This window comes from Allobosea sp. WAO, assembly GCF_001509835.1.
Taxonomy (GTDB): Bacteria; Pseudomonadota; Alphaproteobacteria; order Rhizobiales; family Beijerinckiaceae; genus Allobosea.
On the sequence record NZ_JXTJ01000008.1, the window covers coordinates 223,736 to 450,638 of the forward strand.

209 protein-coding genes, 2 tRNA genes, 1 pseudogene, 1 riboswitch and 1 other annotated feature (2 of these 214 cut by a window edge) are annotated in these 226,903 nt (G+C 66.4%); of the genes and pseudogenes, 94 read left to right on the plus strand and 118 right to left on the minus strand.

Going from position 1 to position 226,903, the window contains the following annotated elements; genetic code table 11:
* Positions 1–347, minus strand: the 5' end (the start) of a protein-coding gene (locus DK26_RS15930) for a branched-chain amino acid ABC transporter permease (RefSeq protein WP_066474454.1). Its footprint begins 988 nt before the window's first position; 347 of the gene's 1,335 nt are visible here — the first part of the coding sequence; it begins with the start codon at positions 345–347; its stop codon lies off the left edge, out of view.
* Between the two features lie 139 nt (positions 348–486).
* Complete coding sequence (gene hemB / locus DK26_RS15935) at positions 487–1,455, minus strand: porphobilinogen synthase (protein ID WP_248310018.1); 969 nt, start codon at positions 1,453–1,455, stop codon at positions 487–489.
* Between the two features lie 311 nt (positions 1,456–1,766).
* Between hemB and DK26_RS15940 the strand changes: the two genes are divergently transcribed.
* From DK26_RS15940 to glyA, 5 genes are all read left to right on the plus strand, one after another.
* Entirely contained in the window at positions 1,767–2,828 is a 1,062-nt protein-coding gene (locus tag DK26_RS15940; protein WP_066474458.1) for an enoyl-CoA hydratase/isomerase family protein, read from the plus strand.
* Positions 2,825–3,271 carry a DUF6163 family protein gene (locus DK26_RS15945; RefSeq protein ID WP_066474460.1) on the plus strand — a complete coding sequence of 149 codons (447 nt, stop codon included), beginning with the start codon at positions 2,825–2,827 and terminating at the stop codon, positions 3,269–3,271. The genes DK26_RS15940 and DK26_RS15945 overlap by 4 nt, the downstream gene beginning before the upstream one ends.
* A 207-nt stretch (positions 3,272–3,478) precedes the next feature.
* Positions 3,479–3,991: a winged helix DNA-binding protein gene (locus tag DK26_RS15950; RefSeq protein WP_066474464.1), complete on the plus strand. Its 513-nt coding sequence runs from the start codon at positions 3,479–3,481 to the stop codon at positions 3,989–3,991.
* 282 nt (positions 3,992–4,273) lie between these two features.
* Positions 4,274–5,515 (plus strand): L,D-transpeptidase family protein, encoded by a 1,242-nt coding sequence (locus DK26_RS15955; protein ID WP_066474467.1) that lies wholly within the window; start codon positions 4,274–4,276, stop codon positions 5,513–5,515.
* Positions 5,516–6,055: 540 nt separating this feature from the next.
* A complete protein-coding gene (glyA, locus tag DK26_RS15960) occupies positions 6,056–7,351 on the plus strand; it encodes a serine hydroxymethyltransferase (RefSeq protein ID WP_066474470.1) in 1,296 nt (431 codons plus the stop codon).
* A 22-nt stretch (positions 7,352–7,373) separates the two neighbouring features.
* Here the strand turns inward: glyA and DK26_RS15965 are convergent, their stop codons facing one another.
* Positions 7,374–8,324 (minus strand): hypothetical protein, encoded by a 951-nt coding sequence (locus tag DK26_RS15965; RefSeq protein WP_066474473.1) that lies wholly within the window; start codon positions 8,322–8,324, stop codon positions 7,374–7,376.
* A gap of 274 nt (positions 8,325–8,598) precedes the next feature.
* Here DK26_RS15965 and nrdR point away from each other — a divergent pair, with 274 nt between their 5' ends.
* The 10 genes from nrdR (at position 8,599) to DK26_RS16015 (ending at position 18,100) form a co-directional block, all read left to right on the plus strand.
* A complete protein-coding gene (nrdR, locus tag DK26_RS15970) occupies positions 8,599–9,108 on the plus strand; it encodes a transcriptional regulator NrdR (RefSeq protein ID WP_066474476.1) in 510 nt (169 codons plus the stop codon).
* Positions 9,101–10,231, plus strand: a complete 1,131-nt coding sequence (gene ribD, locus DK26_RS15975; protein ID WP_066474479.1) for a bifunctional diaminohydroxyphosphoribosylaminopyrimidine deaminase/5-amino-6-(5-phosphoribosylamino)uracil reductase RibD — start codon at positions 9,101–9,103, stop codon at positions 10,229–10,231. The genes nrdR and ribD overlap by 8 nt, the downstream gene beginning before the upstream one ends.
* Positions 10,231–10,878 carry a riboflavin synthase gene (locus DK26_RS15980; RefSeq protein WP_066474482.1) on the plus strand — a complete coding sequence of 216 codons (648 nt, stop codon included), beginning with the start codon at positions 10,231–10,233 and terminating at the stop codon, positions 10,876–10,878. Before ribD ends, DK26_RS15980 begins: the two co-directional genes overlap by 1 nt.
* A 174-nt stretch (positions 10,879–11,052) precedes the next feature.
* A complete protein-coding gene (ribH, locus tag DK26_RS15985) occupies positions 11,053–11,550 on the plus strand; it encodes a 6,7-dimethyl-8-ribityllumazine synthase (RefSeq protein WP_066474485.1) in 498 nt (165 codons plus the stop codon).
* On the plus strand, positions 11,547–12,014 hold the full coding sequence (gene nusB / locus DK26_RS15990; protein WP_066474488.1) for a transcription antitermination factor NusB: 468 nt from the start codon (positions 11,547–11,549) through the stop codon (positions 12,012–12,014). Before ribH ends, nusB begins: the two co-directional genes overlap by 4 nt.
* Before the next feature lie 94 nt (positions 12,015–12,108).
* Positions 12,109–13,107, plus strand: a complete 999-nt coding sequence (gene thiL, locus DK26_RS15995; RefSeq protein ID WP_066474489.1) for a thiamine-phosphate kinase — start codon at positions 12,109–12,111, stop codon at positions 13,105–13,107.
* Between the two features lie 36 nt (positions 13,108–13,143).
* Entirely contained in the window at positions 13,144–14,346 is a 1,203-nt protein-coding gene (locus DK26_RS16000) for an MFS transporter (protein WP_198162341.1), read from the plus strand.
* Between the two features lie 199 nt (positions 14,347–14,545).
* Positions 14,546–16,702: a sodium-translocating pyrophosphatase gene (locus DK26_RS16005; RefSeq protein WP_066474492.1), complete on the plus strand. Its 2,157-nt coding sequence runs from the start codon at positions 14,546–14,548 to the stop codon at positions 16,700–16,702.
* 130 nt (positions 16,703–16,832) lie between these two features.
* Entirely contained in the window at positions 16,833–17,081 is a 249-nt protein-coding gene (locus DK26_RS16010; RefSeq protein WP_066474495.1) for a hypothetical protein, read from the plus strand.
* A 98-nt stretch (positions 17,082–17,179) separates the two neighbouring features.
* A complete protein-coding gene (locus DK26_RS16015) occupies positions 17,180–18,100 on the plus strand; it encodes an EamA family transporter (RefSeq protein ID WP_066474498.1) in 921 nt (306 codons plus the stop codon).
* 75 nt (positions 18,101–18,175) lie between these two features.
* Here the strand turns inward: DK26_RS16015 and bamE are convergent, their stop codons facing one another.
* Positions 18,176–18,526, minus strand: coding sequence for an outer membrane protein assembly factor BamE (gene bamE / locus DK26_RS16020; protein WP_066475535.1), 351 nt, complete (start codon positions 18,524–18,526; stop codon positions 18,176–18,178).
* 57 nt (positions 18,527–18,583) lie between these two features.
* Between bamE and DK26_RS16025 the strand changes: the two genes are divergently transcribed.
* From DK26_RS16025 to sugE, 7 genes are all read left to right on the plus strand, one after another.
* Positions 18,584–19,324, plus strand: a complete 741-nt coding sequence (locus DK26_RS16025) for a ubiquinol-cytochrome C chaperone family protein (RefSeq protein WP_248309992.1) — start codon at positions 18,584–18,586, stop codon at positions 19,322–19,324.
* A complete protein-coding gene (locus DK26_RS16030) occupies positions 19,321–19,875 on the plus strand; it encodes a DUF177 domain-containing protein (protein ID WP_066474503.1) in 555 nt (184 codons plus the stop codon). Before DK26_RS16025 ends, DK26_RS16030 begins: the two co-directional genes overlap by 4 nt.
* Before the next feature lie 112 nt (positions 19,876–19,987).
* Entirely contained in the window at positions 19,988–21,052 is a 1,065-nt protein-coding gene (gene plsX, locus DK26_RS16035; RefSeq protein ID WP_066474506.1) for a phosphate acyltransferase PlsX, read from the plus strand.
* A 17-nt stretch (positions 21,053–21,069) separates the two neighbouring features.
* Entirely contained in the window at positions 21,070–22,047 is a 978-nt protein-coding gene (locus DK26_RS16040) for a beta-ketoacyl-ACP synthase III (RefSeq protein WP_066474508.1), read from the plus strand.
* Positions 22,048–22,368: 321 nt separating this feature from the next.
* On the plus strand, positions 22,369–22,683 hold the full coding sequence (locus DK26_RS16045) for an integration host factor subunit alpha (protein ID WP_066474510.1): 315 nt from the start codon (positions 22,369–22,371) through the stop codon (positions 22,681–22,683).
* Between the two features lie 35 nt (positions 22,684–22,718).
* Positions 22,719–23,267 carry a MerR family transcriptional regulator gene (locus DK26_RS16050; protein WP_066475538.1) on the plus strand — a complete coding sequence of 183 codons (549 nt, stop codon included), beginning with the start codon at positions 22,719–22,721 and terminating at the stop codon, positions 23,265–23,267.
* A gap of 103 nt (positions 23,268–23,370) precedes the next feature.
* Positions 23,371–23,685: a quaternary ammonium compound efflux SMR transporter SugE gene (gene sugE, locus DK26_RS16055; protein WP_066474517.1), complete on the plus strand. Its 315-nt coding sequence runs from the start codon at positions 23,371–23,373 to the stop codon at positions 23,683–23,685.
* 67 nt (positions 23,686–23,752) lie between these two features.
* On the opposite strand, the gene DK26_RS29065 is transcribed toward sugE, so the two are convergent.
* The 3 genes from DK26_RS29065 to DK26_RS16065 form a co-directional block, all read right to left on the minus strand.
* The gene (locus DK26_RS29065) at positions 23,753–23,920 is read right to left on the minus strand and encodes a hypothetical protein (RefSeq protein ID WP_157089685.1); all 168 of its coding nucleotides are present in this window, start codon (positions 23,918–23,920) and stop codon (positions 23,753–23,755) included.
* A gap of 85 nt (positions 23,921–24,005) precedes the next feature.
* Positions 24,006–24,965 carry a LysR family transcriptional regulator gene (locus tag DK26_RS16060; protein ID WP_066474519.1) on the minus strand — a complete coding sequence of 320 codons (960 nt, stop codon included), beginning with the start codon at positions 24,963–24,965 and terminating at the stop codon, positions 24,006–24,008.
* A gap of 104 nt (positions 24,966–25,069) precedes the next feature.
* Entirely contained in the window at positions 25,070–25,495 is a 426-nt protein-coding gene (locus DK26_RS16065) for a DoxX family protein (RefSeq protein ID WP_066474521.1), read from the minus strand.
* 198 nt (positions 25,496–25,693) lie between these two features.
* On the opposite strand from DK26_RS16065, the gene DK26_RS16070 reads away from it, so the two are divergent.
* Together DK26_RS16070 and DK26_RS16075 are read left to right on the plus strand one after the other, a co-directional pair.
* On the plus strand, positions 25,694–26,626 hold the full coding sequence (locus DK26_RS16070; RefSeq protein ID WP_066474523.1) for a ring-cleaving dioxygenase: 933 nt from the start codon (positions 25,694–25,696) through the stop codon (positions 26,624–26,626).
* Positions 26,627–26,687: 61 nt separating this feature from the next.
* Complete coding sequence (locus tag DK26_RS16075; RefSeq protein ID WP_066474526.1) at positions 26,688–27,317, plus strand: alpha/beta hydrolase; 630 nt, start codon at positions 26,688–26,690, stop codon at positions 27,315–27,317.
* 57 nt (positions 27,318–27,374) lie between these two features.
* On the opposite strand, the gene DK26_RS29070 is transcribed toward DK26_RS16075, so the two are convergent.
* Positions 27,375–27,512 (minus strand): hypothetical protein, encoded by a 138-nt coding sequence (locus tag DK26_RS29070; RefSeq protein ID WP_157089686.1) that lies wholly within the window; start codon positions 27,510–27,512, stop codon positions 27,375–27,377.
* A gap of 266 nt (positions 27,513–27,778) precedes the next feature.
* Between DK26_RS29070 and DK26_RS16080 the strand changes: the two genes are divergently transcribed.
* Positions 27,779–27,982, plus strand: a complete 204-nt coding sequence (locus DK26_RS16080) for a hypothetical protein (protein WP_066474530.1) — start codon at positions 27,779–27,781, stop codon at positions 27,980–27,982.
* A gap of 54 nt (positions 27,983–28,036) precedes the next feature.
* On the opposite strand, the gene DK26_RS16085 is transcribed toward DK26_RS16080, so the two are convergent.
* Together DK26_RS16085 and DK26_RS16090 are read right to left on the minus strand one after the other, a co-directional pair.
* Positions 28,037–28,315, minus strand: coding sequence for a BrnA antitoxin family protein (locus DK26_RS16085; protein ID WP_066474533.1), 279 nt, complete (start codon positions 28,313–28,315; stop codon positions 28,037–28,039).
* A 134-nt stretch (positions 28,316–28,449) separates the two neighbouring features.
* Positions 28,450–28,527: transfer RNA gene (locus tag DK26_RS16090), tRNA-Pro, on the minus strand.
* Between the two features lie 352 nt (positions 28,528–28,879).
* On the opposite strand from DK26_RS16090, the gene DK26_RS16095 reads away from it, so the two are divergent.
* Together DK26_RS16095 and DK26_RS16100 are read left to right on the plus strand one after the other, a co-directional pair.
* A complete protein-coding gene (locus DK26_RS16095) occupies positions 28,880–30,004 on the plus strand; it encodes a GGDEF domain-containing protein (RefSeq protein ID WP_198162343.1) in 1,125 nt (374 codons plus the stop codon).
* A 116-nt stretch (positions 30,005–30,120) separates the two neighbouring features.
* On the plus strand, positions 30,121–30,933 hold the full coding sequence (locus DK26_RS16100) for a methyltransferase domain-containing protein (RefSeq protein ID WP_066474538.1): 813 nt from the start codon (positions 30,121–30,123) through the stop codon (positions 30,931–30,933).
* Here DK26_RS16100 and DK26_RS16105 read toward each other — a convergent pair.
* Complete coding sequence (locus DK26_RS16105; protein ID WP_066474541.1) at positions 30,906–32,174, minus strand: O-antigen ligase family protein; 1,269 nt, start codon at positions 32,172–32,174, stop codon at positions 30,906–30,908. The two genes, DK26_RS16100 and DK26_RS16105, sit on opposite strands and share 28 nt — an antisense overlap.
* Positions 32,171–33,715: an undecaprenyl-phosphate glucose phosphotransferase gene (locus tag DK26_RS16110; RefSeq protein ID WP_066474542.1), complete on the minus strand. Its 1,545-nt coding sequence runs from the start codon at positions 33,713–33,715 to the stop codon at positions 32,171–32,173. Before DK26_RS16110 ends, DK26_RS16105 begins: the two co-directional genes overlap by 4 nt.
* A 519-nt stretch (positions 33,716–34,234) precedes the next feature.
* On the opposite strand from DK26_RS16110, the gene DK26_RS16115 reads away from it, so the two are divergent.
* Both DK26_RS16115 and DK26_RS16120 read left to right on the plus strand, forming a co-directional pair.
* Complete coding sequence (locus DK26_RS16115; RefSeq protein WP_066474544.1) at positions 34,235–34,609, plus strand: SMR family transporter; 375 nt, start codon at positions 34,235–34,237, stop codon at positions 34,607–34,609.
* Entirely contained in the window at positions 34,606–34,944 is a 339-nt protein-coding gene (locus DK26_RS16120) for an SMR family transporter (RefSeq protein ID WP_066474545.1), read from the plus strand. The genes DK26_RS16115 and DK26_RS16120 overlap by 4 nt, the downstream gene beginning before the upstream one ends.
* A gap of 9 nt (positions 34,945–34,953) precedes the next feature.
* Here DK26_RS16120 and DK26_RS16125 read toward each other — a convergent pair whose 3' ends face one another.
* The 6 genes from DK26_RS16125 to DK26_RS16150 form a co-directional block, all read right to left on the minus strand.
* The gene (locus tag DK26_RS16125) at positions 34,954–35,313 is read right to left on the minus strand and encodes a hypothetical protein (protein WP_248309993.1); all 360 of its coding nucleotides are present in this window, start codon (positions 35,311–35,313) and stop codon (positions 34,954–34,956) included.
* Positions 35,314–35,318: 5 nt separating this feature from the next.
* Positions 35,319–36,677 (minus strand): sulfite oxidase, encoded by a 1,359-nt coding sequence (locus DK26_RS16130; protein WP_066474549.1) that lies wholly within the window; start codon positions 36,675–36,677, stop codon positions 35,319–35,321.
* A gap of 102 nt (positions 36,678–36,779) precedes the next feature.
* Entirely contained in the window at positions 36,780–37,541 is a 762-nt protein-coding gene (locus DK26_RS16135) for a hypothetical protein (protein WP_157089687.1), read from the minus strand.
* Positions 37,525–38,049 carry an RNA polymerase sigma factor gene (locus DK26_RS16140; protein WP_066474558.1) on the minus strand — a complete coding sequence of 175 codons (525 nt, stop codon included), beginning with the start codon at positions 38,047–38,049 and terminating at the stop codon, positions 37,525–37,527. Before DK26_RS16140 ends, DK26_RS16135 begins: the two co-directional genes overlap by 17 nt.
* Before the next feature lie 143 nt (positions 38,050–38,192).
* Positions 38,193–39,353 (minus strand): glycosyltransferase, encoded by a 1,161-nt coding sequence (locus tag DK26_RS16145; RefSeq protein WP_066474560.1) that lies wholly within the window; start codon positions 39,351–39,353, stop codon positions 38,193–38,195.
* 19 nt (positions 39,354–39,372) lie between these two features.
* A complete protein-coding gene (locus tag DK26_RS16150; protein ID WP_066475539.1) occupies positions 39,373–39,930 on the minus strand; it encodes a polysaccharide biosynthesis/export family protein in 558 nt (185 codons plus the stop codon).
* A 266-nt stretch (positions 39,931–40,196) separates the two neighbouring features.
* Here DK26_RS16150 and DK26_RS16155 point away from each other — a divergent pair, with 266 nt between their 5' ends.
* On the plus strand, positions 40,197–42,377 hold the full coding sequence (locus tag DK26_RS16155; RefSeq protein WP_066474562.1) for an exopolysaccharide transport family protein: 2,181 nt from the start codon (positions 40,197–40,199) through the stop codon (positions 42,375–42,377).
* A gap of 31 nt (positions 42,378–42,408) precedes the next feature.
* On the opposite strand, the gene DK26_RS16160 is transcribed toward DK26_RS16155, so the two are convergent.
* Positions 42,409–43,641 (minus strand): GNAT family N-acetyltransferase, encoded by a 1,233-nt coding sequence (locus DK26_RS16160; RefSeq protein ID WP_066474564.1) that lies wholly within the window; start codon positions 43,639–43,641, stop codon positions 42,409–42,411.
* Positions 43,642–43,786: 145 nt separating this feature from the next.
* On the opposite strand from DK26_RS16160, the gene DK26_RS16165 reads away from it, so the two are divergent.
* On the plus strand, positions 43,787–44,839 hold the full coding sequence (locus DK26_RS16165) for a polysaccharide deacetylase family protein (RefSeq protein ID WP_066474566.1): 1,053 nt from the start codon (positions 43,787–43,789) through the stop codon (positions 44,837–44,839).
* Between the two features lie 113 nt (positions 44,840–44,952).
* On the opposite strand, the gene DK26_RS16170 is transcribed toward DK26_RS16165, so the two are convergent.
* The gene (locus DK26_RS16170; RefSeq protein ID WP_066474570.1) at positions 44,953–45,159 is read right to left on the minus strand and encodes a DUF2842 domain-containing protein; all 207 of its coding nucleotides are present in this window, start codon (positions 45,157–45,159) and stop codon (positions 44,953–44,955) included.
* 127 nt (positions 45,160–45,286) lie between these two features.
* Between DK26_RS16170 and DK26_RS16175 the strand changes: the two genes are divergently transcribed.
* The gene (locus tag DK26_RS16175) at positions 45,287–46,351 is read left to right on the plus strand and encodes a COX15/CtaA family protein (RefSeq protein WP_066474572.1); all 1,065 of its coding nucleotides are present in this window, start codon (positions 45,287–45,289) and stop codon (positions 46,349–46,351) included.
* A gap of 119 nt (positions 46,352–46,470) precedes the next feature.
* Here DK26_RS16175 and DK26_RS16180 read toward each other — a convergent pair whose 3' ends face one another.
* From DK26_RS16180 to DK26_RS16195, 4 genes are all read right to left on the minus strand, one after another.
* Positions 46,471–47,748, minus strand: a complete 1,278-nt coding sequence (locus tag DK26_RS16180; RefSeq protein WP_066474574.1) for an O-acetylhomoserine aminocarboxypropyltransferase — start codon at positions 47,746–47,748, stop codon at positions 46,471–46,473.
* A gap of 71 nt (positions 47,749–47,819) precedes the next feature.
* Positions 47,820–49,043, minus strand: a complete 1,224-nt coding sequence (locus DK26_RS16185) for an FAD-dependent oxidoreductase (protein ID WP_066474576.1) — start codon at positions 49,041–49,043, stop codon at positions 47,820–47,822.
* 13 nt (positions 49,044–49,056) lie between these two features.
* Positions 49,057–50,031: a tripartite tricarboxylate transporter substrate binding protein gene (locus DK26_RS16190; RefSeq protein WP_066474582.1), complete on the minus strand. Its 975-nt coding sequence runs from the start codon at positions 50,029–50,031 to the stop codon at positions 49,057–49,059.
* A 75-nt stretch (positions 50,032–50,106) separates the two neighbouring features.
* Complete coding sequence (locus DK26_RS16195) at positions 50,107–50,637, minus strand: CoA-binding protein (RefSeq protein ID WP_066474585.1); 531 nt, start codon at positions 50,635–50,637, stop codon at positions 50,107–50,109.
* 152 nt (positions 50,638–50,789) lie between these two features.
* Here DK26_RS16195 and DK26_RS16200 point away from each other — a divergent pair, with 152 nt between their 5' ends.
* Positions 50,790–51,236, plus strand: coding sequence for a hypothetical protein (locus DK26_RS16200; protein WP_248309994.1), 447 nt, complete (start codon positions 50,790–50,792; stop codon positions 51,234–51,236).
* 84 nt (positions 51,237–51,320) lie between these two features.
* On the opposite strand, the gene DK26_RS16205 is transcribed toward DK26_RS16200, so the two are convergent.
* Positions 51,321–52,136 (minus strand): enoyl-CoA hydratase, encoded by an 816-nt coding sequence (locus DK26_RS16205; RefSeq protein ID WP_066474588.1) that lies wholly within the window; start codon positions 52,134–52,136, stop codon positions 51,321–51,323.
* Between the two features lie 105 nt (positions 52,137–52,241).
* On the opposite strand from DK26_RS16205, the gene DK26_RS16210 reads away from it, so the two are divergent.
* The 7 genes from DK26_RS16210 (at position 52,242) to DK26_RS16240 (ending at position 61,713) form a co-directional block, all read left to right on the plus strand.
* On the plus strand, positions 52,242–52,658 hold the full coding sequence (locus tag DK26_RS16210) for a PaaI family thioesterase (RefSeq protein ID WP_248309995.1): 417 nt from the start codon (positions 52,242–52,244) through the stop codon (positions 52,656–52,658).
* Positions 52,659–53,098: 440 nt separating this feature from the next.
* Positions 53,099–53,297, plus strand: a riboswitch (cobalamin riboswitch).
* 114 nt (positions 53,298–53,411) lie between these two features.
* Entirely contained in the window at positions 53,412–56,327 is a 2,916-nt protein-coding gene (locus DK26_RS16215; protein ID WP_066474591.1) for a ribonucleoside-diphosphate reductase subunit alpha, read from the plus strand.
* Positions 56,328–56,411: 84 nt separating this feature from the next.
* The gene (locus tag DK26_RS16220) at positions 56,412–57,539 is read left to right on the plus strand and encodes a ribonucleotide-diphosphate reductase subunit beta (protein WP_066474594.1); all 1,128 of its coding nucleotides are present in this window, start codon (positions 56,412–56,414) and stop codon (positions 57,537–57,539) included.
* Positions 57,540–57,568: 29 nt separating this feature from the next.
* Positions 57,569–58,654, plus strand: coding sequence for an ABC transporter substrate-binding protein (locus tag DK26_RS16225; protein WP_066474598.1), 1,086 nt, complete (start codon positions 57,569–57,571; stop codon positions 58,652–58,654).
* Between the two features lies 1 nt (position 58,655).
* Positions 58,656–59,708 carry an iron ABC transporter permease gene (locus tag DK26_RS16230; protein ID WP_066474600.1) on the plus strand — a complete coding sequence of 351 codons (1,053 nt, stop codon included), beginning with the start codon at positions 58,656–58,658 and terminating at the stop codon, positions 59,706–59,708.
* On the plus strand, positions 59,705–60,472 hold the full coding sequence (locus DK26_RS16235) for an ABC transporter ATP-binding protein (protein WP_066474602.1): 768 nt from the start codon (positions 59,705–59,707) through the stop codon (positions 60,470–60,472). The genes DK26_RS16230 and DK26_RS16235 overlap by 4 nt, the downstream gene beginning before the upstream one ends.
* On the plus strand, positions 60,469–61,713 hold the full coding sequence (locus DK26_RS16240; protein WP_066474603.1) for a copper chaperone PCu(A)C: 1,245 nt from the start codon (positions 60,469–60,471) through the stop codon (positions 61,711–61,713). The genes DK26_RS16235 and DK26_RS16240 overlap by 4 nt, the downstream gene beginning before the upstream one ends.
* A gap of 192 nt (positions 61,714–61,905) precedes the next feature.
* Here the strand turns inward: DK26_RS16240 and DK26_RS16245 are convergent, their stop codons facing one another.
* From DK26_RS16245 to DK26_RS16270, 6 genes are all read right to left on the minus strand, one after another.
* Complete coding sequence (locus tag DK26_RS16245) at positions 61,906–62,958, minus strand: NAD/NADP octopine/nopaline dehydrogenase family protein (protein ID WP_066474604.1); 1,053 nt, start codon at positions 62,956–62,958, stop codon at positions 61,906–61,908.
* A 10-nt stretch (positions 62,959–62,968) separates the two neighbouring features.
* Positions 62,969–64,090, minus strand: coding sequence for an FAD-binding oxidoreductase (locus DK26_RS16250; RefSeq protein ID WP_066474605.1), 1,122 nt, complete (start codon positions 64,088–64,090; stop codon positions 62,969–62,971).
* Between the two features lie 39 nt (positions 64,091–64,129).
* A complete protein-coding gene (locus DK26_RS16255; protein ID WP_066474607.1) occupies positions 64,130–64,924 on the minus strand; it encodes an ABC transporter permease in 795 nt (264 codons plus the stop codon).
* Positions 64,921–65,781: an ABC transporter permease gene (locus DK26_RS16260; protein ID WP_248309996.1), complete on the minus strand. Its 861-nt coding sequence runs from the start codon at positions 65,779–65,781 to the stop codon at positions 64,921–64,923. Before DK26_RS16260 ends, DK26_RS16255 begins: the two co-directional genes overlap by 4 nt.
* Positions 65,774–66,847, minus strand: coding sequence for an ABC transporter ATP-binding protein (locus DK26_RS16265; protein WP_066474612.1), 1,074 nt, complete (start codon positions 66,845–66,847; stop codon positions 65,774–65,776). Before DK26_RS16265 ends, DK26_RS16260 begins: the two co-directional genes overlap by 8 nt.
* Positions 66,848–66,910: 63 nt before the next feature.
* A complete protein-coding gene (locus DK26_RS16270) occupies positions 66,911–67,960 on the minus strand; it encodes an ABC transporter substrate-binding protein (RefSeq protein WP_066474615.1) in 1,050 nt (349 codons plus the stop codon).
* Between the two features lie 99 nt (positions 67,961–68,059).
* On the opposite strand from DK26_RS16270, the gene DK26_RS16275 reads away from it, so the two are divergent.
* Positions 68,060–69,052 (plus strand): LysR substrate-binding domain-containing protein, encoded by a 993-nt coding sequence (locus DK26_RS16275; RefSeq protein ID WP_083533268.1) that lies wholly within the window; start codon positions 68,060–68,062, stop codon positions 69,050–69,052.
* A gap of 243 nt (positions 69,053–69,295) precedes the next feature.
* Here DK26_RS16275 and DK26_RS16280 read toward each other — a convergent pair.
* The 5 genes and pseudogenes from DK26_RS16280 to DK26_RS16300 all read right to left on the minus strand — a co-directional run bounded on the left by DK26_RS16280 (position 69,296) and on the right by DK26_RS16300 (position 75,347).
* Positions 69,296–70,944: pseudogene (locus tag DK26_RS16280) on the minus strand (ABC transporter ATP-binding protein).
* A complete protein-coding gene (locus DK26_RS16285; protein WP_066474617.1) occupies positions 70,941–71,771 on the minus strand; it encodes an ABC transporter permease in 831 nt (276 codons plus the stop codon). The pseudogene DK26_RS16280 and the gene DK26_RS16285 overlap by 4 nt, the downstream one beginning before the upstream one ends.
* Positions 71,772–71,774: 3 nt before the next feature.
* A complete protein-coding gene (locus tag DK26_RS16290; RefSeq protein WP_066474618.1) occupies positions 71,775–72,752 on the minus strand; it encodes an ABC transporter permease in 978 nt (325 codons plus the stop codon).
* Positions 72,753–72,792: 40 nt separating this feature from the next.
* Entirely contained in the window at positions 72,793–74,397 is a 1,605-nt protein-coding gene (locus tag DK26_RS16295) for an ABC transporter substrate-binding protein (protein WP_066474620.1), read from the minus strand.
* 98 nt (positions 74,398–74,495) lie between these two features.
* Positions 74,496–75,347, minus strand: coding sequence for a VOC family protein (locus tag DK26_RS16300; RefSeq protein ID WP_066474622.1), 852 nt, complete (start codon positions 75,345–75,347; stop codon positions 74,496–74,498).
* A 328-nt stretch (positions 75,348–75,675) separates the two neighbouring features.
* Between DK26_RS16300 and DK26_RS16305 the strand changes: the two genes are divergently transcribed.
* On the plus strand, positions 75,676–77,004 hold the full coding sequence (locus DK26_RS16305; RefSeq protein WP_066474625.1) for an FAD-binding oxidoreductase: 1,329 nt from the start codon (positions 75,676–75,678) through the stop codon (positions 77,002–77,004).
* A 318-nt stretch (positions 77,005–77,322) separates the two neighbouring features.
* On the opposite strand, the gene DK26_RS16310 is transcribed toward DK26_RS16305, so the two are convergent.
* Positions 77,323–77,889 (minus strand): M15 family metallopeptidase, encoded by a 567-nt coding sequence (locus DK26_RS16310; RefSeq protein WP_066474628.1) that lies wholly within the window; start codon positions 77,887–77,889, stop codon positions 77,323–77,325.
* Between the two features lie 178 nt (positions 77,890–78,067).
* Positions 78,068–79,132, minus strand: a complete 1,065-nt coding sequence (locus DK26_RS16315) for a putative sulfate exporter family transporter (RefSeq protein ID WP_248309997.1) — start codon at positions 79,130–79,132, stop codon at positions 78,068–78,070.
* A gap of 207 nt (positions 79,133–79,339) precedes the next feature.
* Here DK26_RS16315 and DK26_RS16320 point away from each other — a divergent pair, with 207 nt between their 5' ends.
* Together DK26_RS16320 and DK26_RS16325 are read left to right on the plus strand one after the other, a co-directional pair.
* Complete coding sequence (locus DK26_RS16320) at positions 79,340–80,254, plus strand: LysR family transcriptional regulator (RefSeq protein ID WP_066474633.1); 915 nt, start codon at positions 79,340–79,342, stop codon at positions 80,252–80,254.
* A gap of 140 nt (positions 80,255–80,394) precedes the next feature.
* Positions 80,395–81,060, plus strand: coding sequence for a hypothetical protein (locus DK26_RS16325; protein WP_066474634.1), 666 nt, complete (start codon positions 80,395–80,397; stop codon positions 81,058–81,060).
* A gap of 203 nt (positions 81,061–81,263) precedes the next feature.
* Here DK26_RS16325 and DK26_RS16330 read toward each other — a convergent pair whose 3' ends face one another.
* The 7 genes from DK26_RS16330 to DK26_RS16360 all read right to left on the minus strand — a co-directional run bounded on the left by DK26_RS16330 (position 81,264) and on the right by DK26_RS16360 (position 87,485).
* Complete coding sequence (locus tag DK26_RS16330; RefSeq protein WP_248309998.1) at positions 81,264–81,593, minus strand: RidA family protein; 330 nt, start codon at positions 81,591–81,593, stop codon at positions 81,264–81,266.
* Between the two features lie 491 nt (positions 81,594–82,084).
* On the minus strand, positions 82,085–82,840 hold the full coding sequence (locus tag DK26_RS16335; protein WP_066474638.1) for a phosphatase PAP2 family protein: 756 nt from the start codon (positions 82,838–82,840) through the stop codon (positions 82,085–82,087).
* 116 nt (positions 82,841–82,956) lie between these two features.
* Complete coding sequence (locus DK26_RS16340) at positions 82,957–83,988, minus strand: DUF1214 domain-containing protein (RefSeq protein WP_083533270.1); 1,032 nt, start codon at positions 83,986–83,988, stop codon at positions 82,957–82,959.
* Positions 83,989–84,005: 17 nt separating this feature from the next.
* Positions 84,006–85,373, minus strand: a complete 1,368-nt coding sequence (locus tag DK26_RS16345) for a DUF1254 domain-containing protein (protein ID WP_248310019.1) — start codon at positions 85,371–85,373, stop codon at positions 84,006–84,008.
* Between the two features lie 100 nt (positions 85,374–85,473).
* Complete coding sequence (locus DK26_RS16350) at positions 85,474–86,415, minus strand: efflux RND transporter periplasmic adaptor subunit (protein WP_066474641.1); 942 nt, start codon at positions 86,413–86,415, stop codon at positions 85,474–85,476.
* Positions 86,412–86,663 carry a DUF3302 domain-containing protein gene (locus tag DK26_RS16355; protein ID WP_066474643.1) on the minus strand — a complete coding sequence of 84 codons (252 nt, stop codon included), beginning with the start codon at positions 86,661–86,663 and terminating at the stop codon, positions 86,412–86,414. Before DK26_RS16355 ends, DK26_RS16350 begins: the two co-directional genes overlap by 4 nt.
* A 15-nt stretch (positions 86,664–86,678) precedes the next feature.
* A complete protein-coding gene (locus tag DK26_RS16360) occupies positions 86,679–87,485 on the minus strand; it encodes a hypothetical protein (protein ID WP_198162345.1) in 807 nt (268 codons plus the stop codon).
* Positions 87,486–87,669: 184 nt separating this feature from the next.
* On the opposite strand from DK26_RS16360, the gene DK26_RS16365 reads away from it, so the two are divergent.
* From DK26_RS16365 to DK26_RS16375, 3 genes are all read left to right on the plus strand, one after another.
* Positions 87,670–88,359, plus strand: coding sequence for a Crp/Fnr family transcriptional regulator (locus tag DK26_RS16365; protein ID WP_066474646.1), 690 nt, complete (start codon positions 87,670–87,672; stop codon positions 88,357–88,359).
* A gap of 108 nt (positions 88,360–88,467) precedes the next feature.
* Positions 88,468–89,649, plus strand: a complete 1,182-nt coding sequence (locus DK26_RS16370; RefSeq protein WP_066474648.1) for an MFS transporter — start codon at positions 88,468–88,470, stop codon at positions 89,647–89,649.
* Positions 89,650–89,955: 306 nt separating this feature from the next.
* The gene (locus DK26_RS16375) at positions 89,956–90,825 is read left to right on the plus strand and encodes an alpha/beta hydrolase (protein WP_066474650.1); all 870 of its coding nucleotides are present in this window, start codon (positions 89,956–89,958) and stop codon (positions 90,823–90,825) included.
* Between the two features lie 367 nt (positions 90,826–91,192).
* On the opposite strand, the gene DK26_RS16380 is transcribed toward DK26_RS16375, so the two are convergent.
* The 17 genes from DK26_RS16380 to DK26_RS16460 form a co-directional block, all read right to left on the minus strand.
* Entirely contained in the window at positions 91,193–91,903 is a 711-nt protein-coding gene (locus tag DK26_RS16380) for an enoyl-CoA hydratase/isomerase family protein (RefSeq protein WP_066474651.1), read from the minus strand.
* Positions 91,904–91,906: 3 nt separating this feature from the next.
* A complete protein-coding gene (locus DK26_RS16385) occupies positions 91,907–92,683 on the minus strand; it encodes an enoyl-CoA hydratase-related protein (protein ID WP_066474653.1) in 777 nt (258 codons plus the stop codon).
* A 3-nt stretch (positions 92,684–92,686) separates the two neighbouring features.
* Entirely contained in the window at positions 92,687–93,394 is a 708-nt protein-coding gene (locus tag DK26_RS16390) for an ABC transporter ATP-binding protein (RefSeq protein ID WP_066474661.1), read from the minus strand.
* On the minus strand, positions 93,381–94,094 hold the full coding sequence (locus DK26_RS16395; protein WP_066474668.1) for an ATP-binding cassette domain-containing protein: 714 nt from the start codon (positions 94,092–94,094) through the stop codon (positions 93,381–93,383). Before DK26_RS16395 ends, DK26_RS16390 begins: the two co-directional genes overlap by 14 nt.
* Positions 94,091–95,059: a branched-chain amino acid ABC transporter permease gene (locus tag DK26_RS16400; protein WP_198162347.1), complete on the minus strand. Its 969-nt coding sequence runs from the start codon at positions 95,057–95,059 to the stop codon at positions 94,091–94,093. Before DK26_RS16400 ends, DK26_RS16395 begins: the two co-directional genes overlap by 4 nt.
* Before the next feature lies 1 nt (position 95,060).
* The gene (locus tag DK26_RS16405) at positions 95,061–95,930 is read right to left on the minus strand and encodes a branched-chain amino acid ABC transporter permease (RefSeq protein ID WP_066474670.1); all 870 of its coding nucleotides are present in this window, start codon (positions 95,928–95,930) and stop codon (positions 95,061–95,063) included.
* Between the two features lie 31 nt (positions 95,931–95,961).
* Positions 95,962–97,143, minus strand: coding sequence for an ABC transporter substrate-binding protein (locus DK26_RS16410; RefSeq protein WP_066474674.1), 1,182 nt, complete (start codon positions 97,141–97,143; stop codon positions 95,962–95,964).
* Between the two features lie 55 nt (positions 97,144–97,198).
* Positions 97,199–98,761, minus strand: a complete 1,563-nt coding sequence (locus DK26_RS16415; RefSeq protein ID WP_066474677.1) for an AMP-binding protein — start codon at positions 98,759–98,761, stop codon at positions 97,199–97,201.
* Positions 98,751–99,485 carry an SDR family NAD(P)-dependent oxidoreductase gene (locus DK26_RS16420; RefSeq protein ID WP_066474681.1) on the minus strand — a complete coding sequence of 245 codons (735 nt, stop codon included), beginning with the start codon at positions 99,483–99,485 and terminating at the stop codon, positions 98,751–98,753. The genes DK26_RS16415 and DK26_RS16420 overlap by 11 nt, the downstream gene beginning before the upstream one ends.
* The gene (locus DK26_RS16425) at positions 99,445–100,266 is read right to left on the minus strand and encodes a TetR/AcrR family transcriptional regulator (protein WP_198162350.1); all 822 of its coding nucleotides are present in this window, start codon (positions 100,264–100,266) and stop codon (positions 99,445–99,447) included. Before DK26_RS16425 ends, DK26_RS16420 begins: the two co-directional genes overlap by 41 nt.
* A gap of 217 nt (positions 100,267–100,483) precedes the next feature.
* Positions 100,484–101,020 (minus strand): peptidylprolyl isomerase, encoded by a 537-nt coding sequence (locus DK26_RS16430; RefSeq protein WP_066474683.1) that lies wholly within the window; start codon positions 101,018–101,020, stop codon positions 100,484–100,486.
* A gap of 11 nt (positions 101,021–101,031) precedes the next feature.
* On the minus strand, positions 101,032–102,801 hold the full coding sequence (locus DK26_RS16435; protein WP_066474685.1) for an ABC transporter ATP-binding protein: 1,770 nt from the start codon (positions 102,799–102,801) through the stop codon (positions 101,032–101,034).
* A complete protein-coding gene (locus DK26_RS16440; protein WP_066475546.1) occupies positions 102,798–103,631 on the minus strand; it encodes an ABC transporter permease in 834 nt (277 codons plus the stop codon). The genes DK26_RS16435 and DK26_RS16440 overlap by 4 nt, the downstream gene beginning before the upstream one ends.
* 4 nt (positions 103,632–103,635) lie before the next feature.
* Positions 103,636–104,592: an ABC transporter permease gene (locus tag DK26_RS16445; protein WP_066474687.1), complete on the minus strand. Its 957-nt coding sequence runs from the start codon at positions 104,590–104,592 to the stop codon at positions 103,636–103,638.
* A 107-nt stretch (positions 104,593–104,699) separates the two neighbouring features.
* A complete protein-coding gene (locus DK26_RS16450) occupies positions 104,700–106,253 on the minus strand; it encodes an ABC transporter substrate-binding protein (protein WP_066474690.1) in 1,554 nt (517 codons plus the stop codon).
* 24 nt (positions 106,254–106,277) lie between these two features.
* On the minus strand, positions 106,278–107,486 hold the full coding sequence (locus tag DK26_RS16455) for an aminotransferase class V-fold PLP-dependent enzyme (protein ID WP_066474693.1): 1,209 nt from the start codon (positions 107,484–107,486) through the stop codon (positions 106,278–106,280).
* Positions 107,487–107,533: 47 nt separating this feature from the next.
* The gene (locus DK26_RS16460; protein ID WP_066474696.1) at positions 107,534–108,514 is read right to left on the minus strand and encodes a N(4)-(beta-N-acetylglucosaminyl)-L-asparaginase; all 981 of its coding nucleotides are present in this window, start codon (positions 108,512–108,514) and stop codon (positions 107,534–107,536) included.
* Between the two features lie 226 nt (positions 108,515–108,740).
* Between DK26_RS16460 and DK26_RS16465 the strand changes: the two genes are divergently transcribed.
* The gene (locus DK26_RS16465; RefSeq protein ID WP_066474699.1) at positions 108,741–109,436 is read left to right on the plus strand and encodes an FCD domain-containing protein; all 696 of its coding nucleotides are present in this window, start codon (positions 108,741–108,743) and stop codon (positions 109,434–109,436) included.
* 332 nt (positions 109,437–109,768) lie between these two features.
* Here DK26_RS16465 and DK26_RS16470 read toward each other — a convergent pair whose 3' ends face one another.
* From DK26_RS16470 to DK26_RS16500, 7 genes are all read right to left on the minus strand, one after another.
* Positions 109,769–110,980, minus strand: coding sequence for a pyridoxal phosphate-dependent aminotransferase (locus DK26_RS16470; RefSeq protein WP_066474702.1), 1,212 nt, complete (start codon positions 110,978–110,980; stop codon positions 109,769–109,771).
* A gap of 64 nt (positions 110,981–111,044) precedes the next feature.
* Positions 111,045–112,022, minus strand: a complete 978-nt coding sequence (locus tag DK26_RS16475) for a threonine/serine dehydratase (protein WP_066474705.1) — start codon at positions 112,020–112,022, stop codon at positions 111,045–111,047.
* Between the two features lies 1 nt (position 112,023).
* Positions 112,024–112,752: an amino acid ABC transporter ATP-binding protein gene (locus DK26_RS16480; protein WP_066475547.1), complete on the minus strand. Its 729-nt coding sequence runs from the start codon at positions 112,750–112,752 to the stop codon at positions 112,024–112,026.
* Positions 112,753–112,810: 58 nt separating this feature from the next.
* Positions 112,811–113,473, minus strand: coding sequence for an amino acid ABC transporter permease (locus tag DK26_RS16485; protein ID WP_066474708.1), 663 nt, complete (start codon positions 113,471–113,473; stop codon positions 112,811–112,813).
* A 3-nt stretch (positions 113,474–113,476) separates the two neighbouring features.
* Positions 113,477–114,193, minus strand: coding sequence for an amino acid ABC transporter permease (locus DK26_RS16490; RefSeq protein WP_066474711.1), 717 nt, complete (start codon positions 114,191–114,193; stop codon positions 113,477–113,479).
* 43 nt (positions 114,194–114,236) lie between these two features.
* Complete coding sequence (locus DK26_RS16495) at positions 114,237–115,112, minus strand: amino acid ABC transporter substrate-binding protein (protein WP_066474714.1); 876 nt, start codon at positions 115,110–115,112, stop codon at positions 114,237–114,239.
* A gap of 37 nt (positions 115,113–115,149) precedes the next feature.
* Positions 115,150–115,854: an HAD-IA family hydrolase gene (locus DK26_RS16500; protein ID WP_066474715.1), complete on the minus strand. Its 705-nt coding sequence runs from the start codon at positions 115,852–115,854 to the stop codon at positions 115,150–115,152.
* A 215-nt stretch (positions 115,855–116,069) separates the two neighbouring features.
* Between DK26_RS16500 and DK26_RS16505 the strand changes: the two genes are divergently transcribed.
* Complete coding sequence (locus DK26_RS16505; RefSeq protein ID WP_184231627.1) at positions 116,070–116,735, plus strand: GntR family transcriptional regulator; 666 nt, start codon at positions 116,070–116,072, stop codon at positions 116,733–116,735.
* Positions 116,736–116,857: 122 nt separating this feature from the next.
* Positions 116,858–117,628: an aspartate dehydrogenase domain-containing protein gene (locus DK26_RS16510; protein WP_066474719.1), complete on the plus strand. Its 771-nt coding sequence runs from the start codon at positions 116,858–116,860 to the stop codon at positions 117,626–117,628.
* 93 nt (positions 117,629–117,721) lie between these two features.
* On the opposite strand, the gene DK26_RS16515 is transcribed toward DK26_RS16510, so the two are convergent.
* Positions 117,722–118,612: a LysR family transcriptional regulator gene (locus DK26_RS16515; RefSeq protein WP_066474722.1), complete on the minus strand. Its 891-nt coding sequence runs from the start codon at positions 118,610–118,612 to the stop codon at positions 117,722–117,724.
* Between the two features lie 235 nt (positions 118,613–118,847).
* Here DK26_RS16515 and DK26_RS16520 point away from each other — a divergent pair, with 235 nt between their 5' ends.
* The 8 genes from DK26_RS16520 to DK26_RS16555 are packed head-to-tail and all read left to right on the plus strand — an operon-like array spanning position 118,848 to position 129,027.
* A complete protein-coding gene (locus DK26_RS16520; protein ID WP_066474725.1) occupies positions 118,848–120,407 on the plus strand; it encodes an ABC transporter substrate-binding protein in 1,560 nt (519 codons plus the stop codon).
* 11 nt (positions 120,408–120,418) lie between these two features.
* Positions 120,419–121,363 carry an ABC transporter permease gene (locus DK26_RS16525; RefSeq protein WP_066474727.1) on the plus strand — a complete coding sequence of 315 codons (945 nt, stop codon included), beginning with the start codon at positions 120,419–120,421 and terminating at the stop codon, positions 121,361–121,363.
* Positions 121,360–122,244 (plus strand): ABC transporter permease, encoded by an 885-nt coding sequence (locus tag DK26_RS16530; protein ID WP_083533274.1) that lies wholly within the window; start codon positions 121,360–121,362, stop codon positions 122,242–122,244. The genes DK26_RS16525 and DK26_RS16530 overlap by 4 nt, the downstream gene beginning before the upstream one ends.
* Entirely contained in the window at positions 122,241–123,206 is a 966-nt protein-coding gene (locus tag DK26_RS16535; RefSeq protein ID WP_066474729.1) for an ABC transporter ATP-binding protein, read from the plus strand. Before DK26_RS16530 ends, DK26_RS16535 begins: the two co-directional genes overlap by 4 nt.
* On the plus strand, positions 123,203–124,072 hold the full coding sequence (locus DK26_RS16540) for an ATP-binding cassette domain-containing protein (RefSeq protein WP_066474731.1): 870 nt from the start codon (positions 123,203–123,205) through the stop codon (positions 124,070–124,072). The genes DK26_RS16535 and DK26_RS16540 overlap by 4 nt, the downstream gene beginning before the upstream one ends.
* Positions 124,059–126,134, plus strand: coding sequence for a hydantoinase/oxoprolinase family protein (locus tag DK26_RS16545; protein ID WP_066474733.1), 2,076 nt, complete (start codon positions 124,059–124,061; stop codon positions 126,132–126,134). The genes DK26_RS16540 and DK26_RS16545 overlap by 14 nt, the downstream gene beginning before the upstream one ends.
* Entirely contained in the window at positions 126,131–127,867 is a 1,737-nt protein-coding gene (locus DK26_RS16550) for a hydantoinase B/oxoprolinase family protein (RefSeq protein WP_066474734.1), read from the plus strand. Before DK26_RS16545 ends, DK26_RS16550 begins: the two co-directional genes overlap by 4 nt.
* Before the next feature lie 2 nt (positions 127,868–127,869).
* Positions 127,870–129,027, plus strand: a complete 1,158-nt coding sequence (locus tag DK26_RS16555) for a DSD1 family PLP-dependent enzyme (RefSeq protein ID WP_066474736.1) — start codon at positions 127,870–127,872, stop codon at positions 129,025–129,027.
* A 130-nt stretch (positions 129,028–129,157) separates the two neighbouring features.
* Here DK26_RS16555 and DK26_RS16560 read toward each other — a convergent pair whose 3' ends face one another.
* The 8 genes from DK26_RS16560 to DK26_RS16595 form a co-directional block, all read right to left on the minus strand.
* Complete coding sequence (locus tag DK26_RS16560; RefSeq protein ID WP_066474739.1) at positions 129,158–130,147, minus strand: alcohol dehydrogenase catalytic domain-containing protein; 990 nt, start codon at positions 130,145–130,147, stop codon at positions 129,158–129,160.
* A gap of 13 nt (positions 130,148–130,160) precedes the next feature.
* Positions 130,161–130,931, minus strand: coding sequence for an SDR family oxidoreductase (locus tag DK26_RS16565; RefSeq protein WP_066474741.1), 771 nt, complete (start codon positions 130,929–130,931; stop codon positions 130,161–130,163).
* 2 nt (positions 130,932–130,933) lie between these two features.
* Complete coding sequence (gene hisD, locus DK26_RS16570; RefSeq protein ID WP_066474743.1) at positions 130,934–132,247, minus strand: histidinol dehydrogenase; 1,314 nt, start codon at positions 132,245–132,247, stop codon at positions 130,934–130,936.
* 87 nt (positions 132,248–132,334) lie between these two features.
* The gene (locus DK26_RS16575) at positions 132,335–133,384 is read right to left on the minus strand and encodes an ABC transporter substrate-binding protein (RefSeq protein WP_066474744.1); all 1,050 of its coding nucleotides are present in this window, start codon (positions 133,382–133,384) and stop codon (positions 132,335–132,337) included.
* Positions 133,385–133,416: 32 nt separating this feature from the next.
* Positions 133,417–134,577, minus strand: a complete 1,161-nt coding sequence (locus DK26_RS16580) for a DegT/DnrJ/EryC1/StrS family aminotransferase (RefSeq protein WP_248309999.1) — start codon at positions 134,575–134,577, stop codon at positions 133,417–133,419.
* 85 nt (positions 134,578–134,662) lie between these two features.
* Positions 134,663–135,460, minus strand: a complete 798-nt coding sequence (locus tag DK26_RS16585; RefSeq protein ID WP_066474748.1) for an ABC transporter ATP-binding protein — start codon at positions 135,458–135,460, stop codon at positions 134,663–134,665.
* Positions 135,461–135,471: 11 nt separating this feature from the next.
* On the minus strand, positions 135,472–136,260 hold the full coding sequence (locus DK26_RS16590; RefSeq protein ID WP_066474750.1) for an ABC transporter permease: 789 nt from the start codon (positions 136,258–136,260) through the stop codon (positions 135,472–135,474).
* 4 nt (positions 136,261–136,264) lie between these two features.
* Positions 136,265–136,975 (minus strand): ABC transporter permease, encoded by a 711-nt coding sequence (locus tag DK26_RS16595; protein WP_248310000.1) that lies wholly within the window; start codon positions 136,973–136,975, stop codon positions 136,265–136,267.
* A 230-nt stretch (positions 136,976–137,205) separates the two neighbouring features.
* Between DK26_RS16595 and DK26_RS16600 the strand changes: the two genes are divergently transcribed.
* The 3 genes from DK26_RS16600 (at position 137,206) to DK26_RS16610 (ending at position 141,352) form a co-directional block, all read left to right on the plus strand.
* A complete protein-coding gene (locus DK26_RS16600; protein WP_066474755.1) occupies positions 137,206–138,225 on the plus strand; it encodes a LacI family DNA-binding transcriptional regulator in 1,020 nt (339 codons plus the stop codon).
* Positions 138,226–138,454: 229 nt separating this feature from the next.
* Positions 138,455–138,510, plus strand: a sequence feature (sul1 is cis-regulatory element that is thought to sense ions involved in sulfur or methionine metabolism; They are found in Alphaproteobacteria).
* Between the two features lie 73 nt (positions 138,511–138,583).
* Positions 138,584–140,062 carry a SulP family inorganic anion transporter gene (locus DK26_RS16605; protein ID WP_066475548.1) on the plus strand — a complete coding sequence of 493 codons (1,479 nt, stop codon included), beginning with the start codon at positions 138,584–138,586 and terminating at the stop codon, positions 140,060–140,062.
* A gap of 396 nt (positions 140,063–140,458) precedes the next feature.
* Entirely contained in the window at positions 140,459–141,352 is an 894-nt protein-coding gene (locus DK26_RS16610; protein WP_066474757.1) for a LysR family transcriptional regulator, read from the plus strand.
* Here DK26_RS16610 and DK26_RS16615 read toward each other — a convergent pair.
* From DK26_RS16615 to DK26_RS16685, 15 genes are all read right to left on the minus strand, one after another.
* Positions 141,340–142,335 (minus strand): alpha/beta hydrolase, encoded by a 996-nt coding sequence (locus tag DK26_RS16615; RefSeq protein WP_066474764.1) that lies wholly within the window; start codon positions 142,333–142,335, stop codon positions 141,340–141,342. The genes DK26_RS16610 and DK26_RS16615 overlap by 13 nt on opposite strands.
* The gene (locus tag DK26_RS16620; RefSeq protein ID WP_066474766.1) at positions 142,332–143,054 is read right to left on the minus strand and encodes a DUF4405 domain-containing protein; all 723 of its coding nucleotides are present in this window, start codon (positions 143,052–143,054) and stop codon (positions 142,332–142,334) included. The genes DK26_RS16615 and DK26_RS16620 overlap by 4 nt, the downstream gene beginning before the upstream one ends.
* Before the next feature lie 8 nt (positions 143,055–143,062).
* A complete protein-coding gene (locus tag DK26_RS16625) occupies positions 143,063–143,542 on the minus strand; it encodes a cytochrome P460 family protein (protein ID WP_066474769.1) in 480 nt (159 codons plus the stop codon).
* Positions 143,543–143,551: 9 nt separating this feature from the next.
* Positions 143,552–144,016: a cupin domain-containing protein gene (locus DK26_RS16630; protein WP_066474771.1), complete on the minus strand. Its 465-nt coding sequence runs from the start codon at positions 144,014–144,016 to the stop codon at positions 143,552–143,554.
* Positions 144,017–144,024: 8 nt separating this feature from the next.
* Positions 144,025–144,441 (minus strand): carboxymuconolactone decarboxylase family protein, encoded by a 417-nt coding sequence (locus DK26_RS16635; RefSeq protein WP_066474774.1) that lies wholly within the window; start codon positions 144,439–144,441, stop codon positions 144,025–144,027.
* Positions 144,442–144,470: 29 nt separating this feature from the next.
* Positions 144,471–145,544 (minus strand): alpha/beta hydrolase, encoded by a 1,074-nt coding sequence (locus tag DK26_RS16640; protein ID WP_083533275.1) that lies wholly within the window; start codon positions 145,542–145,544, stop codon positions 144,471–144,473.
* 54 nt (positions 145,545–145,598) lie between these two features.
* Positions 145,599–146,639 carry an alpha/beta fold hydrolase gene (locus DK26_RS16645; protein ID WP_248310020.1) on the minus strand — a complete coding sequence of 347 codons (1,041 nt, stop codon included), beginning with the start codon at positions 146,637–146,639 and terminating at the stop codon, positions 145,599–145,601.
* A 460-nt stretch (positions 146,640–147,099) separates the two neighbouring features.
* Positions 147,100–147,921, minus strand: a complete 822-nt coding sequence (locus DK26_RS16650; protein ID WP_066474777.1) for an ATP-binding cassette domain-containing protein — start codon at positions 147,919–147,921, stop codon at positions 147,100–147,102.
* A gap of 10 nt (positions 147,922–147,931) precedes the next feature.
* Complete coding sequence (gene fhuF / locus DK26_RS16655) at positions 147,932–148,756, minus strand: siderophore-iron reductase FhuF (protein ID WP_066474779.1); 825 nt, start codon at positions 148,754–148,756, stop codon at positions 147,932–147,934.
* A complete protein-coding gene (fhuB, locus tag DK26_RS16660) occupies positions 148,753–150,750 on the minus strand; it encodes a Fe(3+)-hydroxamate ABC transporter permease FhuB (protein WP_083533277.1) in 1,998 nt (665 codons plus the stop codon). Before fhuB ends, fhuF begins: the two co-directional genes overlap by 4 nt.
* A complete protein-coding gene (locus DK26_RS16665) occupies positions 150,740–151,681 on the minus strand; it encodes an ABC transporter substrate-binding protein (RefSeq protein ID WP_066474784.1) in 942 nt (313 codons plus the stop codon). Before DK26_RS16665 ends, fhuB begins: the two co-directional genes overlap by 11 nt.
* Before the next feature lie 35 nt (positions 151,682–151,716).
* Entirely contained in the window at positions 151,717–154,137 is a 2,421-nt protein-coding gene (locus DK26_RS16670; protein WP_198162352.1) for a TonB-dependent siderophore receptor, read from the minus strand.
* Between the two features lie 186 nt (positions 154,138–154,323).
* On the minus strand, positions 154,324–155,313 hold the full coding sequence (locus DK26_RS16675) for a FecR domain-containing protein (RefSeq protein ID WP_066474791.1): 990 nt from the start codon (positions 155,311–155,313) through the stop codon (positions 154,324–154,326).
* Positions 155,314–155,444: 131 nt separating this feature from the next.
* Entirely contained in the window at positions 155,445–155,963 is a 519-nt protein-coding gene (locus DK26_RS16680) for a sigma-70 family RNA polymerase sigma factor (protein WP_066474792.1), read from the minus strand.
* Between the two features lie 397 nt (positions 155,964–156,360).
* A complete protein-coding gene (locus tag DK26_RS16685; protein WP_066474794.1) occupies positions 156,361–157,578 on the minus strand; it encodes an alpha/beta fold hydrolase in 1,218 nt (405 codons plus the stop codon).
* A gap of 154 nt (positions 157,579–157,732) precedes the next feature.
* On the opposite strand from DK26_RS16685, the gene DK26_RS16690 reads away from it, so the two are divergent.
* The 3 genes from DK26_RS16690 (at position 157,733) to DK26_RS16700 (ending at position 159,579) form a co-directional block, all read left to right on the plus strand.
* Entirely contained in the window at positions 157,733–158,188 is a 456-nt protein-coding gene (locus DK26_RS16690) for a MarR family transcriptional regulator (protein ID WP_066475553.1), read from the plus strand.
* A gap of 37 nt (positions 158,189–158,225) precedes the next feature.
* Positions 158,226–158,633: a DUF1398 family protein gene (locus DK26_RS16695; RefSeq protein WP_066474795.1), complete on the plus strand. Its 408-nt coding sequence runs from the start codon at positions 158,226–158,228 to the stop codon at positions 158,631–158,633.
* Positions 158,634–158,793: 160 nt separating this feature from the next.
* Positions 158,794–159,579, plus strand: coding sequence for a hypothetical protein (locus DK26_RS16700; RefSeq protein WP_066474797.1), 786 nt, complete (start codon positions 158,794–158,796; stop codon positions 159,577–159,579).
* Between the two features lie 349 nt (positions 159,580–159,928).
* On the opposite strand, the gene DK26_RS16705 is transcribed toward DK26_RS16700, so the two are convergent.
* From DK26_RS16705 to DK26_RS16720, 4 genes are all read right to left on the minus strand, one after another.
* Positions 159,929–160,711: a helix-turn-helix domain-containing protein gene (locus tag DK26_RS16705; protein ID WP_066474800.1), complete on the minus strand. Its 783-nt coding sequence runs from the start codon at positions 160,709–160,711 to the stop codon at positions 159,929–159,931.
* A 93-nt stretch (positions 160,712–160,804) separates the two neighbouring features.
* On the minus strand, positions 160,805–163,501 hold the full coding sequence (locus DK26_RS16710) for a 2-oxoglutarate dehydrogenase E1 component (protein WP_066474802.1): 2,697 nt from the start codon (positions 163,499–163,501) through the stop codon (positions 160,805–160,807).
* 55 nt (positions 163,502–163,556) lie between these two features.
* On the minus strand, positions 163,557–164,495 hold the full coding sequence (locus DK26_RS16715; protein ID WP_282568044.1) for an NAD(P)-binding domain-containing protein: 939 nt from the start codon (positions 164,493–164,495) through the stop codon (positions 163,557–163,559).
* Entirely contained in the window at positions 164,492–165,919 is a 1,428-nt protein-coding gene (locus DK26_RS16720; RefSeq protein ID WP_066474808.1) for an aldehyde dehydrogenase family protein, read from the minus strand. The genes DK26_RS16715 and DK26_RS16720 overlap by 4 nt, the downstream gene beginning before the upstream one ends.
* Before the next feature lie 156 nt (positions 165,920–166,075).
* Here DK26_RS16720 and dctP point away from each other — a divergent pair, with 156 nt between their 5' ends.
* Positions 166,076–167,164, plus strand: a complete 1,089-nt coding sequence (dctP, locus tag DK26_RS16725; RefSeq protein WP_066474811.1) for a TRAP transporter substrate-binding protein DctP — start codon at positions 166,076–166,078, stop codon at positions 167,162–167,164.
* A 151-nt stretch (positions 167,165–167,315) separates the two neighbouring features.
* Here dctP and DK26_RS16730 read toward each other — a convergent pair whose 3' ends face one another.
* Positions 167,316–168,977, minus strand: a complete 1,662-nt coding sequence (locus DK26_RS16730; protein WP_066474814.1) for an acyl-CoA dehydrogenase family protein — start codon at positions 168,975–168,977, stop codon at positions 167,316–167,318.
* 14 nt (positions 168,978–168,991) lie between these two features.
* Positions 168,992–170,209, minus strand: a complete 1,218-nt coding sequence (locus DK26_RS16735; protein WP_066474816.1) for a CoA transferase — start codon at positions 170,207–170,209, stop codon at positions 168,992–168,994.
* 237 nt (positions 170,210–170,446) lie between these two features.
* Here DK26_RS16735 and DK26_RS16740 point away from each other — a divergent pair, with 237 nt between their 5' ends.
* From DK26_RS16740 to DK26_RS16775, 8 genes are all read left to right on the plus strand, one after another.
* A complete protein-coding gene (locus DK26_RS16740; RefSeq protein WP_066474817.1) occupies positions 170,447–171,433 on the plus strand; it encodes a LysR family transcriptional regulator in 987 nt (328 codons plus the stop codon).
* Between the two features lie 178 nt (positions 171,434–171,611).
* Positions 171,612–172,358, plus strand: coding sequence for a glucose 1-dehydrogenase (locus DK26_RS16745; RefSeq protein ID WP_066474818.1), 747 nt, complete (start codon positions 171,612–171,614; stop codon positions 172,356–172,358).
* A gap of 101 nt (positions 172,359–172,459) precedes the next feature.
* Positions 172,460–173,956, plus strand: coding sequence for an FAD-binding oxidoreductase (locus DK26_RS16750; protein WP_066474819.1), 1,497 nt, complete (start codon positions 172,460–172,462; stop codon positions 173,954–173,956).
* Entirely contained in the window at positions 173,953–174,552 is a 600-nt protein-coding gene (locus DK26_RS16755) for a TRAP transporter small permease subunit (RefSeq protein ID WP_066474827.1), read from the plus strand. The genes DK26_RS16750 and DK26_RS16755 overlap by 4 nt, the downstream gene beginning before the upstream one ends.
* 152 nt (positions 174,553–174,704) lie before the next feature.
* Positions 174,705–176,369, plus strand: a complete 1,665-nt coding sequence (locus DK26_RS16760; protein ID WP_066475555.1) for a TRAP transporter large permease subunit — start codon at positions 174,705–174,707, stop codon at positions 176,367–176,369.
* 113 nt (positions 176,370–176,482) lie between these two features.
* Positions 176,483–177,340 carry a MaoC family dehydratase N-terminal domain-containing protein gene (locus DK26_RS16765; RefSeq protein WP_066474830.1) on the plus strand — a complete coding sequence of 286 codons (858 nt, stop codon included), beginning with the start codon at positions 176,483–176,485 and terminating at the stop codon, positions 177,338–177,340.
* Complete coding sequence (locus DK26_RS16770) at positions 177,337–178,137, plus strand: CoA ester lyase (RefSeq protein ID WP_066474832.1); 801 nt, start codon at positions 177,337–177,339, stop codon at positions 178,135–178,137. Before DK26_RS16765 ends, DK26_RS16770 begins: the two co-directional genes overlap by 4 nt.
* Positions 178,138–178,195: 58 nt before the next feature.
* A complete protein-coding gene (locus DK26_RS16775; protein WP_066474834.1) occupies positions 178,196–178,897 on the plus strand; it encodes an alpha/beta hydrolase in 702 nt (233 codons plus the stop codon).
* An 866-nt stretch (positions 178,898–179,763) separates the two neighbouring features.
* Here the strand turns inward: DK26_RS16775 and DK26_RS16780 are convergent.
* The 3 genes from DK26_RS16780 to DK26_RS16790 all read right to left on the minus strand — a co-directional run bounded on the left by DK26_RS16780 (position 179,764) and on the right by DK26_RS16790 (position 185,092).
* Entirely contained in the window at positions 179,764–181,425 is a 1,662-nt protein-coding gene (locus tag DK26_RS16780; RefSeq protein WP_066474837.1) for an OFA family MFS transporter, read from the minus strand.
* Positions 181,426–181,695: 270 nt separating this feature from the next.
* Positions 181,696–183,717 (minus strand): cache domain-containing protein, encoded by a 2,022-nt coding sequence (locus DK26_RS16785; RefSeq protein WP_066474840.1) that lies wholly within the window; start codon positions 183,715–183,717, stop codon positions 181,696–181,698.
* Positions 183,710–185,092, minus strand: coding sequence for a sigma-54 dependent transcriptional regulator (locus tag DK26_RS16790; protein ID WP_066475557.1), 1,383 nt, complete (start codon positions 185,090–185,092; stop codon positions 183,710–183,712). The genes DK26_RS16785 and DK26_RS16790 overlap by 8 nt, the downstream gene beginning before the upstream one ends.
* 1,078 nt (positions 185,093–186,170) lie before the next feature.
* On the opposite strand from DK26_RS16790, the gene rplM reads away from it, so the two are divergent.
* The 7 genes from rplM to DK26_RS29080 all read left to right on the plus strand — a co-directional run bounded on the left by rplM (position 186,171) and on the right by DK26_RS29080 (position 190,986).
* Entirely contained in the window at positions 186,171–186,632 is a 462-nt protein-coding gene (rplM, locus tag DK26_RS16795; RefSeq protein ID WP_066474843.1) for a 50S ribosomal protein L13, read from the plus strand.
* A gap of 2 nt (positions 186,633–186,634) precedes the next feature.
* Positions 186,635–187,114, plus strand: coding sequence for a 30S ribosomal protein S9 (gene rpsI, locus DK26_RS16800; RefSeq protein WP_066474848.1), 480 nt, complete (start codon positions 186,635–186,637; stop codon positions 187,112–187,114).
* Between the two features lie 104 nt (positions 187,115–187,218).
* The gene (locus tag DK26_RS16805) at positions 187,219–187,974 is read left to right on the plus strand and encodes an SDR family oxidoreductase (RefSeq protein WP_066474851.1); all 756 of its coding nucleotides are present in this window, start codon (positions 187,219–187,221) and stop codon (positions 187,972–187,974) included.
* 90 nt (positions 187,975–188,064) lie between these two features.
* Entirely contained in the window at positions 188,065–188,343 is a 279-nt protein-coding gene (locus DK26_RS16810) for a hypothetical protein (protein ID WP_066474852.1), read from the plus strand.
* Between the two features lie 20 nt (positions 188,344–188,363).
* A complete protein-coding gene (speB, locus tag DK26_RS16815; RefSeq protein WP_066474855.1) occupies positions 188,364–189,323 on the plus strand; it encodes an agmatinase in 960 nt (319 codons plus the stop codon).
* Positions 189,324–189,667: 344 nt separating this feature from the next.
* Positions 189,668–190,600, plus strand: coding sequence for an N-acetyl-gamma-glutamyl-phosphate reductase (argC, locus tag DK26_RS16820; protein ID WP_066474857.1), 933 nt, complete (start codon positions 189,668–189,670; stop codon positions 190,598–190,600).
* A 194-nt stretch (positions 190,601–190,794) separates the two neighbouring features.
* On the plus strand, positions 190,795–190,986 hold the full coding sequence (locus DK26_RS29080; RefSeq protein WP_157089688.1) for a hypothetical protein: 192 nt from the start codon (positions 190,795–190,797) through the stop codon (positions 190,984–190,986).
* A gap of 107 nt (positions 190,987–191,093) precedes the next feature.
* Here DK26_RS29080 and DK26_RS16825 read toward each other — a convergent pair whose 3' ends face one another.
* Positions 191,094–191,942: a fumarylacetoacetate hydrolase family protein gene (locus tag DK26_RS16825; protein ID WP_066474858.1), complete on the minus strand. Its 849-nt coding sequence runs from the start codon at positions 191,940–191,942 to the stop codon at positions 191,094–191,096.
* A gap of 467 nt (positions 191,943–192,409) precedes the next feature.
* On the opposite strand from DK26_RS16825, the gene DK26_RS16830 reads away from it, so the two are divergent.
* The gene (locus DK26_RS16830) at positions 192,410–193,777 is read left to right on the plus strand and encodes an outer membrane protein transport protein (RefSeq protein ID WP_066474860.1); all 1,368 of its coding nucleotides are present in this window, start codon (positions 192,410–192,412) and stop codon (positions 193,775–193,777) included.
* 271 nt (positions 193,778–194,048) lie between these two features.
* Here DK26_RS16830 and phaC read toward each other — a convergent pair whose 3' ends face one another.
* Positions 194,049–195,797 carry a class I poly(R)-hydroxyalkanoic acid synthase gene (phaC, locus tag DK26_RS16835; RefSeq protein WP_066475559.1) on the minus strand — a complete coding sequence of 583 codons (1,749 nt, stop codon included), beginning with the start codon at positions 195,795–195,797 and terminating at the stop codon, positions 194,049–194,051.
* Between the two features lie 203 nt (positions 195,798–196,000).
* Here phaC and DK26_RS16840 point away from each other — a divergent pair, with 203 nt between their 5' ends.
* Complete coding sequence (locus tag DK26_RS16840; RefSeq protein ID WP_066474863.1) at positions 196,001–196,354, plus strand: hypothetical protein; 354 nt, start codon at positions 196,001–196,003, stop codon at positions 196,352–196,354.
* Between the two features lie 85 nt (positions 196,355–196,439).
* Here DK26_RS16840 and DK26_RS16845 read toward each other — a convergent pair whose 3' ends face one another.
* Positions 196,440–197,213 carry a lipo-like protein gene (locus tag DK26_RS16845; protein WP_066474866.1) on the minus strand — a complete coding sequence of 258 codons (774 nt, stop codon included), beginning with the start codon at positions 197,211–197,213 and terminating at the stop codon, positions 196,440–196,442.
* A gap of 389 nt (positions 197,214–197,602) precedes the next feature.
* Between DK26_RS16845 and DK26_RS16850 the strand changes: the two genes are divergently transcribed.
* From DK26_RS16850 to glpX, 4 genes are all read left to right on the plus strand, one after another.
* Complete coding sequence (locus DK26_RS16850) at positions 197,603–198,823, plus strand: LL-diaminopimelate aminotransferase (protein ID WP_066474869.1); 1,221 nt, start codon at positions 197,603–197,605, stop codon at positions 198,821–198,823.
* A gap of 204 nt (positions 198,824–199,027) precedes the next feature.
* Positions 199,028–199,441 carry a hypothetical protein gene (locus DK26_RS16855; RefSeq protein WP_157089689.1) on the plus strand — a complete coding sequence of 138 codons (414 nt, stop codon included), beginning with the start codon at positions 199,028–199,030 and terminating at the stop codon, positions 199,439–199,441.
* A gap of 62 nt (positions 199,442–199,503) precedes the next feature.
* Positions 199,504–200,844 carry a homoserine dehydrogenase gene (locus DK26_RS16860; RefSeq protein ID WP_066475561.1) on the plus strand — a complete coding sequence of 447 codons (1,341 nt, stop codon included), beginning with the start codon at positions 199,504–199,506 and terminating at the stop codon, positions 200,842–200,844.
* A 74-nt stretch (positions 200,845–200,918) separates the two neighbouring features.
* Positions 200,919–201,917, plus strand: coding sequence for a class II fructose-bisphosphatase (glpX, locus tag DK26_RS16865; protein WP_066474875.1), 999 nt, complete (start codon positions 200,919–200,921; stop codon positions 201,915–201,917).
* A gap of 27 nt (positions 201,918–201,944) precedes the next feature.
* Here glpX and DK26_RS16870 read toward each other — a convergent pair whose 3' ends face one another.
* The gene (locus tag DK26_RS16870; RefSeq protein ID WP_066474877.1) at positions 201,945–202,634 is read right to left on the minus strand and encodes a TetR/AcrR family transcriptional regulator; all 690 of its coding nucleotides are present in this window, start codon (positions 202,632–202,634) and stop codon (positions 201,945–201,947) included.
* Between the two features lie 179 nt (positions 202,635–202,813).
* On the opposite strand from DK26_RS16870, the gene DK26_RS16875 reads away from it, so the two are divergent.
* From DK26_RS16875 to DK26_RS16885, 3 genes are read left to right on the plus strand one after another with little or no spacing between them, the layout of a single operon-like run.
* A complete protein-coding gene (locus DK26_RS16875) occupies positions 202,814–203,812 on the plus strand; it encodes an efflux RND transporter periplasmic adaptor subunit (protein WP_066474879.1) in 999 nt (332 codons plus the stop codon).
* Positions 203,813–203,815: 3 nt separating this feature from the next.
* Positions 203,816–205,063 (plus strand): ABC transporter permease, encoded by a 1,248-nt coding sequence (locus DK26_RS16880; RefSeq protein WP_066474882.1) that lies wholly within the window; start codon positions 203,816–203,818, stop codon positions 205,061–205,063.
* On the plus strand, positions 205,060–205,737 hold the full coding sequence (locus DK26_RS16885) for an ABC transporter ATP-binding protein (RefSeq protein WP_066474891.1): 678 nt from the start codon (positions 205,060–205,062) through the stop codon (positions 205,735–205,737). The genes DK26_RS16880 and DK26_RS16885 overlap by 4 nt, the downstream gene beginning before the upstream one ends.
* 15 nt (positions 205,738–205,752) lie before the next feature.
* Here the strand turns inward: DK26_RS16885 and DK26_RS16890 are convergent, their stop codons facing one another.
* Entirely contained in the window at positions 205,753–206,463 is a 711-nt protein-coding gene (locus tag DK26_RS16890) for an RlmE family RNA methyltransferase (protein WP_066474892.1), read from the minus strand.
* Positions 206,464–206,478: 15 nt separating this feature from the next.
* Positions 206,479–207,576, minus strand: a complete 1,098-nt coding sequence (locus DK26_RS16895) for a Ppx/GppA phosphatase family protein (protein ID WP_248310001.1) — start codon at positions 207,574–207,576, stop codon at positions 206,479–206,481.
* A gap of 239 nt (positions 207,577–207,815) precedes the next feature.
* Between DK26_RS16895 and glpK the strand changes: the two genes are divergently transcribed.
* Positions 207,816–209,318: a glycerol kinase GlpK gene (gene glpK, locus DK26_RS16900; protein ID WP_066474894.1), complete on the plus strand. Its 1,503-nt coding sequence runs from the start codon at positions 207,816–207,818 to the stop codon at positions 209,316–209,318.
* 130 nt (positions 209,319–209,448) lie between these two features.
* Positions 209,449–209,522 (plus strand) — tRNA-Gln (locus DK26_RS16905).
* Between the two features lie 447 nt (positions 209,523–209,969).
* Here DK26_RS16905 and DK26_RS29890 read toward each other — a convergent pair.
* The 3 genes from DK26_RS29890 to DK26_RS28585 all read right to left on the minus strand — a co-directional run bounded on the left by DK26_RS29890 (position 209,970) and on the right by DK26_RS28585 (position 216,966).
* Complete coding sequence (locus DK26_RS29890; protein WP_066474896.1) at positions 209,970–215,123, minus strand: Ig-like domain-containing protein; 5,154 nt, start codon at positions 215,121–215,123, stop codon at positions 209,970–209,972.
* 124 nt (positions 215,124–215,247) lie between these two features.
* Positions 215,248–216,006 carry a DeoR/GlpR family DNA-binding transcription regulator gene (locus DK26_RS16915; RefSeq protein WP_248310002.1) on the minus strand — a complete coding sequence of 253 codons (759 nt, stop codon included), beginning with the start codon at positions 216,004–216,006 and terminating at the stop codon, positions 215,248–215,250.
* Positions 216,007–216,699: 693 nt separating this feature from the next.
* Positions 216,700–216,966: a DksA/TraR family C4-type zinc finger protein gene (locus DK26_RS28585; protein WP_083533281.1), complete on the minus strand. Its 267-nt coding sequence runs from the start codon at positions 216,964–216,966 to the stop codon at positions 216,700–216,702.
* Between the two features lie 196 nt (positions 216,967–217,162).
* Here DK26_RS28585 and DK26_RS16920 point away from each other — a divergent pair, with 196 nt between their 5' ends.
* Positions 217,163–217,465: a hypothetical protein gene (locus DK26_RS16920; RefSeq protein WP_157089690.1), complete on the plus strand. Its 303-nt coding sequence runs from the start codon at positions 217,163–217,165 to the stop codon at positions 217,463–217,465.
* A gap of 223 nt (positions 217,466–217,688) precedes the next feature.
* Here DK26_RS16920 and DK26_RS16925 read toward each other — a convergent pair whose 3' ends face one another.
* The 6 genes from DK26_RS16925 to DK26_RS16950 all read right to left on the minus strand — a co-directional run bounded on the left by DK26_RS16925 (position 217,689) and on the right by DK26_RS16950 (position 224,132).
* On the minus strand, positions 217,689–218,561 hold the full coding sequence (locus DK26_RS16925) for a hydrolase (protein ID WP_066474901.1): 873 nt from the start codon (positions 218,559–218,561) through the stop codon (positions 217,689–217,691).
* On the minus strand, positions 218,558–219,565 hold the full coding sequence (locus DK26_RS16930; RefSeq protein WP_066474905.1) for an ABC transporter ATP-binding protein: 1,008 nt from the start codon (positions 219,563–219,565) through the stop codon (positions 218,558–218,560). The genes DK26_RS16925 and DK26_RS16930 overlap by 4 nt, the downstream gene beginning before the upstream one ends.
* Positions 219,562–220,545: an ABC transporter ATP-binding protein gene (locus DK26_RS16935; RefSeq protein WP_066474908.1), complete on the minus strand. Its 984-nt coding sequence runs from the start codon at positions 220,543–220,545 to the stop codon at positions 219,562–219,564. The genes DK26_RS16930 and DK26_RS16935 overlap by 4 nt, the downstream gene beginning before the upstream one ends.
* On the minus strand, positions 220,542–221,447 hold the full coding sequence (locus DK26_RS16940) for an ABC transporter permease (RefSeq protein ID WP_066474916.1): 906 nt from the start codon (positions 221,445–221,447) through the stop codon (positions 220,542–220,544). Before DK26_RS16940 ends, DK26_RS16935 begins: the two co-directional genes overlap by 4 nt.
* A complete protein-coding gene (locus tag DK26_RS16945; RefSeq protein WP_066474918.1) occupies positions 221,444–222,421 on the minus strand; it encodes an ABC transporter permease in 978 nt (325 codons plus the stop codon). The genes DK26_RS16940 and DK26_RS16945 overlap by 4 nt, the downstream gene beginning before the upstream one ends.
* A 100-nt stretch (positions 222,422–222,521) precedes the next feature.
* Positions 222,522–224,132, minus strand: a complete 1,611-nt coding sequence (locus DK26_RS16950) for an ABC transporter substrate-binding protein (protein ID WP_066474920.1) — start codon at positions 224,130–224,132, stop codon at positions 222,522–222,524.
* 98 nt (positions 224,133–224,230) lie between these two features.
* On the opposite strand from DK26_RS16950, the gene DK26_RS16955 reads away from it, so the two are divergent.
* Both DK26_RS16955 and DK26_RS16960 read left to right on the plus strand, forming a co-directional pair.
* The gene (locus tag DK26_RS16955) at positions 224,231–225,103 is read left to right on the plus strand and encodes a MurR/RpiR family transcriptional regulator (RefSeq protein ID WP_066474922.1); all 873 of its coding nucleotides are present in this window, start codon (positions 224,231–224,233) and stop codon (positions 225,101–225,103) included.
* Positions 225,104–225,403: 300 nt separating this feature from the next.
* Complete coding sequence (locus tag DK26_RS16960; protein WP_157089691.1) at positions 225,404–225,802, plus strand: hypothetical protein; 399 nt, start codon at positions 225,404–225,406, stop codon at positions 225,800–225,802.
* Positions 225,803–225,973: 171 nt separating this feature from the next.
* On the opposite strand, the gene DK26_RS16965 is transcribed toward DK26_RS16960, so the two are convergent.
* Positions 225,974–226,903: the 3' portion of a transporter gene (locus tag DK26_RS16965; protein ID WP_066474935.1), read on the minus strand. 81 nt of this gene lie beyond the right edge of the window; the window shows 930 of its 1,011 coding nt (coding positions 82–1,011); its start codon lies beyond the right edge, outside the window; its stop codon occupies positions 225,974–225,976.

Genomic DNA, 226,903 nt, shown 5'->3' on the forward strand with positions numbered 1-226,903 from the left:
TACTCGAGGTAGAAGCGCCGCAGCAGCAGGAAGCTCGCATCGGTCATCGGCCGCCCGTCCGAGGCCAGGCCGGCGAGCGCGCCGCGCTGCAGCCGCGTGCCCTCGCCGGCGAAGATGCAGTCTATGGTGCGGCGCCTCGGCTGCGTGTCCGGGCGCTCGACCCGGTAGACGATGCGCAAAATGCCGGAGCGCGGGCCCTGGCCGCTGCCTTCGATCACGATGGTGCTGTCGCCGGGGTTCAGCGCAGGGATCGCCAGCCGGCAGGCGCGCCGCTGGTCGGTGTCGAAGCGCTGCCCGCAGGAGGCGAGCGCCAGGCAGAGCAGAATCGACGTGAGCAGCGCGCGCATCGCGGCGCAGGCTAGCGCGCTTCAAGGCTGCGCGGAACACGGCTTCTGCGGAGCGTCATGCTCGGGCCTGACCCCGAGCATCGCTTTCAGGAGATTGTCGGGCCTGCGCTTCGCTTCGCCCGAGAATGACGGCGTTTGCTCAGCCGCGCGCCTTCAGCATCCGGGCCACCTTCGGCGCGAAATAGGTCAGGACCCCGTCGGCGCCGGCACGCTTGAAGGCGAGCAGGCTCTCCAGCATCGCCTTGTCGCCGTCGAGCCAGCCATTATTGGCGGCAGCCATGATCATCGCGTACTCGCCCGAGACCTGGTAGGCGAAGGTAGGCACCGCAAAAGTGTCCTTCACCCGCGCCACGACGTCGAGATAGGGCAGGCCGGGCTTGATCATCACCATGTCGGCGCCTTCCTCGAGATCGAGCGCCACCTCGGCGATCGCCTCGTCGGAATTGGCCGGGTCCATCTGATAGGTGCGCTTGTCGCCGATCAGCGTGGCGTTGGTGCCGATGGCGTCGCGGAACGGTCCGTAATAGGCCGAGGCGTATTTGGCCGCATAGGCCATGATCTGCACGTCCTCGAGCCCGGCGCTGTCGAGCCCGGCGCGAATCGCGGCGACACGCCCGTCCATCATGTCGGAGGGGGCGATCACGTCGGCGCCGGCCTCCGCCAAGGCGAGGGCCTGCTGCGTCAGGATATGGACGCTGGCGTCGTTCATGATCTTCTCGCCGTCCATGACGCCGTCATGGCCATGCGAGGTGTAGGGGTCGAGCGCGGCGTCGCAGATGATGCCGATCTCCGGCACAGCCGCCTTGATCGCTCGGACGGCCCGGCACATCAGGTTGCGGCTGTTCAGCGCTTCCGAGCCGGTCGGGTCGCGCAGCTCGCGCTCGACGAAGGGGAAGGGGGCAATGGCCGGGATGCCGAGCGCGGCGGCTTCTGCTGCCTGCCGAACCGCCTCGTCGATGTTGAGCCGGTCGACGCCGGGCATCCAGGCGACCGGCGAGCGCGCCTCGTGCGAATCCATCAGGAAGATCGGCCAGATCAGATCGTCCACCGTCAGCAGGTTCTCGCGTACCAGCCGGCGTGACCAGTCGGCCTTGCGGTTGCGGCGCATGCGGCGGGTGAGGCCGAGCGAGGTCGAGGTCGGGGCCTCGACCAGTCTTGCTTGCGGGGCGGGAAAGGACCGCACAACCCGAGATGCCATGAACGCCTCCAACCTGCCCGACGGCAGTCTTGAGCGTTGCTTTAGCACATCGGAACCATTCCAAAACAGGCACTGGCGTCGCATGCCGGCCCGGCGTGCGCCGCTGTGCGCCAAGCGCGGCGCTGTGCACAGAGACAGGATCGGATAGGCCACCCCCTCGCGTTGACAAGCCCGGCCACGGCTTCCAGAACCGCTGGGACCATCAGGACGGCATCCGGGATATGACGCAGGACCAAGAGATCATCTGCGAGAAGCGCGGCGCGGCGGGCTATGTGCTGCTCAACCGTCCGAAGGCGCTGAATGCGCTCAGCCATGGCATGGTCCGCGAGCTGGCGCGTGCGCTCGACGCCTGGGAGAACGATCCGGCGGTAACCCGCATTGTGGTGACGGCCTCCGGCGAGAAGGCATTCTGCGCCGGCGGCGACATCCGCGCTTTGCACGATCTCGGCAAGGCCGGCCGGCAGGACGAGATGCTGGCCTTCTGGCGCGAGGAGTACATCCTCAACGCCCGTATCCAGTCCTATCCCAAGCCTTTCCTCTCGCTGATCGACGGTATCGTCATGGGCGGTGGCGTCGGCATATCCCTGCATGGACGCTATCGCGTTGCCGGCGAGCGCTATCTCTTCGCCATGCCCGAGGTCAGCATCGGATTCTTCCCGGATGTCGGGGCGACCTATGCGCTGCCGCGCCTGCCGGATGCGGCGGGCGTCTACCTCGCCTTGACCGGAGACCGCGTGGGCCAGGGCGATGCGCTGGCGCTCGGCCTCGCGACGCACGCCGTTCCCTCGGCCCGCATGGCCGAACTCGCCGAGGCCTTGACCGGCCCGGAGCCCGTCGATGCGATCCTCGCGACCTTCGTGCAGCCGGTCGCTCCCGGCAAGCTCTTCGGCGAGCGCGAGGCCATTTCCGACGCCTTCGGCGCGCCGACGCTGGCCGGAATCCTGTCGCGTCTCGAGGCCGGCGCCGCCGCCGGCGAGGCTTTCGCGACCAAGGCGCTCGCCACCATCAGGGCGAAGTCGCCGACCAGCGTCGCCATCGGCTTCGAACAAATGCGCCGCGGTGCCAGCCTCGATTTCGCCGGTGCGATGGCGCTGGAATTCCGCATCGTCTCGCGCATCGCCTATGATCATGACTTCTATGAAGGCGTACGGGCCGTGGTGATCGACAAGGATCAGGCGCCGGTCTGGCAGCCGGCCAGCATCGAGGCGCTCGACCCTGCCGCCGTCGAGGCCCATTTCGCGCCGCTGGGCGCGAGCGAGCTCGTGCTGGGCGGTCAGGCGTGAGCCTGGTGCGCGAGAGCGAGGTCCTGCGCAGCCAGCCCGGCGGCGCGAGCGGCGACGGCAAGTCCGGCGGCAGGCGCTGGCGGACGATGCTGGTCTGGCTGCTGCGCCTGCTGTCTGTCGCCTGGATGGCCAAGGGCCTTCTGCAATGGGCCGTGATCCTCGGCCTCGGCCCCGAGAGCGGGCCGCCCTTCGAATCGCGCCCGCTGACCTTCCAGGCGATCACCGTCTATTTCGCGGTGTTCGATCTGGTCGCCGCTGTCGGCCTCTGGCTGACCTCGACCTGGGGCGGCGTGCTCTGGCTGCTGGCGGCGATGAGCCAGCTCCTGCTCGGCTTCTTCTTCCCGCGCTGGCTGCCGCTCTCGCCGGTCCTGATCGGCAGCTATGTGATGCTGATGCTGGCCTATTTCGTCGCGACCTGGGCGGCCGAAAACCAGGAGGGCTGAGGCCCGCGCGGCCGTTCGAATGCGAGCGGCCACGGTAAGAAACGCTTTAGCTTAAGGGATTTGCGGTTCATTTCGTATTCACCCAAATGGGTAAATCCCTGATTCATCCTGATATTTAAACTCGTTTTCATCCGCTCTCCCTATGGTGTCTCTCAGAAGCGGACCGGGAGACTAATCCTGGCCGGGATACAACAGGCGGGATATACCATGAAAAGCAATGTAAAGACTGCGGCTCCGGCCGTGTCTGAGGAAGTTCAACTCAAGGTGAAGCCGCTTTACCTTGAGTCCCTCACCTTGGTCGAGCGCCTGCATCGGCGCCTGCTCGATGTCATCAAGGACGAATTCGAGCGCCGCAACCGCGACGACGTCAACAGCGTCCAGGCCCTGCTGCTCTACAATATCGGCGATGCCGAGCTCAGCGCCAGCGAGCTGCGGACCCGCGGTTACTATCTCGGCTCGAACGTTTCCTACAACGTCAAGAAGCTGGTCGAGCTCGGCTTCCTGCACCATGCCCGCTCGCGGATCGACCGTCGCTCGGTGCGCATCAGCCTGACCGAGAAGGGGCACGAGGTGCACAACCTGGTGAAGGGCGTCTATGACAAGCACGTCCGCACGGTCGAGCAGATCGGCGGCATCGCGACCGACGATTTCGAGCGCATGAACAACGCCCTGCTGCGCCTCGAGCGCTTCTGGACCGACCAGATCCGCTACAAGCTCTGACGCGCTCTGCTCTCGGCCCTTCGCGGCTGCGTGACTGCAGATTTCCCCGGCCCGAGGGCCGGGGCGCGCTGCCCCCTGTCGGTGGTCTCACCTGCCGTAGAGGCGTGCATGAAGATCAAACTGGCGTGAGTATTACGCGACGCCGCCCCAAAAATGCCGCTCTCATCATAGCCTGTTAACTGTGGTAGGGGATCGTCCCCAGCAACCAGCGCGGCCCGGCCCCGCTGAAAGGGGCGGGTTCGTCCCGCTTTGTGTTGACTGCGAGTCCGAGGGGTACGATCGATGCCGCATATCAGCCTGACGCGTCGCGAGACGGTGCTGGCCCTGTTTTCGAGCGCTGCAGCGGGCGTCAGCCTGCCGGCCTTCGCCCAGCAGGCCGAATGGCGCCAGACCTATGATGCCGGCGCCCGCAATGCGGTGCTGCGCTCTTCGACGCCGATGCTTTCTCCGGCCGCCTTGGCCGCGACCGAGCAGGCGATCGCAAGCTATCGTGATCTCGCTGCGCGCGGCGGCTGGCCGACCCTTCAGGTCGGTGACCGCCTCGCTGTCGGCTCCCGGGGGCAGGGCGTCGTTCAGCTGCGCCAGCGCCTGATCATCACCGGCGATCTCGACGAATCCGCCGGCACCAGCAACGTCTATGATTCCTATGTCGAGGCCGGGGTGCGCCGCTTCCAGGCCCGCATGGGCCTGTCGACCACCGGCAGCGTCAACCGCGCCACCCTGACCGCGCTCAATATTCCGATCGACCGGCGCATTCGCCAGCTCGAGACCAACGTCGTTCGGCTGCGCACCTGGTCGGGCAATCTGGGCAACCGCTATGTCGTCGCGAACATTCCGGCGGCTGCGATCGAGACGGTCGAGAACGGCCATGTCGCGACCCGCCATGCCGCCGGCGTCGGCAAGGCCGACCGCCAGTCGCCGCTGCTGCAGACCAAGATTCCCGAGGTCAACTTCAACCCGACCTGGACCGTGCCGGCATCGATCATCCGCAAGGATCTGATCCCGATGATGCGCAAGCAGCCGGGTTATCTCACCGAGAACAAGATCCGCATCATCGGGCCGAACGGCGAGATCGCGCCCGAGCGGGTCAACTGGAACTCCGACGAGGCGACGCGCTACACCTTCCGCCAGGATCCGGGCGGCGAGTTCAATTCGCTCGGCTTCGTGCGCATCAACATTCCCAGCCCGCACGGCGTCTACATGCACGACACGCCGGCCAAGGGCATCTTCGGTGACGATTTCCGCTTCGTCTCCTCCGGCTGCATTCGCGTCCAGAACGTGCGCGACTACATCACCTTCCTGCTCAAGGAGACCCCCGGCTGGGATCGCGCCAAGATCGACGAGGCGATCCAGTCCGGCGAGCGCATCAACGCCCGCATCGCGAACCCCGTGCCGTGCTACTGGGTCTACATCACCGCCTGGGCGACGCCCGATGGCGGCGTCCAGTTCCGCGAGGATATCTACAACAAGGACGGGCTCGGCCCGGTGCCGGTCGCTCGGCTCCAGGGCGAGCAGGATATCTGACGCAGGCCTGTCCTGCCTTCCACGTGAAGAGGGCTCCCGGACCGCGGTCCGGGAGCCCTTTGTTCTTGCGCGCCTTCGACCCAGCGTTCGACATCGCCGATGAGCCGCTGTCGGCGAGCATCCGACACGGATCTGGCCGCCGCGTTTCCCGCCGTCAGACGAAGTTGTCGGCGATTATGAAGCCGAGGATCGAGATGCAGCTCATCACGATCGCGATTTCGAGAATTCCAAAGCCCATGGTCGCCTCCGCCGCTGGAAGGGCAACGCCCGAACTTCGCCATGGTTCCGTCGCTGCTGTGTCGAAATTGCGGCGAGGGCTCCCGGCGAGTTTCTCCGGAACGGTCGATGCGCGACGGCGGCCCGCAGTTGCTGTGCCTCGACGGCGACAAAACCGCATTCCCCTTTCGCCGGTCATGGTCTAAGGACGCGGCAGCGCCGGGCAAGGGTTGCGCCGGCCTCGCGATCAAGCCGAACAGGGCGCGCATCGGACGGGCCGGCAGCGTGCCGGTGGCGGCTCCGGCGCGTCGATGGAGCAGAGCCATGAGCCAAGCCCCCGAGAAGCACCTCTCGAATTCCTTCTTCGCTGCTGGCCTCGCCGATCGCGATCCCGAGATCGCCCGCGCCATCGAGCTCGAGCTCGGTCGTCAGCGCGAGGAGATCGAGCTGATCGCCTCGGAGAACATCGTCTCGCAGGCCGTGCTCGAGGCGCAGGGCTCGGTGATGACCAACAAATACGCCGAGGGCTATCCCGGTCGGCGCTATTATGGCGGCTGCCAGTTCGTCGACATTGCCGAGAAGCTCGCTATCGAGCGCGCCTGCCGGCTGTTCGACTGTGGGTTCGCCAATGTCCAGCCGAACTCCGGCAGCCAGGCCAACCAGGCCGTGTTCATGGCGCTGATGCAGCCGGGTGACATCTTCATGGGCCTCGACCTCGCCGCCGGCGGCCACCTCACCCATGGCGCCCCGGTCAACCAGTCCGGCAAATGGTTCAAGGTCGTTCCCTACGGTGTCTGCGTCGTCGACCAGCTGATCGACTATGAGGCGATGGAGCGCCTTGCGGTCGAGCATAAGCCGAAGATGATCGTCGCCGGTGGCTCGGCCTATGCCCGCCACTGGGATTTTGCCCGTTTCCGCGAGATCGCCGACAAGGTCGGCGCCTACTTCATGGTCGACATGGCCCATTTCGCCGGGCTGGTCGCCGGCGGAGCCCATCCTTCGCCGTTCCCGCATGCCCATGTCGTCACCACCACCACCCACAAGACCCTGCGTGGCCCGCGCGGCGGCATGGTGCTGACCAATGACGAGGCGATCGCCAAGAAGATCAATTCGGCGGTGTTCCCCGGCCTGCAGGGCGGCCCGCTGATGCACGTCATCGCGGCCAAGGCGGTCTCCTTCCAGGAGGCGCTGCAGCCCGAGTTCAAGATTTACGCCCATGCCGTCGTCGAGAACGCCAAGGCCCTGGCCGAGAGCCTGAAGTCGAAGGGCTTCGACCTCGTCACCAACGGCACCGACAACCACCTGATGCTGGTCGATCTGCGCTCGAAGAAGATCACCGGCAAGGCTGCCGAGGCGGCGCTCGGCCGCGCCCACATCACCTGCAACAAGAACGGCATCCCCTTCGATCCCGAGAAGCCGATGGTCACCTCCGGCATCCGGCTCGGCACCCCGGCCGCGACTTCGCGCGGCTTTGGCGTCGCCGAGTTCAAGAAGGTCGGCGAGTTGATCGCCGAGGTGCTCGACGGTCTCGCTGCCAATGGCGAGGAGGGTAACGCCGCAGTCGAGCAGTCGGCCAAGGCCAGGGCCCATGAAATGACCGCCCGCTTCCCGATCTACTGAGGGGAGACGACCGGGGCGACCTTTAGGGGAACGTCCCGGTCAGCTTGATCATGAACAGGTTCTCCGGACCGCCGGGCGCATCGCCCCGGCCGGTCCGGCTGAGTTCCGCGCTGAGGTCGAGCCCCTTCGTGACCTTGTAGCCGGCCGAGGCGCTGCCGCCGAACTGCCCGTCCTTGACCTGTGCGGCGACCGCGACGTTGAAGCGGTCCTCAGTTGCGCTGAGCTTGAGGTTGAGATCGACGGTCGGCTTGCTCACGTCCTTCTTGACGATGCCGGTGAGGTCGAAGGAGCCGTATTTGACCATGACCTCTCCCTCGACCTTGTCGATGGCGGCCGATCTGGTCACCACCTGAAGCGAGAGGTCGAGCTTCAGGTGGTCCCATTTCAGCTTGCCGGTCAGTTTGGCGCCGACGAGTTCGGCCGTCGGGTCGAAGACGATCCCGCCGACGCCGAGCTTCAGTGCGCCGAGCTTGACGACCTCGAACTGCAGCTTCTCCAGCTGCTGCAGGCCGAGCGTCACCGCCCCGCTGTTCGGCTTGGTGACGAACAGCGCCGCGCCCGCGCCGAGTGCCAGCGCTGCGCCGACGACGTAGACGACGCCCTTGTGCTGATCGACCCAGACACCGAGCGCCGACGAGCCGGCCGCCTGCTTGAAGGCATCGACCTGCTTCTCCAGGGATTTGTAGGTCGACGATTTCTTGATCTCCCGGAAGTATTCGTCGGCTGCCTTGGACAGGACATCGTCGCCGATCGAGCGGAGCTTCTGGATGTCGTCCGGCGAGAGCTGGGTGGTCTGGCTCTTGAGCTTCGCATTTGCGAAGCTCAGAAGCCCCTTCTGGGCGGTCGCCAGCACGACCGGGCTCTTGAGGATCTCGGCGAGACGTTCGGGAGACCGGTGGATCTCGCTGTCGAGAAGGTCGAACGCCAGGACGACAAGGCCGCCGAAGGCGTCGCCCGTAGTGTCGTTGGACATCTGCAAAACTCCGATTGGCGAGCTGCGGGATTGGCGGGCAGGCGCAAGCGGTGAAGGGCAGGCGGGTCGCAGGGTTGCATCTTGGCATGAGAAGGCGGCTCGCCCTGCGTCCTTTTTGCGAGGCGCCTCCCTTCATTGGCCGGGGCGTCATGCGATATTGCGCTTGCCCCCTTGCCGCCGCCTGGTCGTTTTTCGCTGGCCTGCGACGGCATGGCTGGGGCAATGAAGGGCCGCGGACGGTATCGTCCCTCAAGCAACCCTCGAGGCCCAAGGTATGCGCTGTCCTTATTGCGGCTCGCTCGACACCCAGGTGAAGGATTCGCGGCCGACCGATGACCACGCCTCGATCCGGCGGCGGCGCGTCTGCCCGGATTGCGGCGGCCGCTTCACCACCTTCGAGCGGGTGCAGCTGCGCGAGCTCACCGTGGTCAAGCGCTCGGGCCGGCGCACCGCCTTCGACCGTGACAAGCTGCAGACCTCGATCGATGTCGCCCTGCGCAAGCGCGCGGTCGCGCCCGAGCGCGTCGAGCGGCTGGTCAACGGCATCGTGCGCCAGCTCGAAAGTTCGGGCGAGGCGGAGATCATGAGCTCGACCATCGGCGAGCTGGTGATGGAAGGGCTGAAATCGCTCGACGATGTCGCCTATGTCCGCTTCGCCTCGGTCTACAAGAATTTCCGCGAAGCCCGCGACTTCGAGGAGCTGCTCGGCCAGCTCAGCGGCGACGAGGGCGAGGGCGAAGCCGAGCCTGCCGGGGAAGGGGCCAGGCCTCGCGACGATGCCTGATCGCGACGAGATCGACCGCGCCTTCATGCGCCAGGCGCTCGAGCTCGGCGCGCGGGGCCTCGGCCAGACCTGGCCGAACCCGTCGGTCGGGGCCGTGGTGACGCGCGAGGGACCGGCCGGACCGGTCGTCGTAGGCGCCGGTCACACGCAGCCGGGCGGCAGGCCTCATGGCGAGGCGATGGCCTTCGAGCAGGCCGGCCCCGCGGCAGCCGGCGGCACGCTGTATGTTACGCTGGAGCCCTGCTCGCACCGGACCCTGCGCGGCGGCACGCCTTGCGTCGAGCGTACGCTGCTTGCCGGCGTGCGCCGCGTCGTCTCAGCCATGGCCGACCCCAATCCCCGCATCGCCGGGCTCGGACACGCCCTTCTTCGAAGCGGTGGAATCGAGGTGGTCACCGGCGTGCTCGAAGACGAGGCGCAGCGTAGCCATCGCGGCCATGTGCTGCGGGTCACGCAGGGGCGGCCGATGGTGACCTTCAAGGTGGCGCGCACCGCCGACGGCTTCGCCGGTGGGGCAGGGCAGGCCCGCATCAGGATTTCCTGCCCGGAGGCCGGTGAATGGGTCCATCGCGAGCGTGCCCGCTATGACGCGATCATGCTCGGCATCGGCTCTGTCCTCGCCGATGATCCGCTCCTGACCGTGCGGCTCGCCGGGCTGGAGATCCGCTCGCCGGTCCGGGTCGTGCTCGATTCCAATCTGCGCCTGCCGCCGGATTCGCAGCTGGTCAGGGGCGCCGGCGAGGTGCCGGTCTGGGCGATCGCGGCGGAGGACGCACCGGTCGAGGCCGAGGCGCGCCTCGTCGCCGCCGGTGTCGAGGTGATGCGCGTCGGGCGCGCCGCCGACGGGCATCTCGATCTCGGCGAGGCGCTGCGGCTCCTCGCGGCGCGCGGCATCACCCGGGTCTTTTCCGAGGGCGGGCCGACCATCGGCGAAAGGCTGGCGCTCGCCGGCTTCGCTGACGAGGTCATCGTCTCGACCTCACCGACCGCCCTCGGTGAGCCGGGCGTCGTCGCGGTGCGGCCGGGCCTTGCGGCGCTGCTCGCGGACCCCAAGATGTACGCCATCGCCGAAACCAGGCTCATCGGCCAGGACCGTTTCCAGCACTTCACGAGGATCGCCTGATGTTCACCGGCATCGTCACCGCCATTGGCACCGTAACCCAGGCGCGGAAGATGGGGCCGAGCCTGAAGCGGCTCGCCATCTCCTGCCCCTGGGAGGCTGATGGCATCGAGATCGGCGCCTCGATCGCCTGCGCCGGTGTCTGCCTCACCGTGACCGCCCTTAGCCCGCGCGACGATGGCGAGCCGGGCTGCGTCTTCCAGGTCGAGGCCGCGGCCGAGACGCTGTCGAAGACCCGGGTCGGCGATTGGGATGTCGGGACGCGGATCAATCTCGAGCGCTCGCTGAAGATGGGCGACGAGCTCGGCGGCCATCTGGTCACCGGCCATGTCGACGGTGTCGGATCGATCATCAAGGTCGACGCGATCGCGCCCGATCCGGACGAGCCATGGGGCGCGACGGCGCGCTTCCATATTCGCGCGCCGCAAGGGCTCGCCCGTTTCATCGCGGCCAAGGGCTCGATCTGCCTCGACGGCACTTCGTTGACGGTCAACACCGTCGAGGACGACGTCTTCACGGTCCTGCTGATCCCGCATTCCTTCAGCATCACCACCTGGGGCCAGCGCAAGCAGGGGGACGGCGTTCATGTCGAGGTCGATCTGATGGCGCGGTATGCCGCGCGGCTTGCGGAGGCGCGCGGGCAGGGCTAAGAGCCGGTCCTGCCTCAGCCCTCATCCTGAGGAGCCGCGCAGCGGCGTGTCGAAGGATGGTCCATGGACCATCCTTCGACACGCCATTCCTGACGAAATGGCTCCTCAGGATGAGGGCTTGATTGCTTTCGACCCGGTCGAAGGCGCCTCGACGATACCAGAAGGAATTCCCGCATGGCCGGAGCCCGGCAATCATCGGCTGCCTCAGCCGCCCCGCTCGACGACGCACGCGTCCTCGTGGTCGAGGCCCGCTTCTATGACGGCCTCGCCGACGAGCTGCTGCAGGGCGCACTCGCCGTGCTGGAGAACGCAGGCTGCCGCGTCGACGTCGTGACCGTTCCCGGCGCGCTCGAAATCCCCTCCGCCATCGTCATCGGCCTGCGCGCCGCCGACGAGGCAGTCGACCCCTATGAGGCGGTCGTCGCGCTCGGTACCGTGATCCGTGGCGAGACCGGTCACTACGACATCGTCGCCGGCGAGAGCTCGCGCGCCCTGATGGACCTCTCGGTCGCTTTCGCCCTGCCGCTCGGCAACGGCATCCTGACCGTCGAGAACGAGGCCCAGGCTTGGGCCCGTGCCAATCGTTCCGAGATGGACAAGGGCGGCGGCGCTGCCGAGGCTGCTCTCTCTGTGTTGCGCTACAAGCGTTCGCTGGCGGAGGAGTCGAAATGAGCCGGGCCGAGATGCGCCGCGGCGCCCGGCTGGCGGCCGTGCAGGCGCTCTATCAGATGGAGGTCGGCGGGCGCGGCGTGGTCGAGGCCATGGCCGAATTCGAGCATTTCTGGATCGGCAAGGAGGTCGAGGAGATCGAGCTGCCGAAGGCCGAGCTCAATTTCTTCCGCGACCTCCTCGGCGGCGTCGTCAGCGAGCAGCGCCTGGTCGACCGTGCGGTGGACGATGCGCTCGCGGCGGGCTGGCCGCTGAAGCGCGTCGAGGCTGTGGTCCGCGCCGTTCTGCGTGCCGGTGCCTATGAGCTCGCCTTCCGCAAGGACGTGCCGGCGCGGGCCGTGATCTCGGAATATGTCGCGGTTACCCGCACCTTCTACGAGGGCGAGGAGATCGGCATGATCAATGCCGTGCTCGACAAACTCGCCCGCGATTTCCGCGCCGAGGAATTCGACGTCCCGGCGGCGTGAGCATTGTCGTAGGGCTTCAGGAAACAACGCAGTCATTCCGGACGAGTAAGGCGAAGGTCCGGAATGACGCGAGGAACGGGCGGCAGGCCGATCGATGACGTCCGAACCACAACGCCCCGGCGAGTTCGAGCTGATCGCCCGGCATTTCGCCCCGATCTCCGGCCGTGACGGACTCGGCCTCCTCGACGATGCCGCGCTGCTGCGTCCGTCGCGCGGCTATGAGCTCGTCGTCACCGCCGATGCGCTGGTCGCAGGCGTGCACTTCTTCGCGGACGACCCTGCCGGCTCGATCGCCCGCAAGGCGCTGGCGGTCAACCTCTCCGATCTCGCCGCCAAGGGCGCGCGGCCCGACGGATTCGTGCTGACGCTGGCGCTGCCCAAGGGCTGGACCGAGGACTGGCTCGCCGCCTTCGCAGCTGGGCTTGCCGCCATCGCGGGGGAGGCGGCCTGTCCGCTGATCGGCGGCGATACCGTCTCGACGACCGGCCCGCTGACGCTTTCGATCACCGCCTTCGGTAGCGTCCCCGCCGGACGCATGGTCTTGCGCTCTGGCGCGAAGCCCGGCGATCTCGTCCTGGTCACGGGCACGATCGGCGATGGCGCGCTCGGCCTGCGGGCGCATGGCCCGGACAGGCCGGAATGGATCGCCCGCCTCTCCGAGGCCGACGGCGCCTTCCTGGTTGACCGCTATCTTCATCCGCAGCCGCGCCTGACGTTCGCCCAGGCCCTGCAGCTCCATGCCTCCGCGGCGATGGACATCTCGGACGGGCTCGTCGGCGACCTCGGCAAGCTGCTCGCAGCCTCGCGCGTCGGCGCCGAAATCGATCTTGACGCGGTGCCGTTCTCGGTCGCGGCCCGCAATGCCGTCATGGCTGATCCCGCACTGGCGGAACTGGCCTGGACCGGCGGCGACGACTACGAAATTCTCTGCACGGCGTCCGAGATGGAATTTCCTTCCCTTGTCGCGGCGGCGCAGGCGGCGGGCCTTGGCCTTGCCCGCATCGGCCGCGTCACGGCGGAGGCAGGGACCGTGCGATACAGCGAGGCGGGCAGGCCGCGCAGCTTTGCGCGAGGCTCCTTCGTTCATTTCTGAAAGCGGCCCGGGCCGCGGAGAGTCGGCGGCCTGCAAATGAATCAGCATGTTCCGGTGAGCGACGACACCCTGGCGAAGCGCAACGCGGTCGTCCTCGCCTGCGCCCAGTCGCTCGGTGGTGCCAGCCCCGCCATCGTGGTCTCGCTCGGCGGCATCGTCGGCTCGCAGCTCGTTACCGACCAGGCCTTCGCCACCGTCCCGGTCAGCCTGATGCAACTCGGCATCGCCTGTGGCGTCATTCCGGCCGCGATGCTGATGCGGCGCCTCGGCCGCCGCAACGGCTATCTGATCGGCGCGCTGATCGGCGTTATCGGCGCCAGCGTCGCTGCCAGCGGTACCGGCAGTCGGATGTTCTGGCTGTTCTGCCTCGGCACCTTCCTCTGCGGCGTCTACGGCTCCTTCGTGCAGAGCTATCGCTTCGCCGCGGCCGACACAGCGAGCGAGGCCTTCAAACCGCGCGCCATCTCCTGGGTGATGCTCGGCGGGTTGGCGGGTGGCGTGATCGGTCCGCAATCGGTCTACTGGACGCGTGACCTGACGCCCGCTGCGCCCTTCGCGGCCAGCTTCCTGGCGCAGGGCGGCCTCGCCTTGCTCGCCGTCGGCGTCGTCCTCCTGCTGCGCGCTCCGCCCGTGGTCGAGAAGCGTTCCGGCGGCGGCCGGCCGCTCTCCGAGATCATGCGCCAGCCCAAATTCATCGCCTCGGTGTCGGCGGCGCTGGTCGCCTACGGGCTGATGAGCTTCGTCATGACGGCGGCGCCGCTCGCCATGGTCGCCTGCGGCCATTCGATCGGCGATGCCGCGCTCGGCATCCAGTGGCACGTACTGGCGATGTTCGGGCCGAGCTTCTTCACCGGCCGCCTGATCGCCCGCTACGGCAAGGAGAAGATCACCGCGCTCGGCCTGCTGCTGACCGCCGTCGCCGCTATCGTCGGCCTGTCTGGACTCAGCGTCGCGCATTTCTGGATCGCGTTGGTCTTGCTCGGCGTCGGCTGGAATTTCGGCTTCATCGGCGCGACCGCGCTGGTCACCGACTGCTATCGCCCGGAGGAACGGGTCAAGGTCCAGGCCGCCAACGACTTCCTGGTCTTCGGCTCGGTCGCCATCGCCTCCTTCTCGGCTGGCGGCCTGCTCAGCGCCGGCGGCTGGGACAGCGTCAACTGGCTGGTCTTCCCGCCCGTCGCGGTCGCGCTGGCGCTGGTCGCCTGGCAGGGCCTGCGCCGCCGTTCCGCCGCCGCCTGACAGCCCGGCCGAATTGTCAGTCGCCGGGTTTGCGATTCTGTCGGAAACTTGGCAACAATTCGGCAGACACTGGCGATCGGCGCTACGGGCGCGATTCTAGAGCCCGGAAGAGCAGTCCCTGGCGTTCAACAGACCGGCGGTAAGCCGGCTCCGTCGGGGCGTCCTGCCCCAGATGCAGATCTCAGGGACAGGAAAGTCGATGTCGGCCTTGCTCATCATCATACTTCTGAGTGCGCTTTCGATCGTCTACGGCATCTGGGCCTATAGCGACGTGATGAAACGCGACGCCGGCAATCAGCGCATGCAGGAGATTTCCGGCGCGGTCGCAGAGGGCGCGCAGGCTTATCTCAAGCGCCAATACATCACCATCGCCATGGTCGGCGTCGTGCTGTTCATCGGCCTGACCTGGCTGCTCGGGGCCTATGTCGGCATCGGCTTCCTGATCGGCGCGGTGCTCTCCGGCGTCGCCGGCTTCATCGGCATGAACGTCTCGGTGCGCGCCAATGTCCGTACCGCCCAGGCGGCGATGCAGTCGCTGGGGCAGGGGCTCGACGTCGCCTTCAAGGCCGGCGCGGTCACCGGCATGCTGGTGGCCGGCCTCGCCCTACTGGGTGTCGCCGTCTATTACGGCTTCCTGACCTCGATGAAGGGCTTCGAGCCGTCCAGCCGCGTCGTCATCGATTCGCTGGTGGCGCTGGGCTTCGGCGCCTCGCTGATCTCGATCTTCGCCCGTCTCGGCGGTGGCATCTTCACCAAGGGCGCCGATGTCGGCGCCGACCTCGTCGGCAAGGTCGAGGCCGGCATTCCCGAGGATGACCCGCGCAACCCGGCGACCATCGCCGACAATGTCGGTGACAATGTCGGCGACTGCGCCGGCATGGCGGCCGACCTGTTCGAGACCTATGCCGTGACCCTGGTTGCGACCATGGTGCTCGCCGCGATCTTCTTCGCCGGCCAGCCGGCTCTCAAGGTGATGATGCTCTATCCGATGGCGATCGGCGCGGCCTGCGTCGTGACCTCGATCATCGGTACCTTCTTCGTCAAGCTCGGCGCCAACCAGTCGATCATGGGCGCCCTCTACAAGGGCTTCATCGCCGCCGGCGTGCTCTCGATCGGCGCCATCGCGGCGGTGACGCATGTGATGTTCGGCGGTTTCTCCACTCCGTTCACCACGGGGCAGGGCGTGGCCTTCACCTCGGGCAGCCTCTTCGCCTGCTCGCTGGTCGGTCTCGCCGTGACACTGCTGATCGTCGTCATCACCGAGTACTACACCGGCACCGGCAAGCGCCCGGTGGTCTCCATCGCCCAGGCTTCGGTCACCGGCCATGGCACCAACGTCATCCAGGGCCTCGCGGTATCCCTGGAATCGACGGCGCTGCCGACCATCGTGATCATCGCCGGCATCATCGTCGCCTACGGCCTCGCCGGACTGTTCGGCATCGCAATCGCCACCACCGCCATGCTGGCGCTCGCTGGCGTCGTCGTGGCGCTCGACGCCTTCGGCCCGGTCACCGACAATGCCGGCGGCATCGCCGAAATGGCCGGGCTGCCCAAGGAGGTCCGCCAGTCGACCGACGCACTCGATGCGGTCGGCAACACCACCAAGGCGATCACCAAGGGCTATGCGATCGGCTCGGCCGGCCTCGGCGCGCTGGTGCTGTTCGCCGCCTATACCTCGGACCTCAACTACTTCGTTGCCGAGGCCAATAAGGCGGGCGCGACCAGCTACCAGTACTTCAAGGGCGTCACGGTCGACTTCTCGCTCTCCAACCCCTTCGTCGTCGTAGGCCTGCTGCTCGGCGGCCTCATCCCCTTCCTTTTCGGTGGCATGGGCATGACGGCGGTCGGCCGGGCGGCCGGCTCGGTCGTCGAGGAGGTGCGTCGCCAGTTCAAGGAGAAGCCCGGCATCATGGCGGGCACGGAGCGGCCGGACTACGCCCGCGCCGTCGACCTGCTGACCAAGGCGGCGATCAAGGAGATGATCGTGCCATCGCTCCTGCCGGTGCTGGCGCCCTTCGTCACCTTCTTTGTGATCAACGCCATCGCCGGCAAGAACCAGGCCTTCGCCGCGGTTGGCGCCATGCTGATGGGCGTCATCGTCACCGGCATCTTCGTCGCCATCTCGATGACCTCGGGTGGCGGCGCCTGGGACAACGCCAAGAAGAGCTTCGAGGACGGCTTCGTCGACAAGGACGGCGTGCGCCATCTCAAGGGCTCCGAGGCGCACAAGGCCTCGGTTACCGGTGACACCGTCGGCGACCCCTACAAGGATACGGCGGGCCCCGCCGTGAACCCTGCGATCAAGATCACCAACATCATCGCGCTCCTGCTGCTTGCCATCCTGGCCCATTCCTGAGCGGCGAGATCGCCTGATCAAGGCTCGGCCCCGCGGAGCGATCCGCGGGGTTTTTGTTGTGTTGTGAACGGTTTGGAGGGCGGCTGAGATTCAGAAACTCAGCCGCTTGAATCGGTTTCGGAGCCGCGACTTGATCGACCTGATCGGCAGCATCCTCCTGGATGCGCTCGGCTACACGACCGCGCGCCTGCTCGTCCCGATTCTGACATTCGGGCGCGTTCGCGTGCAGGCCCTCCGAGCCGAGCCGCGGCGGCACAACTGGTTCGGCTTCGCGCGCGACGCCGACGGATCCCACCAGCTCGAGGCGACCATGGCCGGCTGGTATGGCTTGGTCTTCTGGCTCGGGGCGCTGGTCGTCGTGCTCGCGCTACTGCGGTGAGATCGCAGTCGTTCCTGGCAGTACGGCCAGGACCGTAGCGTTCCAGCACGACCGACGCGCTGCAAGCTGTCATGGTCCGCCCATCCAAGGAGGACCCGATGACCGCCCCAGCCGCCTCAGCCCCCGCACGTTCCGGACATGCAACGGACTTCGCCTCGCTCCTCCTGCTGGCGACGCTGTGGGGGGCCTCCTACAGCTTCATCAGGATCGGCGTCGAAACGATCCCGCCGGTCACGTTGATCGCGGCGCGCACCCTGATCGCCGGCGCGCTGTTGCTGCTCGTCATTCGCTGGCGTGGACTTGCCCTGCCGCGTGACCCGGTGATCTGGCGGCGCTTCCTGATTCAGGCCTGCCTCAACAGCGCCGTTCCCTTCACGCTGATCGCCTGGGCCGAGACCAGCGTCGAGGCCGGCCTTGCGGCGATCCTGAACGCAGGCTCGCCGATCTTCGCTTTCCTGCTCAGCCTGCTGCTCTTCCGCGCCGAGGCGGCCGCCGGCCGCAAGCTCTTCGGCGTCGCTGCCGGCATGCTCGGGGTCTGCCTGATCATCGGCGTCGAGGCGCTGTCGGGCTTCGGCCGCGAGCTCTGGGCCCAACTCGCTCTCGTCGCAGCGGCGGGCTGCTATGGCGGCGCAGCGCTGTTCGGGCGCAATTTCAAGGGGCTCGACCCGATCATGCCGGCCGCCGGCTCGCTGATCTGCGGTGCCGCAATCCTGATTCCCTTCAGCCTGCTCATCGACCGGCCCTGGACGCTTTCGCCTTCCAGCGCGTCGATACAGGCGCTCCTGGCGCTGTCGGTGTTCTCGACCGCGCTCGCCTTCATCATCTATTTCCGGCTGATCGACCGGCTCGGTACGGTTGGTGCGACCTCGGTCGCTTATCTGCGCGTGCCGACCGGCGTCGCCATCGGCGTTCTTTTCCTTGGCGAACGCTTGAGCTCGACCGCCTGGGCCGGGCTCGCCTTGGTCATTCTCGGGGTGTTCGCCATGACGCTGCCGGACCGAAAGCGGCCTGCTCGCTGAGCGGTGGAGTGTAGAGAACGAAAAAGCCCTGCGGCTGTGCCGCAGGGCTTTTTCGTTTCGTCGCCTAGGATGTCCTCAGGAGCCGAGCGGGTTGAACTTGGTCACCCCGCGGAACAGGTTGCGCAGGAAGCTCTGCTCCTCGCCGCCGGCGGGGGTGGTGCGGCTGATGAAGTCGAAGATCACGCCGTCCTGAAGGCCGTAATTGGCGATGCGCTCGACCTTGAAGGCCTTGTTGAAATAGATCACCAGCACGCGCTGGTCGATCACCGTGAAATCCTGGAACTGGAAGCGGCGGCGCACAGTCTGGCTGATGTAGTAGAAGGTGCGGTTGCCGACCGTCGAGGTCGTCGAAGGCGTGCCGAGCGTGGTCAGCACCGTCTGCACGTCCATGCCGGGCCGGACCTTGGCGATCAGCTCGTCATCCATGACGAAGCCGCGCGTGAATTCTTCGTTCAGGCCGGCTGAAGTCGGAACGCGGAAGCCGTGGCTGCCGCCGCTGCAGGCGGCGAGCGGCAACATGGCGGCGAGCGAGCCGATCAGGACAGTGCGGCGGGTCGGAGCGGTCATGCGGGGAAGGTCCAACGGGAGGCACGCGACAGCGAGGCCGCGCTTGTCATGAGGGGTATGCTTGGCGTAACGCCCGAGCATGGCTTTGGCAAGGCGAGCGCAATCGGTGGGGTGGCGGCTGTGATTTTCGGTCTGTTCGGCAAGAGACCCGACCGGATGGCGCCGGTCAACGCCTTGCTCGGGCGCATCGTCGCTGCGTCGCGGGAGCCAGCACTCTATCTCGAAGGGCGCGTGCCCGACGATTTCGAAGGGCGCTTCGAGGCGTTGACGCTGCATGCCTTCCTGGTCTTGCGGCGGCTGCGCGAACTGCCTGAGCCGGCGGCGGGAGTAGCCCAGGACCTCGTCGATGCCAGTTTCAGCTATCTCGAGCTCGGTTTCCGCCAGGGCGGCGTCGGCGACGTCTCTGTGCCGAAGCGCATGAAGAAGATCGGCCGCAGCTTCTATGGCCGGATCGGTGCCTATGAAGAGGCGTTCGCATCGGATGAGCCGGGTGCGCTTGCGGCCGCGCTTGGCCGGAACGTCTCGCCGCAGGCCGATGCCGAGACGCTTGCCCGCCACGCCCATGCCGTTGCGGCACACTTGGCCACCCTCGATCTCGACGGTATTCTTACTGCCGACCCGATTTTTCCCAAGTTTGAGAGCAGCCTGACGAAATGAGTTCTGCCAGCAAGGACGCGTTGCCGCTGCGCCATCCCGTTCGCGTCGAGACGATCACGCTGCGGCCGATGGCGTTCGAGATCGCGGCGGCCCAGCCTGACTTCGCCGCGATCGCGCGCCATCTCGGCGTCGCTTCGCTGGAGGCGCTGACGGCGAGCTATTCGCTGTCGCGCAATGGCGACCGGGTCAAGCTCGAAGGCAAGATCACCGCAGCGCTGCACCAGACCTGCATCGTCACGCTCGAGGCGTTCCCCGTTTCGCTCAGGGCGCCGGTGAAGCTCGATTTCGTGCCGGAGGCCGAGCTAGCTGCCTTGTCGGCCGGCGATACCGGCGAGGGCGAGATCGACATCGAGGTCCTGCTCAATGAGGAGGATCCGCCGGAGCCGATCGTCGACGGCGTCATCGATCTCGGCGCGATCACCCTCGAATTCCTGGCGCTGGCGCTCGATCCCTATCCGCGCAAGCCCGGCGTGAATTTCGAGCAGGGCGAGGCCGAAGCGGCGCCCGAATCGCCCTTCGCGGCGCTGGCGCGCCTCAAGGGCGGGGAATGATGCTGGCCATGGTCGCGGCTTTTTCTTGCGGCGGGCGTTCAACTCGCTATTGTCCCGGCCGCGTCGAGCCGCTCCAGCCAGGGGCGCCGCCCCTGGAATTGATCGCCTCCTCATGACACGTCCGGTTACACTCGCGCTCGATGCGATGGGCGGCGACCATGGTCCATCCATCGTCATCCCCGGTGCCGCCCTCACTCTGGAACGCCGCCCCGACGCGAAATTCGTGATCTTCGGCGATCAGGCGCAGGTCGAGCCGTTGCTCGACGCCCACCCGAAGCTCAAGGCCGCGACGGTCTTCCATCACACGGACGTCTCCGTGAAGATGGACGACAAGCCGAGCCAAGCGTTGCGCTATGGCCGCTACAAATCCTCTATGTGGCGCGCCATCGACGCGACCAAGACCGGCGAGGCCGACGTCACTATCTCGGCCGGCAACACCGGCGCACTGATGGCGATGTCCAAGTTCTGCCTGAAGTCGATGCCGCAGGTCGACCGCCCGGCGATCGCCTGCCTGTGGCCGACGGTGCGCGGCGAGAGCGTGGTGCTCGATGTCGGCGCGACCATCGGCGCCGATGCGCAGCACCTCGTCGACCTCGCCGTGATGGGCGCGGCGATGGCGCGCGTCGTCTTCGACATCGATCGCCCGAGCGTCGGCCTGCTCAATGTCGGCGTCGAGGAGATCAAGGGCGTCGAGGCGGTCAAGGAGGCCGGCCGCATCCTGCGCGAGAGCAATCTCGCCCATCTCGACTATCAAGGCTTCGTCGAGGGCGACGATCTCGGCAAGGGCACGGTCGATGTCGTCGTCACCGAAGGCTTCACCGGCAATATCGCGCTGAAGACCGCCGAGGGCACGGCCCGGCAGATCGGCGAATATCTGCGCGCCGCGATGGGCCGCTCGCTGATGTCGAAGATCGGCTACCTCTTCGCACGCGGCGCCTTCTCGGCGCTGAAGGACAAGATGGACCCGCGCAAGGTCAATGGCGGCGTCTTCCTTGGCCTGGAAGGCATCGTGATCAAGAGCCATGGCGGCACAGATGCTATCGGGTTCGCCAGTGCCGCCGAAATGGGCTACGAGATGGCGCGAGAGAACCTGATGGCGAAGGTGCGCGAGATGGTCGCGTCGACCGCGCGCCCGGATGCGAGCCCTAAGAGCATGCAGCCGGCCATCGGCGAATAGGGAAGAGAGACGCTCCTTTGTCCATCCTGCGATCCGTCCTGCGCGGCTCCGGCTCCTATTTGCCGGCGCAGATCGTCAGCAACGCCGATCTGGCGAAGAAGGTCGACACCACCGACGAGTGGATCGTGCAGCGCACGGGCATACGCGAGCGCCGTATCGCGGCCGAGGGCGAAACCACGGCGACGCTGGGGCTGAAGGCGGCGCAGGCGGCTCTCGCCGATGCCGGCATGGATGCGAGCGAGATCGACCTGATCATCGTCGCGACGGCGACGCCGGACAACACCTTCCCGGCAACCGCGACGCAAATCCAGGCTGCCCTCGGAATCAGCCATGGCGCAGCTTTCGATCTGCAGGCCGTCTGTTCCGGCTTCGTCTTCGGCCTTGCCACCGCCGACAAGTTCCTGACGAGCGGGGCTGCCAAGGCCGCGCTGGTCATCGGAGCCGAGACGTTCTCGCGCATCCTCGACTGGGAGGACCGCACCACCTGCGTCCTCTTCGGCGATGGCGCCGGCGCCGTCGTTCTGACGGCCGAGCCCGGGACCGGAACGCTGGCGGATCGCGGCGTGCTCACCACCCATATCCGCTCCGATGGGCGCTATGCCAACAAGCTCTATGTCGATGGCGGGCCCGGCTCGACCAAGACCGTGGGCTTCCTGCGCATGGAGGGCCGCGAGGTCTTCAAGCACGCGGTGGTCAATCTCGCCGAGACCGTGCGCCACACCTTCGAGGAGACCGGGCTCTCCGGCGACGATATCGACTGGTTCGTGCCGCATCAGGCCAACCGCCGCATCATCGACGCCACCGCCCACAAGCTCGGCATCGGCGAGGACCGGGTCGTCATCACCGTCGATCGGCATGGCAACACCTCAGCCGCCTCGATCCCGCTCGCCTTGGCCGAGGCGCATGCGGACGGGCGCATCAAGCGGGGCCAACTCGTGCTGATCGAGGCGATGGGTGGCGGCTTTACCTGGGGTTCGGCGCTGATCCGCTGGTGACGGCGCTTCAGGCCCTCACGCTAAGTTACTTCGATTTATCGACTTTTTTGGCGGTTATCGCCGCAGATTCTTGCCATTTCAACCTGTGCGTGCGGCGCGAGGATTGACCGAAATTGGCTTGGCGCCTAGAGCAGAAGGCGAAAGCGGAGCCGGTCATCTGGATCTGTCCCGCGCCGACACTTGGTTGAGAGTCGAACGCAGCTTTCGGATCGGAGCGCTCCGCGTGTTCATCCGAAAGTGGCTGGCTCTGGCGTCCGCCGTTTCTGGTAGGGGATGCTTCGACAGGGTAGTGGCTGCTCTATAACGCCTTGGAGGGAGCTGATGGCAGGGCAAACTGTGACGCGCGCGGACCTTTGCGAGGCGGTCTATCAGAAGATCGGCCTGTCGCGGACGGAGTCGTCCAAGCTCGTCGAAGCGGTCCTCGACGAGATCTGCGACGCCGTGGCGCGCGGCGAGAATGTCAAACTTTCTTCGTTCGGCTCGTTCGTCGTACGCGACAAGGGCGAGCGAATCGGGCGTAATCCCAAAACTGGCGTAGAAGTTCCGATCGAGCCGCGTCGCGTCATGGTTTTCAAGCCCTCGAACGTGATGAAGGCCCGGATCAACGGGCAGAACGGCGAGGGTGAAGACGAGTGAGCCTGGAGTTCCACAACGGCGATACCGAGGCCGAATTGGACACCAAGAGCCCAGACGCTTTCCGAACCATCAGCGAGGTCGCCGAAGACCTCGACATACCCCAGCATGTGCTCCGCTTCTGGGAGACGCGTTTCGCCCAGATCAAGCCGCTGAAGCGCGGCGGCGGCCGGCGCTATTACCGCCCTGACGATGTCGCCCTGCTCAAGGGCATCCGCCGCCTGCTCTACGGCGAAGGCTACACCATCAAGGGCCTGCAGCGGATCCTCAAGGAGCAGGGGCCGCGCCACGTCCAGGCGATCGGCCGCGGGGCCGAGATCGCGCCCCAGCCCGGCGCCGCAGCCCGGCCTGCCACGGTCGCGGCCGGACCTGCCGAAGCGGCACGGCACAATCCGGCGCATCAGGCGCCCGCTGGCGAGCCTGGCTTCGCCGCCAAGGCGCTGCTCTCCTCCCTTTCGCAGGCGCCTCAGCCGGCTGCCTTTGGCGACGACGAGCTTGCCTTCCTCAAGGCGACGCTGCACGAGCTCGCCGAATGCCGACGCCTGCTCCGCGCAGCGCTGAGCTCCGGGGCGGTCGAGGAAGCCTGAGCTCGCCAGCGGGCCCTTGTTGCGCAGGCCATCCGTCGTCGATGGTGGTGCCGCTCTCCTTTTTCACGCGTGAACTGGCCCAGCTGCCGGAAAGGAGGGCCTCATGGCCTGGACCTATCTCTTCTTCGCCGGCCTCTTCGAAATCGGCTGGGCGATCGGGCTGAAATATACGCACGGCTTCACGCGGCTGGTCCCGACCGTGCTGACGGTCGCCAGCATGGCGGTCAGCCTCGGCCTGCTCGGCCTCGCTCTGAAGAGCCTGCCGCTCGGTACCGCCTATGCGATCTGGACCGGAATCGGCACGGTCGGGACGGCGGTGCTCGGCATCATCCTGTTCGGTGAGCCAGCGACCGTGCTGCGCCTGCTTTGCATCGGCCTGATCGTTGCGGGGATCGTCGGACTGAAGCTGGTCGGATAGAGCATCGGCCCGAAAAGGGGATTGCGGCTTTCGGAAGACCTGATGCTCCAGCAGGGCGGCTCCCGCCTCAGCGCTGGAAGGCGTCGGGCCAGAAGCCGCTGCGCTCGAGCAGCAGGATCAGGACGATCACGGCGAGCGTCACCACGAGCGTCATCAACTTGGCGTTCCAGGGCGTGCCGCGGCCGATCAGCCAGATCAGCGTCAGGCCCATGATGAGGGGGATCGCGATTTCCATGGGCTCAGTCTAGAGCGGGCTTCGAGCCGAAGGAAACCTCAAATGCGCGGGCGCCTCGTCTGCGCGTCGTGAGCCGCGACGCCGGTCAGCTCGCCGCTGAAGCCTGGATGTCCTCGCCCTGCTCGATCACGGGCTCGGCCACGCCCTCGATCAAGGGCCGCAGGCGGACCAGCTCGCTTGCCATGAAGTCGAGAAACAGCCGCACGCGCGGCGCCTGGCGCAGGTCCGGATGGGTAAGCAGCCATAGATCGGCGGCATAGCCGGCCTGGGGCGGGCCGAGACGCTTCAATCCCGGCCGCTTGTCGCCGATGAAGCAGGGCAGGAAGCCGATCCCGATCCCGGCCTCGACAGCCTCGGCCAGTCCCAGCACCGTGTTCAGCTTGTAGACGACGCGGTCGGGCTCGATGTGCTTCTGCACGTACTGGACGACCTTGAAGGCACCGAACTGGTCGTTGAGCGAGACCCAGCGTCGCTGCGCCAGCGTGCCCTGGTCTGCAGGCGGTCCCGCCGGGAAATCGGCCCCGCGCCCGTAGAGCGCCCAACCGATCCGTGCGGCGCGCCGGCCGACCAGGTTCTCGGGCGGCGTGTCGGTGGCGCGGATCGCGACATCCGCATCGCGCTTGCTGAGGTTGAGCGCCTGGTTGCCGAGCAGGACATCGAGCCGAATGTCCGGGCATTGCCGCATGAAGGCGCCGAACAGCGGCGTCAGCAGCTCGACCAGGAGGGAATCATTGGTGGTGACGCGCAATTCGCCGGCGGGGACGATCTCGCGTCCGGCGAGGCGGCGGGTGAAGCCGGCTATGTCGTGGTCGAGCCGCTCCGCCAGAGCCGCCATCTCCTCGCCGGCCGGCGTCGTCACATAGCCGCTGCGATGACGCTCGAACAGGCGCGTGCCGAGCGCCTCCTCGATCTGGCCGAGACGGCGAAACACCGTCGAATGATTGAGGCCGATCAGCTCGGCCGCAGCCGGCAGACTGCGCGCATCGGCAATGGCCTTGATCAGGCGGAAATCGTCCCAGGCGACAGTGTAGGGCGGGTTCGGCAAGGCGTCGGCTCCGGGGGGCAGGGCGCTCGTGAACGGGTGCCCCTAAAATGGTGCGGGCGGCGGGTTGCAGCAACCCTCCGCCCGTTCAGCCGGAAATCGGCGGCTCAGGCAAGGGCAGCCTGGCGCGAGCCCGGGAGCGGGCCGGAGCGCAGGGCAAAGGCACCGTCGCCGATCAGCACATGCGCGAAGGCGGTCAGCGCGAGGAAGGCGGGATACTCCCAGCCGCCGTTCGGGGCCGTGAAGAGCCAGCCATTCGGGGCGTGGACGGCGAGGGCGCCGAGCAGGACCGGTAGCAGCGCCAGCGAGACATAGCGCCCATAGAAGCCGGTCAGGATGGCGAGGCCGCCGACGAGCTCGGCCAGGATGATCGGCCAGGCCAGGAAGCCCGGCAGGCCGAGCTGGCCGAGGAAACCGGCGAAGCCCGGAACGGTGAAGATGGCGAGCTTGAGATAGGCGTGGGCGATGAACATCAGGCCGAGCGCAACGCGCAGACCGAGGGCGCCATAAGGGGCGAGACGGGTGTCGATCATAATGGTTCTCCGAAGGTCGAGAGGAAAGGCGGGGTCGTTCTGCGGAGAAAGATGCGCGCCGCCGGTGTGCAATTCAAATATCAATTCAACGATGATAATATTGCGTCAATGCAATGAAATCTGACTGGTCAGGACGGGCGCGATCACCATCTTGGCGTCAACGAGGGCGGCGTTCTGCAGCCCGAAAGGACGACGACCATGCAGATCAACGGCATCCATCATGTCACCGCCATCGCCGGTCCGGCTCGCCGCAATCTCGATTTCTACAGCCGCGTACTCGGCCTGCGTCTGGTCAAGAAGACCGTCAATTTCGATGATCCGACGACCTGGCATCTCTATTTCGGCGATGCCGAAGGCGCGCCCGGCACGATCCTGACCTTCTTCCCCTGGGAGCATGTCGCGCCCGGCCGGCTCGGCGTCGGCGAAACGCAGGAGACCGCCTTCCGCATTCCTCCGGCGGCGCTCGATTATTGGGCGAAGCGTTTTTCCAGCCTCGGCGTCGTGCATGATGCGCCCGAGACGCGGTTCGGCGAGACGGTGCTCGCCTTCCGCGATCCGGACGGCATGCGCCTTGCGCTCGTTGCGGTTCCCGGCAGTGAGAGCGAACCGGGCTGGGACAATGGCGAGATTCCCGGCGCCGTCGCGCTCCGCGGCTTCCACGGGGTCACTCTGCTACTGGCCGAAACCGCTCCTACGGCTGCGATCCTGTCCGAGGTCTTCAGCTTCGCCGAGGTTGGGCGCGAGAATGGCATCGTTCGGATGCAGGCTGCCGGCACCGTCCATGGCGGGGTCGTCGACCTGCGCGAGGGGCGCGGCTCCCTGCCTGCCCGTCTCGGCGGCGGCTCGGTCCACCATGTCGCGTTCCGCGCCCATGACGATACCGAGCAGGCGCGGATGGTGAAGCTGCTGTCCGACAGGTTCGGACTGCGCACCACCGGACAGCGCGACCGCAACTACTTCCGCTCGGTCTACTTCCGCGAGCCCGGCGGCGTGCTGTTCGAGATCGCGACAGATGCCCCCGGCTTCGCCGCCGACGAGTCTGCCGAAAGCCTCGGCAGCGCACTCAAGCTGCCGCCGCAATACGAGAAACGCCGCGGCGAGATCGAAGCCGCGCTGCCGGCCCTCGTCTGAGCCGCATCGGCGCGCCGTGTCAGTGCGCCGACATGCTCTCGATCATCAAAGGAGACGAAACATGGCTGAATCCTCTGCCTTCATCCACCGCTTCGAGCCGGCGACGGCGCCCGGCCTGCCTCCGCTGCTGTTGCTTCACGGCACCGGGGGCGACGAGAACGACCTGCTGCCGCTCGGGCGCGCCGTGCTGCCCGGCGCGGCGCTGCTCTCGCCGCGCGGCCAGGTGCTGGAGGGCAGCATGCCGCGCTTCTTCCGCCGGCTCGCCGAAGGCGTCTTCGACGAGGCGGACCTGACGCGGCGCACGCATGAGTTGGCGGATTTCATCGCCGAGGCGCGCACGCGCTACGGGCTGCCGGCGCCGATCACGCTCGGTTTCTCCAATGGCGCCAACATCGCCGCCGCGCTGCTCTTGCTGCGGCCGGAGGTGCTTGCCGGAGCGGCACTGCTGCGGGCGATGGCGCCTTTCGCGAAGCCGCCGGAGGCGCGGCTTCCGGGCAAGCCTGTGCTGCTGCTCTCGGGCAAGCTCGACCCGATCATTCCGGCGGCGAATGCGGCTGGCCTAGCGGCAACGCTGGAAAGGGCCGGCGCTGCGGTCGAGCATCATGTCCTGCCGACGGGGCACGGCCTGTCCCAGGCGGATGTCGGCCTGCTCGAGAACTGGCTTGCGGGGCAGCGGGCGAAGGCCGCGTAAGGCGCGCTCGTCGTCCAGTCTAAGGGTAGGAGGGCAGTCGGGCCGGCGGGCGCCCGCTCAGGCGTGCTTCGAGAGATAGCACATCAGCCCGAGCCCGCCGAGCATGACCGAGATCATGTAGGGCCCGAACAGGCAGGCGACGAAAACCGCCGCGATGAAGCCGAGCATGAGGCCGTTGCGCCAGTCCAGGATCATAATGACAACCTCCTCCTCTGGTGGGCAGCATTATAAAGATAGAGTTGACCCGCTGAACCGCATTTGAATGAAATGCGTTAACCGAACATTGCCGCGGCGGGGCTTTCGTTAACGGGCTGGCGACGACCTCCCGCAGGTCCTTCGCCGCGGTGAATGCCGGCCGGCGGCCACGCTCCGGGCAAAGCGCAGGTATTCACTCGACCGGGTGGCTTCCGTCGTTCTTCACGGCGCTTGCGGCCTGCCCGCGCCAGGTCCACCCTTCCGCGATGGTCACGCTTCTCCTCGTCGTCTCGATGCTCGCGACCGTCGCGACGGCGCTTTGGCTGGCCTTCGAGGGCAATGCCGTGATGGCGCTGCCTTTGACGATCGTCTTCGCCGGCCTGCTCAGGACGATGGTACGCCGTAGCCGGCGCCTGGGGATCACGCCGGCCGAGATCGCCGGGCGTCCGTCGGAGCCGAACCGCGACTGATCCTTCAAGCCCCGCGAACGAGCGGCCGGCCTCCTGCCGGGCAGTCGTTCCGGCTCAGCCGTCGTTCGAGGAGTTGAGTTCGTCTGGCGTCAGGCCATCGCCGCCGCCGACGCCGGCCGCCTCGCGCAGCACCGCGTTGATTCGGTCCTGCCAGCCCGGGCCACCGCTCTGGAAGTGCTCGAGCACCTCGCGGTCGATTCGCAGGGTCACCATTTCCCGCGCGCCGGGAACGGCGACCCGCTTCGGGGGAGGCGCCTTGGGCGCCGCCGGCTTGAACAGGGCCTCGGCAAGCTTGCGAGGATCGCTCGGACGGCGGGTTCGGTCTTGGCTCATGCACGTGCCTCCGGTGAGGATGCGGCAGGCCAGGCAGGCAAAGGGCTGTTCCGCCTGAGCTGGCTTCGTTCGCGAGCCGCGGGCTGGCATGAGCGCAGGGCGCCCAGAGGGCCGAGGCCGAACAGGATGAAAAATGGTCGGAGCGAGAGGATTCGAACCTCCGACCCCTTGTCCCCCAGACAAGTGCGCTAACCGGGCTGCGCTACGCTCCGACGGGTCGGCTTATAGAGGCGCTGCCGCCGCGATGCAACGCGCCAGATGCAGGGTTCTGCAAATCTTCGGTGGGTAGCCTGATTGCCGTACCTTGCCGGTCCGCCCGGGCGCGGGCGTCCGTCGATGCCGGACACCGCCGCGCCAGTGAAGCGCGGCGTCGAAAACTCAGGCGCGTGCTCGCGCAGCTGCGGAAAGGCAGGAGATTGACGCAAAGGCGACAAGGTCTCGGAAAGACTGGCCTGCTATAGCGAAGCCGAATGCTCGCATCGGTGCGAGCGCCGGGACAGGCACGGCGCCGGAGGTACCCTCCCCAAAATGGATTCCAGCACTGCTTTTTTCGCGGCATCACTGATGATGCTCGCCAATGGTACGGTCCTGGGGTTCATGCATGGCGACCTGCCGGTTTCGTTGCGTCCGGCGTCCCGTAGCTGGCAGTCGGGCACGCTGCTCGTCGCCTGCGGTTGCGCGCTGTTCGCGATCCAGCCGCTTGTGCCGCTGGCCTTGTCGGTGACGGTCTCCAACGGCCTGATCCTGCTCGGGCTCACTGCCTATTGCCGGGCGCTCTATGCCTTCTACGAGCGCCCGCCGAGCGTTTGGCTACTTTTGCCGGCGGTCCTGGGAACGCTGGGGGTCTTCTGGTTCTCGGCCATTCAGCCGAACACCGAGATCCGGATCATCATCATTTCCCCAGCCTGGCTCGTGCTCATGGGCAATAGCGCCCTGATCCTGAAGCGCGGCGCGGGTCGCGACGACGCGATGAGCCGACGCATGCTGCTCGCCATCTTCGCCGGCGTGTTCCTGTTCACCATCGTGCGTCTGCTGCACTATCTGAGCCTGGGAATGGCGACGAATTTCAGCATCGCCGACGATGCCAGCTGGATGAACCTCGCCACGCCCATGCTCGCGGCGATCTTGCCGGTGATCGGCACCACCGCCTTCGTGCTGATGTGTTCGGAGCGGATCCGCAGGCAATGGGAGCGGGCCGCGTCGACCGACTATCTCACCGACCTGCCGAACCGGCGCACGCTCACCGCGGCTGGTACGGAACGTTTCAAGGCGGCGCGCGCCCGGGATGAGAGCTTCGCGATCGCCGTCGTCGACATCGACTCGTTCAAGGCCATCAACGACCGTCATGGCCACGATGTCGGCGACATCGCGCTGAAGCATGTCGGGGCCCGCCTGAAATCGGCGACGCGCGATGTCGATCTCGTGGCGCGTACCGGCGGCGAGGAGTTCGTGGTGCTGTTCGACCGGGTCGAGCCCGATCAGGTCGAAGCCGCGGCCGAGCGGCTGCGCGCGGCGGTCCGGGCGCATCCCTTCGCTGCCGGCGCGGTCAAGATCCCGATTACCGTCTCTGTCGGCGTCGCCATCTCCCGAGCCGATGACGCGGATTTCAACGCTCTGCTCCGGCGCGCGGACGAGGCGCTCTACGCGGCGAAATCGGCCGGCCGGAACCAGGTCAAGCTGGCAGCCTGAAGCTCGCGCGGCACTTGACGCTGTGGCGCCTTAACCATTCGTTAATCATTCGATTGCGGCGACGGCGCCTTGGACGCAAGGTTGCGCCTTGAATTCGCAATCGCGAGAGAAACGTCATGTCGATGGCATTGGCCGACCGCAGACCACGCCCTGCGCGCGCCGCGGCCGAGTCGGGCAGGGGCTCGCTGGAGAGCTTCTTTGCCGGTCTCGCGCCTGACTGGCATTCGCGCTGGGCCTGGGACCATTACGAGGCGACGATCCTGGCGCTGGCGCATCAGTTCGGGCTGAAGCGCCTCTGCGAGGTCGGCGGCGGGCGTGATCCGCTGTTTTCGCCCGAGGAGGCCCGCCGCTACGGGCTCGATCTCGTCGTCAACGACATCGATGCCGGCGAGTTGGCTTTGACCCCGAAAGGCCTGCGCACCGCCCGTTTCGACATCGCCGGTGACCTTTCCGAGCCGGACATCGCACGCGGCGGCTACGACATGATGGTCTCGCGCATGGTCTTCGAGCACGTCCACGACGTCGAGCGGGCCTGGACCAATATTCATGCGCTGCTGGCGCCGGGCGGTGTCGGCCTCGCCTTCATTCCGACGCTCTGGGCGCCGGTCTTCGCCCTCAACCACGTGCTGCCTGAGAAGGCATCGCGCGCCATCGTGCATGCGCTGTTCCCCGCCCGGCGCGAAGGCGGAGATGACCCGAAGTTCCCCGCCTACTACGACTGGTGTCGCGGCAGCCGCGCCTCGCTCGCGCCGATGCTGAAGCGTGCCGGTTTCAGCGACATCCATGTCCAGCCCTTCTGGGGGCATGGCTATTTCGAGAGGATGCCGGGCGTGCGTCAGGCCGACGACATCTTCAACCGGCTGGCGGCCAGGGTCGGCTGGGAGTCCGTGACGACCTACGCCTACGTCGTCGTCCGCAAGGAGCGCTGAGCCTCATCGGTGCGGGGCGGCTGGTTCGGCGTGATCACCGCCAGGCCCCAGACCAGGCCGAGCATCAGGTAGAAATGGCGCCAGTGGTCGGTGTCGATCTGCAGGCCCTGCAGGATGGTGACGAACAGCACCGACCAGAGCACGATCGCATGCCCCTGCCAGGGCGTGCGGCGGAACACGATGCGCCAGCCGGCGATGCAGGTCGCGGCGGTCAGTGCCAGGAAGGAGAAGCCGCCGAGCCAGCCATAGGAGGCGAAGGCGTTGATGTAGACATTGTGCGGATCTTCCGGGAAGTACCAGCGGAAGCGCAGCGGGCCGAAGCCGTTGGGCAAATCGAGCAGGAGCGGGATCGAGCGTAGCTGGTTGCCGAAGCGGCCGGTGACGCCTTGGTCGTAGTCCTGATCGAGGCTGGCGCGGACCTCGAAGACGCTGCGGATGTTCTCGAAGGACAACGCGATCAGCATCGCGACGACGACCAGCATCAGCGAGACCAGCGTCAGGAAGACGATGCGGGTGCGCTGTGCGCTGCTCGTAGAGGTCAGGAAGGCCAGCGCCGTCATCATCAGCGTCGCGGCGGCGAGGTTGGCCCAGGCACCGCGCGAGAAGGTCAGGAACAGCGCGAGCAGCGGCACGCTCATCAGCAGGAAGCCCTTGACCAGGCCGATCCGCCCGGTGAGCACGGCGTGCAGCGCGTAGACGATCGGAAGCACCAGGAAGGGTCCGAGCACGTTCGGGTCCTTGAAGGTGCCGGAGGCGCGGCCATAGAGGGCGAGCACGCTGCCCAGCCCGGCGATGTCGAAATAGCCGAGCAGGCCGGCAAGGCCGGCGCACCAGGCGGAGAAGAGATAGCCCTTGCGCAGCGTGTCGAGGCGCCCGAGCGGATCCTCCGCCATGATCGCGGCGAAGAAGATCGCGGTCAGCATCAGATAGACCGAGACGGCAGTGAAGCGGACCGAGGGCGCCTCGTCCATCCAGGGCAGCAGCGAGAAGACGCCGCCGAGATTGTAGAGCAGCAACAGGATCGCCAGGGGCAGCAGCTTCTGGGAGAAGCGTATACCGGTCAGCGTGAAGACGAAGAGCGCGATCAGAAAGACGAATTCGTAGGGCGAGGGCTCGATCAGGGCGAAGCCGCTCGAGGCCGTGAGCAGCCACAGGGCTCCACGCTTGATCGCGGCATAGGAAATCTGCAGGCGGCCATACTGGCGCCCGCCGGCCTCTCCGCCCTGCGCCAGCGCGCTCAATAGGCGTTCTCGTTCTTGGTCAGCAGCGAGAGCGGCGTCTTGATGAGGATGTAGATGTCGAGCAGCACCGACCAGTTCTCGATGTAGTAGAGGTCGTGCTCGACGCGGCGCTGGATCTTGTCCTCGGTGTCGGTTTCGCCGCGCCAGCCATTGATCTGGGCCCAGCCGGTGATGCCGGGCTTGACCTTGTGGCGGGCGAAATAGCCGTCGACCACCTGCTCATAGGCGCGGTTTGAGGCGGTGGCGTGGATCGCATGCGGGCGCGGGCCGACCAGAGAGAGATTGCCCTTGAAGACGACGTTCAGCAGTTGCGGCAATTCGTCGATCGAGGTCCTGCGGATGACGCGGCCGACACGGGTGACGCGCGGATCGTCCTTGGTGACCTGCTTGGCGGCGGCGAAATCGCTCATCTCGTGATAGAGCGAGCGGAATTTCAGCACCTCGATCAACTCGTTGTTGAAGCCGTAGCGCTTCTGGCGGAACAGGATGGGGCCCTTCGAGTCGAGCTTGATCGCGATCGCGGTCGCCAGCATCAGCGGCGAGAGCAGGATCAGTGCCAGCGTGCCGACGATCTTGTCGAACAGCCATTTGACGACGATGTCCCAGTCGGCGATCGGCCGGTCGAAGACATCGAGCACCGGGACGGCGCCGATATAGGAATAGGAGCGCGGTCGGAAGCGCAGCTTCGACATGTGGGCCGACAGCCGGATGTCGATCGGCAGCACCCAGAGTTTGCGCAGCATGGTCAAGAGCCGCGCTTCCGCCGAGATCGGCAGAGTGAAGATCACGAGGTCGAGCTTGGTGCGGCGGGCGAATTCGACGAGATCGTCGATCGTGCCGAGCTTGGGATAACCGGCGACGAGATCAGGCGAGCGGTCGTCATTGCGGTCGTCGAAGACACCGCAGATGCGCAGGCCGGTGTCGCGCTGAGCTTCCAGCGCCTTGATCAGCTCCTCTCCGGCGGGGCCGCCGCCGACGATCGCGGTCCGCCGCTCCAGCCGCCCGAGCCGGGTCAGGCGCAGGACGATCAGTGCCACCGCCAGCCGCTCGGCCAGGAGCAGGACGAGGCCGCCGAGATAGAAGCCCGCCAGCCAGACGCGCGAGACCTGGTCGCCGATCTTGAGGAAGAAGAACGCCGCCAGCGTCAGCAGGAACAACAGGGTCCAGCCGGCGATGATCCGCACCGCCATGGTGACGAAGTTGCGCAGGGCACCGACATGATAGAGGTGCAGCGCCTGGAAAGCGGCGAGCGCGCCGATCGCGACCAGAGGGACAGTCAGCTGATAGGGCAGGCTGTTGGCGACATTGCCGGCGGCGTAGAGCCAGTAGATCAGGCCGCCGACGCCGGCGATGACGAGGATGTCGGCCAACCGCACCAGCCCTTCGATCAGCACCGGCGAGAGCGTGCGCTTCACCGGCATGGCGGCGATGCGCTCGGCCAGCGGGTGGAAGGCACGGGTGGAGCCGGATGCGGGCGTGCCATCCTGTGTCGGGCCGGCCGAATCCGCCTTGATCAGGTCGCGAACGTCGAAAGCGCCCATCTCGTCATTCCTCTCCGCCTGCCCGCACCAGAGGCGCGAGCATCGGCAGTCGACTAGCGCAAATTGCTCTCGGAAGGTTTAATCCGCCGCTGCGAAAGGTGCAGCGATTTGAGCTCGTCCGCGAGCGTTTCGGTGCCTGCAGACCCCGCCGGCAGGGGCTTCGGAGCCGTGTTGAGCGCTGCTCGATTTTCGCTTGGGCCTTCAAGGTGATAGCGGCGGTTTTCATGGTATCGAAATCGCTGTGAGAACACGCCGGAAATCACTGAAAACGGCGTAAGCGTTGACAAAAAGCATAGATTCCGGCATTTAGGGCTGCGATGAGCGACTGAGAAGCACATATTTTCTGGCTTCCGCCCCCGGAATTTTCGGGAACTGGGCGAGATGCTGTGCTGACCTTCGGTGATAGCCGAAGCGTTTCTTCTACTCTCTTGCTTCGTCTTTAAAACGCCAACGATGCGCACCCCGCCGACGTCGCACCCGCGTCGCCGGCGCCTTGGGCCCGCGCCAATTGTGTGACCTGTGTCTTTTCACTGGATTGTCCTGCTCGCGGCGGTTGCCGTCGAGGTTCTCGCTACGTCGGCGCTGAAGGTCTTCGTTTCAGCGCCGCTCTTCCTGGCCTTTCTGCCGCTTGTGCTGATCGGTCTTTCCTTCGCTCTCCTCAGCCTGGCGCTGCGCGTCATTCCGATGGCGGTCGCCTATGCGGTCTGGGAAGGGCTCGGTATCGTCGGCATCGCCGTCATCGGCCATGTCCTGTTCGCCGAACATCTGACGCCGGAGCGCCTCGCGGCGCTAGCCATGATCGTTGCCGGCATCGTGCTGCTCGAGCGCGGCGTCGGCCATGACGAGGCCGGCGATGATGAGGTCGGCCATGACCAGCAGAGGAGGGCGGCATGAGCGCCACCTTCTCTCCGCAAGGTCTCGCCATTCTCTGGCTCGTCCTCGCAGTCGGGCTCGAGGTCGCCGGAACGGCCCTGCTCAAGCTCTCCGACGGTCTGAAGCGCCGGCTGATCGGCGGTGCCGGCGTCGTCCTCGTCGTCGGCGCCTTCGGCGCGCTTGCCCAGGCGATCCGCGGCATGGACCTATCGGTCGCCTATGCCGTCTGGGGCGGGGCGGGACTTGTGATCACCGCCGTCGTCGGCGCGCTCGCCTTCGGCCAGGCTATCCGCCCGGCGGGATGGCTCGGTATCGCGCTGGTCGTCGCCGGCGTCGTGGCGCTCAAGCTCGCCTGAGCCCGTTCCTCACTGCAGGAACGGGTTCTTCCAGCCGCCCTGCTGTGCGGGGGCCTTGGGCGGGAAGCTCGCCTCCAGATAGTCGAGCACCTTCTTGCGGTCCTCGTCCGCCATTGGCTGCATGTTGTGCTTGGTGACCATCCAGGCGAGCGTCTCGTCCCATTTGTCGCGGCTCATGCCCTGGGCCGCGACCAACTTGAAGTTATGACAGGCGACGCAGGCGTAGAACGCCTCCTCGCGATGCGGCGCCTCCGGGAACATCTCGGGCGTCTCCTCGGCGGGGGCAGGCGCCTGCGCCATGGCCAGCGACGCCGTGAGTATGACTGCCGCGCCGAGCGTGAGCCCGGCGCGGCGCAACAACGAACCCATCGAGATCATCCGACCAGCACCGCCACCCGGTGCATCGGGTTTGCGCCGTAGCCCTGCGGATTCCAGCCGCCGGCGACATGCGGCTGCGCCCGGCCCTTGGAATCGGTCGCACGCACCCAGAGCTCGTAATAGCCATCGGAGGGCAGTTCGACCTCGGCCGTCCAGCGTCGCCAGTCGAAGCGGTTGCGCGGGTCGGCGGCCTTGGCCTGCTGCCAGGTCGCGCCGAAGTCGATCGAGACGTCGACGCGGGAGATGCCGTCATGCCCGTCCCAGGCGGCGCCGCGCAAGGCGAGCTTGCGCGTGCCGGCCGGCAGGCGCGTGCCATTGGCCGGGTTGGTGATGATGCCGCGCACCGGCATGGTCGTCATGGTGCGCATGTTGGATTCGTCGGTCTTGCCGCCGGGGATCATCGGCTTGATCGCGACCGAATAGGACGTCCCGCCCATGCCCTGGCCGTCATGGACCTTGTCGCGGATCGCGATCCGCTTCAGCCACTTGTGCGAGACCGAGGCCGGGAAACCGGGAACGATCACGCGCAGCGGTCCGCCATGGATGTTGTTGAGCGGCTGGCCGTTCATCGCCCAGACCAGCAGCGCATGCTGTTCCATCGCAGCCTCGATCGGCACGCCGCGCGACAGCACGTCCTTGCTCGGATCGCCCGAGAGGTGCTGGTCGGCGCCGTAATTGCCGGTGTGGACCGCGCTCGATTTCAGCCCGGCGCTCTTCAGCACCTCGGCGAGCGAGGCTCCGGTCCATTCGGCGCAGCCGGCGCCGCCATTGGTCCACTGGTTGCCGCGGGCGGTCGGCTGGAAGAAGGAGCGGCCATTGCCGCCGCATTCCAGCACCATGCGATAGGTCTTGGCCGCGAATTTCTGCTTGAGTTCGCCGAGCTTCATCTTCAGCGGGGTGTTGACCTCGCCATCGATGCTGAACTCCCAGGCATCGCCTTCGGTGAAGCCTTCCGGGGTCTGACCGTTGTTGCGGATGTAGAACTTCTCGGTCGGCGTGGTGTCGTCGTCGAGCATGTGCTCCGGCGTCTCGGCGACGAGCGGCCGGTCGCCGAGCAGGACGAGGCCCTTGGCCTTGCCTGGGAAGTCGAGGATCTGCGGGCCTTTCGGCGCTGCGGCGGGCGGTGCGCCAGCCGGCGCCGGGGTGCCCTGCGCCATCGCGGCCGGGATCAGCCCTGCAGGCATGTTGGCCGAGAACGGGATCGCGCCGCCGACGGCTGCACCCATCGCCGCAAGGCCGGCACCACCCAGGAAGCCGCGCCGCGAGGAATCGGTACGCCGGCCGAAAGCCTGCGCATCGGCGCGCTCGGGATCATCGCGATAAAGTTCGGCCAGGGAGCGTTCAGCCTTCGCCATCAGTTTCCTCCATGAGGCGCCTTCGGAAATCGCGCCACTGAAGGATGAGACGTGCGAGCAGCTGAAATCATTCCATGCTGCCGCGTCTTTTTTGACGAAGCCTCAGGCGAGGCAGGACGGCGCTGCGCTCCAATCCTGGCGCAGCGCGGTGCGCAGGGGCTCGATGCCATGGCCGGGATGCATCGTCAGGTCCCTCAGGAAGCCGGCCATGATGGCGAAACGCGCCGCCGGCATGCCGGTTGCGATCAGGAGATAGCTTTTGCCCCCCGTGTTCCAGCGGGCGAGCGCATGCGGCGTCTCGCTGTTGCCGGGCGGGCGCTCGGGCTGAAGCTGCGTGGTGACGTGCAGGCTGAGGCGGCAGCCGCGCGCGCCGGTGAAGCCGGCATGCTCCTCGCCAGCGTCGGCGGTGCTGCGCCAGGCCGGTAGCAGGCCGAGCCGGGCGAGCTCGCTCGCGATCGGGTCGGAGGAGGCGTGCATCACGCCCTCGGTCGGGACAGTGTCTGCATGGCGTTCATGGGCGGCGAGCGACGTGGCCAGGAATTGGTCGCCCGACGGGAAGTCGCTCGGTCGAAGGGCAAAGAGTGCTGTGCCCGTGACGAGGACCAGTGCAGCTGCCGCTGCGAGGTTGCGATAGCGCCGCTGCGGCGGCGCCTTGGTCCGGGGGAAGGGCGGCGCGTCGCCCATCGGCAGTGCTCGCAACTGCTCCTTCAGCCCGATGATGCCGCGCAGGGCCTGCGCCGCCGGAGGCGAGGCGCCGAGCAGGGCCGCGACCTCGCGCTGGTCGGCCACCGCCAACTCGCCATCGGCGAAGGCGTTGAGCCGCTCCCAATCGGCCGGGCCGGGCATGTCAGCGTGTCGCGACATGGCGCTGCGGCAGCATGCGGATATTGGTCTCACCGATGATCGCGAGCATGGTGGCCCGCGCTCGCGCCAGCCGGCTCATCACCGTGCCGGCCGGCACGCCGATGATCGCCGCCGCTTCGGCGTAGCTGAAGCCGTCGAGATCCACCAAAACCACCACCTCTTTCATCGCGAGCGGCAATTGCTCGAGCGCCTGTCGCACCGTGATGGCGCTGAGTGCGCGCTCGGCATACCGCCAGTCGATCGGTTCGGGCGCCTCGCTGCCCGCCTCGCGCGCCTGCCGCCGACTCTGGTCGACCAGCAGATTGCGCAGGATGCAGTAGAGCCAGCGCCTATAGGCGACATCGTCCGCGGGCTCGGTTTTCGCGCTCAGCACCTTCAGCGCCGCCTCCTGGGCAGCGTCACCGGCCCGTTCGCGATCCCGCGTCAGGGCGCAGGCATAGCGGAACAGCCGAGTCCATTCGCGTTCGAGCCGCGCATTGCGCGCCGACTTGCGTCCGTCGCGCCACATGATCGCGCCATCCGAACCAGTTCTCGTGCGACGGGAAACAGGCCATCGCCGGCCCGCCGCAGTGAGGGAGAGGTCAGCCTATATCGCAGGGCAGGCGAAAGTCGAACCGCTTTTCTCGTCCGACACGGAAAGGCCGCCGGCGATCAGCCAAGTCGCTTGGCGAGCGCGCTGCGATAGGCGCCGAGCACGCCGTCGACCATCGCGTTCAGGCAGAAATTCGCCCGGACATAGCTGGCGAGATCGGTCGCTTCGGCGCGGCGTGCCGCTTCCGGCATGGCGAGCGTCGCGCGGATCGTGTCGGCGAGGATCGTTGGGTCGTTGGGTGGGATCAGCCGGGGCGCGTGCTTCGGGCCGTAGATTTCCTTGATGCCGCCGACATCGGTTGAGATCAGCGGCTGGGCCGCGGCTGCGGCCTCGAGAATGACATAGGGCAGCGATTCCGCGCGTGACGGAATCACCATGATCCTGGCCTTGGCCAGTGCGGCGCGGATCGGGCCGGGCGGCTCGAAGACGCATTGCTCGGCAACGTCATGCTCGACGGTCATCTGCTTGAGCAGGGCCTCGTCCGGCCCGGAGCCGACGATCAGGACGCGCGGGGTCAGCCCGTCGCGCCCCTTCAGGATCTCCAGCGACTCGATCAGCGTGTCGACGCCCTTGGCTGAGCGCAATTCGCCGAGATAGACGAGATCGAAGCTCGCAGAGGAATGGTCGATCGGCGCGAACTCGGCCTCCGAAATGCCGTTCAGCACGATGCGATGATCGGTGCGCGGCAGATGGCCGGTGCAGGCCTGGAAGCGGCCGGCGATGAAGGCGCTCTCGAACAGGAACATGTCGGTCGCCGGCTCGAGCAGGCGCTCGACCCCCATATAGACGCGGTGTTCGGTGCTGCCCGGCTTGTAGTTGAAGCTGCCGCCATGGGGCGTGTAGGCCGTGACATAGCGGCGGCCGGGCGAGGTCAGCGCCGGCAGGCGCGCATAGACCCCGCCCTTCGAGCCATGCGCATGCACGACCTGCGGTGCCACTCGCCGCCGCGTCGCGACCGCCGAAAGCTGGGCCCTGGCGTCGGTCAGGCTCGGATAGCGCGACATCGGCACGCGCGTCACGCCAAGCGAGAGCCTGGGTCCGAGCTCGGCGAAGACCTCGTCGGCGCGGGCGCCTCCGGTCGTCGAATCGCAGAAGATGCCGACCTCGTGGCCGCGTTCGACCTGGCCGCGCGCGAGATCGAGCACATGCCGGAACAGCCCGCCGAGCGGGGCGCGGAAGACATGCAGGATCCGCAGGGGGCCGGCGTCGGTCGCGGGCATGACGATGGGCTCCGCGCCTCTAGAACCAGCGTTCCTTGATCACGATGGTGTCGCCGGGGCGCACCGCATAGGTGATCGGCACCGTCGCGGTGACGAGCTGGCCGTCCATCAGGCGGGTGACCTCGGCGAAGTTGCGCTGGCCGCGCGGCGTGAAGCCGCCGGCGATCGCCACCGCGGTCTGCACCGTCATGCCGTTGACGAAGGGGAACTGGCCGGAATTGGTGACTTCGCCGAGCACGAAGAACGGCCGGTAGGCGTCGACCTCGACCGAGACCCTCGGCTCACGCAGATAGCCGGAGCGCAGCCGCGCCTCGATCGCGCGTTCGAGCTGGGCGGTGGTGCGGCCATTGGCATCGACAGCGCCGATCAGCGGCATCGAGATCCGGCCGCTGCCGTCTACGGCATAGACGTTGGAGAGGTTGTCCTGGCCGAAGACGATGATGCGCAGCCGGTCGCCGCTGGCGAGCTGATAGGGCCCTGCGCTCTCGACGGAAAATTCCGGCGCGACGATGCGAGGTGCGCAGCTTGCCGCCGCAAGCGCGACCGCCAGCGCAAGACAGACGGGGCGTCTACTCATCATCGCGTGCTGAACCCATCGAAAAATCCGGGGTCAGGGTTATGCGGACATGCTTAAGAGCAGGTTAAAATTCGCACCCGATTAACCATGGTGGCCGTGCTGGACGCCTTGTCGCGGGAAGTTGCTGCCCTCCTGGTGATGAAGTTGTGTCCGGTGCCGATCATGCGCTGGCGCCAGGGCGCGTTTACCGCCCAATAACCTTAATCCGCTTTCATTGACGCTGCGTCCTGCCGAGGGCGCGAGAGTTCTGCGTGAATGGAAGAGTCATGACCGCTCGCGATGACACTGCCCCGGCTGCCGGCGAAGGCCGCGCCGGTGACATGCTCGACCTGGCCGCCCTCTGGGCCGCGATCAAGGCGAAGAAGGCCTGGGTCATCGGGCCGACGCTGGCTGCGCTCGGCCTGTCCTTCGTGGCCGTCAACATCATCCCGCCGCGCTATACCGGCGAGGCGCGGCTGCTGCTCGAGAACGGCGACAGCTTCTACACCCGCCCTGGGCCGACAGCAGAAAGCTACGGCGCGCAGTTCGACAGCGAGGGCGTGCAGAGTCAGGTCCAGGTCGTGATGTCCCGTGACCTGGCGCGCGAGGCGATCAAGCGTATCGGCCTCGTCGGCAATCCCGAATTCGATTCCGGCGCGGGCGCGCTCGGCGCCCTGAAGAAGGTCGGCGTGCTGCTCGGCCTTGGCGCCCATCCGGCTGACCGCTCGCCCGAGGAGCGCGTGCTGGAGAAGTACTACGATCGGCTGCTGGTCTATCCGGTCGGCCGCTCGCGCATCGTCGCGATCGAGTTCACCTCGCAGGATCCCGAGCTCGCCGCCAAGGCCGCCAACATCATCGCCAGCACCTACCTGGAGATGCAGGGCGCCGCCAAGCAGGATACGGCCCGCAGCGCCTCGTCCTGGCTCTCGACCACGATCGACCCACTGCGCAAGAAGCTGGCGGAATCCGAGGCCAAGGTCGAGGAGTTCCGTTCGCGCAACGGCCTGCTCGTCGGCACGAACAATACGACGATCACGTCCCAGCAGCTCGCCGATCTCTCGACCCAGCTTTCCAACGCCCGCACCCAGCAGGCAGAGGCGCAGGCCAAAGCCTCGATCATCCGCGACGCGATGAAGACCGGGCGCACCTTCGAGATCCCGGATGTCGCCAACAACGAGCTGGTGCGCCGCCTGATCGAGCAGCGCGTCAATCTGCGCGCCCAGATCGCGCTCGAATCGCGCAACCTTCTCTCCGAGCATCCGCGGATCAAGGAGCTCAACGCCCAGCTCGCCGATCTCGAGGGGCAGCTGCGCGCTGCGTCGGAGCGGGCGGTGCGTACGCTGGAGAACGAGGCGAAGATCGCCGGCCAACGCGTCGAGAGCTTCACCGCCGCCCTGGATGGCCAGAAGAAGACCGTCTCCGGCGCCAATGACAGCGAGGTCCAGCTGCGCGCGCTCGAACGCGAGGCCCGCACCCAGCGCGAGCAGCTCGAACAGTACATGCTGCGCTATCGCGAGGCGCTCGCCCGCGATGCCGACAATGCGACCCCGGCCGATGCCCGCATCATCTCGCGTGCCGTCGAGCCGACGCAGCCCTCCTTCCCGAAGAAGGTCCCGACCATGATCGTCGCGACGCTCGCGACCTTCCTGATCGCGCTCGCCGCCATCATCTCGCGCGAGCTGCTCAACGGGGCAGGTCCCGGAGGCGCCGGCACCTCGAAGCCGCCGCGCAAGCCGCCGGGCTGGGTTGGCGCCGCCGCTGGCCGTACGGATACCCAGCCCGAAGCGGGAGGCGACAAGACCGTCGATCCGCGCGAGGCCCGCGTCGCCGGACTGCTCACCCATGGCGGCCGCGTCGGCCAGATGCAGCTCGATCTCTCGGATCCCGACCGCAGCCTCGCCGACCTGTCGGCGCGGGTCGATGACGGGCGGCCCGGCTATGCGCCTCTCGTTGTCGTACTCGACGGCGCGGCGCCGGGCGATGCCTCCGCTCGTGAGCTGGCAACCCTGCTCTCTGAGCGCTGCCGTTGCGTGCTGATCGATCTCGGCAGCGATGCCGAGCGTCACCAGCCGGGCTTCTCGGAGCTGCTCTCCGGCGAGGCGCTGTTCTCCGACATCATCACCCGTCGTCCGAACTCGCGCCTGCACGAAATCGGGCCCGGCTATGCCGGCCGTGCTGCCGTGCTCGCTGCGCCCGATATCGTCGAGGTCGCGCTCGATGCGCTCTGCGAGACCTATGACTGGGTGCTGGTCGTCGCCGCCTCGACCGACGAGGCCGCCGTGCTGGCGCCGCTCGTCGCGCAGGCCCACGCGGCGCTGGTCATGGCCGGCCATGTCGGCAATGGCCATGCGGTCGAGGCCGCCTACCGCCTCTCCGATCTGACCAAGGCGCCGATCGCGCTGGTGATGGTCGAGGGCGAGGGGCGCACCGGCGAAGTCACGCGCGAGCCCAGCCCGGTCATGGCCTGAGGCCGCACTGCAAAGCTTCGCGACGGCGATCTCAGTCGTCGTCGCCCGGCGGCGGCCGGCGCTTCAGCCAGCCGAGAACGCGTAGCGACAGCTTCAGTGCCAGTGGCGAGGCCTTGATCTTCCGCTTCAGCGCCCGCTTCGCCTGGCTGAAGCGGGCATAGGCCTGGCCCCTGGCGGTCAGCGGGAAGAAGGTGTCGACGAGGTCGTCCCGGTCGTCGCAGATCGTCGTCTTGTAGCGGGCCTCGCCGACGCCGAGATCGAACATCGTCAGCCCAGCCCTGCATTTGCGCTTGATCAGCTGGACCAGCAGGATTTCGCCGGGGCTGGTGCGCGCCGCAGGCGAAGCGAGGTCGAAGGACGTTGCCATGCCGGAAAAGCGCGAGCCCTGGACGGCGCCGACATAGGTCGCGACCGGCTGCCCTTCGAGATCGAGCGAATAAAGCTCGACGACAGGCGAACTTCCGGCCGAGCCCAGTGCCGCCTCGCGCAGGAACGCCCGGATCGCCGGATCGGCGAAGGGATCGGGCAGGCGCATCTGGGCAAAGCGGGCCGCCTTCTGCGCCAGGAAGGCGTCGAGCACGCGGTCGATCGCCGCCGCGTCCCGCGCCTGCACCAGCTCCGAATGGCCGAACTCGGCGAAGCGGTTGCGCTTGGTGGTCAGCTTCTTGCGGGCATGCTTGCTCATCGAGCGGCGCAGGGTGCCGTCGCAGTCGCCCGGCTGGAGCGCGAGCTTGTAGGACCGGCTCGGGCTCGCCCCAGAGGCGAGCAGTGCCGTTGGGTTCTCGATGCCTTGCCAGGAGGTCGGCTGGTTGATGAAGACGAAGGCGTCGACCTCGCCGATCGCCGTTCCGATCTCGGTCAACAGCCGCCGCGTCGTCTCCTCGTCGAGGCTCTCCGCGAAATCGCGCCGGTAGAGGCCCATGTGATAATTGGAATGTTTGCCGCCGATGAACTCGGCGAAGCGGGTGCCGTGCCTGCGCGTGATCACCAGGGGGAGCAGGGCAAGCGTCGCGCCCCCGGCATCGCAGATGCGGACGAAACGGAATGCCATCGCCTTGGCACGGCCGACGGTCTCGACGAAGGGGCGGACCCAGTCATAGGCCTGATAGGGTGTCGCGAGGCCGCTCGCCTCCAGCTGGCGCCATTCGGTCTCCAGCGCGCCGATCTCGTTGCCGACGCAGATCCTGTCCCAGCCGCGTACCCCCGTCCGCTGCGAAGCGGGCGTGGTCGGCAGGTTCGGCGCGCATGCGGCGACGGCGGACATTCCTGGATCGAGCTCCCGCGTTCCTCGTGACGGGCTTCCTTAACCCGGCATTGTGAACGGACCTGCCACCATCGGAACCATCGCATCTCGCGATTGCCGAACAGCGTTAGCGATCGGTTGAATCAAACTCTTCGATAGGCCCGGCATGAGTTTGCGCCACAAGGCTTTTTCCGCCGCCTTCAAGGCGATCGCGCTGACCGGCGCCGATCGCTGGGGCAGGGGGCTCGCGCAGGGCCGGGGCGCGATCCTGATGCTGCATCATGTCCGTCCGGCGCGCGCCGGTGGCTTCCAGCCGAACGGCCTGCTCGAGATCACGCCCGCTTTCCTCGACCGCGCCCTCAAGCTGATTCGGGCCGAGGGCTACGACATCGTCCCGCTCGACGAGGTGCCGGCACGCCTCGCCGATCCCAAGCCGGCCCGCTTCTTCGTCGCCCTGACCTTCGACGATGGCTATCGCGACAATCTCGACCATGCCTGGCCGGTGCTGGCGAAACATCAGGCGCCCTGGACGCTCTTCGTGACGCCGGGCTTCGCCGAGCGCGCGGCGCGGCTCTGGTGGCTGGAACTCGAGGAGGCGATCCGCGCCCTGCCGCAGATCGCGCTCGATTTGCCTGACGGGCGCTTCAGCGCGCCATCGGCCACCGATGCAGAGAAGCAGCAGGCCTTCGACCGCCTCTATTGGCGCCTGCGCAAGGGGCCAGAAGCGCTCCTGCTGTCGGCGATCGCCGATCTTTGCCGCCAGGCCGGGGTCGATCCTGTCGCGCTGATCGAGCGCGAATGTCTGCCGCTGGAGACGTTGCGGGCGCTCGCCGGCGCACCTGGCGTCACCATCGGCGCCCATACGATGAACCATCCAATGCTCGCCAAGCATCCGGCAGAGGAGGCGCGCCGCGAGATCGTCGCGAGCAAGGCCTGGCTCGAGGAGAAGCTCGGCCTGACGATCCGCCATTTCGCCTATCCCGTCGGCGATCCCGGCTCGGCCGGGCCGCGCGAATTCGCGCTGGCGAATGAGGCGGGCTTTGCCACCGCCGTGACGACACGGCCGGGACACCTCGTTCCCGAACACGCTGAGCACCTGCACGCGTTGCCGCGCGTCTCGCTCAACGGGCTGCATCAGAGTGAAGCGGCCCTCAGGGCGCTGCTTTCCGGCCTGCCTTTCCTGCTCTGGAACCGGGGCCGGAAGCTGAATCTCGACTGAGGGATGTCATGCTCGGGCCCGACCCGAGCATCTCCTGCAGGAGGAGATTGCGATCAGTGCCTTCTTGTCGAGAGCTTGCAGGCTCTCCGCTTCGCTGCGGCCGGGAATGACGACTACCCGTCCTTCCGCTCCATCCACTTGATAAGCGGCAGCAGCGGCAGCACCCAGGCGAGGCCGAGGACGATATAGGCGATGGTCTGCACAGGCTTCGAGGCTTCGGTGATGCGTCCCTGCGCCAGGGCCATGGCGACCAGCGCGTAGACGCAGACGAAGACCAGGATCACGACCGTGCCGACGAGCTTGCGATGGCTTTGGGTCATGGGTCTTGCTTTCCGGCTGCGGCATTGCGGGCGTTGTTCGGGCTTGCCCGCCGGACTATCTGTCACCCGACGCCGCGCTTGTGAAGCGCATTCCGGCCTTTCACCTGCGACCCGAGGTCCCGCTTCCGTGACGATCGCGCTCGAACACCCCCGGCCGGCTGCCGCCGCCTCCGGTCATCCCGGCATTCGCCGCTGGCTCTGGGCGACGGCTTTCCTGGTCTTCGTGATGGTCGTCGTCGGCGGCGCGACCCGCCTGACCGGCTCCGGCCTCTCGATCACCGAATGGCGCCCGGTCACCGGCGCGCTGCCGCCGCTTACCGATGCCGCCTGGGCGCTGGAGTTCGACAAGTACCGCGCCAGCCCGCAATACCAGCTGCTCAATGCCGGCATGGCGCTGACGGACTTCAAGTTCATCTACTGGTGGGAATGGGGCCACCGCCAGCTCGGCCGCTTCATCGGCCTGTTCTATCTCGCCGGCTTCTTTGTCGTGGCACTGCGCCGCCTGCTGCCCTGGCGCCAAGTCGCGGTGCTGTTCGGCATGGGCCTGCTGCTCGGCCTGCAGGGCACGATCGGCTGGATCATGGTCGCCTCGGGCCTCGAGCCCGGCATGGTCGCCGTCGCGCCGGTCAAGCTCACCTTGCATCTCACCTTCGCCGGCCTGTTCTTCGCCAGCGTCATCGCCTTCGCCACCTGGCTGACGCCGCTGCGCCGGCTCGAAGCGCGGCAGGGTGGGGCAGGCGCCCGGTTCCTGCTGCTGATGCTCTTCGTCCAGATCGCGCTCGGCGGGCTCGTTGCCGGCTCCAAGGCGGGCTTCACCTTCAACACCTGGCCGCTGATGGACGGGGCGCTGATGCCGCCGGCCTCGACGCTCTTCGCCGGAACGCCCTTCTGGGAGAACTTCGTCGACAATGTCGCGCTGGTGCAGTTCAACCACCGCATCGGCGCCTATCTGCTGCTGGCGCTGGCGCTCTGGCACCTTGCCGGCCTGCGCCGCATTGCGCCGGGCTCTGGCGGTGCCAAGCGCGCGACCGCGATCACCGGCCTCGTTCTGGCGCAATCGGCGCTCGGCATCGTCACGCTGCTGTTGGTGGTGCCGCTCTGGGCAGGCCTCGCCCATCAGGCGCTCGGCTTCGCCGTGCTCGCCATGGGCGTGGTGCATGTCACCCGCACCGAGCAGGGCATGCGCGCTTAATGCGCGTCATGCTCGGGCTTGACCCGAGCATCTCCGGCTCGATGAGGCGGTGGTCAGTATCTTCTCGTCATGAGATTCTCGGGTCGGCGCCGTGCGCCGCCCGAGAATGACGCCTTGGCTCAGGCCAGCGCCTGCTCCAGATCGGCGATGATGTCCTCGACATCCTCAAGGCCGATCGACAGCCGCACCACCTCCGGTCCGGCGCCCGAAGCCGTCTTCTGCGCGTCGCTGAGCTGGCGATGCGTGGTCGAGGCCGGGTGGATCACCAGCGAGCGCGTGTCGCCGATATTGGCGAGATGCGAGAACAGCTGGAGGTTCGAGACCAGCTTGACGCCGGCGTCGTAGCCGCCCTTGAGGCCGAAGGTGAAGACCGCGCCGGCACCCTTGGGGCAATAGCGCTGGGCGAGGGCATGGTACTTGTTGTTGGGCAGGCCGGCATAGTTCACCCATTCCACCGCCGGGTGCTGGGCGAGATGCGTCGCGACCTTCAGCGTGTTCTCGCAATGGCGCTGCATGCGCAGCGGCAGGGTCTCGATGCCGGTCAGAATCATGAAAGCGTTGAAGGGCGAGAGCGCCGGGCCCATGTCGCGCAGGCCGAGCACGCGGGTCGCGATCGCGAAGGCGAAGTTGCCGAACGTCTCGCCGAGCACCATGCCGTTATATTCCGGCCGCGGCTTGGAGAGCATCGGGTAGCGCTCGTCGCCGACCCAGTTGAACGAGCCGCCGTCGACGATCAGGCCGCCGATCGAGTTGCCATGGCCGCCGAGGAACTTGGTCGCCGAATGCACGACGATGTCGGCGCCATGCTCAAACGGCCGGACCAGATAGGGGCTCGCCATCGTGTTGTCGACGATGAACGGGATGTTGTGCTTCTTGGCGATGGCCGCGATGCCGGCGAGGTCGACGATCACGCCGCCCGGATTGGCGATCGACTCGACGAAGATCGCCTTGGTCTTCGGCGTCACCGCCGCCGCAAAGGCTTCGAGATCGTCTGAATCGGCCCAGATCACGTTCCAGCCGAAGTTCTTATAGGAGTGGTTGAACTGGTTGATCGAGCCGCCATAGAGCTTCCTGGCCGCGACGAACTCGTCGCCGGGCTGCAGCAGTGCGTGGAAGGTCAGGAACTCGGCGGCGTGGCCGGAGGCGACGGCGAGCGCCGCGGTGCCGCCTTCGAGCGCCGCGACGCGTTCCTCGAGCACGGCATTGGTCGGGTTGCCGATGCGGCTGTAAATGTTGCCGAATGCCTGCAGGCCGAACAGCGAGGCGGCGTGGTCGACATCGTCGAAGACGAAGCTGCTGGTCTGGTAGATCGGCGTCGCGCGCGCGCCGGTCGCCGCGTCGGGGGCTGCGCCAGCATGGATGGCGAGCGTGTTGAAACCCGGTATGCGGTCGGTCATGGCGTGCTCCCTCGAAACTTCTGATCTCGGACGTCTTGTTCGATTTAACGAACGCCTCGCGGGGCGTCAAATCAGCGTCGAGGGCTCAGCTCCGGCCCGAGATGCTCCGGCCGCACACCCATGCCGACCATGCGCGCAGGCAGGCGCCGCAGCAGCGGGAAGCGCCGTAGCAGCCTGAGCGGCCAGGGCGGAGCGATCGGCTTGTCCGCCGCCAGCAGCGGCGTGATCACCCGGTTCTGGATCACGATCTGCACGGTTTGCGTGAGCTTCGCCGGCCATTCGCGCCGCTTCTGGACAGCGGCGAGGTCGCTGTCGCTCAGCTGGCGATCGCGCAACGGCCTGGCCAGCAGGTTGGCTGTCGCGACCGCATCCTGGATCGCGAGGTTGATGCCGACGCCGCCGATCGGCGACATGGCGTGCGCGGCATCGCCGATGCAGATGAGGCCCGGCCGCCACCAGCGCTCCAGCCGGTCGACGGCGACCGAGAGCAGCTTGATGTCGTCCCATGAGGCGAGTTCGTTGGTCCGGTCTGCGAGTTCCGGCGCTAGCGCGAGTAGCCCGGCCTTGAAGGCATCGAGCCCGGCTGCCTGCAGCCTGTCGAGAGAGCCCTTCGGGATGATGAAGGCGCATTGCCAGTAGTCGCCGCGATTGAGTCGGATGAAGAAGCGCCCGGCCGCGACCTGGCCGAAGGCCTGCGCCGGCTCGTGCGGCCGGCGGCTCAGGCGGAACCAGAGCACATCCATCGGCGCGCCGAGTTCCGTCACCGCGAAGCCCGCCGCCGCGCGCACATCGGAGCGCCGTCCATCCGCCGCCACGACGAGATCGGCGGCGATCTCCATAGGGCCGTCCGGACCTTCCGCCTGCAACCCGGCGACGCGTCCGTTCTCCTCGATCAGCCCGGTCGCCTTCGTCCGCATCAGCAGCCGGAAGTTCGGATAGGCTCGGCCGTGTTCGGCTAGGAAGTCCAGAAAATCCCATTGCGGCATGAAGGCGATGAAGGGCGCCTTGACGGGCAGATGGCTGAAATCGGCGACGGTGATGTCCTCCTTGCCGAAGCGGGCGACGAGATCGTCCTCCCGGACATGCGGCAGCTCGAGGAATTCGTCGAGCAGGCCAAGCTCGTGCATCACCTCCATGGTCGAGGGATGGATGGTGTCGCCACGGAAATCGCGCAGGAAGTCGGCGTGCTTCTCCAGCACGATGACGTCGACGCCCGCCCGGGCGAGCAGAAAGCCGAGCATCATCCCGGCGGGGCCGCCGCCGGCGATGCAGCAGCTCGTCATCTCCCGGGCCATGGCCTTGCTCCGCCTATTCGCTGAGCTTGATGCCGGTCTTTGCCACCAGCTCGCTTAGCGCCGCGCGGTCGCGGGCCATGAAGGCGCCAGTCTCCTCGGCACTCCAGGCCACCGGCTCGATGACCAGCTCGCGATAGCGGGTGACCAGCGTCGCATCGGCCATGGCCTCGTTGATCGCGCCGTTGAGGGTGCGCAGCGTCTCAGACGATGTGCCTGCCGGTGCGACGATCGAGGCCCAGCCGGGATAGACGACGTCGACGCCCTGTTCCCTGAGCGTCGGCAGATCGGGGAGCTGCGGCTGGCGCGCTTGCGTGGTGACGCCGAGCGCCTTGAGCTTGCCGCCCTGGAGATTGCCGAGGCTGGCGGCGAGGCTGTCGATCATCACCTGGACCTGGCCGGAGATCAGGTCGGCGGCGGCGAGGCCTGCGCCGCGATAGGGCACATGCGCCAGCCGGATCCCGGTCGCCTGCATGATCATCTCGAAGACCAGGTGATTGGTGCCGCCGATGCCGGCCGAGGCGAAATTGAGCTGACCCGGCCGCTGCTTCGCATAGTCGATGAATTCGGCGAGCGTCCTGACCGGGAGCGTCGGCGAAGCGTTCAGCACCAGAGGGAAAAGGCCGAGCATCGCGACCGGCGCGAAGTCATGCGCGACGTCATAGGGCAGCTTCTGGCCGAGAGCCGGAGCTGCGGCGAAGCTCGCGGCGGTCGCGACGAGCAGGGTGTGGCCGTCGGCCGGAGCCTTCACCACCGCCTGCCCGGCGACGATTCCATTCGCCCCGGGGCGATTGTCGATGATCACCGAGCCGCCGAGTTTCCCAGCCAGCGTCTCGCCGAGGCGGCGCGCCGCGATGTCGGTGCCACCCGCCGGGGCGAAGGGCGCGACGAGCTGGATCGGCCTGTCGGGGAAGGCGGCACGGGCGCTACCGGCGCCGAGCGCGCTCGCCATCCCGGCGAGCAGCAACGAACGGCGGTCGAGAAGCGGCATCGTCCTTCTCCGGCGGGGCACGGGAGAGGGGAGCTTAGCGATTGCCTGCCGCGAGGAAAGGGGCGGCGGCCGGGCTTACGTCCCCGGCCGGTTGATCGTCAGCTTCTGGAAGCCTTTTCCGGAGAGCGCCGGCTTCTTCGACGACAGGATGCGCGAATTGATGCCCTGCCAGCCGATCTCGCCGGAGAGCCGGCCATACTCGATCTTCGGGCAGCGGTTCATGATCACGGTGAGGCCCTTCGCCTCGGCCCGCGCCGCGGCTTCGTCATTGCGCACCGAAAGCTGCATCCAGATCACCTTCGGCAAGGGATCGAGCGTCAGCGCCTCGTCGGTGATCGGGCCGGCGGCTTCCGAGTTGCGGAAGATCTCGACCATGTCGACCGGACCGGGGATGTCTTTCAGCGAGCCATAGACCGTCCGGCCGAGCAGCGTCTGGCCGGCGAGCCCGGGATTGACCGGAATGACCTCGTAGTCGCGGTCGAGCAGGTATTTGGTCACGATCCAGCTCGGGCGGGCCTCGTTGGCGGAGGCGCCGACGAGGGCCACGGTCTTCACCTCGCGCAGAATGCGGCGAATGAGCGCATCATCATAGGAGTCGTGATTCACGGAGAAAAAATCCTAGCAAATCGAGGCGGTTGCGAGCGTTCGCGATTTTTCCGGCGCAGCCGGTCGGTATCTGGAACACAGCTTCGCCATGCTCGTTTGATCGAGTGGGACTGGAGAGGCAATCCCAGTCTTCTCAGAGAGGAGGGCCTGCCATGTGCGACTATAGTCTGCAGCATGTGATGTCGACCCCAGCCAAGGTCGGCGATGTCCTCAAGACGACCAGCTTCATCGGTTCGAGCACGCGCGGCTTCTGCGCCGCGGGCGATCCGAATGTCGCGGTCTGCGTTCTGCCCGGCACGGAACTGGCCTTCGCGGCCGATATCGAATGCGACCGCCTGGTCGGCTTCCTGCCGCATCGCAAGTTCGCGGCCACGGTCGCGCGCTTCCGCCAGGTCGATCTCGACAAGCCCTATGTCCACCATGACGCGCTCGAACTGCCCGACGGGCAGATTGTCTTGGTGACGAACCTGTCGGACGGCCAGACGGCCACCGTCCTGCAATTGCCGGCGGATCACACTCCCGAAGCGGAGCCGAGGAGGCGGCCGCAGGAGGAGGCGACGCCCGCATCGGAGATGGCGCTCATCTCCTTCGGCTTCTGACGGACGCATCGCGCTAGCCGCGCCGCCGGAGGTTCCGGCGGCCGGCTTTCCGGCAGGCCGGTCGATCGGGGCTGGCCTGCCGCGTCACGACTGGCCCCAGACCGGCGGCCGCTTCTCGATGAAGGCGCCGATGCCTTCCTCGGCGTCGCGCGCCAGCATGTTCTCGACCATCACCGCGCTCGCATGGTCATAGGCCGCCTTCAGCCCCATTTCGCGCTGCTCGTAGAAGGTGCGCTTGCCGGTCTTGATCGTGGCGGCCGACTTGGAGGCGATGATCGCCGCCAGTGCCCGTGCGCCCGCGAGGGCCTCGCCCGCCGGGACGACGCGGTTGACCAGCCCCATCCGTGCGGCTTCGCGCGCCGGCACCATTTCGCCGAGCAGTAGCATCTCCATCGCGTGCTTGGCCGAGAGGTTGCGCGATAGCGCGACCATCGGCGTCGAGCAGAACAGGCCGATATGGACGCCGGGTGTGCTGAACCTTGCATCCTCGCCGGCGACTGCGAGGTCGCAACTGGCGACGATCTGGCAGCCGGCCGCGGTCGCGGTGCCTTCGACGGCCGCGATGACCGGCTGGGGCAGGGCGGTGATCTGCTGCATCACCCGCGAGCAGCGCCCGAGAATGTCGGCGAAATAGGCGCGGCCGCGATCGGAATCGGCGCGCCGCGCGCTCATCTCCTTGAGATCGTGCCCGGCCGAGAAGACCGGGCCGGCGGCCGCAAGCACCACCGCCCGCACGCTGCGGTCGGCCGCAATCGCGGTGAAGTTCTCCGCTAGCGCGGCCAGCATCGCCTCGCTTAGCGGGTTGCGGGCCTGCGGGCGGTTCAGCGTCAGCGTGGCGATGCCGTCGGCATCCTGGCGGAGCAGCACCGGCGCGGCATCGGGCCGGATATGGGCGTTCATGGCATGGGCCTTTCGAAGTTCTCCCTATTGTCGGAGTGCAGCGGCCATGCTGCAAGGGGAGGAGCGTCCTGCCAGCCTTCGGTTTTCCGCACGATGACGACACGCATGAGCGCCTCGGAGATCGAGGCCTATCTCGACCGCATTTTCCCGCAGCTGCACTATGGCGGGCGGACCTATTTCGTCGAGGAGGTCGGGCCGCTCAGCGCCCGCATGCGCTGCGACTATCATGAGCGGCACCTGCGGCCGGGCGGCACGATCTCCGGCCCGACCATGATGGCGCTCGCCGACCTCGCCCTCTATGTCGCGATCCTCGGGCAGATCGGCCCTGTCGCGCTCGCGGTGACCACCAGCCTCAACTACAATTTCCTGCGCAAGCCAGGGCAGGCGGCGCTGATCGCGCAGGCGAGGCTGCTCAAGCTCGGCAAGCGCCTCGCGATCGGCGAGGTCTCCCTCTACTCGCAGGGCGAGAGCGAGATCGTCTGCCACGCTACTGGGACCTATTCGATCCCGGCCGAGCGGTAGCGGTTGTCCTGGCTTTGTGGCTTGACCGGACGGAGCCTTCGCTCCTCATCGTGAGGAGGAGCTGAAGGCTACGTCTCGCAGGATGGCCTCCCTTGTCGCCTGGAGCTCATGAGTGCCGTTGCCTTTGGGGCGATCGTTTTCGAAAGAAGAAGCTCATCCTCGCGTGGTCGAAGGCTTGCTCGGGATCACGTCCGCGGAGCGTCGATGGACCCGGGACGGGCGGCTGCCAGTCTTCGGCGGCGGCTCATTTCGACGTGGACGGCAGGCAATTCATTTCCTGCTTCATCCGCCCGAGAAAATCGCGCTGTTGAGGACAGTGCCCGAAATCGTCGCTGAATCGCGGGAGCCAGATCGTTCGCATGCTGAAACGACCAATCCCCATTCTTCACAGCCGGAAGCAAGCTCGATACGAGCGATTGACACTTGCAAGGCGTTGGCCACTAAATCTGGTGGTCGATGGTCTCTCGAATCGCAAGATCGAGAGCTAAGAGGGAAGCCGGTGAGAAGCCGGCGCTGCCCCCGCAACTGTCAGCGGTGAGTTCGCGTCCATGTAGGTCACTGAGGTCGCAAGGCCTTGGGAAGACGGGCACGAACGATGATCCGCGAGCCAGGAGACCTGCCGCGACCTCGTTGAACGTCCTCGGGCGGGGTGTCCCGGTGGTGCGCTGGCAGGTCGCTGCGGGCATCCCCGTTTGCGCACCTTCTCCAAGCGTCCGCTTTGGCCTTTGCCCCCAACATCTTGGGGTTGATGCCATGTCTCTTTCTCTCGAAGCCGAACGGCCCGGGCTGCTGCCTCTGACGATGCCGACTGCATCTGTCGGCCCCGCTGCTACGGAACCGGGCTACCAGCTCATCCGCCGCAACGGCGCGGTGACGCCGTTCGATCCGTCGAAAATTTCGGTCGCGCTGACCAAGGCGTTTCTTGCCGTCGAGGGCTCGAACGCCGCTGCCTCGCGTCGCATCCACGAAGCCGTCGCGGAGATGACCGAGCAGGTCGTGGCGGGACTGACCCGTCGCGCCGCGAACGGCCGTACCTTCCATATCGAGGACGTCCAGGATCAGGTCGAGCTCGCGCTGATGCGTGGCGAGCATCACAAGGTCGCCCGCGCCTATGTGCTCTATCGCGCCGAGCGTGCGGCGGAGCGGGCCAGGGCCCAGGCCGAGGCGAAGCCTGCGGCCCCGATCACGCCGGCCCTGCGGATGAAGCTCGCAGACGGCGCGCTGGTGGCGCTCGACGCTGCTCGCCTCGACAAGGTTGTGCGCGAGGCCTGCGCCGGCCTCGACGGCGTCTCGGCCGAGCCGATCCTGACGGAAGCCCGCCGCAACCTCTATGACGGCATCTCGCTCGACGAACTGGCGCTGGCGCCGATCCTCGCCGCCCGCACGCTGATCGAGAGTGAGCCCAACTACGCCAAGGTCTCGGCCCGGCTGTTGCTCGACAAGCTCCGTCGCGAGGCGCTGAGCTTCGTCCACGGCCATGCCGAGCAGGCGACGCAGGAAGAGATGGCCGCCGGCTATGGCGATTATTTCGCAGCCTATCTCAAGACCGGCATCGAGAACGAGCTGATCGATCCCGAGCTCGGCCGTTTCGACATCGCCCGCATCGCCGGAGCACTGAAACCCGAACGCGACCTCCAGTTCGACTATCTCGGCTTCCAGACACTCTACGACCGCTACTTCCTGCATGTCCGGGGCAATCGCTTCGAGCTGCCGCAGGCCTTTTTCATGCGCGTCGCGATGGGGCTGGCGCTGCGCGAGATCGACCGCGAGGCGCGCGCGATCGAATTCTACGACTTGCTGTCATCCTTCGACTTCATGGCTTCGACGCCGACCCTGTTCAATTCGGGCACGCTGCGTCCGCAGCTCTCCTCCTGCTTCCTGACCACGGTCGCCGACGACCTCGACGGCATCTTCAAGGCGGTGAAGGACAATGCGCTGCTCGCCAAATATTCCGGCGGCCTCGGCAACGACTGGACGCCGGTGCGGGGCTTGGGCGCCCATATCAAGGGCACCAACGGCGAGAGCCAGGGCGTCGTGCCGTTCCTGAAGGTCGCCAACGACACCGCTATCGCGGTCAACCAGGGCGGCAAGCGCAAGGGCGCGGTCTGCGCCTATCTCGAGACCTGGCATGTCGACATCGAGGAGTTCCTCGATCTGCGCAAGAACACCGGCGACGACCGCCGCCGCACCCACGACATGAACACGGCGAACTGGATTCCCGACCTGTTCATGCAGCGCGTCGAAGCCGGCGCCGACTGGACGCTGTTCTCGCCCGACGAGGTGCCGGACCTGCACGACCTCTATGGCAAGCCTTTCAAGACTGCCTACGAGGGCTATGAGGCCAAGGCGGCCGCTGGCCAGATCAAGGTCTTCAAGCGGGTGAAGGCGCTCGATCTCTGGCGGCGCATGCTGACCATGCTGTTCGAGACCGGGCACCCCTGGGTCACCTTCAAGGACGCCTGCAATCTTCGCTCGCCGCAGCAGCATGCAGGCGTGGTGCATTCCTCCAATCTCTGCACCGAGATCACGCTCAACACCTCGGCCGACGAGGTCGCGGTCTGCAATCTCGGTTCGGTCAACCTGGTGGCGCATGTCACCGCCGAAGGGCTCGACCAGGCGCGGCTCGCCCGCACCGTGACGACCGCAATGCGCATGCTCGACAATGTCGTCGACATCAATTTCTACACGATTCCCGAAGCCCGCCGCTCGAACCTGCGCCACCGCCCGGTCGGTCTCGGCCTGATGGGTTTCCAGGATGCGCTGCAGAGCCTGCGCCTGCCGGCGGCGTCCGAGGAGGCTGTCGCCTTCGCCGATACCTCGATGGAGGTGATCAGCTTCCATGCGATCTCGGCCTCAGTCGATCTCGCCGCCGAGCGCGGGCGCTACCCGAGCTTCGAGGGTTCGCTCTGGTCCAAGGGCATCCTGCCGATCGACACGCTCGATATCCTCTCGGAGGCTCGCGACGGCGATGTCGAACTCGACCGCTCTCCGACGCTCGATTGGGAGGGGCTGCGCGAGCGGGTGAAGACCACCGGCATGCGCAACTCCAACACGATGGCGATCGCGCCGACCGCGACGATCTCGAACATCGTCGGCGTCTCGCAGTCGATCGAGCCGTCCTATAGCCAGCTCTACGTCAAGGCGAACATGTCGGGCGACTTCACGGTGGTGAATGCCGGGCTCGTCCGTGACCTGAAGGCGCGGGGGCTCTGGGACGAGGTGATGGTCTCGGACCTGAAGTACTACGACGGCAAGGTCAGCCAGATCGACCGCGTGCCGGCCGATCTCAAGGCACTCTACGCGACATCCTTCGAGATCCCGACCGAGTGGCTGATCCGCGCTGCCGCCCGCCGCCAGAAATGGATCGACCAGGGCCAGTCGCTGAATCTCTACATGGCGCAGCCTTCCGGCCGGAAGCTCGACGAGGCCTATCGGCTCGCCTGGCGGCTCGGCCTGAAGACGACCTATTACCTTCGCGCGCTGTCGGCGACCCATGTCGAGAAATCGACGCTCAAGGGCACCGACGGGAAGCTCAACGCGGTCTCGGCCACGGTGCCGGTCGCGGCGAAGGCCGCAGCGCCGATCATCATCGACATCCCGCTGGAGAACGGCATGGCCGTGCCGAACGCCTGCTCGATCGACGATCCCACCTGCGAAGCCTGTCAGTAGCGCTTCGTTCGCCACCCTCAGCACACCGTGCCCTGGGAGACACCCCGGGGCACCCGCGCCATCAAATCAAGAACGGAACACCCCATGCTCGACTGGTCCGACACCAAGCCGGCGTCTGTCGCCAACCCCGCCATCCTGACCAACCCATCCTCCGCCGCCGATGCCACCGGCCTCGGCGAGATCGACCGCAATGGCGGGCGCGTCACCGTCGACGAGAAGCGCATGATCAACGCGCGCGCCGACCTGAACCAGTTGTTGCCGCTCAAGTACAAATGGGCCTGGGAGAAGTACCTCGCCGGCTGCAACAACCATTGGATGCCGACCGAGGTCTCGATGCAGGCCGACATCGCGCTGTGGAAGTCCAAGGACGGGCTTTCCGAGGACGAGAGGCGCATGCTCAAGCGCAATCTCGGCTTCTTCGCGGCGTCTGAATCCCTCGTCGCCAACAACATCGTGCTGGCGATTTACCGGCACCTGACCAACCCTGAATGCCGGCAGTACCTGTTGCGCCAGGCCTTCGAGGAGGCGATCCACACGCACACCTTCCAGTACATCGTAGAGAGCCTCGGCCTCGACGAGGGCGAGCTGTTCAACATGTACAGGGAGGTGCCCTCGATCACTGACAAGGCGGCCTGGGCGCTCAAGCATACGCAGAACATCGAGAACCCGGAGTTCCGGACGGGGACGCCCGAGAACGACCAGGCGCTGCTGCGCGACCTGATCACCTTCTACGTGATCTTCGAGGGCATGTGGTTCTACACCGGCTTCGCGCAGATCCTCTCGCTCGGCCGGCGCAACAAGATGGTCGGCATCGCCGAGCAGTACCAGTACATCTTGCGTGATGAGTCTATCCATCTCAACTTCGGCATCGACGTGATCAACCAGATCAAGATCGAGAACCCGCACCTCTGGACCAAGGCCTTCCAGGACGAGGTCCGTGGCATGATCCGGGACGCGGCTGAGCTGGAAGCCGCCTATGGGCGGGACACGATGCCGCGCGGCTTCCTCGGGCTGAACGCGGCGCTCTGCGAGCAATACATGCACTTCATCGCCAACCGCCGCTGCGCCCAGCTTGGCCTATCCCCGGTCTTCGCCGAGACCGAGAACCCGTTCCCCTGGATGAGCGAGGCGATGGATCTGAAGAAGGAGAAGAACTTCTTCGAGACCCGCGTCATCGAGTACCAGAACGGCGGCGCGCTGAGCTGGGAGTGACGCCGTTGCACCGATATCCGGGGAATTCCATGGCATTCGCGATCGATCCGAAGCGGGCCTTGCTCACTGGCTTGGCGATCTCCTGCTTGGCGGGGCCTGCCCGTGCCGAGCCGATCTCGCTCACCGACCTGGAGGGACGTAACGTTCGGCTGGAGAAGCCTGCCGAACGCGTTGCCGCGATCCCGATCCCGATGGCCTCCATCGTCATCGCGATGGGCCAGGGCACGGAACGTCTCGCCGGCATGAACCAGGTCGCCAAGAGCGCGGTCCTCGAAGGCATCCTCGGCAAGATATTTCCTGAGGCCGCCAAGATCCCGGCCGATATCGCAGGGCAGAACTTCATGCCGAATGTCGAGGCGCTGGCGGCGACGCGGCCGGACCTCGTTATTCAGTGGGGCGGACGAGGGGACGATATCGTCAAACCGCTCACCAATGCCGGTCTCGAGACGCTGCTGATCCGTTACGGCACCGAGGACTACGCGCGGCGTTACATCACGCTCGCCGCTAGAGCCGTCGGGAAGCCGCAGCGTGCAGCGACCAACATCGCCTGGCGCGAACGGGTCGAGGCCGATATCGCAGGGAAGGCGAAGGCCATCGCGCCGACCGCCCGGCCGAAGGTCCTGCACATCCAGAACGCGTTGACGAACCTGACCGCAGCCGGCACCGGCAGCTACGAGGACACCTCGATCCGGCTTGCTGGTGGCAGCAACGTCGCCGCGGAGCTGAACAACATCATGCCGGTGAACCGGGAGCGGATCGCCGTATGGGATCCGGACGTGATCCTGCTCAATGGTTTCGAGCAGGACCTGACGCCGGAGTTCATCTACAAGGATCCGATCCTGTCCCAGACGGCGGCGGCGCGGGCGAAGCGCGTCTACAAGTATCCGCTCGGTGGTTATCGCTGGGACCCGCCTAACCAGGAATCGCCGTTGACCTGGATGTGGCTGGCGAACCTGCTTCATCCGGAGGCCTTCTCCTTCGACCTGCGCAAGGAGATCCGCGGGAGCTTCAAGGAGCTCTACGCCTACGATCCCTCGGATGCCGATATCGACGGCATTCTGCGCCTGCCGATCCACGCTTCAGCCGCAGGCTATGATCGGCTGAGGACGCGCTGACATGGCGCTCGCTACTACTGCCGACATCGCCGGTCCGAAGCGCTGGTCGCGGCGCGTGCTCGTCGGCAGCGGGCTGATCGGCCTGCTCGCTGCCGCCGTGCTGGTCGGTCTCTGCGCCGGGCAGTTTCCGGTGAGCCCATCGCGCTCGCTCGCGATCATCGGAGTGGCGATCCTAGATCCGCTCGCGGCGCCGAGTTTGATGGAAGAGCGCATCGTGCTGCTGGTCAGGCTGCCACGCCTGCTCCTGGCGATGTTCGCCGGCGCAGGGCTCGCCGTCTGCGGTGGAGCGCTGCAGAGCGTCTTCCGCAATCCGCTGGTCTCGCCGCAGATCCTGGGCATCTCTCCCGGGGCGGCGTTCGGCGGGGCGCTTGCCATCCTCTTGGGGATATCCGGCTTACCGTTACTGGGCTTGTCCTTTGCCTGCGGGCTCGGTGCGCTCGTTGTCGTCGGCTGGATCGCCCGCATCAATGGGCGCACGGAGCCTGTGACGGTGCTGCTGGCGGGCCTCGTTGTCGGGGCTCTGTTTACCGCACTGGTTTCGCTGATCCAGTTCGTCGCGGACCCCAACGGCTCGCTGCCCGCGATCGTCTACTGGCTCATGGGAAGCCTGGCCGGAGCGACCTGGGAACGGGTCTGGCTGGCGGCTCCCGGCATGCTGATCGGCACGCTCGTGCTCCTCGCGTTGCGGTTTCGCCTCAACGTCCTCGCGCTCGGCGAGAACGAGGCGCGCAGCCTCGGCGCCAGGCCCGAGCGTGAACGCTGGCTCGTCTTCGGCCTCGTCGCGGTGGTGGTCGCCTCATCGGTTGCCGTCAGCGGCGTGATCGGTTGGGTCGGGCTCGTCATTCCCCACATCAGTCGGCTTCTCGTCGGCCATGATCAAAGGCTCGCGCTTCCGGTCTCCGCTCTGCTCGGCGCGACTTTCATGGTCGTCGCGGATACGCTGGCGCGGACGGCGACCACGGCCGAGATTCCGCTCGGCATCCTGACTGCGATCGTAGGCGCCCCGATCTTCGCGCTGCTCTTGCGTCGGCATTACGGGGAGCGAGGGGTATGACGGTCGCGTTGCACGGGGCCGGAGTCCATCTCGGCGGGCGATGGATCTTTCGGAACCTGAATTTCACTGTCGCGCCCGGACGCAGCCTAGCCATTCTCGGCCCCAACGGCCGCGGCAAGACGACCGCGCTCCACGCGCTCCTCGGCTTCCAATCGCTCGCGGAGGGGAGGCGGGACGCACCGGAGCGTGTCGGCTATGTCCCGCAATTGCTGGCTTCGCACGCACCATACGCCCTGCGTGACGTCGTCGTGATGGGGCGCTGCGCCAGGATCGGCCTTTTCGGGCAACCGAAATCCGAGGATTATCGTGCGGCCGACGCGGCGATGGAACGGATCGGCATCGCCGATCTCGCTACGAAGCCCTTCGATCGACTGTCCGGCGGTGAGCGGCAGATGGGCCTGCTGGCGAGGGCGCTCGCGACCGGAGCAAAGCTCCTGGTCCTGGACGAGCCCGGATCGGCGCTCGATCTCAAGAACCAGGGTCGACTGCTGCGCCTTCTCCACGAATTGCGCCGCAGCCGGACAATGACCATCGTTTTCACCACGCATGATCCCAATCACGCGCTTTTCGCAGCGGACGAGGCGCTGTTGCTCCTCGCCGATGCACCGGCGGTGCTGGGGAGCGTCGAAACCGCCCTGAGCGAGAGCCAGCTTTCACGTCTCTACGACGTGCCGATGCACCATCTCCGTCTGCCCGATGGCGTTGGCGGTGCCGTTCCGGTGATCGTGCCGCACCACCATGGTCCCGGAGAGCAAAGGTCATGACGATTTCGGCACAGAATCCGACTTTCATCCCCGGCTCTGACAACCCCGTTGTTGCGGGTGACTTCGAAGTCGCGATCCTGCTGGGGCGCGGCATGCCGCTCGGCGAGCAGAAGCGCAGCCTCGCCGAAATCGGCAGAGAACTCGTCACGCGCGGCCTCGTCGGGCGCGTCGAGATCGCATTCGCGGAAATGTCGGCGCCGTCGCTTGAAACCGTGCTGAGCGCCTTGCTTGCCGAGGGCATCGGTTCCTGCGTCGTCATTCCGGTGATCGTGCCCTTCGACCGCAACCTGCGCGGATGGCTCGGACGCTGGCTAAGCCGATGGACCGCCGACGGCGCCGGTTCGATGCGCGTGGTGCTTGCCGATCCCGTCGACGGTGTCGCCGATCTGCTCGTTCCCGTCGCGTCCGCTTTCGAGCGGGCGCTGTCGCGCGACGATGTCAGGGTCGCGATCAAGCCGCTCAAGATCAAGGCGGGCGCCTCGCGGATACCGGATGTTGCGCGCGTTGCGCTCGTCTGCCTCGGCCCACGCTGCGCCCAGGCAGGCGGTTTCGAGATCTATGACAGGCTGCGCCGGCGCTTCGGGCCGCACAAGCCCGACGGCCTGAACGACGAGCCTCTGCTCTGCCTGCGTACCAACTGTCAGGGTCCGTGCAATTTCGCGCCCCTGGTTGCGGTTCAGCCGGACAACATCTGGTACGGACAGCTCTCGCCCGAGGGGATCGACCGCATCGCCGACGAGCACTTCGGACGCGGCGGCCCGCCTCTTGTGGAATGGGCCCTGAAGCCAGGTGCGAGGCTGCGGCACGCCGATGGCAGCCTTGCCGAGCCCGATCTTCCGTTTGCCGCGGTGACCGCCGGCGATATCCGGATCGAGCGCCTCTTCGTTCGCAAGGCGATGGCCGAAGAGAATGCTCTCGCTGCCTTCATGGATATCGAGAATGTCGGGGTGAACGACGACGAACTGGTGTCTATCGCGTGCACACTCACGGAACGTATCGCGATCCATGACGCGAGGGCGCATCGCACCGCTGCGTTGGGACATCACGAGCTTCAGGCTGGACAAGGGCTTCCGCTGTCTCTTGCCTCCAGCGCGGCCGTCCGCCTCGCGCCTGGTCGACTTCATATGATGATGCTCGACATCCAGGATCTACCTGAACCAGGAGGGCAACTCGATCTCGGGTTCACCTTTCGCCGGATGGGGCGCGTCGACGTTCGATGTTTCGTGCACGCCGCGGACTGACGACCGCGGGACACTGAAGACCACTGTCGGAGTGCTGCCCGAAAAAGCTGCCCTCGGCACCACTATGCCTCGGTCCACAAGCGAGTGCGTTGTGCCACTTCCAGACGATGGACGATCGACCGGAAGCGGACGTTCGTCGAAAACGGATATTGCCAGCCTCGACCTTGATCCCGGCCTCGAACGCCATCAAGCTCATGCCAGCAGCTGCTCGCGCGAAAGACCGTTCCTTGTAAGTTCGGGCAGAATGTCGTTGTCCTGTGCGAGATCTCGCCCATAGAGCGCGGAAAAGATAGCAAGCCCGGCCTCGTGCAGCGGCATCGGCACGCCGGCCAGCCGCCCAAGCTCGGCGAGCGGCAAGAGCCCGAACGGGACGTCTTCCAGCGTGTAGCGTGTGTCGATGGTAGCCGGGCCCAGCGTCGTCGGCTGGGTCTCAGCCAGCATGCGGGAGGTTTCGCCGAGCGGCGCGTCCGGCACCCCATACGTCAGGGAGTAGTGCTCGCGCATCGTCCTGACCGTTAGGCCGAACGCGGCGGCCAGAGCCAGCCGTTCGGCGTCGATAGCTTCGAGCAACCGGCCGACCGCCAGGGTCAGATTTTCGCTCTGTCCCCAGGCTTCGCCCTTCTCCATCCGGGTGAAGTTAGCCAGCGCCAGCGCCATATGGCTCTGCGGATTGACGTTGCTCAGCGATACCGCGAGCAGGCCGTCGACGCTGCGGAAACGATCGCCGAACAGCACGCGGCAGAGAGCGAGCCCTTCGTCGGCGAGGCGCCGGGGCAAGGTTGCGATGTCGACCTTGCTGCGGATCGTCGCGATCTTGACCGTGCTCGGCCCGGTGCGGCGCGAGCGCAGGATCGTGGTGCTGAGCGCGATGATCGGCACCTCCACGCCGCGTGCGGCGAGCAGCCGCGACAGGTAGAAGGCGCCAAGCGAGGCATGCGAGGAGATGATGACCGGCTGCCCCGGTGACAGCAGCGGCGCCATCGCGTCCATGACGTGCTTGTGCCCATTCGCGGGCAGGGCGATCAGGACGGCGTCGGCACCAATCAGAGCGGCCTCACAGCTCGGCGCTACGCCGGGCCGGAACTCGCCTGCGATCTTGCCTTCGCTGACGAGCGGTGCGCCGGCGGCGAGCGCTTCCGTGCTCTTGCCGGAAGGCGACCAGAGGACGGCGTCATGCCCGTTCTGGGCGAGATAGGCGGCGGCGGCGAAGGCGGCTGCGCCTGCCCCCATGATGGCGACACGCATCGGATCGTCCTCAGTTGAAGAAGCGGCTGGGGCGGAATTCGGCGAGTTCGCCGCGCTCGCGCCCATTGACGAGTTCGTCGGCGACGACCTCGCCGAGGAAGGCACCGAGCGTCACGCCGCTATGGCTGACCACGGCATAGTAGCCCGACAGGCCGGGCACTGGGCCGACGGCCGAATAGGAGTCCTTCGGGATCGGTCGCGTCGCGATCCGGACCGCCTCGACGTCGACGTGCTTCAGCGCTGGAACGGTCCTGACGGCTCGGCGCATCAATTCCTGAGCCTGCGGATGCGACGGCAGCGCACCTTCGTCGCTCGCCAGCAAGCGGTCGAGCTCGTTCGAGCGCAGCAGGAAGCGCCCGCCGCCATCGGGTCGCATGTTCACCAGGGGCGTGCGCAACGCGCTCCGGAGCGGCGTGCCTGCCGGCGGGGTATAGGCGACGATGCCGAGTGTCGGCGCCAGTGGAATGCGATGCTGCGGTGTCTGGACGACGTCGTTAAGCCAGCGGCCGGCGCAGTTTACTACGACGTCGGCCTCGATGGTCCGGCCATCGGCCAGCACGACGCCGGTGCAGCGCTCGCCAGCCAGCACCAGGCGGTCGACACGGCCTTCGACGAACGTCGTGCCATGCCGCTTTTGGGCCGCGGTGACCAGGGTGCCGGAATAGGGCACGGGATCGAGCCAGCCATCTTCGGGATAGTGGATGACCGGAGCGTTGCCGATCGCGTCAGGATTGATCTCAGGCTCGAGCTTGCGGACGTCGTCGAGGCTGAGGACCTCGGCCGGATAGCCCCAGGCGATCAGTTGCTGCAGCTTGGCGAGCGGGTCGGTGCCATCGCGGCCGCCGGCTTCGGCTTCCGCGTCCTGCCATTGCAGCACGCCGGGCCGGTGGTACCAGTCCGCGCCGGGAAACTCGGCGAGGATGTCCTCATGCGCCTGGCGGCCGGCGAAGTTCAGCCGGAAATAGGCCTCCGACGTCAGCTTCTCGCAGGCATTGACCCAGGCATAGGTCACGCTGGAGGTGCCGCCGCCCGGCCGCCTTTCCTCGACGATGGTGACCTCGGCCCCGGCCTGCGCCAGGCGATAGGCTACCGATGAGCCGATGACTCCGGCCCCTACAACGATCGCTTTCATTGTCCAATCCCCGAAAGGTCAGGATGTGCCGGCCGGGCGTCAGCCCTTGCCGACCAGGATGCGGTCCAACCCGTAGATGCGGTCCACGACCGCCATGAGCAGGAAGGTGAGGAGGATGACGACAGTCGAGACCGAGGCCACCAGGGGATCGATCGACTCCTCGATGTAGTGGTACATGCGTACCGGTAGCGTCATCGAGGATGGGGTCGCGACGAATACGGTCATCGTCACCTCGTCGAAGCTTTGGATGAAGGAGATGACCCAGCCGCCGGCGACGCCGGGGATCATCAGCGGGAAGAGCACCCGCCGAAACACCGTCCATTGCGAGGCCCCGAGCGAGATCGCTGCCCGCTCGATCGCCGGGTCGCTCGTCGTCAGCGCCGCCAGCACGAGACGCAGGCCATAGGGGAAGATGACGAGCACATGGGCGCCGAGCAGCCCGATGAAGGTTCCGGTCGTGCCGATCTGCGTGAAGAAGCGCAGGAAGGCGACGCCGAGCACGACATGCGGGATGATCAGTGGCGACAGGAAGAGCGCGACGAAAGCGTCGCGGCCCGGAAAGCGATGTCGCGCCAGAGCGAGCGCTGCCGGGACGGCCAGCACCATGGCGAGGCTCGCCGAGAGGACGCCAAGCAGGATACTGAACCAGAAGGCGTCGATGAACTGGCTGTGGCGCAGGATCGCCCAGAACCAGCGCAGCGAGAACGAGGTCGTCGGCAACGACAGCAGGTTCGACGGCGTCAGCGACATCCACATCACCACCACCAGCGGCGCCAGCATGAAGGCGACGAACAGCGTGTGGAACGCGACCGCGAAGGCTCCGTTGCGGCTCATTGCGCAAACCTCTGATAGCGCCGCTCGACGATGCGGTTATAGGTCAGCATGATCGCGGCGTTGACGATCAGCAGCACGATGGCGATGGCAGCGCCGAGCGGCCAGTTCAGCGTGCCCAGGAACTCGTCATAGGTCGCGGTCGCCACCACCTTGAGCTGGCGACCGCCAATGATCGCCGGCGTCGCGAAGGCGCTGGCGGCGAGGGCGAAGACGATCAGCGAGCCCGACAGGATGCCGGGTATGACCTGCGGCAGCACGATCCGCCGGAAGATCGTGAACTCGCTCGCCCCGAGCGAGCTTGCGGCGCGGATCACCTTGGGATCGAGGCGCTGGAGCGCGGCCCAGACCGAGATCACCATGAAAGGCACCGCGACATGGACCAGCGCGATGATGACGCCCTGAACGGTGTAGAGCATCGGGATTGGGCCCGAGGCGAGGCCGAGCGCGGCGAGCGCCTGGTTGATCACGCCGTTGCGGCCGAACAGCAGGGCCCAGCCCAGCGTGCGTACCACCACCGAGATCAGCAGCGGACTCAACGTCACGATCAGGAAGATCGAGCGCCAGGGCGCGCGCATGCGCGACAGGAAATAGGCCTCCGGCGCGCCGATCAGGATGCAGATCGCCGTCGTCGCCAGCGCGATGCCGACCGTGCGCAGGAAGATCGTGTGGTAATAGGGATCGCCCAGGGTGTCGGCGTAGTTGCCGAAGGTGAAGCCACCCATTTGGCCGGTGTTCAGGTCAAAGGCCTGGAAACTCAGGCCGGCTATCATGGCGAGCGGCGTCACCAGCAGCGCCGCGAAGACAAGCAGCGCCGGCAGGCTCAGCAGATAGGGCGCGCGGCGCTTGCGGCTAGTCACGGGCGGCCTCCGGCACCACGGCGGCATCCTCGGGCGTCCAGGCGATCGAGACCGTGTCGCCTTCCTGGAAACGCGGGGCGCCACGATGCGGCTCGGAGACCAGCACGCTTCCGACACTCGTCTGCACCGCGAACAGCCAGGAGCTGCCCTGGAATACCCGCGATTGCAGGCGGCCATCGACCGCGCCTGCTCCGGGCGCGCCGATCTGGACCTTTTCCGGCCGCAGCGCGATCAGCACGGCCTCGCCCACCGGCACGGGGCGATGCAGCCGCCCGCCGACCTCGGCCGGCAGGCCCTCGATGCGCAGGCGCGCGATCGACCCATCGACGGCGGTGACCTTGGCCGGCAATTGCGAGGAGCGCCCGACGAAGGCCGCGGCGAAGCGGCTCGCGGGCGCGTCGTAGAGCGTCAGCGGGTCGGCGAGCTGGACGATACGGCCGGCATCCATCACCGCGATCTTGTCGCAGGTCGCGAGCGCTTCGGCCTGGTCGTGCGTGACCATGATCGTGGTCGTGCCGACACGACGCTGGATCGCGCGGATCTCGACCTGCATCTCCTCGCGCAGCTTGGCGTCGAGATTGGACAAGGGCTCGTCGAGCAGGAGCAGCGCCGGCTCGATGGCGAGCGCCCGCGCCAGGGCGACGCGCTGCTGCTGGCCGCCGGAGAGCTGGCGCGGATAGCGCTCGCTCATGGCCGAGAGGTGCACGAGGTCGAGGGCCTGGCGGATCGCCTGGTCCCGCTCGGCACGGCCCATCCCGCGCATTTCCAGCCCGAAGGAGATGTTCTCCGCCACGGTCATGTGTGGAAACAGCGCATAGCTCTGGAAGACGATGCCCATGCCGCGCCGGTTCGCCGGCACGCCCGCGAGGTCGCGGCCGTCGAGCAGGACGCGCCCGCCGCTCGGCTCCTCGAAGCCGGCGACGATATTGAGCGTCGTGGTCTTGCCGCAGCCGGAGGGGCCGAGCAGCCCGACGAACTCGCCCGGCTCGATCGCAAGGTCGATCCCCGCGAGCGCGGTGAAATTGGCGAAGCGCTTGGTCAGCGCCTCGAGTGCGATCTTGGCCATGGGCTTGAACAGGCTCGTTCGGGAGAGGGCAGGCCCGGGGGCAACCGGCCTGTCGGGATGGTCTTAGCGCTCGACTTCGCGGTTCCAGCGCTGCGTCCAGGCGGCGCGGTTCTGGTTGACGACCGGCCAGTCGATCTTCGCGAGCTTGCCGACGGCCTCATCGCCGACGGCAAGGCCCTCCTTCTCCTCCTCGGTCAGCTCGGTCTTGCGGTTGACCGGGCCGTAGCCTGCCTTGGCGAAGACCTTCTGGATCTCGGGCGAGAGCATGTGCTGGATGAATTTCTGCGCCTGCGCCGGCACGTCGCTGTCGACCACCGGGCACATCGTCACCATCAGCGCTGCCGCCCCTTCCTTGGGCTCGACGGCCTGGAGCGGCAGCCCTTCCTTCTTCAGCGCGACGGCGCGCGAGCGCGCGACCACCGTCATCGCGATCTCGCCACTCTGCAGGAGTTCCTCCAGCTTCGGGGCGGAGGGGGCGAAGGTCACGATGTTCGGGCGGATCTCATCCTTGAAGGCCTTGAAGCCTGGGTCGATGCTGGCCTCGCCGCCGCCCTTGGCGCGCGCGACCATGATCAGGCCGTGCAGGCCGGTCGTGCTCGCAGCACCCAGGAGAGCAAGCTGGCCCTTATAGGCGCTGTTGCCGAGATCGCCCCAGGAGGTCGGGACGGGCAGTCCCTTCTCCTTGAAGATCTTGGTGTTGTAGACCGGCGCGGTGACGCCGATGCCGAAGGCGATCGCCTGGTCGGCCAGCTTCGCGATCGGATAGATGTCGTCGAGCACCGGCGCCTTCTGGATCGGCGCGCAGAAGCCGAATTGCACCGCCTGGTACATCGGCCCGTCATCGACGATCGCGACGTCGATCTCCTGCTTGCTGCGCTGAGCCTGCAACTTCGCCAGCGTCGCAGTCGACTGACCAGCGACGTACTCGATCTTGACGTTGTTGGCCTTCTCGAAGGGCGGAATCACGGAGTCCCGCATCAGGCGCTCGAACGAACCGCCATAGCCGGCGACATACATGGTGTCTTGCGCCAGGGCGCCGGGCGCCATCCAGCCCGTGGCCGAAAGCGCCAATCCGAGCGCGATCGAACAGATTCCGTGATGCGGAGACTTCATGCCAGCAACCCCTCTTTCTTGTCCTGATTGCCATCAGGGTTTCGGTCGGAGGGGTATCTGTCAATTGACGAAGTATGGATCGCTCGATCCGGATTTGATATGGGCGCAACAATTCGTTCGGCGAGCGTTGCCGTTGGCCGAGCGTCGTTTCGCAGGACTGTGAGGCTTTCGATCCCGGAGGGCTTTGATTTGACGCAAATTGGCCACAAGCACTGGGAGGCCTTCAACGCCGTGCTGCATGTCGGCAGCTTCACGCAGGCGGCGCGTCTCCTACGCACCTCGCAGCCATCAATCTCCAGGTTGCTGAAGGAACTGCAGGAACGCCTGGGCTTCGCCCTGTTCACGCGGGCGGATGGGCGCAGCTGGCCCACGGCGGAGGCACTGGCGCTGCACGAAGAGGTCGAGCGCAGCTTCGTCGGGCTGGAGCGGATCGCGGAGCGGGCTGCCCAGATCAAGGAGCAGCGCGTCGAGCAGCTCAGGATCGTCAGCATGCCGGCGCTCGCCCATCAGTTTCTGCCGGCGGCGCTCGCTCGCTTCCTGAAGGAACACAGCGGCGTGGCAGCCGCCCTTCAGGTACAGCGCTCCGAAACGATCGCGTCCTGGGTCTCGACACGCCAGTTCGACATCGGCTTCGCGATGCTGCCGATGGAGAAGCCGGGCGTCGAGATCGAGCTGTTCGACCCTGCGATCGGAGTCTGTGTGATGCTACCCGATCATCCGCTCGCGGCGCACGACGTGATCACCCCGCAAGACCTGCATGGCTTGGCCTTCGTGGGAAAGGGGCGGGACAGCTTTGCCCATCTGCCGCTGCAGCGCGCTCTCGATGATGCCGGCTCCATGCCGGACATCCGCGTCGACACTCCCATTGCCGCAGTGGCCTGTGAGCTGGTCGCCAACGGCGTCGGCGTCACGATCACCGATCGCTTCACCGCCAGCGCCTTTACTTCGCGAGGCCTCATCTGGCGCCGTTTCGAGCCGGATGTGCCCTATAATTTCGGCGTGCTGTTTCCCTCCCACAGCAAACGAACCGAGCTTGTCGAGACATTCATGCACTTTCTACGAAGCGAGAGCCTGAATTGTGGGCACGCGTAGCGCCAAGACCGGGAGTTGGCGCGTCGCCAGGAAGCAGACATTGGTAGCTAGGTTGCGGGGACTTCGGGCGAGCTTCGGCAAGACGGACGAGCCGTCATGCTCCAGCAACCAGAAAGCTTGCTACTGAACGCAGCCCCGGTGGACGGGGCTTGAGGCCTGCAATGCGACGGCTACTGGCGCGATCAGAATACGTCGCCCAGCGGCGTCTCGGCCTGCGCCGATCTGCGCCCAATCGCCGACAGATCAGCCTGTTGCCTCTCGAGGCAGCCCTCGCTCCTGCCCGAATTCGCGGCCCGGGATCGAGGCGAGCAGCGCCTTCGTATAGGGGTGCTGCGGCTGGCCGAAGACCGTGCCGATCGGCCCGGCTTCCACCACCTCGCCACTTTTCATCACCGCGACGAGATCGCAGACCTGGGCCGCGACACGCAGGTCATGGGTGATGAAGACGATCGACAGCCCGAGACGCTGGCGCAGCTCGGCCAAGAGCTTCAGCACCTGCGCCTGCACGGAGACGTCGAGCGCCGAGACCGGCTCGTCGGCGACCAGTACCGCCGGCTCCAGCGCCAGCGCGCGGGCAAGGCCGATGCGCTGGCGCTGGCGATGCGCTGGCGCTGGCCGCCCGAGAACTCGTGCGGGTAGCGTTCGGTCGCAGCCGGGTCGAGCCCGACCAGCCCGAACAGCTCCTTGGCGCGGGCCAGGGCCTCAGGCCGCGCCATGCCATGCACGATCAGCCCCTGCGCCACCGCCTCGCCGGCCTTGCGGCGCGGATTGAGCGAGGCGAACGGGTCCTGGAACACCATCTGGATATCGCGCGTCGCCGAGCGCATCTCCTCACGGCTCAAACTGGCGAGGTCGATGCCGTTGAGGCGGATCTCGCCGCTTTCGGGGTCGATCAAGCGCACGAGACAGCGCGCCAAAGTCGACTTGCCTGAGCCGGATTCGCCGACAATGCCGAGCGTCGCACCCCTGGGCAGCACCAGCGAGACGTCCTTGACGGCATGGGTGACGCGCTGGCCGCGTCCGAGGAAGCCGCCGGTGCGGTAGGTTTTGGAAACGTGCGCGATCGTCATGATCGGCTCTTCGGAGAGTGCCCGCGGCGGCGGCGCCTTGAGCGGCGGCACCGCGGCGATCAATTGCCGGGTATAGGCGTGCTGCGGGTTGCCGAGCACGGACGCAGTCTCGCCGGCCTCGACGACCTCGCCCTTGCTCATCACCGCGACCCGGTCGGCGATCTCGGCGACGACGCCGAAATCATGGGTGATGAACAGGACGGCCGTGCCCTTGCGGCGCTGCAGGTCGCGGATCAATTTCAGGATCTGGGCCTGGGTGGTGACGTCGAGCGCCGTCGTCGGCTCGTCGGCGATCAGTACCTTGGGATCGAGCGCCAGCGCCATTGCGATCATGGCGCGCTGGCGCTGGCCGCCGGAGAGCTCGTGCGGATAGGCCTTGAAGGCGAGCGCCGGATCGGGAATGCGCACTTCCTCGAGCAGAGCGAGCGTGCGCGCCTTGATCTCGGCCGCCGACAGATCGCTGTGCAGCTCGAACATCTCGCCGATCTGGTCGCCGATGCTGCGCAGCGGATTCAGCGCCGTCATCGGCTCCTGGAAAATCATGGCGATGCCGGCGCCGCGCACCTTGCGCATCTGCGCCTCGTCGAGCCCGCAGAGATCGCGGCCCTCGAACAGGATGCGGCCGCCGTCGATAGTGACGCCGCCGGGCAGGAGCCGCATGATCGCGTTGGCGGTCATCGACTTGCCGGAGCCGGATTCGCCTACGACGCAGAGGATCTCGTTCGCCGCCAGCGAAAGCGAGACATGGGCCATGGCATGCGAGCGGTCGCCGCCGGCCGGCAGCTTCACGCTGACATCGTCGAGGACGAGGATCGGGCTCATCGGCTCTTCAGCCTCGGATTGAGGGCATCGTTGAGCCCCTGTCCGACCAGCGAGACGGCGAGCACGGTGACGAGGATGGCGATGCCGGGAATGGCCGAGACATACCACTGCACGCGTAGCACGTCGCGGCCGGCGCCGATCAGATTGCCCCAGGACGCGACGTTCGGGTCGGAGAGCTTGAGGAAGGCGAGGGCGCTTTCGAGCAGGATCGCGATCGCCATCACGACGCTGGCATAGACGATCACCGGCGGCAGCGCGTTCGGCAGGATCTCGCCGAAGATCAGCCTGATGTCCTTTAGGCCGAGCGTGCGCCCTGCCTGCACAAACTCGCGGTTGCGCAGGGAGAGGAACTCCGCCCGCGTCAATCGGGCCGAGGCCGGCCAGGAGACGATGCCGATCGCGACCGTCACGGTGGTGATGGTCGAGCCGAAGACCGCGACCAGCACCAGCAGCAAAAGGAAGTTCGGCAGGGTCTGGAACGCCTCGGTGACGCGCATCAGCGCGGTATCCACCCAGCTGCCATAATAGCCGGCGAACGCGCCGACAGTGATGCCGATCATGATCGAGATCACCGTCGCGACACCGCCGATCAAGAGCGAGATGCGTGCGCCGTGGAAGATCTGGGCGGCGATGTCGCGCCCGGAATTGTCGGTGCCGAGCAGGAAACGCGGATTGCTGAACGGCCAGATCAGCGGCCGCCCGGCGAGCGCCAGCGGATCGCGCGGATAGAGAATGTCGGCGCTCGCGGCCATGGCGAGGACGAGGATCAGCAGCACGAGGCCGATGACGGCGGGCGGGCTGCGGAAATAGAGCTTCACCAGGTCCATGGCTCAGCTCCCCGTCGTGATGCGCGGGTCGAGCCGGGCATAGAGCAGGTCGACGATGAAATTGATCGTGATCACCAGCAGCGCCGAGACGAAGATGATGCCGAGCAGGGTGTTGAGGTCGCGCTGGATCACCGATTCATAGGCGAGCCGCCCGAGACCCGGCAGGGAGAACACGCTTTCGACCACGACCGATCCGCCGAGCATGGTGCCGGCCTGCAGGCCGATCAGCGTCACCATCGGCAAGAGCGCGTTGCGCAGCACATGGCGGACCACGACGCGCGTCTCGTCCATGCCCTTCGAGCGCGCCGTGCGGACGAAATCGAGGTTGAGCACTTCGAGCATCGAGCCGCGCATGATGCGCAGATAGATCGCCATGTAGAACAGGCCCAGCGTCAGCGTCGGCAGGACGAGGTGGAGCGCGATGTCGAGCGTCCGCCGCAGGCCCGTGTAGCTGACGGTGATGTCCTCGAAGCCGCCGGCCGGCAGCCATTGCAGATAGATCGAGAAGACGACGATCGCCATCAGGCCGAACCAGAAGGTCGGCATCGCATAGAACAACAGGCCGAGGGTAGAGATCAGCGTATCCGGCCACTTGTTGACGCCGCGTGCCGCGACAACGCCCAGGATCAGCCCGAAGAAGAAGGCGAAGGAGAGCGAGGCGGTCATCAGCAGGATGGTCGCCGGCAACCGCTCGGCGATCACCGTCGCCACCGGCTTGCCGTAGATCGCGGAGAAGCCGAGATCGAGCCGAACCAGCCGCCAGAGATAGTTGCCGAGCTGGGCCCAGACCGAGAGGTCGAGCCCGTAGAATTCGCGCAGTTGCTTGGCGGTGGCGGCGTCGCCTCCGCCCATCTGCGCCATCATCGCGTCGACCGTGTCGCCGGGCGCGAGCTGCAGCAGCAGGAAGACCCCGATCAGGATCAGGATCAGGGTCGGGATCGAGGCGGCGAGACGCCGCCCCGCGAGAGTCAGGACACGCATGGGTACTGGCCGGATCCGGCTGCAGGGTTGAGCGAAGCGGTCACTCCGCCAACCACAGATCGTGCCATGAGGAGGAGCCCCAGCGCGGCGTGTTGGAGTGATTGCGGGCCTTGGCGCTGATCGCGGTCAGGAAGATCTGCTCGATCGGCGTCCAGATCGGCAGCTCGGTGTTGGCACGCCGTACGAAGTCGCCATACAGCGCCTTGCGCTTGGCCACATCGACCTCGGTCGCGGCATCGTCGATGATCTTGTCGATGGTCGGGTCTGTCCAGTCCCACTGGTTGGTCCAGGGCGCACCCTTGGGCTGGCCGGAGCGGTACCACACCGTGGTCGAGACGGCCGGGTCGTTGCGGTACTGGTGCCAGCCCGTGGCGAGATCGAAGGCGTGGTCGTCATAGACCTGCTTCAGATAGCCGCCGCCATCGGTGCGGACGATCTCGATCTTGATGCCGACATCGGCGAGCGACTGCTGGATGAAGGTGGAAAAGAGCGAGATGTCCTCGCCCCAGGGCGCCGGCAGCAGCCGCAGCGAGAAGCGCGTCCCGCCGGCGCCTGGCTTGAAGCCGGCCTCGTCGAGCAGCTTGGCCGCCAGCTTCTTGTCGAACGGGTACTGCGGGCCGTTGTCGGCCGGATAGAAATCGGTCGAGACAGAAGGGACCGGCCCGGTGCCGCGCTTGGCGAAATCGCCGAGGAAGTTCTCGATGAAGAACGGAATGTCGAGCGCATGCGCGATGGCGCGCCGAACGCGAATGTCGGCGAGTTCCTTGCGGCGGAAATTGAACTCGATCGTGTTGGTGCGGGCGTTGCCCTCATTGCCCTTGGTCGAGACGATGAAGCGCGGATCCTTGCCGAGGCGGGCCGAGTCCGAGATCGTCAGGCCCGAGAACGGGCTGTAATGGATCTGCCCTGCTTCCATCTGAGCGGCCGCCGCGGCGCGGTCGGTGACGACGCGCCAGACGATCCGGTCGAGATAGGGCGCATTGGCGCGCCAGTAGTTAGGGTTGCGCTCGGCGATGACATGCTGGCCGCGCTCATACTGCACGAATTTGAACGGGCCAGTGCCGACTGGCGCAAGGTTGACCGGGTTCTGGCGGATGTCGCCCTTGCCCTCGTAGAGATGGCGCGGCGAGACATAGCCGAGGTCGGGCAGCGCGCGCAGCAAGAGGTTGAGCGGCATCGGGCGTTCATAGCGGAACACCGCCGTCAGCGGGTCGGGTGTATCGACCGCGGTGAGGAAGAGCTGCAGCGTCGTGCCGTAGTTCAGGATCTTCTTCCACATCTCCATCGCCGTGAACTGCACGTCGGCGGAGGTGAAGGGCTTGCCGTCATGCCAGGTCACGCCGGGGCGGAGCTTGAAGGTGATGGTCTTGCCGTCGGGCGCGGCTTCCCAGCTCTCGGCGAGCACGCCGACGGGTTGGCCCTTGGCGTCGAGGTCGACCAGTTGCTCCTGGATCTTGCCGCCGATGATGTAGACGCCGGTCGAGGCCTGGAGGCTCGGGTTGAGCTGACGCTGCTCGGCGCCGTAATGGACGGTGAAGACACCGCCCTTGCGTGGCGTTTCCTGGCCGAAGGAGCGCATCGGGAACAGCACGCTGGAGGCGATGGCGGCGCTGGTCATCAACGCGGCGCGGCGGGTCATATCCATGGATTGTCTCCTTGGGCCGGCGTGCAGGCTCGGCACGATGCGGGCGTCACAAGGCCTCGTCAATGCGGCGAGGCCGTTCTGGAACAGGGGAAGCCGCGCTATTGCGGCAGGAAGCTCACGATCACGCCATTGGCGGAGGCGGCCGGGACGCTGAGCGCTGCGCCATGGCGGACACCGACTGAGCCGAGCGCCTTGGCTGCCTGATCGAGATCCTCGCTCGCCAGCACGATCGCCACCGCGCCGGCCGGTCCCGCACCGTCCCGCACTGCGTCCGGATAGCGCCGCGCGAGGCCGGCGGCGTCGTAGAACAGGAAATCGGCGCGCTTGCCGCCGGAGGGCACCAGCCAGCCATCGTCCTGCTGCTTCACCGGCTCGTCGATCAGCCGGCTCAGATGCTCGGCGGCGGCCTTCGGATCGGCGGCGAGCACCTCGACGCGGATGATCCGGCTCGCGCCATTGGCGTGGCTCTGCAGCTCGGGGATCCAGACCGTTTCGCGGGTCAGGTGCTGGCAGGCGAAAATGCGCAGGCTGCCGGGGTTCTCGTCGAGCGGCCAGCGGAAGACGTTGAACCTTGCTTCGCCCTTGCCGCCATTCGGCAGGTCGACCGGCCGGCCGAAATGCACCGGGCCGAGCGGTTCAAGGCCGCGGCTCTTGAGTTCGGCGGCGCCGGCGGCGGCATCATCGGTGGTGAAGGCAGCGCGCTCGATGCCCTCGCGCTCCCTGAGGAAATCGCGGGTCGGCTTGTTGTGCTCGGTCTCGGCGAGGATGCCGAGCAGCTCGACATAGTCGTCCCCGAACATGATCGTGTAATTGCCGCTGCCGAGGATCGGCGAATGCGTGCCACGCGGCGAGACGGTGAAGCCGAGGCTCTGCCACTGCCGGGCCGAGGCGTCGAGATCGCGAACCGTCACCACGACGTGGTCGAGACCGAGAATGTGCTTGAGCGGCATGACGCCCCCTTGTGACCAGAGCCCAGTGGAACGGAGAGTTCATCCGAACGGAAGTTGGGGCGCAACCGCTCCGGGATGACGATTCAAGCAGCCCCCGCTGCGCGCCAGACATAGCGCCGGGAGAATAGTATTTTCAAGAAGGCGAGAGAACTTGCCAAAATTTAGTAGAATCTGTTCGTCTTGGCCAAGAAAAATAGAAATTTGTTCTTCGCCGGAGGAGGGGCTCGGAAGGACCTACTTGCGGGCTAGAGGCCAGGGCGGCAAGGATACCGGCATGCCCGCGATGCGGGACGTCCCTCGTTCTGTTTCCAGCCGAAAGACGCCGCTGATGACCGCCTCTTCCTCCGTCGCCTGGCCGCCTTCACTCTGGGCCGCGACGGCCCAGCCCGGCCCCGTGCTCGGGACGCTCGAAGGCTCGGCCGAGAGCGATGTCGTGGTGATCGGAGCCGGCTTCACCGGCCTGTCGACCGCGATCCATCTGCGCGAGAGCGGGGTCGGCGTCACCATCCTGGAGGCAGCGGAGCCGGGCTGGGGTGCGTCCGGACGCAATAACGGCCAGGTCATCCCGACCCTGGCCGGCCACGACCCCTCTGCCATGACCGCCCGGCACGGCGAAGCCGGCGAGCGCTTCAACGGGGTGCTGCGCGACAGCGCGCAATACCTCTTCGACCTCGTGCGCAAATACGAGATCCCGGCCGAAGCCGAGCAGGCCGGCTGGGTCCAGCCGGTGCATTCGCCTGGCCGTTTCAAGCTTGCCGAGAAGCGCGCTCGGGAATGGTCGGCGATCGGCGCGCCGGTCGAACTGCTCGATCGCGCGGCTGCAGCTGAAATGCTCGGCTCGGAGGCCTGGTTCGGCGGCCTCTGGAATCGCACCGGCGGCCATATCAACCCGCTCGCCTTGACCCGGGGCCTCGCCGAGGTCGCGCTCAGGCTCGGTACGACCATCCATGCGCGCTCGCCGGCGGTGAGCATGACGCATCAGAATGGCCGCTGGGTGGTGAAGACGGCGAAGGGCTCGGTGACGGCACGCGCGCTCGTGTTGGCGACCAACGCCTATACCGGCGAGTTCGAGCCCGGGCTCGCCCCGGAGATCGCCAATGAGGTCATCCCGGTCTTGTCCTGGCAGATGGCGACCAAGCCGGTCAGCGACAACATCGCCAAGACCGTGATCCCCGGCCGGCAGGCGATGTCGGACACACACCGCGAGCTCTATTTCGCCCGCTGGGATGCCCGCAACCGTCTGGTCACCGGCGGCGCCGCGATCCTGCCCGGAGCGGGCGGCGCCAATCTGCGCCCGACCGTCGCGGCGCGGCTGAAGCGGCTCTGGCCGCAACTCGGCGAGGTCGAGTTCGACTATGTCTGGTCCGGGTATGTCGGGATGACCCCCGACAACCTGCTGCAACCGCAGGTTCCAGGCTATCCGCGCATCCACCAGCTCGGGCCGAACGGTTTTTGCTGGGTCGGCTGCAATGGCCGCGCCGTCGCGCTGTCGATCTCGCTCGGCCGCGAGCTGGCGAAGGCGACCCAAGGGACGGCGCTGGAGACTCTCGGTCTGCCGCTCTCGACACCGAAGCCGCAGCCCTTCCAGGGTCTGATCCGCCGGATCGCACCGCTGGCCCTGCCGCTCTACCGCAGACTGGATGCGCAGGAGGTCTAGGATTTTCGCGTTGCCTCGGGGCAAATACCCAGCGCTTCAGGAGTTCTGTCTCACTCACCGCCAGCGTTGCGCCGGTTGCTGACATTGGGGCACCGCCCGGAAGCGGACATTTACCTGCTCACGAAGATGGCGTTGAGGATGCCATTTTCTGAAGCTTCAGAATGTCATCGATCAACTTCGAGCACAGCTGACATAGTTCGGCGTCGGCCATCTCTGGAGGGACGCAAGTTCACTCACGTCATGAGTGGCACGATGGGTAGACTGCCTGCGAGCCTTCTCTAGGTGCAGCGGTTGGCAAGATCTCCGTGAACGGCAGGATCAGTAGCGCCGGCGCGCAACGAGCTCAAAATGCGAGCGGTCCTGGTGCTTGTAGCCGCGAAAGTGGCCGCCCCAGCGTAGATGGGCACCTGCCTTGGAAGCAGCCGCCTTCATCGCCGCGGCAATCCGGTTCTGAAGTGCAATCTCGAATACGACATGGCCGTGGGCATCGAGTGGCCAGAGATCGACAGCCCGGCCGGATCGATGAGCAGTGCTTCGCGTCATCGACCACCCCCAGATCACGGCCTGACGTTGCTGGGCTCGATCGCGCCGGCCGGAGCCGATGACGAAGCGCAGATCCGGCATGGCGGCCTGAGCATTCACGACAATCCTGGCGAGGATCGGATCGAGTGCCCGCAGATTGCGGCCATGGTTGGCTATCGGGTCTGGGTTCCAGGCCAAGAACATCGAGATCTGGTCTCGGCCGAACTCGTCGTAAACCGGAATCCGGGCATAGGCCTCAGGGACAGGACGCTGGCGCGTCTGACCGAGGGCGCTATCGGCCCGCACGAAGCAGGTCAGGGCGAGCCCGATCCGTGCCAGCAGGTGTGTTGCGCGGTACGACATAGCGGACGGTACCGTTGCAAGCGAATGGCTCGAAACGAAGGCTCTCGTTCATAACCGCGACCAAGGCGCTCTATTGCGCTTTCGGTCCGTCCTGGAGCTGTTCTGTAGATCAAAGAACACTCTGTCCGTGTTGCGCGGCTGAGTCTCAGAGCGTCGATAACGTTTTCGGGGCGGTGTCTCAGGGCACTGCGAGCAGGCGGATGAGGCCGAGCGAGATCGCCACGAGCGCAAGGAGTGAGAGGACGACCGTGGCGGTGACGCGGGGGCCGGCCTTGGCGACCGAGCGGATGTCGACGCTGAGCCCGAGCGCTGCCATCGAGATGATCGTCAGTACGTTGGCGACGGTGGCCAACGGCGACAGCAGGACCGCCGGAATGAGCCCGGCCGAGCGAAATGCCGCCATCACCACGAAGCCAATGATGAACCAGGGCACGAGGCGGTGGATCCCAAGGGGGCGCAGCGCCGGACGCTCTGCTGCGACCTGCGCAGCAGGCGCGCCGGTCTCCTCGCGCAGCCGGCTAGACAGCAGCGACAGCACGAGGATGACGGGCCCGAGCATCAGCACGCGCACCAGCTTGACCAGGGTGCCGATCTGGATCGCGGCGGTGCCCGCCGGCGCCGTGGCGGCGAGGACCTGAGGAACGGCATAGACCGTCAGGCCCGACAGGATGCCGAACTGATGAACGCTGAGGTTCAGTGTCGGGATCAGGAGAGGCAGGCTAAGCACGACCACGACTCCGAGCACTGCGGTGAAAGCGATCGAGGCGGCGACATCCTTACCGTCGGCGCCGATGACCGGCGCCGTCGCCGCGATCGCCGAATTTCCGCAGATGGAGTTGCCGCAGGCGACGAGGATGGCCATGCGCTTCGACAGCCCCAGCAAGCGGCCGATCCCATAGCTCAGGCCAATCGCAGCAAAAACCACTGCGGCAATGCCAAGGAGAAGTGGAGCGCCGGTGGCGGCAACCGTGGCGGCGCTCAAGGAGGCGCCGAGGAGCACGACCGCAATCTCCAGCAGCGTCTTCGCCGAGAACGAGATGCCCGGGCGCCAGCGGTCATCGGGCTTCCAGAGCGTTCTGATCAGTGTTCCGATCAGGATCGCCAGGACGAGCGCTTCGAGCCAGGCCCGCCGGAAGAACAGGGCCTCGAGATGCTCGGCGGCGAACGCAGCAACCGAAACGGCCAGGCACAGCACGAGGCCCGGGCCGATGCGCTTTGCGCCCGAGGCTGTTCGGTCAACCAAACTCGTCCGATCTGGGATTTTATGCGTCATCAGAGTACCCGGCAATGCGATGCGCGGGTTCTGAGGCATTTGGCCTAAGTGATCAAACGTGTTGTTTTTCTTGTTTTGATCGAGAAAAACGATTATTTCTCGCGCTGACTTATCGGGGCGCCGTCCAGGCGTGGGCGTGCGGAACCCAGGTGCGCGCTCGCGGATTCATCGACGCTCATGACACTCGAACAGCTTCGTATCTTCGTCGCGGTCGCAGAGCGCGAGCATGTCACGCGTGCGGCTTCGGAGCTGAACCTGACGCAATCTGCGACGAGCGCCGCGATCGCTGCGCTCGAACATCGCCATGCCGTGCAACTGTTCGACCGCGTCGGGCGCCGGATCGCGCTGACCGATGCGGGACGCCTGTTCCTCAACGAGGCGCGGGCGATCCTTGCCCGTGCTGCCGCGGGCGAACAGGTCCTGTCGGATCTCGCCGGCCTGAAGCGCGGGCGGCTGTCCCTTGCGGCGAGCCAGACGGTCGGAAATTACTGGCTGCCACGGAAGCTCGCCTTGTTTCGTGCGCGGTACCCGGGGATCGAGACGCCGCTCGTGATCGGAAATACCGAGACGGTCGCATCTTCCATCCACAATGGGCTCGCCGATATCGGCTTTGTCGAAGGTGAAATTGACGATCCGCTTTTGGCGCAGGAGGTCGTCGCGGTGGACGAAATGGCCATCGTCGTCGCGCCCGACCATCCCTGGGCGGCAAGAGACCGCGTCGATGCTTCGGATTTCGCCGAAAGTTCCTGGGTTCTGCGGGAGCCGGGCTCCGGCACCCGGCAAGTTCTGGAAGCGGTTCTCACCGGCTCAAGGTACTCGCTGGCCGATCTCGATGTCGTGCTGGAGCTGCCCGCCAACGAGGCGGTGCGCGCCGCTGTCGAAGCGGGCTCCGCCGCCAGCCTGATGTCGAGGCTCGTGGTCGCCAGCTCCTTGCAGTCGGGCGCGCTCGTCGAAGTCGCGGCTGACATCCCGCCCCGCCGCTTCGTCATGCTGCGACATAAGGAACGTCATGTCGGTCGGCCTATGCAGGCCTTCCGAGCGCTTCTTGCCGACGAGCCCGTCGCGGCCAAACAGTCACATGCGTCTCAATAGCCGGCGATCCTTCCCGGCATTGCGCCTGCGCGCCAAGCTCTCGCCCGGTTGCTCACCAAAGGTCACGACCGACGCCTGATCGCGTACACGACGTACGGCCGATTCTCCCTTCAGCGATCCCCGACGAGGAGCTTAGCCCTGTGATCCAGCGTATCCTTCTCGCCGGCAGTTCCGGCCTGGTCGGCAGTCTCGTGAGCACGCGCTTATCGACCAACCCGAACGTCGCTCTCGCCAGTCTCGTACGGCGCAGTTCGTCCGCGCCAGGGCTCCCGGTCGATTTCGAAACGCTCTGCGAGGAGCCGGAAGCGACCTTGCGCGCGGTCGCGCCCGGGGGCGTCGACGTTGCAATCTCCTGCCTCGGCACGACCATCCGCACGGCCGGATCGCAACCGGCGATGTTCCGCGTCGACCACGATTATGTGCTAGCCGTCGCGAAGGGCGCCCTTGCGCTGCGCGCGCGCCGGTTCATCCTCGTCACCGCTGCGGGCGCGGGCGGTCCGGGCTTCTATTTACAGACCAAGGGCGCCATCGAGCGGGCGGTCTGCGATCTCGGCTTCGAGAGGGTCGACTTGATGCGTCCAGGCTTTCTTCTCGGCGGCCGCAGTGAGCGGCGCGTCTGGGAGGAGATCGGCCAGCGCGTCTTCGCGGCGCTGACGCCGATCCTGCTCGGGCCGCTCTCGCGCTACGGCGCCATCCCCGCCGAGACGGTGGCGGACGCCATCGTCGGGCTGCTTGGGCAAGAGGAGCTCGGACGCCACGTCCACGAGAACGCGCAGATGCGCCGGCTCGCAGCAGAGGCTTCATGAGCTCCGGTACGCGTGCAGGCGAACGAGATGAGCCACGACTTCGTTCCCGGCGTCCGGGCATCGTTCGTCGAGGCGGTCGGCTCAGCGCTGCCGTAGGTCCGTGTGCGCGACGCACTGGTCGCCGAGGCGCGCCCATCTTTCCGTCGAGCGACAAGCCCGACGGATCGTCTTCGCATTTGGCGATAGATGAGAGCGGCGCGGGACTATCGGGAGGCGATCGCGGTCATCTCGACGAGGAGGTCGGGATAGGCAAGGCGCGCCTCGACGGTCGCGCGGGCCGGCGCGTGGCCCTTTGCGACCCAGGCGTCCCAAGCTTCGTTCATGGCGGCGAACCCCGCCATGTCGGCGAGGTAAATGGTAACGCTGACCAGGTTGTTCTTGGAGACGCCGGCCTGGGCCAGCGTGTCATCGAGGCTGAGCAGAACTTCCTCGGTCTGCACCTTGACGGATTGGCCGCGCGTCTGCTCGGCGACATGGCCCGCGAGGAAGATCAGATCTCCAACGATAACCGCGTCGCTCCAGCGTTCCGTCATGCCAATGCGTTCAATCATAGGGTCAGCTCCATCTGTTCGGTCTGCGGCCGGTTTCCCACGGTCGGTCAGCCGGCGCTGAACGCTTCTATGGCGCACATCCCAACGACGCCATATCGCCGCGATGCGCCACTTTCGGATATTGAGACTTCGCCAGAAAGCGGACGTTTCCCGACGCCCCGTCGCGGCTGTCGGTGCCCGACCAGAGCAGTCCCACGTCAATCGACAGCGCTCGGAGCCCCGGATTATCCGACAAGTTCCCTATCGCATGCCGGTGCGCCTCCTAGGCCCGGGGAGCGCTCGCTTGCGAAGGTTTTGTGTTACGCTCGCGCGAAATATCCGAAGTGCTCTGCCCCGCCGAGGGCAGTTATGCCCTGAACCGAGCGATCGCCAGTGACAGTAAAGCCACCATCACTGCGGCAGGCTCAAAGACCCTAGATCAGGCTTTCGGCCCCAATCGGGGTAGAGGGGCGCCGTCGAGACGAGGCGCTTTGCTACTGTGCGCCAGGCAGGCCAATTGCGAGAGCCTTGGCCTGCACTTCGCAATCCTCGTCCGGCTTTGCGCTCCTCTGTCTGGCTGCCGCCAGTTCGTCGCGCGCGATCGCAATGTCCTCGCGGAACTCCGGCACCGCATGGAGCAACGCAATCGTCGCGGAGGCCATGAAGCGCCCGGCGATGATGTCGCTCTGCCAGTGCACATTGCAGATCATACGGCTTTCTCCGAAGGCGCGGCCGCGCGCGAGGACAGATTGAGCACTATCCGGATCGACTGTGGCGAGCGCGAGAGCCATCCCCCAGCCGAGCGCCGTGTGGCCCGATGGGTAGGAGCCATCCGCGCGCAACTCCTCGTCCTCATCGGGCGTACAATTGGTCTCGCCATAGGCGACGAAGGGTCGGATCGCCTTGTAGCGATGCTTGGTATCTTCCGTGGACAGGCCAGTATCGACTGCGACCCGCTGCAACAACTGATAAAGCCGGGGCGTGTCCTTTCGCGTGATCGCGACGCCCACGGGGCACGCGAAAACGCCTGTCAGCTTGTCCGGATGCAGGCTCGCATCGCGGATCGCGAGATGCCAACGCGGTGTGCCGCGCAGTGTTGCCGCGCGGGCATGCATTTGCGCGTCGAAGGCAGCAGCGGCCGAGCCGGAGGCCGGCGGCGCTGGCAAGAGCCCGGCGCTGGCGAGCCGCTGCTCCTTTTTCAGATAGCCTGCAGGGATCCCGGGAGCGAGCTCGGGGACACCGTCACGCATCTGGGCTGCAGCACGCGCCCCCCCGACGCACAGGATTCCGACCGTACAGAGGAGACGGAAGAGTGACCGCGTCGAGGCGGGGGAGGAAAAACGCGCATCGGACATCGAGGCGCACCCTACTTCGCAGCGGCAACCGGGAACGCCCAGGTACCGCTCAAGATCTCGGCATGGGGCCGGTAGAGCCTGACCATGTAGTTCCAGCCCGGCGTGACAGGCAGGCAGTTCGCGACTTTGCCGTCACAGCCGCCGAACTGGATGTCGAAGCTGCCGTCAGCGCTCTTCTTCGCCGTGATGTTGTTGAGCGAATAGGCGTCGAGCGCGTTCGGGGTGAAAAATCCTTCGGCGTTGTAGACGGTGACAGACCAGAAGCCATCGACCGGTACGCTCGCCGGCACTTTCAGGCCGTAGACGACTTTGCCATCGTTCTTTTCGGGGACGATATTGAGGTAGATCGCCTCCTTGTCAGGGTTGCCGCCCCAGGCCGAGGCGGCGCCGAGCAGGAAGCGCACCGGATCGACCTCTGCGCGTGTACCGAACATCCTGTTCTTGTCGGGTAGCGTATCGCTGAGAGCGACCAGCAGATCCCGGACCTTCTTCTGGCTGGCCTGATCCCAGGCCGGTACCTCGAACTTGCCCGGGCCGCCCGGTTGTTCGACCTTGATCGCGTCCTGCACCGCATGGGCCTGCGTCATGTCCTGCTTGTCCGCTGGGTTGGCCAGCGTGCGAAACGCCACGGCGACATAGCGCGTACCAATGGCATCGCGCGTCAGGGTGTAGGCACCGGGCTTGTGAGCGACCTGATGCGTATACTGGTCCTGGGTGAACACCTGCATCGAGACGAAGCGCTGCCCGGCATCGGGGATCGTGATCGTGACGGGGCCGGCATCGAGGTCAAACACCGCCGACGAATAGAGCGTGTCGCGGTTGAGGCGGATGACTGTCTGCTTGTCGAGCGGCGCGGGTTCGCGGGTGTGATCGAACTTGCCGAAGCCACCGTTTTTCACGATGCCCGAGAAGTAGAGATCGGTTTCGGCGCGGGCGAAATTCTCGACCGTCACGGGGGTCGGCTTCAATTCGGGCGCCTGGGCTCGAGCAACGCTGACGGCCGAGAGCAAGATCGCGGCGGAAAGGGTAAGCGTCTTTCGCATGATCGTTTCCTTTATCGTCAGTTCGCGCGGACGAGCGGCGGCTGTTTCCAGCTTTGCGCGAGCGCTTCGGGCTTGGGCCAATAGAGTCGCAGGATCGTCCAGAACGGCCCGGCCGGCACGGGTAGCCAGTTCGACTCCAGTTCCGGTCCTGGCGACTCGTGCTGGAGATAGAGCGTGACCAACCCATCGGGGTCCTTCTTCAGCGAAGGCAGCATGGGCGAATTGATGAGGTATCGGTTCAGTCGGTTCGCTGAGAGCAGGCTCTGTGGCAACTCGTAGACGGTGAGCGACCAGAAGGCGTTGACGGGCAAGCCCTTCGCCGGATCGAGCCGCATCGTGTAGCGGCCATCCTTGCCGTCGAACGGCTTGCCGGCGGAATCGGTGTAGTAGACGGGATAGAGCGCCTCTTCCTTGGAGTTTCCGTAGATGCCGAGTGCGGCTCCGGCCATCCGGGCCATGTAGTCGTTCTTCAGGAAGGCGCGAGTGCCGAAGCCCTCCGCCGGGGCGCGCTTGCCGGTGTCGAGTTCATTGGCCTTGAAGGCGGCGAAGGCCTTCCAGGCATCGGCCATGCCGTCCTCGAGCGCCTTGCGCCGCTCAGGCGCGAGCTTCGCGAGATCCAGCGCCTTGCCCGGGCCAACGCCGATGCGGGCCAGTCGCCGACGCAGCTCTAGCTCCGATCGATGTGTCGGGCAGAACTGCAGGATGAAATTCAGGATCTGGAAGAACTCGGCCGAGCTGCGCTGCTGCTCGGGCGAAAGAGGTCGCATGAAGTCGATCGCGGCGGCGGCTTTCGGCGCCGGCTTGCCCAGAAACTGCGAGAGCGGCTGCACCGTGTAGCCTGCCTGGATCACCTTGACCTTTTCGATGTCGGCCGGCGCGAAGAGCTGCGTCCGGTAGAGCACGAAGGCGAAATCGGTTTCGCAGCGGATGACGCGCTTCACGCCTCGGGGCTTGCGCCCCTTCCAGCGCGGGCCGACGAGCAGGAAGTTGCCGGCCTCGTTGCCGGTGGCGCGGCTGCCGACATAGGCGAAATTGAAGGTGTATTGGTCGATGAACTGCAGCGAGTAGTAGCGTCCGGCCTCCACGGCGGGGACGGAGATCACGAGCGGCTCAGTGCGCAGGTCGGCGCCGATATAGGAATAGGGCGTGTCCGAGTTCGGCGTCTGGATCGCTTTGTCGTCAGGCGTGTAGACGCGCGCCGTGTAGGCGATCACGTTCCAGGGCGCCTTGAACTCTGGGCCGCCGCGATCCGCGAAATACGAATACTGGATGCGGTAGTTGTCGACGAGCGGGAAGCCCCAGATTGTCGCCTCCTTCGCGATGGCGCGCAGCACATCGGCTTCGCTCGCCCCGGCGGCCGACGGGTTGGCGATCGCGCCGAGCAAGGCCCCTCCACCAAGGCTGGCGACCGATGCCAGCAGGGCCCGTCTGTCGATGTCGAAGCGGCTTGTCACGGTGTTATCTCCCAGTGGAGGCCTGGACGGCTCAGAACGGGTTGACGTAGTTGAGGATCGCGATCTGCCGGAGGATCACACGGCGGATCAGGTGAGCGGGCTTGACCCGTTCGGTAAAAATCGCGGCGTCGCCGACGGCGCCCGCGGGAAGGGCATCGGCGAAAGCCGCGTCATCGAGCTTGATCCTGACGACGAAGGGCGCGGCCATCACGGTACGGGGCGCGATCGCAGTACCCGTCGCCTGGGCCTGCCCTGCCGCGATCGCCTGCAGAATGCTCTCGACCCGCCCAGTCACGACGACGCCAGGCTGGGTCTTGAAGGTCAATTCCACGGGCTGCCCAGGCACCACATAGCGGACGGCATTCTGATCGATCGAGACGCCGACAATGGTCGTTGACGTGTCTATGAATGCCATAACCGGGGCGAGCGGCAGGCTGGCCACCCGTGCTCCCTTCCGCAGGGCGACATTCGTCACATAGCCATCGGCCGGCGCCCGGACCGTCGTCTTGTCGAGGTTCCACTGTGCCGCGTCGAGCTGCGCGCGCAACTGGCCGACCTCCGCCTCGCGCTGCTCGACATCGAAGGTCCTGCCGGTGCCGCGGCTCTGGAGGTGGTTCATCTGGTCGAGCCGCAACTCGGCGAAGGCCAGTTGGGCCTTGAGCGTCCTGACGCTGGCCTCGAACGGCAGCGGGTCGATCCTGAACAGGACATCTCCCTCCTTGATCGGCCGGTTCGGCTCGACGGGAACGTCGATCACCTCGCCGGCGACGGAAGGCACGATGGCAACGGAATTGCGCACGACGAGCGCGGCGCCCTGGGGAGCGCCCCAGTTCATGGGAATGAAGAGTCCGAGAAGCAGGAGCGCCAGGACGAGGACCGGCGAGATCTTCCAGAAAAGGCTGAGCCGGACGACCCCCAGCTTTACGAGCAGAAGGAGTAGGACGAGATAGACGTTGAGGAGAACGATGATCATCGCTCCGCCTCCGCGCTGCTGCCGCGCCGCACGGGCACGTCGACATAGGCCCATACGAGAACGACCGGCCACAGCACGCAGCCGAGGAAGAGCGTCACCCAGCCTCCGACGGCCACCGCCTCTGCCCATGGATGGGAGCGCCGCTGCGCGATCTTGCCCGGCAGCATCGCGGCCAGGACGACGACGGCGATCGTGCTGAACAGCAGCACGATCAGAACGAGCCAGGCAAAGATATCGAGCACGGACACGCCCTCCTCGGACCTTCAAAACCGATAGGTCGCGGCCAGGATCGGGCCGTGCATGGTCGTGTCGTACAGGAAGCGGTCCTTGCGGTAGTCGACATGCAGAGCGCGATAACCGGCGTGCAGTACCCAGTTCTCATTCCACTGGTAGTTCACGGTGCCGAGCGCCTGCCAAGTCAGTCGGGAGCCCGCATCAAAGCCTCCGACATCCCCGATCAAGGTCACGCTCCACGGCCCGCCGAGTCGAGCGATCAGCCGGGCGGCGACCACCGGATCGAGCCAGTTCTCTGCTTCGGAGTGCACGATGGCGAGATTCAGCGCGCCCGGGCCGACCTTCAATCGGTTGTCGAGGTTCCAGAAGCGCAAGCCCGCCCCGAGATCCACGTCCATGCTTGCGTCGCTATAGAGCCGGTACAGAACGGAAGCTTGCAGAGTGAGCGTCTGCGAGCGCAGCTTCACGCTGGAAAAGTACGGCCCGGGCAACGTCGCACCCGACGTCACCTGGGTGAACATGGCGTCCGCGATGAAGCCCCAACGGCCGAGCCGCATCTCGGCGACGCCCATCAGTCCGCCGTTGAGGTCCTTCAGGATATCGCCGAAGCTGAGATCGGCTTTGGCCGCAGGCAGCGGCGGCAACGTCGAGGCGCGCCCGTGCAGGGCTGAGGCCCAGCCGTATCCGGTGAACGTGAAGGTCGGGCCAGCGGATTGAACAAGGGAACGCGGAGCGCTGGTGGCAGACGAAAGGTCCGCGGCGTTTGACGGCAGACCGGCGAAAAGGCTGACAGTAATCAGCGTGCTCCGGCACATCGGCTTCATGGCGGAAGGCACGTCGTCTCTACTCCCAAAGCCACGGACCGCTTCACCACATCCGGTGCATTTGTCACGCGCCAGTCGTTGAACCTCGCTCGCCTTGAGTAAACCCAAGAACAAAGAGGCAGCGGCTCCGCTACTGCTGGTATAATCGTGCCGGAGAACGTATTTGTCCCGAATCGGACAAAGTCGGAGCTTTTTTATGGGGTACGTCAGCAAAGCTCGCGCCGAGCAGATCATGAGCGAGCGCGGCTGGCTGCCGCTATTGCCGGAAGCGTTTCGGACCGAGGTGCTGCGGCGCTCGATCTTACTGCACTTCGCTCCGGGTGAGACAGTGTTTCGCCTCGACGATCCCGCAGGAGGGGTCTACGGCCTTGTGGCGGGCACGGTTAGCGCCAGCCTCGCCCCGGCTGGCGTGACACCGCGGCTGATCCTTCTGGGAGTTCCAGGTCACTGGACCGGAGAGGGGTGCTTTCTCACGCGAAAGCCGCGGAGAGGCGAACTCAGGGCAGTCGTCGAAACGACGATGCTCCATCTTCCTCTTGACGCGATGGATCAGATGGCGTCGCGCGATCCGGCGGTGGTGCAGCATGTCGCGCTCATGCTGATGATGACCGTCGAGTTGCTGTTCCGCGTGATTCACGATCTACAAAAGCCCGAGGCAGATCGGCGGGTCGCCTCGGTGCTTCAGCGCACCACCTGGATTGGAGAGACGCCGATCCCGCTGACCCAGAGCGAGGTCGGTGTCATGGCCAACGCTTCGCGCAAGCAGGTCAATGCGTCCATCAAGCGCTTCTCCGAGGCTGGATGGCTCAGCAACACCTACCGCTCGATCACCATCACCAACCCCGGGGCGCTCCGCCGCTTCGCAGAAGGAGACGGCGTCGATTGATCGCGTTTCCGTTGTCCGGCACCGGTCACCCGGGCGCGACGGTCGCTCTGCCCATCCCGCATCGAGTACGTCATGCCGCCATCACGACATAGCCTGGCGCAACTCGCGTTGTTCCTCGCTCTCATGGCCAACGCGGCCGGCCAGTCCTTTCTGCTTGTCGTGATGCCTCCGCTCGGTCGCCGGCTCGGCTTCACGGACATCGAGACGGGTACGATCCTTTCGGCCTCCGCCGTGCTGCTGATGATCGCCGCTCCGATCTGGGGATATCTGAGCGAGCGCATCGGGCGGCGCCCCGTAATCATGATTGCGATCGCCGGAGCGATGCTCGCCCCCTTGGCATTTGGCTTCATCGTCGGGCGCCGGCTGGACGGCACGATCAGCGCCGTTCTAGCGCTTTACCTTTTCGTCGCGGCTCGATCGGCGCAGACGCTACTGTCCGGCGGGCTCCTGCCCGCATCCCAGGCCTATGTCGCCGACATCACGGCGCCGGAGGCGCGTGCTGGCGGCATGGGTGTCCTCGGCGCAGCCTACGGGCTCGGGGCGATCATCGGGTCGGCTCTGGCATGGCGTATCGGAGGCGGCGATGCGGCGCTGGCCTTCCTGCTCGTTTCGGGTCTCGCCGGGCTGGCGCTCACAGGCGTGACACTGATGGCTCCGGAGCCGCGGCACGGCGATCCGGGGGCAGCCTCTCCGGCTTCTGGCCTTGGCCTCTCCAGAATCTGGCCATTCTTCGCCATCACGCTCGTTTCCATATCTGCCCACAGCATCGTGCAACAGACCGTGGCGCTGCGCCTGCAAGATGCGTTCGGTTTCACCTCGGACGCCTCGATCGCCAAGGCTGGGCTGGCGCTGATGGCGACGGCCTTGGCGATGATTGTCGTGCAGGGAGTGGTGCTTCGCATGCTTGCCTTCAGGCCGGAGACGCTGCTTGCCTCAGGCGCGTTGCTGGCGGTCGTGGCCCTGCTGTTCGCTACGTTCGCGCGAAGCTATGCGGAGCTGTTCGGCGCGCTCGTTCTGCTTGGCGCCGCGCTAGGGCTGATGCTGCCCGGCAACCTGGCTTCGCTCAGCCTGCGGGCGGGACCGAATGCCCAAGGAAAGGCTGCGGGTTTCAATGTGATCGGCCAGGGAATGGGTCTGGCGATCGGTCCGCTTGCCGGAGCAGCGCTGCACCAGATCTCGCCGCAAATCCCGTTTTTCGCTGCGGCGCTTCTTCTGATGGTTGCCGTCGCCCTAGCAGCCGGCCCTTTGCGGAAGCGTACATTGCCGCCCGCTAGCGAAATTATCCGATAACGAGAAGCGCGCCGATCATTGGGCTTTGCGTGCGACGCGCCGTCTCCGGACAATGAGCGCCCGCCGGGAACCGGACGATCGCAGCAGTTTGAGCCTGCGCCGGAGCGGCTGCCAGGAACGGTTAGGGCGACCTGCCGCGTCCGGATCAAAGCGGTACCACGGGCTATGGCCCACATGGCGTGCCCGAAAGCGGATCGGCAGATCTCGGCCCAGCGCGCCAGAATTTGAAGGCCTTGCGAGCCGCGACATTGCGGGACATCGTGATCGAATTTGGGGGAGGCGAAAGTGCCCGAAGCCGACACCGAAATGGCCGCCATAAGGGCGATGTTGGCGGCCGGCGAGCGGCCAACTGACGTTGCCGGTCGCCGGCGGCGGCTGGAAAGGTTGACGGCGCGTTACGAGATGCCGGCGGATGTCGCCTTAGAGGGCGTGGACGCGAACGGGGTGAGGGCTGAATGGACATCCACGCCGGCCGCGGATCCGGCACGGGTGATCATGTTTCTGCACGGTGGGGGTTACGTTTCCGGATCGATCAAAAGTCACCGGCATATGATTGCGCAGGCCGGGCGGGAGGCAGGTACCCGCACGCTGGCGCTGGACTACCGCCTTGCGCCGGAGCATCCATTTCCGGCGGCGCTGGACGATGCGCTGACCGGCTACCGGTTTTTGCTGTCGCAAGGGTTCATGCCTGAAAACATCGTGATCGCCGGGGAGAGTGCCGGCGGCGGGCTGGCGATCGCAACGCTGGTTTCGTTGCGGGAAGCCGGTACGGCTTTACCCGCCTGCGCATGGTGTAGTTCACCATGGACGGATTTGGAGATGTCGGGCGCCACGATGCAGACCAAAGCTGCGGTGGACCCGTTGATTCAGCGTCCGTATTTGCAGGAACTGGCGGCGGCGTATCTGCACGGGCGCGATCCACGCATGCCAATGGTCTCACCGATTTTCGCGGATCTGCATGGTTTGCCGCCGTTGCTGATCCAGGTTGGGTCCGACGAGACCTTATTGGATGATGCAATCCGGCTGGCGGGTGTCGCAGCGGCAGCAGATGTACGAACGACGTTGCAGATCTGGCCGCATATGATCCATGCTTGGCACTTGTTTTATACGCAACTTGCCGATGGCCGTCGGGCGCTGGCCGAAATGGGCGCTTTTGTGCGTGCCACGCTTGGCTGAGCGTGACTCCACCATGGATGACAGCAGATGGTGGCGCTGCATTGCAATAAATCCACCTCGTCACACGTTTGCTCCCGCCGAGATCGGAGCCCGACGGTTGTCGGGGCACGCAGCGGAGTTTCCGGCGCGACGAATGTCGTGCTGCAGCCGTGTCCTGATTGCCCAGATGTTATGCAGCTTGAGAGGCGGTTTGGGGCCGATGATGCGTCCAGTGTTCCAGGCCGGACGTTGATGGATTGGTTGAGCTTCGGCACGCATGACGGATCCTCCATCGGGATGCCGCATCCGAAACCACTATAACTCATCCACCTCCATCGCTCGGCGCCAGGAGCTGTCATCAAGCATCTGTCGGAAAGCGGACACGACGTTATTCAGATTTCGCCTGCCCCATGACGCGCGCCGCTAGGTCGCGTTCGAACTGGTAGGCGGTCCAGAGGCTCTCCTCGTCCTCACGGTTGAGGCAATCCTTGATCTCGGCGCGCAGCCGGCCCTTGATCAGCCCGGCCATGTCCTGTGCGAGCGCGATGGCGGCATCCAGTACCTGAGCCGGCGTGTCGGCGAGCTTCTGAACGAGGCCAATCTGGTGGGCGCGCTCGCCCGAGAGCGGTTGGCCGGTATAGGTCAGGAGCCGCGCCTCGCCCTGCGAGAGCACCTCGCGCACGATACGATAGCCGCCGAAGGCGCCGACCTTGACCTCCGGCAGCCCCAGTCGCGCATCAGGCGTCGCCAGTCGGATGTCGCAGGCGCAGGAGAGCATGAAGCCGGAGCCCATCGCCGCGCCATGAATCGCGGCGATGGCGGGGATCGAACTCTCGCGGACGGCGCGCATGCCGTCGCAGACCGCACCTGTTCCGGCGAGCGTTGCTTCCGGCGTCAGCGCCGCGAACTCGCGAAAATCGTTGCCACCACAGAAATGCTTGTGCGGCAGGCCGGTGAAGACCATCGCCGCGATTGCCTCGCTTTCCAGCTGCGCGATGATCCCCGGCAGCGTGCCCCAGTTGGCGAAGCTGACGGCGTTGACCGGCGGGTTGTTGAAGCGGATGACGGCGATCTCGCCGTCGCGCTCGACATCGAACATCGTTCAGCCCCGGATCGCGTAGGAAGGCGTACGCTTTTCAAGGAAGGCGAGCGCGCCTTCCTTGGCCTCGGGCGTGCGCCGGACAGCAGCCGTCAGCGTGCATTCGAACTCATAGCCCTCTTTCAGCGTCATGAACTCCGTGCGATTCAGACCCTGCTTGGCGAGGCGGATCGCAGGGGGGCTCTTGCTGGCGATCTCCTCCGCCAACGCCATTGCGGTCGGGATCAGCTCCTGAGATGAGACGACCTGATCGACGATATGCGCCTGCAGCGCTTCCTCTGCCGAGAGCCTGCGGCCGGTATACATCATCAGCCGGGTCATGCCCTGACCGGCGAGGCGCATGACGTGACGGGAGCCGCCGAGCACGCCGACATCGATCTCCGGCAGCGCGAAGCGGGCCTTCTCCGAAGCGATGCGGATGTCGCAGAGCGAGGCGAGCACGATGCCGGTGCCGACCGCCCCGCCATTGATCGCGCCGATGATCGGCACGGGACAGTCATACATCGCATTGAAGGTCAGGCGGACATGGGCGAGATATTCGGTCGCCTGGTCGAAATCGAGATCGACGAAGTCGTTGACGTCGTTGCCGCCGCAGAAGACCTTGCCGGCGCCGGTGAAGACGGCGACACGCATCTGCTTGTCCTCGCCGAGGCGGTGGAAGGTACGGCGCAGCTCGTCATAGACCTCGAGGCTGACCGCATTGGCGGAGGGACGATCGAGCGTCACCACGGCGAGGCCGCGATCGACCGAGACCTTCACGAACTTGTTCTCGTAGCTCATCACTCAGTTCCTCTTCTTGCCGAGATAGCTGTCCTGGATGGCGCTGGAGGCCATGATCTCGCTGGCGCGGCCATCGGCCACGCAGCTTCCTGTCTCGAGCACGACGGCATGCCGCGCGATCATCTGGGCGAGCGCCAGATTCTGCTCGACGAGCAGGATGGCGACGCCGGTCTCCGCGATGCGATTGACCGCATGGGCGACCTGCTCGACCGCCTTGGGCGCGAGGCCCTGGCTCGGTTCGTCGAGGAGCAGCAGGCGCGGGCGGGACATCAGCGCGCGCGCCAGCGCCAGCATCTGCTGCTCGCCACCCGAAAGCAGCCCGGCGCGCTGGCTCTCGCGTTCGAGCAGGATCGGGAACAGGCCGAAGGCGGTGTCGTAGTCGCGCGCGTCCGGCTCGCCATGGACATAGGCCCCGAGGCGGAGATTCTCGCGCACGGTCATTTCGCCGAAGACCTGCCGGCCCTCCGGTACCAGCGCGATGCCGCGCCGGACACGGTCGGCGGAAGAGAGCCGCGTGATGTCCTCGCCGTCGAGCCGGATCGTCCCGGCGCGCGCCGGGATCAGCCCGGTGACGACGCGGCAGAGCGTTGTCTTACCGGCCGCATTGGCGCCCATCACCACGGTCGGGTCGCCGGCCTCGACCGAAAGCCCGAGCCCATGCAGCACTTCAAGCCGGTCATAGCCGGCGCGCAGGCCTTCAATCGTCAGCATCGGCTGCCCTCCGCCCGAGATAGACGTCGATGACCTTCTGCTCGGCCTGGCATTGCTCGGGCGTGCCCTCGAACAGCAGCCGGCCGCGGTCGAGCACGGCGACGCGCTGCGAGACCTCCATCAGGAAGCGCACATTGTGCTCGACCAGCAGCACGGTGATGCCGGCCGCGTTCCAGCGCCGCACCAGCGCGCCGAGCCGCTCGACCTCACCCACCGTCAGCCCCACCGCCGGCTCATCGAGCAGGAGCAGGCGCGGCTTCAGCGCCAGCGCCAGCGCGATGCCGAGATGGCGCAACGTGGCATAGGGCAGGTCGCGCGCCGTGCGGTCGAGCACGTCGCCGAGATTGCAAGCCTCGATCAGCTCGTCGATGCTGGCCGGATCGGGCGAATGCACCGTGGCGATGCGCAGGTTCTCGCGGACGCTCAAGCCCAGGAAAGCGCGCGTCTGCTGGAAGGTGCGCACGATGCCACGCCTGACCGTCTGCGCGATCGGCCAGGGGCCGCGCGCGCCGTCGAAGACGATATGCCCGGCGGTCGGCGCGATCAGCCCCGAGACCATGTTGATCAGCGTGGTCTTGCCGGCGCCGTTCGGGCCGATCAGACCGAAGATCATGCCTTCGGGCACATCGAGCGAGACTCCGCCGAGTGCGACGACGCCGCCGAAGCGCGCCTCGATGTCGCGGATCTGGAGCAGGCTCATGGCTCGCGTCCTCCGCCACCGATGCGCCGCGCCGCACGGGAGATCAGGCTGGCGATGCCCTGCGGCGCGAAGATGATGAAGATCAGCAGCAGCACGCCATACGCGAGCAGGCTCAGGGTCGCGGCGACGCGCAGCCCTTCCGGCAGGGCCGTCAGGAGCGCCGCGCCGAGGATCGGCCCCCAGAGCGTGCCCATGCCGCCGACGACGACAAGCGCGACGAGCTGGAACCCCGTGCCGAGCACGGTGAAGCTTTCCGGCGCGATGAAGGAGGAGATCGAGGCGAAGAGCGCCCCCGCCAGCCCCGCGAAGACGGCGCTGAAGGTGAAGGCGGCCAGCCGTGCCGAGGCGACACGGATGCCGAGCGCCTGCGCCAGCGTCAGATCCTCGCGGACGGCGAGGCATTCCGCGCCGAGCCGCGAGCGCACGAAGAGCAATGCGCAGACGAAGGTCACGAGCAGCAGGGTGAGCGCCAGCAGCGCGTAATAGGTCGTGGCGTGCACGGCGAGCCAGCCCGGCTGTTCCGGGCCGGGAATGCCGACGAAGCCGCCGACGCCGCCGGTGAGGTTCGGCAGCACCAGAAAGAGCTGATGGCCGATCAGCCCGATGCCGAGCGTCAGCACGGCGAAGTAGAGCCCGCGCGTGCGGAAGGCCAGCAGCGCGATCAGCGCGCCCGCCGCTCCCGTCAGCGCGCCGCAGAGCGGCAGCGCGACCCAGAAGGACAGGCCATAGCGCGAGGTCAGCAGGGCGCAGGCATAGGCGCCGAGGCCGTAGAGCGCGCCATGGGCGAGCGAGAGATAGCCGGTGAAGCCGAGCAGCACGTCGAAGGCGACGGCGAGCGTGGCGAAGATCGCGCCGATGGTGACGACATAGACGAAGTAGTCGTTGAGCGTCAGCGTGCCGGCTGCGGCGAGGGCGAAGGCGATCGCGGCGATCGCCACGGATTTGTGGAGCGGCATGGCGATCATGTCAGCGCTCCACCTGGGCACGGCCGAACAGGCCTTGCGGCCGGACCAGCAGTACGAGGACGAGAATGGCGAAGGCGCCGATGTCCTGGAGCTCGCTGGCGATGTAACCGGCGACCAGCACCTCGGCGACGCCGAGCACCAGCCCGCCGAAGATCGCACCCCACAGACTGCCGATGCCGCCCAGCACGAGCACGACGAAGGCCTTCAGCACGGGATTGACACCCATGCTCGGGTAGATCGGGAAGGTCGCGCCCAGCAGCGCGCCAGCAATGGCGCCGAGCGCGGCGCCCATGGCGAAGGTTGCAAAGCGGACCTGCGGCATCGAGATGCCCATCAGCATCGCGGCGTCACGGTTCTGGGCCGTGGCGCGGATGGCGAGGCCGAGCCGCGAGCGGTTCAGCACCAACCAGACCGCTCCGAACGCAGCCGCCACGCTCGCCATCACCACGAGCTGGAGCTGTGTCACCGCGAAGAAGGGCGTGCGGATGACACCAGTGAGCGGCGCGGGGATGGTGCGCGGTTCCGTGCCCCAGATCATGGTCGCGACCTGTTGCAGGATGATCGAGGCTGCGAGCGCGGAGATCATCAGGGAGAGCGCGGGTGCCGTTTCGATCGGCCGGAAGACCAGCCGATCGACGAGACCACCCATCGCCATTATGCAGACCACCGAAACGAGCATCGCGAGCCAGAAGTTCAGTCCGGCCGCGACGAGCGCGTAGGTGATGAAGGCGCCGAGCATGTAGAATTCGCCATGCGCGAAGTTCGGGATCAGCAGCACGCCGAAGATCAGCGTCAGCCCGAGCGCGACGAGCGCATAGGTCGAGCCGAGCGCCAGCCCGTTGACGAGCTGTTGAGGCAGGAGTTCGAGCATGGCTTGCGGCCTCTCGTTCAATGCTGCCGCGTCACTGCGAAAGGTTGGTCATGGGCTCCCAGCCCTGACCCTTCCACACGCTGACGACACCGCGCAGATCGACCTGCCCCTTGTCGTCGAACAGCCTGCCATCGGGCTGGGCCGTGTACTTCGTCGTCAGCGCCGGTACATCTGCGAGCTTCAGTTCGCCCATGGCCTTGTTGACCGCGGCATTCTCGATCGAGCCGGCTTTCTCGAAGGCGGCCTTGAGGATGTGGACGGCGTCGAAGCTCAGGCCTGTCAGTTCGCCCGGCCCCTCGCCGAATTTCCCCCGATAGGCGGCGTCGAGCGCCTTGGCCTTTGCATCGCCGAGCTTGACGTAATCCTCGGTGGTCGGCGGGATGCAGTTGAACACGCCCTCCATCTCGCTGGCCGAAATGTTCTTCAGCACCGTCGAGGGCGGCGAGACCATCTCCCAGACGACCTGGCCGGTGAAGCCGAGCTGGCGTGCCTGCTTGGTGATGAGAGCGCCTTCCGCCGGATAGCCGCGGATCAGCAGCACCGCCGGATTCTTGCCTTTGAGATTCGTCAGCGCAGCGGAGAAATCGGTGTCATTGAGCTTGTAGTATTCCTCGCCGAGAACATTGGCGCCGAGCCCCTTCAGATCCGCCATGAGCTTGGACTGCGAGCCCATGAAGCCGGCATGGAAGCGGTCGGTCATGACGGCGACGGAGCCGAATTTGCGCGCCTTGAACAACTCGACCACGGCGATGTTGTAGCCGCTGACCGTCGCCTGGTTGCGGAAGATATTCTTGCCGTTGGTCAGGTCATCGGCGATCGAGCCGTCGATGAGCTGTGTGACCTTGTCGCTGCGCTCGATGATGGGTTTGAGGGCCGGCGCGACGCCGCTGGCGAGCGGGCCGATGATGTAGCGGACGTCGGCCGCCATAAGCTTGCGCAGTGCGGCGACGCCGACGGTCGGGCTCGCCTGATCGTCTTCCGTGACGATCCTGATCTTGTAAGTCGTAGCGCCGACCTTAACGCCGCCGGCGGCGTTGATCTGCTCGGCAGCGAGGTGGATGCCCCGGCTCTCGGGCAGGCCGTAGAAGGTTGCCGGGCCGGTGATCGGGTGGAGATCGCCGATGGCGATCTCCTGCGCCTGAGCGATGGACGGGCCGGCTCCGAAAAGGCCGGTAGCAAGGCAGAGCGACAGCGTCGTGATGAACGTCTTCATTGTCTTTTCCTCCCTTTGTTATAGCTATGCATAGGGCTGGCTGGTTCCTGACTGTTCAGTCCGCAGCTTCCGCCAGCTTCTTCTTGATCTCGTGCTTCTTGATCTTGCCGGCCGGGGTCTTCGGCAGTTCATCCATGAAGACGACCTGCCGGGGCGCCTTGAAGCCGGCGATCTTGCCGCGGACGTAAGCGATGAGGTCTTCCGCGCTGGCCGCGGCCGCGCTCTCGGGTACGATCGCCGCGACGACGCGCTCGCCATAGTCATCGTCGGGCAGGCCGAAGACGGCGCAGTCGCGCACGGCCGGATGAGAGATCAGCGTCAGCTCGACCTCCTTGGCGAAGATGTTCTCGCCACCGGAGCGGATCATGTCCTTCTTGCGGTCGATGAGATGGACCAAGCCCTTCTCGTCGATCCGCCCGAGATCGCCGGTATGCAGCCAGCCACCAGCGAAGGCCTCGCGCGTTGCCTCGGGACGGTTGAGATAACCGCTCATCAGTGCAGGCGAGCGGATGCAGATTTCACCTAGCTCGCCCTGCGGCACCTCGTTCATGTGCTCGTCGAGCAGCGCGACCTGCGTGCCCGGCACCGGCCGGCCTATGGAGAGCGGCTGGTCAAGCGATTCCTCCGGCCGGTTGATGCAGATATAGGGGCCGCCCTCGGTCAGCCCGTAGGCGTTGGCGATGCCGATCCGTGCGGCGCCGCGCTCGCGAAAGGCCTCGACCACCTTCAGGATCAGCGTCGAGGGATCGTAGTTGGCATAGGCGATGAGCTTCATCGAGCTCATGTCGCTTGTTGGCCAGGCCTTGGATTCGACCATCTGCCGCAGCACCAGCGGCACGCCGAACATGCCGTTGAGCGCGTGCTTCTCGATCGCCTGGACAGCGCTTTCGGGCTCGAAGCGCTCGGCGATATAGGCCGCGCCGCGCTGCATGAAATACAGCTTAAGATAGTCCCAGGCGCCGGTGTGGAAGAGCGGCATGTAGCAGAAGAAGCGCTCGGAGCGCTTGATGCCGAACACGGGCAGCGCATTGAGCGCATCGAGAACCGTGCGGCGATGCGAGATGATCGCGCCCTTCGGTCGGCCGGTCGTACCGGAGGTGTAGAGCACGAGATGCGGATCGTCCCAGCTCGTCGCGCGCGAGACCGGCCTGTCCGTCGTCATCGCCATCATCTGCGCGAAGGTGACGACGCCATCCTGCTCCGGACCGCGCAGCACGATCTGCGGCCGGTCGGTCAGCGGCTCGATGGCCTCCAGCGCCAGTGCGTGGAACTCGGAGCTGGTCACGACCAGCCGCGGCTGGCAGTTGTTGAGGATGTAGGAGATTTCGCTGGCGCGCAGCCACATATTGACCGGCACCAGCACGGCGCCCATCCCCGCCAGCGCATAGCCGAGCAGGACGTATTCGTCGCTGTTGCGGTCGAGCATCGCGACGCGGCTGCCATGGCCGATGCCGAGCGCGGTCAGACCCTGCTGGATGCGGGCCATGTCGGCGCCGAACTCGGTCCAGCTCCGGACGTGGTCGCCGAAGATCAAGGCGGGCTCGTCCGGGGCCCAGCGGATGTTGTCGGCGACCACGTCTCCGAGGAGATAGGGCAGGCCGGCGATCTCAGGCTGCACTGAAGCCTCCATCGACCATGACGGTGGAGGCGGTGGTGAAAGAGGACCAGTCCGAGCACAGGAACGCTGCTGTGTGCGCGATGTCCTCCGGCCTGCCGAGCCGACCGATCGGCAGCACGGTCGGCTTGGAGTGCTGCAGCGTCCTCTGCGTCATCGGCGTCTCGATGACGCCGGGGCAGATGCAGTTCACGCGGATATTCTTCGGCCCGCATTCGATGGCGAGCGCGCGTGACAGCGAGAGAACGCCGCCCTTGGAGGCCGAATAGGCGTTGAGCTTCTCCCAGCCGGTGACGGCGACGACGGAGGCGACCGTGACGATGCTGCCGCCACCACCTTGCTTCTCCATCGCAGCCACCGCCGCACGGCAGACATAAAATGTGCCGGTCAGGTTGACCGCGATGATCTTGTCCCAGGTTTCGTCGGTGACGCGCGTGATCGGTCCGTCCGACGACGGCCGCCAGATGCCGGCGCAGTTGACGACGGCGTCGATGCCGCCGAGCGCCGCGCTCGCGGCCTCGAAGGCCTCCTCGACGGAGGCCGAGGAGGCGACGTCGCAAGCGCGGCCGACATGCCCCGCACCCAACGCCTCCGCCTCGCGACTGGCTGCTGCTTCGTCGAGATCGAGGATCGCGACTTTGGCTCCAGCCTCGGCACAGATGCGAGCGACGCTCGCACCGATGCCGCTAGCGCCGCCGGTGACGAGGACGCGCTTGTCCTCCAGCATCGATGTCACTTGGTGTTCCCTCCGTGGCAACGTCCTTTTCGGACGCGTTTTCTTCGGCGCGCGTCATGCGCTGCCTGGCCGTTTTCGGCCGCTTGGTCGCTTTTTCGGCTTCCGGCGCCTTGGCGACGCCGTCGATCACCATTCCGCTGAGCTCGCTTGCGATCTCCTGCGGCGTGCGGCCGGAATGGACCGCCCAGCGATGCACGGTTGAGAGCAGGCCGAGGATCGCGAGCATCGCGATTTTCGGGTCCTGCGTCCGGAATTCGCCAGAGCGCTGGCCATCCTCGATGATGTGCTGGATCCAGTTCTCGAAGGCGCGCTCGCGCGTTGCGAGCGACTTGCGCGACGCTGCATCGAATTCGTGGCGCTCGCGCCAGAAAATCGTGAGGAAGCGGCTGTTCTCGATGTTGTAGAGGACCTGCAACTCGACGAAGCGCCTCAGGCGGTCCGTCACGTCGTCCTGCGAGTGCGCAAGCGTTTCCTGCGTCTTGAAGAACTCAACCGTGACGTCCTCGTAGAGCGTCTCCAGCAGGTGCGATTTGTTGCGGTAGTAATGGTAGATCGCCGGCTTGCTGACCCCGCACGCGTCGGCGATGTCGTTCATCGAGGTAGCGCGGAAGCCCTTGCTGTCGAAGAGCTCCAGCGCGCGCTCATAGACGACGCGGCGTACGCTTTCGGCGCGGCTGCCATCCGCTCCCGCACGCGGAAGCGCCTTGATCGGGATCGATCGAGACATCTTGCGTTTCCTCGCGGCCCGGTCCGTCGCCGGGCTCCATGCCAAGACATTACTTACCGGTCGGTAAGTTTGTCAACATCGCCGTCGTTGGCATCTCCCGAAGGGCCATACGAGCATTCTTGGAAAAATGGGCCGTCAGCTAGAGCCTTGCGTAGATTGCGCCACTAGCAGACTCTGGCTCATTGCCCGGGAGCGGACCGTCAACTAGCGGCATCAAATTCCGACTCTGTTCAGCGGCACAAATGCGCCTGCGAACCGCCCATCAGAACAGGCGGCCGATTCTCACTCGAATCGGGCTTCGCATGTACTCGGTCGGCTCTGCGCGATCGACAAGCTTTCGTAGCACCTCGTGACCGGACAGCACCTTGCCGAAGGCGGCAAATCCCGCGCCGTCGGGATTGCGTCTGCCGCCCGCGTCGAGTTCCGGCTGCGCCCCGCTGCAGATGAAGAAGCCGTGGCCGCCGCTGCCGGGCGCGTTGCGGGCGAGCGACAGAGTCCCGTCGAGATGGCGAAGTCCGCTCTGCGAGGTCGGCTCATGCGGCACTGGCGGCAGCGGCGGCGCGCGGTTCTCGTGCGGGGCGGGGGAGCCGAACTGGATCACCTCGATCGGATGCACCGTTTCGGCCGCCTGGTTCTCTCGCGTTACGATCCGGTAGATCGTCGCATCGTCCAGATGGCCGCCATCGACATAGGCGAGGAAATTGGCGGCCGTCAGCGGCGCACGCGCTTCGTCTATGCCCAGGATGATCGTGCCGTCCTCGGTGTCGAGGCGGACCCGCGTCAGCTCACTCTGCGCCATGCCGTCCGGCCTCAGGCAGCCGGCGCCAGCGGCCGGCGTCGGCGCGGGCTGTAGGGCGTCATGCGCGGCACAGCGCGCAGCAGGTTCTTGGTGTAGTCCTCGCGCGGCTCCTCGAAGATGCGCTCGGTCTCGCCTTCCTCGACGAGGCGCCCGCCCTGCATGATCGCGACACGGTCCGCGAATTGCCGCACGGTGCCCATGTCGTGCGAGATGAACAGATAGGTCAAACCGCGTTCATCCTGCAGATCGGCGAGCAGGTTGAGAACCTGCGCACGCACGGACACGTCGAGCGCCGAGACAGCCTCGTCGGCTATGATGAAGTGCGGAGACAGGGCGAGCGCGCGAGCGATGGCGATGCGCTGGCGCTGTCCGCCAGAGAACTGGTGCGGATAGCGCACGGCGTGTTCGGCCTTGAGGCCGACGCGCTCCAGCAGTTCCCCGGCCAGGGCATGGCGCGCCTCTGCCGGCATCAGGCCGTGGATCGCGGGCCCGTCGCCGATCGCATCGCCGATGCGCCGCCGCGGATTGAGCGAGGCGTAAGGGTCCTGGAAGATGGTCTGGACCTCGCGACGAAAGCGCAGCAGGTCGTCGCCCGCAAGGTCGCCAATGTCCCGGCCGGCATAGGTGATGCGGCCGGAGGTCGGCTGGTCCAGCCTGGCGATGCAGCGGCCGAGCGTGCTCTTGCCCGAGCCGGATTCGCCAATGATCGCCAGCGTCTTGCCGGCCGGCACCGTCAGGCTGACGCCGCCGACGGCATGGACAGTCTCGAGCGGGCGCCCCGTCCATGAGCGGCGCGTGACGAAATCGCGGCGCAGATCGCTGATCTCGAGAAGGGGGGCGCCGGGGATCGTCGCCGCCGAAGCGGCCTGGGGAGCGGGCGCAGCGACGGCCGCGGCGACGCGCGCGCCGGTCTGCGCCTTGTCGTCCTGTGCCGGTGCGGCCAGCGTCGCAAAGCGGCGCCCCGCGACGCGCGGCGCATCGACATCGGGCGCAGCCGCCAGCAGCGCCTTGGTATAGGAATGCTCCGGCGCCGAGAAGATCTGCGCGACGTCGCCCTGCTCGACCACCTTGCCGTGATAGAGCACGACGACACGGTCGGCGATCTCGGCGACCACGCCGAGGTCATGGGTGACGAAGAGCAGGGCCGAGCCGAGCTCCGCCTGCATCTCGAACAGCAGATCGAGAACCTGCGCCTGGACGGTGACGTCCAGCGCCGTGGTCGGCTCGTCCGCGATGATCAGCGCCGGCTTGAGCGCGCAGGCGATGGCGATCATCACGCGCTGGCGCATGCCGCCGGACAGCTGGTGCGGATAGGCTCTGGCCCGCGCCGCCGGGTTGCGGATGCCGACCCGTTCCAGCAGCGCGACCGCCCGCTCCGCGGCGGCCTTGCGGGGCAGCCCGGTGTGGATGCGCAGCACCTCGGCGATCTGGTCGCCGACGCGCCTGGCCGGGTTCAGCGCCGTCATCGGCTCCTGGAAGATCATCGCGATCTGCGCGCCGCGGACCCGGTTCATCTCCGCTTCCGATAGGGCGAACAGGTCCCGGCCCTGGAAGGAGACCTGGCCCTGGACCTTGCCGGGCGGCTCGATCAGCCGCATCAGCGAGAGCCCGGTCACCGACTTGCCGGAGCCGGATTCGCCGACGAGGCAGACGACCTCGCCGCGGCGGATGTCGAAGCTGACATCGTCGACCGCGCGCACCGGCCCGGCCGGCGTCGCGAATTCCGTGACCAGCCCGCGAACCGAGAGCAGCGCGGCCTCGTCCTTGACGGCTCCGCTCATCGTTGCAGCTCCGGGTTGAGCCGGTCCTGCAGCCAGTCGCCGACGATGTTGATGGCGAGCACCGTGACGAACAGCGCCAGGCTGGGCACGAGCACGGGCCAGGAATTGATGAAGATGTAGTTCTTGAGGGTACCGACCATCTGGCCCCAGGACGGCGTCGGCGGCTGCACGCCGAGCCCGAGGAAGCTCAGCCCCGCCTCCATCAGCATGGCGAAGGAGAAAGTGAGCGAGGCCTGAACGGCGATGACCGAGCGCATGTTCGGCAGAATCTCGCGGCGGATCAGCCAGAGCCGCCCGGCGCCGAGCGAACGGGCGGCGAGCACATGGTCGCGCGCCCGGATGCTGCGCGCCATGCCATAGGAAACGCGAGCGAATTGCGGGCAGTAGAGCAGGCCGATCGTGCCGATCAGCGCCGGCAGGCTGCCGCCTAGGAAGGCCAGCACGACGATCGCGACGAAGATCTCGGGCAGGGAGACGAAGACGTCGACGACGCGCATCGCGGCCCCCTCCGCCCGCGGGCCGAGGAAGGCGATGGCGATGCCGAGCGGCACGCCGATGCTGCCGGCGAGCAGGACCGCCGCGGCCGCGACCGCGAGCGAGACGCGCCCGCCATGGGCGAGGCGCGAGAACAGGTCGCGGCCGAGTTCGTCGGTGCCGAACCAGTGTGCCGCGCTCGGCGAGGCCAGGATGTTCGTCGGGTCGATCGCCAGGGGGTCCGCGATGCCCAGCACGGGCGCGAGGAGGGCGGCGGCGACCACCAGCGCGAGCACCAGCATGGCGAGGCGGGTGGCGATGTCCGTGGTTCTGATCAGGGCTGCGACGGCAGTCATGCGCTCACCCTCCATTTGTTCCGACGCGCGGATCGACGAGGCCCTGGGCGAGGTCGATCAGCAGGCTGATGAGGATGAAGATCGCGAAGATCGCCAGCAGGCTGCCCTGCATCAGCGGGTAATCGCGGGCGAAGGAAGCGCTGACGAGCAGCGAGCTGAGCCCGGGCCAGTCGAACAGGGCCTCGACGATCACCGTGCCGCCGAGCAGGTTGCCGGCCCGGATGCCGATGATCGAGATGACCGGCACGAGCGCGTTCGGCAGGGCGTGGCGCGTCATCGCCTTGCCGCGCGACAGGCCCTTGGCGCGGGCGAGCCTGACATAGTCCTTGGCCATACTGTCGATCAGGCTGGCGCGCGTCATGCGCGCGACAACGCCCATGAAGTTGATGCCGATCGCCAGCGACGGCAGCACGAGGCAGGAGAGGTGCAGCAGAGGATCCTCTGAGAAGGCGACAAAGCCGGAGGATGGCAGCAGGTTGAGCCAGAGGCTGAAGATCAGCACCAGCAGGATGCCGGAGACGAAGACAGGGGCGGAGAAGCCGGCGACCGCAATCACCGAGGCGGCCATGCCCGGCAGCTTGCCGCGGTCCCGGGCAGCCAGCACACCGAGCGGCAGGCCGAGCGCGACGGCGACCAAGAGCCCGCCGCCGATCAGCTCAAGGCTGCGCGGGATCCGCCGCAGTAACTCGTCGAGCACAGGTTCGCCATTGCGCAGCGACCGGCCGAGATCGCCCTGGAACAGGCCGCCCGCCCAGGTCAGGAACTGCGAGATCAGCGGCCGGTCGAGGCCGAGCTCACGGGTCATCCGCGCGACCGCCTCCGGATCGCTGCCCGCCTGCTCGCCGAGCAGCATCACCACCGGGTCGCCCGGCAGAAGATGGATCGACGCGAACACGACGATGCTCGCAAGAACCAGCGTCAGAAGGGCCGAGGCCAGTCTGCTTCCGATGAATTTGGACATACCTCACCCGATCGCGGGGGCGCCGCTGGCCGGCGGCCTCAACCTTTACGTCTCATCATGCCGGCATCGGGGCGCCCCGATGCCGGATGGCGGCTTCAGGCCAAGGCCTAGTCGATCGACATGGTCGGCAAGGAGATCCCGGTGCTGCTCTCGTTCAGCGCGCCGGACAGATGCCGGTAGCCCTTGACGTTGCGCCGGTAAGCCTGCGCCTGTTCGCGGTAGTTCACGAACACCCAGGGGCTGGTCTCGAGCAGCCGCTCCTCGACCTTGGCATAGATCGCCTTGCGCTTTTCCATCTCCGTGGTGGCGCGGCCTTCGGCCAGCAGCTTCTCCAGCGCCTCGTCGCGATAGCCGATCGGCTTGGCCCAATAGGTCGAATCCGCCCCGAAGTAATAGGCGTAGGCGTCCGGGTCGGGCAGCTTCATCGAGACGCCGTAGAGCATGGCGTCGTAGTTCGCGGCATTCTTCCGCTCCATAAGGTTGGCCCACTCGACCAGCCGGATGTTCACGGTGATGCCGATCTCCTTGAGGTTCGCCTGGATGACCTGCGCGGTCGTCGTGTAGATGCCGAGCCCCTGGAAGACGATCAGCTCGATCTCGAGGCCCTTGTCGTGGCCGGCCTGCGCCAGCAGCGCCTTGGCCTTGGCCGGGTCGCGCTTGAAGCGGCCGTCCAGCTCCTTGTTGTAGAAGGGGGAATCGGACGGCGTCGGCGGCCCGTAGATCGGCGAGCCATGGCCGAAGAAGGCGGCCTTAGAGATCGCCTCGCGGTCCACCGCATAGGCGATGGCCTGCCGGACCTTCGGGTCGTCGAAGGGCTTGCGGGTGGCGTTGAACCAGATGTTCATGAAGGCGCCGCCGCTGGAATCGACTTTGAAGTTCGGCAGGCGGCCGAGCATGTCGATGTCCTTCCAGGGCACGAAGTCGATCATATCGAGCGAGCCGCTGCGCAGAGCGTTGACGCGCGCGTCGTCGCTCTTGATCATCCGCACCTCGACGCCGTTGAGATAGGGTTCGGCGGCGAAATATGTCGGGTTCTTCTCCATGACGGCACGCACCGAAGGCTCGTACTGCTTGAGCACGAAGGGGCCGGTGCCGTTGGCCGAGGCCTTCACATTGGCGCCGCCCTCGATCCACTTGCGCGAGACGATGGCCGCCTCCGGCAGCGCCAGCACCGAGAGCAGCGTGGCGTCCGGCTGCGGCTTCTCGACCTTGACGGTCCTGGCGTCGACGACCGTGACGGTCGCGCCGAGGAGATTGGTGCGCAGCGTCGCGGCCGTTTTCTCGTCGATGATGCGGTCGAGCGAGAACTTGACGTCCTCGGCGGTCACCGGCGCGCCGTCATGGAAGGTCGTCCCGGCCCGCAGGTGGAACAGAATGGTCTTCGAATCCGGCTGCTCCCAACGCTCGGCGAGGCGCGGCACGACGGCGCCCTTGGCGTCGTAGCCGACGAGCGGGCTGTAAAGCGCCTCGATCAGCACGCGCCAGGCATTGCCGCCATAGACATGCGGGTCGAGATTGGTGATCTCGGTGACCGTGCCGTAGCGCAGCGTGCCGCCCTTCTTGGGCGTCTGCGCGAAGGCGGAGCCGGCAGAGCCGTGCATCAGGCTGAATGCGGCTGCGCCCAGCGTGGCCTGCGAGAACGTGCGGCGGGAGATGGTCATGCTGGTTCCCCTGTTCTGGTTGCTTCAGGCCGCCGGCAGCGCCGCCACGAAGCGGTCGATCTCGGCGATGTCGTTGTAGTAGGAGGGCGAGATGCGCATCCGTCCGCCGCGCATGGCGAGGTCGACGCCGGCCTGCTTGAGCCTGGCTTCGATGTCCTCGCCCGGCAGGGTCGGATGTCGGAAGGAGAGATTGCCGGAACGCTCGCCCTCGCCGAACGGGCTCACGATCTCGTAGCCGCGGCGGCGCAGCGCCTCGGCCGCATAGGCGTTCAGCCCGAGGATATGGCGCTCGATCGCGGCCGGCGTCAGCTGCAGCTGCAGGCTGACCGCGGCGTCGAGCCCCCAGATGCCCGGGAAATTCACCAGCGCTTCCTCGAAGCGCCCGGCGTCCGGACGGTAGCTCAGCTCATAATCCATATGGGCTTCATGCTTGCCGACGCTGTGATAGCCGACGCTCGGCGGGTCGAGCAGGTCGAGGGCGTCGCGGCGGCAATAGAAGAAGCCGGTCCCGATCGGCGCCAGCATCCACTTGTGCCCGCCGACAGACATGAAGTGCACGCCGAGGCGCTCGACATCGATGGCGAGAACGCCGGCCCACTGGATCGCGTCGAGGTTCAGCAGCACGCCCTTCTCATGGCAGAGCGCAGCCGTCGCCTCGAGATCGTGCCGGAACCCGTTCGAGAACTGCACGGCGCTGATCGAGACGAGGCGGGTGCGATCGTCGATCAGGGCGCGGATGTCGTCGACGAGGATGCGCCCGCCGCGGTTCTTGACCCAGCGGATCGAGACGCCGCGCTTGGCGAGCTTCATCCAGCAATAGACGTTCGACGGGTATTCGATGTCGGGCAGGATGAGGTTGTCGCCTTCCTTCCAGTCGAGCCCGTTGGCGACGTTGACCAAGCCTTCCGTGGTGTTCTTGACGAAGGCAATCTCCGAGCGCTGCGCGCCGATCAACCGGGCGATGCGGTCCTTGATCGCAGTGTCGGCATGCACGCACCAGCGCGGATAGTCGTTGCGGCCATTGTCGCGGACATTCGCCAGGAAGCGCTCGACGGCGCCGATCACCGGCAGCGAATGGCCGCCGATCGAGGCGTTGTTCAGGTAGCAGCGCCTCTGCTTGATCGGGAACAGGCTGCCGACGCTGGCCAGCGTCTGCGCGCTGATCCCGTCAGGGTCGTCAGCGAAGAGATCGGTCTCCGGAAAGGAAGCCGCAGTCGGCGCCAGGCTGTTCACGCTAAAATCTCCTCTCGACGGAACGGTGCGGTTCGCGGGGGCACAGCTCACAGTTCCATCTGTTCGTAACGGCGGTGCGCGGTCGGCTTCGGCGCCGGGTCCTCGCTGATCGCGATAATCTCGCAGGGGTGGCTCGCGGGGGCGGCGTCGCCCTGGCGCCAGAGCCAGTAATGGTTCTCGGGCAGGCCGTTGACGGCGACGACGTTGTGGCCGCCGGCGGCGTCGATCGCATGGATCGTCACCCGGCCGATCAGTCCGCCCTTGAGTGCGCGCATGTCCTCGACAGCTTCGAGGACGGCCTCTTCGACGCTCATGCCCATCTTCATGTAGAGCACGACGGCGCGCGATGTTCCGGCGCGGATGCTCATCTCGCCGACCCCGGTGCAGGCGCACGCGCCGTAACGGCTGTCGGCATAGGAGCCGGCGCCGATGATCGGGCTGTCGCCGAGGCGGCCGGGATACTTCCAGCCCCAGCCGGAGGTGCTGGTGCCGGCGCCGATATGGCCCTGCGCATCGCGCGCCAGGAAGACCGTGGTGTCGCGGCCGATCTCCGGGTCGATCGCCTGCTTGCAGAGCTCGGCCATCGGCAGGTCCGGCCAGCGCGCCCGGTCGGCCTCCTCAACCTCGTCGCGGAACCAGCGCTCCCAGGCGCTGCGGGCGTGCGGCATCAGCAGCTCGCCGGCCTCGGCCTGGATTTCGGCGGCGAAGCGGCGCGCGCCATCGCCGACCAGCAGTTCGTGAGGCAACCTCTCGAGCACCTGTCGCGCGATGCTGACAGGATGCAGATAGCCGGTCAGCGCGCCGACGGCCCCGGTCCGCAAGCTGGTCCCGTCCATGACCGAGGCGTCGAGCTCGACCTCGCCGAGCAGGTTCGGCCAGCCGCCCCGACCCACGGTGCGGACCTCCTCGCTCGCCTCGACCAGCCGGATGCCAGCCTCGATTGCATCCAATGCCGCACGGCTGCCGAAGAGCGCTTCAGCGGTTGCTGTGATGCCGCAGGCTCCCTCGTTGTTGCTGATGGCGATCACTGGCAGGTCCGGCGCTTGAACATTGAATGCAATTTTATTACGCCGTCGCGTGAGATCGCGCAATAGGTTGGATGAATCGCAATCATGTCGGCCAGAATGGCGCGGATTCAACGATTAATCTGGATGTAATTCCGGATAGATGATACAAACACGCTTCCGCCGATTGAATTCAAATGATCGTCGGGACAGCAATCGCGCCGGATCGGCGCTAGCAGTGTGCTCGGAAATGTCGGAAACCACCGTTTCAAAACGCGCGCCGAAGCTGCTGCGGCAGACGTCCACCGGGCGCGTCGCCGCCATGCTGCGTGATCAGATCCTTTCGGGAGCCTTGCCCGAAGGAATGCAGCTCCGGCAGGAGAAGCTGGCGGCGGAGCTGGGCGTTAGCCGCGTTCCGATTCGGGAAGCCTTGCACCAGCTCGAGGCCGAAGGTCTCGTCAGGCTGGAAACGCACAAGGGCGCCGTCGTCTCGGGCCTCTCGATCGATGATCTCGAGGAGGTCTACGAAATCCGCGCCCGCCTGGAGACCTGGCTGCTCGAGCTGTCGATGCCGCTGCTCACGCAGCAGGATTACGCCCGGGCCGAGGCGCTGCTCGCCACCATGGCGGAGGACCAGCAGGATGAGCACTGGTCGAGCCTGAACTGGAACTTTCATTCGGCCCTCTACGCGCCGGCGAACCGGCCGCAGACCCTCGAACTGATCCGCAAGCTCTACCTCAACGCCTATCGCCATTTCCCGCTCCCGATCCGGCTGACGGGCGGACGGGACCGGATGCATCGCGAGCATGAGCTTCTGCTCAAGCTATGCCGGGAGGGCGACGTCCAGCGCGCGAAAGACCATCTGGAACAGCACATCCTGATGGGCGCGCGCCAGCTGATCAGCCGGCTCAAGGCCATGCGCCGCCGCGATGCGGATCATTCATGATTGCCTCGTTATCAGCAGCTCAATAGCGAGAGATCCGCCGCGACACTTTCAAGCAGAGCCGTTGTCGCAAGCCGCAATCGCGCCCACTACTATCAACCTTCCCGCACGAGTACGTATCGCACCGTGCGGTAAGTAGCTGTGATGACATCGGGCACTGACCGTGACGCTGGTCACATACTGCGAACAGGCTCGACCAACGGGTAGAGGGCGAGGTGCGCCAGGAGCCGACTCTAGGCGATCACCCGGAAGCGGACATTCAGGGGCACGCATTGACGGTGCGGCGTTGCCCCTTGAAGCGGTCGTAGCCTGCGGCGCTCGCACCGCATGTTCATCTAGACCTTGTATCGTTCAACCATCGTGACGATCCGTTGGGCGGCATCCAGCGCTGCGCCCCGGTCCTGCGAATAGTTCAGGCGGATGCTATGCGGATGCGGGCCGAACTCCGTTCCCGGTGTCACGATCACGTTCGCCTGCTGGCGAAGCAGCCGAACGAAATCGAGCGGCGCGACGCGCAGCGCTGGCAGCGTCGGGAAGACGTAGCTGCCGGCCTGCGGGCACCGTGTCGGGAAGCCGGCCTCGGCGAAGATTGCCAGCAGATCGTCGCGGATGCGGTGATGGTCGCTGACCCGCTGCTCCATCCAGCCTGCAGGCTCGGCGAACCACGAGCGTAGCACCGCCTGGTTGTAGCCGGCAGCCCTGAGCGAGACGATCGCTTGCAGCTTCTCCATTCGGTCGACGATCGCCGGCGCGCCGAAGGCGACGCCGAGGCGGTAGCCGCTCAGTGACTCGGTTTTGGATGGCCCCATGATCGTCACGCACTGCTCGTCGGGAAGGCCGCTGGCGCGGATATGCGTATAGCTTTCGCCAGCATAGCGCAGGCGGGAGTAGAGCTGGTCGGCGACGACCATGGCGCCGTAATGCTTCGCCAGGTCCGTGATCCGCCCGATCTCGTGCGGCGAGTAGACCGCGCCGGTCGGGTTGTTGGGGTTGGAGAAGACGAAGACCTTCGCGCCCGCCGCGAAGGCCGCTTCCAGCGCCGACAGGTCGAGGCCCGCCCCTTCGCCGCCGCCGAGATAGTCCATCGCGATCGGCATGACCTCGCCGCCGAAGAATTGTACCAGCTTCCGATTGGCGAAATAGTCCGGCTGGACGATCGCGACCTTGTCGCCTGCGGCGACGGTCGCGGCCAGCGCCAGGAACAGCGCGCCCTGCGTGCCCGGTGTGACGATGATGCCAGCATCGGTCGAGACCCGCGCCCCGGTGAAGGCTTCGAGCTTGGCGGCCAGTTCCGCACGAATATCCGCCGAGCCGCGATACTCGGTGTAGGCTTGGCGCCCGCCGATCTGCACCGCCTTTGCGAAACGCTCCATGGCGTCCGGCGGCGGCGGGAAGGCGTCGACGTCGCCATGCGAGAAGTCGACCGCACGGCCGGGCAGCGCCTCTCCGATCATCAGGGCCCGGATGTCGGCATCCGAGCGCCGCACCTCCTGTCCAGGCGCGTTGTCGGTCGAGAGAGCTAAGAATTTGTTGGCGAGCGAAGCCATGGCGTTTCCTGTTGACGGGTTGATGAGCGAGGCTTGGTGTTCGGTCGGTGAGGCCGAGCGGCGCTCAGCGTGGCTCGAGTGCTCTGCGGAATACGTCCGGCTCGACATTGCCGCCCGAGAGCAGCACCACGGCGCGCCGCCGGCGCAACGCTTCGGGCCGCGCCAGCAGCGCCGCGAGCGCGACCGCTCCGCCGGGTTCAAGAACGAGGCGCAGATGCTCGAAGGCGAAGCGGATGGCTGCGAGTACCTCCTCATCCGAGGCCGTCAGCACCCGAGACAGTTTGTGGCGATTGAAGGCGAAGGGCAGTTCGGCCGGGGTCGGCGCCAGCAGCGCGTCGCAGAGCGAGCCAGAGAGACGTTCGTTGACCTCGCGCCGACCGCTTTCGAGCGAGCGCCTGGTGTCGTCGAAGCCCTCGGGCTCAGCCGCCCAAAGCTCGGCCCGGCTGGCGACGGCCTCCATGGCGAGGCCGGTCCCGGCCGCGAGCCCGCCGCCGCCGCAAGGCACGACGACGAGATCGACCGCGCCCTCGGCCTGCGCGGCGGCTTCGAGCAAGGCGGTGCCCTGGCCGGCGATGACGAAGGGATCGTCACCCGGCGGCACGACCGCGACCGGCGAGTGCGCGGCGATCTGCGCCGCGATCTCCTCGCGCGATTGCTTGCCGCGTTCGTAGAGCACGACCTCGCCTTCGTTCTCGCGCACCTTGGCGATCTTGTTGGCGGGCGCGTCGCTCGGCATGACGATGGTGGCGCGGATGTCGAGCATGCGGCCGACCGTCGCTATCGCCTGGCCGTGGTTGCCGGTGGAATAGGCGACGACGCCACCCGGGAAGGCCGCGCGATCGAGACGGTGCAGCCGGTTGTAGGCGCCGCGGAATTTGAAGGCACCGGAGCGCTGCAGATTCTCGCATTTCAACAGGATCTCGCCGCCGGTCAGCCGGTCGAGCGCGGGCGAGCGCAGCAGCGGCGTGCGGACCGCCACGGGCTGCAGGACGCGGGCGGCGTCGAGGACGTCGTCGGGGCTCGGCAGGGGCATGTCGGTCATGTCAGTGGGCCAGGATACGCGAGAGGAAGAGGCGGGCGCGTTCCGAGGCCGGCTCGGCGAAGAAGCGCGCGGTTTCGGCGACCTCGACGATCTCGCCTTGGTCCATGAAGACGACCCGGTCGGCCGCCGCCTTGGCGAAGCCCATCTCATGGGTAACGACGACCATGGTCATGCCCTCGCGGGCGAGTTCCAGCATCACCGCCAGCACCTCGCCGATCATCTCGGGATCCAGGGCGGAGGTCGGCTCGTCGAAGAGCATGGCGACCGGGTCCATGGCCAGCGCCCGGACGATGGCGATGCGCTGCTGCTGACCGCCCGAGAGCTGCGACGGGTAGGCGGCCTCCTTGTCGGCGAGGCCGACGCGGCGGAGCAAGCCGCGCGCCTTCTCCTGCGCCTCGTCGCGGCTGCGCTTAAGCACGTGGATCTGCGCCAGGCAGATGTTCTCCAGCACGGTGAGATGCGGGTAGAGTTCGAAATGCTGGAACACCATGCCGACCCGGGCCCGTATCCGCGCGGCGGCGGCCGGCTTCGAGGGCAGATCCTCGCCATCGATCGCGATGCGTCCGGCCTGCACCAGCTCGATGCCGTTGATACATTTGACGAAGGTGCTCTTGCCGGAGCCCGAGGGCCCGCAGATCACCACGACCTCACCGCGCGCCACCTCGAGGCTGCAGTCGCGCAGAACCGGGACGTCGCCATAGCTCTTGGACAATCCTTCGATCCGTATCATCTCGACCATGTCGTTCACGCTGTCCCGCGGGTTGCAGGGGAAGGGATTACCGGCGGCGCTAATGCGCACGCTGCCGGTCGCTGCTCAGGCGCTGCGCCAGGGTGCTGCCCGCGGTGCAGAGGGCGAAGTAGACGAGCGCGGCGAACACATAGAGCTCGACGATGCGGTTCTGGGTGTTCGCGACGATGCTGGCCGAGGTCATGAAGTCGTGCAGGGACACGACATAGACCAGCGACGTATCCTGGAAGAGCACGACGCCCTGCGTGACCATCAGCGGCGCCATCTTGCGTAGCGCCTGCGGCAACACCACCAGGCGGATCGCCTGGAGATAGCTCATGCCGGAGGCCTGCGCGGCCTGCCATTGCCCCGGCCGGACGCTCTTCAGGCCGGCCCGGATGATCTCGGAATAATAGGCCCCCTCGAACATGACGAAGGCGATCAGCACCGAGTAGAGCGCGCCGACCGGCCGGCCGAGCAGGAGCGGCACCAGGAAATAGAACCAGAAGATCACGAGGATCAGCGGGACGGCCCGGAAGCCATTCACATAGAGCGCGGCGAGCGTCGCCAGGACGCGGAAGCGCGAGAGGCGGACGATGGCGATGACCAAGCCGAGTGCCAGGCCGCCGATCATGGCGATGGCGGTCAGTCCGAGGCTGAGGCCGAGCCCCTTTGCCAGGAAGGGCAGAGCGCCCAGAATGACGGAGACGTCGAAGCCGGACATTGCTCATCCCCTCGCTGTCGGGCCGGGGATCGAGGTCTTGCGCTCGATGATCGCCATCAGCGTCGTCACCATCAGGGCGATCGTCATGTAGACGACGGTCGCGGCGGTGAAGGCCTCGAAGCCCTGATAGGTGAAGCTCTGGATCTTCTGGGTCTGCGCCGTCAGCTCGTAGACGCCGATGGTCAGCGCGATCGAGGAGTTCTTGAAGATCGTCAGGAACTCTGAGGTCAGCGGCGGAACGACGATCCTGAAGGCCTGCGGCAGCAGGACGAGCCGATAGGCCTGTACCGTGGAGAACCCCGAGGCGCGCGCCGCCATCGACTGGCCGCGGGGCACGGAGGCGATGCCGGCGGCGACCTGGACCGCGACGCGCGAAGCTGTGAACAATCCCAGCGCCACGATCGCCGTCACGACTTCGGGATGGGGCAGATCCCGCTTCAGCCATGTCCCGGCGGCCTTCGGCAGCAGCTCGGGCACGACGAAGAACCAGAGGAACATCTGCAGGAGCAGCGGCACGTTCCGGAACAGATTGATGTACGAGCCGGTGGCGAAGCGCACCATGCCGGAGGCGCCGCTGTGGACGATGCCGATCAGCGTCCCCAGGCCGAGCGCTATGATCCAGGCGGCGATCGAGACCGCCAGCGTCATGGCGATGCCCTGGCCGAGCCACTCCAGATAGGGGGACTGGACGAGGACGCCCCAGTTCCATGCATAGTTCATGGCGTGCTCTTCCCCGGCCTGCCCCCGAAGCTTCCGATCCGCCTCACTCGGGAAGCCCGATGATCTGGAAGGTCGTCGCCAGCGGCGCCGAGAGCGGCACGCCCAGTGGCTCGAACCAGGTCTGGTAGACCTGCTGAAGCTCGCCTTCGCGCGCCAGCCGGGCGAGCGTCGCATTCACCAGCGACAGGAAGACTGTGCTGTTCTTCTGAACGAGGAAGCCGTAGCTGTCGTAGGAGAGCGGCTTGCCGACGACCTCGTAGTCGGCCGGCGACGCTGCCTTGCTGCGCAGCCCGAACAGCAGGATGTCGTCGGTCGAGAACGCGTCGACGCGATCGGTCGACAGGGCAAGGAAGCCCTCCGAATTGTCCCGCACCGGCACGATCCGGATGTTCAGCTTGTCGCGCTCGATGATGGATTTGATCAGGCGCTCGGGGACCGAGTTGATCGGCAGGGCGATCGACTTGCCCTTGAGGTCGGCGAGTTCGGCGACGCCGGACTTCGACTTCACCAGGAGCCGCGTCGAGGAGACGAAGAAGGGGCTCGAGAAATCGACCTGGGCCTGGCGCCCGATCGTGTTGACCGCCGACTCGCAGGAGATGTCGACGGTGCCGTTGGCGACCAGCGGGATGCGGTTCTGCAGATTGACCGGCACCCATTTGATCTTGAGATCCGCCAGGCCGAGCGCCGTTTTCACGGTCGCCGCGACCCGGACGCAGAGATCGGTCGAATAGCCGGTCGGCTTCCCCTGCGCGTCGATATAGGAGAACGGGATCGAAGCTTCTCGATAGCCGATCGAGATCGACTTCTTCGCCTTGATCCGGTCGATCACGGCATCGCTCGCTTGCGCTCGCGCCGCCGACGCCACTCCCAGTGCCAGGCTGACGCCGATGGCGGCCAGCCCCAAGATCCTGCCCTTCATGTCCCGCTCCTTTATTGTTGTCGGTTGATCGCAAGCTTCAGGCGATGGCTTCGAGCAGCTCTGCAAGGCTCGATACCGTCAGGTCCGGCCTGGCCTCGGCCGCGCCTTCGCCGGACAGTCCGAGCAGGCGGTCCGGCCGGTTGATCCAGGCTGATTTCAATCCCAGCCTGTTGGCGGGCGTGATGTCGGCGCGAAGGCTCTGGCCGACATGGAGGACGCGCTGCCGCGGGATCCCGGCTGCGTCGAGATCGGCGAGCGCCGTGGCGAAGTGCTCGTCGCTGGGCTTGTAGGCGCCAACGCGCTCGGCCGTGACGACGATGTCGAAGCGGATGTTCATCTTGGCGCAGGATGAAGTGAGCGAAGCGTTGTCGATGTTCGACAGCGCGCCGATCCTGGCGCGCGCCTGCAACGCCTTCAGTCCGGCCTCGGTGTCAGCGTAGGCCGGCCAGACGTGCGGAGTCCGCGAGAAGGCCTCGCGCCGGGCGGGATCGACCGCGACGCCGTAATCGGCCGAGATCCTGTCGAAGCAGCGGCACAGCACCTCGGGATAGAGATGAGCCGGGCGCTCCTTCTGGATCGCGGCGCGAGCCCGATCGAAGGACATGATCAGCTCGTCACCGGTCGCGGTGACACGCTGCTCCTGCGCCCAGGCCTGGAGGAAAGCCACGATCGACGGCTCCCAGTCGATCAGGGTGCCGTAGACGTCGAAGGTGACGGCGTCGAAATCTGACAAGCGAAGCATTGGAAACCCGTTCCCATTCAGGCTGGAATAAATTAGCGATAATCGCTAAAATTTGGATCGTCAACTCCCGGATGAATCCGGTTTGAGATTGAGGAGGTCAGCGCGAACTATCACCGTCTTGCGCCGATTGACTTCTGAAGGCGGCTCACTCAAAGGTGACTCGTTGACGCCTTCAAATCGCTAATCTCGCACAGGGCGGACGTCATTTGGACCATGTGAACATCGTTGATCCGGCACCGCGCCGGGACAACCGGTCGGCCGCGGCGGTCGTCGCCGACGATTTGCGCGCCGCAATCCTCCGCAATCGACTGTCGGGTGGCGAGCGGCTGCGGCAGGACGCGATCGCCACGCAGTTCGGCGTGAGCCAGATGATCGTTCGCGAGGCCTTCAAGCAGCTCGTCGGCGAGGGCTTCCTCACGGCCGAGCCGCGCCGAGGTGTCGCTGTCGCCGTCATGAGCCGCGACGAAGCCTGGGAGATCAGCCAGCTTCGTGCGCTGCTGGAATGCCAGGCGCTGCGCTGGGCGATCCCCAACATGGTCCGCGTGGACTTCGTCGGCGCCGCCAAGGTGCTGGACGAGCTCGACACGACCGGCGCGGTCGACGCCAAGATCCTACTGAACGGCCGCTTCCACCAGATTCTCTATGCGCCGGCCAGGCGCCCGCGGACCCTGGAGATGATCGAGACGCTACGGATGAACTTCGAGCGCTATCTCCGCTACACTTGGGAGCAGACGCATCACCTCGAGCAGTCCCAGGCCGAGCATCGCAACATTCTGACGCTCTGCGAGATGCGCGATGTCGAGCGGGCCTGCGACCTCCTGCGGAAGCATGTTCTCGCGACGGGCGATCTCCTCGTCGACAGCCTCACGCCGAAAGCCTAGCGCGCCTGCCGAGGAAGCGCCCGCTGCGAGCGCCCCATGCTTGGCATTTTTATCGTTAATCGCTAGAACTGGAGCGCCGCTCGCCGGGCCGCTCCGTTGGATCCGGGACAGGGAAGAGGCGGATGAACTACCAGCGAGTCGGCATCATCGGAGCCGGCGTCATCGGACAGGCGATCTTCGACGCCATCGTCGCCCAAAATCTCGCCGCAGTGGACTACGTGCTGGTCGACGAGCGCTTCGTGCCGCCTGCTGACGCGACGCGTCTGCGCGAACACCTCACCACCGATGTCCGGCGCGCGCTCGCCGCCTCCACGGAGCTGGTCATCGAGGCGGCGCATCCCGATGTCGTCGCCCGGCTCGGCGCGGAGCTGCTCGCGAAGGGCGATCTCTGTGCCTTCAGCTCGTCGGCGCTGGCCGATGAGTCGATCGAGACCGCCGTCAGGCGGGCCGCCGCGGCTGCCGGGACCCGCCTCCTGATCCCGCATGGAGCGGTTGTCGCGCTGGATGGGCTCAGCGACGGCCGTGATGCGATCGACCAGGTGATCGTGACCACGACGAAGAACGGGGCGAGCCTGGGCTCTTACGCCGGTGCCCAGGGCGTGCTCTTCGAGGGCTCGACGCGGGAAGCCTGCACCCGGTTTCCGCGCAATGTGAATGTGCATGCGGCCCTCGCAATTGCCGGGATCGGCTTCGACCGCACGCGCAGCATCGTCGTAGCCAATCCCGAGACGAGGCAGATGCGCCACCGGGTCCAGGTGTTCGGTCAGGGCTTCGAATGGGACATCTCGGTCAGCTCAACCACACTCGGCGGCGTTTCCGGGGCCTATACGCCAAAATCGGCAGTCGGATCGATCCACCGCATCTTCGGCTTCCACCCTGTCGCAGCTTGCTGAGACTAGGCGGAGCCAACCACTGCCAAGCGCCACTAGCAGACATTCGTGCTTTGACGGGAAGCGGACATCCACAAGCCAAGCGTCGACACGTGCTTACCGTGCCAACTTCGCAATCTCGGTAGCGAGGTTCGCGAGGTAACTGCATTCATCGGCAGATTCGTTGTTCCACCACATCGCGCAGAGGTTGTGAGACGGAATCGCCGGACGGGCCTCCAGGACGCGCAGCCCCAGCTTCTCTCCCGACAGATGGATCATCTCGCGCGGGATCATCGCTGCGCCGGTGCCTGCGTTGGCGAGGCGAGCGATCACGGTCAACGGATTGCAGGTATTCAGCCGCCGCGGTTTTAGGCCGTGTGCGCCGAACCACATCTGGATGGTGGTGAACAGGCCCGAAGGCGAGCTGTTGGTGAAGATCGGCAGGTCGACCAAGTTCTCCGGCGTCGCGACATCGCCGGCGAAAGGGAGGCCCTCGCCGACTACCCAGACGAGATCAATGAGCCAAAGCGGGACGATCGTGACCCCTTCATGGGCACGTGGCTGCGACAGGAAGGCGATGTCGATCGAGCGGTCGAGCAGCAGCTGTTCGAGCCTGGTGCTGAAATCGACGGTGACGTCGACCTGCAATTCGGCATGGCGGCGCGCCAGATGGGCGAGCAGGTCGGGCAGGATCGCGGCGGCGAAGGAATCGGCCGCGCCGATGCGCAGCAGGCTCTTGCCGCGCAGGCCTTCCTTGCTGTGGCGCTGCACCTGTTCGGCATGGGCCAGCAGCCGCTCGATGTCGGCATAGATCGCGTTGCCCAGCGAGGTGGGGGAGGGGCGATAATGCGAGCGGTCGAAAAGCTCGCCGCCCAGAATGCGCTCGAGTTCCTTGATGCGCAGACTGACAGTCGGCTGCGACAGGTTGAGATGCTGGGCGGCGGCGCGGAACCCGCCGAGGCGGGCGACCCAGTAGAACGCTTCCGCCTGGCCGAAAGTGTAACGCACCGCTCCGGGACCATCTCGGCATGAGAGCCCTCATCCTGAAGAGGCGCGCGGTGGCGTCTCGAAGCGGGAGGGCTGAGGGGATCTTCGACAGCTTACCAAACGATAGCGTAAGACAATCAAGCGGCAAGCACTTCCTATTTTTATTCGCCGCGTCAGCGCTCTAGCTTTCCCATGTTCGGCGCGGCGCCGGCCTCCGGCGCCGCCAAGGCATTGCCATAAAACAAGGGGGACTCCGATGCTGACCGTGCCGACAAATCGCCGTGCGTTTCTCGCAGCCGCAGCAGGCGGTGCCCTGGGCGGCCTTCTGCCCGCGAGCCTGCTCCACGCTCAGCCGAACAATGGCAAGACGCTGACCATCGTCCTGCCGAGCAACCCGATCACCATCGATCCGATAAACCAGCTCAATCACGATGCGATGGTCCTTGGCCAGACCGTGTTCGAGAACCTGGTCGAGTACGATGTCGACGGTGTGCTGAAGCCGCAGCTGGCCAAGGCGCTGCCGGTGATCTCGGCCGACAAGAAGACCTACACCTTCGAGCTGCGCGACGACGTCACCTTCCACAACGGCAAGAAGATGACGGCGGAGGATGTGAAATACTCCTTCGACTATCTGCTCGACCCCGCGAACAAGGCGGCGCGCCGCTCGCTCTTCACCCGCATCACCAAGGTCACGGTGCTCGATCCGCTCAAGGTGCAGTTCGAGCTGTCGGAGCCCTATGGCCCCTGGCTGTATTTCCTGACCAAGTACATGGGCATCTACCCCGCGGGCTCGCGCAAGGAGCACGGCGACGACTATTTCAAGTCGAAGCCGGCCGGGGTCGGTACCGGCTTCGGCGTCTTCGAGGAGTGGAAGCCGAACGACTACATCAGCTTCAAGAAGAACCCGAACTACTGGCGCAAGGGCTTGCCGCACTGGGACCGGCTCGTCGTCAAGATGATCCCGGAGGATGCGACCCGCGTCGCCTATCTGCTCACCGGCCAGGTCGACCTGATCAGCGCCCCGCCGCCGCGCGAGTTCAACCGGCTGAAGACGATGCCGGGCGTCACCGGTGCCTCTCGCCCGACACTGGGCGGCGCGCTGCTGATGTACACCAACAACCTGAAAGCGCCTTTCGACGATGTGAACTTCCGCAAGGCGGTTTCCGCCGCGATCGACCGCAAGACAATCGGCGAGAAGGTCTATTACGGGTTGCTCGATGCGTCCTCCGTGCCGGCACCGGCGCGCGGCTGGTGGTTCAATGCGGAGGCCGACAAGGAGCTCGGCTTCGATCTCGAAAAGGCGAAAGCCCTCCTTGCCAAGTCGAAATACGCCACCGGCGCCGAGTTCGACCTCAGCATCCAAGCCGAGCCCTATCTGCTCGACACCAAGGATGCGGCGATCTTCGTGCAGGCGCAGCTCGCGAAGATCGGCATCAAGGTCAATCTCAAGGTCTACGAATTCTCGGTGCTGATCCAGCAGGCGATCCGCGGCGAGCATCAGGCGGCGCTGCAGGTCTTCATGTCGCCGGGCGAGCCGAGCTACATCATGCAGGTCTGCCTGACGCCGGAGCAGGTGCTGTCCAAGAGCACGGGCTACAACAATCCCGAGTTCAACCAGACATTGGCGGCAGCCTTCGCGGAGACGGAAGAAGCCAAGCTCAAGGAGCTCTACGGCAAGCTGCAGGCGCTCGCCGCCCGCGACGCGCCGCTCGGCGTGCTCGGCTATGTCCACGCCTCCAATCTATGGCGGCAGGCGCTCCAGGACGTGAAGGTCAACCAGGGTCTGACGATCGCGCCCGGCGAGATCAAGGTCTGAGCGAGCCCGCCATGCTTCGCCTCGTCGCAGGCCGCATCGTCTCCTCGATCGGCACGCTGCTCTTCGTCGGTCTCGCGCTGTTCGCGCTGACACGCTCCGGTCCGGGCTCCCCCGCCCGGATCGTGCTCGGGGCCGACGCGACCGCTGATCAGATCGCGCAGTTCGAGCAGTCGCACGGCCTCGACAGGCCGTTCCTGTCGCAATACGCCGCCTGGCTCGGCGATGTCCTGCGCGGGGATTTCGGCAAGTCCTTCGTCACCGGCCGCGACGTCGCGACCGAGATCGTCAGCGCTCTGCCGGTGACGCTGTCGATCGTGCTCTTCGCCTTCCTGATCGCCCTCGTCTTCGGGCTCGGCATCGGCGTCCTCGCGGCGCTGAAGCCGGGCGGCGTCTTCGACCGGGTCAGCCGCTTTGCCTCGGTGCTCGGTCTGTCGATTCCGGCCTTCTGGCTCGGCATCGTGCTGATCCGCTTCCTGGCGGTCGATCTGCGCTGGCTACCGCCGGGAGGCTACTTTCCGCTGTCGGCCGGGCTGTCGCTGCATCTGCAGAGCATCCTGATGCCCTCGCTCTCGCTCGCGGTCTACTACATCGCCGTGCTCGCCCGGATGACGCAGGCGAGCCTGCAGGAGACCCTGCGCGGCGACTATGTCCGTACCGCCCGCGCCATGGGCCTGTCCTCGCCGCAGGTGGTGTTCTACGCGCTGGTCAACGCGCTGCCGCCGGTGGTGAACCTCGCCGCACTCTCCTTCGGCTACATGTTCGGCTGGGCGCTGATCATCGAGCAGGTCTTCAACATTCCGGGCCTGTCGCGGGCGCTGTTGAACGCGATCTCGCAGCGCGATTTCCTGCTGCTGCAGGGCATCGTCTTCCTGTTCACCGCGATTTTCGTCTTCGCCAATCTCGGAGCCGACTTGGTCAACCGCGTGCTCGATCCCCGACAGAGGGCAGCGGCATGAGCGAGCTGCGCAAAGCCCTTCGCGGGCTCGACTGGAGCGGCTGGCTGGGCGCCGTCATCGTCGGGCTGATCGTCGCCGCCGCGATCCTCGCGCCGCTGATCGCGCCCTACGATCCGCTCGCACTCAATATCGAGGACAGGCTCACCGCGCCCGATGCGAAGCACTGGCTCGGCACCGATCAGGCCGGCCGCGACGTGCTCAGCCGCATCCTGTTCGGCGCCCGCGCCTCGCTCTCGGTCGGGATCGGGGCGGTGCTGATCGGTGCAGCCATCGGGGTCTCGGCTGGGGTCTTAGCGGCCTACAGAGGCGGGCTCGGCGAGCAGATCGTGATGCGCGTCGTCGACGGCGTTGCCTCGATCCCGCTGCTCGTCTGGGCGATCGCCATCGTCGGTATCCTCGGCGTCGGGCCGTTGCCGGTCGGGCCGCTGCTCTTGCCAAACGAGGTCAAGATCATCGTCCTCGTCGGCTGCCTGTTCTCGCCGGTCTTCGCCCGCGTCACCTATGCGGTGGCCAAGCGCATCGCCGGGGCCGACTATGTCCGCGCCCGCTTCCTGCAGGGCGCCTCGCACTGGCAGATCGTCATCGGCGACGTGCTGCCGAACTGCCTCTCGCCGATCATCGTGCAGGGCACGCTCCTGGTTGCCATCGGCATCGTCATCGAGGCCTCGATCAGCTTCGTCGGCCTCGGCGTGCAGCCGCCGCAGCCGAGCTGGGGCACCATGCTCTCCGATGCCCGCAGCGCGATCTATTCCGGCGAATGGTGGCTGCCGGTCTTCCCGGGCCTTGCCATTTCGCTGACCGTGATCGGCTTCAATCTCCTGGGCGACGCGGTGCGCGAATTGTTCGATCCGCGCAGCGAAGCCAGGACATTGGTCGCATGAGCCCGGCTTTGCTCAGCGTCGAGGGCCTGCGCGTCGGCTTCCGTTCGGCGGATGGCGGCATTGTCGAGGCGGTGCGCGGCGTCGACTTCAGCGTCGCGCCGGGCGAGGCCGTCGGCATCGTCGGCGAATCGGGCTCGGGCAAGAGCCTCAGCATGCTCGCGGTGATGCGGCTGCTCGGCGCCCCGGCGCGCGTCACCGGCGGCCGCGTGGTCTTCGACGGCGAAGACCTGGTCGCGGCCGACGAGAAGCGCATGCGGGCGCTGCGCGGGCGCGACATCGCCATGGTCTTCCAAGACCCGCAGAGCTCGCTCAATCCGGCGCTGACCATCGGCCGGCAGATTACCGACGTGGTGCGGGCGCATCGCGACGTGTCGGCGACGGAAGCGCGGCGCATCGCGGCGGAGTCGCTGGAGCGCGTCGGCATCCGCGACGCCGGAAAGCGCCTCGCCTCCTATCCGCATGAATTCTCCGGCGGCATGCGCCAGCGTGCGCTGATCGCCATGGCGATCGCCTGCCGGCCACGCCTGCTGATCGCAGACGAGCCGACCACGGCGCTTGACGTTACCGTCCAGGCGCAGATCGTCGACCTGATCGCGGAACTGCGCCGCGAGCTCGGCCTCGCCGTGGTGTTCATCTCGCACAACCTGCAGCTCGTCGCCGAGATCGTCGACCGCGTCGTCGTCATGTATGGCGGCAAGGTCGTCGAGGACGGGCCGGTCGAAGCGATCGAGCGCGGCCCGCGCCATCCCTATACCGGGCTGCTCAAGGCCTGCGTGCCGAGCCTGTCCGGCCCGGTCGGCCCGCTGACCGCGATCGAGGGCGCGCCGCCGCGGCTCGGGCGCTTGCCGGCCGGTTGCCCGTTCTCGCCCCGCTGTCCAGACGCCATCGAGACCTGCGCCCGCGAGATGCCGGCGCTGATCGCCGAGGCCGGACACCGCACAGCCTGCTGGAGGCCGCGATGACCGGCCCGATTCTCGCGCTGCGCGGCGTCTCGAAATCCTTCCCGCAGGGTGGCCTGCTCGACCGCCTGCTCGGACGCGACAGCCGGCTCGTCGCGCTCGACGATGTCAGCCTCGACGTGATGCGCGGTGATGTCGTGGGGGTCGTCGGAGAGAGCGGCTCGGGCAAGTCGACGCTGGCCAGCCTCGCTGTCGGGCTGGCGCGACCGACCTTAGGCGACGTCCTGCTCGACGGCCAGTCGATGGCGGAGTTGATGCGCGATCATGCCGGGCTATGGCGCCGGCGCGTGCAGATGGTCTTCCAGGATTCGAGCAGCGCGCTGAACCCGCGCAAGAGCGTCGACCGGTGCCTCGGCGAGACGCTGGCGCTGCGCGGCGTGCCGAGGGCAGGGCGCGAAAGCGAGATCGCCGAGTTGCTGACGCTGGTCGGCCTCGGACCGGAGATCGGCCCGCGCCTGCCGCACGAGCTCTCCGGCGGCCAGCGCCAGCGCATCGGTCTCGCACGGGCGCTGGCGATGAAGCCGGAGGTGCTGATCGCCGACGAGCCGGTTTCGGCGCTCGACGTCTCCCTGCAGGCGCAGGTGATCAACCTACTCTCGCGCCTCACTCGCGAGCTCGGCCTGACCCTGCTCTTCATCAGCCACGACCTCGCGCTGGTCCGCACGCTGTGCAGCCGCATCGTCGTGATGCGCAAGGGCGCGATCGTCGAGCAGGGCGCCTGCCTCGACGTGCTCGACCGGCCGCAGCATCCTTACACCCAAACCCTGATCGCCGCCGTGCCGAAAGGCCTCGCCGGCCGGCGCAAGACGTGGCCGGCGCCGTCCGCGGTGGCTCCAGAAACCCGGGAAGACATCCATGGCGCAGCATAGCTACCGGATCGGCATCGACATCGGCGGCACCTTCACGGATGTCGTCGTCGCGCGCGACGACGGTCTGATCGAGACCCGCAAGGTGCCCTCGACCCCCGACGACTACAGCCGGGGCATCGCGCAGGCGCTGAAGGCATTGGTCGAGGACTACCAGACCACGCCCGACCGCATCACCGGCATCGTCCATGCGACGACGGTCGCGACCAACGCCATCCTCGAATACAAGGGCGCCCGCACCGGCCTCCTGACTACCGCCGGCTTCCGCGACGTGCTCGAGATGCGCCGCCTGCGCATCCCCGTGCTCTACGACCTGCAATACGACAAGCCGAAGCCGCTGGCGGCGCGGCGCTTGCGCCTCGAAGTCAACGAGCGGCTCGGACCCGACGGCGCGGTGCGCGTGCCGCTTTCGCGCGCGGACGTCGTCGCAGCGGCGCAGCACTTCCGCGAGGAGGGCGTCGAGGCCGTCGCGATCAGCTTCCTGCACGCCTATGCCAATCCGCAGCACGAGATCGAGGCCGAGGAGATCCTGCGCGCCGAGCTCGGCGACGGCGTCTATATCTGCCGCGGCTCGGAGATCTTGCCCGAGATCCGCGAGTACGAGCGCACCTCGACCGTGGTGGTGAACGCCTATATCGGCCCGGTCGTGCGCAACTATGCCAGCGCGCTGACGGCGCGGCTCGCCTCGATCGGCGTCGGCTGCCAGGTCGAGATGATGCACTCCGGCGGCGGCATCATGAGGCTCGGATCGGCGGTGAAACGCGCGGCGTCGCTGGTCGAATCCGGCCCGGCCGCCGGCGTCATCGCCTGCGCGAGGCTGGTGTCGGGCGGCGAGGAGCCGAGCATCATCTCCTTCGATATGGGGGGCACCACCGCCAAGGCGGCGCTGATCGAGCATGGCGAGCCGGCGCGCACCACTGAATACGAGGTCGGCGCCGGCATCAACCTGTCGAGCAAGCTGGTCAAGGGCGGCGGCTACCCGATCAAGATGCCCTTCATCGACGTCTCCGAGATCGGCGCGGGCGGCGGCAGCATCGTCGCGATCGACCGGATGAACCAGGTCTCGGTCGGCCCGCAGAGCGCCGGGGCTTATCCGGGGCCGGTCTGCTATGGGCTGGGCGGCCGGCAGGCGACATTGACCGACGCCTTCCTGACGCTCGGCTACATCAACGATGTCGCGCTCGCCGGCGGCAGCTTCCCGCTCAAGGCCGATGCGGGCCGCGCCGCGCTGAACGACCAGGTGGCGCGCCCTCTCGGGCTCGACCTCCAGCAGACGGCGCGCGGCGTGCTGACGCTCGCGGTCACCACGATGACGCGCGCGGTCAAGGCGGTCTCGACCTATCGCGGCCGCGATCCGCGCCAGGCGACGCTGGTCGCCTTCGGCGGCAACGGCCCGGTGGTCGCGGCCGAGGTCGCGCGGGCGCTCGGCATCCGCCGGGTGATCGTCCCGCGCGCCGCCGGCGTGTTCAGCGCGCTCGGCCTGCTGCGCTCCGATGTCGAGCAGGAGTTCGTGCGGCCGTCGCGGCGGCGGGCGGGGGAACTCGACGGCGCCGGGCTGGAGCAGCTCTTCGCCGAACTCGGCGCCGATGCGCGGCGTATCCTCGCACTCGAAGGTTATGATCTCGCGAAGGCCGAGTTCCGCTATGCCGCCGATCTCCGCTATGTCGGACAGGCCTATGAACTGACCGTGCCGGCGAGGCGCCTCGACATCGCCGAGCTGAACGAGCTCTTCCACCGCGAGCACGAGCGCACCTATGGGCATCGCTCGCAGAAGGACGCGGTCCATCTCGTCAATGCCCGCCTGACAGCGCGCCTGCCCCTGATCGCGGCGCGCCAGCAATTTGGGGCGGAAGCGCCGATGCGCCGGGCTGACCGGCCGGTCTCGTTCGCCGCGGGAGCGCCCGCCGCCAGCATCCCGGTGATCGGCCGGGCCGATCTCGACGCCTCTGCACGGCGCGGGCCCTTCGTCATCGAGGAATATGACTGCACCTGCGTGGTCGGCCCAGGCCAGAGCGCCAGGCTCGACGAGGCCGGCAATATCGACATCGCCTTGGAGACCGCATGAGCATGTCCGCCATCGACCCGATCACGCTCGAAGTGATCCGCAACGCGCTGGCCTCGACCGCCGACGAGATGGCGCTGATCGTGATGCGCTCGGCCTATTCGCCGGTCGTGCGCGACATCATGGATTACTCGACGGCGCTCTGCGATGCGCAGGGCAGGGTGATCGCGCAGGGGCTGACACTGCCGATCCAGCTCTGCTCCTTCCCGCGCATCATGGGCTTCGTGCGCGAGCGCTATCGCGACACGCTGAAGCCCGGCGACATCCTGATCGCCAACGACCCTTATGGCTCCGGCGGCCAGCACCTGCCCGACATCTATATCCTGAAGCCGATCTTCGTCGCCGGCCGGCTCTCGGGCTTCGCCGCGACGGTGGCGCACCACACCGATCTCGGCGGCATCGTGCCCGGCAGCGTCGCGATCTACGCCACCGAGATCCAGCAGGAGGGGCTGCGCATCCCGCTGCTCAAGCTCTACGACGCGGGTGAGCCGGTCGAGTCCGTCTTCCGCATCATCGAGGCGAACACCCGCTCGCCGGTCGAGGTGCTCGGCGACATCCGCGCCCAGATCGCCGCCTGCAACGTCGCAGAGGAAGGGCTGAAGACACTGATCGGCCGCTATGGCGCTCGGGAACTGGACGCCTATATCGACGCGCTGCACGACCATGCCGAGGCGATGATGCGCGACGTCATCCGCGCCCTGCCGAACGGCGTCTACCGCGCCACCGACTATATCGACGGCGTCGGCAAGAACCCGCAGCCGCTGCCGATCGTCGCGACCGTCACCGTGGCCGATGACACGATCGACATCGACTTCACCGGCACGGCCGATCAGGTCGCAGCCTCGATCAACTGCCCGATCTCGCTGCCGGAATCGGCTTCCTTTTGCGCGATCCGCTGCCTGTCGCAGCAGGACATTCCCAATTGCGAGGGGTATCTGCGGCCGATCACGGTCAGGGCGCCCGAGGGCTGCCTGGTCAATCCGCGCTACCCCGCGGCGTGCGGTGCGCGCGGTGTCGTCGGCTACCGGGTCTTCGACGCGATCATGCAGGCGCTCGCCCAGATCGTGCCGGAGCGCGCCATCGGCGGCTCGGAAGGCGGGCCCTATCTGCTCGCCGGCGGCGGCATCCATGAGGGGCGGCCCTTCGTGCTCAACGAGATGGTCGTCGGAACCTGGGGCGCGCGCGCCGGCAAGGACGGCATCGAAGGCATCTCCAACCCCGCTGCCAACCTCTCCAACCAGCCGGTCGAGATGATCGAGGCCGACATGCCGGTCGAGGTGCTCCGCTATGGGCTGGTGCCGGATACGGGCGGGCCGGGCGAGTTCCGCGGCGGGCTCTCGTTCGTCCGCGAGTTCCGCTTCCTCGCCCCGATCCGCTTCGTGCTGCGCGGCGACCGGCGCGACCATCCGCCCTTCGGCTTCGAGGGCGGCAGCCCCGGCGCGCCCTCGGCCCATATCCTGATCCGCGCCGACGGTACCGAGCAGGGCTTGCCGACCATGCCGATGGAGAGCTTCACCGCCCGCCCCGGCGACGTCTTCCGCCTGATCGGCGCCGGCGGCGGCGGGTATGGCGATGCGCTGCAGCGCGATCCCATTCGCATCGAGGACGATCTGCGCGAGGGCAAGGTCACGGCTGAGGGCGCAGCGCGCGACTACGGCGTGGTCTTCGCGGCCGACGGAGCGACCATCGACCTTGCGGCCACGACGCGCCTGCGGGCCGAACGTTCCGGAGCCTAGCCATGAGCACGCCCCTGTTCGGCGCCGCCGCGCTGAATCAAAAGCTCGTCGGCCTGCCGGGCAGCCGGGCACGGCTGGAGACGCCCGCCGCCGTGCTCGATCTCGACCAGTTCGAGCACAATATCGCGCTTATGGCGGAAAGCTGCCGCAAGGCCGGGCTGAAGCTCAGGCCGCATGCAAAGTCGCACAAATGCGCCGAGATCACCCGCCGGCAGATGGCGGCGGGCGCGCTCGGCAATTGCTGCGCCAAGCCGGGCGAATTGCTGGCGCTGTTCGAGGGCGGCGTCCGCGACCTTCTGCTCAGCGCGCCGATCGCCAGTTCGATGAAGATCGACGCGCTGGCGTGCGCCGCCGCGGCCGGCGGGCGCATCGGCGTCGTCGTCGACCGGGCCGATCTCGTCACCGCCTATGCCAAGGCGGCGCAGCGTCGCGCCACGACCTTCGACGTGCTGGTCGACCTCGACGTCGGGCTGAAACGCAGCGGCGTCGCGAAGCCGGCCGAGGCGGTGGAACTGGCGAGGCTGGTATCGCGCTTGGATGGGCTGCGCTATCGCGGCGTGCAGGCCTATCAGGGCCGCGTCCAGCATATCGACGATTTCGCCGCGCGCCGCGCCGCCAACCGTGAGATGGGGCGGCTGCTCGCCTCGATGCTGGACGCTCTGCGCGAGGCCGGTCTCGCGCCGGAGATCGTCTCGGGCGGCGGTACCGGCAGCCATCTGCTCGACGGCGAGGACCAATTGCTGACCGAGATCCAGGCGGGCTCCTACGTCTTCATGGACGAGGCCTACAACAGCGTCGACATGCATGGCCGCGGCGGGCCGGAGTTCGCCCCGGCGCTGCGCATCGCCGTCACCGTGATCGGGCACAGCTCGCTCGGATTCGCCATCACAGATGGCGGCAGCAAGAGCTTTGCGCTCGACGGCCCGCCGCCGCGCGTCTTCCTCGGCGGTGAGCTGGTCGGGCGGATCGAATGGTGCGGCGACGAATTCGGCCGCATTCTTCCGTTGGGAGGACAATCCGCATTGCCGATTGGCACGGTTGTCGAGTGCACAGTTTCGCACTGCGACCCGACCATCAACCTGCACGACGTTCTTCACGTGGTTCGGGAAAAGGAACTCGTGGCGCTATGGACGGTCGAGGCTCGGGGACGCGCTGACTAGGGACTGCATAGCGTCAAATCCGAGGCGTGCAGGCGCCAGCTGCAGACTCTAGGCGATCGCCCGGAAGCGGACATTCCGGGCCCTGCTTTCGATGACAAAGCCGGCCTCCCGATAAATTGGAGATCCTGCTTCAAGTCGTGAGAACGATTTTTGCTGAACCGACACGACCGCCATCGATATCGGCAAATGCTTGGCTGCCCTCGCTGAGCGAGCGTTGCTCGATCCAGCCGAGATCGCCGAGACGCCCCTTGGCGAGGGCTTCGACGGTCTGGGCAAAATCGGCGGGCGTATAGCAATAGACACCGGCAAACGTGATCTCTTGCAGGGTGATCGCTCGAACGTCGAGGCCAGCCTGGCCGGGGAGCAGGCCGACATGGACGATCACGCCGCCGGGCCGCACCAGACGGCAGGAAGCAGCGCGCGTGGCATCGGCGCCGACTGCGTCGATGACGAGGTCGATGGTGTTTTCAGGTGGCTCATCTTGGCCGGGCTGATAGACGGCGAACCCTTCCGCCATCACCGTTTGACGCCGCAGTGGATTGGTTTCGCCGAGCAGCAAATCGCGCGCACCAAACAGGCGGGCGACGAGCCCGGCCGCCAGGCCGATCGCGCCCCCACCGAGTACGACGATACGGCAGGCGGCTAGCGGCTGATGCAGACGTTGCATTCCGATCCGGACCGCATGCCAGGCGACGGCGACCGGCTCGGCGAGCGCCGCATGGGCGACCAGCATTGTGTCGGGGATTGGCGTCAGATTGCGCAGCGGGATGCGCACCAGCTCGGCGAACGCGCCCGGTCGCGGCGGCATCGAGATGATCTGCCGCGTCGGCGAGAGATGCCAGCGTCCCTCGATCGCATACGAACAGTTGGGGTCGACGACGAGCGGGTTGATGGTCACGCGTTCGCCGGCACGTGGCCCTGTCGCGATCCGCCCCGCCGCTTCGTGTCCGAGGATCAACGGCGGCGGCCGACGCGCGTCGAAACCGTGATAGGCATGCATGTCGGAGCCGCAGATGCCGACAGCCTCAACCCTGACCAGGACCTCGTCGGCCTGCGGCACGGGGTCCGGCTCGTCGCGGAAGACGAGGCTGTTGGGGCCGGTATAGACGAGAGCCTTCATCGGGCCCGCCTCCTCATTTCGCGGTAAAGCCGCCATCGACGGCGAGCGTCTGGCCGGTGACATAGGCCGAGGCCGGCGCAGCGAGGAAGACCGTCGCTCCCGCAAGGTCGTCGAGCTCGCCATTGCGGCCGATCGCGGTTTGCGCGGCATTGCGGGCCGCCCGTTCGGCGTCATCGAACACCGCCTGCGTCAGCGGCGTCGGAAAGAAGCCAGGCGCGATCGCATTGCAGGTCACGCCTCGGCTGGACCATTCCTGCGCGATCGCCCGCGTCAGTTGCACGACGCCGCCCTTGGCGGCGCCATAGGGCGCGCTGTCGGGAAAGGCCCGGTAGCTCTGCAGCGAGGCGATGTTGATGACCCGGCCATGGCCGCGCCGCGCCATGGCCGGAGCGAAGGCCTGCGTCAGCAGGAAGGGCGCGCGCAGATGCACCGCCATGTGCAGGTCGAAGGCTGCGGCTGTGACCTCGCCGAAGGGCTGGCGCAGGTTCAGCCCGGCTGCGTTGACCAGGATATCGATCTCGCGTCCGATACCTTCGCAGGCGTTCGCCAGCACGGTGCCTGCGTTCGGCGAAGCCAGATCGGCGACGACGATCTTCGCGGCGATCCCTTCCGTGCCGAGTCCATCCGCGGCCTTGCGCAGTTCCTCCTCGCGCCGCGCGACGAGGACGAGCTGCGCGCCGGCGAGGCCGAGGGCCCGCGCCATGGCGAGACCGATGCCGCTATTGCCACCGGTGACCAAGGCGGTGCGCCCGGAGAGGTCGAACAGTGCCGCGAGACGGAACACGCTCACGCCTCCACCGGCTGGCCGAGATCGACATTCGAGCCAGGGGCGTACTTCGCCATCCGCGCATCGCTGGTGCGAGCATGGGCCTCCATGCCTTCCAGCCGCGAGATCCGCGCCGAGGCCGGGGCGATGCGCTGGCAGGCGGCGCGGTCCATGCGCTGCCAAGTCAGAGGCTTCAAGAACTTATGGACCGAGAGCCCGGCCGAATAGCGGGCGGCGAACTTGGTGGGGAGGATGTGGTTGGGACCGGAGACCTTGTCGCCGAAGGCGACATTGGTTTCCTCGCCGAGGAACAGCGAGCCGTAATTGGTCAGCCGTGCATGCCACCAGTCGAGATCGGCGCAATGCACTTCGAGATGCTCGCTGGCATAGCGGTCCGAGACCGCGACCATCTCCTCGCGTGTGTCGCAGAGTACGATCTCGCCATAGTCGCGCCAGGCCGCGCCGGCCGCGTCGCGGGCGGTCGGCGGCAGCGCCGCGATCAACTCCGGCATGAGCTTCGCCACCTCCTCCGCGACCCGCCGAGAACTTGTAATCAGCCAGGCGGGGCTCTCATGGCCGTGCTCGGCCTGCCCGACGAGATCGGTCGCGACGATCAGCGGGTCGGCGCTGTCATCGGCGAGGACCGCGACCTCGGAGGGGCCGGCGAACACGTCGATACCAACCTTGCCGAAGAGCATGCGCTTGGCTTCTGCGACGAACTTGTTGCCGGGACCGACGATGATGTCGGCCGGGCGGCCGGTGAACAGGCCGAACGTCATGGCGGCGATCGCCTGCACGCCACCGAGGCACATGATGATGTCGGCGCCCGCCACCGTCATCGCGTAGAGGACATGGGGATGGATGCCCTGACCGCGATAGGGCGCCGAGCAGGCAACGACGGTCTTGACGCCCGCTGCCTTGGCAGTAGCGACCGACATGTAGGCCGAGGCGATATGGGCGTAGCGGCCGGTCGGGACGTAGCAGCCGGCCGTGTTCACAGGCACGAGCTTCTGCCCGAGATGCAGCCCCGGCGACATCTCCAGCGAGAAATCCCGGCAGGAGGCGCGCTGGGCCTCGGCGAAGCGCCGGACCTGCCCGGCAGCGAAGGAGATGTCGTCCTTCACGTTCTGCGGAATGTCCTGGATGCGCTCGGCGATCGCCGCCTGGTCCAGGACGATCGGCCCGTCCCATTTGTCGAGCCTGGCCGCATAGTCGCGCACGGCCTGCTCGCCCCCGTTCTCGATCGCAGCCAGCATCTCGGTGACGACCGCGCGGGCGGTGTCGGTTTCCGTCTCGGGCGTCTTGGTGGCTGTTTTCAGATGCGTGATCGCCATGGCGCTGTCCGCTTCGGTCAAAAAAGGTGGGGAACGCGATGGCGGCCCGGAGGGCGCCGCCATCGCCATGCTTGGTCTAATCTCAGGTCACTTCTTGTCGAATTCGGTGGCGAAGGCCTTGAGCTTCGGGTCCGCCGCGACACGCTTCAGGAAGTCGTCGGTGAGATAGTTCTTGGTGTCCGGGTTCGACGGGATCGTGCCGACCTCGGTGATGAACTTGCCGATCTCGCTGAACCAGCCGTCGACGGTCGAGGCCGCCGCGCCGCGTGCCATCAGCTTCAGCTGCTCGTCGAGCCCGAAGGTCGGACGCAGCGCGAATTCTTGGTCCATGGCGCGGGCCGTGACCTCGAGACCGCCATGCTTGTAGAAATCCAGCGCGAGCGCGCGCGCCTCGGCCGGGTTGGCCTTGGCCCAGGACCAGCCGCGCAGGAAGACTGCGAGGAACTTCGCGACATCGTCCGGCCGTTCCTTGGCGAACTCGGCCCGCACGATCAGCGCGCCCGGCACGATTGCGTTCGCATCGGCGCCGGAGCAGAGATATTTGGCGTTGGCGCGGTCTTCCAGCGTGTAGGTGTTGGGCGCCCAGACGCCGGCGACGTCGCCATTGTTGGAGGTGATAGCGGTGATGATCTGGGCTTGGCCTAGATTGACGAACTGCATGTCGCCATGCGCCAGGCCGAACTTGGTCAGGCATTTGCGGGCGGAGTAGTCGACGGTCGAATTCGTCGTCAGCAGCAGCTTCTGGCCCTTCAGCGATTTCGGGTCGGCCTTGATCGCGTCGAACTTGTCGCCGCGAACCATCATGGCGTTGGTCTTCGACTCGTCATTGGTCAGGCCGATCGTCAGGATGTTGAAGCGGACAGCGCCGAGCACGGCTGGCACCGAGCCGGTACCGCCGACATCCCATGACTTGGCAGCCGCCGCCGCGATCTGCGGCGCACCGGCCGGGAAGGTCGAGAAATTGGGGGTGAGGCCGACCTCCTTCCACCAGCCTTTCACCGTGGCGTAGTGGAAGGGCAGCGCCCAGTAGAGCGAAGGCTGGTAGCTGACCCCGATCGCGGTCTGGGCTTGCGTGGGCGAAATCGCCGCGCAAGCGAATGTGGCGGCGACGGCCAGTCCGGCAATGATGCGTCTCATCTTCGTTCCTCCCTGTTGTCGTTGGCCCGGTCTCAGCCCGTCCTGGCTCGCCCGGTTTCCCCTGCCTCCGCTCGTGTGGAGACGATGGTCTCGATGGCCTCGCGCAGGATCTCGGCGACTAGGTCGCAATCCTCGTCGGTCAACGACAGGGGCGTGCGGATATCGCAAAGTCCGGCCAGAATTGCGTGTGTCTGCTGCATCGCCCCCTGGTCGCCGGCATAGCGCCAATGGCGCGGTGCGCTGGTGAAGCCACGCTGCCGGCCGGCGCCGAACCATTTGATCGGCAGACCGCGGGCGGCGCAGCGATCGAGCATTGCGGCAATCTCGCCATCCGTGAAGCCGAGCAGCGAGAACTGGACGGATGTCGCGGAGTATCGCTGCCTCGGCGAACGCGGCGGCAGGCGAACATGCTGTGAGCGTGCGATGGCGCTGGCGATCCGGTCATGAATCGCGTTCCAGCGTGCGACCCGGCGCGGCAGGTCGCGCAGTTGCGGCCGCAGAAGGGCGGCGGCGAGCGCCGTCATGCGCATGCTGAAGTTCGGCGTCCTTTCTTCCCAGCCGGCGATCACGTCGGGCCCCGGCGCACTGAGATGCTGTCCGTGCAGCATGTAGCTGCCCGAATGAAGGATGGCGCGTGCGGCGCGGTCGGCGTTGTCGAGGGCGAGAAAGCCGCCTTCTCCGGCGTTCAGATGCTTGTAGGTCTGGGCGCTGAAGGCCGCCGCCTCGCCAAAGGTTCCGATTGCCCGGCCGCCCCACTTGGCGCATAGGGCATGCGCGCAATCCTCTACGAGCACCAGCCCGAGTTCGTCGCAGGTGCCCATCACCGCATCCATGTCGGCGATATGGCCGCGCATATGGGACAACAGCAGGATGCGCGCGCCCGAAGCGCGTGCCCTGCGCCTCAAATCGTCGCAATCGATGACGTAGTCTGCGCCGATCTCAACCAGAACGGGCCTGGCCCCCGCATGGAGGATGGCGCCAGGGACAGGCGCGAGCGTGAAGCCGTTGACCAGTACCGGGTCACCGGGCTGCACATCCAGCACCTTCAGCGCCAGGCACAGCGCCGCGCCGCCGGAATTGACTGCCACGCAGTAACGTCGAGCAACGAGGGCAGCGAATTCCTGCTCCAGTACCGCGACGTCGTTCTGGTCGGCGCCCATTTCGCCATAGCGGAACAGCCGGCCCGAGCGCATCAGTTCGCAGGCCCGCGCTATGCCGGCCTCCGGTATCGGCTCCGGCTCGGTCAGGTCGCGCTGCAGGCGCGGCAGCGAGGCGAGATCAGCCGCCATGGGGACCCTTCTCCTCGCGCAGCGATTTCCAGATCTGGGTGCGCAGATGGACGAAGGATTCGAGGTCCATCACGTCCTCGATCTTCTGCAGCCGGTCCCAGTTCTCGGCCTCGCGGATCGAGCGGATATCGAGCACTTCCTTGATGCGGCCCGGGCGCCGCGTCATGATCGCGACCCGGTCGGCGAGATAGACCGCCTCCTCGACCGCGTGAGTGATGAACAGCACGGTGCGCGGATTGACGCGGGCGAGTCGTACCAGCTCCTCCTGCATGACGACGCGGGTCTGAGCGTCGAGCGCGCCGAACGGCTCGTCCATCAGCAGCACTTCGGGATCGAGCACATAGGCGCGGGCGATGGCGACGCGCTGCTGCATGCCGCCGGAGAGTTGATGCGGGAAGGCGTCGGCATGGCTCTCGAGGTTCATCAGCTTCAGAGCGCCGGCGACGAGCTCGTCGCGTTCCGCTTTCGGCAGCTCCTTGTTGCGCAGGCCGAGCTCGATATTCTGGCGCACCGTCTTCCAGGGAAACAGCGCGAACTGCTGGAACACCACCGCACGATCCGGACCCGGCTTGGTGACCGCCTTGCCGTTGACACTGACGATGCCGGCGCTCGGCGGCTCGAAGCCCGCGACCATTCTGAGGCAGGTCGTCTTGCCGCAGCCGGACGGCCCGACGATCGCGACGAACTCCTTCTCGCCGATCTCCAGATTGATGTCGTCCAGTGCCTTCACGCCGGAACCGCGCGGCCCGAAGACCTTGTCGACCTTGTCGAAACGGATCGATCCCATCGTCTAGCCCTTCAAGCCTCGAGGCCGCGGCGGCGACGCAACCACGCCTCGCCCTGCCGCAGCAGGATGTCGATCAGCATGCCGACGATGCCGATCGCGGCCATGCCGGCCATCACTGTCGGCGTCGCGACATTGGCCTGCGCCTGAACCATCATGAATCCGACGCCGGCGGCTGCGACGATCAGCTCCGCGCCGACCAGCGACTGCCAGCCGAGGCCGGCCGAGACGCGCAGGCCAGCCACGATCGAGGGCGTGGCCGCCGGCAGCAGGATCTCCAGGATCATCCGCAGATGGCCGGTGCCGAGCATGCGCGCCGCCTCGATCAGGCGCGGCTCGACGAAGCGGGCGCCGCGATAGGCGTTGATCAGGCAGGGCGGGAAGGCGCCGGCGAAGATGATCAGGACGGGCCCGCCGATGCCCGTGCCGAACCAGAGCGCGGCGAAAGGTACCCAGGCGATCGGGGCGATGAAGCGCAGGCCGTCGAAGAGGGGCGTGACGATGTCGTCAAGCAGGCGGAACCAGCCCATCAGCAGGCCGAGCGGCACGCCGATGCCGGCGGCGAGCAGCACGCCCAAGGCGTAGCGCTGCAGGCTGGAGGCAAGGTGCTGCGGCAGCGTCGCACCGGCGAAGGGTGTCGAGCTGAGCTGGAGGGTCCGCATCAGCACGTCGAGTGGCGAAGGCAGGAACTGCCGGGGCACGATCCCGGAGACCGAGAGCAGGGTCCACAGACCGATGAAGCCGGCGAGCCCGAGCAGCCCCCATGCCAGCTTCTCGCCCAATCGCAGTGGTGCGTGGCTCATGGCCTCAGTCTCTCCCCGCCACGTTCCAGGCGAGCGCGCGGCGCTCGGCGAGGCCGAGAAGTAGCGTCGTCGCCCAGCCAAGGATGCCGACGGTGACCATCCCGGCGAGGATCATGCCGGGGTAGATGTCCTGCTGCGCCATGTTGAGGACGAAGCCGATGCCGACCAGCGCCCCGACCAGCTCGGCGGCGACCAGCGTCGTCCAGGCCGCCTGCAGCGATAGGCGAAGGCCGGTGAAGATCATCGGCGACGCCGCCGGTGCGATGACCTCGCTGACCAGCCGCCAGCGCGGTGTGCCGAGCATGCGCGCTGCCTCGATGATCGGCCGGTCGATGTTGCGGACGCCGGCAAAGGCATTGATGACCGCGGGGACGAAGGCCGCGAACCAGATCACCATGATCTTGGCGGCGTCGCCGAGGCCGAGCCAGAGGATCGCGAGCGGGATCCAGGCCAGCGGCGGGATCGGGCGGATGATCAGGAAGATCGGGTTGATTGCCGCCTCGGCCCGCCGGCTCCAGCCCATCCACAATCCAAGCGGCACGCCGGTGGCGATCGCTACGAGGAAGCCGAGGACGACGAGCCGGACGCTGTGGAAGGCATGGTTCGCAAGCTCGGCGCCAGCATAGCCGCGCGTCGCGATCTGGTTGAGCGACTGCCAGAATTCGGTGGGCGAGGGAAAGCGGCCGGGCGAAACCAGGCCCGTCGCCGTCGTCAAGACAAACCACAGCAGCAGCGTCGCCGCTACCGAGGTCAGACTGACCCATCCTCGCCGTCCTATCATCGCGCTCCTCGTGCGCCTTTCTATGAAAGCGCTTTCAGTTAACTTTCCAGATCGCAATCCGCATGTCAACATGCGCTAATAGATGAATATATTCGGTTCGAGCGCTTGTACCTGGCTTGGCTTTGGCGCTACGGTCATGAAAGAACTTTCATCAGGGAAGGCCGATGGATGGTCGCCGCATCAAGTTGAGCGATGTCGCGCGCGATGCCGGCGTGTCGCCTGCAACCGTGTCGCGCGCGATCGCGCAGCCGGAGCTGGTGTCGCCCGAGACGCTGGCCAAGGTCATGGCCAGTGCGCAACGCCTCGGCTATCTGCCGGATGGCGCGGCGCGTGCGCTTGCCTCGGGCCGCTCGATGACGATCGGCGCAATTGTGCCCACACTGGACAGCGCCATCTTCGCCCGCGCGCTCCAGGCGATGCAGGCCACATTGGCGCAGTCCGGTTATCTGCTGCTGGTCGCCTCGCACGAGGCCAACCCAGCGGCCGAGACGCAGGCGGTCCGGGCCCTGCTCGGGCGCGGCGTCGACGGACTGATGCTGGTCGGCGCGGAACGGGCCCCGGAAACCACCGCCTTGCTGAGAGCGTCTGGTCTTCCGGTCGTGCTGACATGGTGCGGTGACGGACATTTCACGGCCGTCACCATCGATAATGCCCGCGCGGGGCGCCTGGCGGCCGAGCATCTCATCGGACTCGGACATCGCCGTATCGGCGTGATCGTCGGGCAACTCCGATTCAACGATCGCCAGAGGGCGCGTCTCGATGGTGCACGACAGGCGCTGGTCGCGGCTGGGCTGTCGCTGCCCGATTCCTTGGTCGTCGAGCAGGCGCTTACTCTTGCCGGCGGGAGAGCCGGCTGCGCGATGCTCCTGGATCTGGATGCCCCGCCCACCGCGCTGATAGGAGGCATCGATGTGTTCGCCATCGGCTGCCTCGAAGAAGCGCATGCACGCGGCATGGCGGTACCCCAAGACCTGAGCGTGGTGGGGATCGACGGGTTGGACATGTCGGCGCACGTCTCGCCGGGGCTAACGACCGTACACGTTCCCACGGGCCAGATCGGCAACCTCGCAGCGCAGACCCTGATGGCCATGATCGGACATCAAGCAGTCGACAGCGAGAGGGTCCTGCCCGTCGAGCTCGTGGTCCGACGGTCCTCTCAGCAGCTTCCCGTTCGGTCGGCTTGAATGCCGCGTCAATCGAATTGCGTCACGCACACCCGTCCAACGCCTTGCCGAATTGCGCCACTAGCAGACTCTGGCTCATTCCTCGGGAGCGGACCTTCGCCCTGCGGCCGCCTCACGACTGGAACCGGCCCGAAGCGAACGCGTCATGGGTCAGTTCTCAGGTCCAGCGGTTATCGGCGGATTGCCCGTTGTCCCTCGTGATCGGGTGGCTATAACGGTCCCCACAAACCTCGGACCCGGTGTAACTCCGGGTGGCTCTTCCGGCCGCCGATCCGCCGGACAACGCAACAGGCTGTCCAACGTCAATTGTCAGGTCGCACCGCCAGGTGGACCGATGGCGATGCCTTGCGAGATCACCATGCTCATAACCACCCTTCGGCGCGAATGGCTGACCAATCCGCCGCGCGAACTTCTTGCCGGAGCCGTCGCCACTTTCGCTCTTATCCCCGAGGTCATCGCCTTTTCCTTTGCCGCCGGCGTCGACCCGCAGGTCGGGCTCTACGGCTCCTTCGTTATCGGCATCGTGATCGCCTTCGCTGGCGGGCGTCCGGCCATGGTTTCGGCAGCTGCCGGCTCGGTCGCTCTGGTGGCGGCACCGCTCGTCGCCTCGCACGGCCTGTCCTATCTTTTTGCCGCCGGCCTGCTTGCCGGCGCGCTCCAGATCGTCTTCGGGCTGCTTCGACTTGGCGTACTGATGCGCTTCGTCTCGCAATCGGTCCGCACCGGCTTCGTCAACGCGCTGGCGATCCTGATCTTCGCTGCGCAGATGCCGCATCTCCTCGGCGAGGGCTGGCACACCTATGCGCTCTTCGCCGTCGCGCTGGCGCTGATCTACGGCGTGCCGCGGCTGACAACCGCCATCCCATCGCCGCTGATCGCCATCGTCCTGCTCACGGCCGCCGCGAGCCTGCTCCAGCTGCCGGTGAGAACCGTGGCCGATCTCGGCCGCCTGCCCGAGGCGCTGCCAGTATTCGCCTGGCCGACCGTGCCGGTCAGCTGGGAGACGCTGCGGATCATCGTCGGCCCGGCCGTTGCCATCGCCATGGTCGGCTTGCTCGAATCGCTGATGACCGCCACGGTGGTCGACGACCTGACAAAGACGCCGAGTTCCAGGGACCGCGAGTGCACGGGCTTGGGCCTCGCCAACATGGCGTCGAGCCTGTTCGGCGGCATCGCCGGCTGCGGCATGATCGGTCAGACCGTCAGTAACGTGAAGTATGGCGGGCGGGGCCGGCTCTCGACGCTGTTCTCCTGCGCCTTCCTGCTGGTCCTCATGGTCGCGCTGAAGCCTTGGGTCTCGCAGGTGCCGGTGGTCGTGCTGGTTGCGATTATGGTGATGGTCTCGGTCGACACCTTCAACTGGTCCTCGCTCAGGGCCGTCGTCGCGCATCCGCGACTGTCGAGCACGGTGATGCTGGCAACGGTGGCGGTCACGGTGGCGAGCCACAATCTCGCGCTCGGCGTTCTCGTCGGCGTGCTGCTCAGCGGTGTCTTCTTCACAGTGAAGGTCGCGCGGCTGATGCATGTCGCCCCCGAGGGTGATGCCGCGGCCGGCCCGCTGACCTATCGCGTCACGGGCCAAGTCTTCTTCGCCTCGGCTGACGCCTTCAGCGAAGCTTTTGACCTCGATGCGGCGGGCGAGGCCGGCGTGCGTGTTGACGTTTCGCAGGCACACTTCTGGGACGTCACGGCGGTCGCCGCGCTCGACAAGATCGTCGGCCGCTACCGGGCCAATGGTATCCCCGTGGAGGTCGTGGGGATGAACCAGGCCACCGCGACGATCGTCGAGCGCCTCGCTGTTCACGACAAGGAACGACCAGCGTTCTCAAAATGCTGATACCGCAAGGTCAAAGCAGCCACTCACGGATTTTTTGCGCTGGTGGCCGGCCCACGCTCTTGAGGCCATACCTTGAGATGGCTCACGCACAGGTGCGAACGCAGAGCGCCATGAGCAGACCTTGGCGCATTGCCCAGGAGCAGACGTTGCGAGTAGGCGGGCCTGACTTCCGCTCCCGCCTCGTGCCAGACATTGGCGGCGAGTCCGCACTGCGTTTCAGGATCGCTCTTCGCGACCTGTCTCGGGCCGTTCAATTTGGCGATGGGCCGCGCCGCCGAAATCGAAGCCGGTCGGCTGCGGCTTCAACAGGCGCAAGGCGATGTGTTGTGGCCAGCCGGTACCCGCCACGACAGCAAGGAGCTATAATTCGAGCAATCTCATAAGGTTCTCTAATTAATGGCGCAGCCAAACTTCAACGACCTCGCCACCTTCGCCATGGTTGCGAAGGAGCGCAGCTTCACCAAGGCCGGTGCCAAGCTGGGCGTTTCGCAGTCCGCGCTCAGCCAGACCATCAAGGCTCTCGAGGAGCGCCTCAAGCTCAGGCTTCTGACGCGCACGACCCGAAGCGTCGCCCCCACCGAAGCCGGTTTGCGGCTTCTCGAAACCATCGCGCCGCGCTTCGACGAGATCGAGGCGGAGATCGCGGCACTTGGCGAGTTGCGGGGCAAGCCGGCCGGGACGATCCGCATCACGGCCGGAGAACATGCCGCGATCTCGGCCCTGCAACCCGCCCTGAAGGGCTTCTTACTGGATCATCCCGACATCAAGGTCGAGATCATCGTCGACTATGGCCTCGTAGACATCGTGGCTGCTGGGTATGATGCGGGGGTACGCTTGGGCGAGCAGGTCGCAAAGGACATGATCGCCGTGCGGATCGCGCCCGAGATGCGTATGGCCGTGGTCGGATCGCCAGCCTATTTCACGCGCTACGGAATTCCGGAAACGCCACAGGACCTGACCTCCCACAACTGCATCGCGTCTCGTCTGCCCACCTATGGCGGCCTGTTTCCCTGGGGCCTCGAAAAGGACGGGCGCGAGGTCAAGGTGCGTGGCGAGGGGCAGCTCGTGTTCAACAGCCTCGCGCTCCGCCTGAGTTCGGCGCTCGATGGCCTCGGCCTAGCCTACCTGCCGGAAGACCAAGCGGTCCCGCATATTCGCACGGGAAAGCTCATACGCGTGCTTGAGGACTGGTGCCCGCCGTTTCCTGGCTATCACCTTTACTATCCAAGCCGGCGGCATTCCTCCTCGGCTCTCTCCCTGCTGGTCGATGTCCTGCGCTACCGAGGTTGACGCTGCCAGAACCGAATAGCCTCTCCGATCCAGCCCTCCGCGCTGGTGCCGATGCCCGGACCGAAGCCATGCGCGACAGCCGGGTAAATCCTGTAATCGGTCTCGGCGCCCATGCTACGGAGAACGGCGATGCGCCGCTCCATCGACACCGGCGGCGCAATACCATCGCCCGCGCCGACCACGGCGAGGGTGGGCGGCTCGGCGGTCCCGACGTCTGCATGGGCCGTATAGGCCATGATGACGGCCGCCGGCCGGGGCACGTCGGGTCCGCCGAAGCGGGCCGCACCGTGGCTGCCGATGAACGCCGCCATGCGCGCGCCGGCCGAGCTGCCCCAGAGCGAGTATCCGCGGGTTTCGACCTCGAATTCGGCGGCGTTGCGAAACACGAGGCCGATCGCGGCCGCGAGGTCGCGGGTGGCAATCTCGCCGCTCAGTCCGACCCGGTATTTCAGGACGAAGGCGTTCAACCCGGCCCGGCTGATTTCGGCGGCATAGGGAAAGCCTTCATGGACGGAGCCGACATAGGCGAAGCCGCCTCCCGGGGCGATGATCGCGAACGGTGCGCCGGGCTTGCCGCGCAGGAAGAAAAGCCCCGCATGTGACTTGCCGGGGTCGGCGCGTCGCTCCTCGTCGTCATAGAGCTCGTAGAAGATCCGCCGGCCACGACCTGCGTCCTCGATCAGCCGGTTGAGCGCGCCAACGATCGAGGGAATATCGACCTGGGTATGGTAGGGCAGCAGGCTGCCGATCGTGGAAAGCCTGGCGTTCTCGTCGAATACGCGATCGGCCCAGGGCAGGATTCGCCGGCCGAAGCCGATAAATGCCGGGTGAGAGACCAACTGCCCCAGGGTGCTGTCGGTTGTCAGTGGCTGATGCGCCCCTGAACCGGAGCGCTGCGCAGCCGTCTGGGACGATGCCTGCGTCGAAGCCGAGCATAGCGCTGCCGCGGCGAGCCACTCGCGCCGGGATAGACGCGTGGTCATGGTGATACGGTCGTCGGAACTGGCTGGGCGTCGCGGCTTGGGCGGCGGCCAGGGCGGGCGAAGTCGATCAGCTTCATCGTGTAGTACGTCCCCGACATGACCAGCCCCGCGATGGCGCCGACATGAATGAAGAAGCCCGCGACCGACTCTTCGAAGTTCCACCAGTCCAGGCTCATCTGCATCGTCAGCTTCATGCCGAGGCCCAAATCGAGGCAGCTCCAGACGCCGTGGACCGCCACCGCGCCCGTGACCGCGCGCAGGATCAAGGTCCGGATCGGACTGGTCCCGCGAATGCCGAAGGAAACTCTCGCAAGACCCATGAGTATCGGCCAGCGCAGGCCGAGATGCACCGCCACGATCACCAGAACCCAGTAGGCCGCGACGGTATGGATCTGTCGCACGGTGAACCCGCCCCAGGGCGGCAGGAAGGAAGCGAGCGCATTCGAGATCAGGATGCTGGTCGCCAGCAGCGCCAGCATGGCAAGCAGGAGCCCGCCGGTGACGAGGATATTGAAGAGGCTGCGGGGTTCGCGCCGTGTCTTCGGAAGATTGCCGTACCAGCGACGATTGAAGACGTTGTGCGCGATCAGCAGCAAGAACATCAGCGTGCCCGCGAGCTCGTGCGCGACATTGCCGAGCCACCAATAGGACAGGCCGAACACGAGAAGGACGGCCGCGAGACCGTCCAGCCAGAGACGAAGGGCGAAGAACCGGCTCATCGTAAGGCCTATTCGACCGGTTCGCCGTTGAAGCGCGGGATCCGGTAGGCGGTGTAGAGATAGTCGCTGCTGGCCTGGCTGCTGTGGCAGCTCGCGCAGCGCGCCGTATTCTCAGCGGTGTTGATCTTTCCGTCCGGCCAGAACCACTGGTACTGCCAGTCGCCAGTCCGGCGGCGCTCGTCGTAGTCGGCGCCCCAGCCCTCACCCTTCTCCATGACGAAGTAGCGGAACAGCTTGCCATCCCGGTAGTCGACCAGGACGAAATGCGTGCCCGACGGGATGGGCTGGCGGTTCTTGACCGCCTCCAGCGCCTGCGGCGTCGTCATGATGTGCTCGGTGACGTTGCCGCGCCGCACTGTGGTGTAGTGGACGAGCTTGTCGAGATCCGGGAGCGTCGCGCGGGTGGCTTCGGCATGGACCTGCCAGCCGGCAGCGAGAACGACGCTCATCGCAGCAGCCGCAAGAGCTGCTTGTGTAGCGAATTTCATGGGGGATTCTCAGCGGCCGTATTGCTGGTCGGAAACATGCTCCAGCCAGTCGACGGTCTTTCCGTCCTGGGACTCGGAGATGGCGATATGGATCATGCCGGAAGCCGGCGTGGCGCCATGCCAGTGCTTCACGCCCGGCGGAATCCAGACGACGTCCCCGGGCCGGATCTCCTGGATTTCTCCGCCCCAATGCTGCACCCGGCCGACACCCTCGGTGACGATCAGCGTCTGGCCGAGCGGGTGGGTGTGCCAGGCGGTCCGGGCGCCCGCCTCGAAACTGACCGTGCCACCACCGATGCGGGCCGGTGACGTGCCTTGGAAACGGCCCGTGACCTCGACCTTGCCGGGGAAGTTCTGCGCCGGGCCCGCCGCGGGCTTCTGCGCGCCGGCGCGTTGGACGACGACCCGGTCGCTTTGAGCAAGCGCAGCGAAAGGCAGCGCCATAGCCGCGAAGATCAGAGCAGGAGCGAGCATGTCAGGGCTCATTTCTGCTTGAACACGTCGCGGGCGACACCGATCGCCGCGATGGCGTTCGGCCAGCCGGCGTAAAAGGCGAGCTGCGTGATCGCCTCGACGATCTCTTCTTCCTTCACGCCATTCGTGCGCGCCAGCGCCATGTGCGAGCGAAGCTGCTCTGGCCGGTTCAGCGCGATCAGGGCGGCAACCGTGATCAGGCTGCGGTCGCGCTTGGCCAGCCCTGGCCGTTCCCAGATGTCGCCGAACAGCACATTGTCGGTGAGTTCGGCCATCTTCGGGGCGACGTCGCCCATGAGTTGCTGCGCACGGGACGGCGGCTTCGCCGTCGCCGGCTGAGACTGGTTTTGCGCTTGGGCTGAGCCCTCGAATGGCGCCGCGCTGAGGAGCAGGGCGGCGACCGACGCGTTGCGGATGGTTCGCATGACAGACCTCGTTCGGGTTGGAAGGGTGTTCAGGTTCGGCCGGACGGGAGCGTCCGGGCGAAGAACGGGGTCAGCTTGCCCATGGCCGCATCGACGTATTTCGGCACCCAGTAGGTCTCGATATGCGTCGCGCCCTCGATCTCGAACAGCTCCTTGTCCTTGGTGCCGGTCGCCTTCGCGAAGGCGTCCTTGGTCATGTAGAGGCTGTCGGCCTTGCTGCCGGCGATCATGAGCAGGGGCTGGTCGATCAGATCGATCTGATCCGTGGCATCCCAGCGCATCAGGTCCAGCAAGCTGTTGGTCGTGTACTTGAACGTCGCGTTCGGATGGGCGTGGGTCTGCCAGTAATACGCATACCCCTGCCGGTACATCTCGAAGGGCAGCTTCGCGATCTGCTCGTCGGTCAGGTTGGCGTCGCCCGAATAGAGTATCTCACCACCGGCGACTTCTTGCGCGCGCGCCTGGGAGACTTGCCGCAGGCGATCCTGGACGGTGTTCAGTTGCGAATCCGCGAAGCCGTTACGGCGAACACGCCCGGAATTGAACATGCTGAGCGTTGCGATCGACTTGAACCGCTTGTCGGCCTTGGCTGCCGACAGCGCGTAGCCTCCGCCGCCGCAGATGCCGAGCAGCCCGATGCACGCGACATCGACACCCGGATAGCGGGTGATGAAGTCCGCCATGCCGTGGATGTCCTCGATCCGGTTTTGAGGCTTGTCCACGCTGCGGGGCTGGCCGCCGCTGCCACCCTGATAGGCGGCGTCCGCTGTGATTGCGATGTACCCCTCGCCCGCTAGCCGCTGCGCATAGAGGCCCGCGACCTGCTCTTTCACGCCGCCATTCGGATGAGCGACGACGATCGCCGGATAGGTCTTGTCGGTGCTGTATCCGGCCGGGGTGTAGACGTTGGCGACGATGTCCAGACCACCCAGCTTGTAGTTCACGGGAAGGATATCGACCTTGCCTGGCTCGTTGCTCGTGATCGCATCCCGATAGACGAGGCCAAAGGGGTTCTTCTTGTCATCGGCGCTGGCTTCGCCGGTCGCAAAGCCAGCGGCCGCGGCGGCAACGGCCGTTGTCAGGACCGTTCGACGGTTCATCATGGTCTTCCTTTCGAATTAGGTGCTGTGGACGCCGGGCGCGCGGCGCCGCCGGCGTCAGTCGAGCTTCTTCTCGGCCAGGAACTTCGAGACCTGATCGGCGATCTCGAGGTTGTTCAGATCGGAGAAGGGGAAGTGCGTGTTGCCGCGGATGCCGATCTCGGGGAGGTGCACGAGGCGCGCATCACCGCCATGCCTGTTGACGACAGCGACCCAGAGCTTCGCCATGGCGAGCCGCACCCGCCAATTGTCCTGCCCGCGCTCCGTCGTTGGCTCGACCGGAAAATTGTCGCCGTAGTAGATGACGATCGGGATGCGGGTGAGTTTTTGGAAATCCGCCAGCGGGACCGCCTCGGGCGACAAGGTCCCGGCAGCGTTCGGCATGGCCGGGGGCAGTTCGCCCTCCGGGAAGATGAAGCCGCTGCCCGGCTCGAAAGCGACGATGCCTTTGACGGTGGCGCTCTTGATCGCGGTCAGCCAGCCCGGACCGCCGCCTTGGGAATGGGTGAACAGGATCGCCGGACCGGTCTTGGCGAACAGCGCCGCCATCGCGTTGGAAATGACGCCGGCGTCGTAGGGGCCGGTATTTGGCGTGACCGAGCGGAAGAACTGGTCCAGCGTCTCGGGCTTGCGGTCGAACTGGACGTTGTCGAAGAGGTTCGGCCATTTCCCGAGCCGGAACTGATCGAATAAGAGCTGGTCATAGGGGGTGGGTTCGATCGTCGTCCCAACCGTGCTGTTGCCGGCACGCCCGCGACGCGGTTGGTCGACGAGATAAACTGGGAAACCGCGGCGCAGGAACAGGGTCTGGAAGCCCTCGCGCCCATCCGAGGTTGTCTCCCAGCTTCGCGCCGACTGGAAGGCGCCGTGCAGCATGACGATCGGCAGCGCCTTGGGATTCTGCGGAACCTGATAGAAGGCATAGAGATGGTCGCCATGCAGGCTTTGCCCTTCGGCCGTGGGTTCGTCGTTCGTGAAGGTTCCAGGGGTTCTCACCACCGTGCCGCCGACAGCGAAGCTGCCTTGATCCAGGATCGTCAGGGGCGCGGGCTTGGCTGCCGATTGAGCGAGCGCCGTCGCCGGGCCCATAAGGCCCATCGCGAGAAGGAATGGCGAGATAAGGAGTTTCGTCTCGATGGAAGGCATTCGCCCCTCGTTTGCTTCATCAGCTCGCGAAGAACCTAGTCACCTGCCCACTCTTCGATTAGCCATCTGGATTCAATAGGCTTCATAAGGTATGCTAATTAATACGTCGACGATCCTGGGGAGCTCGATGTCTGCGTGCCAGGAGACGGCCAAGTTTTCTGACCGGAGCGCGGAGACTGGGCGAAGAAGATTCGGCGACCGACAACATCCCCCAAGCCGGGCCGTTGCGATCGGAGTTTCAGCTACTCGTCGGCCATGCGCCAAGAGCGGACTTTGAGGTTCTGCCGGAAAGCGGACGTGACAAGAAGCGAGAGCCACCTTCAAGTGCCAGTCGTCTAGCGAAAAGGATGGCCGTTCGGCGAACCCTGGAGATTGGGAAACAGGCGAACGGGCTGGCTTTCTGAAGAAGCTCTCAGCGGGCAAATGCCAGCCGCTGACCATTCCTCGGGTGAGCCAGTATCTCCATCTCGACCCCGTAGATCCGGAGCAATTCGTCGCGCGTCATGATTGCGGCGACCGCGCCTCGCGTAATCACATCCCCGGAATGCAGTGCGATGATCTCGTCGCAGAAGCGTGCTGCCATGTTGACGTCGTGCAGGACCGCGACGACGCTGAGCCCGCGCTCGCGCGAGAGGCGTTGCACCAATCCGAGCGTTTCGAGTTGGTGGGAGAGATCGAGCGCCGAAATCGGTTCGTCGAGCAGCAGGCATCCGGTGTCCTGGGCGACAAGCATGGCGAGCCAGACGCGCTGGCGCTCGCCGCCGGAAAGCGTGTCCACCAGACGATCGGCGAAACGCTCGACATCGGTCAGCGCCATCGCCTCCGCCACCTTGTCGCGATCCCCCTGCCGCAAACGCCCGAGGGCGCCGTGCCAGGGATAGCGGCCGAGGGCGACCAGTTCCCGAACCAGCATGCCCGTAGCCGGCGGCGGCTGTTGCGGCAGGTAGGCAACCTTGCGGGCGAACCCCCGGTCGCTCCAGTCGCCAAGTGCCTTGCCCTCGAACCGAACGGTGCCGGCGCTCGCCGGCTGCTGACGGGCAAGGATCTTGAGCAATGTCGATTTACCCGAGCCATTGTGCCCAATCACTCCGACGCAGCGACGCGCCGGCAGCGTCAGCGATAATGACCCGAGAAGAGTTCGGCCGGGAACGGAGAAACCCAGCCCGTCGAGCTCGAACAGTGGAGCGACGTCGCTTGCAGGATCGGCGGCAGAGAGGGGACGCAAGGACTGCATTCGGAACGCTCTAGGATGAAAGCGGCGCGATAGGCGCGTCTGGCTGAGGCGTCGTTTCCGCCAAAGGCCGAGGAGCCAGTACCGTCGCGAGCGGCCGCCGTGCCGGGCAGTCCGCGCAGCTCGAACGGCCCGGAAGTCCGCTGCGAAGGCAGCAGATTCGACGCTTCGGGAAGAGCTTTCGATCCTCGCTCCGCAGGGTGACGAAGCTGCGGATCGGGTTGCGAGTGCCATCCGCGAGCACATCTGCCGCAAGGTGCAACGCGGCCTCTCGCGACCTGCAGGGATCACCGGCGACGGCTCCGACGGCCCAGGCCAGGTAACCGGCGGCGTTCTGCCAGAGCAGTTTTGGCGCGAGGTCGGTCACGCCGGAAATCGCCCGAACCATGATCGCAAGATGCCCGCAGACGAAACCGGCAATCTCGTTTCCTTGGCCCTTGGCAACTGGTGTGATCGCAGCCAGCGTACAGGCCAGCCCTACGGGCGCCCCGTCATCGGCGAGGCGCAGCCCCATAGCGTCGAGCGAAGAATTGATCACTGGCCCCGGCACCAACTGCGAAGCGATCACGGGGGGCACGACGAAGGCGAAATACAGCTGCGACCAGAGCGAGGCGACCGTCCGCCTATCGCAGCCCGGATATCGGCTTGCGAACCGATCGATGACGTCGGCGAGCGTCGGCAGATCGGCCAGGTCCACAGCCCGAGACACCTCATCTCCACCGTAGTCGGGCAGCACCTTCCCTTGGTACCAAGACAAGTCTCCAATCAGCACCTCGTCCAGCCTGCGGGCCGTAGCGAGACTCGGGTTTTGCTGCGGCCCGTGTGCTCCCGCGATCATCGGCGTGCCCTTCGCAGCAGGTTCAGCACGAACGGACCGGCGAGAAGCGTCGCCACGATCCCGGTCGGAAGCTGCCAGGGAAAGATCACGATGCGGGCGATCCAGTCGGCCAGCACCATCAGGGCACCGCCGATCAAGCTGGTTGCGATCAGCTGCGGCATGACACGGCGAAAGCCGAGCAATCTCCCCAGATGAGGGGCCATCAGGCCAATGAAGGTGAGCGGGCCCACGATGAGCGTCGCGCCTGTGGTGGCAATCGCTGCGATGAGCAGCACCGACAGGCGGCTCTTGCCGAGACCAAGGCCGAGCCCTCTCGCGATACCGCTTCCCAAAGGCAGGATATCGAGCCAGCGGGCCGTCAGCGGCGCGACGAGCAGCAGGATCGCGGCCAGCGTCAGCGCCAGCGCGGCACCCGATGGCGTCACCCGGTGGGTCGAGCCAGCCATCCAGGACACAAGGCCCCCGAGCCGGGGATCGCCGCTGGTCATGGCGAGCGCCGCGAGCCCCGAGCACAGGGTCGCAATGGAGACGCCGGTTAGGACAAGGCGCTGAGGGGCGAAGGAAGACCGCATACCGACGAGCAGGACGCCGGCGAGCGCCAGTGTTCCGCCCATGCTCGCTGCAAGGATGGTCCATCCCGCATCGACGGCGGGCGCGATGAGCAACAGGACGATCAATCCAATCGACGCGCCGGCCGAGATGCCCAGAATCTCCGGCGCGGCCATCGGATTGCCGGTCAGCCGTTGCATCAGCACGCCGGCCACTCCCAGCATGCTGCCGGCGGCGAAGGAGGCTGCAATCCTGGGCACTCGCCATAACCACAACGCGGAAAGTTCCTGGATCGAGCTCCAGTGCCAGCCGCCGTGGTCGCGCCCCATGAAGATCGCGCCCAGGACGGCGGCGAGAATGATGCCGATAAGACAAGCGAGGAAGGCCGACCTATGCCCTGCGTCAAAGTGGACTGGCGGCGGCGCCGGTAGGTCGGCCTTCGCCGAGGCGCGACCAGACAGTCCAAGAAGCAGCAGCGCGCCCATCACCGCCGTGGCAACGCCGGTAGGAATCTCCTGTGCCAGAGGCAGGATCTGCGCGATCTGATCAGTCAACGACAGTATCGCCGCGCCGTAGAGCGGTGAACGGACCAGCCTTTGCTGAAACGTCCGAGCGCCCGACCTCCTGGCGAGTGCAGGAGCGGCCAGTCCGACAAAGCCCAGCACGCCCAGGCTCGCGACGACGGCGGTCGAAAGTAGCAAGGCGAGCAGCAATGCGGCGCCTTGGACCGCCGCGAGCGGCACCCCGAGGCTCCTGGCGCCGCTTTCCTCGATGTCGAGAACCGACAATACCCTTGCCAGCAAAGCCGTGGCGGCAGCGCCTGCTATCAGCACGATAGCCAGCTTCGCGGTATTGCCCCAGCCGCTTTGGAGCAGCGACCCGCTCTGCCAGATGAACAGCTCGGTCAGATAGTCATGGTTGAGCACCACCAGCGCCGATGCTCCGGCACCGAAGAACAGCGACACGAGCAGACCTGCCAGGATGACGGAAAGCGGCGAGAAGCGGCGGCCGCCAGCCGCTGCGAAGACGCAGGCCATTGCCACGATGCCGCCGCACAGGGCGATGGTTTCCCGTCCAAAGTCGAGCAGCATCGGCGCAAAGAGCGTTGCCGCGACCAGCGCCCCATGCGCGCCGGCAGAAATGCCGAGCGTCGTCGGGTCGGCCAGCGGATTGCGAAGCACCTGCTGGAGGATGACTCCCGCGAGGCCTAGGATCGCGCCTGCAATGGGCGCAATGAAGATCCGCGGCAGCAGCGCGTGATGGAACGCCATCTGGCGGGGATCGCTCGCCTCCGGCGCGAACAAGCCCATCATCCATTGCGACGGCTGCAACTCTCCCCAAAGACCAACGAGCGCGAGGCATGCGGCTGCAAGCCCCATGAGCGGCAGGATGCCGCCGGAAGATGGTGCAGCCAGCCATGAGCCACTATCGATCTCAGCCCGCATGGACAACTCCACGCGCAACGATGCTGTCGAGCTCGCGCGCCAGGCGCACGGCCGTCGGAAGCCCACCGAAAGGAAAAAGGTCCGGAATACGCGCCACACGGCCGGCCGCGACCTGCGGCAGGCTTTGCCAAAGCGTGCTCGCCGCAAGCAATCGCAGCGCTCGCCTGGTGCGCGGCCCCTGATCGACGAAGACGATCCGCGCCTCCGGCGCTTCCGCAAGCCGTTCGATGCCGATTCTCGAAAATCCCCAGATCGAAGCCGTCGGCCTGGTCCAAGCGTTGCGAATTCCGCAGCGTTCCATGGTCTCGCCGATCAGGCCGCCTTTCGCGTGCACCGTGACATGACGGCCATCCGGCTCCAGAACGGCCACGATCAGCCCCGGGCGGATCGAAGCGGCAAGGCTTTTTGCTATCCCATCGAAGACCCTCGCAGCCTCTACGATCACAGCTTCGGCGGCCGCTTCCCGCCGGACGGCGGAGGCGACGCGGCGCAGCGCAGCCTCGGCGGCTGCGAGTGGTGATAGGCCCGTCCCATGGAGTGACATCGCCAATCGGGGAGCGATCCGCAGCTCCAAGGCTTCGTCCGGACCTCGCTCCGACGAGACGATCAGCAAGTCTGGCTTGAGGCTTGCCAGCAGTTCGAGATTTGGCTGCCAGCGCCCGCCGAGATCGGCGGCGGAGCTCGGCAGCGGCGCGTGCGCGAACTGCCGGCGATACCCAGCGCTGTCGGCAACCGCGACGGGGGCGACGCCCAAAGCAAGCAATGCTTCGGCACCGGACCAATCGAGGGCGGCGATGCGAACCCGGCGCGCCGCGTCCGCCCGCGCGGTATCAGCGGGCAGCGCGGCCCCGGCCAAAGCCAGCGCCGCGAACGCCCGGCGTGTCAGGCCGGAAGAGCCTGCCGAGAGCACCTGCCTCACGGCGGTTTCCATCGCTCGACTCTACACGAACGGGTCCAGGCTGAGGCTCACCATTTGTAGCTTAGAGTCCCGTAGACCGATCGCCGATCGCCGTAGAAGCAGGCATAGGTGCAGGAGGAAACATACTTCCGGTCAAAGAGATTCTTGGCCGTGACTGCGAGCGAAACACCCCGAAGAGCCGGATTCCGCGCGCCGAAATCGTATTCGATTGTTGCGTCGGCCAGCGTGTAGGCCGGCACTTCGTAAGCATTTGTCGTATCGAGCGTCTTGCCGATGTAGCGCACCCCGCCACCGATCTTCAGCCCCTGCAGGAGCCCGGTCCTGAAAGCGTAGTCCAGCCAAAGCGCGGCCGCATTGCGCGGCACTGCGGCAGGTGTCCTGCCGCGGTCGGCTCCGTTGCTCCTGGTCACTTCGGCGTCAGTATAGGTGTACGCGCCGACGACCTTCAGGCTCTCGGTCAGATGCGCGACCGCAGAAAGCTCAACGCCTCGTGCCCGGATCTCGCCCTCCTGGATGTTGAAGGAAGGGTTGTTCGGATCGACGGTGGGCACGTTCTGGCGAGTGATCTCGAAGACCGAGGCGGTGAGCATGCCATTCCAGCCGAGGGGCTGGTATTTGACGCCGGCCTCCCATTGCTGGCCAGTGGTCGGTTCGAAGGGGCGGGTGCCACGCGCCGGAGAGGTCGTTCCCGATTGCGGCTGGAACGATGTCGAATAACTGACATAGGGCGCAAGGCCGTTATCGAAGAGGTAGACGAGGCCGACGCGCCCGGTAAAGGCGTTGTCATCGGTCTTCGTGACGAGGCCCGTCAGGCGGTTGGTCGTGTCCGCTCTGGCCATGTCGTAGCGGCCTCCGAGCAGAAGCACCCATTTCTCGTCGATGGTGATCTGATCCTGCGCGTAAAGGCCGATCTGGTCGCGCCGCTCCAGCGTATGCGTGTCTGGCCTGGTCGGAATGACGACGGCCGAGCCATAGACCGGTGCGAATGGGTTGAGCGGCCTTAGATTATTGTAGCCTGCGAACTGCAGCCGCTCGAGCGACGCTTTGGTGTAGTCGAGGCCGACCAGGACGCTGTGGGCCACCGGGCCCGTGTTGAATTTCGCCTGAAGTTGGTTGTCGACGCTGACGCCCCAGGCGTCGTCGGTGCGGTTATAGGCGCCGCGCTCCAGCAAGGACTGGTTGCTGCCGGGCACCCAGCTCCAGGTGTAAGCATGGTTGATCTTCGTCTTCGAAGTGCCGGCCAGCACGTTCTGCCGGAACTGGAAGACATCATTGAAGCGGTGCGAGAACTGATAGCCGATCGTCGAGACGCTCTGGTCCCATTTGCTCCAGCCCGGTTCGCCAGTGAACAGATTGGTCCCGATCCTGCCGTTCGGGTTTGGCGCGACGGTGCCGGAGAAGGGATATCCGGCATTGTTGATGGTCTTGTTGACCATATGGCTGGCCAGCAGTGTCAGCTCCGTGTCGGCGTTGGGGGACCATGTCAGGGCCGGCGCCACATAATAGCGGTCGTCCGGCACGAAATCGATCATCGTGCCGCTGTCACGAGCGAGGCCCGTGACCCGGTACTTCCAGGTCCCGGCCGGATCCAGCGGGCCGCCTACATCGAAGCTCGCCTGCTTGCGCTCCTGGGAACCGTAGGTGAGGTTCACCTCCCCGAACCGCGTGCCCGTTGGGCGCTTGGTGATGGTGTTGACGACACCTCCAGGGGCTGCCTGACCGAAGAGGACCGAGGCCGGCCCCTTGAAGATTTCGACACGCTCGATGCCGAACGGTTCGGCGGCGACGCTGTAGTGCGGCAGCGGGACCTTGAGGCCGTCGCGGTACATCACGCCGGGATTGGTTCGCACGTCGAAGCCGCGCAGGATGAACGGGTCGTCGGTCCTGTTGAAGCCTTCCTGCACGATCACGCCGGGCGTGTACTGGACGGCGTCGCCAAGGGTCTGAGCGCCCTGATCCCTGATCTGGTCGCTGGTGACGATATTGACGGTCTGCGGCGTCCGGATCAGCGGGGTATCCGTCTTGGTGCCGCTGGAACTGCGCGTCGCCACATAACCGTCGACATGGCCGAACGGATTTTGCGCATCGCCGCTGACATTGATCGTCTCCAGCGAAATCGCTCCGTCCGGCAGGGCGCCGGTGGTCACGCTGTTTGCGACCAGCGTCGCGGTGTTGGCACCGGTGATGCGCACATTGATGCCACTGCCAGCCAGGATCGTACGCAGCGCCTGGGCCGGAGCGAGCGCACCCGCCACAGCCGTCGAGCGCAGTCCGTCCGCAATGCGCGAGGAATAGCCGACCTGCCAGCCGCTCTGGCGGATGAACGCGTCGATGGCGGCGGGCATCGGCTGGGCCGGGATCGAGAAGGCGACGACGCGGCCTTGCGCAGCGACTGGCGGGGGCGCCTGCTGAGCCAGCGCGGCGGTCGGGACACCAAGGCCTGCACAGCCGAGAACCGTGCCCGTCAAGAAGCGAATGGCCAGCTTCCGGTCAGGCCGCATTGCCGCAGCGCCGTTTCCAGCGCGGTTCCCCACCCCCATCGTCATGCCCAAGTCCCTGTCCATTCAGCGGGGCCGGGACATCGCGTCGCGCGATATCCGTGCCGCCACTTCTCAAGACAGACGGGACCGCCCGATCTCACAAAAAAAGTATGGTCAGCGCAGAATGACGATGCCGCCCGGCAGGACAGTCGCGACGGCGCCGGCAGCCTCGGCGAGCGAGCGGATCGCGATTTCCGGCTCGTCGAGCCGGTAGCTGCCGCTGACCGCGACCCGTGCCAGCCTGCCATTCGCGAGGAAGACGCGCCCTGAATAATAGCGCCTCAGATCATCCAGCACTTCGCCGAACGGGCGCTCGGAGAAGCTGATCCGGCCTTCCAGCCATTCCAGCGACCGGGCCGGCTCGACATGCCTGACCGGCATTAGCGCGCTGGCCGTGACGCTGACGGCATCGCCCGGCTTGAGGCTGGTCGCATCTTCTGGCCGGGACAGCCGCGAAACGGCGACCTCGCCGCGACTCAGCACGATGGTGTCGGCCTGCGGATCGAAGCGGACCGAAAATGCGGTTCCCTTCACCGCCACCCGCCCGAACCGGCCAGACACTTTGAAGGGCCGCGCCGTATCCCGCGCAACGTCGAAGAAGGCCTCTCCCTGCAGCAACGTTACGCCACGCCCGCCCTGCTCGAAGTTCAGCGCAACCGCAGATCCGGTATTGAGCGTCACCGTCGAGCCATCGGACAGGGGAATTTCCCGACGCTCGCCGACGGCAGTGACGTAGTCCGCACGCAGCCACACCGAGAAGTCGGACAAATGCGCCGCGCCGAAAGCGAGCATCATTAGCGACGCCACCATCGCTCCCTGCTTGGCGCGCGATCTGCGCCGCTGTCTGCGTTCGTCCGCGACGCGGCTGGCGGCATCTGCCACGTTGCGTGAGGCGGCCAGAAACTCAGGAGCGCCCCAGACCGACGTCACCTTCGCGAAGGCTCGTTCTCGCCCCGGGTCGCCATCCAGCCAGTCACGGAATCCGCGAGCCGTGGCTGGATTTCCTGCTTCCGCTTGCAACCGCACAAACCAGTCGAGCGCCTCCACGGCGAACTGGTCCTCCGTCGCGGTCGCAGCCTGTTCGCCAGTTCTGTCCTGCTGCACCTGGGTCGCTCGTTCGGCGTTTGGAATTCCAACCCTTATGACTCTGGATAGGCTTCCGTCTCACAAAAAGAATGGACGACGGGAAGTGGCGAGACACCAGAGCGTTGAAATCTCGACGCCCAGGCAGGTGCTCAATCGCGTTCAAACCGCGTCATCGCACCAACACAATGCGCCATGGCCAGCTTGGCATCGTTGTATACGGTGTTGGCGGAAACGCCGAGATGCTGAGCGATCGCCGGATAGGTCCAGCCTTCGTTCCGGTTCAGTAGCAGCACTGTTCGTGCGCGTTCCGGCAGCCCGAGCAGCGCCTGCTCGAACACTGCCACGCGCTGCCGGTCGATGACCTGCGTTTCCGGCGAAGGCGCGTCCGAAGCGATGTTGAGGACCGCCTGCTCATCGGTGATCGGGCATTCGACCTGGGCTCTGCGGTACCGGCGCTGCTGTTCATCGTATGCGATGTTGCCAGCGGTTCGGCGAAGATAGGCGCGCGGATTCTCGATCGGGCCGTCCGGCGCGGAGGAGAGCAGGCGCAGAAAGGTCTCCTGCGTAGCATCGGCGGCATCGGCAGCGTTGCGGAAGCGGCGTAGGAAGAACCGGCGGAGCCGGCCTTCCTCCGAGCGCTGCAGATCGTGAACGAGGTTCCCGAGCATCCAGACTTCCTCAACAGCCGCGAGGATGGCGCAAAATGCCGTGCGGCGACCAGGCAACGGGACATCCGTGGCGCGTTACAGTTTGCCACTTGGTTCGCCACAAGGCCATAAAGCAAGAGAAATTCTCTTGCAATACCAGATATTTAGATGAATTCTAACCTGTGCGATCCATCTCGCTCTTCTGCATATCTTTCCGCTCGAGTGCATCAGAGCCGTCCGTTCGTCGCCTCCCTCCAACGCTGAGTTCGAATTGCACATGCTCAACCGCGAGCAAGCCGAACGCGCGCAGACGGCGCTGCTGAAACGCGCCACTAGCTGACCTTCCAGCTCTGCCTGAAAGCGGACGCCAATGACCACTTCAATGAGCGCAGCATCGCTCGGCGGCGACAACGACGGGCTAGCGTTGCAGGCCGAACTGTTCGTCGAGCCAATCCAGGACGCGCCTGTTCAGCAACGAGCGGTTCCCCATCTCGCAATGCCGATCGGCGCCCTCGGTCGCAGAGAAGCGCAGCAGGATCTTGGGACATGTCAGCGCATCGAAGAAGGCGCCGGCGCCGTTACCGAGGACATCATTCTCAGCCTGAGTGATGAGCGTCGGGCAAGAGATGGCTTCGGCCCGCCCCGTCATCGTGAACAGCTCAGCCGAGGCAAAGTAGTCCCGCAGATTGTCCACGCCGTGGGTCCAGAAGCCTCGGTCCATCACCTTCCACCTGATCAAGGGGCTCTTGCGGATGGTGGCGTCGATCTTTTGCATTGTCGCTTCATCGAGTTCACCCAGATTAGCCGCAGCCTCTGGCGAAACGCCGAGGGTGCGTACAACGATATCGCGAAAGCCGTCCGCGATGCTCCAGAGGCCGGGATCAGCAATCAGCGCTGAGATGCGCGGCTCACCAGATGCCGCCCGGGGAGCGAGATAGCCTCCGAGACTCCAGCCCGACAGTGCGATGCGCTTGGCATCCACGAGGGGCAATCCCTCAGCGAAGTCGACGACCGCTTTGATGACGACCTCCCAGTCGGGTCGCAGTGCCGTTCCGCGCTCGTAAAGCAGGGCGCCCTGACCGGGACCGTCAAAGAGCAGGCTGTGGTAGCCGCGGCGGGAAGCGGCCACCGCGCATGCGAAATAGGTATCGACGATCGTCCCGTCGTAGCCGTTGGTGAAGATGATGAGCGGTCGGATGTCGTTTTCGCCGCCCTCGGCAGCGATGAAATAGCCGGGCAACGAAGCTTCGCCGAATGGGATGGCGATAGGTGCCGTCGGGTGCTCTCCGAGGGAGAGGGCCTTGTCGAATGCTGCCGTCTCCAGCCGAAATGCAGAAAGCAGGCGAGGATCCACCGGCGTTCCATATAGCGGGCGAAACGAGGATGCGTAGAACACGCTGGCCCTCAGATAGGACTCCCGCGCGCTCGTCGCGTGTCCCTTCGCGAGCAGCGCGTCAGCCTGCGCCGCCATCCGCGCGCCGGCAGCGACCCAGGCATCGTGGAACGCGTCATCGCCCCCATCCGCCACCGCTTCGGCGACTGCGCGGATCTCACCGAGATCCGCTCCGCCATAGGGAATGTATCCGTGAGCCCAGACGAAATCGCTATGCATCTCGCTGCGAAACATATTGGCCATTGTGTCCCCGCGGGTTTCAGCCTGCCGCCTATGATGACGCAACGTCGCCTTTCCAGGCGAGTACGCTTTCGAACAGAAGGAAACGGCTACGCCAACGATTGACTAGGAAACATACGCATGCGAGTTTCCTAGTCAACATACAATGGAATCCTTGATGTCTGGCATCCCCGCCGATCTGCAGTCCCACCTCGGATACTGGCTGAGGATGGTGTCGAATGCGGTGTCTTACAGCTTCGCCCGTAAAGTCGAAGCCGAAGGCGTCACCGTCGCCGAATGGGTGTTTCTCCGCATGCTCTATGATGTGGAGGCGATTTCTCCTTCGGCTCTTGCCGCCCGCATGGGCATGACGCGCGGAGCCATCAGCAAATTGGGCGATCGTCTTGTCGCGAAAGAGCTCGTGCTTCGCAGCGGCGATGGAGCAGGCGGCCGCGGTCAACGTCTCTTGCTTAGCACTTCGGCCCGCAGCCTGGTCCCGCGGCTCGCGGCACTTGCCGACGCGAACGACGCCGACTTTTTCGGTTCCTTGTCGGCCGCGGAGCGCGGGGCGATGGAGCAGCTGCTGCGCAAGATTGCTCGCGATCGGTCGTTGAACCAACCGCCAACCGAATGACCAGCCATAGAGCCAGAAATTTAGAAAGGACCGTATCATGCAGGCGCAGCAAGTTGAGATCGCCAAGGCCAATCTTCAGGCCTCTCACGAAGGCACCTTGAGCTTCCCCGAAATCTGCGGGAACCTAATCTCAGCCGGTTTCGAAGGCTATATGGTCGATTATCGCGGTGGGACGACGACTTATTACATGCCGGACGGCGAGTGCATCACGCTGGTGGCGCAAGTGAATACGACCTCGGTTGCCGAGAGCTTCGACCAGGCAGCTGTCACTGCCCAGATCCGATGGGCTCAATCTCAGGCGGAGGACTACAGCTACGATGCGTTCAGCCGAAACGTGAAACGCGCCGGCTGCGCCGGCTACCTCGTCTCGTTCCTCGGGCGCCGCGTCGTCTATCTCGGTCGAACCGGCGAAACACACGTCGAGCTTTTTCCTCCGGCCTCCTAGCTGGTGCAGGCAAATCCGTCGCGCCGCGCCAATTGCAGAACCATGCGAGCTGCCTCAGAGCGGGCATTCCATTTGGGTCGCTATTCAATTGCGCCGTAACTCCCGAGTGGCGCCGTTTCCAGCGCAACTGCGGACGATTGACGGGAGCATGTATTCCCCGATGGCAGACAAGGATGCGCGGATCATCGCGATCGAGCCCGGCGATCGTCTGGTCGTGCTGGCTCGGATTCTCGATGCGAAATCGGAGCAAGCGAGGCGCGCCCTCGAACAGGAAGCCAGCGAGTGGCGCCAGCTCGGCAGCACTTGCCTTGGCCGGGGTCTGTACCGTCACGACTCGATCTTCAGAGGGCAATCCGATGCCGCCGTCTGGAGCCATGTCGAGTTCACCTACTTCCGGGAAATCATCCCAGGCGATGTGATCGATCGGCTCGTCCGGTCGCCTCCAGTTCCGAGCGTGATGCTTCTGCGCGCCGAAATCCTGCTCACGACGCCGGCGTCTTTCGTGGTTCCCACAAACTGGTCGGGCTCGTCGCATCGCCCGAACCGCAGGCCCTCGATCGAGTACCTCGACGTGCACCCATCCCGGCTGGCGGATTACCGGGATATCATGCGCCGCTATATCGGACCTGCGGCGGCGAAGCTCGTCGCCTCGGATCAGCTGGGGACGTTCAGGTCGATGGAGACGGCCGCAGTCTTGTTCCAGGATCCTTCGCTTGGCGCGAGCTGGAACCAGATCCACCTCAGCGAGGTGGTCGCAGAAGGATTTCGCGGCTTCGGCGAGGAACTCGATGCCACTTTGCGCGAGACCGTGCCGGACGGCAGCTTTGCCAATGTTTTCGCTGGGCTGAATGATATGCGGACTATTTCTCGCTGGACCCTGAACCTTCCGGTGTTCGAGGATGATGCCGCCGTGGGCAACTGGGCGGAGAGCCCTCCCGATAGCTGAGCCGCAGAGCGCCAAGAGCCGACCTTGGGTTTGTATCCGGAAGCAGACATTCCCTGCTGAGCGGTCGGAGGGCAGATCGCGACCCAAGCCTGCCGTTCTCGGGGTGAGGGAGGCCGGAGGCTGCGGAGCGCGGCAGCCGGCCATGCGGTGAGCCGTCTGAGGTCGGGCGACGTTGCCTGCGGGCTCTCCGCTCGAATGCCGTAGGGCAGTTGCTGATCCATCCCTCTGTCGGCTCGGCGCACGGAAAAAGCGCGCGGGCGATCTTCCGTGGGACAAGCCAAATCTTGCGGGCAGCCTCAGCTACGGCGACAGCAGGATTACAACCGGGGCAACCGCGCCCGATAGGATTTCAAGCTTCCGCGGCGAGCTGCGAGGCGATCGTCGCGGAGGTGCGGCGCAGGGCCGGCAGAATGCCGTCGAGCAGGCGCTGGCGCGGCCCGGCACCGCGCAGGACGAGGCTGCTCAGGGCCGCCACCGTCTGTCCGTCCACGATGATCGGCACGGCCACGGCCCAGATCTGCGATTGGTAGACCGCATCGAGATAGCGCTCATGCGCGAAGGCGTAGCCGTTCTGCCGGGCCGTGGCGAGCCGCTCGTCGAGCCCCTCCCAGAGTTCGGGCGAGGCGTCCCAGATCTCCTTTGACTGACGCAGGCGTTCGAGCTGGGCTTGCAGCGCGTCCGGCGCCAGCCCGGCGAGCTGCATGATGCCGACGCCAGTCGCGAGCAGCGGGATGCGTGCGCCGAGGCGACCGGGAATGGAAAGCCCCTTGGCGTTGCGGTTGGTGTAGACGATGACCATCGCATCGTCCTCCAGCGTCGCCAGATTGGAAGGCCAGCCGATCTCGGCCCGCAGATTCTCGATCAGCGGCTCGGCGAGCTGGAGCAGTCGCGAAGTGCCGTCATAGCCGTTGCTCAGCAGCTTGGTCCGTGCGGTCACGCCGAAGGTGACGCCATCCGTGCGGCGATAGACATAGCCCGCCTCGATCAGCGTCTCCAGGATCCGCACCACCGTCGGCTGCGGCAGCTTGGCGGCCCGCGCCAGATCGGTCGCGGTGATAGGGCTCTGCTCGCTGACGAGGCGAAGGACCGTCAGGCCGCGCGTAATGGCGCGAACAGGCTCAAAGGAGGGCATGGAAGCGTTGTCGGGCCTTGTGATGCGCCGGGGCGGGCCCCAGCCGGCGACAAAAGGAAAAAAGCGGGGGGCGCATACGCGCCGTGTACCACTTCAGGCATTGCCTCCCGTCAGGTCAAGCGCGCGCGAGATCAGGGCGGCCTGCTCGCCTTCATGACGCTCGATCGAGCCTCCTGCCGCGACCGGCAAAGGCGGCCTGGCGACGATCGCCAGTGCGCGGTCGCCAAAGCGTGGGTCGTGCCGGAACTGCTGCGCGACATGGGCGAGCGCGCCCTGATTCTCCGGCTCTTCCTGGCACCAGACGAGCTGTGCGTCGCCATGCTGGGACAGGGCCCCGGCCAGTTCCTCGGCCGGGAAGGGGTAGAGCTGATCAAGCCTGACGATCGCGATCTCGTCCTCCAGCCCGAGCCCGCCGCGGGCGGCCGCGAGTTCGTAGCCGATTTTGCCTGAGCAGAGCACGACGCGCCGTGCCGGATTTGCGGCCTTCTCGAAAACGACCGGGCGGAAGGCGGTGCCGGCCGCCATCTCCTCCAGCGCCGAGACGCAGGCCTTCTGCCGCAGCAGTGCCTTCGGCGCGATCACGAAGAGCGGCTTGCGCCAAGGCGCTTTCACCTGGCGCCGCAATAGATGGAACAGATTGGCAGGCGTCGAGGGATTGGCGACGATCATGTTGCCGCCGGCGCAGAGCTGCAGCAGGCGCTCGATCCGGGCCGAGGAATGGTCGGGCCCCTGGCCTTCCAGCCCATGCGGCAACAGGATAGCGAGGCCAGACATCAGCTCCCATTTCGCTTCCGCCGAAACGACGAACTGGTCGACCATGATCTGGGCACCGTTCAGGAAGTCGCCGAACTGCGCCTCCCAGAGGACCAACCGATTCGGGTCGGCGAGGCTGTAGCCATATTCGAAGCCGAGCACGCCATATTCGGAAAGTGGGCTGTTCACCGCCTCGAAACCGGCGCCGCCGGAGGCAAGGCCCGCCACGGGCATGAGATGCCGGCCGGTCTCGACATCGTGCACGCCGAGATGGCGCTGGGTGAAGGTGCCGCGGGCGCAATCCTGGCCGGATAGCCGCACCGGCACGCCTTCCGACAGCAGCGAGGCGAAGGCGAGTGCCTCGGCGGTCGCGAAATTGATGTCGCCTCCGGTCTCGATCGTCTCGAGGCGCGTGCGGTAGAACTGCGCGACCTTGGCGTGGGGCTTGAGCTCATCCGGAATCAGGCTGGCCTCACGGCCGATCGCGCGCAGGCGCTCGATCGGTACGCCCGTTTCGATGCGGACCAGCATCTCAGCCGCGCCCGCCCGCGCGATCCCCGCCCAACCCTCGGGCCGCACTGAGGAGGCATTCGGGCGCAGGCTCTCGATGGCGGCATAGCCGTCCTGCATCTCCGCCCTGAAGGCTTCCGCGAGCCCAGCGACCCGATCCGGCGCCGCGGCATCGAGGCCGGCGACCACCTCGGTGAAGCTGTCGCGCAATGAGGGGCGGGCGTCGATGGCGGCCCAGATCTTCGGCTGGGTGAAGCGCGGCTCGTCGAGTTCGTTATGGCCGTTGCGGCGATAGCAGACGAGGTCGATCAGCACGTCGCGGCGGTAACGCCTGCGCCAGGCCAGAGCGAGCGCGGCGACCCGTGCGACGGCAACCGGATCATCGCCGTTCACATGCAGAACGGGCGCGCCGACCATCTTGCCGATATCGGTGCAATAGCGCGACGTCCGGCCTTCAGAGGCGTTGGTGGTGAAGCCGATCTGGTTGTTGACGACGAGATGGACCGTGCCACCGACCTCGTAGCCCGCGAGGGCGCCGAGCTGCAGCACTTCGCCGACCAGCCCCTGGCCCGAGAAGGCGGCGTCGGTATGGAGCAGCAGGCAAAGCACATCGTCGCCGACCTTGCCGCGCTTGCCCCGCGCCAGCCCGGTGACCACAGGCGCGACGGTCATCAGATGCGAGGGATGCGGCGAGATCGACAGCTTCATCTGCCGTCCGCCATGGCTGACCTCGCCGGCATAGCCGAGATGGTAGGGCACGTCGCCGGTGAAGTCGGGCCCGCCATCGGTCAGGTCCCGGCCCTTGATCTCGGCGAGCAAGGTGCCGACCGGCTTGCCGAGAACGGTGGCGAGCGTCGCGAGGCGGCCGCGATGCATGCCGCCGATCACGGTTTCATCGAAGCCGGCGAGGCAGGCCTCGCGCAGCAATTCGCGCAGGAAGACGATGGCGCCTTCGGCGCCCTCGACGCCGAAGCGCTTCTTCGACGGGAACTTGACCTTGATGAAGGTCTCGAACGTATCGGCCAGCACGATCGCGTCGAGCGCGCGGTTCGCGAGATCGACCGGAGGCTGCGCCGCAAACAGCGCTTCGAAGGCGCCGTAGAGCCAGTCGCGAGCCTCATCGTCCTCGACCTGCTGCGCCTCGAGCCCGACCTTGCCGGCATAGAGGCGCTGCAAATCGCCGGCGAGGCTTGCGAGTGTGGTTTCGCATGTCTCGCCGGCGAGGGTGACGCGGGTGGTCAGGCCCGGCTGAGCCGCCACCTCGGCGCGCAGGCGCTCGAGTGGCACGGCGGGTGTGCGCGCCGCAAGATCGAGCGGATCGAGCGCCGCTTCGCGATGTCCGAAGAGGCGATAGGCTTCGACCAGCCGCAGGCCGAGGGCTTCGCCGCTCCCGCGCCCGCCCGCTCTTTCCGGCTCCATCTCCTCGAAATGGATGCGCCAGTCCGCCGGGACCGAAAGCGGGTCGCGGCGGTAACGCGCATAGAAGTCGAGGAGGTACGCGCTCTCGGTCGCGACGGGCACGGTCATGGCAGCAGCTCTCGGGAAGCGCTATCGGCTTCCGCTACGGAAGGTCAGTTCTGGGTCAGTTCTTGGACGGCAGCCGCGGAGCCTCGACGCCGGCAAGGTCGCACCAGGCATCGAGCAGCGCCGAGAAGTCCTTGCCGCCGAAGCCGCGCGAGCGGGCGAGCTGCAGGCATTCGCGCGCCGCCGCTCCCATGGCGAGCGGCACCTTCATCGACGAGGCCGAGGTCAAGGCGAGACCGAGATCCTTATGGGCGAGGTCGATCTGGAAGCCTGGCTCGATATCGCCGGCCAGCACCTTGACCGGGAAATTGGTCTTGAGGTGGCCGTTAGTGGCGGTGGTGCCGTTGAGGATGTCGATGGTGCGCTCGACGTCGAGGCCGAAACGCGCCGCGAGCGTCAGTGTCTCGGCGTTGAGCTGGCAGGCGGCGATCGCCAGATAGTTGTTCACCACCTTCATGCGGATGCCGGCGCCGGCCGGGCCGCAATGATGGATCGTCGTGCCCATCGCCTCGAGCATCGGCTTGACGCGCGCGAAATGCTCCTGGGACGCGCCGACCATGAACAGGCACTCGCCGCGATCGGCATGGGTCGCGAGCCGGCCGACCGGCGCGTCGACGAAGCCGAGGCCGGCAGCCTCGACCGCCGCCGCGACCTCGTCGGTCGCAAGCGGGTCGATCGTGCTCATATCGACGACGAGTGTGCCGGGCCTGGCATTGGGCACGATCCCGTCGAGCACGACGGCGCGCACTTCAGGATGGGCCGGCAGCATCGTGAAGATGATGTCCGATTGGCTGGCGAGCTCGGCGATCGAGCCGGCGGCACGGCCGCCGAGCTCGACCAGAGCCGCGATGCCCTGCGGATTGACGTCATAGGAGAGCGTCGCGAAGCCCTTGCGCTGCAGGTTGGACGCCATCGGGCGCCCCATCCTGCCGAGGCCGATGAAACCGATTTTCGGGTTGGTCATGAGCGTTTCCTCCGGATTGGTCTTGTCGCTCAGGCCAGCAGGTAGCTGGTCTTGATCTGGGTGTAGAACTCGACGGCGTAGCGGCCCTGCTCGCGCGGCCCGTAGCTCGACGCCTTCCGGCCGCCGAACGGCGTGTGGTAATCGACGCCGGCCGTCGGCAGGTTGAGCATGGTCATGCCGGCCTCGACATTGCGCTGGAAATGCCGGGCATGTTTCATCGAGGTGGTGCAGATGCCGGCCGACAGCCCGTAATCGGTGTCGTTGGCGACGGCGAGGGCCTCCTCGTAATCGGCGACGCGGATGATGGTCGCAACCGGGCCGAACACTTCCTCGCGGTTGATACGCATCGCGTTCGTCGTGTCGGCGAACAGGGTCGGGGCGATGTAGTAGCCCTTGGTGTCGAGCTCGAGCGCTTCTCCACCGGCGGCCAGGCGCGCATTCTCGCCCTTGGCGATGTCGATGTAGCCGAGATTCTTCTGGAACTGGCTGTCGTCGATCACCGGACCGATCTGGGTTTCGGCCCTGAGTGCATGGCCGACGCGGAGCTTGGCGACGCGCTCGGCGCAGGCCTTGACGAAGGCGTCATGAATGCCGCTCGTCACGATCAGGCGGCTCGACGCGGTGCAGCGCTGGCCCTGCTGGAAGAAGGCACCGTTGACCGCGAGGTCGGCGGCGAGCTCGAGATCGGCATCGTCGAGCACGACCAGCGGGTTCTTGCCGCCCATCTCCATCTGACAGCGGATCAGCCGTTCGGCGCAGGCGACAGCGATGCGCCGGCCGGTGGTCGAGGAGCCGGTGAACGAAATCGCGTCGGCATTGGCGATGACGGCGGCGCCGACATCAGGTCCGGCACCGATCAGTAGGTTGAAGACGCCCGCCGGGATGCCGGAAGCGGCGACGATCTCGGCGATCGCGACGGAAATGCCGGGCGTCTTCTCGGACGGCTTCCAGACCACGCCGTTACCGAAGGCGAGCGCCGGCGCGATCTTCCACATCGGCGTCGCTACGGGGAAGTTCCACGGCGTGATCAGGCCGACGACGCCGACCGGATCACGAGTGATCTCGACATCGACGTTCGGCCGTACCGATCCGAGCTTCTCGCCCGGCATGCGCAAGGCTTCGCCGGCAAAGAAGCGCGCGATATGGGCCGCGCGCGTCACCTCGCCGAGCGCGTCCGGAACGGTCTTGCCGCCCTCGCGAGCGAGGATCTGGGCGAGCTTGTCCTTGTTGTCGAAGATGCCGCGGGCAATCGCCTCGAGCACCAGCGAGCGCTGCTCCAGCGTCGCACGGCCCCAGGCCGGCTGGGCCTTGCGGGCGGCGACGAAGGCCGCCTCGACCTCGCTCTTGCCGGCGAGGCCGTAGGTCGCGATCACGTCGCTGAGGTCGGAGGGGTTGCGGATTTCGAGAGCCTGCGCGCCGCCGACCCAGTTTCCGCCAATCAGATTCTTCTCGAGCATCGCTGCAGCACTCCATCGATGGTTTCATCAACCGTCCGCGCCTGGCGCGGACGGGAATGAAATTCGACTAGCACCATCCGGAGCCTCATGCTAGATTTGAATTATAAATTCAACAAATGAATAAACCTCTTATGTTGAGGGGGCCTGGAGGAAAGCATGAGGAAACGCGATTTTCTGAAAACGGCAGCGGCCGGCGCTGCAGCAGGCGCCGCGATTGCGTCGCCCGCAATCGCACAGAGCGAGCCCAACATCCGCTGGCGGCTGGTTTCCAGCTTCCCGAAGAATATCGACGTGCTCTACGGCTGCGCCGAGGTCATGGCGAAGAACCTGGCCGAGGCCACTGACGGCAAGTTCCAGATCCAGGTCTTCGCCGCCGGCGAGGTCGTCCCGGCCCTCCAGGCCATGGACGCCGTCTCGAACGACACCGTCGAGATCTGCCACACGGCTTCCTACTACTATGTCGGCAAGGACCCAACCTTCGCGCTCGGCACCCATGTGCCATTCGGGCTGAACACGCGCCAGCAGAACGCCTGGGTCTATCATGGCGAAGGCAAGAAGCTGCTCGACGATTTCTACCGCAAGTTCAACATCGTGGCGCTGCCGGGCGGCAATACGGGCTGCCAGATGGGCGGCTGGTTCCGCAAGGAGATCGCCGATGTCGCGGACCTCAAGGGCTTGAAGTTCCGCATTTCCGGCCTGGGCGGCAGCATCCTCGCCAAGCTCGGCGCGGTGCCGCAGCAGGTCGGCGGCGGCGACATCTACCCGGCGCTCGAGCGCGGCACGATCGACGCCGCCGAGTTCAATGGCCCGTATGACGACGAGCGACTCGGCCTCTACCGCGTCGCCCCCTTCTACTACTATCCCGGCTTCTGGGACGGCACCTCGATGGAGCACTTCTTCATCAACGCCAAGCAGTGGGAGAAGCTGCCGAAGCACTATCAGGCGGCCCTGACGTCGGCCGCGGCGCTCGCTAACATCGACGCGGTCGCGCGCTACGACAATCTCAACCCGCCGGCACTGCGCCGCGTGGTGGCGAGCGGTGCCAAGCTGCGCGCCTTCCCGGCCCCGATCATCGACGCGGCCTACAAGGCCTCGCAGGAGATGTACGAGGAACTCTCCTCCAGCAACGCCGAGTTCAAGAAGATCTACGAGAGCACCAAGCGCTTCCAGCAGGAATCGGCGATCTGGAATCAGGTCTCCGAATACTCTTATGACAGCCTCGTCCTGAGGGCGCTCCGTCGCTGATCACTTCCCGGGCCGGTCCGCAAGGGAGTCCCGGGGAAACAACCGAACGCAGAAGGGACCGAAAACGACAACCGCTTTCGGTCCCTTCTTTTTTGCATGGACGGCAGTTCGCCACGCCCCCTGGGGTGCGCGGCGAACATGGTTGAGCGTGTTAGTTGGCGCGGCCCAGCAGGCCGCGCGCGATGACCTGGGCCTGGATTTCGGCCGCGCCCTCGAAAATCGACAGGATGCGGGCGTCGCAGAGCACGCGGCTGATCGGGTATTCGAGCGCATAGCCGTTGCCGCCATGGATCTGTAGCGCGCAATCGGCGTTGCTGAAGGCGACGCGCGCGGCGAGCAGCTTGGCCATGCCGGCCTCGATGTCGCAGCGCCGGTCGGCATCCTTCTGCCGGGCGGCGAAATAGGAGAGCTGCCGCGCCATCATCGTCTCGGTTGCCATGAAGGCGAGTTTGGCGTGCACGCGCGGGAAGGCGAGCAGCGCCTTGCCGAACTGGACCCGGCTCTGCGCATAGGCGAGGCCCAGCTCGAGCGCATTCTGGGCGACGCCGAGCGCACGCGCGGCGGTCTGGATCCGGGCGCTCTCGAAGGTCTCCATCAACTGCTTGAAGCCCTGACCCTCGACGCCGCCAAGCAGGTTGGAGGCCGGCACCGTGAAACCATCGAAGGAGATCTCGTATTCCTTCATACCGCGATAGCCGAGCACGGGGATCTCGGTGCCGCTCATGCCCGGCGCCGGGAATGGATCGGCCTCGCTGCCACGCGGCTTCTCGGCCAGCAGCATCGACAGGCCGCGATAGTCGGTGCTCTGCGGGTCCGTGCGTACGAGCAGGGTCATCAGGTCGGAGCGGGCGCCATGGGTGATCCAAGTCTTGGCGCCATAGACGCGGTAGACGTCGCCCTCACGCACCGCCCGCGTCCGCAGGCTGCCGAGATCGGAGCCGGTGTTCGGCTCGGTGAAGACCGCGGTCGGCAGGATCTCGCCGGAGGCGAGGCTGGGCAGCCAGCGCGCCTTCTGTTCCTCGGTGCCACCGAGCCTGATCAGCTCGCCGGCGATCTCGGAGCGGGTGCCGAGCGAGCCGACGCCGATGTAGCCGCCGCTCAGCGCCTCGGAGACCAGGCACATCGCCACCTTGCCTAGGCCGGTGCCGCCATGCTCTTCCGGAATCGTCAGGCCGAACACGCCCATATCGGCAAGCTTCTGCACGAGCTCTAGTGGGATCAGCTCGTCACGGGCGTGCCAGCCCGGCGCATGCGGCGTGACCTCGCTCGCAGCAAAGCGCAGAAATTGCTCGCGAGTCGCCTCGAGGATGTCGTCGTCGAGGCCGAGCGTCCCGAAACGCCCTTCCGCGAGCTCGACGGAAAGCGCTCGCCTTGCAGCTTCGAGCGCCGGGGCGTGCGCGAGCCGCGCCAGCGCCGGCTCGGCGGTAAAGTCCGCGACGACATCCGCCTCCACGCCCATATCCGAGGGGCGCACCGTTTCGGTCTGGCTCATGGCGATGCCACCGGCGAGCTGTGCGCCGTATTCGGCGAAGCCGAGATGCAGCATGGCCGCGTCCGCCGGGCTGAGCCGGCCGCTGGTCGCGAGGCGCTCGGCCCAGGCGAGGCTCTGCCGGAGCGCTTCGACATAGGTGCCTTGCCAGGCGAAGCCGTGCGCGGCGAACTGGTGCGCCTCGACGAGCCCGGCATCGACGCGCCCGCCCGGCGCAAGCAACTGCGCGACCGCGGCACGCGTCGCCGCATGCAGGGTTTCGGCGGCGGAAAGCAGGGTGGCGCAGGTCGAAAGCAGCGTGTCGTGGTCGGTCGTCTTCAGCATGATCGATCCCAGAATCAGGCGGTACGGGGACCGGCGACGATGCCGGTCTGGAGAAGCCTACCGATGGCTGCAGTCGTAAGCCCCAGCCTTTCGGAGAGCACGGCCTCGGTGTCCTGGCCGAGCTGCGGCGCGGGCAAGGGCGGCCGACGCGCGCCGGCCGAGAAGGCCAGCGGCGAGCCGGGCGCCAGGATCGGGCCTGCCCCGGGCTGCTCGATCGTGCCGAACATCGGGTTCGCCACCGAACAGCGGGCATCCTCGCGGACCAGCTGCCCGAAATCCCTGTAGGGTCCCCACAGCACGCCGGTGCCGTCGAAGGCGGCTTCGATCTCGGCGAGGCTGCGCGCGGCGCACCAGCGTTCGAGCACGGCGAAGATCGCGGCCCGCGCGGTGAAGCGGCCGCCTTCCGTATTGAGATCGGCGTCCATCATCGGGCCGATCATTGCAAGCTTCTCGGTCAGGCCGGTGGCGCGGCCGATCGCATGCCATTGCCGGTTGGAGATCGCGACGATCATGACATGCCGCCCATCAGCGGTGGCAAAGTCGCGGCCGAGCGCGCCATAGAGATCATTGCCGAGCGGCGGACGCACCGCGCCGTTGACCTGATAGTCGGCGATGTAGCCGAGATTGCCGACACTCGCGAGCATCACGTCCGATAGCGCGAGCGACACCTGCCGGCCCTTGCCGTCGAGGCGCCGAGCCCGCTCCGCCGCGAGCAGCCCGGTTGCGAGATAGAGCCCCGCCGCGATGTCCCAGGCCGGCAGGACATGGTTGACCGGCTCCGCCCCCCTGCCGGTCGCCAGCGGAAAGCCCGAGGCGCAGTTCACCGTGTAGTCGACGGCGCCGCTGCCGTCGTGGTTGCCGGTCAGGCGCAGGCTGATCAGGTCTTCGCGGCGCTGCGACAGAGCCTCGTGGCCCATCCAGCCGCTGGCGGGCAGGTTGGTCAGGAGGATGCCGGCATCCTCGCCGGGCTGCGCGATCAGGGCGCTGGCCAGTTCCTGCCCTTCGGGCTTGTCGAGGGCGATCGCGATCGAGCGCTTGCCCTTGTTGAGACTGGCCCAATAGAGGCTGGCGCCGGAGGGCGCGAGCGGCCAGCGGCGATAGTCGATATTGCCGCCGATCGGGTCGATACGGATCACCTCGGCGCCAAGTTGCGCCAGCGTCATGCCGCCCAGGGGGGCTGCGATGAAGGCCGAGACCTCGACGACGCGAAGCCCGTTCAGGATCGTGCTCATCGCGTCAGCGAGCCGGCAAGGGGAAGTGGGGCTCGTGGTCCTTGGAAAGGCAATCTGCCGGCAGGCGGGGCGACATCCCTGGTCTTCCTCTTCGTTCGCCGCTCCCTTGCTCGCAATTCCACATGCAGGTGCGGTCACTCTGGCCCGCAACCTAGCGATCCCAGCCGGTTCGGCCATGCAGTCTGGTAGATAAGAGCTATAACCGCTACCACAGGGCCAGCACGAAGAGACCGCAGCATGGACCTCCAGCAAATCCGCTATTTTCTCGAAACGGTTGCGGCGGGCAGCCTGTCGCGGGCTGCGGTCCGGCTCGGCATCAGCCAACCGGCGCTCAGCCGCCAGATCGGCAATCTCGAGGCGTCGCTGCAGCAGAGCCTGCTCTACCGCCATGGCCGCGGCGTCTCGCTCACCGATGCCGGCCGCCGGTTCGAGGAGGTGGCGCAGGACGTGATGCGGCAATTGTCGGATGTCCGGACCGAGCTCGCGGCCGGCGCCATCGACAATACCGGCAGCGTATCGCTCGGCATGCCGCCTTCGCTCTCCGCCAGCATGGGGGCGGATCTCGCGCTGCGTTTTTCCGCCGAGTTTCCGCGCGCGCAGTTGCGCTTGCGCGAGGCCTTCAGCGCCGTGCTGCTCGAATGGACCGAAGCCGCGCGGGTCGACATCGCCGTGCTCTATGATGCGCGCAGCAGCCGCAGCCTGATCGCGACGCCGCTCATGCTCGAAGACCTGTTCATGGTCGAGCCGCCATCGGCGCGTGCCGATGCGCCGCTCGAACCGGTCTCGCTGCCGGAACTGGCGAGTCGCGCCTGTGTCCTGCCGGGACCGGAGAACGGGCTGCGCCGGGTGGTCGATGCCGCCTGCGCGGCCGAAGGCGTGCGCCCGCGCGTCCTGACGGAGGTCGACTGCGTCGCGGCGCTGAAGCAGTTGGTCGAGCGCGGTGTCGGCCCGACCGTGCTACCTTTTGGCGCAGTCCACCGGGAAGTGCGGGACGGACGGCTCCGCGTGCGTCCGTTTCGCTCCTCCGCGATGCGCGCCCTGCTCGTGCTCGCGACGCCGGCTAACCAGCCGATCACGCCACTGACGCGCGCTGTGATGCGGATCGTGCAGGACGAGGTCGCGCGCCTCGTTCCGCTCGACATTCTGCGCGGCGTCACACGCAACCTCGAAAGCCCGCGACCGCGGCCGCGCCCTGATCGGGAAAGCCCCGAAGCAATCGGCTGAAATCGGGCCCCTACCTTTTCGCTTATAGCTGCTATGCGCCCAGCTCGACTGGCCCGACGGCGGCGACCTCCGCCAGATGGAGGAAACCGGGGTCCGACGGCCAGCTAGTTGGCCGTCGAGGCCTTTCAGCAGCTCGGGCAAGCCGGGCACGCCCGCGGGCGGAAGGAAGGAAACGTCGATGCGTCTGAAGGATCGCGTCGCGCTCGTGACGGGTGCGGCATCCGGGCTCGGCCTGGCCATGGTCGAGCGTTTCGTGGCGGAAGGCGCGAAGGTCGCCGTCGTCGACTGGAACGGGGATGCAGCAGCCGCGACCGCAGCCCGCTTCGGTGCTTCCGCGATCGCGATTCAGTCGGACGTCACCAAGGCGGCCGAGGTGCAGGCTTCGGTGGCCAGGACCGTCGAGGCCTTCGGCAAGCTGGACATTCTGGTCAACAATGCCGGCTCGAGCCACGCCAAAGGGCCGTTCGAGGCCGTCTCCGAAGCCGAGTTCGATCGCGTCTTCGCGGTCAACCTGAAGTCGATCTTCCACTACTGCAACGCGACCGTCCCCGTGATGCGCAGCCAGGGCGGCGGCGTCATCCTCAATGTCGGCTCGACGGCAGGCAACCGCCCGCGCCCCGGCCTCGCCTGGTACAATGCCAGCAAGGGCGCGGTGCACAACGTCACCAAGACGCTGGCGCTCGAACTGGCTCCCGACCGCATCCGCGTCTGCGCGCTGGCCCCGGTCGCGACGGAAACGCCGCTGCTCGCGACTTTCCTCGGCACGGATTCCCCCGAAATGCGGGATCAGATGCGCGGGATCGTGCCGCTCGGCCGCCTCGGACATCCCGACGACGTCGCCAATGCGGCGCTCTATCTCGCCTCGGATGAGGCATCCTTCCTGACGGGCGTGGTCCTCGACATCGACGGTGGCCGCAGCGTCTGAAGCCGCGCCGGAGCCGGAGCTCCGGAACGAATCCGCCCTTCATCTCGGTCTGGTCGGTAACGCCGCCCGGCGCCCGCGCTTCCCTGCAAAGGAGGACGAACATGGCTGACAGCTTGAGCGACGCCGGCGGATTGCTGCGTGATCCCGCCCGCTTCGCAAGGGAGGTTCTCGAGCCGATCCGCGCCATCGTCGGCGAGCGCGGCGTGATCACCGACCGCGACCAGATGCAGCCGCTGATGGTGGCATGGCGTGACGGCTGGAAGGGCCGCGTTCCTCTCGTCGTGCAGCCGGCGAACACGGCCGAGCTCGCCGCGGTTGTGGCGATCTGCCACCGCACCCGCACGCCGATCGTCCCGCAAGGCGGCAATACTGGCCTGACCGGCGCGAGTCAGCCCCATGGCGACGATTCCGAGATCGTGATTTCGACGACGCGGATGAACCGCATCCGGGCTCTCGACCTCGACAATGACACGATCACCGTCGATGCCGGCTGCGTGCTCGCAAGCATCCAGGACGCGGCGCGCGAAGCCGGCCGGCTGTTCCCCCTCAGCCTCGGAGCCGAAGGCAGCTGCCAGATCGGCGGCAACCTCTCGACCAATGCCGGCGGCGTTCAGGCGGTCCGCTATGGCACGGCCCGCAATCTCGTGGCGGGTCTCGAAGTCGTTCTGCCGGATGGACGCGTCTGGGACGGTCTGCGCGGCTTACGCAAGGACAATGCCGGCTACGACCTGAAGCAGATCTTCATCGGCGCCGAAGGCACGCTCGGCATCATCACCGGCGCCACGCTGAAGCTCCTGCCCTTGCCGGAAGCGACGGCCACCGCCTTCCTCGCGACGGGCTCGCCAGCACAGGCCGTCGCCTGGCTACGCCGCGCCAAGGCCGCGCTCGGCGAATCCATCACCTCCTGCGAACTGATGGAGCGGGCCTGCGTCGAGATCGCGCGCAAACACAACAGCCAGATCCAGGATCCGTTGGAACAGGCCTATCCCTGGTATCTGCTGCTCGAACTCGCCGGCCAGGGCGCGGCCGAAGCGCTGGAGGCGCGGTTGCTCCCGGTCTTCGAGGCGGGGCTCGAGGCCGAAGAGCTGCTCGACGGCGTCATCGCTTCCTCAGCCGCACAGGCGGCTGCACTCTGGCGCATCCGCGAAGGCGCACCGGAGGGGCAGCGGCTGGAGGGATCATCGTTCAAGCATGATGTCTCCGTGCCGATCTCGCAGGTCGATCGCTTCATCGTGGAGGCGAATACCGCGCTCTCGCAGCGCTTTCCCGGTATCCGTTCCTTCGCCTTCGGCCATCTCGGCGACGGCAATATCCATTTCAACCCGATCCAGGCCGAGGGCGAGCCCGCCGATCTCTGGCAGGCCCGCCTGCCGGAGGTGAACCGGATCGTCCACGACATCGTCTCGCAGCTCGGCGGCTCGATCACCGCCGAGCATGGCGTCGGGCGGCTGCGCATCACGGAACTGCAGCACTACAAGAGCCCGGTCGAGCTCGAAATGATGGCGCGGCTTAAGCGCTGCTTCGATCCGCTGAACCTGATGAACCCCCAGAAAGTGCTGAGGAGCGATCTCCTCGACAACCTGTCGGAGACGGTATGAAACAGCTCCTCGCGATCAGCCGGGCCATCGAAACGGTCAACGGCCAGATCGGCAAGAAGATCGCCTGGCTGATCCTAGTCGCGGTAGCCGTCGCGACGATGAATGCCATCGTCCGCAAGGTCTTCAGCGTCTCGTCGAATGCCTGGCTCGAGCTGCAATGGATGCTGTTCGGCGCGGTCTTCCTGCTCTGTGCCTCATGGACGCTGCAGGTGAAGGAGCACATCCGCATCGACATCGTGAACAGCATGCTGCCCAAGCGGGTCCGCCAATGGATCGAGCTTCTCGGCCATGTGCTCTTCCTGATGCCGTTCGCCCTGCTCATCGTCTATCATTCCTGGCCCTTCTTCCTGCGTTCCTACGAGATCAACGAGCAGTCGCTCTCGGCCGGCGGCCTGCCGCAATGGCCGGCCAAGGGCCTGGTCGTGATCGGCTTCGTGATGCTGAGCTTCCAAGGCATCTCGGAGATCATCAAGCAGGTCGCGATCATGCGCGGCGACCTCGAAGATGACGAGACCCTGCGCGGCCACGCCGCCGCTGCGGAGGCGGAGGCCCAACGCCTGCTCGACCAGGCGAAGGCCGAAGGCCTCGCCCCGTGAGCCCAGCAGCAGATTCCCGGACAGCTTCCATGACCCTCGCCCGCTCCGCCCGCGCCTGCGCGCTGCTGCTCGCGCTCACCGCCGCCGCCTTCTTCAGCCTGCACACCGGTGATGCCCAGGCCGCCGGCTTCGGCGACTTCCTGCGCGAAAACATGGCGCCGGTGATGTTCGCCGCGCTCGTGATCTTCCTCCTGCTCGGCTATCCCGTCGCCTTCGCGCTCGCCGCCAACGGCCTGCTCTTTGCCCTCGTCGGCATCGAGCTCGGCATGTTCCAGGAGAACTTCCTGCAGGCCCTGCCGGAGCGCATCTACGGCACGATGAACAATGACGTGCTGCTCGCCATCCCGTTCTTCACCTTCATGGGGCTGGTGCTGGAGCGCTCGGGCATGGCCGAGGACCTGCTCGACACGATCGGCCAGCTCTTCGGCCCGGTCCGCGGCGGCCTCGCCTATGCGGTGATCTTCGTCGGCGCGCTGCTCGCCGCCACCACCGGCGTCGTCGCCGCCTCGGTGATCTCGATGGGCCTGATCTCGCTGCCGATCATGCTGCGCTACGGCTATGACCGGCGCCTCGCCTCGGGCGTCATCGCGGCGTCGGGCACGCTCGCCCAGATCATCCCGCCCTCGCTCGTCCTGATCGTGCTCGCCGACCAGCTCGGCCGCTCGGTCGGCGACATGTATGAAGGCGCCTTCATTCCCGGCCTGGTGCTGGCCTCGCTCTATGCCGGCTATGTCTTCCTGATCACCATCGTCTACCCGAAACGCGCTCCGGGGCTGCCGCCGGAGGCCCAGACCCTGCGCGATGCCGACGGCAAGATCCGGCGCTTCTCGCTGCTGGTCGTGACGCTGCTCTGCTTCGCCGTCGCCTACGCCTATATGAAGCTCTTCACCAAGGTCACCGCGGGCGCCGACTTCGTCATCCTGACCATGTCGATCATGGTCGCGGTCGCCTTCGTCATCGCGCTGGTCAACAAGGGCCTGAAGCTCAACCTGCTGTCGCGCATGACCGAGCAGGTGATCTTCGTGATGGTGCCGCCGCTGGCGCTGATCTTCCTCGTGCTCGGCACCATCTTCATCGGCCTCGCCACACCGACCGAGGGCGGCGCCATGGGCGCGGCCGGCGCGATCCTGCTCGCCTGGGGCAAGAAGCGCATGACCTTCGACCTGCTCCGGCAAGCGACCGAGTCGACCGCCAAGCTCTCGGCCTTCGTGCTGTTCATCCTGGTCGGCGCGCGCGTGTTCTCGCTGACCTTCTACGGCGTCAACGGCCATATCTGGGTCGAGCATCTCTTGGTCGGGCTGCCCGGCGGCGCGACGGGCTTCCTGATCGTCGTCAACGTGATGGTCTTCCTGCTCGCCTTCTTCCTCGACTTCTTCGAGCTCGCCTTCATCATCGTGCCGCTGCTCGGACCGGCCGCCGACAAGCTCGGCATCGACCTGATCTGGTTCGGCGTCATCCTCGGCGTCAACATGCAGACCTCGTTCATGCACCCGCCCTTCGGCTTCGCGCTGTTCTTCCTGCGCTCGGTCGCGCCGAAGGAACGCTACAAGGACAAGGTCACCGGCAAGATGATGGAGCCGGTCACCACCGGCCAGATCTACTGGGGCGCCGTGCCCTTCGTCGTGATCCAGTGCATCATGGTCGCCCTCGTCGTCTTCTTCCCGCAGATGGTGATGCACTACAAATCTTCCGCCGTGCAGCTCGACCAGCAGCAGATCAACAAGCAGTTCGACTCAATCCAGATACCGGGCATCGGTGGGGGGCCGGGAGGCTTCGACCTGAGCGCGCCTCCGGGCCTTGCGCCGCCGAAGCCCTGATCGGCGAGGCAAGGCGGCGGTGCCGATGAGCGCCGCCGCCGCTTCGCGAATGCGAGCCTTCAGCTCGCCGCCCCATTCCACGACTGCCCGAACCAGCAGCGAAGGCCTGCCTCATGAGTGACGCGACTCCTGCCCTCGATATCGATCACCTGTGCGGCTGGATCGGCCGAGAGGATGTCGCTGTCGACCTCGTCGGCGAGGAGCTCGCACGCAAGTATCATGCGACGATGGATTTCCCCGGCGAACCCGCCCCGCAGGGCGAGATCCTGCCGCAGCTGATCCATTTCTGTCTGACGCAGCCGGCCGCGCCGACGGCCATGCTTGGGGCCGACGGTCATCCGAGCCGCGGCGGGTTCCTGCCGCCGGTACCGCTGCCGCGGCGGATGTGGGCGGGCGGTGCCGTGACCTTCCACGGAGATCTGAGGGTTGGCGACCGCGTCAGGCGCGTCTCGCGGATCGCGGATGTCGTGGTCAAGCACGGCCGCAGCGGCACGCTCTGCTTCGTCACGGTCGAACACCGGCTCGAGGCGGATGGCGCGCTCATCCTGGAGGAGCGTCAGGAGATCGTCTATCGCGAGGCTGCGGTGCCGGGCGCCGAGGCTGCGCCGCCGACGCCGCACGAGCCGGGCACGCATCGGCGCGCGCAGCAGGCCGGGGCGGCACTGCTGTTTCGCTATTCGGCGCTCACCTTCAACGCGCACCGCATCCATTACGACCGAAGCTATGCGCGGGAGGTCGAGGCCTATCCCGGCCTCGTCGTCCACGGCCCGTTGCAGGCGGCCTGGCTCTGCAATTATGCCGCCGAGCTCCTGGGCGCGCCGCCGAAGCGCTTCAGCTTCCGCGGGCTTTCCCCGCTCTTCGAGCATGACGACTTCGCGCTCCATGCCCGCGAGGCGGAGGGCGGGCTCGAGCTCTGGACGGCGCGCGAGGGCGGCCCGGCCTGCATGTCGGCGAAGGCGTACCGGGCATGAGCGCGGCGCTGGATTGCCTGGTTCCACTCTTCGTGCCGGGCAACCGGCCTGAACGCTTCGGCAAGGCCGCCTCGGCCGGTTGCGACGCCGTCATCCTCGATCTCGAGGACGCCGTCGCCCGCGATGACAAGGCGGCGGCGCGGGCAGCATTGCGGGATGACTTCACCGATCTGCCGATCATCCTGCGGATCAACGGGCTCGGTACGCCCTGGCACGAGGCCGATATTGCGGCGCTGATGGGCCTGAAGCTCGCTGCGGTGATGGTTCCGAAGGCCGAAGCCGGCGAGGCCTTCGCGGATCTGTGCGCGCGCCTGCCGACGCCGGTGATCGCACTGGTCGAGAGCGCGCGCGGCCTCGCTGATGCCCGCCGGATCGCGGCGACCGGCAATGTCGCGCGCGTCGCCTTCGGCAGCGTCGACTTCTGCGCCGATCTCGGCTGTGCCCATAGCCGCGAGGCTTTGCTGGCGGCGCGCAGCGAGTTGGTGCTGGCCTCGCGGCTTGCATCCCTCCTGCCGCCGATCGACGGCGTGACCACCGCGATCGACAATGCCGCCATGATTGCCGGGGATGCGCGCCATGCCCGCGAACTCGGCTTCGGCGGCAAGCTCTGCATCCATCCGCGGCAGGTCGAGGCGATCCGTGCCGGCTTTGCCCCCGATCCCGCCGAGATCGCCTGGGCCCGCAAGGTGGTGGCGAGCGGCGACGGCGCGGCAGCGGTCGATGGCGCGATGGTCGACGAGCCTGTACGCCTTCGCGCCCGCTCCATTCTGATGCGGGCGGGGGAGAGCGGCGCCTGAAGCTGGCGGCCGCGGCGTCTCCAACTTATGTGAAAAGTCGGCCCGAGGACGGTTTCCAATGGCTCTGCCTCCGCTCATTCTCATCCCCGGTCTCCTGAACGACGCCGAGCTGTGGCGCGATCAGATCGCGGTGCTGGCGGATATCGCCGATTGCCGGGTTGCCGACATCACGCAGGGCGAGAGCCTTGAGGCGCTGGCGCAGAGCGTGCTGGCGCAGGCGCCGCCGCGCTTCGCGCTCGCCGGCTTCTCGCTGGGCGGCTATGTCGCCGTCGAGATGGCGCGCATCGCCGCGGAGCGCATCGGGCGGCTGGCACTGCTCGACACCTCGATCCAGCCCGACGACCCCGAACGGGCGGTGGCACGACAGGTGCGCGACAAGGCTGCCCGCGCGCCTGGTACATTCCACGGCTTCGGTGATCGCTTGCTCAAGACCTATCTCGGCGAGGCCAATCTTCATGACGAGCACATCGTCGGGCGCATCCGGGGCATGACGCAGCGCCTCGGCGCCGAGGTCTTCCTGCGCCAGAACAGCATCCTGCGGAAGGATGGCGCCGGGGTCCTGGCCGGCCTGACCTGCCCGGTGCTGATCCTCTGCGGCGAGGAGGACCGGCTGACGCCGCTCGCCGAGCATGAGGCGATGGCGAGCCTCGTGCCGCAGGCCAGGCTGGTCGCGGTGCCCGGCAGCGGTCATATGACGCCAATCGAGAACCCAGAGGCGGTCAACGCGGCCCTGAGGAATTGGCTGCAATCAGGTCGATAAACCCCGATCCGGATCGATAGTATCGCCTGGGGTCGCCCCCGATTTCCCGTATTCATAGCTGGCCCTTATGCTAGTTGGTCTTGCGGGCGCAGGGTGCAAGCTCGTTTCAAGGCGAAGCCGCTAAGGCTCGCGTGCGGCTGGTGGGGCCGTGATCCGTCTTCCGTTCCTCTATCACCCGACTGATGCTCGAGCGGATCTCGAAAAACGTGTCCATTGAGGCACTCGCCATGGCAGGAACCATTCAGGCTCACGACCAAGGCTTCAGAAGCTGCTTCCAAGTGTCTCGTCCAGCATCGACTCCGCCAGCCGCTTCTTGAGCGCTTCTCGTCGTCGAGCGCCTTCAGCCGGCGTGCGTTAGGTACCCCGATCCCACCACAACGATTGTACCGGTTCTCGAAGCTTACGTCGCTGATCCCGTGCGTTCCGGCAACTGTCCGCCACCGCAGTCCCGACCGGATTCTCTGTCAGGATCGAGACAATCTACTCGTCGCTGAAGCGGCTCTTCTTCATCTCGGTCTCGTTGCGACGGAGTCCAATTCAAACCGAGGGCGCTCTAAGGGGCAACGTCGCTGGGAGGGACGTTCGCTACGCCTGCAATGGAGCACTCTGGCCTGTAAATTTACACACCAAAGTGCCTGCGAGCGGACGTTGCCAGTGTCCGCAACGGGCCAGGTGCGGGCACAGTGAGCTGCGAATCCGTCTCCCTCTGGCCTTGGGCGAACCTGGCATCATGATTGTTCAATTGAGACTGAGCCGTCAGTGGGCGAAATCTACGGCAGAGCCGCCAACTGCACGAGAATCGCATGCCTCGAGCCGGGCCGAGGCATGCGACGCTCTAGCCACATGGTACGAAACTGGGCCTTGCCTCAGCGAAACAGTGCCAAAGACTTGCTCAGGGTGATCCAGACGCCCCAGGCGATTGGAATGGCAACGACGCCCCAGGCGAGCAGGGCGGTGCCGTCGAAGCCGCCCTTGCCGATGCCGAAGGAACCGTAATGCGTCGCCGCGTTGGTATTGGCGCTCTTGGCCTGCAGCGCCGCGACTTCGGCATCCTTCATGAACCAGCGTGTCGCCACCGGGCGGACCAGCAGGTTGCAGATGAAGCCGAGCACCAGGAAGCCGGCAAGGATGTACATTGTGCGGTCATAGACCTGCGCGCGTGGAACGCCGGCGGCGATCTGTGCCTCGCGGATATAGTTGACCACAACCGGCCCGACGATCCCGGCCGTCGACCAGGCGGTCAGCAGCCGGCCGTGGATGGCGCCGACGAACTGGGTGCCGAACATGTCGGCGAGATAGGCCGGCACGGTGGCGAAGCCGCCGCCATACATCGACAGGATGATGCAGAAGAAGGTGACGAACAGCGCGAGCGAGCCGGCATGCGCCGCCCAGGGCGAGAGCGCATAGAGCGCTATTCCAAGAATGAAGAAGGTGGCGTAGGTCAGCTTGCGCCCGAGCTTGTCCGACAGTGAGGCCCAGAAGAAGCGGCCACCGATGTTGAACAGCGAGAGCAGGCCGACGAAGGCTGCCGCGATGGTTGCGACCTGCACCTTCTGCTGGGCGTCGAGCGCGGCGAAGCCGATCTCGGGCTTGCCGATCAGCGATCCTGCGAAGATTTCCTGCAGCATCGGCGAGGCCATGCCGAGCACGCCTATGCCGGCGGAGACGTTGAGGCAGAGCACCGACCAGATCAGCCAGAATTGCGGGGTCTTGTGCGCATCCTTGAGATGGACGTGGCCCGAGGTGATCATCGCATTCTGGGTCGCCCGCGGGGTCCAGCCCTCGGGGCGCCAGTTCGCCGGCGGGATGCGGTAGCCGAAAGTGCCGGCCATCATGAAGACGAAATAGATGCCGGCCATCACGACGAAGGTTTGCCAGACGCCGACCGAGTTCGCCGTCCTGAAATAGTTCATCAGCATGTCGGCGAGCGGCGAGCCGATCAGCGCACCGCCGCCAAAGCCCATGATCGCCATGCCGGTCGCCATGCCGCGCCGATCCGGAAACCACTTCACCAGGGTCGAGACCGGTGAGATGTAGCCGAGGCCGAGGCCGATGCCGCCGATGACGCCCGAACCCAACCACATCAGCCAGAGCTGGTGGGTGTAGATCCCGAAGGCCGAGATCAACAGGCCGCCGCACCAGCACATCGTCGAGACGAACGCGGCCTTGCGCGGGCCGACCTTTTCGAGCCAGCCGCCCCAGATGGCTGCCGACGAGCCGAGCAGCACGAAGAACAGCGTGTAGATCCAGCCGAGATCGGCGACCTTCCAGTCGCAGCTCGTGGTGAACAGTGCGCCGACCAGACCGATGTCGGCCGTACAGGCGATGGGTTTGCTGACGCCGATGGCCTGGCTCAGCGGCAGCCAGAAGACGCTGAAGCCATAGGCCATGCCGATGCAAAGATGGATGCAAAGCGCCGCCGGCGGCACCAGCCAGCGGTTGAAGCCTGCTTTCGCGATGGTGCGCTCGCGATCGAGAATCCCGGCACCCACGCCGCCCCCGTCAAAGGTTCCTGTCGCAGTGGACATGAATCGTTCCTCCTCGCCGCCGATTCCGGCGGTTCCTCAGTTTCTGGTTTTGGTTGATTGGAATGGCCGCCGCCGTCGGCGCCGGCCTTGTCACCAGCGGGCCGATGGCCCGCATGACGAAACACCGGTCCTCCCTATTGCTCGATCGATCTTGCCGATCAGGGCGCAAAGGTCATGCCGGGGCGTGATCTCAATATTTTCAAAGGCTTGTGTTCGAGGAAGCGAAGATCTCGGACATTTTGTCCGACTCCGTCAGACAAAATGTCCGGGCTAGAGCGACTGGGGCAGCCAGATCAGAAAACGCGTGCCGCGGCCCGTCTCGCTGATGGCGCTGATCGCCCCGCCCTGGCGCAGGATCAGCTTCTGGCTGATCGAGAGGCCGAGCCCCGTGCCTTGCCGGCTCTTGGTGGTGAAGAAGGGATCGAAGATGCGCGCCAGCGTCTCGGCATCCATGCCGATGCCGGTATCGGCGACCTCGATCACGATGCCTGGCGTGCCCTGGCGGTCCTCGTCGAAATCGCGCAGCGTCACGGTGCCGCCGGACGGCATGGCATGGATCGCGTTGACGATGAGATTGACCAGCACCTGCAGGAGCTCGGTGCGATTCATCAGGACGAGACCGGTGGCGCGATGGTCCTCGACGATGCCGATCCCGGCCCGGTTGAGCAGATGCTGCACCAGCGGCAGGCAGTGCTCGATCACCTCGCGCGGTGCGTGACGCTCGACATAGCCGGCGAATTCCTCCGGTCGCGCGAATTGCAGCAGGCGGGTGACGATGTCCTCGATGCGGTGGATCTGCTCGTCGATCAGCCGGAACTCGGTGCTGGCGAGCTGGACCTGGCTGCCGAGCACTTGGCGGACGACATCGAGATTGCCCTGGATCACCGCGACCGGGTTGTTGATCTCGTGGGCGACGCCGGCGGTGATCTCGCCGATCGCCGCGAGTTTCTCCGACATGACGAGCTGCTTGGTGGTGAGTTCCAGCTCCTTGTTGGCGGCTTCCAGCTCGCGCGTCCGTTCGGCGACGCGCTTGTTCAGCTCCTCGTTCCAGCCGCGCAATTGCCGGTCGCGGGCCTGCAGCCGGTCGAGCAGCTCGTCGAGATGGGTCGCAACACGGCCGATCTCGTCGCGGGCGGCGGGCAGGCTGGTGCGCGCGTCGAGATCGCCCCCTTCGACCCTGGAGATCGTGTCGGTCATCTGCTCCAGTGGCCTGAAGATCGCCCGCGCCCAGCGCAGGAAGATCGGCACGCTGAGCACCGTGACGAAGAGGAACGCGCCGACGATCGTCGCCAGCGTGATCAGTTTCTCGTGCCGGAATGGCGTCTCGAGGAAGCCGACATAGAGCATGCCGACGCGCTTGCCATAGCTGTCGCTGATCGGCTCATAAGCCGAAATGTACCAGTCGTTGACGACGAAGGCGGAGTCGAGCCAAGTCCGCCCTTCGCCGAGCACGGCTTGGCGCACGGTTGCCGAGACGCGTGTTCCGAGCGCGCGACGCCCCTCGAACAGGCGGACATTGGTGCTGATGCGAACATCGTCCAGGAAGAGCGTTGCGGTGCCCTGGCTGCCTTCCGGCAAGCTTGCCTGACGATAGACGAGGTCGTTGATCGTATCGATGAAGACGAGGTTCTGGTTGAGCAGGATGCCGCCGACCAGCACCGCACGGCGCCCCTGCGCGAGTTGAACCGGGCTCGCCGAATGCACGACCATGCCTCTCGTCTCGACGGTCTTGTCGGTTGGCACGGCGTTGGTCGTCGGGACCAGCTCGACTCTGGCGCGTTCCGCAAGCCTCTCCGAGATTGCGCCGAGTTCGGCCGCACTGAAAATGTCGACCGCTGTCGATGGCGTTCCAGCCATGGCAGAGACGATCACCGGCCAGTCTCTGCGCGAGCGCGCTTCGCTAGTCTGCGGCGCCGTGGCGAGGAGCGTGCCATCGTCTTCAAGAATGTTCAGGAAGTCGAGGCCGAGTTCCTTGCGGCTCTCCTCGAGCCAGTCGCTCAACCTGGGCTTGCTGTTCTCGGCGGCGATGGTTCGGAATGCCGCGGACTCGCCGAGAGCGCGGATATGGTCGCTCGTATTCTCGAGGATGCGGGCGAAGTACTGATGCGCGATGGTGAGGTCGCCATTGACCTTGGTGATCAGCAGAGCGTCGAATTTGGTGTTCAGGCGCCCGATGACGAGCGCCAGCAGCAGCGGTACGACGACGAGGAACGGCAGGAGCGCGATCGCGAGCAATCTGTAGCGGACCGAGCGTCCGCGCCTGGCCGGCGCCTGGATCGCGGCGTCAGACATCCCAGGCCGCGCACTTCCTGTCGATGGTCTTGCGCGAGATGCCGAGCCGTCGCGCCGCCTCGTTGCGGTCGCCACCGGTCTCGTGAAGCATGGCCAGGATGTGCCGGCGCTCAATCTCTTCGAGACTTTCGTCTGCGCTGGACGGGAGCGACATTCGCCCGCCGAAATCCGCGGGAAATTTGCCGAGTATCAGCGTGCGCTCGATCAGATTGCGCAGCTCGCGCACATTGCCCGGCCAGCGATAGCGCGCCAGCGCGGCGCGTATTCCGCCATCGATCGGCACCGGCGGCATTTTCAATTGCTGCGACAGCCTGCGCATGAACAGGGTCGCGAGTTCCTGCACGTCGTCGCCGCGATCGCGCAGCGGCGGAAGCTGCAGCTGCATCACGTTGATGCGATAGAACAGATCCGCCCGGAAACGCCCCCGCCTGACATCGGCTTCGAGCTCGGCGTTGGTCGCGAAGATGAAGCGGAGGTCGATAGGCACCTCGCGCTCGGAGCCGAGTGGTCGGACGCGCTTGTCCTCCAGCACGCGCAGGAGCTTGCTCTGCGTCGCCGCTGGCAGTTCGCCGATCTCGTCGAGGAAGAGCGTGCCACCGCGCGCATGCAGAAAAAGCCCTTCGCGCGAGGCGTTGGCGCCGGTGAATGCGCCTTTCAGATGGCCGAACAGCTCGCTCTCGATCATGTCGGGAGGAATCGCGGCGCAATTCACCGGCACGAAGGGCTTTTCGGCTCGATCGGACAGGGCATGCAGCGAGCGCGCGGCAACCTCCTTGCCAGTGCCGGATTCGCCGGTGATCAGTACAGACGAGGGCAGGGGCGCGACGCGCGCGATGGTCTCGCGAACATTCGCTATCACGCTCGAATGCCCGATCAGCCTGTCTCGCAGCAGGATGTGGTCGGAGGTCGAGCGCAGCTCGTGCTTGAGCACGACGTTCTCGCGCTGGAGCCGGACCCGGTCGAGGCAACGCGCGACGGCGTTGAGGATCTGGTTGGAACGGAATGGCTTCAGGACGAAATCGACGACGCCAGCCCTGAGCGCCTGAATTGCGGTGTCGAGATCGGCGTAGGCGGTGATCAGGATGACGTCGGAGAAGAAGCCAGTGGCGCGTTGCTCGGCCAGCCAGTCGACGCCGTTTTTCCGTGGCATGATATTGTCGAGGATGACGACGTCGAAATGCTGCGCATCGAGCTTTCGCGCCGCCTCGTCGACATCTGCCGCTTCCTCGATCCTCTTGCAGCGCGGCCCCAGGATGCGCAGCAGGAAATTCCGCATTCCCGGCTCGTCATCGACAACAAGGATCGAGGCTTGGGCCAGCCAGGGGCCAAACTCCGGATCCTGCAAGGCCGGGACGGATGCCCCCTCCGCTTCAATCGCCACGTTTCCCGCCCAAAGTCCGTTCTGATCTTTTTTCCGGCGCGTCGGTGCCGCGCAGAGCATGGATCATCAAACCCGAGGCGGGGCGATGCAACCAGTTACACATTGAGCCTAGTCCCTATTCCGCGCCAGCGGTTGTGGAGGGCCGCGCCACGGACTTCGGCTGAGCGGCCCAGCAAACAGGCTATCAACCGGCATTCGCAAGGTGAGGGGGGCGTGGGCCTCGCCTCGCGTGCTGCGACGCTAATAGTGCCTAAGCAGCGAAGCTCGAAGTCCAGGCGATCTTCGACTTGGGCTATTTCGATTCAATGTGGGATTGAGCGGTGTCCATGCGGACTACGGACAGATCGGTGCCGGCTATGCCGATTTTCGCCAGCCGGAACCTGTGATCGCGCAACGCCGGACATTGTCTCGGCTTCCGTCGCAGCCTTGAAGGCCGCGATCGAATCCGGCGCGTGGGACGCTCGCCACGGGCATTTGCGCCGCCAGCCCTTCTATGACGGCTCCTTGCGCCTCTCCGTCTCGGGAACCGCACGATAACGCCAAGGTCGAGAGCTTCATAAGGACGCTCAAGGTTGAGGTCGTCTATCCGCGGGCCGCTCCAACTGATTGACTGGGGGAGCGGAGATCTCGCTGCTCCGTGCCAATCAATGTGCTTCCAAGTGTCTTGTAGCATTTCGTGGTGCCTGTCTTTCTGCTCCTGAGACGGGCCGTCTCTTTGCCTGCTTCGCGGCGTACCCCCGGAGGTTCATCCTGGACTGATGCGGGCGCAGAAACTGCGGCTACCGACGCACATTGCCTACTGCTGCCGACAAACTATCTGCTCTAACCGACAAACTTTGTGCTTCCCCACACCGCCAAGCGGCTCCTCAGGACGAAGGCTCTCGGGCGATGTGAACGAGATTGCGGTATCTAAATACCGTTTCTGGCACTGCGCTGAAAACAATGCGTTTTCTGGCAAAGATCGACGTTATCGTCGCTTGACATCGCAAGGCGTGCCACCTATCCACCGCCACACACCGCCGCCGGTTCGCTGGCGGCTTGTCCTTTTTTCAAGCAGCCGAAGGGTGCCGCGATGAAGACCATCTCGCTCAAGCCCGCCGATGTCGAAAAGAAGTGGGTTGTGATCGACGCCTCCGGGCTCGTCGTCGGCCGTCTCGCCTCCGTGGTGGCGATGCGTCTGCGCGGCAAGCACAAGGCCGCCTACACCCCGCATGTCGACTGTGGCGACAACATCATCGTCATCAATGCCGAGAAGGTGGTTCTGACCGGGCGCAAGCGCGAGCAGAAGAACTACTATCACCACACCGGTTATCCGGGCGGCATCAAGGAGCGCTCCGCGCGCTTCATCCTCGAGGGCCGCTTCCCGGAGCGTATCGTCGAGAAGGCCGTCGAGCGCATGCTGCCGCGCGGCCCGCTGTTCCGCCAGATCCTCGGGAACCTGCGTGTCTACAAGGGTTCGGAGCATCCGCACGCCGCCCAGTCGCCTGAGGCTCTCGATGTCTCGGCGCTCAACCGCAAGAATGCGAGGGTTTGACGATGGCCGAGGTTCTCCAGTCTCTCGAGCAGCTCGGTCAGGTCGCCAAGGGCGTCCAGCCCGAGGCTCCTGTCCACGTCAAGAAGGTCGACGCGCAGGGCCGCGCCTACGCCACCGGCAAGCGCAAGAACGCCATTGCCCGCGTCTGGATCAAGCCGGGTTCCGGCAAGATCACGGTCAACACCCGTGACCAGGAAGTCTACTTCGCCCGTCCGGTGCTGCGCCTGATCCTGCAGCAGCCGCTGATGCTGGTCGACCGCATGACCCAGTACGACGTGATCGTCACGGTCAAGGGCGGCGGCCTCTCCGGCCAGGCCGGCGCGGTTCGCCACGGCATCTCCAAGGCTCTGACCTTCTACGAGCCCGAGCTGCGCGGCCCGCTCAAGAAGGAAGGCTTCCTGACCCGCGACGCGCGCGTCGTCGAGCGTAAGAAGTTCGGTAAGGCCAAGGCCCGCCGCAGCTTCCAGTTCTCGAAGCGCTGATATCGTCGACACTCGCCGGCTTCCTGCCGGCCATGCATCAGGGCGGCTCGCAAGAGCCGCCCTTTTCGTATTGGCTGGGCGCGAAACCGGAGGAGCCACTGCCTATGTCCGAACGCCCCGTCCTTCTCGTCACCGGCGGCAGCCGCGGCATCGGCGCTGCCATCTGCCGTTTCGCCGCGGAGCGCGGCTATGACGTCGCCGTCAATTATCAGGGCAATGCGACAGCGGCGGCAGAGGTCGTGGCGGCCTGCGAGCGGGCAGGGGCGAAGGCCGTCGCGCTCCAGGGCGACATGGCGAAGGAGGCCGACATCGTCCGCGTCTTCAGCGAGGCCAAGACGATGCTCGGGCCGCTGACCGCGGTGGTCAACAACGCCGCTATCACCGGCAAGTCGAGCCCGCTCGTCGCGGCGGAGGCCGAGGTCATCCGCGCCTGCATCGACCTCAACGTCACAGGCGCGATTTTCGTGGTGCGCGAGGCGGCTCGCGCCCTGCTCGCGAATGATGGCGCCAGGAACCGTTCGATCGTCAACATTTCCTCGATCGCCGCTGGTCTCGGCTCTCCCGACGAGTATGTCTGGTACGCGGCCTCGAAGGCGGCGATCGATTCCCTGACCGTCGGTCTCGCCAAGGAGCTCGCGCCGCAGGGCATCCGCGTGAACGCGGTGGCGCCGGGCATGACCGAGACCGACATCCACGCCGTCTCGACCGGTGATCCCGGCCGCGTCGCGCGCATCGCGCCCACGATCCCGCTGAAGCGTGTCGCTCAGCCCGAGGAAATCGCCGAGGCCGTGCTGTTCGCGCTCTCGGAGGCGGCGTCCTACATGGTTGGCTCGATCATCCGGGTCGGCGGCGGCCGCTAGCCGGTTTGGGCTGCGCGCGGTCGTTCATGGCTGGAACCGGGCGGCCGGCGTGCTAAAGCGGCTGCTCGTTCACTTGGCCGAAGGCAGCCCATGCGCGTCCTGCTCGTCCTGATCGCCTTCGGCATGGTCGCCGTGCCGGCGCTGCTCGCGCTGGCGCGTACCGACCTGCCGCGCGGGCGACGGATCTTCAATGCGCTGGTGATCTTCCTGGCGCCGGCTTTCGCGCTCGGACTGATCCACGGCGTTCCCGAGCTCGACGGCCGGGCGCTGCAGTATCCGGTTGCCTGGACGACCCTTCGCCTCGTTCTCACCGGGCTCGCCCTGATCCTGCCCTGGTGTCTCCACGTCTGGCTGAGCGGACGCCGCTGAGCCTTCTTCAGGAAACGACCATGACCGAACCAGCCGAAACCCCGACGATCGACCACGCCTTCACCGGCGGCCGCAAGGGCCCGGCCCATGATCCGACCTATGCCGGCGCGCTTTCCTTCATGCGCCGGCGCTACAGCAAGGATGTCGCCGGCTGCGACCTCGCGATCTGGGGCGTTCCGTTCGATCTTGCCGTCTCCAACCGGCCCGGCACCCGCTTCGGACCGCAGGCGATGCGCCGCGTCAGCTCGATCTTCGACGGCGATGCGCAGTATCCCTCGCGGATCGACCCGTTCGAGATTCTGTCTGCCGTCGACTATGGCGACTGCCTCCTGCCGCGCAGCGACCTGCAGGGCTGCGCCAGGGCGATCGAGACCGAGGCCGCCGCGATCATCGCCACCGGCGCCCATCTGGTCACGCTCGGCGGCGATCATTTCATCACTCTGCCGCTGCTGCGCGCCCATGTCGCCCGGCATGGCAAGCTGGCGCTTGTTCAGTTCGACGCGCATCAGGACACCTGGGATGACGGCGTCGGCGCGATCAGCCACGGCACCTTCGTGCTCGAGGCGGTGCGCGAGGACCTGATCGACGTCGAGCGCTCGATCCAGGTGGGCATGCGCACGGTCGCGCCGCGCGATTGCGGCATCGAGGTGCTGGATGGCTACCAGGCCCATGCGCTGGGCGTGGAAGGTGTCGCTTCGCGGATCAAGGAGCGGGTCGGGCAGGGGCCGGCCTATCTCACCTTCGACATCGACGCGCTCGACCCGGCCTTCGCGCCCGGCACCGGCACGCCCGTTGCCGGCGGCTTCTCCTCAGCGCAAGCGCTGCAAATGGTCTGGGCGATCCGCGATCTCGACTTCCGCGGCATGGATATCGTCGAGGTCTCGCCGCCCTACGACCACGCCGACGCGACCGCGATCGCGGGGGCGGCCGTGGCGCAGCACTATATCCAGGCGCTAGCGCTTAGGAAGGCGGCAGGTTGAATCACGATCTGAACAAGCGGAATCGGTATCGCAAGGTCACTACGTAGGTGCTTCTGACGATTGCAGATTCTCCGGCCATCATGCTCGCCTTCGCGGCATGCGTCGTGGCCGGAGCGGGGCGCGCAAGTCTTTGCATTGACAGCGGGCCGGCGAGCGAACATAAACCGACGCATGGTCAAGAACCCAATCCGACGTCGTATCGCCACGGCCGCCCCGGCGCGCCCGCGATGACGCTCGGCCTGTAGCCCGAACGCCCGCGACCGCGCCCCGAGCGCGGTTTTTTTATGCCCGAAGCCGGCCAAGGAGTTTCGGCCGGCGCCCACCAGACACCTTGCGAGGGTCCGATGAGCCAGAACCTGAAATCCATCTTCATCGACGGCGAGGCCGGCACCACCGGGCTCGGCATCCGCGACCGTCTGGCCGCGGTGCCGGAGGTCGTGCTCAAGAGCATCGCTCCGGAGAAGCGCAAGGACCCAGGCGCCCGCAAGGAGATGATGGCCGGCGTCGACCTCGTCGTGCTCTGCCTGCCGGACGATGCGGCGAAGGAATCGGTCGCTCTCGCCGACGAGCTCGGCGCCGGCGCGCCGAAGATCGTCGACGCTTCGACCGCGCACCGTGTTGCGTCGGACTGGACCTATGGCTTCGCCGAGCTGGAGCCGGGCTTCGCGCAGAAGGTCGCCAACGCCAACCGCGTCTCCAACCCCGGCTGCTATCCGACCGGCGGCATCGCGCTGCTGCGCCCGCTCGTCGACGCCGGCCTGCTGCCGGCCGACCATCCGATCACGGTCAATGCCGTCTCCGGCTATTCCGGTGGCGGCAAGGCGATGATCGAGGCCTATGAGGCCGGAACGGCTCCGGATTTCGAGCTCTACGGTCTCGGCCTAAAGCACAAGCACCTACCGGAGCTGCAGCTCTATTCGCGGCTGGAGCGGCGGCCGATCTTCGTGCCCTCGGTCGGCAATTTCCGTCAGGGCATGCTGGTCAGCGTGCCGCTGCATCTGGAGACGCTGCCGGGCAAGCCCAAGCCCGCCGATCTGCACGAGGCTCTCGCGGCGCGCTATGCCGGCTCGAGCTTCGTCTCGGTGCTGCCGGCGACCGGCGACGGCAAGCTCGAGCCGCAGGCGCTGAACGACACGAATAAGCTCGAACTGCGCGTCTTCGGCAATGCGGAACTGGGCCAGGCCGTGCTGGTGGCGCGGCTCGACAATCTCGGCAAGGGAGCGTCCGGAGCGGCGGTGCAGAACATCCGCCTGATGCTCGGCCTGCCGGAGGCCTGAGCCGGCCTCCGATCTCAGTCGACTTCACGAGGCCCGGCTCATTCGCCGGGCCTTTTTCATTTGTATGCGGCGCAGTTCAAATGTGCAGCGGAGCTTCGCCCGCGAACTTTTTTGAGCGATGCCCCCCAAATGGGGGATGAGCAAGGTTTTGCCGATGCGCCATAGCTGGGCGTGAAAGGCGATTCTGCGGGGCGGTGCTGGTCGAGATCCGGGGGGCGGTCAGTCTGCGCTGCAGCAGGTTTTTAAACGGTTTGGCGCTTGCCGGAATGGCGATCCTGCTCGTGTCCAGCGATGGGCGAACCCGCCGCCTGTTCGGCACGTGCATCGTCGTCGAGGCCGAGCATCAGGACAGACCGCGCGCAGCGGTGGCCCAGATCGTCGATTGATTGGAGCGGCAATAGCGCCGCGAAAGGAACTGTCGCCGCCGCGCCTGGCGCGGTCGGGACGAGCGCCGCCCGGGCTGGGTCGAACAGCCCTGGCGGCGCTTTTTTCTTCAGCCTGCGTAGGCCTTGAACTTCTGCTTCTGCGTGCCGAGACCCTCGATGCCGAGGGTGACGGTCTCGCCGCCCTTCAGGAAGCGCGGCGGCTTGAAGCCGAGGCCGACGCCAGGCGGAGTGCCGGTGGTGATGACGTCGCCTGCATCGAGCCGCATGAACTGGCTGATATAGTGGACGAGGTAGGCGGCGCCGAAGATCATCGTCTTGGACGAGCCGTTCTGGACACGCTCGCCATCGACCTCGAGCCACATGCCGAGGTTCTGGACGTCGGCGATCTCGTCCGGCGTCACCAGCCAGGGGCCGAGCGGGCCGAAGGTCGGGCAGCCCTTGCCCTTGGCCCACTGGCCGCCGCGCTCGATCTGGAAGGCACGCTCGGAGACGTCGTTGCAGACGCAGAAGCCGGCGATCGCCGCCATCGCGTCCTTCTCCTCGATATAGGAGCCGCCATCACCGATGACGATCGCGAGCTCGACTTCCCAGTCGGTCTTCTCGGAACCCTTCGGAATGATGACGTCGTCGTTCGGGCCGACGATGCAGTTCGGCGCCTTGTTGAACAGGATCGGCTCCTTCGGGATCGGCGAGCCGGTCTCTTCCGCATGGTCGGCGAAGTTCAGGCCGACGGCGATGAAGTTGCGGACGTCGCCGACGCAGGCGCCGATGCGCGGATCGCCGGAGACGAGCGGCAACGATTCAGGGGAGAGGGCCTTCAGCTTCGCCAGCGAAGCCGAGCTGAGCGCCGCGCCGGCGATGTCGGAAACATGCGCGGAGAGATCGCGCAGCTTTCCGGCAGAATCGATCAGGCCGGGCTTCTCTTGACCGAAAGCACCATAACGAACCAACTTCACTGCGTTTCCCCCAATTCAAACGTTTCAATAGGACGGCCGGCATCGGCCGAGGGCCGCGCCGATCCTGTGCGCACGGCGCCCCATGTGCAAGCCCGTGCGTGCGCATGGCATGCCTGCTTCGGTGGGAGCCCGGGGCTGTGACGCTTTTGCAACGTGTCGTGGCAAAGAGAAGGTGGCGGCGCAGGTTCCGAAATCGCTTACGTTGCGGCGCACAATGAGAAATCGACGATAGTTCTCATATAAACCATCTTTTCGATGGCCGGGCTCTAAGCTGACCCCACCAAAACGGACGAAATCTCTCATTTTTGGGTGGTGTCGTTGCGGTAACCAATCGAGACATGGCCAAAAAGCGACGATAGCGGCGGGATTGCGACAAGAATGGGCAGGCGGCATGGTGTTGTCAGATTCTGCCTGGCCTTGCCGCGGCGGGAGACAATGAGAACCTCAGCCTGGGGAAAGACGCCGCAATGACGAGCTTCCGCAAACTCACTGCCGCCGCTACGGTCTCGCTCGCGGCCTTGCTGGCGGCCGGCGCCGCATCGGCCAGTTCCTTCGCGATCCGCAGCGGGCAGGGCGCCGAAGGTCTCGGCATGGCCTATGCGGGTGCCGCCGCCGGCGGCACCGGTATGTCCTCGATGGCTTGGAACCCGGCAACCATCACCATGTTCCCCGGTCGCCACAGCAATTGGAATTTCACCTATCTCTATGCCAGCGGCGACTATCAGCCGACCTCGCCGACCACGGTCATGACGCCGCGCGGCCCGGTGCCGATCCAGGCTGCCGGCGGCAGCCCGCTCGGAACCGGCAATATCGGCGGCGACGGCGGCTTCATCCCCGCTTCCTATTCCGCTTGGCAGCTCACCGACCGGCTCTGGATCGGTATGACCACCGGCGCGCCCTTCGGCCTGCGCTCGAAGCCCGACAACCAGGTCAATGCAGCGCAGGCCTTCGGCCGTTCCGCGAAAGTGCAGACCGTCAACGTCGCGCCGACGATCGGCTACAAGGTCAATGACTGGCTCTCCGTTGGTGCTGCCATGCAGATCCAGTGGTTCAACGCCAGCCTGAAGCAGGCCAACGGCATCGCTGCGAATGCCGCGCCGATTATCATCGAGGGCGACACGATCGACTTCGGCTATCGCCTCGGTGTCACGCTGACGCCGTTCGACGGCACCACGATCGGCTTGGGCTATCGCTCCTCGGTCCGGCAGACGCTGGACGGCACCATGCGCGTCTCGACGGGGCCGAGGCCAACGGCGGCCTTCCCGGTCAAGGCGAATCTGAATTTGCCCGATTCCGTGGTGTTCGGTGTCTCGCAGGTCATCAACGACCAGTGGCAGGCCCATCTCGGTGTCGAGTGGACCAATTGGAGCCGCTTCCGCAACATTCCGGTTGTCAGCCAGCTCAATGGCGCGCCTGTCACGAGCCTGAATTTCCAGTATGACGACAGCTGGTATTTCTCGGCCGGTGCCGAGTACAAGTACAATCGCGACCTGACGTTGCGCGCCGGTATCGCCTACGAGCTCTCGGCGGTGAACGATTACAATCGCCAGATCTTCATTTCGGATAACGATCGTCTGTGGCTCAGCGCCGGCGCGAGCTATCAGCTCACCGAGAAGCTGAAGATCGACGTCGGCTACACCTATATCCACGTCAACAACGCAAAGGTGAACTACACCGGCAATCACCCGCAGCAGGTCGTCAACCCGGCCTTGCGGGCGATCTCCTACACCGCCGAGGCCGAGCCTTTCGTTCACATCGTCTCGGCCGGACTCACCTATCGCTGGGACAACCCGGTGGAGACGGTCCCGGTTCGCCCGGTTGTCCGCAAGAACTGATCTTCGCCCATGGCGATGGAGAAAGCCGGCCTTCGGGCCGGCTTTTTTCGTCGTGCCGACTATGGGGCGACGGCCGCGAGCCAGCTGTCCGGCCTTTGGAAGCGAGAATGAGCATCAGCGTTCGGAAACGGCGCGCCGTCTCCCGCCGGCCTGAGGCTTAGAGCATTTCCGCAATTCCCTGAATTACGGAAATTCTTTAGCTCTTTGTTTTATCGCGTTTTCTTCACGCGATCCGGTTATCCACTTCGCTCGAAACCGGTCCGGATGTCGCTCAGGCCTTCACCTTCACATAGCTGCCGGGTGCGTCCTCCAGCGCCTTGAGCTTGCCCTCGCCGGGGATGCGCGCCTTGACCTGCTTCGGTGCCTGCTGCTCGAGCCAGCCGAACCAGTGCGGCCACCACGAGCCGGGATGCTCCTCGGCGCGCTTCACCCAGTCCTGGAAGGCGCCTTCCGGCTGCGCCCCGGTCCAGTACTGGTATTTCACCTTGCTCGGCGGGTTGACCACGCCGGCGATGTGCCCGGATCCGGCCATGACGTAGGAGACCGGACCGCCAAAGGCCTGCGAGCCGATGAAGACCGAGTTCGCCGGCGCGATATGGTCCTCGCGCGTCGCCAGATTGTAGACGGGGATAGTGACCTTGCCGAGATCGAGCAGCTTGCCGCCGATGCGCATCTCGCCCTTGGTCAGCTTGTTGTCGAGATAGCAGTTGCGCAGATAGAAGGAGTGGTTCGCCGCCGGCATCCGCGTCGAATCCGAGTTCCAGTAGAGCAGGTCGAAGGCGGTCGGCGCCTTGCCCTTGAGGTAGTTGTTGACCGCATAGGACCAGATCAGGTCGTTCGGCCGCAGCATGTTGAAGGCGCCGGCCATGCGGGCGCCATCGAGATAGCCACGTTCGGCCATCTGCTCCTCGAGGGTGCGGATCTGCTGCTCGTCGACGAAGACCGAGAGCTCGCCGGCCTTGGAGAAGTCGACCTGGGTGGTGAAGAAGGTGGCGCTGGCGATGCGCTTGTCCTGCGTCGCCGCCATGTAGGCGAGGGTGACGCCGAGCAGCGTCCCGCCGACGCAATAGCCGATCGCCGAGACCTGCTTCTCGCCTGTCGCCTGCTCGATCGCTTCGAGCGCCGCGAAGATGCCCTCGCGCATATAGCTCTCGAAGTCCTTGAGAGCGTGGCGATGGTCGGGGTTGACCCAGGAGATGCAGAAGACCGTCAGCCCCTGGGAGACGCACCAACGGATGAAGCTCTTCTCGGGGTTGAGGTCGAGGATGTAGAATTTGTTGATCCAGGGCGGCACGATCAGCAGCGGCCGCTTCAGCACCTTCTCGGTCGAAGGCGCGTACTGGATCAGTTCGATGATGTCGTTGCGATAGATGACTTTGCCCGGCGTCGTCGCGATGTTGACGCCGATCTCGAAGGCGCGGTTGTCGGACTGGCGGATCTTCAGCTCGCCGCCGCCCGCCTCGATGTCCTCGGCCAGCATCTTCATGCCGCGCACCAGGTTCTCGCCGTTCTGCGCCAGCGTCTCGCGCAGCAGCTCGGGATTGGTCGCGACGAAGTTGGAGGGGGAGAGGGCCCCGGCGATCTGCTTGACGTAGAAGCGGGCCCTGTCGCGCGTATGCGGGTCGAGGTCCTCCGCCTGCTCGACCATGCTCTCCGCCCAGCGGGAGGACAGCAGATAGGCCTGCTTGACGAAGTCGAAGACCGGATGGCTCTCCCATTCGGGATCGGCGAAACGGGCATCGCGCTTTTCCGGCTCGATCACCGGCTCGGCCGGCTCGCCACCAAGTCGCTTTAGTGTCGCGCTCCACAGGCTCAGGAAGTCGGTGGTGAGCGAGGCCTGCGCCTCGATGATCTTCTGGGGATCGCTGACCCAGCGCTCGGCCACCCGGCCCAGTACCTTGACCATCTCGCTCGCCTCGTCGGCTGCGCCGGTCTTGGCCTCGCCGCGCTCGATCGGCTTCAGATAGGCGGCGGTCACCTTGCCGGCCTGCTCGACCAGCTTGCCCATGTTTTGCGCCATCGCGTCGAAATCCGGCAGCGTCGGTGCATCGAAGACCGGCGGCTCTGCCGGGCCTTGCGCGCCCTTGGCCTTGCTGCCGGCGGGTGGGCTCATGGTATTGCTCCCTAGCGATTGCTTGCCAGTGGGAGTTGAACTCCCCATTTCGGACCTATTAAGGACCTAACCGATAAGAGTGACAAAGGAAAATCGTGAAAGTCCCGGCAATGCCTCAAGCCCTGGTCCGGACCTCGCCGAAGGTCGTTTGCGCAGCGGCGCTGCTCGGCATGTTGCTCGGTGGCTGCGAGGCCGCGCGCGGCGTCGCGGAGTTCACCGACATGGCGACCAAGCCGGCGGAACCGAAGCCCTTCGTCCTCGAGACGAGGCCGCAGAACCCGAATTACGTCCCGGTCGGATCCACCATAAAGCGCGATGCGAAGCGCAAGACCGTCGACGAATTCAAGAAGCTCGAGGCCGAACTCGAGGCCAAGCGGATCTCGAACGAGGCTGCCGGCAGCCACGCGCAGAGCCTCGGCAAGACGCCGCCGCCCGCTCCCGCTCCGGCCCAGCCGAGCGAGTGACCTGATTTTGGGGACGGTCTCTCTGGGCAGCCAGCCGGGGCGGCGCGGACGGGGCAGGTGAGGGCAGGGTTCCCGCACCCAGCCGTCAGGGTTCGTCGCTCCAGGTCAGGGCCTTGTAGTTGAAACCCTCCTCGAGGGTCGGCTTGACGATCTGGAAATAGGGCGAGATGTCGAAATCTGCCGGTGCATAGAGGCTGAAGTGCCGGATGTGCAGCAGTTCCCGGTGGCGCCAGTCATTGGCGCCGCGCTCCGCTGCCGGGCGCAGCTCGATGCGCGGCAGGATCGGATACCCGACGCGCTCGAACGCCTCCGCGATCAGGGTCGAGCAGATCGCCCGGGTCGGCTCTCCCGATCCGAGTGCGATCATATGCCGCCGCCAGTGCGAAGGCACGGGGAGTGTCGGCAGGAGATAGCGCGCGAGGTCGACGATGTTGCGCGTGTCGTAGCGGATGCCGATTCGCGAGATCATGAAGTCGACCAGCTTGCTGCGGTCGGCGTCGGTCAAGCCGATGGGCCGGCAGATGCGCGTGTGAAAATGGTCGAGGCGGGACAGCGGAAAGGACCGGCAGCCCGCGTCGAGAACGACCTCGATGAGCGTATGCGGCTCGGGGCCGTCCGCCGCCCCCGGAATGGGCCCGACATAGAGCGCGGCGTGCGACCAGGTCGAATGCGTCAGATATTTAATCGCGGTCGAAACCCTGTTGGAGCCCGCCACCAGCACGACATCGCCGGGTCGCAGCGTGCGGCGCAGCTCGTCGGGGTCGGATGGAACGAAGGGCTCTCGGCCGGGTCTCTCGCGCAGGAGAAACCCGGAGAGCCGGTATCCGCACCAGTCCAGGATCCGGTCGGATAATCTCATGCCGGTCGTTCCTCGCATGGCTATCCCCGGCAGGGTGTCGCCGAACTGCGTCTGGACGATGCCAGATCTGTGACTGTGCAGTCTGCGAGCCTTCCCCACCGTCCGGATTGGTAGGCGCCTGCAGATATCGGGACGTTGGCCAAGGGGTTAATCTTCGGTCAGGCGCCGGCCGCAGCCGACAGGCTTTTCGGGAGCGACATGGCCCGCGTCGCTGCCGCGGCTTCGGTCGAGGCGGACGCAAGCCCCGGCCTGCGTTCATGTTCGATGAATCTTGCGTTTTTGGGCCTGTCATGGCGGAAGCTGCGATGCTAGAGCATCCGCACGCAAGGAATGTGATTTGACGCATTCGGCGTGCCTCAATGCCGGCTCGGCCAGGGACCGTTAGTAAGATGACCGACTTTCACCGCATCAAGCGTTTGCCGCCTTACGTTTTCGAGCAGGTCAACAAGATCAAGGCAGCCGAACGCGCCAAGGGCGTCGACATCATCGATCTCGGCATGGGCAATCCCGACCTGCCGGCTCCGAAGCACGTCATCGAGAAACTGGTGGAGACCGCGGGCAAGGCGCGGACCGACCGTTACTCCGCCTCCAAGGGCATTGCCGGCCTGCGCCGCGCCCAGGCGAACTATTACGAGCGCCGCTTCGGCGTGAAGCTCAATCCGGACACCCAGGTCGTCGCGACTCTGGGCTCGAAGGAAGGCTTCGCCAATATGGCGCAGGCGATCACTGGGCCGGGCGATGTCGTGCTCGTGCCCAATCCGAGCTATCCGATCCACGCCTTCGGCTTCCTGATGGCGGGTGGCGTCATCCGCTCCGTCCCGGCCGAGCCGACGCCCGCCTTCTTCCCGGCGCTCGAGCGGGCGATGGCGCATTCCGTGCCGAAGCCGATCGCGCTCGTCACTTGTTATCCGGCGAACCCGACCGCCTATACCGCATCGCTCGATTTCTATCGCGACCTCGTCGCGTTCGCGAAGAAGCACGAGCTGATCCTGCTCTCCGACCTCGCCTATGCCGAGGTCTATTTCGACGAGAAGAATCCGCCGCCCTCGATGCTGCAGATCCAGGGCGCGATGGACGTCACCGTCGAGTTCACCTCGATGTCGAAGACCTTCTCCATGGCCGGCTGGCGCATGGGCTTCGCCGTCGGCAATGAGCGCCTCCTCGCCGCGCTCGCGCGCGTGAAGTCCTATCTGGACTACGGCGCCTATACGCCGATCCAGGTCGCGGCGGCGGCGGCGCTCAACGGCCCCGACGATTGCATCCGCGAGATGCGCGAGACCTATCGCAAGCGCCGCGACGCGCTGATCGAGAGCTTCGGCAAGGCGGGTTGGGACTTCCCGGCACCGCAGGCTTCGATGTTCGCCTGGGTGCCGATTCCGGAGAAGTTCCGCCATCTCGGCTCGCTCGAATTCTCGAAGCTCCTGATCGAGAAGGCCGAGGTAGCAGTCGCGCCCGGCATCGGCTTCGGCGAGCATGGCGACGATTTCGTCCGCATCGCGATCGTCGAGAACGAGCAGCGCATCCGCCAGGCCGCGCGCAACATCGGCCGCTTCCTCAAGACGGCCGACCAGACCCTGCATAACGTCATCCAGATTCCGAAGGCGGGCTGAGGGCAGGGCGCTTCGCGCTTTCCGAACGATGGGGCGGTGCACCTGCGCCGCTCCGGGATTTCCCGCGCGCCAGGGCAAATCCGGTGCGACCTAACCGCGCCCGGAAGGTGACGGGGCTGGACCGCTCCCCTAAAACATGTGAACCGGGGGCTGCCGGAGTGGCCGGCTGAGGAGAGGCGGGCGGATATGGTCTCGAAAGGCCGCGTGATCGGAGTCATCTTCGGTCTCTTCGCCCTGGTCTGCCTGTTTGCGACCTATGATTTCTCGCGCGGACGCGCGACCGAATCGAATTCGCCGCTGGTCGGCGAATTGCTGAGCGCGACCAAGGCGCGCGAATGCGGCCGCGACGCCACCGAGATCGTCGCGCGCTATCTGCCGATCGGGATCGGACAGGCCGAGGCCGAGAAGATTCTGTCGGAGACGGTGATCGATCCGCCGAAGCCCTGGTTCTGGAAGCCGGTGAACGAGAACTCGATCGTCTCGAGCGGCGATAGCCTCGAGGCGCTGCGCACCATCAAGATCACCGCCTTCGGCAATCAGGTGCTGCGCGTCTTCCTGGGCTTCGAGGGCGGCAAGCTCAAGCGGCTCGCGGCGGAAGTGATCTGCCGCTTCGACTGAGTTCTCAGGCGGCTGCGCCGTTGACTCGGGCCACGCCGCATGCGACCCCGCGCGGCATGACCATGCACGCTCCGCCTCCTGACTCCCGGCCCCTTCGCGTCGGTATCGCCGGCCTCGGCACCGTCGGTGCGGCGGTCGCCACCATCCTGAAACGCCAGGAGAACGCGCTCGCCGCCCGCTGCGGCCGGCCAGTGCGCGTCACCGCGGTTTCGGCGCGGGATCGCAACCGCGACCGCGGCATCGATCTCTCCGGCATGAACTGGTTCGACGATCCGGTCGCGCTCGCAGCGTCCCCCGAGATTGATTGTCTGGTCGAGCTGATCGGCGGCTCCGACGGTCCGGCCAAGCAGGCGGTCGAGGCGGCGCTCGCTGCCGGCAAGCATGTCGTCACCGCCAACAAGGCGCTGCTCGCCGCCCATGGCGTGGCGCTCGCCGAGCTCGCCGAGAGCAACGGCGCGGCGCTCGCCTTCGAGGCTTCCTCCGCCGGTGGCATCCCCGTGGTCAAGACGCTGCGCGAGGCGCTCTCCGGCAACAATGTCAGCCGGCTCTACGGCATCCTCAACGGCACCTGCAATTACATCCTCTCGCGCATGGAGCTGGAGGGGCTGACCTTCGAGGCCTGCCTGAAGGACGCCCAGCGTCTCGGCTATGCCGAGGCCGACCCGACCTTCGACGTCGAAGGCTTCGACACTGCCCATAAGCTCGCCATCCTGACCAGCCTCGCCTTCGGTACGAAGATCGACGCCGAAGCGATTCATGTCGAAGGCATTTCCTCGATCACGCCGCTCGACCTGAAGATGGCCGACGAGCTCGGTTACCGGATCAAGTTGCTCGGTGTCGCCGAGCGCACCAAGACCGGCATCGAGCAGCGTGTGCACCCGACCATGGTGCCGAAATCTTCTGCCATCGCCCAGGTGATGGGCGTCACCAACGCCGTCACCATCGATGCCGATGCGGTCCGCGAGATCACCCTGGTCGGCCCAGGCGCCGGCGGCGGCCCGACCGCCTCGGCCGTGATCGCCGACATCGCCGACGTCGCGCGTGGCACGGCCGGATTGCCCTTCGGCATGCCGGTCGCCCGGCTTGAACAGCCGACGCGCGCGCCGATGCAGCGCCATGAGGGCGGATATTACATCCGGCTCGCCGTCGCCGATCGACCGGGCGCCGCGGCCGCAATTGCGACCCGCATGGCCGAAGCGAACATCTCGCTCGAGAGCATCGTCCAGCGCCGTTCGGAAGCCGCCGCGGCGCGCGATCCCGGCGGGCGCTCCGGCGCTCCGGTTCCCGTCGTCCTGATCACTTATGCCACCAGCGAGCAGGCGATCCGCGGTGCGCTGGAGAAGGTTGGCGCTGACGGGCATATTTCGGAAGCGCCGCAGGTCATCCGCATCGAACGCGAATAGGGTCGTTGCCGGCCGGCGGCGGTGCGCCCGCTGCCGATCCACTGGTTGCCGCCTGCCGAAACAGAGGAAAGCCCATGTCCGTCGATCTTCGCATCTCGCCCGACCAGATCATCGAGCGCTATCTCTCGATGGAACTCGTGCGCGTCACCGAGCGCGCCGCCGTCGCCGCCGCCCGCCTGCGCGGCCATGGCGACGAGAAGGCCGCCGATCAGGCCGCCGTCGATGCCATGCGTCGCGAGCTCAACCGCCTGCCGATCGACGGCGAGATCGTTATCGGCGAGGGCGAGCGCGACGAGGCGCCGATGCTCTTCATCGGCGAGAAGGTCGGCAACAAGCAGGGCCCGAAGGTCCACATCGCCGTCGATCCGCTGGAAGGTACGACGCTGTGCGCCAAGGACATGCCCGGCTCGATCGCCGTGATGGCGATGGCCGGCGCCGGCCACCTGCTCTACGCGCCGGACGTCTATATGGACAAGATCGCGATCGGACCGGGCTACCCGACCGGCATCGTCGATCTCGACGCCTCGGCCGCGGACAACATCAACGCGCTGGCTAAGGCCAAGGGCGTGAAGCCGCACGAGATCAACACGCTGATCATGGACCGCCCGCGCCATGAGAAGCTGATCGCTGAAGTCCGCAAGACCGGCGCCTCGATTCGCCTGATCACCGATGGTGACGTCGCCGGCGTGATCTTCTGCACCGAGCCGGAGAAGACCGGCATCGACCTTTATCTCGGCATCGGCGGCGCCCCCGAGGGCGTTCTCGCCGCGGCGGCGCTGCGCTGCGTCGGCGGCCAGATGCAGGGCCGCCTGATCCTCGACACCGAGGAGAAGCGGGCTCGCGCCTTGACCATGGGCGTCAAGGACCCGAACAAGAAGTACGACATGGCCGAGATGGCCTCGGGCGACGTCATCGTCTGCGCCACCGGCGTCACCGATGGCGGCATGCTCTCGGGCGTCCGTTTCGGGCCCGAGGTGATCGAGACCGAAACCATCGTCTACCGCTCGATCACCGGCACCGTCCGCCGGATCTATGGCGAGCATCGCGAGTTCGCGAAGTTCAACCTCGACTGAGACGCGATCGCGGTGATGACGGCGCGCTCAGCGTGCCGTCATCACCGCCCGCATGAAGCCCGGCTCGACGAAGACCACGCTGCCGTCCGGCAGCCCGAGGATTCGGTTGACCGAAAGGCCGAGGAACTGGAAGCGCCGCTCCAGCGCTTCGATCGCCGCTTCCTCCTCCGCGGTGCCCGAGACCGCGATAGCGCGCGCCCAGGCATCATGGGCGCTGGCGCCGAGATGCAGGATCGTCTCGGCCGCATCCTCCGGCTCCGACACGGCGAACACACCCTCAGCCGCCCCCTCCGCAATGATGCCGGCGAGCACCGGCAGCATTACCGCGATCGAGGCGGCGTTGACCCGGTGGTAGAGGACGATGTTCTCCGGCCGGAACACGACGTCGAACGCCGCCCGCAGCTTGGGCGCATCTTCCAGATTGGCCTGGCGCGAGCGGGCGAGGAAGCTGTTCAGGCGGGCGAGGGCGCTAAGGCCGGGATCGTCGAGCACGTCGCGGACCCGGGCAACCGCCTCATGCGCCAAACGGGCGGCGAGCGCCTCCAGCAATTCCTCTTTCGAAGCGAAGTGGTGGTAGAAGCCGCCCTTCGAAATGCCCGCCTTGGCGATGACGTCGTTGATCGTCGTGCGCTCATAGCCCTGCTCGAAGAACAGCGCCTGCGCGCAATCGAGCAACTCGCTCCTGCGATCCTCCGGATGCTTGACGATGCGCGGCATGCTGCTCCGATCTCGCAACTTGTTGACGACCGACCGTCGGTCGGTAAAATGACCGACGGTCGGTCTGACTCATGATACGGCCGGTTCAGAGGTCGACGCAACGGTGATGCAGTGTCGTCCGACCTGCTGGATACCGCGATCTGGTCAGCCTGATCCCGACGCCTGCGCAGGGGAATGCCGTGAAGATCGTTCGCAGCCTCATCGTGCTCGTCGCGCTGTCGGGGGCGGGCGCGGCCTTCTGGTCCTATAGCCGGCCTTCGGCGGTCGCGACCGTGACCGCGAAGCGCGGCGATGCCGCCGATATCGTCTACGCCACCGGCGTCGTCGAGCCGCGCAACTGGGCCAAGGTCACGCCGCTCGTACGCGAGCGCATCGTCGAGCGTTGCGATTGCGAGGGCCGCCGGGTCGAGAAGGGCGAGATCCTGGCCAGGCTGGACAGTGTTCTCGCCGAGACCGCCCTAGCCGAACTCAAGGCCCGCCACAAGCTGGCCGCCGCCGAGCATGAGCGCCAGGCCGTGCTGGTTGAGCGTAACGTCATGAGCCAGCAGGCGCTCGACCGGGTCCGCAGCGAGGTCGGGCAGGCGGCGGCGCTGGTCGCCGGCCAGACCGCCCGGCTGGAGAATTACATCCTGCGGGCGCCGATGAGCGGCACCGTCCTGCGCCGCGATGGCGAGGTCGGCGAGATCGCCGAACCCGGAACCGTGCTGTTCTGGATCGGCGAGGCGAAGCCATTGCGCATCGTCGCCGAGGTGAACGAGGAGGATATCCCGCAGGTCAAGCCGGGCCAGCGCGCCCTGATCCGCGCCGATGCCTTTCCTGGACGGACGCTGGAGGCGACGGTCGACAGCATCACGCCCAAGGGCGATCCCGTTGCCAAGAACTACCGGGTGTATCTCGCTCTGCCCGACGACACGCCGCTGCTGATCGGCATGACGGCCGAGCTCAACATCATCGTGCGCGTCGCGCGCAACGCGCTGCTGTTGCCGGTCAACGCGGTCCAGGGCAATGCGGTCGTGCTCGCCGAGGGCGATATCGCCCGCCGCCGTGAGCTCGCGATCGGCATTCGCGGCACCGGCGAGGTCGAGGTGCTGTCGGGCCTGCCCGAAGAGGCGCGCATCATCGCGCCCTATCCGGACAAGCTGGGCGACGGCGCCCGGATCCGGCTGCGGGATCAGTGAGCCATGCGGCTGATCCTGACCCTTGCGCTGACGCATATCATGGGGCGAGGCCGGCAGACGCTGGTCGCCGTGCTCGGCGTCGCGCTCGGCGTCGGCTTCTCGATCGCCATGGCGTCGCTGATGCAGGGCGGCGAGGATGACTTCGTTGCCAAGCTCGTCGACACCATGCCGCATGTCGACATCACCGACGAACGCCGCGCCGCGCGCCGCCAGCCGGCGCAGGACGCGTTCACGGCGCTGCACATCGCTGGATTGCGGCCCAGAGACGATCGGCGCGGCATCCTGAACCCGACCGAGGCGACGGCAATGCTGCGCGCCTGGCTGCCCGGCAAGATGGCGCTCAGCCTGAAGACGCAAGGCGTGGTGCGCTATGCCGGGCGCGATGTCGGCATCGGCATCATCGGCGTCGAGCCACTGGCCGAGATGCAGATATCCTCGCTGACCAAGGATTTTCGCCAGGGCGGATTCGCCTCGCTCATCGCCGGCGGCAACAACATCGTCGTCGGCAGCCGGCTGGCCCAGCGCCTCGGTGCCGAGCTGGGCACGACGGTGACGGTTGTTTCCGCGACCGGCCAGAGCCGCGCCTTCAAGATCGTCGGCCTCTTTCACACCGGCACCACCGCCCGCGACGAGGGCGAGGGCTATGTCCTGCTCAAGAACGCCCAGATCCTGAGCGAGCGACCGAACGCGATCAACGAGATCCGTCTCAAGCTCGACGATCCCAACGCTGCGCCGCAGGTCGCCCGGCGGGCCGAGGCGCAGATCGGCTACAAGGCCGTGGCCTGGCAGGAGGCGAACGAATCGCTGCTCGAGGCTTTGGTGATCCGCAACGTCATCATGTACACGGTGGTCGGTGCCATCCTGCTCGTCGCCGGTTTCGGCATCTTCAACATCATCTCGACGATCACCCATGAGAAGGCGCGCGACATCGCCATTCTCAAATCGCTCGGCTTTACCGAGGCCGATATGCGCCGGCTTTTCCTGCTGGAGGGGCTGGCGCTCGGCGCCTGCGGCTCGCTGATCGGCTGGGCGGTCGGCTTCGGGCTCTGTTTCGCGCTCTCGCTCATCCGCTTCGAGCTCTCCGGCGCGGCCGTCGCCCAGGAGATCACGCGCCTGCCTCTGGCCTGGAGCATCTGGCACTATTTGATCGCTGCCGGTTTTGCGCTGACCTCGGCCGGCATCGCCGGATACCTGCCGGCGCGGCAGGCGGCGCGGCTCAACCCGGTCGACATCATCCGGGGCGCGACATGAGTGCGCTCGTCGAGACCAGGGGGCTGACCCGCATCCTGCCGGCAGCCGTGCCGGTGACGCTAGTCCAGGATGTGACGCTGTCGATCGGCGAGGGCGAGTTCGTCGCGATCACCGGCCCGTCCGGCTCCGGCAAATCCTCGCTGCTCTACCTGCTCGGCCTGCTGGACCGGCCGAGCGCCGGCGCGCTGTGCATTTCCGGCCGCGACACCGCCGATCTCAGCGAGCGCGAGCGGGCGCAGATCAGGCTGGCGACGCTCGGTTTCGTCTTCCAGTTCCACTTCCTGCTGCCGGAATTCACCGTGCGCGAGAATGTCGAGATCCCGATGCGCCGGCTCGGCCGCCTCGGTGCAGGCGCGATGCGCGAGCGCTCGACGCAGCTGCTCGAGACGCTCGGCCTCGCCGGCCATCTCGACAAGCGCCCCGATCAGCTCTCCGGAGGCCAGCGCCAGCGCGTCGCGGTTGCTCGCTCGCTCGCGAACGATCCGCCGCTCGTGCTGGCGGACGAGCCCACCGGAAGCCTCGACAGCAAGAACTCCGAGCAGGTCTTTGCGATTCTCGATGCTCTGGTGCGCGAGCGCGGCAAGACGGTGATCGCCGTGACCCACGACACCGAGATGGCCGCGAAGGCGACCCGGCGCATCCATCTCGTCGACGGCAGACTAGCCGAGAGCTGAGGCGCGCTGCGCCGCTCAGTCTTCCGCCGCAGGCTCGCTTTTGCGGCGAAAGCCAGTCGCCAGCACGTAGAGCTCGGAGGAATCCGCCCGGCTCGCCGCTGGCTTGAGATTGCGCACGCTGCTGAAATCGCGCTTGAGCTGGCCGAGCAGTTCGGCGCTGTCGCCGCCCTGGAACAGTTTTGCGAGAAAGAACCCGCCCGGCGCCAGCACGTCATTGGCGAATTCGAGCGCGGCTTCGGCCAGCGCGATGATCTTCAGGTGGTCGGTCTTCTTGTGGCCGGTGGTGTTGGCCGCCATATCCGACATCACGCCGTCGGCCTTGCCGCCGAGCTTCTCGGTGAGGATCCCCGGGGCCTCTTCTGCCATGAAGTCGAGCTGGATCAGCTCGACGCCCGGAATCGGGTCGACTTCAAGAAGGTCGATGCCGACGATCCGGCCCTTGCCCTTGTCGAGGCCGATCTTCGCAGACGCGACCTGGCACCAGCCGCCCGGCGCGCAGCCGAGATCGATCAGCTTCTGGCCGGGCTTCAGGAATTTGAAGCGCTCATCCATCTCGGCGAGCTTGAAGGCGGCCCGCGAGCGATAGCCCATCTCGCGGGCGCGCTTCACATAGGGGTCGTTGAGCTGGCGCTCGAGCCAGAGCTGGGAGGAATGGCTGCGCTTGGCCGGCTTCTTGACCTTGATGCGCAAATCGCGGGCGCCGCCGCTCGGTTTTGACGGGTTCATGGAACTGGACTTAGCTCATTGCCGGCGTCGCCACCAAGCCCGGTCTTCATGCATCATGCGCAGGAGGATGCCCTCGCGCAGGCCGCGATCGGCGATCCGCACCATCGGGCTCGGGAAAGCGCGCCGGATCGCCTCGAAAATGGCGCAGCCGGCCAGGACGAGATCGGCGCGGTCGCGGCCGATGCAGGCATTGGCCTGTCTTTGCGCGTAGTCCATCGCGACCAGCTCGTCGATCACGCTCAGCACGTCCGCCTCGCGCATCCAGAGCCCGTCGACCTGACGCCGGTCATAGCGCGGCAGGCGCAGATGGATGCCGGCGACCGTGGTGACGGTGCCGGACGTGCCGAGCAGATGGAAGCCGGGTGCGTTGCGGGCAGCCGCCGCCTTGTCGGCGAAGGGCTTCAGCGCGGCGCTGCAATCGGTGACCATGCGCTCGAACAGATCGCGCCCGACCTCGACGCCGCCATAGCGCTCGGCGACCGAGACCACGCCGATCGGCAGCGAAGCCCATTCGCGGATGCGCGATGCCGGGTCGCGGCCGGTTTCGCGCCCGCCGAGCCAGACGATCTCTGTCGAGCCGCCGCCGATGTCGAAGACGATCACCGCATTCGCTTCCGGCGCGGCGAGCGCGGCGCAGCCGGTGACTGCGAGCGAGGCCTCGGTGCGCTGGTCGACGATTTCCAGCTCGAGTTCTGCCTCGCGGCCGACACGCTGCACGAAATCGACGCCGTTGGCCGCCGAGCGGCAGGCCTCGGTGGTGATCAGCCGGGCGCGGGTGACGCCGCGATGGTCCATCTTGCTCTTGCAGATCTTCAGAGCCTCGACCGCGCGCTCCATCGCGCCCTCGCAGAGCCGGCCGCTCGCCGAAAGCCCTTCGCCCAGCCGGACGATTCGCGAGAAGGCGTCGACGACGCGAAAGCCATGTTGCGCCGGCCGCGCGATCAGCAGGCGGCAATTATTGGTGCCGAGGTCGAGGGCGGCATAGGTCGCGAAACTGCGGCGCTGGAACGCCGGAGCGGCGAATCCATCGGGGGAGGTCGCGGCACGGTCTGTCGTCGCAGCGACCGCTGCCACGGCGGGACGGTCCGATTCCTGGCGGTCCTCGACCGTCACCTTGCAATCCTTCGCCGGTCAGGCCGTCGCGGCGGCCTGCCGGAGCCCGGCACGAGGCCGGAACGTTTCCATTCTCCGGCAGCGTAACAACAGCGCCTCGCGCCTGCCAAGCAGAACCTGCGAAAGCAAAGCATTGCGGGCCGGGAAGCTGGCGGCTTGCCTGGAGGCCGGCTTGGCGGCAAAGCTCGCGCAGCGCCGGGTAGTGGCATTGCGGCGGAAAAGGCGAGGGGAGAGACAGAATGGCGGCGCGGCGCATGATCCTGGCGATCGACCAGGGCACCACCTCATCGCGTGCCATCCTCTTTGACGACCACCTTCGCCCGGTATCCAACGCCCAGCAGGAGTTCGCGCAGCACTTTCCCGCCTCCGGCTGGGTCGAGCACGAGCCGGAAGATCTCTGGGAGAGCACGCTTGCCGTCTGCCGCCAGGCCCTCGCCACGGCGCAGGTCAGTGCAGCCGAGGTTGCGGCCATCGGCATCACCAATCAGCGCGAGACCACGCTCGTCTGGGATCGGCGGACCGGCGAGGCGATACACCGGGCCATCGTCTGGCAGGACCGGCGAACGTCGGAGCGCTGTGCCGCGCTGGAGGCGCAAGGCCACGGCGACCTCGTTGCCGCCCGCACCGGCCTGCGGCTCGATCCCTATTTCTCCGGCAGCAAGATCGCGTGGATCCTCGACAACGTTCCCGGCGCGCGCGAGCGGGCGGACCGCGGCGAGCTCGCCTTCGGCACGGTCGATTCCTTCCTGCTCTGGCGGCTGACCGGCGGGCGCGTCCACGCCACCGACGCCACCAATGCCTCGCGCACCATGCTGTTCGATATCCACAGGGGCTGCTGGGACGCGGATCTGCTCACCCTGCTCGACATCCCCGCCTCGCTGCTGCCCGAGGTCCGCGACTGCGCCACGCTCTTCGGAGAGAGCGAGCCGGAGCTGTTCGGCGGCGCGATCCCGATTCGCGGCATCGCCGGCGACCAGCAGGCGGCCACCGTCGGCCAAGCTTGCTTCTCTCCGGGCATGCTGAAATCGACCTATGGCACCGGCTGCTTCGCCCTGCTCAACACCGGCAGCAAGGCGGTCGCCTCGAAGAACCGGCTCTTGACCACCATCGCCTACCAGCTCGGTGGCGAACGCTGCTATGCGCTGGAGGGCTCGATCTTCATCGCCGGCGCGGCGGTGCAATGGCTCAGGGACGGGCTCGGCATCATCGAGCGGGCCTCGCAAAGCGGGCAGCTCGCGGCCAATGCCGACCCCGGCCAGCATGTCTATCTCGTGCCGGCCTTCACCGGCCTCGGCGCGCCGCATTGGGACGCCAATGCGCGCGGCGCGATGTTCGGCCTGACCCGCAACACCGGCCCACGCGAATTCGCCCGCGCTGCCCTCGATTCGGTCTGTTTTCAGACCCTCGACCTGCTCGAGGCGATGCGCGCCGACTGGCCGGAAGCCGAGGGCGCCGGCACGGTGCTGCGCGTCGATGGCGGCATGGTCGCCTCCGACTGGACGATGCAGCGCCTCGCCGACATCCTGGCGGCCCCGGTCGACCGGCCGGAGGTTCTCGAGACCACGGCGCTGGGCGCCGCCTATCTCGCCGGGCTCGATGCCGGCCTGCTGCCAGAACCGGCGCAGTTCGGCGATCGTTGGCGGCTGGAGCGGCGCTTTTCGCCCGAGCTGGCCGAGACCGCACGCCGTTCGGCCGTCGCCGGCTGGCGCGACGCAGTGCGCCGGACGCTCAGCGCCGGTTGATCCGTGCCGCCCGGCGCGGCGGCAAACCACCCCGCCGCGCTGCCCTGTCGAAATCTGTCACACAACGCTTGCAACCGTCGCCGAGGTTCGTTAGACCCACGCCATCCGACGCGACGCACCGCGCGCCCGTTGGGGGATCGTCTAACGGTAGGACCCCAGACTCTGACTCTGGTTGTCTAGGTTCGAATCCTAGTCCCCCAGCCATTCATAAGTCTCTGACTTGTTTGGCTTTTGCGCCTACGGCGTTTGCTGGTTTCACCAGTCCTATTCGAACCTTTTTCGCTGGGCGCGCCGCGTGGGCGCGGAGCCCGGGGCATGGTGTATTTAGCCTCTGTATTTGTACCAGGCGGAGGTCGGCCCGATCTGGGCGCTCAATCTGACCATGGAGAGCTGCCTGTCCCGGCCGCGCCGCGCTCGCTCTGGTTGGGCTCCGAGAGAAGTGCATCGGCCTCGCCTCAGTTCGCTGCCGAATCCAGGTCGGGCGGACGAAAGTCGCGGGGGAGCGATGCCCCGCGATTTCGCGGCGGCGCGACACTCCAAGACTTCCGGCCAGCGAGGAACGATCCCAGTCCTCAGTCGGTGACCTGAACCGCAAAAAAGGGCGCCGGTGTGGGCGCCCTTCTGGTTTTCGTGCGGGTGTGTCGTTCAGGCTCAGGCGAAGCGGAAGTCGTCCTGGGCGAGGCTGGTGAGCTGGATGCCCTTGAGGGTCAGCGAGGTGTCGGCATCGACGGTGAAGACCGTGTCGGCACCGCTCTGGGTCGCGGCGGCGATCGCCGCGTCGAAATCGGCGAAGACGCCCGTATCGAACTCCAGCACGTCCGAGGATGAGCCGGTCGTCCTGAAGTCGGTGATCACGTCCTTGCCGAAGCCGGCCGCGAAGACGAAGACGTCGTGGCCGGAGCCGCCGGTCAGGATGTCGTCGCCGGCCCCGCCCTCGATGCGGTCATCGCCCGAGCCGCCGTCGATCACGTCGTTGCCGGCGCCGCCGAAGACGAGGTCGTCGCCCGAGCCGGCATCGACGACGTCGTCGCCTTCGCCGGCCTCGACGCGGTCATTGCCGGAGCCGGCCTTGATCACGTCGTTGCCGGTGCCGCCGTAGACGTCGTCGTCGCCCGAGCCGCCATCGAGCGCGTCGTCGCCTTCGCCGCCCCAGAGGGTGTCGTTGCCGGCGCCGCCCTTCAGCGTGTCGTTGCCGGCCCCGCCATCGAAGGCATCGTCGCCATTGCCGCCGGTGACGACGTCGTTGCCGGCGCCGAAGAGCAGCTTCTCGATGTTGACGAAGCTGTTCGTGCCGATGCCTTCGCCCGAGGCCTTGCCGGCGGAAAAGTCGACGCTGATCGCGCCGGTCGCAGCCGAGAGGTCGAGCGTGTCGAAGCCGTCGCCGCCATCGATCACGTCATGGCCCGCTCCGGCGACGATGATGTCGTCGCCGCCACCGGCCCGGATCACGTCGTCGCCGGCGCCGCCGGCGAGGCGATTGGCGCCAGCATCGCCGATCAGGACGTCGTTGCCGGCGCCGCCGATGACGTTCTCGATCGAGATCAGCTCGTCCTCGCCGCTCTCCTCGCCGAAGGCCGTGCCCTGCGACAGGTCGACGGTGACGCCGGCGGTGTCGTCGGAGTAGTCGGCGGTGTCGCTGCCTTCGCCGCCATCGAGCAGATCGTCGTTCGCGCCGCCGACCAGGACGTCGTCGCCCGCGCCGCCGAACAGCTGATCGTCGCCGGCGCCGCCCTTGAGGACGTCGTCGCCATCCTCGCCATGCAGTTCGTCATCGCCGTCGCCGCCCTCGACCACGTCGTTCCCCGCACCGGCCAGAACGACATCGTCGCCAGCACCGGCCAGGATCACGTCGTCGCCGACCGTCCCGACGAGCGCGTCGTCGCCAGGAGTGCCGACCGGGACGTAAGGCGCGACCGTGACCATGACGGTCGCGCTGGCGCTGCCGCCCTTGCCGTCCGAGACGGTGTAGGCGAACGACGCCTCGCCGGAGAAGCCGTCAGCCGGTGTGAAGACGATCCTGCCTTCGGCATCCAGCGCGACGCTGCCGCCGATGCCGGCGACGACCGACTGGATCGTCAGGATGTCGCCATCTGCATCCGTGTCGTTGCCGAGCAGCGCCGCCGGATCGATGACCAGCGCCGCGCCATAGGCCGTGCCGAACCCGGTATCGTCACCCGCAACAGGAATGGCGTTCGGTGGGTTGATGGTCAGGCTGACCGTGGCCTCGCTGGTGCCGCCACGCCCGTCATTGACCAGCACGGTGAAGCTGTCCTGGCCGGTGAAGCCATTAGTCGGCGTGTAGCGGTAGGTGCCGTCCGTGTAGACGAAGACCGTGCCGTGGGCGGCACCCTGCTTGAGGCTGAAGATCAGCGACGAGCCGGCGTCCGCATCCGACGCCGTGACCTGGCCGGTGACCAGGGTGTTCATCAGGCCGGCGGCCTCGCCGTTCGTCGCCGTCGGCGCGTGGTTCACCGGCAGCGTGTCGCCGGCATTGGCGATCTTGACGAAGTGGACATCGTCGAGCGCCACGCCCGCGCCCCAGGAGTCCTTGACGCCGGTATCCATGAATTCCAGCCGGTTGGAGCCGTTGCCGGAGCCGCCCTTCACCTCGAAGCTCAGCGTCGTCCAGCTCGCGCTGGTCTGCGGCGGCAGGCCGTCGAAGATGACCTCGCCATTCCACAGCACGATGATGCCGTCGTCATAGCGCCCGGTGTCTGAGTCCGAGAGCGAGAAGCTGACCCGGTAGGTCGCCCCGGTCTCCGCCAGCGAGATCGTCTGGCCGATCTTGTTGCGGGCCGTCTGGCCGGCACCGTCCATGTCGATCCAGATCCGGCCATCCTTGGCGACGACGCCGCCATAATTGTCGAGATGCTGCTCGATGCGCTTGAAGTTGACGTTCGTCCAGCCGAGGATCTGGCCGTCGAGGTTGCGGTAGCCCCAGTCGGAGCCGCCATTGTAGTTGCCGGACTCGCTGACATCCTCGAAGCTGCCGTTGATGATCAGGTCGGTGCCGATCGCGACTGAGGAGCTCGAGGACTTGACCGTCAGGTCGAAGCTCGCGGTGTCCTTGCCGCCACGCCCGTCATCCACCAGGAAGGTGAAGCTGTCCGTGCCGCTGAAGCCGGCATTGGGCGTGTAGCGATAGGTGCCGTCCGTATAGACGAAGACCGTGCCGTTCGCCGGGCCCGAGGCGAGGCTGTAGATCAGCGCGGTGCCGGCGTCCTGATCCGAGGCGGACAGTGCGCCCGTGAACACGGTGTCCTTCATGCCCTCGGCCTGGCCGTCGGCCGCCACCGGAGCCTGGTTCGCCGGCAGGGAGTCGCCGACATTGGCGATCTTGACGAAGCGGACATCGTCGAGCGCCGCACCGGCGCCCCAGGAATCCGAGACGCCCTTGTCGATGAACTCCAGCCGGTTCTTGCCGTCGCCGGAGCCGCCCTTCACCTCGAAGCTCAGCGTCGTCCAGCTCGCGCTGGTCTGCGGCGGCAGGCCGTCGAAGATGACCTCGCCATTCCACAGCACCTTGACGCCATCGTCGAAATTCGTCCGGTCGGAGTCGGAGAGCGAGAAGCTCACGCGATAGGTCGCTCCGGTTTCGACATGAGCGATCGACTGGCCGATCCGGTCGACGGTCGTGCCCGTCTGCGAATGGTCCATGTCGATCCAGATCCGGCCATCCTTGGCGACGACGCCGCCATAATTGTCCCAGTGCTGCTCGATGCGCTTGTTGTTGACATTGGTCCAGCCGAGGATCTGGCCGTCCGGATTACGATAGCCCCAGTCGTTCGGACCGTTATTGCCCGAGGATTCGCTGACGTCCTCGAAGCTGCCGTTGACTATGAGATCGGTGCCGAGAAGGACGCCCTGCGCGACGGTGAAGTTGACGACGGACTCGACGATGCCGCCATGCCCGTCATTCACCAGATAGCTGAAGCTGTCGGCGCCGGTGAAGCCGGCAGCCGGCGTGTAGCGGTAGCTGCCGTCCGCATTGAAGACGAGCGTGCCATTCGCCGGTCCGTCGCCGAGGCGGTAGGTGAGCGCGTCGCCATTGGCGTCGGTGGCGACGACCTTGCCGCTGAACGGCACCGCCTGGCTGATGACGAGGTCGATCGCCTGCGTCTCGGGCGCGACATTGCCCGGCACCGGCATCACCGGATCGGCGATCTTCACGAGGCGCAAATCGCCCAGCGTCGCGCCGAAGCTCTCGCCCGCGCCTTCGAAGACGAGATCGTTCGCGCCGTCGCCGGTGCCGCCGGTGACCATGAAGTGGAACTTGCCGCCGGTCGGGGAGGGGACGCCCTCATAGACCACCTGGCCGCCCCAGAGCACGCGCACGCCGTCCTCGCCCGTCGGCAGGTCGGCGAGGGAGAAGCTCAGGCGATAGACCGCGCCGGTCTCGACGCTCGCGATGTCGTAGGACAGGGTGCCTTCGGGAAAGTCGCCGGCAGCGACGAGATCGGTGCCGACCACGACCGACGAGGGGATGGCGAGGGCAGGCGCGTTGGCGAGCACGCTCTGGAGTTCCGGCAGGACCGCCGCGACCTCCGCATCGCTACCCTCCACGGCCAGGGCCGCGAGCTCGGCGCCGGTCAGCGTGAAGCCGTCGGCGGTCGTGATCGAGGCCGGCTGATGCGCGGGATCGACGCCGTCGAGCAGGACGATGGCATCGCTGCCGGCGCGGATGATCAGGTTGTTGCCGTTGCGGATGACGGTAAACCCGGCGGGGGCGATGCCGTCGAAGAGGATCGTGCTCGTGCTGTCGAGCGAGATCAGGTCGATGCCGTCGCCGGCGCGGAAGACGATTTGGTCGCCCGTCGCGACGATGACATCGTTGCCGGCACCGCCGACGAGAATGTCCGAGCCCGTGCCGCCGGCGAGGTAATCGCTGCCCGAGCCACCGAAGAGCTGGTCATTGCCGGCGCCGCCGAAGAGCAGGTCCTTGCCGGCATCACCATAGAGCACGTCGTCGCCGAGGCCGCCGCGGACGATATCGTCGCCCGACATGGCATAGATGACGTCCTTGCCGGTGCCGCCATTGATCTCGTTGCCCTGATCGGTGCCGTAGGCGACCTCGGCGTTGTTCAGGAGCTTCTCTAGGGCCGGGCGGGCGAGTTGCGTGTTGTCATTGATGATGCCGTCCACGCCGAGGTTGAGCGCGTTGCGGACATCGTCTTCGTTGCCGGCGACGGTCCAGCCATTGACCTTGAGACCCGCGGCCTGTGCGGCGGCGACCGTCTCCGCGGTGATCAGCGCCATCTGGGGCGCGAGGCCGTCGAGCTCGCCCATGGTGCCCTGCGGGCTCGTCGCATTGGCGATCTTGGCGTTGGTGATGTTGTCGGTGAGCCAGACCAGCGGGAAATCGACCTGGTACTTGTTGTCCATCAGGTCGCGCAGGACCTTGTGGTCGCTCGCGAAGGTCTGGAAGACGATCCGCTCGGGATCGGCGAAGTCGGCAGCGACGAGGTTCGAGAGCATGGCGTCGTAGGTCGCGTGGCCCGAGCTCTTGGTCTCGACCAGGATGCCGAGCTTGCGGCCGGTCTCGGTCTCCATCCGCTGGGTCAATGCGATGATTTGCTCGAAGGTGATGACGCCCGGCACCAGTGCGCGCACTTCGGCCAGCGTCATGTTCGCGATGCCGCCGGGAAGATCGTCGTGATAGCTGACCAGCGCGCCGTCCTTGGTCAGGCGCAGGTCGATCTCGATGAAATCGGCGCCGTACTTGAAGGCCCATTCATAGGCCTGCGTCTCGTTGTCCGTGTAGGGGTTGGTGCCGCGATGGGCGTAAAGAATGGGCTGGTCAGCCATGGCTCATCTCCAGAAGCAGGCAATAGTCGATCGTTCCCGGCAGCGGGCTTGCTGCGGGCAGGCGTGAAGAACGAATGGTGATGACGAACCGCGCCCGGCCGGGCGCAGCTTCTTCTCTGCGGAGCTACGGCCTCACGGCCGCCTCCGAGGTTCTGACGAACTGGACGCCGGACTCGTCCAGTATCCGCCGGATGGCGGCCGGGGGATCTGCGTCGCAGAACACCGCGGTGACCTGGTCGATGCGCCCGCCATGAACATGGGCCGGGCGCGTGAATTTCGAGGAATCGAGGACGAGATAGGATTTGCGGCAGTTGCGCAGCATCGCCTCGCGAGCGCGCACCTCCTCCTCCGAAAAGTCGAGCAGCGAGCCGTCCTCATCGATGCCGCCGACCCCGAAGATCGCGACATCGACCTTGTAGGAGGCGAAGAAGGCGTCGACCGTCGCGCCGCAGACGTCGAGATCGCCGCCGCGCACCGTGCCACCGGCGATCGCCAGCGAAAAATCGGAGTTCTGGCCGACCATCACCGCGAGCGGCAGGTTGTTGGTCACGATCTTGAGCTGCCGGTGCGCAAGCAGGGCTTCGGCGACGAATTGCGTGGTGGTGCCGATCCCCAGCGAAATCGCCTCGCCATCGCCGACCCGGCTCGCCACGCTGGCCGCGATGCTCTGCTTGGCTTCGCGGTTGAGCACGCGGCGATCCTTGAATGTGAGATTGCCGCTCCGGGCCAGGCTCTCTATGCCGCCATGGCGCCGCCTGGCGACGCCCTGATCGCAGAGCGCGACGAGGTCGCGGCGAATCGTCTGCGTCGCGACCGCGAAATGCGCGGCCAGCTCTTCGACGCTGATGAAGTCCCGGCTGCGCAGCATTTCGGCAATCGCCAACTGCCGCCCGTCGGAGCCCGCACCGATGTTCAAATGAATGCCGTTCGTGTTCATGTGACTGTGATAGCGCCGCCCTGTGACGCTCGTGCGACGGTTAAGCAATTCTGAAAATCAAGTCTGAGAAATTCGGAAGAAGTCTTCGAAGTCACGGAGAAGCATATCGTCATCCCGGCGGGAGAGAATTGAGGCGGCTAAAAATGCAGAACTCACATGAAGTTCGTGAGCCGGTTCACATTTGTCTTGATTGGGCAGTGCTAAATCAGTCCATCAGGTTCGCTTGTGCCTTGAAAGGCGGGAGATATGCGAAGAGTGTCTCGGCAAAGTCGGGGCGGCCGCCATGGGCGATTGCCAGCCGATAGCTGGCTCGTTCGAGCTTCATTTGAATTCCCGCTCGGTATGGCGCGCGCTCTCGGCAGATAGCTTGCGGCGGACCTATCGGCGACGAGCGCGAGATCGACCGAGCGGCGGTGTCGCTGGGCCATGCGACGCTCCCCCTGTTCCATGCTGGTCGAAGCTCAGCATATCCCGCAGAAGGGGCGCCTTCCGGTCCGGTCGGTCGGACAGATCTACCCTGTACTCATCGCGGCAGACCGCCGTCGCACGGCCAAGACATCGGCTTCGGGGCTCCGCCGATTGCGGCTCTCCCGGATGGTGAAACTCCGGCCTTTCCGAATGCCGTTTCCGATTTTCCGGCTATTTGAGCTGGCTATCCTTGCTGCCGCGTCGGTTAATGCCCCCTGTGGCAACCGAGCGCCGGTCGAGACCGGACTGGCAGGTTACGCAGGTACGCGCACCGGGCATCGCCAGGCGGCGTGCCTCCGGTATCTCCTCGCCACAGGCCTGACAGTAGATTTCGCCGGGGCCAGTCGGCAGCTTGGCGCGCGCGAGCCTGACCGCATCGCTGATCGAGACGTCGATCTGGTCTTGAACCGCCCCGTCCGGGGTCCACCCATTTGCCATGACAGCGTCACCTTACCCAGAGGACAAAGTGGTGGCTGGCTAGCGCATGTTCAATCGCACCGCCGCTGGGCCGCAACCGCCAGTTTTCAAGAGAGGTCGGATGCATGGCCCGCTGCATGCGTCTGGCTGTTCCCGGAAGGCTCCCATCCCCATCTAGACCGGATGGGCGCAGCCGCGCCGTTTGTCTGGTTTGGTCATGTGCGAGAAAGAGCTAGCTGATCCTCAGCTGCAAAGACTGGCAAACGCCATCTTTGTCGAGATCTGCAAACAATTCGATACGGAAAGCCCAACCGCGCCGATGATCTGCGGGCAAGGCGGTATGCGTGACGTCCTGGTCGAGGGGCATATCGACCTGCTGAAAGTCGCTGCCGCGCTCAGCAAGCGCTGCTGCGTGCAGATGCCCGACATCGAAACGATCGCCGACACGCATTCATCAAGTCGCAGCCATGCCGAGCGCAGCGTCAGGGCCCGGCGCCCGAAGGCGACCAGTTCGGCGTGAGCGGGGCCAGCATCGCCCTGGGGCCTGCGATATAGCAATTGCGCGCCGCCCCGATCGACCATTGCGGGGCGGCGGGACGACTGCTGAGCGGCATGCCCCCGACAAGGCTACAGGGGCGACAAGGCACCGACCGAAGGCGCCGATGCGGCGCTCCCATCTCGCGATGCGGGGGGCGCAAGGGGAGAGTGGACGTCCCGGGCGTTCCCGGGACGCGCGGAAAGCCTCAGGCCACTGCCTCGGCTTCGGGCCGCAATTCCTCGACCGAGGGGATGCGGCCTTCGAACCAGTAGGCCGCGGCGGCACGCGACATCGCGGCGCCGTCATGGCCGATGCCCGGCACGGTGATCAGCGACCAGTTGCAGGGCAGGCCGAGCCTGGCCGCTTCCTGCCTGGCGAACTCGAGCATGAAATGGGCGCGGGCATAGCGCATCGGCCCCTGGGCCAGCGCCTCGGCCTGCGCGGGCAGGTTGGGGTCGCTGGTGACGATGTCCTGGTCGCCGGCGAAGATCACCATCGGCCAGGCCAGCCAGCGCGCGAGTTCCGCCGCGCCGAGGCCGAGCCCGCCGAGCCCTTCCGGGAAGCGGCGCTCCAGCGTCGGCAGGGTGTACCAGCCGGAATTGGCGGCGAAGGCCACCGAGAAAGGTGTCTCGTCCTGCGTCGCGAGCAGGCGGTGGACGAACTGGCCGCCGGCGGAATGGCCGAACAGCCGGACCTTGTCGCGCTTCGTCACGCCGGCCTTGCGCAGCGCCGCCAGTACGCGCGCCGGCACGGCATAGAGCCAGTCTTCCTTGGCGGCGATGGCGTCGTCCTCGGCGACGACGAGGCCGTTATTGTAGCCTTCGGCCTGCGGGAAATGCGCATTGCCGAAGGTCGGTGCGACGATCAGCAGGTTGTGCTTCTCGGCGGCGTCGATCCAGAAATCGCGGTAGTCGTCGCCATTGCGCAGCATGCCGTGCTGGACGAAGACGACCTCGTCCTCCGGGCCATGCGACGCCGGACGATAGAAATTGACCTCCAGCGGGCGCTGCGGATGGCGGGCATCGTTGAAGGGCAGGGTGCTGCGCCCCTGCGGCGGGTCGAGAACGAGCGTGGTCATGCGGCTTTCGCTGTCGTGTGCAGGTGGCAGGCGGCGCTGCGGCCGGGGGCGATCTCCCGGAGGTCCGGGCGGACCTCGCGACAGACCGCCATGGCGTGCTCGCAGCGCGGGTGGAAGGGGCAGCCCGAGGGCGGTGAGAGCGGCGAGGGCAATTCGCCCTTGAGGGGCTGGAAGCTGCTCTTGCGCCGCTCTGCGGAGGGGATCGCCTTGATCAGCGCGGCGCTGTAGGGATGCGCCGGCTCGGCGAAGATCGCGGTCGCGCTGCCGATCTCGACGATGCGGCCGAGATACATGATCGCAACACGGTCGCTGATATGGCGGACGAGGCCGAGATCATGGCTGACGAAGAGATAGGTCAGGCCGTGCCGCTCGCGCACATCCATGAACAGGTTGATCACCTGCGCCTGGATCGAGACGTCGAGGGCCGAGACCGGCTCGTCGCAGACCAGGAATTCCGGCTTCACCGCGAGCGCCCTGGCGATGCCGATGCGCTGGCGCTGGCCGCCGGAGAACTGGTGCGGGTAGCGCTCGCGATAGGCGAGATCGAGCCCGACCTCGGTCAGGGCCCGGTCGACCGCTTTGTCGAGCTCGGCCTTCGGCACCAGCTTGTGGACCGAAAGCGCCTCGCCGACGATGCGGCTGACCCGCATGCGCGGATCGAGCGAGGCGTAGGGGTCCTGGAAGACCATCTGCACCTTGAGCAGATAATCGAGCCGGTCCTTGCCCTTCAGCGCGCCGGCCGAGCGGCCCTTATAGAAGACCTCGCCCTCGGTCGGCGGCAGGATGCCAGTGGCGATGCGGGCCAAAGTCGACTTGCCGCAGCCGGATTCGCCGACGAGTCCGAGTACCTCGCCCTTCATGACGGAAAGGTCGACGCCGTCGACCGCCTTCAGGGTCGAGGGCGGCGCGTGCCGGCCGACCGCGGTCAGGATACGCTCGGCGATGTTGGCCTTGCCGCGGAAGTACTTGCGGACGCCGCGCAGTTCGAACAGTGGCTCGCTCATGCGGCTCTCCTGTCCGGCACGGGGTTGTGGCAACGCAGGGTGCGCCCGTCATGGGGCTGCGGCTGCGGGTCGCTCTCGGCGCAGACGGCCAAGGCGCGCTCGCAGCGCGGCCGGAACGGGCAGCCCGAAGGGCGCGAGTCGATGCGTGGCGCCATGCCGTCGATCTGGTGCAGGCGCTCGCCCGGCCGGGTCATCGCGGCCGAGGAGTTGAGCAGGCCGAGCGTGTAAGGGTGGCGCGGCCGGTCGAGCACGGTCTCGACATCGCCGATCTCGACGATGCGCCCGGCATACATCACCGCCACCTTGTCGGCGAGCTCGGCGACGACGGCCAGATCGTGGGTGATCCAGATCACCGCCGCACCGCTCTCGCGCGAGAGCTTCTGCACCTCGTAGAGGATCTGCGCCTGGATGGTGACGTCGAGCGCGGTGGTCGGCTCGTCGGCGATGATCAGGTCGGGATCGTTCAGCAACGCGGTTGCGATCGCGACGCGCTGGCGCATGCCGCCGGAGAATTCGTGCGGATACTGCTTGAGGCGGGTTTCCGGCGAGGAGATGCCGACCCGCGCCAGCGCCTTGGCCGCCTTGGCGAGCGCCTCGTCGCGGCTGCAGGCGCGATGCTCGAGGATCGCCTCCGCCATTTGCTCGCCGATGCTGAGCACCGGGTTCAGGGTCATCAGCGGGTCCTGGAAGATCATCGCGATCCGGTCGCCGCGGAGCTGGCGCAGGCGTTCCTGCGAGGCGGCGCGCAGATCGATGCCGTCGAACAGCACCTCGCCGGCGACGACCTCACCCGGCGGGTCGATCAACTGCACCAGCGAGAAGCCGGTCACCGACTTGCCCGAGCCGGATTCGCCGACGAGGCCGAGCACCTCGCCCTTGGCGACGCTGAAATCGACGCCGTCGACGGCCGGCCAGGCGCCGTCCTGCGCATGGAACACAGTCTTGAGACCGCGCACGGAAAGGAGGGGAGCGTCGGTCATGCGCGCACGTTGAAGCTGCGGCGCAGGCGATCGCCGACGAGATTGAGGGACATGATCAAAAGAACCAGCGCGATGCCGGGGAAGACGGCGATCCAGTATTCGCCGGAGAGCAGGAACTCGAAGCCGTTGGCGATGAGCAGGCCGAGCGAGGGCTGCGTCACCGGCACACCGACGCCGAGGAAGGAGAGCGTCGCTTCGAGCGTGATCGCCGAGGCGATGCTGATCGAGGCGACCACCAGCACCGAGCCGACCGAGTTCGGCAGCAGATGCGCCAGCATGATGTGGCGGGTCGGCAGGCCGAAATTCACGGCCGCCTCGATATACTCCTTGCGCCGCTCGACCATGGCCGCGGCCCGCATCAGCCGCGCGTATTGCGCCCATTGCACCAGGACGATGGCGAGGATGACCTTGTCGACGCCGCGGCCGATCGAGGCCAGCAGCACGAGCGCGACCAGGATCGAGGGGAAGCCGAGCATGAAGTCGACGATGCGCATGATGAGGGCGTCGATCGTGCCGCCGAACTGCGCCGCGGCGAGCCCCGCCATGATGCCGATCGTGAGCGCGCCGGCGGTCGAGGCGAGGCCGACGAGCAGGCTGGTGCGCAGGCCGTAAAGGATGGCGCTCAGCATGTCGCGGCCCTGCGCATCGCTGCCGAGCCAGAAGGTGAAGCCGCTCATGCCCTGCTCGCCGGGGGCGAGCCGGTTGTCCATCACGCTGAGCGAGCCGAGATCATGCGGGTTCTGCGGCGCGATGAACGGCGCCAGCAAGGCGAGCGCCACCATGATGCTGAGCAGGATCGCGGCGCCGCGTGTGGTCGGGCGGTTGCGTAGTTGGCGCAGCACCTTTTCGCGCAGGGGCGTATCGGCCTGCATGGGGCCGGCGAGACGGGAAGCGTCGCTCATGCCTGTTCTCCGGCGAGCTTCACCCGCGGGTCGAGCGCGGCATAGAGCACGTCGACGATGAAATTGACGGTGACGAAGAGCAGCGTCGCGAGGAGGACGTAAGCGACGACCACCGGGCGATCGAGCTGGTAGACCGAGTCGATCAGCAGCTTGCCCATGCCCGGCCAGGCGAAGACGGTCTCGGTGATGGTCGAGAAGGCGACGAGGCTACCGAACTCGACGCCGACCACGGTGACGACCGGTATCAGGATGTTGCGCAGCACGTGCCGGTTGACGATGCGCCGGGGTCGCACGCCCTTGGCGCGGGCATACTTCACGTAGTCCAGGGTCATCGTCTCGGTGGTGCCGGCGGCGACGAGGCGCACGATCAGCGCGAGATTGGGGATGGCGAGGTTCAGCGCCGGCAGGGCGATGTGCTGGAGCCCGTCCAGCGTCAGCAGGCTGGTCTGGAAGCCGAGGACCGAGACGGTCTCGCCGCGGCCCGCCGTCGGCAGCCAGCCGAGCAGCACGGCGAAGAGCAGGATCAGCATCATGCCCTTCCAGAAGCTCGGCAGCGAGAAGCCGAGCACGGTGCCGGCCATGACGATGCGGGCGCGCCGACTATCGGGGTTCAGGCCCGCCATCAGCCCGAGCGGGATGCCGAAGACGAGCGCCAGCGTCATCGCCAGCAGCACGAGCTCGAAGGTCGCCGGCAGGCGGGCCAGGATGAGCTGCACCGCCGGCACGCCGTGCACGAAGGAGCGGCCGAGATCGCCCTTCAGCGCATTGCCCATGAAGGTCAGGTATTGCTGCCAGACCGGCAGATCGAGCCCGAGCCGCGCGATCAGCGCTTGCCGGTCCGCCGCGCTGGCCTGCGGCGATACCAGGAGCTCGATCGGATCGCCGATGCCATAGACGGCGAAGAAGACCACGACCGAGACCGCGAGCAGCACGAGCACGCTCTGGATCAGCCGTTGCAGGACATAGGCGGTCATCGGTGACGCTCGACCGGTTGAAAGGTCATTCCGGGCGCAGCGCTGGGCGCCGGCCCGGAACGACGATGTTGCTTGCTGTCGCCAGCGGGTTAAGCGCGGCTCACTTCGCCGGCTTCACCGACATGGCGAGGGTGAACTGGTCGGCGCGGCCGGTGATCTTGAGATCGGCCTTGCCGGCCCAGATGCCGCTTTCGAAGTGCAGCGGGATGAAGGCGCCGTCGGCGAGGACGATGGTCATGGCCTGCTGCAGCAGCTCCTCGCGCTTCTTGTCGTCGAGCGTCGAGATCGCGGCGCGGATCACCTTGTCGTATTCGTCGTTCTTGTAGCCGCCATAGTTCGAGCCGCCGATCGTCTTGTCCTCGTTCGGGGTCGGCGGCCACTGGCGCAGGAAGGACGAGGCCTCGCCGGTGTTCGAGCCCCAGCCGCCGATCGCGACGCTGAATTCCTTCTTGGCGCGGCGCGGGAAGTAGATCGCGCGGGTCATCGCGTCGACCTCGGCCTTGATGCCGATCTGGGTCAGGTACTGGGCGACCGCCTGGGTGATCTGGCTGTCGTTGATGTAGCGGTCATTGGTCGCCGAGAGCGTCAGCTGGAAACCGTTGGGATAGCCGGCTTCGGCGAGCAGCTTCTTGGCCGCGGCCGGGTCGTACGGAATCTTCGCCGGGTTCGCCAGCGTGCCGAACATGCCGGTCGGCAGGAACTGGTAGGCCGGCTCGGCGGCACCGTCCATGATGCGCTTGGCGATCGCGTCGCGGTCGATGGCGAGCGACATCGCCTTGCGGACGCGGGCATCCTTCAGCGGGTTCTTGCCGTCGGGCGCCTTGACGAAGGGGCTGTCGTCGCGGTCGACGTCGAGCTGGAAATAGATGATGCGGGTCGAGGGGGTGACGACATGGGCGAAGCGCTTGTCGCCCTTGATCCGGTTGAGGTCGCGCGCCGCCGGGCTTTCGATCACGTCGTAGTCGCCGGCGAGCAGGCCGGCGAGGCGCGGGCCGGCATTGGTCACAGGCAGGAAGCGCACGCTCGCCCAGGGCTCGGCCTCGCCCCAGTAGTTCGGGTTGCGCTCGAGCTCGATCGCCGATCCACGCACATAGGACTTCAGCTTGTAGGGGCCGGTGCCGATCGCCATCGAGCCGTCGTTGAAGTTGTTGACGGTCGGCCAGGGGCCGGTGACGCCGCAGTTCTTCTCGACGTCGTAGGTGATGTCGCCGTGCTGGACGATCGAGGCGGAGAGGATCGGCAGGCCCGACAGCAGGGTCGGGAGCAGCGGCTCCGGCGTCTTGGTCTCGATCACCAGCGTGCTGGCGTCACGGGTCTCGACCTTGGCGAAATTGCCGGTGATGTCGGCGAAGGAGCCAGAGACCTTGGTCTCGTTCTTGAGGGTGCGGCAGAAGGTGAAGACCACATCCTGCGCGCTGAAGGGCTGGCCGTTCGAGAACTTGACGCCCTGGCGCAGCTTGAAGGTCCAGCGGTTCTTGCCGTCGTTCTCCCAGGAGGTGGCGAGGCCGGGCTTCAGCGCCTGCTTCTCGTCCTGGAGCACGAGATGGTCGAAGATGTGCAGGGCGAGCGCATTATTGGGGGTGAGGTCGTGGTAATGCGGATCGACGGCAGTCGGCTCCGAGGAAAGCGCGATGCGCAGGGTCTGCGCCATGGCAGGCGCGCTCAGCATGCTTGCGCCGAGCAGGATGGTCATCAGTGCGCGCTGCCGCATCGGTCCTTCTCCATTCCCGTAGGTGAACGTTTTTGACAGTTTTATTTTCACGCGGTAGCAAACATGAAAATGATCCGACGTCAATCAGCGGAAAAGCCATGTCACGCGCCCTGAAGCCGACGACGGACCTCGCCAACCGCATCGCCCGGGTCTACCCCTCGCTCAGCGAAGGCCATCGCAAGGCGGCCGACTTCGTCCTGCAGAGCCCGCTCGATTCCGCGACGGTGACGATCGAAGGGCTGGCCGAGAAGAGCGGCACCTCGACCGCGACGGTCACCCGTTTCGTCCGGGCGCTGGGCTACCGCAATTATGGCGACTTCCGCGCCGCGCTGTCGACGGCACTCAAGGTCGCGCTCGCGCCGGTCGAAGGCCTCGCCGATGCGCGTGCGGCCGCCGGTTCGGTCTTCGCAACGATGGCGACGACGCTGAAGGGCGAGGCCGCCAATCTCGATGAGGCGATAGCGACGCTGGAGGAGGAGACGGTCAACCGCGCCATCGCCCTCCTGCTCAAGGCGCGCCGCATCTTCATCGTCGGCTCCGGCGCGAGCCACCATGTCGGCGCCTTCCTGGAGGATGGGCTGGCGCTCTATCTCGATGCCGACGTGGTCTTCGCCTCTTCGCGCGGCGGGCCGGAGCGCGCGGTCCGCCACATGCTCTCGGCCGGGCCGGAGGATGTCGTCATCGCGATCTCGCTGCCGCGCTATTCACGCGCGACGCTGGAGCTCGCCAGATTCGCCAAGAAGCGCGACGCCGTGCTCATCGCGCTGACCGACGGGCCGTCATCGCCGCTGGTTCCGCTGGCGGACATGACGCTGTTCGCGCCCGCCCGCAACAGCTTCCTGCCGAACTCGCCGACGGCCGCCTTCGCGGTTGCCGACGCGCTGATCACGACGCTGGCGCGCGAGCGCCCCGATGCGGTCGAGGCGCTGAAGGGCCTGAGCGAAAGCCTGCTCTGGACGTTCCACTATTGATTGTGGTTCGATGACCCAACGTCGCGTCCTTCGGCGCTGCCTCGGGCCGCCCGCAGGCCGCGAGGGAAGCGATACGGTCGGCAGAGAAGGCAGCAAGTTTACCGACCGGCTGTGTTGGCCGCGGCTGACGAACATGAGGATAGTCCGGCCGGTCTCGAAACCGGCTGTAACCGTTACGGGCATGGACCTCGCTTCCAGCGCGTGACGATCTATCCGAGAGTGCAGGTGCAATCGTAGTTGGAAGGGTCGCGCCCGGGCGCGACCTGCGACAGGTGATCCATGAGCCGAAGCCAGAGGTTCTTGACGTTTTTGCTGTTTGCCGGCGCATCTGCCGCAAGCACTGGGGCCGCGGCCCAGGCTTCGCCGGAGCGTCTGCAGGGCGCCTGGGCGACCAACGCCGCGACCTGCGATCAGGTCTTCACCAAGCGCAGTGGCAGGCTGGTGTTCAACAAGCAATCGATCGAAGGCTGGTCAGGCTTCATCGCGACAGGCAAGCATATCCGCAGCCCCAACGCGAGCTGCGACGTGATCTCGTCGAAGCAGAAAGGCGATGTGCTGAGCTTTCTACTGGGCTGCGAGAACGAGATCATCTTCGAGACGGTGAGCGTCTCGGTCCGCTTCAAGCCTGATGGGGGGCTCGTCCGTTTCGATCCGGAGTTTCCCGAGGTCGAGACTCCCTATCATCGCTGCGACGGCTGACGCGCAGCTCGGCCGGCTATGTGCGATCCAGTTCGACATCGTCGAGATCGGAAGAAGCGATGCGAGCGGGCTTGAGAGCCGGACTGTCAGGTGCGGTCGCGCTGGTTTAGCTGATCGGCGCCGGCGGCTTCCGGCTTAGGGGCAGCGCCGAGCTGCCTCGTCCCACCGGGGCTAATTCTTGACGACCTTCGGCTGTGGCGTGGGCTGGGGAGTTGGCGCCGGTCCGAGCGGAAAGGCGACGCTCAGCAGCACGCTCGTGCCCTGCGGACGGTTCTCGACGCTGACCTCGCGCATGACCTTCACGCGGGTGGAGACCGGCGTTCCCGCGACGCTGAAATTATAGCCGATCGTGCCGCCGACCGTGGTGACGCGGCCCTTATAGGGGCCGAGCGAGGCGCCGGCGCCGCCATCGCCGCTGACCTGCTGGTAGTGCGAGACAAAGGCGCCGATCGAGAATTCCTTGCTCAGATACTGGGTGATCGCCAGATCGCCATGGACGGCGTTGCCGCTCCGGTAGTCGGTCGCCTGGTTCGTGCCGTTCATCTCGAAGCCGATGGCTCCTGAGATATCGAGGCCGATTTTCGGATCGAGCCAGGTCGCAGCCGCGTAGACGTCGCCGATCCAGCGGTTGAAGGCGACGTTCGACAGCTCGCCATCCTGGTAGGCGCCGGCGGGGATGCTGACCGCGCCACCGACCAGCCAATGAAAGTTGCCGGCATGCCAGCCGACGAAGCTGGAGACTATCGGGTCACCTATGTTGAAGGTGGCATCGCGCAGGCCGAGGCCAAAGGCGCGGCCGAGGCGCGGCGCCGCGATCACGGCGCCAGCGCTCACGCGCGGTGTTCCGAACGGGACCGTGATCGCAAAGGCGAGGTTGCCGCCGAAGATCTCGAGCGGTGTCACCCAGGTCGGAGTCGAGAAGTTGATCCTGGCCTCGACTTCGACACTGGAGAGAACGGCGCCACCGAACTGGGTCTGCGTGCGGGCCGAGAGACGGCCGGAATAGGCGTAGAAATCGTTCTCGAAATAGAAGCCCGGTGGCGGCGCGATACCTGCGCCCGCTCCGCGCAGTCCCGGAAGGAACAGACTCGCCCCGCCTTC

Excerpts from the sequence above, each read along its gene's own strand:
- hemB (WP_248310018.1), bottom strand. The coding sequence starts at position 1,455 with ATGCGCCGCAACCGCAAGGCCGACTGGTCACGCCGGCTGGTACGCGAG.
- DK26_RS15940 (WP_066474458.1), top strand. The coding sequence starts at position 1,767 with ATGACGCAGGACCAAGAGATCATCTGCGAGAAGCGCGGCGCGGCGGGC.
- DK26_RS15950 (WP_066474464.1), top strand. The coding sequence starts at position 3,479 with ATGAAAAGCAATGTAAAGACTGCGGCTCCGGCCGTGTCTGAGGAAGTT.
- DK26_RS15955 (WP_066474467.1), top strand. The coding sequence starts at position 4,274 with ATGCCGCATATCAGCCTGACGCGTCGCGAGACGGTGCTGGCCCTGTTT.
- glyA (WP_066474470.1), top strand. The coding sequence starts at position 6,056 with ATGAGCCAAGCCCCCGAGAAGCACCTCTCGAATTCCTTCTTCGCTGCT.
- DK26_RS15965 (WP_066474473.1), bottom strand. The coding sequence starts at position 8,324 with ATGTCCAACGACACTACGGGCGACGCCTTCGGCGGCCTTGTCGTCCTG.
- nrdR (WP_066474476.1), top strand. The coding sequence starts at position 8,599 with ATGCGCTGTCCTTATTGCGGCTCGCTCGACACCCAGGTGAAGGATTCG.
- ribD (WP_066474479.1), top strand. The coding sequence starts at position 9,101 with ATGCCTGATCGCGACGAGATCGACCGCGCCTTCATGCGCCAGGCGCTC.
- DK26_RS15980 (WP_066474482.1), top strand. The coding sequence starts at position 10,231 with ATGTTCACCGGCATCGTCACCGCCATTGGCACCGTAACCCAGGCGCGG.
- ribH (WP_066474485.1), top strand. The coding sequence starts at position 11,053 with ATGGCCGGAGCCCGGCAATCATCGGCTGCCTCAGCCGCCCCGCTCGAC.
- nusB (WP_066474488.1), top strand. The coding sequence starts at position 11,547 with ATGAGCCGGGCCGAGATGCGCCGCGGCGCCCGGCTGGCGGCCGTGCAG.
- thiL (WP_066474489.1), top strand. The coding sequence starts at position 12,109 with ATGACGTCCGAACCACAACGCCCCGGCGAGTTCGAGCTGATCGCCCGG.
- DK26_RS16000 (WP_198162341.1), top strand. The coding sequence starts at position 13,144 with ATGAATCAGCATGTTCCGGTGAGCGACGACACCCTGGCGAAGCGCAAC.
- DK26_RS16005 (WP_066474492.1), top strand. The coding sequence starts at position 14,546 with ATGTCGGCCTTGCTCATCATCATACTTCTGAGTGCGCTTTCGATCGTC.
- DK26_RS16015 (WP_066474498.1), top strand. The coding sequence starts at position 17,180 with ATGACCGCCCCAGCCGCCTCAGCCCCCGCACGTTCCGGACATGCAACG.
- bamE (WP_066475535.1), bottom strand. The coding sequence starts at position 18,526 with ATGGATGACGAGCTGATCGCCAAGGTCCGGCCCGGCATGGACGTGCAG.
- DK26_RS16030 (WP_066474503.1), top strand. The coding sequence starts at position 19,321 with ATGAGTTCTGCCAGCAAGGACGCGTTGCCGCTGCGCCATCCCGTTCGC.
- plsX (WP_066474506.1), top strand. The coding sequence starts at position 19,988 with ATGACACGTCCGGTTACACTCGCGCTCGATGCGATGGGCGGCGACCAT.
- DK26_RS16045 (WP_066474510.1), top strand. The coding sequence starts at position 22,369 with ATGGCAGGGCAAACTGTGACGCGCGCGGACCTTTGCGAGGCGGTCTAT.
- sugE (WP_066474517.1), top strand. The coding sequence starts at position 23,371 with ATGGCCTGGACCTATCTCTTCTTCGCCGGCCTCTTCGAAATCGGCTGG.
- DK26_RS29065 (WP_157089685.1), bottom strand. The coding sequence starts at position 23,920 with ATGGAAATCGCGATCCCCCTCATCATGGGCCTGACGCTGATCTGGCTG.
- DK26_RS16065 (WP_066474521.1), bottom strand. The coding sequence starts at position 25,495 with ATGATCGACACCCGTCTCGCCCCTTATGGCGCCCTCGGTCTGCGCGTT.
- DK26_RS16070 (WP_066474523.1), top strand. The coding sequence starts at position 25,694 with ATGCAGATCAACGGCATCCATCATGTCACCGCCATCGCCGGTCCGGCT.
- DK26_RS16075 (WP_066474526.1), top strand. The coding sequence starts at position 26,688 with ATGGCTGAATCCTCTGCCTTCATCCACCGCTTCGAGCCGGCGACGGCG.
- DK26_RS29070 (WP_157089686.1), bottom strand. The coding sequence starts at position 27,512 with ATGATCCTGGACTGGCGCAACGGCCTCATGCTCGGCTTCATCGCGGCG.
- DK26_RS16080 (WP_066474530.1), top strand. The coding sequence starts at position 27,779 with ATGGTCACGCTTCTCCTCGTCGTCTCGATGCTCGCGACCGTCGCGACG.
- DK26_RS16085 (WP_066474533.1), bottom strand. The coding sequence starts at position 28,315 with ATGAGCCAAGACCGAACCCGCCGTCCGAGCGATCCTCGCAAGCTTGCC.
- DK26_RS16095 (WP_198162343.1), top strand. The coding sequence starts at position 28,880 with ATGATGCTCGCCAATGGTACGGTCCTGGGGTTCATGCATGGCGACCTG.
- DK26_RS16100 (WP_066474538.1), top strand. The coding sequence starts at position 30,121 with ATGTCGATGGCATTGGCCGACCGCAGACCACGCCCTGCGCGCGCCGCG.
- DK26_RS16110 (WP_066474542.1), bottom strand. The coding sequence starts at position 33,715 with ATGGGCGCTTTCGACGTTCGCGACCTGATCAAGGCGGATTCGGCCGGC.
- DK26_RS16120 (WP_066474545.1), top strand. The coding sequence starts at position 34,606 with ATGAGCGCCACCTTCTCTCCGCAAGGTCTCGCCATTCTCTGGCTCGTC.
- DK26_RS16125 (WP_248309993.1), bottom strand. The coding sequence starts at position 35,313 with ATGGGTTCGTTGTTGCGCCGCGCCGGGCTCACGCTCGGCGCGGCAGTC.
- DK26_RS16130 (WP_066474549.1), bottom strand. The coding sequence starts at position 36,677 with ATGGCGAAGGCTGAACGCTCCCTGGCCGAACTTTATCGCGATGATCCC.
- DK26_RS16135 (WP_157089687.1), bottom strand. The coding sequence starts at position 37,541 with ATGTCGCGACACGCTGACATGCCCGGCCCGGCCGATTGGGAGCGGCTC.
- DK26_RS16140 (WP_066474558.1), bottom strand. The coding sequence starts at position 38,049 with ATGTGGCGCGACGGACGCAAGTCGGCGCGCAATGCGCGGCTCGAACGC.
- DK26_RS16145 (WP_066474560.1), bottom strand. The coding sequence starts at position 39,353 with ATGCCCGCGACCGACGCCGGCCCCCTGCGGATCCTGCATGTCTTCCGC.
- DK26_RS16150 (WP_066475539.1), bottom strand. The coding sequence starts at position 39,930 with ATGAGTAGACGCCCCGTCTGTCTTGCGCTGGCGGTCGCGCTTGCGGCG.
- DK26_RS16155 (WP_066474562.1), top strand. The coding sequence starts at position 40,197 with ATGACCGCTCGCGATGACACTGCCCCGGCTGCCGGCGAAGGCCGCGCC.
- DK26_RS16160 (WP_066474564.1), bottom strand. The coding sequence starts at position 43,641 with ATGTCCGCCGTCGCCGCATGCGCGCCGAACCTGCCGACCACGCCCGCT.
- DK26_RS16165 (WP_066474566.1), top strand. The coding sequence starts at position 43,787 with ATGAGTTTGCGCCACAAGGCTTTTTCCGCCGCCTTCAAGGCGATCGCG.
- DK26_RS16170 (WP_066474570.1), bottom strand. The coding sequence starts at position 45,159 with ATGACCCAAAGCCATCGCAAGCTCGTCGGCACGGTCGTGATCCTGGTC.
- DK26_RS16180 (WP_066474574.1), bottom strand. The coding sequence starts at position 47,748 with ATGACCGACCGCATACCGGGTTTCAACACGCTCGCCATCCATGCTGGC.
- DK26_RS16185 (WP_066474576.1), bottom strand. The coding sequence starts at position 49,043 with ATGGCCCGGGAGATGACGAGCTGCTGCATCGCCGGCGGCGGCCCCGCC.
- DK26_RS16190 (WP_066474582.1), bottom strand. The coding sequence starts at position 50,031 with ATGCCGCTTCTCGACCGCCGTTCGTTGCTGCTCGCCGGGATGGCGAGC.
- DK26_RS16200 (WP_248309994.1), top strand. The coding sequence starts at position 50,790 with ATGTGCGACTATAGTCTGCAGCATGTGATGTCGACCCCAGCCAAGGTC.
- DK26_RS16205 (WP_066474588.1), bottom strand. The coding sequence starts at position 52,136 with ATGAACGCCCATATCCGGCCCGATGCCGCGCCGGTGCTGCTCCGCCAG.
- DK26_RS16210 (WP_248309995.1), top strand. The coding sequence starts at position 52,242 with ATGAGCGCCTCGGAGATCGAGGCCTATCTCGACCGCATTTTCCCGCAG.
- DK26_RS16215 (WP_066474591.1), top strand. The coding sequence starts at position 53,412 with ATGTCTCTTTCTCTCGAAGCCGAACGGCCCGGGCTGCTGCCTCTGACG.
- DK26_RS16220 (WP_066474594.1), top strand. The coding sequence starts at position 56,412 with ATGCTCGACTGGTCCGACACCAAGCCGGCGTCTGTCGCCAACCCCGCC.
- DK26_RS16225 (WP_066474598.1), top strand. The coding sequence starts at position 57,569 with ATGGCATTCGCGATCGATCCGAAGCGGGCCTTGCTCACTGGCTTGGCG.
- DK26_RS16230 (WP_066474600.1), top strand. The coding sequence starts at position 58,656 with ATGGCGCTCGCTACTACTGCCGACATCGCCGGTCCGAAGCGCTGGTCG.
- DK26_RS16235 (WP_066474602.1), top strand. The coding sequence starts at position 59,705 with ATGACGGTCGCGTTGCACGGGGCCGGAGTCCATCTCGGCGGGCGATGG.
- DK26_RS16240 (WP_066474603.1), top strand. The coding sequence starts at position 60,469 with ATGACGATTTCGGCACAGAATCCGACTTTCATCCCCGGCTCTGACAAC.
- DK26_RS16245 (WP_066474604.1), bottom strand. The coding sequence starts at position 62,958 with ATGCGTGTCGCCATCATGGGGGCAGGCGCAGCCGCCTTCGCCGCCGCC.
- DK26_RS16250 (WP_066474605.1), bottom strand. The coding sequence starts at position 64,090 with ATGAAAGCGATCGTTGTAGGGGCCGGAGTCATCGGCTCATCGGTAGCC.
- DK26_RS16255 (WP_066474607.1), bottom strand. The coding sequence starts at position 64,924 with ATGAGCCGCAACGGAGCCTTCGCGGTCGCGTTCCACACGCTGTTCGTC.
- DK26_RS16265 (WP_066474612.1), bottom strand. The coding sequence starts at position 66,847 with ATGGCCAAGATCGCACTCGAGGCGCTGACCAAGCGCTTCGCCAATTTC.
- DK26_RS16270 (WP_066474615.1), bottom strand. The coding sequence starts at position 67,960 with ATGAAGTCTCCGCATCACGGAATCTGTTCGATCGCGCTCGGATTGGCG.
- DK26_RS16275 (WP_083533268.1), top strand. The coding sequence starts at position 68,060 with ATGGGCGCAACAATTCGTTCGGCGAGCGTTGCCGTTGGCCGAGCGTCG.
- DK26_RS16285 (WP_066474617.1), bottom strand. The coding sequence starts at position 71,771 with ATGGACCTGGTGAAGCTCTATTTCCGCAGCCCGCCCGCCGTCATCGGC.
- DK26_RS16290 (WP_066474618.1), bottom strand. The coding sequence starts at position 72,752 with ATGCGTGTCCTGACTCTCGCGGGGCGGCGTCTCGCCGCCTCGATCCCG.
- DK26_RS16295 (WP_066474620.1), bottom strand. The coding sequence starts at position 74,397 with ATGGATATGACCCGCCGCGCCGCGTTGATGACCAGCGCCGCCATCGCC.
- DK26_RS16300 (WP_066474622.1), bottom strand. The coding sequence starts at position 75,347 with ATGCCGCTCAAGCACATTCTCGGTCTCGACCACGTCGTGGTGACGGTT.
- DK26_RS16305 (WP_066474625.1), top strand. The coding sequence starts at position 75,676 with ATGACCGCCTCTTCCTCCGTCGCCTGGCCGCCTTCACTCTGGGCCGCG.
- DK26_RS16310 (WP_066474628.1), bottom strand. The coding sequence starts at position 77,889 with ATGTCGTACCGCGCAACACACCTGCTGGCACGGATCGGGCTCGCCCTG.
- DK26_RS16320 (WP_066474633.1), top strand. The coding sequence starts at position 79,340 with ATGACACTCGAACAGCTTCGTATCTTCGTCGCGGTCGCAGAGCGCGAG.
- DK26_RS16330 (WP_248309998.1), bottom strand. The coding sequence starts at position 81,593 with ATGACGGAACGCTGGAGCGACGCGGTTATCGTTGGAGATCTGATCTTC.
- DK26_RS16335 (WP_066474638.1), bottom strand. The coding sequence starts at position 82,840 with ATGCGTGACGGTGTCCCCGAGCTCGCTCCCGGGATCCCTGCAGGCTAT.
- DK26_RS16340 (WP_083533270.1), bottom strand. The coding sequence starts at position 83,988 with ATGCGAAAGACGCTTACCCTTTCCGCCGCGATCTTGCTCTCGGCCGTC.
- DK26_RS16350 (WP_066474641.1), bottom strand. The coding sequence starts at position 86,415 with ATGATCATCGTTCTCCTCAACGTCTATCTCGTCCTACTCCTTCTGCTC.
- DK26_RS16365 (WP_066474646.1), top strand. The coding sequence starts at position 87,670 with ATGGGGTACGTCAGCAAAGCTCGCGCCGAGCAGATCATGAGCGAGCGC.
- DK26_RS16375 (WP_066474650.1), top strand. The coding sequence starts at position 89,956 with ATGGCCGCCATAAGGGCGATGTTGGCGGCCGGCGAGCGGCCAACTGAC.
- DK26_RS16380 (WP_066474651.1), bottom strand. The coding sequence starts at position 91,903 with ATGTTCGATGTCGAGCGCGACGGCGAGATCGCCGTCATCCGCTTCAAC.
- DK26_RS16385 (WP_066474653.1), bottom strand. The coding sequence starts at position 92,683 with ATGAGCTACGAGAACAAGTTCGTGAAGGTCTCGGTCGATCGCGGCCTC.
- DK26_RS16390 (WP_066474661.1), bottom strand. The coding sequence starts at position 93,394 with ATGCTGACGATTGAAGGCCTGCGCGCCGGCTATGACCGGCTTGAAGTG.
- DK26_RS16395 (WP_066474668.1), bottom strand. The coding sequence starts at position 94,094 with ATGAGCCTGCTCCAGATCCGCGACATCGAGGCGCGCTTCGGCGGCGTC.
- DK26_RS16400 (WP_198162347.1), bottom strand. The coding sequence starts at position 95,059 with ATGATCGCCATGCCGCTCCACAAATCCGTGGCGATCGCCGCGATCGCC.
- DK26_RS16405 (WP_066474670.1), bottom strand. The coding sequence starts at position 95,930 with ATGCTCGAACTCCTGCCTCAACAGCTCGTCAACGGGCTGGCGCTCGGC.
- DK26_RS16410 (WP_066474674.1), bottom strand. The coding sequence starts at position 97,143 with ATGAAGACGTTCATCACGACGCTGTCGCTCTGCCTTGCTACCGGCCTT.
- DK26_RS16420 (WP_066474681.1), bottom strand. The coding sequence starts at position 99,485 with ATGCTGGAGGACAAGCGCGTCCTCGTCACCGGCGGCGCTAGCGGCATC.
- DK26_RS16430 (WP_066474683.1), bottom strand. The coding sequence starts at position 101,020 with ATGGCGCAGAGTGAGCTGACGCGGGTCCGCCTCGACACCGAGGACGGC.
- DK26_RS16435 (WP_066474685.1), bottom strand. The coding sequence starts at position 102,801 with ATGAGCGGAGCCGTCAAGGACGAGGCCGCGCTGCTCTCGGTTCGCGGG.
- DK26_RS16440 (WP_066475546.1), bottom strand. The coding sequence starts at position 103,631 with ATGACTGCCGTCGCAGCCCTGATCAGAACCACGGACATCGCCACCCGC.
- DK26_RS16445 (WP_066474687.1), bottom strand. The coding sequence starts at position 104,592 with ATGTCCAAATTCATCGGAAGCAGACTGGCCTCGGCCCTTCTGACGCTG.
- DK26_RS16450 (WP_066474690.1), bottom strand. The coding sequence starts at position 106,253 with ATGACCATCTCCCGCCGCACGTTCTCGCAGGCCACGCTGGGCGCAGCC.
- DK26_RS16465 (WP_066474699.1), top strand. The coding sequence starts at position 108,741 with ATGTCGGAAACCACCGTTTCAAAACGCGCGCCGAAGCTGCTGCGGCAG.
- DK26_RS16470 (WP_066474702.1), bottom strand. The coding sequence starts at position 110,980 with ATGGCTTCGCTCGCCAACAAATTCTTAGCTCTCTCGACCGACAACGCG.
- DK26_RS16475 (WP_066474705.1), bottom strand. The coding sequence starts at position 112,022 with ATGACCGACATGCCCCTGCCGAGCCCCGACGACGTCCTCGACGCCGCC.
- DK26_RS16480 (WP_066475547.1), bottom strand. The coding sequence starts at position 112,752 with ATGATACGGATCGAAGGATTGTCCAAGAGCTATGGCGACGTCCCGGTT.
- DK26_RS16485 (WP_066474708.1), bottom strand. The coding sequence starts at position 113,473 with ATGTCCGGCTTCGACGTCTCCGTCATTCTGGGCGCTCTGCCCTTCCTG.
- DK26_RS16490 (WP_066474711.1), bottom strand. The coding sequence starts at position 114,193 with ATGAACTATGCATGGAACTGGGGCGTCCTCGTCCAGTCCCCCTATCTG.
- DK26_RS16495 (WP_066474714.1), bottom strand. The coding sequence starts at position 115,112 with ATGAAGGGCAGGATCTTGGGGCTGGCCGCCATCGGCGTCAGCCTGGCA.
- DK26_RS16500 (WP_066474715.1), bottom strand. The coding sequence starts at position 115,854 with ATGCTTCGCTTGTCAGATTTCGACGCCGTCACCTTCGACGTCTACGGC.
- DK26_RS16510 (WP_066474719.1), top strand. The coding sequence starts at position 116,858 with ATGAACTACCAGCGAGTCGGCATCATCGGAGCCGGCGTCATCGGACAG.
- DK26_RS16520 (WP_066474725.1), top strand. The coding sequence starts at position 118,848 with ATGCTGACCGTGCCGACAAATCGCCGTGCGTTTCTCGCAGCCGCAGCA.
- DK26_RS16525 (WP_066474727.1), top strand. The coding sequence starts at position 120,419 with ATGCTTCGCCTCGTCGCAGGCCGCATCGTCTCCTCGATCGGCACGCTG.
- DK26_RS16530 (WP_083533274.1), top strand. The coding sequence starts at position 121,360 with ATGAGCGAGCTGCGCAAAGCCCTTCGCGGGCTCGACTGGAGCGGCTGG.
- DK26_RS16535 (WP_066474729.1), top strand. The coding sequence starts at position 122,241 with ATGAGCCCGGCTTTGCTCAGCGTCGAGGGCCTGCGCGTCGGCTTCCGT.
- DK26_RS16540 (WP_066474731.1), top strand. The coding sequence starts at position 123,203 with ATGACCGGCCCGATTCTCGCGCTGCGCGGCGTCTCGAAATCCTTCCCG.
- DK26_RS16545 (WP_066474733.1), top strand. The coding sequence starts at position 124,059 with ATGGCGCAGCATAGCTACCGGATCGGCATCGACATCGGCGGCACCTTC.
- DK26_RS16550 (WP_066474734.1), top strand. The coding sequence starts at position 126,131 with ATGAGCATGTCCGCCATCGACCCGATCACGCTCGAAGTGATCCGCAAC.
- DK26_RS16555 (WP_066474736.1), top strand. The coding sequence starts at position 127,870 with ATGAGCACGCCCCTGTTCGGCGCCGCCGCGCTGAATCAAAAGCTCGTC.
- DK26_RS16560 (WP_066474739.1), bottom strand. The coding sequence starts at position 130,147 with ATGAAGGCTCTCGTCTATACCGGCCCCAACAGCCTCGTCTTCCGCGAC.
- hisD (WP_066474743.1), bottom strand. The coding sequence starts at position 132,247 with ATGGCGATCACGCATCTGAAAACAGCCACCAAGACGCCCGAGACGGAA.
- DK26_RS16575 (WP_066474744.1), bottom strand. The coding sequence starts at position 133,384 with ATGAGACGCATCATTGCCGGACTGGCCGTCGCCGCCACATTCGCTTGC.
- DK26_RS16580 (WP_248309999.1), bottom strand. The coding sequence starts at position 134,577 with ATGCGCTCGGGCCGGCTGTTCCGCTATGGCGAAATGGGCGCCGACCAG.
- DK26_RS16585 (WP_066474748.1), bottom strand. The coding sequence starts at position 135,460 with ATGGGATCGATCCGTTTCGACAAGGTCGACAAGGTCTTCGGGCCGCGC.
- DK26_RS16590 (WP_066474750.1), bottom strand. The coding sequence starts at position 136,260 with ATGAGCCACGCACCACTGCGATTGGGCGAGAAGCTGGCATGGGGGCTG.
- DK26_RS16600 (WP_066474755.1), top strand. The coding sequence starts at position 137,206 with ATGGATGGTCGCCGCATCAAGTTGAGCGATGTCGCGCGCGATGCCGGC.
- DK26_RS16605 (WP_066475548.1), top strand. The coding sequence starts at position 138,584 with ATGCTCATAACCACCCTTCGGCGCGAATGGCTGACCAATCCGCCGCGC.
- DK26_RS16610 (WP_066474757.1), top strand. The coding sequence starts at position 140,459 with ATGGCGCAGCCAAACTTCAACGACCTCGCCACCTTCGCCATGGTTGCG.
- DK26_RS16615 (WP_066474764.1), bottom strand. The coding sequence starts at position 142,335 with ATGACCACGCGTCTATCCCGGCGCGAGTGGCTCGCCGCGGCAGCGCTA.
- DK26_RS16620 (WP_066474766.1), bottom strand. The coding sequence starts at position 143,054 with ATGAGCCGGTTCTTCGCCCTTCGTCTCTGGCTGGACGGTCTCGCGGCC.
- DK26_RS16625 (WP_066474769.1), bottom strand. The coding sequence starts at position 143,542 with ATGAAATTCGCTACACAAGCAGCTCTTGCGGCTGCTGCGATGAGCGTC.
- DK26_RS16630 (WP_066474771.1), bottom strand. The coding sequence starts at position 144,016 with ATGCTCGCTCCTGCTCTGATCTTCGCGGCTATGGCGCTGCCTTTCGCT.
- DK26_RS16635 (WP_066474774.1), bottom strand. The coding sequence starts at position 144,441 with ATGCGAACCATCCGCAACGCGTCGGTCGCCGCCCTGCTCCTCAGCGCG.
- DK26_RS16640 (WP_083533275.1), bottom strand. The coding sequence starts at position 145,544 with ATGATGAACCGTCGAACGGTCCTGACAACGGCCGTTGCCGCCGCGGCC.
- DK26_RS16645 (WP_248310020.1), bottom strand. The coding sequence starts at position 146,639 with ATGGGCCTTATGGGCCCGGCGACGGCGCTCGCTCAATCGGCAGCCAAG.
- DK26_RS16650 (WP_066474777.1), bottom strand. The coding sequence starts at position 147,921 with ATGCAGTCCTTGCGTCCCCTCTCTGCCGCCGATCCTGCAAGCGACGTC.
- fhuF (WP_066474779.1), bottom strand. The coding sequence starts at position 148,756 with ATGATCGCGGGAGCACACGGGCCGCAGCAAAACCCGAGTCTCGCTACG.
- fhuB (WP_083533277.1), bottom strand. The coding sequence starts at position 150,750 with ATGCGGGCTGAGATCGATAGTGGCTCATGGCTGGCTGCACCATCTTCC.
- DK26_RS16665 (WP_066474784.1), bottom strand. The coding sequence starts at position 151,681 with ATGGAAACCGCCGTGAGGCAGGTGCTCTCGGCAGGCTCTTCCGGCCTG.
- DK26_RS16680 (WP_066474792.1), bottom strand. The coding sequence starts at position 155,963 with ATGCTCGGGAACCTCGTTCACGATCTGCAGCGCTCGGAGGAAGGCCGG.
- DK26_RS16685 (WP_066474794.1), bottom strand. The coding sequence starts at position 157,578 with ATGGCCAATATGTTTCGCAGCGAGATGCATAGCGATTTCGTCTGGGCT.
- DK26_RS16690 (WP_066475553.1), top strand. The coding sequence starts at position 157,733 with ATGTCTGGCATCCCCGCCGATCTGCAGTCCCACCTCGGATACTGGCTG.
- DK26_RS16695 (WP_066474795.1), top strand. The coding sequence starts at position 158,226 with ATGCAGGCGCAGCAAGTTGAGATCGCCAAGGCCAATCTTCAGGCCTCT.
- DK26_RS16700 (WP_066474797.1), top strand. The coding sequence starts at position 158,794 with ATGGCAGACAAGGATGCGCGGATCATCGCGATCGAGCCCGGCGATCGT.
- DK26_RS16705 (WP_066474800.1), bottom strand. The coding sequence starts at position 160,711 with ATGCCCTCCTTTGAGCCTGTTCGCGCCATTACGCGCGGCCTGACGGTC.
- DK26_RS16710 (WP_066474802.1), bottom strand. The coding sequence starts at position 163,501 with ATGACCGTGCCCGTCGCGACCGAGAGCGCGTACCTCCTCGACTTCTAT.
- DK26_RS16720 (WP_066474808.1), bottom strand. The coding sequence starts at position 165,919 with ATGCTCGAGAAGAATCTGATTGGCGGAAACTGGGTCGGCGGCGCGCAG.
- dctP (WP_066474811.1), top strand. The coding sequence starts at position 166,076 with ATGAGGAAACGCGATTTTCTGAAAACGGCAGCGGCCGGCGCTGCAGCA.
- DK26_RS16730 (WP_066474814.1), bottom strand. The coding sequence starts at position 168,977 with ATGCTGAAGACGACCGACCACGACACGCTGCTTTCGACCTGCGCCACC.
- DK26_RS16735 (WP_066474816.1), bottom strand. The coding sequence starts at position 170,209 with ATGAGCACGATCCTGAACGGGCTTCGCGTCGTCGAGGTCTCGGCCTTC.
- DK26_RS16740 (WP_066474817.1), top strand. The coding sequence starts at position 170,447 with ATGGACCTCCAGCAAATCCGCTATTTTCTCGAAACGGTTGCGGCGGGC.
- DK26_RS16745 (WP_066474818.1), top strand. The coding sequence starts at position 171,612 with ATGCGTCTGAAGGATCGCGTCGCGCTCGTGACGGGTGCGGCATCCGGG.
- DK26_RS16750 (WP_066474819.1), top strand. The coding sequence starts at position 172,460 with ATGGCTGACAGCTTGAGCGACGCCGGCGGATTGCTGCGTGATCCCGCC.
- DK26_RS16755 (WP_066474827.1), top strand. The coding sequence starts at position 173,953 with ATGAAACAGCTCCTCGCGATCAGCCGGGCCATCGAAACGGTCAACGGC.
- DK26_RS16760 (WP_066475555.1), top strand. The coding sequence starts at position 174,705 with ATGGCGCCGGTGATGTTCGCCGCGCTCGTGATCTTCCTCCTGCTCGGC.
- DK26_RS16765 (WP_066474830.1), top strand. The coding sequence starts at position 176,483 with ATGAGTGACGCGACTCCTGCCCTCGATATCGATCACCTGTGCGGCTGG.
- DK26_RS16770 (WP_066474832.1), top strand. The coding sequence starts at position 177,337 with ATGAGCGCGGCGCTGGATTGCCTGGTTCCACTCTTCGTGCCGGGCAAC.
- DK26_RS16775 (WP_066474834.1), top strand. The coding sequence starts at position 178,196 with ATGGCTCTGCCTCCGCTCATTCTCATCCCCGGTCTCCTGAACGACGCC.
- DK26_RS16780 (WP_066474837.1), bottom strand. The coding sequence starts at position 181,425 with ATGTCCACTGCGACAGGAACCTTTGACGGGGGCGGCGTGGGTGCCGGG.
- DK26_RS16785 (WP_066474840.1), bottom strand. The coding sequence starts at position 183,717 with ATGTCTGACGCCGCGATCCAGGCGCCGGCCAGGCGCGGACGCTCGGTC.
- rplM (WP_066474843.1), top strand. The coding sequence starts at position 186,171 with ATGAAGACCATCTCGCTCAAGCCCGCCGATGTCGAAAAGAAGTGGGTT.
- rpsI (WP_066474848.1), top strand. The coding sequence starts at position 186,635 with ATGGCCGAGGTTCTCCAGTCTCTCGAGCAGCTCGGTCAGGTCGCCAAG.
- DK26_RS16805 (WP_066474851.1), top strand. The coding sequence starts at position 187,219 with ATGTCCGAACGCCCCGTCCTTCTCGTCACCGGCGGCAGCCGCGGCATC.
- DK26_RS16810 (WP_066474852.1), top strand. The coding sequence starts at position 188,065 with ATGCGCGTCCTGCTCGTCCTGATCGCCTTCGGCATGGTCGCCGTGCCG.
- speB (WP_066474855.1), top strand. The coding sequence starts at position 188,364 with ATGACCGAACCAGCCGAAACCCCGACGATCGACCACGCCTTCACCGGC.
- argC (WP_066474857.1), top strand. The coding sequence starts at position 189,668 with ATGAGCCAGAACCTGAAATCCATCTTCATCGACGGCGAGGCCGGCACC.
- DK26_RS16830 (WP_066474860.1), top strand. The coding sequence starts at position 192,410 with ATGACGAGCTTCCGCAAACTCACTGCCGCCGCTACGGTCTCGCTCGCG.
- phaC (WP_066475559.1), bottom strand. The coding sequence starts at position 195,797 with ATGGCGCAAAACATGGGCAAGCTGGTCGAGCAGGCCGGCAAGGTGACC.
- DK26_RS16840 (WP_066474863.1), top strand. The coding sequence starts at position 196,001 with ATGCCTCAAGCCCTGGTCCGGACCTCGCCGAAGGTCGTTTGCGCAGCG.
- DK26_RS16845 (WP_066474866.1), bottom strand. The coding sequence starts at position 197,213 with ATGAGATTATCCGACCGGATCCTGGACTGGTGCGGATACCGGCTCTCC.
- DK26_RS16850 (WP_066474869.1), top strand. The coding sequence starts at position 197,603 with ATGACCGACTTTCACCGCATCAAGCGTTTGCCGCCTTACGTTTTCGAG.
- DK26_RS16860 (WP_066475561.1), top strand. The coding sequence starts at position 199,504 with ATGCACGCTCCGCCTCCTGACTCCCGGCCCCTTCGCGTCGGTATCGCC.
- glpX (WP_066474875.1), top strand. The coding sequence starts at position 200,919 with ATGTCCGTCGATCTTCGCATCTCGCCCGACCAGATCATCGAGCGCTAT.
- DK26_RS16870 (WP_066474877.1), bottom strand. The coding sequence starts at position 202,634 with ATGCCGCGCATCGTCAAGCATCCGGAGGATCGCAGGAGCGAGTTGCTC.
- DK26_RS16880 (WP_066474882.1), top strand. The coding sequence starts at position 203,816 with ATGCGGCTGATCCTGACCCTTGCGCTGACGCATATCATGGGGCGAGGC.
- DK26_RS16885 (WP_066474891.1), top strand. The coding sequence starts at position 205,060 with ATGAGTGCGCTCGTCGAGACCAGGGGGCTGACCCGCATCCTGCCGGCA.
- DK26_RS16890 (WP_066474892.1), bottom strand. The coding sequence starts at position 206,463 with ATGAACCCGTCAAAACCGAGCGGCGGCGCCCGCGATTTGCGCATCAAG.
- glpK (WP_066474894.1), top strand. The coding sequence starts at position 207,816 with ATGGCGGCGCGGCGCATGATCCTGGCGATCGACCAGGGCACCACCTCA.
- DK26_RS29890 (WP_066474896.1), bottom strand. The coding sequence starts at position 215,123 with ATGGCTGACCAGCCCATTCTTTACGCCCATCGCGGCACCAACCCCTAC.
- DK26_RS28585 (WP_083533281.1), bottom strand. The coding sequence starts at position 216,966 with ATGGCAAATGGGTGGACCCCGGACGGGGCGGTTCAAGACCAGATCGAC.
- DK26_RS16920 (WP_157089690.1), top strand. The coding sequence starts at position 217,163 with ATGTGCGAGAAAGAGCTAGCTGATCCTCAGCTGCAAAGACTGGCAAAC.
- DK26_RS16925 (WP_066474901.1), bottom strand. The coding sequence starts at position 218,561 with ATGACCACGCTCGTTCTCGACCCGCCGCAGGGGCGCAGCACCCTGCCC.
- DK26_RS16930 (WP_066474905.1), bottom strand. The coding sequence starts at position 219,565 with ATGAGCGAGCCACTGTTCGAACTGCGCGGCGTCCGCAAGTACTTCCGC.
- DK26_RS16935 (WP_066474908.1), bottom strand. The coding sequence starts at position 220,545 with ATGACCGACGCTCCCCTCCTTTCCGTGCGCGGTCTCAAGACTGTGTTC.
- DK26_RS16940 (WP_066474916.1), bottom strand. The coding sequence starts at position 221,447 with ATGAGCGACGCTTCCCGTCTCGCCGGCCCCATGCAGGCCGATACGCCC.
- DK26_RS16945 (WP_066474918.1), bottom strand. The coding sequence starts at position 222,421 with ATGACCGCCTATGTCCTGCAACGGCTGATCCAGAGCGTGCTCGTGCTG.
- DK26_RS16950 (WP_066474920.1), bottom strand. The coding sequence starts at position 224,132 with ATGCGGCAGCGCGCACTGATGACCATCCTGCTCGGCGCAAGCATGCTG.
- DK26_RS16955 (WP_066474922.1), top strand. The coding sequence starts at position 224,231 with ATGTCACGCGCCCTGAAGCCGACGACGGACCTCGCCAACCGCATCGCC.